Origin of the sequence: Emticicia sp. SJ17W-69 (assembly GCF_051209875.1) — a bacterium.
In the GTDB taxonomy this organism is placed as follows: domain Bacteria; phylum Bacteroidota; class Bacteroidia; order Cytophagales; family Spirosomataceae; genus Emticicia.
Map to the genome: position 1 here is coordinate 692,060 of NZ_JBNTQY010000001.1, position 230,686 is coordinate 922,745.

Here is a 230,686-nt window from a genome sequence, read left to right on the forward strand (position 1 = left end):
ATTTATTTGTATTTTTCAAATTAATTATTTAAATAAAACAGTTATTTTGACTAAAATAGTATTTTTTTTGACTAAAAATTTTTTTATTTAATTTTCACATACTACTTTTAAACATTAATTCTTAGATAAGTACAATAGTTCTACATCAAACAACTCTTTTCCGACCGCAAATATGGGATGTTTGAAACCTAATAATTACTACGCTTAAAATGCGGATTTGAAGAGCATTGCTTAATTGCTTATTTTTTATGCTCTTAGAAATGATGGGAGGAAACCATCGATACTAGAAATATTATTTGTAAAGATTATACAGACCGAATCTTCTTTGAATTTCGGTCAAAAAGATACACTTCGTCTAAACTAAACTCTAAAATTTTCTCTTTAGACCGATTATTACAAAACCGAGCGGTCGGAGTCTTGTAATATCGGTCGAAAAGAGAAATCTTATCAATGCTAAATATGGAAAAAACGCTACTTACTTATTTCTATAAATAACAACAATTCTTGTAACGACCAATCTATTCCAATTAATAAACTAAGAAAAACAATGAGCAACATGATTAACAGAAGAAATCTTCTAAGAACTGGTTTGATGACAATCGGCGGAATGGCATTAGCTCCGCATATTTCGATGGGTGCATTTTCAGGAACTCATTTTACGCTTGATGAACAAAACAGACTTTATTATAGTCCGCTTTTGAGAGAACATTTCTTGGATGAAAGACCAGACATCACAGCGATGGTTGCACGCTTGAATGCAAATGAAAACCCTTATGGACCACCAGAAAGTACTAAAAAGGCTGTTGCAGAAGCTGTTTCTGGCGGAAACCGTTATTCATGGAAAGAGTTGGCAACTTTGGTTGATAAAATTGCTAAAAAAGAAGGAGTAACCGATAAGCATATCATGATGGGTCCAGGTTCATCTGATTTACTTGAAAAAGTAGCATTGGTTCAGTTTATGAATGGTGGAAATGTGGTTTCTGCTGACCCAACTTATATGTCGTTGATTCGTGTTGCTGAATCGGTTGGTGCAACTTGGAAAGCGGTTCCTTGCAAAAGTGATTGGTCGCATGACCTCAAAGCAATGGAAGCAGCGATCGATAAAGATACAAAATTAGTATATATTTGTAATCCAAATAATCCAGTTGGTAGTATTACGGCAGGTAAGGAATTATTAGATTTCTGCTCACGTGTATCTGAAAAAGTGCCAATTTTTGTTGATGAGGCTTACCTCGAATTAGCCGAAGGAACAGGTACAGAAAGTATGGTTTCTTTACTTGCTCAAAAGAAAAATGTAATTATCGCTCGTACATTCTCTAAAATTATGGGTATGGCAGGTCTTCGTGTAGGATACGCAGTAGGACAGCCAGAATTCCTTGACAAAATTCAAAAAATCACCAGAGGTGGTATGGGTATTTCTCATACATCTGTTTTGGGAGCAATAGCGAGTTTTGAAGATACTGAGTTTCAGACAATGACCAAAAAGCTAAATACAGCTTGTAAAGAATATTTGTATGAAAGTCTTACAAAGATGGGTTACAAATATATTCCTTCATATACCAATTTTGTTATTTTCCCAGTCAATATTGACGGTAAAGCATTCCTTTCAAAAATGTCAGCTAAAGGAGTGATGATTCGTGTTTTTGATATTCAAGATAAGCCTTGGTGCAGGGTAAGCATGGGAACAATGGATGAAATGAAGTTTTTTGTAAAAGCATTAGGCGAGTTATCTTAGTTTTTAATCATAGGTTGAATATAGAGTTAGGATTTGGAGAAGCTCATGGCTTCTCCAAAATTTTTATTTTCTTGAATTTGCCTAATTTTTATGCTGTATAAATGGCTGATAATAAGACTCTTATTGATTGTCCATTTTCCATTATTCATTATCCATTAAATAAAAAAACGATGGTTGAGGCAGTACAAAAAACGCTTATCCTCCTTCTATTAATTGGGTTAGGATTTGCCCTTAGAAGTAAAATCAAAAACAAAACCGAAATAAATGGTGTCAAAGAAATTATTTTGTCAATCGCACTCCCATCAACGGTATTTATAGCTTTGATGGGCATAAAAATAAGCGTTTCTTTACTTATCTACCCTATTTTAACACTTGGATTTAATTTTTTTATTTTCTTAACTGCCCCCTATTTTTTGCCAGTTTTCGGTATAGATAAAAATAGTACATCAGGTAGAACGTTAACCATGCTTTTGCCTTCTTTAGCACCTGGTTTGTCAAGTTTTCCGTTCATTAATGAATTTTTGGGTGATGAATCACTGGCTTTGGCGGCCATGGGCGATGTTGGAAATAAATTTTTTGCCTTGAATTTTCTTTATTTTGTAGCCATGAAAATGTACCTCAGAAATAACCAAGCTGAGGAAGTAAGTGAAAAAGGAAAAGTTAAAAGTCTGTTGCTGAGTTTGGTTAAAGAACCCATCAATATTATCATGCTTTTGGCAATTATTTTCCTTTCTTTTGGAATTAATATGAAGTCATTACCAACTGCTATTGCCGAATTATTCAATCGAGCAAGTAGTTTAATGACGCCTTTGGTTTTGATTTATATCGGTTTAGCAGTACAATTCAAAGAAGGGAAAATCAAATTGGTAAGTTCAATTTTGCTTTTTAGAGCAGGAATTACGATATTGTTTAGTGTTTTGATTATCAAAGTTTTCAATATCAGCTCACCAAACCTTATTTTATTAGCAGTTGTTGTGCCTTTGAGTTCGTGTAGTTTTTGGCCATTTGCTCATATTTCAGCTATAAATTTGAAGGAAGAAGATAAAAACTTAGCCAAAGAAAGAAAAACTTTTGACATAAATTTAGCGGTCTTGATTTTAGCATTTTCATTACCACTTTCAACAATTTTGGTAATGGGAATATTAGCATCAGGTCAGTTTTTTGCACATACAGGCACATTATTAATTACAGGGCTAATTTTTACGGGTTTAGGACTTGCTCCTCACATGCTAAAAAAATCAAAAACTTCCCTGAAACTTTCAAAAGTATCAAGTTAAATCAGAATAGATAGGCTAAGCTTAAAGGCCTAACAAAATACCAAAAACTACCTGCCATGTTGCCCGAAAGGTGTCGCGTGGCATTTTTTGTGTAAATAAGATTGCTTTTGTTTGAAGTGTTAGAGTAGAAAGTTTCTAAATATTGTTTTCTAAGGCAAACTTAATAAGCTCAGTAGATTTTGTAATTGAAAGTTTGAAGTAAATATTCTTTCGATGAGTTTTTACGGTTTCTAAACCTAAAAATAGTTTTTCGGCAATCTCCCCTGTGCTTAGGCCAGTTTTAATCATTCGAATTATCTCTACTTCTCTGGGGGTAAGAGAAAATTGCTTTACAAAAAAATCGTCGTGGTAAAGGTTTTGTCGAGGTTGATTTAGTTTTGGGTCATAATAATTTTCACCATTTAAAACACAATCAATACCAAGAATCAATTCTTCTTTGGTTGAATTTTTTAGTAAATAACCATCAACTTTTAATTGTTTCGACTGCTCAATAAACCTTGCTTCGGTGTACATAGAAAGAAAAATAATCTTGATAGTTTCAAATGATTTTCTTAGTTCTGCTGCTAAATCAAATCCATTGATTGACGGTAAATTGATATCCAATAAAATCACATCGGGTCTCGTGACCATAGCCATTGTTAATACATCTTTTCCATCAAATACTTGCCCGACAATATTATAGTGGTCAGAGATAAGTTGTTTTACACCTTCATTAAATAGCGTATGGTCATCTGCTATGAGCAGTTTCGGCTTCATTATTTTTTACTTTTTATAGGTAATTCTATGATTACGGTCGTTCCCTTGGCACTCGAATCAATATCGAGTTCTGCACCCAAAAATTGGACCCTTGAATTTATATTCTTTAGTCCAATTCCCCAATTATTTTTATCAGATTTTATACCGACTCCATCATCCTCGACCAAAATCTGCAGTGACTCCTGATAATAGATTAATTGAATGATAGCATTTTGGGCTTTAGAATGTTTGAGGATATTATTGATTAATTCAGTGATTATTCGATAAACATTTATTTTAATATCTGGATTTAATCGTTGTTTTTCTCCGAAAGTGATAAAAGTAAATTTTATATTAGAAACATTTTGAACACGATCAATGGTAGTATGTAATGCTTGTATAAGTCCATCATTTTCGAGTTCAGGAGGAGCGAGGTTTCGAGAGATATACCTTAAATCATCTATGGCTTGTTCTACCAAATTAATGGTTTCTTGACTAACTTTTTCATAGGCAATTTTGCCTTTAATAACTGAGAGTGTTCCGCCCAAATCATCGTGTAAGTCTTTTGCAATGCGTTGGCGTTCAGTCTCTTGAGTTTGGATTACTTTTGCAGCAAGCTCATTTTTTGTGTTGGCTAACTCAAAGGCGAATTGCGTATTTTTTTCTTTAAGTTTTAAAGAACGAAAAATTAAACCTAGTAAAACAGCTGAAAATATCAATGTAGCTATCAAAAAGTATATAATTAGGTTGCGTATATTGGTTTTATTTTCAAGAACCTTATTGTTTAGTTCTGAAATCTGTAATTCTTTCTCTTTAGTTTTATATCTTTCTTGAAACTCTGCATAGTTTTTTTCAAGTTCACCATGAATATTTATATCAATTTGGGTATATAGTTTTTCATGGTAAACAAGGGCTGAATCTAAATTTTTTAATTTTTTAAAAGTTTTATATTTAAGGTCATAAATATTGCCGATATATTTATCGGCATCGATTAGTTTAGCGTTTGATTTCCAATAAATTAAGGTAGATATTGCTCTATCACATTGTTTTAAGGTGTTATGATATTGTTTTTTCTTAAAGTAGTACTCGCCCAAACTCTGGAGAATCGTATAATCTAAATATAGGCTTCGTGCAGGGCTACGTGTCCATAATCTTGCAAGCGTGAAGTACTTTTCTGCTTTGGCTATATTGTCTAAACCTAAGTAACCGAAGCCTAAGTATTTGTAGGCAGCCCCTAAAAATTGGAAAGCCGAATATGTCTTGTCTTGCGAAACTATTTTTAGCATTTGATTACTAATTTTGATAGTTTCAATAAAGTTTTGTTTTTCTAATTGCCAATCTGCCATATAGCCCAAGACTAAAACTTGATAAGTGGGCTGTTTTGCTTTATTAGCTAATTCTAAGGCTTTTTTATAGTAAATAGGATACTCACTTTCTTTTTTTCTGTTTTGGTTTATCATTTCTCTTCCTGCCCCAAGGCGAAGCAAACCCAAAGCAGCTTGAGCATAAAATCCTTTTTTTTCGAGGTCATCAATATTTGCTGTAAATATATCAGTTCCTGTTCTGAAATTTCCTTCTTGAAACATCATTTCAGCTTTAGCAAGATTGCTAAGGTTTTCTCCGTATGCTGATTTATAAGTAGCTGTATAATTAAATAAAGAATCTCTCCAGTTACCCTTTATGTTTGGGTGGTAATGTGCTATTAGTTCATAAAATAGAGTCAAGATTTTATTGTTTCTTGTTTCTGAAAGAGGTTGAGTTTTAAGGAATGTTATTGTGGAGTATAAGCTATCGGGGATAGACCTCATTTGTGAAAAAACAGGGTATGGAATCTGTATAAAGATGTATAATAAAACAACTAATCTTAACTTAGTTGGTATATAATAACTGCCCATTTTGGTCCAATATATATAAGTTTATACAAAAATATACTATTTAGACAGTAGATAAAATACCCCGAAAGGGGTATTGTCTGAAGGGTTTTCGATTTAGAACTTTGTTAAGTTAAACAAATAGCCCAATGACTTGCCTATCAGAGCCTACACACGAAGATATTATCTTACTTCGAGCTTCTATTAATTATACCGAGTTTCATTTAATCAATGGAAAAAAACTCATTAGTAGTTATCATCTATCCTACCATGAAAATCAAATAAAAGGTTTCTTGCGTATTAATAAATCGTATCTAATAAATCCATCTTATATCGAAAAAATTAAAGCTTTCGGTCGTAGAAAAGAGGTGCAACTTAAAAATGGTGAATGTATCAGTGTGAGTAGGCGGCGGCGGCGAGTTTTGGAAAGTCTGTAAAGTTTTTTGAGTACAATAACAAAATATACATATTATTTGCTACTCATTATTTTTGTTTAAGGCAGATTTATTCATGTAAAACTTCAAACAAATCTATTTTATGATAACTACTTTACATTCAAATTATACTGTGAAAAACAATATCAGAATTGGGATGCTATTTGGCATCATACTTATCTGTATAAGTTTGAAGACTATTGGGCAAATTATTGAAATCAAAGAACAAGGTGTTACCGGCAACACCAACAATGAATGCGTACCCCAAGAGCTACGAACCAAGATAGAGGCTTATCTAAAACCAGCTATTCAAAAATATGCACATGCCGCAAAATCGGTCGCTTTGGAGCATCCTAAAATGATATTTCCTTTACGGAAGAATCCTTTTGCCATGGATTACAATATTTTTTCGATAGCAAATTTTGTGGATTTGAATAGTAGTGTTGGGTCTTCGGGCTTTAATCAATATACTTCAACAAATCTTGACTATAATTGCGGGAATCGTTCTTATGATATGAATAATGGGTATAATCATGCAGGGTCAGATATTATGTCGTATCCATTTGATTGGCAAAAGATGAAAACTGGAGATATAGAGGTGATTGCGGCTGCTCCAGGCACAATAATTGGGAAAGTGGATGGCAATTCCAGTTTTAGTTGTGGGTTAAATACGGCATCAAACAACTGGAATGCAGTTTATGTATTACATGCCGATAACTCTGTTGTGTGGTATGGACATCTCAAAGAGGGGAGTCTAACTATGAAGCCTGTTGGTAGTACTGTAGAAGAGGGTGAATATATTGGTATTGTTGGTAGCTCAGGATTCTCATCTGGACCACATCTACATTTTGAGCTACATGGAGCGGACAATAAAGTTATTGAGCCATTTTTTGGCTCATGTAATAATACCACAACTGATTCTTGGTGGAAAAATCAGCTACCATATACTGATAAAAAAATTAACCACATTTCAACACACATATTACATCCAACGGTTTATCAATGCCCTGCATCAAATAATAAATCGAGATATAGCTATTATCTCCGAAAAAACACAACCTCTCATTACTACATCTGGGGTAGGGGAGTTCAATCAGGAGATTTGGTGATTTTTAATATAGTTCGACCCAATGGAACTTCAATGGTAAATTTTAATTATAATTCATCCAACACCTATGACTCTTTTTATTTCTATTGGAGTATTTTTGTAGGAGCGTCTGAGCCAAATGGAGAGTATAATTTAAAATTTACGTTTGATAATAAATTGTACGAACGTAAGTTTGGAATTACTGACGAAAATACTCTACTCACATCGATTGAATATAATTCATATTGTACAGGAGAAGTTTTAAGTGTTGATTACTCAATTGGTTCTGGCACTTACAATGCTGGTAATACTTTTATCGCACAATTATCAGATGCAAATGGTAGTTTCTCAGCACCAACTAATATCGGGAGTATAAATGCTACAACAGATGGTGTAATCTCTGCTCAATTACCACAAGGAATACAAAGCAGTAATAAATACAGGATTCGAGTAATAGCCACAACTGGGCAAAATCCTGTTTTAGATAATGGCACAGATATTCATATTAAGAGCATCCCTTCTGCCACTATTTCGGGAAATTTTACGATAGTATCTGGGCAAACTGTAAATATTCCCATTCTGCTTAATGGTGGCGGACCTTATTATGCCAATTTATCAAATAATAAAGGTAGAACCTTTGACTCATCTAATGCCATTTTTCAAGATAGTCCTACCCAAAATACTACATACAGCATATTAAATATTATGAATTCATGCGGCGTTGGTACTACCTCAGGTTCTGCTAATGTAAATATTACAAACTGTACACCGAATTTGACACTTACGAATCCATTAGATAATATTGACCAAGGAGTAGTAATACGTCAAGCTTCCGCAATAAACGGCAAAATCCAAGCCTCTAATCATATCACAGGTGCAGCTAATGTAATTTATCAGGCAAAGTCTATTGAACTTAATCCCAATTTCAAAGCCGAAATGGGAACTGTTTTCAAAGCTGAAATAGGTGGGTGCAATTGATGATTATTAAGTCTATGTTAACGCTATGAAAAAAAAGCGATACCTCTTGTTATTATGTTTGATTTCTGCTCAAATTAAAGGGCAGGTAATACTTACGACAAACCAAACGAATCTTTGTAGTGGAAACTCCACAACGATTGTGTTAAGCAACCCTTATCCCGTGGCGTATCCAAATGGAAAACTTCTAAAAAATGGTATAGAAGTTGCCAATACAACCAACGGACAGCTATCCTATACAACCTCCGAAGCAGGAGAGTATCAGTTCATCTATGATGAAAAAGAAGATTTTAGACAAATTTATTGGGGATATTATCCAACCTTCACTTTTCAAGATATGACTTTTTCAGATGGATTGAATGGAATTGCGGTGGGTAATAAAACAGTCTTGAAAACAACAGATAAAGGGCAAACATGGAATTTAGTAACAACCCCAACTCAAACTTTTAATCATACAGCTGTTCATTTCTCAGATGCTTCTAATGGATGGGTAGTTGGGGTTAATGGTCAAGTTATAAAAACTACTGATGGAGGCAATAACTGGGTTAATAAAAATATAACAGGAGTTTCTCCATTTACACCCCCATTGACTGATGTATTCGGAATAAACGCCACAACGGCTTGGGTAGTAGGAGACCGTAATACAAAGGTTTTTAAAACAACCAATGGTGGCGATACTTGGACGGATGTTTTTACTGGTACTTTTTACTCATCTGGTTTCCGAACAGTATTTTTTTTGAATCAAAATGAAGGCTGGATTGCGGGTGACTATGGCATAATTCGTAAAACAACTAATGGTGGAGCAAATTGGACTTCGTTGCTGCTTGGTTCGAGTAGTAGTTCGAGTTCAAATACCTGGATAACAGATATTTTTTTTCTTGATAGTTCAAATGGGTGGTTTATTGGAGAAGATGGTCTTATCAGCAAAACTACCGATGGCGGTGCTACATGGTCGAAACAGAGAAATGGCACAGGCTTAAATGGCAACGGGATTGTTAATAAAATTCGTTTTCTTGACACTTTAAATGGATTTGCAACCATTTCTGGCGAACTTTATAAAACCACCGATGGTGGCTCTACGTGGGTAGCAATGAGAACCTCAGATGGGCGGATTTGGGCAAATGCCAAATCATTTCATTTCTTTGCAGTAGATGATTTTATATGCTCATATGATTCTGAATTATTCAGATATATCAAAAAACTACCTCGACGCACCAACAGTATTGTTATTTCACCAAAATCAATAATTACAGCCAATTCGACAAATATTTGCCCTAATCAGACAATACAGTTAAGTATTAGTCTTTCACCGAATCAAATTTCGACCCAATGGTTAAAGAATAATCAGCCCATTTCAGGAGCAAATGGACTGACTTATAACCCCCTTCAAACGGGCGATTATAAAGTTCAAACTACATCTGAAAATAGGTTTTTTCAGCAAAAATCTAACATCCTTACCGATAGTTATAGAGCCGAGGATATCTCATTCGTTGATAATAACACGGGCTGGGTACTTAAAGGGGGGCCAGTTGGCAATGTTCCACTTTTCAAAACGACCAATGGAGGCACATCTTTTAATCAGTTAGAAGTAAACAATAGCATCAGCTATTCTTTTTTAAACGTTGTTTATTTTCAAAATACGACAAATGGGTGGCTCGTTGGGCATGACCAAAATGTTGGGAATTTTATCGCAAAAACAACTGATGGAGGAAATACATGGATAAAAAAGAAAACCTCAATTAATGCTACTCTCCGAAAAGTATTCTTTCTTAATAATCTTAAAGGATGGGCTGTTGGATATAGATGTTATCAAGGTTGCGGGAGTCCTACTCCAACGAATGAAGCCTATGTTTTAAGAACCGATGATGGTGGAGAAACTTGGATGGTACAGAGTTCGCAGCATCTAAATCTTGAATTAAGTGAGGTTCGCTTTGTAAACGAAACAACTGGTTGGGTTGCAGGAGTATATAGTAATGCTGGGAGTAGTCTTTTAAAAACTACTGATGGTGGTATTACTTGGGTTGAACAGTTGAAACATACTGATATGTATCAAAATTTATTCTTTTTAAATGACCAAATCGGGTGGTTTAATACAAGGTTTTATCGCTTCAAAACTACCAATGGTGGGGCAAGTTGGAGTCAATTACCTATTCAGTACAATGAGGAAGTAGCTGGGCCAATTTACTTCAGAGATACTCAAAATGGTGTTTCTTTGGGCAAAGATGGTATTTTTAGAACAATTAATGGGGGGCAAAATTGGATAAATGAAGCCCCTTTTTCGTCAACGAATGCTGGATTATCTTTATTAAAGTCACTTAATAGCGACACAACAAGTTTTGTGATTGATAAAGTAAATGGTCAAGTATATCAATTAAATAAATCAACATTTTTATGTGAGTCGAGTCCTATTTCGATAGGTAATAATTGTTGTTCTTCTTTAGTGACATTGGTCAATCCTACCGACAATATGATCTCAGGAAATCGAATAGTACAAGCTTCCGCAATAAATGGCAAAATCCAAGCCTCTAATCATATCACAGGTACAGCTAATGTAATTTATCTGGCAAAGGCTATTGAACTTAATCCCAACTTCAAAGCCGAAAATGGCACTGTCTTTAAAGCCGAAGTCGGTGGTTGTAATTGAGATTGACAATATGTGAAAATCACAAATAAAATATATTATGAGAAAGATAACTTACTTTTTAGTGATACTACTTTATTCGTTAAAAGCAACATCACAAATCTCTTTAATCGGGCAAGGATGCGATAGCTCACCTAATTTTCCGTTAAATTTTATAAGCTATAAAGGAAACCTATATTATAACAATGTGGGCTGTCCACAAAATGATGGAATCTATAAAACCAATGGCGATTCTCAGGGTACTTCACTTTTAGGCTTTTTTGATAGTAACCCAGAAAGACGAGGTGTAGCAGGAAAAAATATTTATTTTGGACAAGACAATAGCCTGTGGGTAATTAATGGAGAAACAAATCAAGTACAAAAGATTAAAGATAATCTTAGCTCTATTCCTACCAATATTACTGATTTAAACGGAATTGCTCTTTTCTCAGAAAATGGCACAAATCTTTGGCGAAGCGATGGGACAGAGGCGGGTACTTTTAAAATCAAAGATATGTTTGTCTTTAAAATAGTTTCGGATGGCACTCATGCTTATATTTCAGATCGATTTGATATTTGGAAGTCTGATGGTACTGAAGCTGGAACGGTATCATTAAATCTTGCAGTAAGAAATGATAATGACGGAGTGGTAACTACTGTTGCACCAAGTAGTTTAACCGAATGGAATGGAAATATTTTTTTTATTTATAATGATACAAATGGCTATCCATTGAAAAAAATTGTTGGTAACTCGGCAATTGACTTAGGTAAAACTGGATGCCATCTCGATTGTGGAGGGACTTGCACTGTCTGTGATGGATTTAACAATGTTGGAGGAACTCCTAACGCTATGCACCCTACATCTTCAGGTATTTATTTTTTTGGAGAAGCAAATGCCTCTGGGTCTGGGCTTTATGAATTATGGAAAAGTGATGGAACTATTAACGGAACTATTAAAGTATTGACATTTCCTTCAGGAGTAGTTCCTGGCTTTAATAATATTACATTAGCCATTCGTGCTAATAATTATAACAGTTACCCCAAACAAAGCTATGAAGATATTTTTTACTTTACAGCTTCTGACCCTATGCATGGTTCTGAACTTTGGCGGAGCGATGGTACTGTCGCAGGGACATTTATGGTAAAAGATATCAATGTAGGCACAGCCGAATCAAAGCCACAGGGTTTGGGAGTTATTGATGGAATTTGTTATTTTAGTGCTAAAACTGCCGAAAATGGCCGTGAAATATGGAAAAGTAACGGAACTGAGGCTGGAACAATCTTGGTTCAAGATTTGAATCCAGGTATATCCAATGGAGTTTTTTCTCCAGAACCTCCCAACGAAAACTTTAATAATGGTTGGGCAACAATTTATAATGGTCGTTATTATTTCAAAGGAGCATCGCCAGAAGCAGGAGGCAATTTATTTGCCGTAGATGGCTTAAAACATTATGTTTATCGTTCATTGAATCCCTCTTTTAATACCATAGATATTGCAAAAAAAGCAATTTTTCTTGAATCAGGTACTTTTATACTTCCCAGTATCAATGGTGTGTATCAAGGTAAAATACAAGGAAATAACTAATCCTCATTATTGAAATTTTTAAGGAATAATTAAAAAGAGAAGTTGTCTCTAAAGAAGATATCTGGTAGATTTCTTTAGAGACAATCTCGTTTTTTATTACACAATCTCATTGATTCTTCGCATCGGCCTCTCTAAAATCTCTTACAATTACCTGCCCTTTGGCTACTTTTACCGCATCTTCGGCGTATTTTTTTGCTTCTTGCTCACGACCAAGTTTATATAATACTTGCGAGTATGTTTTCATAGTTGTTGGATTTTCAGCAATTCTGAGTGACTTACTCAGCCATTTGAGAGGTAATTTTAATGACTCTTTATCAGTAATATTTTGAGCGAAACGCCAGCCGTATAAACGCAATTGATAAGCAATTTCTTCATTATAGGCATTCAAAATATCGTCGTGAAGAAAAGCCCATTCTTCAGTAGTGAATTTTTGCTTGTCTTCATCTTTTTTATAGACTGTTACTGCATTAGTAGCCAAAGCCTCTGAATCTATAGCATCAATCTGATTAAGATAAGCTGCGATTTCTTTTGAGTAATTTTCCCAATCTTTTGTTGTTTCGTAGAAATCAATCTTAAAACTTCTCATAGCCATTTCTTTATTATAAAATGGCGTATTTTTTTCATGCCAAAATGTGGCAATTGTAGAAATCGACTCATTCATTAAATCTACATTCTTATTCGTAAGAGCTTGGTTGAATGAACGCTCAATGATTCTATCTATTCTTTGCTCAATACCAATAACATTCTCTTCTGAAAAATTTTTGATGTTTGCTGCTTGACCTACTAAAAGTTTGAATAGTTCATCATTACAAGTTTTATTAGTTTCATAGAGATATTCACATAAAAGCAATACATTTTTTTCAGCAGCTAAGCTTGCCTTATCTAATCCACTAATATAGTTTCTTACAGTTTTATCTAAATCTTTGAGGTTTTTTTCTTTGTTACTTCCTACATTAGTTGTTTGTAAACGACGAAGTGAATGTAAATAGAGTATATCTTGACTTGCCTCTGCTTTGCTGATAAGTTTATCTAATTTTTCAAGAGACACAAAATTTTCATTGATATTTATAGCTTTTGCAGCATCGGCAATAAGCTCTTGTGGATTAGCGGCAAAATGAGATTTGTAGATTAATTCACCATCTGGTGTAAAGAAGAAATAAGCAGATGAAGCATCGTGATACTTAAAATTGCTATATGAAGCTTTATCTCGAAGAGATTCAGAATTAATTTTTAAGCTTACAAATTTTTCGTTGAAATATTCGCCAATTTCAGGTGTAGAGAAAACGTTTTGATTCATCCAACGACTATTGCCACCATAATTTTCGTAAGAAATGAATACTAATTTGTGTTGTTGCTCGGCAAGTTTTTGAGCATTTTCGAGCGTACCTCGGATAAAATCAATGCCTCCTTCTTCTTGGGCAAATAGTGTGGATGAAAAGCACAAAAAAATCAATAAGAACAATTGCTTCATTGGATTGATGGAATTAGGATATTTTGGTTTTTACTATACAGTAGCATAAAACACCACCGTTTAATCATTTCCTTAACCCTAATCCCAAAAAGTATGCCAAATATTCAATGCAGAACTTTGAATGAAGAATTACGAATAGTGTAAAAGAGCTTAAAAAGACATAGCTATTTGATTATCAATAAATTATGCTTTTTTAATTTTTACTTCGCTCAATTACAGAATTATTACTCGTTATTCGTCATTCAAAATTCGTTATTTCACTATTCGGCTCCGACAATTCTAAATCTTCTAATGGTTGCCAATGTTATTCCGACTATCATTAACAAGAAGCCAATCCAAAGTAAATTGATATGTGGTTTTTCGGTGGCTTTCAGTACAATAAACTCTCGTTGCCCTCGACTTGCTGAAAATGAAAACTTGCCAGCAATAGGGTCAATTTTAGTAAGCTGAAGGCGTAAGCCTATCTCGTTATTGACTTCTGGTTTACTCCAAATTTCACGGTTACGAATAGCAAAAACAGGTCGCATCTTAACAACAACATCTCTATCCAAAATCTTCACTGTTGCTCTTGCAGCAGCGTCTCCTTCGGCAAGTGCCATGCCATCTACTTCTTTTACTCCTTCCACATTTTCTAAAACCGCTACATAATCATTCACAAAAAAGGTGTCGCCAACCGCTACTGCAAATTCTTCTGGACGACTCCAATCACGCTCATCTTCTGCTACAGGCGGACCTGATACGAAAGTATAGATGTCTTTATTCCAAAACTTTTTAATATCAGGAGAAAGTACTGTTCCCATCTTTTCATTGTCTTGCACACGTGGATAGAGATTAAAAGTTTTACCGCTTTTGTCAGTGTACTCAACTTGATAATAGGTGTTTTCTCCTTCAAATTCGAGTGTATCGCCTCTTTTATAGAAAGTTTTATCTCCATCAACTACATCGGCACGAGCAATCCCTTTGTAATTACTTCCTGGCACAGGCATGATATATTTCTTTTCAATATAGCCTGGTACATTTCTTACATCTACAAACTGGCCTTTATAAGTAAATGAAAAATCACTTAATTCGGTAGGGCGATTGAGCCAAAGTAAGGCGTTTTCTTTGTTGTCAGTTTCATTGGTGAAAATTTTTGCTCCTGAAAAATTCAAGGAAACAACTTTTGAATATCCCGATGAAAACATGATTCCAATAAGCATCAAAGCCACACCGATGTGTGTAATAGCACCGCCTGCTACCTTGAATTTACCTTTCAAAATATCCGTTAAAATACTCCCATTTGCTGCAATACTAAACAGCGTGGCAGTCAATAAAATAATATATTTCCAATCGTTCACTTTAGCAAAAGTGATGATTAATGCTGAAATTAAAAGACTAATAATCAGGGGATTAAGTAATTTTGAAAGACTTTCTTTTTGAATACGCTTCCACCAAAAAAACTGAGCAACTCCTGAAAGTGCTGTGATAGCAATAAAAAACCAAAGCTGAAACTGAGTAAAATGCTGTACTTGATTGGTAGGCAAGGCCATGTTGAGCTTACCTCCAAAAACTTCTGCAATTTTGTTATAAACAGGAATCGAAGTAGTAACAATCACTTGAAATGCGGCCAAGCAAAGCATCAAAACACCTGTAAAGACCCAAAACTCACGAGAATAAGTCGATATTTCTGCTTCGTCTTTTGGTAAATATTTCCATCGAATAGCTGATAATCCGACTGCAAAAATGATGAAAGTTAGCAAGTAAATCAATAATTGCCCAGATAGCCCCAAATCAGTAAATGAGTGAACAGAAGCATTGCCAAGAATACCACTTCGAGCCAAAAATGTAGAATAAATAATGAGAATGAATTGAGCAATAACTAAGATAACAGTGTATTTTAAAGCTGTGCTACTTTTACGAGCCAAAAGCATGGTATGGAAACTTCCAACTAAAACCAGCCACGGAACATAAACAGCATTTTCAACAGGATCCCAGTTCCAATAACCACCAAAATTAAGGGTTTCGTACGCCCAAATTCCCCCCATCATGATTCCAGTTCCGAGAATAACAGCTCCCATTAAGGTCCAAGGTAGAGCAGGTTTTATCCATTCAGTATATTGTTTTTTCCATAATCCTGCAATACAAAATGCAAATGGAACGAGTGTCAGACCAAACCCCAAAAATAACGTAGGCGGGTGAATAACCATCCAATAGTTTTGAAGCAAAGGATTCAGACCATTGCCATCTTTTGGAACAAAATTTGGGTTAGTTGTCCATATTGGAATATTAGGCATTGATTCTTTTAGAGTCAAGAATGGTGAGCTACCGATTTTGAATTCTCCCCATAAAACAACTCCCAAAATCATAGAAGCCAAGAAAACTTGGACTAAGGCAAAAATGGTCATAGTTGGCCCTTCCATCCCCCCATTTTTGGCTTTTCTGAGTGTTGTATTTATCAAAATAACACCCAAAACTACATTCCAAAACATCCAAAGCAGAAAACTTCCCTCTTGGTCTTGCCAAAAACACGAAATAGCATATCCTAATGGTAAACTCCAAGAGGAGTTGTCCCAAGCGTAGTGATATTCAAAATAGTGGTTAAAAATAATACTCAAAAGCGAAGCACAAATGGTAATAACTGCAACGGTATGGACGTAAAATGCCCTTCGTGCAAATTTTAACCAACTTTCTGTGCTTAAACTTTGTGAACGAGATGCTTGCCAGTAGGCATACGTTGAAACAACAGCAGCTACAAATGCAATAATGACGGACGCATGCCCGATGTTACCAAGATATGACCTTAACATAATGAGATTTTAAAACAATTTTTGTAAAATTGTGCTATATGCTTTAAGCAGTACGCTTTTTTTAGTTGAAAATAGCCTAAAGCGTACTGCATATAGCTTATGGCTTTTTTTCAATCAAACCAAGCTCCCCAAGGAATTCTACTTAATATTAACAACAAGGCAATTCCAAAGAAAATAGCTGTTTGCTTAAATTTGCGACCATTTCCAACGGCACGTTTCACACGAGCATTGCCAATCGTTACTAATATAACGGCAATGATATTAACAAATGGATGTTCTACCACAGCTTTTCTTACATCGCTATCTTTCATGGCTGCCTTCATATCAGCAAAAGCTGATTGGGCAATAGGTGAAACAAATAATAAAATTAAACCTAAAAGAAACATTGTATGGGTAGCAATGAGAGCAAATTTGTTGATATTTGCATCTTTTGACTCAAATGCCTTTTCACTATTTGAACCCAAAATACCATTGATTGTGGCAAATCCTAAAAGAAATAATGCCGCAAAAGCAAGATAAGAGTGTATCGGTTGTATAATCGAGTACATATAATTTTGATAGTTTTTGTTTAAAATTTTGCCAAAGTTAAGTTATAATCGCTGAATAACATAACTTAGCGTTGAGTGCTTTTGTTATTTGTGGATCGAACTTGTAGGCTGAATCGTAATTCTGTCTGAAATTATTGAAAACAATGAGATATTTTAAACATGGTACTTTATTAATAATAGGTGTATTATTGATTTTTACATGGACTTTTCCCCAGTTTTTTCGCTGTCTTTTTGTTGCTCAAGATAATTTTAATGAAATCAAACCGATGATTTTTGTTGAAAAAGGTATTTCTAAAAATCAAAAAGATACCTTGATAAAAAATATTGTACTTGCCAAAAAACGTATTATTGGTTTTTGGGGTAAACAAGAAGGCATTGCTAAAATTATTTTTTGCAAAAATGCTGAAACCTATAAAAAATACTGTCAAAGCTCTGAAGGTGCAGGATGTAGTATCGGAACGCCTTTGGGCTCATGGATCATTTTGAATACTGATGGACTCAATGTTGATGTTATTGCTCATGAAATGTGTCATGATGAGTTAATGACAAGACTTGGTTGGTGGAAAACAAAAAAGCACATTCCAACATGGTTCGATGAAGGACTGGCATTGATGCTTGACCAAAGATTTGTGAGTTCGCAAGATAGCAGTCAGCGATACATAGATTATCGTGCAGAATTGAATTATTTGACTTCTCAACCTATTCCGCTTCAGGAACTAACCACACAAAAGGCTTTTTTTGGACAAAATCAGCTTTTTACTAAAGTTGCCTATTTCAGTTCGGCGGTAGCTATTTCTCAAAAAATCTCAACAAAAGGTAAAAAAGAGATATTTGAAATTATCGAAAAAACTAAAAAAGAAGACAAATTTGAGTTTTAAGCCACCTAAAAACCCATAAGATTTTGCAAACCTTGCAGGTTTGAGTATGTGAGATAAGGATTAAATGTTTGATTATCAGTAGTTTAAGGTAATTGCCCATTGTCCATTATCCATTATCCATTCTATAAGTGTATTATTTTCCAAAAAACTTAGCGAACTTTGCGAATCAAAATTCAAAGATTTTTAAAGTAATGAATATTTTAATACTTGGTTCGGGTGGACGTGAGCATACTTTTGCTTGGAAAATTTCACAATCAAAAAACTGTACAAACCTTTTTGTTGCTCCTGGAAATGCAGGTACAGCTCAAATTGCTACTAATTTGCCAATTGGTGTAAATGATTTTGAAGCCATTGGAAATGCTGTAAAAGAGCATCAAATCGAAATGGTGATTGTTGGCCCCGAAGAGCCCTTAGTACGAGGAATTGTTGATTTTTTCAAGAAAGATAAAGCTCTAAAAAAGATAAAAATCGTAGGCCCTGATGCCTCAGGTGCAAGACTGGAAGGTAGCAAAGATTTTTCAAAAGGCTTTATGCAAAAGTATAATATTCCAGCCGGGGCTTCACAAACTTTTACAAAAGAAACCCTTCAGGAAGGTTTACAATACCTTGATAATCAGTCGCTTCCAATAGTTTTAAAAGCTGATGGTTTGGCAGCAGGAAAAGGTGTCATCATTGCCGAAACCAAAGAAGATGCCCGAAAAGCATTACACGAAATGCTTGCAGAAGCCAAATTTGGCGATGCCAGTAGTAAGGTGCTTATTGAACAATATTTGTCAGGAATTGAACTTTCAGTCTTTGTATTGACTGACGGTAAAAACTATAAAATTCTTCCCGAAGCAAAAGATTATAAGCGAATTGGCGTCAACGATAAAGGATTAAACACTGGTGGTATGGGAGCAGTTTCGCCAGTGCCATTTGCCGATGAAGCATTTTTGAGCAAAGTTGAAGAGCGTGTAGTAAAACCAACTTTGGCTGGTTTACAAGCAGAAGGCATCAAATATGTAGGATTTATTTTCGTTGGATTAATGAATGTTGATGGCGAGCCTTATGTAATTGAATACAACGCTCGCATGGGCGACCCAGAAACAGAAGTAGTTTTACCAAGAATCAAAACTGATATGGTAAAATTAATGAAAGCTACTGCTGAAGGGAAATTAGATAAAATCAAACTTACGGTCAATCCAAAAGTAGCCATTGCAACTGTTTCGGTAGCAAAAGGTTATCCAGAAGATTACCGCAAAGGTGATGTGATGACCATTCCAGAAGCCGAAAAAGATACGATTATTTTCCATGCTGGCACAAAAATCGCTACGGATGGTACAGTCGTAACTAATGGCGGTCGAGTAATTGTAACAACAGGAATGGCACGAACGCTAAATTCTGCCCGTAAAAAGTCGCAGTTGATGGCAAAAAAGATTATATTTGACGGAAAATATTTCCGAAGCGATATTGGCAAGGATTTATTGAAGTATGTTGAAAAATAGATGATTCTGCAATTATGCAAGTAACATTAGAAATACCAGACGATAAATACGCTTCTTTCATGGAAGTGGTACGAAATATTCGTTTTGTTAAAATTCGTAAGGAAGAAAAACTTACTGCTTCTCAAAAGGAGTTTGTAGAAGATTTGAAGCACTCCTTGGAACAGGTTGAACTTCATTTACAAGGGAAAATTCAACTAAGAGATGCTTATGAATTATTAGAAGAATTAAAAAATGAAGAATTAGCTGATTCCAAATGAAAGTTACTTTTACAGATGTATTCCTTAAAGATATTCGTAAGTTAAAAAAAGAAATATAAGTCCGTATCAGATGATTTTGGCAATTTGCTTGACTCTTTACAGCAAAATCCTTTTCAAGGTGATGCTCTCGGTAAAAATTGCTACAAAGTAAGAATGGCGATAACTTCAAAAGGAACAGGTAAATCGTATGGAGCAAGGTTAATAACTTGTGTTAAAATCATTAATGACACAATCTATTTGTTATCCATCTACGATAAATCAAACAAAAAAGATATTTCAGACCAAGAACTTGATTTTCTATTGAAGGAAGCAGGTCTGAAATAAGTATTCAACCATCGATTGAGTAAATTACTCGTCGAAATTTATATATATACATAGAAAATGGGCTGTGGACAATGTTCATCGGGAGGTTGTGGAGCAGTAAAAGCAATAGGCCAAACCGAAAAATCGAATCATAAAACCGTAGCAGGTTGCTCTTCAGGAGGCTGCTCGACGGGTGGATGTAATAAAATGAATGCGTACGATTGGTTATCCAATATGGATGTACCTCGTTCGATGCGTTATGATATTGTTGAAGTGAAATTTAAAGGTGGACGAAAGGAATATTTTCGAAATACCAATAATATTGACCTTTATACTGGCGATTTCGTGGTTTGCGAAATGGCATCGGGCTATCATATCGGAAGTGTGTCTTTGCAGGGAGAATTGGTTCGTTTGCAAATGATAAAAAAAGGCTTGAAAGATAATGATGAAGTGAAGAAAATTCTTCGTCTTGCTACCGAGCGTGATATTGAAAAGCATCAACAAGCTATTGCTCGTGATACGCCAACAATGTATCGAGTACGCATCATTGCCAAAGAATTAAAGCTACAAATGAAGATGTCAGACGTGGAGTTTCAGTCTGATAATACCAAAGCAACATTCTATTATTCTGCCGATGACCGTGTTGATTTTCGTGAAATGATTAAACTTTTAGCTTCTGAATTCAAAATCAGAGTTGAAATGAAACAAATCAGTTTGCGTCAAGAAGCGGCTCGTGTAGGCGGAATTGGCTCTTGTGGCCGTGAATTATGCTGCTCAACATGGCTCACTGATTTTCGTGCAATTCCTACTTCTGCGGCACGTTATCAAAATCTTTCGCTCAATCCAGCCAAACTTTCTGGTCAATGTGGACGTTTGAAATGTTGCTTAAATTATGAGTTAGAAACTTATTTAGATGCTTTAAGTGACATTCCGACTGTTGAGAAACCATTGAAAACCGAAAAAGGAAATGCTGTTTTGCAAAAGACTGATATTTTCCGTCGAATCATGTGGTTTAGCTATAATAATGACATCAACTGGCATTCACTTCCGATTCATCAAGTTGTTGAAATTATGAAGATGAACGAAAAAGGTATTTTGCCTAATTCGCTCGAAGATTTGAACTTAATTGATACGGTGGTGATTGATAAGAATTCTCCAAGAAATTCTGATTTAGACCGTTTAGATAAAAAATACACTGATAAGGGCAAAAAGCCACAGCAGTTTTCAAATGGTAATAAAAACCAAGGAAACCGAGCTAATATACCTCAGCAAAGCACTATTCCTGTGAATCGTGGTAGTAATGTAGCACCAATTGAAGGCGGTAAACAGGAAAGTTTACAAAATAAAAACACAAATAATCCACAAAAGCAGGGAGGGAATACAACTCAAAATCAAGGCAATAATCCTCAGAAAAACAACCCTAATAATAAGCAGGGCGGTGTTCAACAGGGTGGGGGTAATCCAAATCAAAATAAGCAGGGCGGCTCTCCGCAGGGCGGCTCTCCGCAAGCAAAACCTCAGCAAGGTGGTGGTCAAAATAAGCAGGGTGCTACACAAGGTGGCAATCCTCAAGGTGGTCAAAACAAGCAGGGCAATTCTCAAGGAGGACAACCCAAACAAGGAGGGACTTCTCAAAATGGAGGAAATCCTCAGCAAAATAAACCACAAGGAGGTAATAATCAAGGACGTAATCCTCAGCCTAATAACCAAAACAAAAAAGGTGGTGGACAAAATAACAATCCTCAAAACAAGCAAGTACAACAGCCAAAGCCTAATGAGGATAAGAGCTAATGATTAATGGTGAATTATTAATGTTAAATGGTTAAGTATTGAAAATTTTTTTAGGATATATGAGTAATAAATTATCAAGAAGTGTTAAAATTGCTATGTTTATAGCCATCACACTCTATTGTTTTTCGTGTGATAGCAATGCGATTTATAAATCTTATGTCGATTTGAAAGATACCAATTGGTACGTTAAAAACGTACCAACTTTTACTTTCGAGATAAAAGATGAAAACATTCCTTATAACATTTATATTTTGGTAAGAAATGCTTCGCAGTATCCTTACAATAACCTGTATGTGACACGCTATATTTATGGACCTGATGGTAAAATATTGAGCAATCGTTTGGAAGAAGTAATACTTTTTGACCAAAAAACTGGTAAGCCATTAGGGGATGGATTGGGCGATATTTATGACCATAAATTACTTTCGAGTAGAAGTTTTATGTTCCCCAAAAAAGGAAAATATACTATAAAACTCAAACAATACATGCGTCAAGACCCACTTCCGTATGTAATGTCGATGGGTGTGAGTATCGAAAAACCACTTCCACCAAAACAATAAGTAGATATCTGAAGTTTAAAATGATGAGTTTGAATGCAAAAATGGTAGAAACAAACCATTCATAATTTATCATTCATAATTCATCATTCCCATGAGCTTTCTTCCTCTTTTTCCACTAAATTTAGTTGTCTTCCCACACGAAGACCTAAATTTACATATTTTTGAACCTCGTTATCGACAATTAATCAATGAATGTTTGGATGAAAAAAAGACCTTCGGTATTCCTGCATTTATCAATAGCAAACTCTTGGGTTATGGCACAGAAGTAGAAGTAAAGCAATTATCGAAACGCTACGGTGATGGTAGAATGGACATTAAAACCAAAGGGTTACGAATCTTTAGAATTGTTGATTTCCAAAATCCTGTAAAAGACAAATTATACGCTGGGGGCGAGGTCGTATTTATTGAAAATGAAGATTTAGTTGAAGAAATTAATCCTTATTTGTTGAGTTTAGTTGAAAAACTATATCGTTTATTGAAAGTAAAAGTTGATTATGACAAACCCGAATACGCTCCATTTAGTTATAGAATTGTACACAAAATAGGCATTTCGGTTGCCGAAGAATATGAATTGCTTACAATGTGTTCTGAAAAGCAACGGCAAGAAAAACTCATTGAACATCTCGAAGTGATTCTGCCAATTGTGGCCGAAGTAGAGCGTACCAAAGAACGAATCGCCATGAATGGACATTTTAAAGAACTTGATGCTTTAGATTTTTAAAAACTGTCTAACGACTTACTTTATTTTGAGGTGTAGTTCTACTATAGAGCTACACCTTTTTCTTTTTTCAATCAAAAAAATTTAAGAATAAATTGCGTAACCAAATTGTTACATATATATTTGTAACCGATTAGTTACATAAAGAATCAAAAACCATGAGAAGAGATGTTTTTCAAGCAATTGCCGACCCGACCCGACGGGAAATTATCAATCTTGTAGTACAGAAACCTTTAAATCTGAATGCAATTGCTGAGAAATTTGATATTAGCCGACCAGCGATTTCAAAACATATAAAAATTTTGAAAGAATGTGGATTGATTGTTATTGAGCAACATGGCAGAGAAAGGTATTGTGAGGCAAAACTCGACAAGCTTAATGAAATATCAGAATGGGTAGAGCAATATCGACAATTCTGGGAGAGAAAATTGGATAGTTTAGAAAATTATTTGAATGAACTACAAAAAATAAAGAAAGATGAAAACAGCACAAAATAGCGATACTTCCGACCGTGAAATAAGTGTTTCGAGGCTGATGAATGCCCCGATTGAATTAGTCTGGGAAGTTTGGACAAATCCCGAACATATTAAGAAATGGTGGGGGCCAACAGGATTTACCAATACCATTGATAAAATGGAGGTAAAACCCGAAGGAATTTGGGAATTTGTGATGCACGGCCCCGATGGTGTTGATTACAAAAACAAAAGTATTTTTAAGGAAATTGACAAGCCTAATCGGATTGTTTTTGAACATATTACAGGGCCAAAATTCCTAACAACTGTAACTTTTACTGCCGAAGGTGATAAAACATTTATTCATTGGCACATGCTTTTCGAGTCGAAAGAACAATTTGAACAAGTTGTAAAAACCTTCAAGGCTGACGAAGGCTTAAAGCAAAATGTTGATAAATTGAGTCATTACTTACAAGCACAAATAACCATTCGTAAACAATTAAAAACTAATAAAATGGCAAGGGTAAGCACTTATCTCAACTTTCCAGGTACTACTGAAGAGGCTTTTAATTTTTATAAGTCTGTGTTTGGTGGCGAATTTAATGGTGGAATTCAACGATTTGGCGAAATTCCTGCACAAGAAGGAATGCCACCATTATCGGATGAAGATAAGAAATTGATTTTACATATTGAACTACCTATTCTTGGAGGGTATATTTTGATGGCAACCGATGCTCCTGAAAGTTTTGGTATGAAAGTTAATAAGGGAGATAATATGCACATCAATCTTGAACCAGATTCACGTGAAGAAACCAAGCGATTATTTGATGCACTTTCGGCTGGTGGAAATGTAACGATGGAACTGCAAGATATGTTTTGGGGAGCTTATTACGGAAGCTTTACCGATAAATATGGCATTAACTGGATGGTAAACTTTACTGAAATAGCGTAAAAAATATGGAAAATCAACCAATCATTGTTGAACGCACGCTAAATGCCTCAATTGCAAAGGTTTGGAAAGCAATTACAGATAAAGATGAAATGAAAAACTGGTATTTCGACCTTGCGGAATTCAAGGCAGAAGTAGGTTTTAAATTTCAGTTTATGGGAGGCGACACCAACGGTAAACAATACTTACACCTTTGTGAAATAACGGAAGTAATTCCTGAGAAAAAACTTACTTATAGCTGGCGATATGATGGTTATGTAGGCAATTCTTTTGTAAGTTTTGAACTTTCTGAGCAAGAAAATAAGACTTTGTTAAGACTTACGCACGAAGGATTAGAAACATTCCCTCAGGGAAATCCTGACTTTGCTAAAGGTAATTTTGCTGAAGGTTGGAATTATATAGTCAATACCGCATTGAAAAATTATTTAGCATAAAAATTTTTCTTTAAAAACTCGCCAAACGTCTCGACCAAAATCGAGGCGTTTGCTTTTTTATAAAATGTTTGAATATTTTACCTTCAAAAACAAATTTTCTTCCCGAACTTTGTACCAAGTTTTTCGTCATTAATAATTCAGCATTTATCATTATTTAAAAATATGCTAATCAATCGCCCACGTAGAAATAGAAAAAGTGCTGCCATCCGAGATTTGGTGCAAGAAACAAGCCTTTCGGTCAATGATTTTATTTTCCCGATGTTTGTCATGGAGGGTTCAGGTATCAAGAGCGAAATCAAATCAATGCCTAATATTTATCGCTTTTCATTAGATACTTTATTAGAAGAAATTAAAGAAATTACAGATTTAGGCATCAAATCAATTTGCCTTTTTCCAAATTACCCTGAATCCAAAAAAGATAAATACGCAACCGAAAGCCATAATCCTAATACGCTGTATATCAAGGCTTTGAGCGAAATCAAAAGCAAATTTCCTGATTTAGCTTTAATGACTGACATCGCAATGGATCCATATAGCAGCGATGGGCATGATGGGCTTGTAGAAAATGGACAAATTCTCAACGATGAAACGCTTGATATTTTAGGCAAAATGGCTCTCGCCCAAGCCCGTGCAGGAGCTGATATTCTTGGGCCATCAGACATGATGGATGGACGAATTGGTTATATTCGTGAGTTGTTGGACGATGAAGGTTTTACCAATGTGAGCATCATGTCATATTCGGTAAAATATGCCAGTGCTTTCTATGGCCCATTCCGTGATGCACTTGATTCTGCACCAAAATTTGGTGATAAAAAAACGTATCAAATGAATCCTGCCAATGTGCGTGAAGCACTCATCGAAGGTCAACTTGATGCAGCTGAAGGTGCAGATTTCTTGATGGTAAAACCTGCGTTTTCATACTTAGATGTGATCAAAACAATGGCCGATAATTTCGATTTGCCGATTGCGGCTTATAATGTTTCGGGTGAATATGCCATGATAAAAGCCGCCGCTCAAAATGGCTGGCTCGACGGTGAAAAAGCCATGCTGGAAATGCTTTTAAGTATCAAACGTGCAGGTGCAAAAATTATTTTGAGCTATTTTGCGAAAGAGTATGCCCTATTAAAAAACCACTAAAAATTAGCAAATTTTACTTTTTCTAATTAAGTTTGACTATAAAATGCAAGAAAAATGGTCTTAGAAAATGAAATACAATCACTTCCGAAAACCTTAGCAGAATTTATGCTTTGGGAACCAAACGATGGTTTCAAATATGAATGGAATGATGGAGAGTTAATAAAGTTTGATGGTATGAATAAAAAGCAGGTTTACATTTACAACGTTTTGAATAAACTTTTTAGTAAAAAAGGGTATATCGAAATAGGTTCATTAGTATCAGAATATGACGTTAAGCTTACAGGTATACAAATGCGGAGGCCAGATATTGCCTACTTAACTGATGAACAGATTTTACAAGGACGAAAAGGTGAAGATGTAATCCCAGAGTTTGTCATTGAAATAATCTCAGAAACTGACCAATTTTATAAAATCGAAGATAAGATTACAGAGTATTTTAAGGCGGGCGTAAAAGTTATTTGGAATATCGTACCTGAACATAGATTGGTTTATATTTATACTTCTCGTAAAACCGTAAAGATTTGTAGCGATAATGATATATGTTCTGCTGAACCAGTTCTACCCGATTTTGCTATTGCTGTAAATGATATTTTCACAGAAAAATAAGTGACAAAAATATAGTCAGAATTAATAAAGCACCAATAAAATGATTGTTGATCTTACAGTTCCTCAGATTGGATTTAACGACGAAGAACTATACAAACTTTGTATGGCTAACCCCGACTTGCCTATTGAAAGAGACGAACTTGGAAGAATAATTATTATGCCACTTACTGGATTTGAATCAAGTTATTATAATAGTGATTTGCTTACAGATGTAAACCTTTGGAATAGAAGAAATAAATCAGGGCGTGTAACCGACTCAAATGGAGGATATACCCTTCCTGATGCTTCTATGAGAGCTCCAGACGTGGCTTGGATAAGCAATGAAAGAATTGCAAAAACTACACCCGATGACCAAAAACGCTTCATTCATGCCTGCCCAGATTTTGTAATTGAACTACTTTCAGAGTCAGATTATTTGACTGAATTACAAGATAAAATGGTTAAATACATTAAAAATGGTGTGCGTTTAGGTTGGTTAATTGACAAGAAAAATAGACAAGTGCATATTTATCGTCCTGCACAAAGTACAGTTATTCAATCATTTAACACAAAACTTTCAGGCGAAGATGTCCTCGTGGGTTTTGAGTTAGATTTGACACAAATCTTCTAAAATGTCACAAACAATATTAATATTAAATGCCCTCGTAGTAAATGAAGGGAAAATTACGCCATCAGATGTATTCATCAAAGATGGTATTATCGAGCAAATCGGAAATGATTTATCGCACCTCAAAACAAAAAAAGTCATTGATGCCACAGGAAAATATTTATTGCCTGGTGTCATTGATGACCAAGTGCATTTTCGTGAGCCAGGGCTTACGCACAAGGCAACGATTGCTACTGAAGCAAAGGCAGCAGTAGCAGGTGGGACAACGAGTTTTATGGAAATGCCCAATACTGTGCCGAATGCTCTTACACAAACACTTTTGGAAGACAAATACCAAATTGCAGCACAGTCTTCGTTGGCAAACTACTCATTTTTCATGGGTGCTTCAAATGATAATTATGAAGAAGCCATGAAAACCGACATCAAAAATGTATGTGGGCTAAAGATTTTCATGGGCAGCTCAACGGGCAATATGCTGGTTGATGATAAAGGTGTTTTAGATAAAATATTTGCAAATTTCTCGTCATTAATTGCGACCCATTGTGAAGATGAAGCAACAGTCAAAGCCAATTTAGCAAAATACAAAGAGCAGTTTGGTGAAAATATTCCTTATGATATTCATGCTTTGATTCGTAATGAAGAGGCTTGTTATAAATCTTCAGAAATGGCGGTTGAATTAGCTAAAAAGCATAAAACAAGATTACATATTTTGCATATTTCAACCGCTGATGAGATTTCTCTTTTCAGTAATGCTTTATATACTAAAGAAAAACCGAAGCATATTACTTCCGAAGTTTGTGTGCATCATCTTTGGTTTGATGCCGATGATTACAAAACTTTGGGTAATCAAATCAAATGTAACCCTGCTATCAAGCACGGACATCGTGAAAAATTGCTCCAAGCTTTGCTCGATGACCATTTTGATGTGGTAGCAACCGACCATGCACCTCATACTTGGGAAGAAAAGCAACAATCATACTGGCAAGCACCTTCGGGTCTTCCTTTGGTGCAACATTCACTCAATGTAATGTTGGAATTTTATAAACAAGGCAAAATTTCACTTGAAAAAATTGCACAAAAAATGTCTCACTCGGTAGCAGATTGCTTTCAAATTGAGCGTCGAGGTTATATTCGTGAAGGTTATTGGGCTGATTTGACTTTGGTAGATTTAAACCAAAGTACATTAGTTACCAAAGAAAGTCTCTTTGCAAAATGTGCTTGGTCGCCTTTTGAAGGAACAGAATTTCAATCGAAAATTACGCATACCATTGTTTCAGGAAATGTTGTTTTTGCTAATGGTAAATTTGATGAAAGTGTCAAAGGGCAACGTTTGAAGTTTGATAGATAAGAATTTATTCCAATTGCAAATGATACAATAATGAAAGAATTAGATGATTTTTATTTGCAATTGGATGAACCAAACAAAAGCTGTTTACTTGCTTTGCGAGATATAATACTTGCACAAGACAAAGATATCACGGTGGCTTGGAAGTACAAATTACCCTTTTTCTGTTACAAGGAAAAGATGTTTTGTTATTTATGGATTCGCCCAAAAACAAAACATCCTTATATTGGATTTGTTGAAGGCAAACACATCGAACATCCTGATTTATTGGCAGAAAAGCGTTCAAGAATAAAAATATTATTATTCGACCCTAACGAAGATTTGCCAATCGAAATCATCGAAACGATTATTCAAAAAGCCATTCATTTATATAAATCAGGACAAATAAAAATTCGAAAATGAGGTGTTAGATTTTTCTGACACCTCATTTTCTAAGTCAATTCTTAGTTATTCTACTCAAAAAAACATTCTTTCTCTGCTAATTGATTATTGAATTCAATCATAAAATAGTGTAAAAATTAATAAAATTAGTTATATTTTTTGCAAAGCATTTTAAAATATTTTACTAATTTTAGGCATGAACAGACGAGATTTTATCGGAACTACCTTGACTGGTACTATTTTAGCAAAAACTAATTTTCTTTTTGCAAAACCCGCCGCTGGAATGAAAATCAGCGTGTTTTCTAAAACCCTTCATTGGATTGAAGACTACCAGGCTTTGGCTGAAACCATAGCCGAAATGGGCTTCGATGGCATTGACCTAACGGTACGACCTGATGGTCATGTGCTACCCGAAAAAGTAGAACTTGATTTGCCCAAAGCAGTACAAGCTGCCAAAAAAGCAAATCTTGAAATACAGATGATGACGACGGCTATTTTACAAGCCGATGCAATTTCAGAACGAGTGTTGAAAACAGCCAATGCCGTAGGAATAGGGCATTATCGTATGGGCTGGTATCATTTCGAGATGCAAAAAGACATCATGCAACAAGTCGATTCTTTTGGAAAACAAATGAAAGGATTGGATGCTCTGAACAAAAAATATAAAATCTCAGGTGAGTACCAAAATCATGGCGGACAATATCTCGGAGCTGCCGTTTGGGATTTACAACCTATCTTCAAAAGCATTAATTCTCCCTTGACTGGCTGCCAATATGATGTCAATCACGCTACTGCCGAAAGTGGTGCTAACTGGGAAACTGGTTTTAGAATTATTGCTCCATATATCAAATCTTTAGCTATCAAAGATTTTAAATATATTTTGAAAGATGGGAAACTGACTAAAGTTGGCTGTCCATTGGGCGAAGGTATTGTTGATTGGAAGAAATTCTTGCAATTGGTCAAACAATATAACATTAATGTGCCGATAACCATGCACTTTGAATATGATTTAGGCGGAGCAGAAAATGGTCTAAGAAATATTAAGATGGATAAAAAAGATATTCTTGCCGCAATGAAAAGAGATTTGGCTTTATTAAAAACATGGTTGTAGAACAAGTTTCCAACTTGTTACTTATATAGCTGAACAAGTTAGAAACTTGTTCTACAAAAAAAATACTAAATAATTCAAATGATTAAGATTGATTACAACCTTCAACCCACCGATTTAACCTCAAAACTCCAAGCTTTTTGGGAGCTTTCAGGGCAAAAAATCCATTCAATTGAGCAAAATTATGATGTTTCAAAAGGTTCACCAGTATTTACCCAACAAGGAAAATACACTACTCGTGGTTGGACAGAATGGACGCAGGGTTTTCAATTTGGCTCGGCAATTTTACAATTTGATGCCACAGGTGAACAAGATTTCCTTGAAATTGGTCGTAAAAATACCCTAAAAGTAATGGCTCCGCACATTAGTCATATTGGTGTACACGACCACGGGTTTAATAATGTAAGTACTTATGGTAATCTTTTACGCCTCATGCGTGAAGGAAAAATTGCTTTCAATGAATGGGAGAAAAATTTCTACGAATTGGCTCTTAAAATTTCGGGAGCAGTGCAGGCGAGTCGTTGGACTCCTATAAAAAGTGGCGGTTATATTCATTCTTTCAATGGAGCTCATTCGCTTTTTGTTGATACCATTCGTTCGTGCCGAGCTTTGGTAGTGAGCCATCGTTTAGGACATATTTTTCAAGGCGAAGGTGATGTGAAAATCAATATGTTGGATAGAGCTTTGCAACATATAAAAGCCACTGCTGATTATTCAGTTTTTTATGGAGAAGGACGTGATTCTTATGATATTTGGGGAAGAACTGCCCACGAGAGTGTTTTTAATGTAAAAGATGGCAATTTTCGTTGCCCTAATTCTCAACAAGGTTATACAGGTTTTACGACTTGGACTCGTGGCTTGGCTTGGGCAATGTGCGGTTTTCCTGAAGAATTAGAGTTTTTAGAAACGCTTGAAGATACTGAGCTTGAAGCTTTTGGTGGAAGAACATTTATTGAAAGTTATATGTTAAAAGCCGCTCGTGCTACTTGTGATTTTTATATCGAACATACGCCCATTGATGGCATTCCGTACTGGGATACTGGAGCTCCTAACTTGCATAAATTAGGCGATTATCTTGACCAAAAAGCCAACCCTTACAATGATTTTGAACCTGTTGATAGTTCGGCGGCAGCTATTGGCTCGCAAGGACTATTGAGATTGGGTAAATATTTAATCAAAAAAGGTGAAACTGAAGCAGGTCAAAAATATTGGCAAGCAGGGTTGACAGTGCTGAACTCACTTTTAGATGAACCATATTTAAGCAAAAACGAAGCTCACCAAGGCTTGCTTTTACATTCGATTTATCACCAACCCAATGGCTGGGATTATGTGCCAGAAGGTAGCAAAATCGCCAATGGCGAATCAAGCATGTGGGGCGATTATCATTTCAGAGAAGTAGCTCTTTATGTTCAAAAAATCATAAATAATGAGCCTTATTATGCTTTTTTTAATTGTTTGTGAAAATTTATAATCTTGTAGAACAATTTGAAAAATTGTTCTACTAAATATATCAACTCAATGGCCGAAAAATTTAAACCAAAATATACAAGAGTAGCTCAACTCAAAACTGCCCAAGATTTAAGAAATTATCTTGAGTCAAATCATGTAAAATTAGATTTTGATGAAGAATTAATCACAGGCGAAGCATCGTCTTTCAAAAAAAGTATTACTCTAAAATCAGGTAAAAAAATTGGTAATGCTCTTTCGATTTTGCCAATGGAAGGCTGGGATGGAACTGCAGACGGCCGCCCAAGTGAGTTTACTAAAAAACGTTGGGAGAACTTTGCTATCAGCGGTGCAAAACTCTTATGGGGATGTGAGGCAGTTGCTGTTTCGCATGAAGGACGAGCAAATCCACGTCAGTTGGTTATGAATGAAGCTAATTTTTCGGAGTATGAAACCCTCTATAAACTTGTTATTGATAAACATACCGAAAAATTTGGTTCGGCTGATGATTTACTGGTCGGACTTCAATTGACGCATTCGGGGCGTTTCTGCAAACCAAACGATAATACAAAATTCGAATCTAAAATTTTATATAATCATCCAAAACTTGACAAGAAATTTCATCTAAGCGAAAATCATCCTTTGATGACTGATGACGAGATTGATGCCTTGGTAGAAGACTTTGTAAAGGCAGCAGTTTTGGCACAGAAAGCAGGCTTTCATTTTGTGGATATTAAGCATTGTCATGGTTATTTGGGACACGAATTTTTAAGTGCTTATGACCGAGAAGGGAAATACGGTGGTAGTTTTGAAAACCGTACAAGGTTCCTTAGAAATATCGTAGAAGGCATTAAAAAAGCAGCTCCTGGTTTAGAAATGGGAGTAAGGCTTAGTGCTATTGACTTTGTTCCTTTCAAGAAAAGTGCAACTGGTGAAGGTGAACCAGATTTAATGCCTAATCAACCTTATAAATACGCTTTTGGCTGCGATGATTCAGGAATTAAAATTGATTTAGAAGAACCAAAAGCTTTCTTAGAGTTGGCTCAAAGTTTGGGTATTCAGTTGATTTGTGTAACGGTTTCGAGTCCATATTATAACCCTCATGTTACACGCCCAGCACTTTTCCCTCCATCAGATGGTTATCAGCCACCAGAAGAGCCATTGGCAGGCGTTGCACGAATGATTGATGTAGCAGAAGGTTTGAAAGAGGCCTTCCCTGAACTAGTCATTGTTGGTTCGGGTTATTCATACTTGCAAGAATGGCTACCAAATGTTGCTCAGAATGTATTGCGAAATAATAAAGTAGATTTTGTAGGCTTTGGCCGCATGGTACTTTCGTATCCAACAATGCCCGATGATATGTTGAATGACCGACCAATTCAACGAAAACTTTTATGTCGTACTTTTTCTGATTGTACCACTGCTCCACGTAATGGTTTGTATTCTGGATGTTTTCCTTTAGACCCTATTTATAAAAATCATCCTCACGCTGAATTACTCAAAACTATCAAAGACAGTATATGAAAAAAGTAGCATTCGTTACTGGCGGAAGTCGTGGAATTGGTTTAGGAATTGCTCAATATTTGGCGAAAAATGGCTTTGATTTGGCTATCAATGGTATTCGTTCCGAAGAATCAGTCATAGATGTGTTGGCAGAATTACGGATTTTAGGGGCTGAAGTTATCTATTGTCAAGGAGATATTGCTTCAAGTGAAGATAGAAAATCAATGCTCGAAAAAATTAACCTGCACTTTGGTAGATTAAATGTGTTGGTCAATAATGCAGGTGTTGCTCCCAAAGAACGAAACGATATTTTGGCAGCAACTGAGGAAAGTTTTGATTATGTGATTTCGACAAATTTGAAAGGAACGTATTTTTTGACACAAGCAGTTGCCAATTGGATGATTGAGCAAAAAAACAATATCGACGAATTTACTGCATCAATTATAACTGTTTCGTCGATTTCGGCAACAGTTGCATCAGTCAATCGAGGTGAATATTGTGTTTCAAAAGCAGGCTTGGGAATGATGACACAACTTTTTGCCGCACGATTGGGCGAATTTAATATTCCTGTTTACGAAGTCAGACCAGGAATAATTAAAACTGATATGACCGAAGGCGTAACAGCTAAATACGATAAACTCATTGCTGAAGGTTTAACAGTACAGAATCGTTGGGGTTTTCCCGATGATATAGGTAAAGCAGTAGCTGCCATCGCTAAAGGAGATTTCCCTTATTCAACAGGGCAAGTTTTTATGATTGATGGTGGTTTGACAATTGCAAGACTTTAAAATAGTCCACTGTCAATAGTCCTTAGTCCACAGCAATTTAGCATAATAGATTTGTCGATTAAAACTTTAAAAATCAATGAAACGAACTATCTTTTATACATTATTTCTTCTTACCTATGCAAATCTGAGCGTTTTTGCTAAAAATGCAAAAAATAGAGAGATATTGTATCAACCAATAGATTCGCTTTCAATTGCTAAAGGTCAAGTGTTATTTACACAAAACTGTACGAGTTGTCATCAAATCAAAGTAGATGGTATTGGGCCAAAGTTATCGGGAGTTACAAGTGTTACTTCGCCAGCATGGGTAAAGAAATTTATTCAAAATTCGCAGGATGTTATTGCTGCGGGAGACGAACGAGCAACGCAATTATTTCTAAAATACAAAAAGGCTATAATGCCTTCTTACAGCCATTTACAAGAAGCAGAACTCAACGCCATTGTTGATTATTTGGCTACAACTAAGCCGATTAAAAATAACTTCAAGAAAGATTATGGTGTTGGTTTGAGTAATCCTATTCCTGAGCCAATCGAAGTTTCTAACCTTGTCATTGATGTAAAGCAATTTACGCAATTCCCAGTGTCGAGTGAAAATGGAAAATATCCACTTACCCGTATCACAAAACTTGTCCCCCAGCCAAGTACAGGACAGATTTTTATGAATGATTTAAGAGGAAAATTGTATAAAATGGAAGGCAATACGCCAGTTGTTTATATGGATTTTGCCCAATTAATGCCCAATTTTATTCATCAACCAGGTTTAGCTACAGGTTTAGGAAGTTTTGCCTTTCACCCAGATTTTCTCAATAATGGTCTGCTTTATACGACTCATAGCGAAAAAACAGGTTCTGCAAAAGCCGACTTTGCTTATGCTGATTCTATAAAAGTTTCGTTGCAATGGGTACTTACCGAATGGAAAATTGATCATCCATCTTCTGGGGTTTTCTCGGGAAAACCTCGTGAAATGATGCGAGTGAATGTAGTATCTGTCATTCATGGTGTGCAAGAAATCGTTTTTAACCCAATGGCAAAAAAAAGCGATGCTGATTATGGACTTTTATATATTGGAATTGGCGATGGTGGAGCAGCAGAAAACGGTTATTCGTTCTTGACCAACAAAGAAGAACGCATTTGGGGTAAAATCTTGCGAATCGACCCATCGGGTAGAAATAGTAAAAATGGTAAATATGGTATTCCAGCCACAAATCCTTACGCAAAATCAGCTAATAAAAGGGCTTTAAAAGAAATATTTGCAAGTGGTTTTAGAAATCCACACCGAATCATGTGGACGAGCAAAAGTGATATGCTTACCGTAAATATTGGCCATGCCAATATCGAATCTTTGTATAAAATTGAAGCAGGAAGAAACTACGGCTGGCCGATTCGAGAAGGAAAATTTGTCATTCACGCCGATGGCGATATGAATAAAGTTTATCCATTGCCTACCAATGATAAAATCTACAATGTAACATACCCCGTAGCTACTTTCGACCACGATGAAGCCAAAGCTATCACGGGCGGTTTTGAATATACAGGTACTTTAGTGCCAGCATTAAAAGGTAAATATTTGTTCGGGGATATTCCTTCTGGAAGATTATTTTATTTGAATGTAGCTGACCTCAAACAAGGACAAACAGCAAAAATAAAAGAATGGAAACTTACGCTCAATGGCAAGTCAGAAACCCTCAGAAATTTGTGTGGCAATGATAGAATTGATTTGCATTTTGGTATTGATGCCCAAGGTGAAATGTACATCATGACCAAAGCTGATGGAAAAGTTTATCAGATTATCGGAGCAAAAGAGTAGCACAAGTTTCCAACTTGCGTAAGTTTAAATAGTCCAAAATCTGTATTATAGGTATTTTATAGCATTCACAGCAATCGAACAAGTTAAAAACTTGTTCTACAATAATTTCAACCTTAAACTATTCAGCAAACAATGAAAAAATTTACTCGCCGAGACATCCTCAAGGCAACAGTTCCGAGTTCGCTTGCGATGATGGCCATTCCTACCATCATTCCATCTACTGCTTTTGGTGCTAATGACCGAATGAGAGTTGCCGTTATTGGCATCAATGGTCGAGGGAAAGACCACATTAAAGGCTTTATGTCGCAAGATAATGTGGAAGTTGCTACGCTCTGCGATGTGGATAATGTGGTGTTGCAAGCAGGAGCTAAGGCATTTGAAGAAAAATACAATAAAAAAGTAAATACTGAAGGCGATTTACGCAAGGTTTATGAAGATAAAACCATTGATGCCGTAAGTATCGCTACACCCAACCACTGGCATGCTTTGGCGGCAATTTGGGCCTGTCAAGCAGGCAAAGACGTGTATGTTGAAAAACCTGCTTGTCATAATTTATTTGAAGGCCGAAAATTAGTTGAAGCCGCTACTAAATATAACCGAATTGTACAGCATGGTGTGCAATTGCGTAGTTCGGTAGCGATGCAAGAAGCAATCAAACATTTACGAGATGGACTTATTGGTAAAGTTTACATGGCTCGTGGAACAGTCTATAAGTGGCGACCAGATATTGGTAATCTTGGCAAATCTCCCGTTCCTGAAGGTTTAAACTGGGATTTGTGGCAAGGCCCGGCACAAGTACGTGATTTTAGCAAAAACTATGTGCATTATAACTGGCATTGGTTTTGGGATTATGGTAATGGCGATGTGGGAAATCAAGGCATTCATGAAACGGATTTGTGTATGTGGGGATTGAATGTTGGTTTACCAGAAACAATTACCTCAGCGGGCGGAAAATACCTTTGGAATGACTGCAAAGAAACGCCTGAAGTGTTGAGTACAACCTACAATTATCCAAAAGAAGGGAAAGTAATTCAAATGGAGGTACGTCCGTGGATGACCAATAAAGAAGATGGCGTGGAAGTAGGTAATATTTTTTATGGAGATAAAGGTTACATGGTTGTCAATGGCTATTCAGATTATAAAACCTTTTTGGGAAAAAATCGTGAACCAGGCCCAGCTCGAAATGCAGGCGGTGACCATTATAAAAACTTCATAGAAGCAGTTCGAGCAAAAGATAAATCTATGTTGAATGGCCCAGTAGAAACAGCACATTTGGCAGCAAGTATTGCTCATTTAGGCAATATTTCTTATCGTTTGGGCAGAACATTGCATTTCGACCCAGCCAAAGAAACATTTGTAGGCGATAAAGAGGCTAATGCCATGCTCACTCGTAAATATCGAGCTCCTTATGTTGTTCCTGATAAAGTTTAGTTTTTCTATAACGATGGCAAATAATCTAAAAAATATTTTACCCTAAACCTCTATGAAAGAAAATAACCAATCATTAACTAAACAACTTTTAAAATTACCTGTAATCGTAGCTGCTTTGGGCTATTTGGTAGATATGTACGATTTGTTTTTATTCAGTGTCGTGCGTGTTCCGAGTCTAAAAGCTCTTGGTGTTTCTGACGAATTACTATTGCCCGAAGGTGTGTTTTTACTCAATATGCAATTGGCAGGATTGCTCATTGGCGGCGTACTATGGGGAATTATGGGCGATAAAAAAGGTCGTTTATCAGTGCTTTTCGGCTCAATTATTCTTTATTCATTATCAAATATGGCAAATGGCTTGGTGCAAACTTTGCCACAATACGCTGTTCTGAGATTTATTGCAGGAATTGGTCTTGCAGGAGAATTAGGTGCGGGAATCACACTCGTTGCTGAATTATTACCACAAAAACTCAGAGGCTATGGAGCTGTTATTGTTTCAACAATGGGTGTTTTAGGTGGAGTTTTAGCCTATTTTGTAGCAGATTTGTTTGAATGGAGAGCTTCTTATTTCGTTGGTGGAGGTTTAGGTTTATTACTTTTATTACTAAGAATCAATGTTTTTGAGTCGGGTTTATTTCTAAAACTAAAGCAAGAAAAAGCCCAAAGGGGAGATATTTTGATGATTTTTACTAATGGACAAAGACTCAAAAAATACCTTTTAGCCATAATTGCAGGCGTGCCATTATGGTTTGTGGTAGGGGTGTTAGTTACATTTTCTCCTGAATTCGGTAAAGCTCATGGACTCACAGAAACAATTATTGCAGGAAAATCTGTCATGCTTACTTTCTTGGGGCAATCATTCGGGAATGTTGTTTGTGGGTTATTAAGTCAACAACTACAAAGTCGCAAAAAAGCCATTGGTATTTTTATGATTTTATCGTTCGTAATGATGCTCGTTTATTTAGTCGCACCTGTTTCCTCCACTTTTGTTTTTTATAGCATCATTTTTCTATTAGGATTTTTTAATGGGTATTGGACTTTGTTTATTATTATGGCTGCCGAGCTTTTCGGTACAAATATTAGAGCAACGGTGGCAACTTCGATTCCAAATTTTGTCCGTGGAGCAGCTATTCCATTGACCGCCTCCTTTGCAGCTTTAAAGCCTGATTTTGGTGTTAATAATGCAGCTATAATCATCGGAGCGATTACGGTTGGAATATCTTTACTTGCTTTATTCTTTTTAGAAGAAACCTTCTCAAAAGATATGAATTATGTGGAATGATTTGACGAAGTTTGCGTTTGAAAAATTAATTTAAATATGAAAAAAAATCAAACGCTATTATTTCTAATCCTTGTAACAAATACAGTTTTTGCACAACAGGTTGTTGTCAATAAAGAAAATGCCACAAAAAAAGCCTTTTTTGGTGATTTTATGGATGATTATGACATTCGTTATTCCATCAATGATTCTTTATGGACACAATTTCCAAAAGCAAAATATCATGTTATTAAATGGAATGTAGAAAAGCAGTATATTATCACAAAAAATGATGCTAATAATACAAGTGATAAAAATTTATATACTCGAATTGATTACATGACTTTTGAAAATATGCCTCCTTATAATTGGGGTTTTTGCTTGACTACTTATGATGCACAAACCAGTGATGCTGCTGAAGCCGTCGAGAAAGCAGACCGAACGAATCCAAGAAAAGGATGTAATGGATTTCCGTTTTCAAGAATGAAAAAAGTCGAAAAATAGTTTTCGTTTATTTTTACCAAAAAAGCCACTCGAAAAATCTTTCAAGTGGCTTTTTGTATTTGATAAGAATAATTAACAACTAAATTTATTTTTTATCTGGATTCAATAAGTCGTAGAATTGGTCAAGTTTTGGCATTAAAATGATACGAGTACGGCGATTAGTCGCACGACCTTCTGAAGTATCATTGGTAGTAAGTGTATTATATTCACCTCTTCCTGCTGCAATCAATTTATTTGGGTCGATGCTAAAGTTTTGTTGTAAGGTACGTACCACTGAAGTTGCACGTTTTACACTCAAATCCCAGTTATCATTGATACATTCATTGCTAATAGCTACATTATCGGTATAGCCTTCCACCATTACATCTAAATCAGGTCTTGATTTGATGATTTGGGCAATTTTTCCTAAAACATTATTAGCATTTGGTGAAATTTTCGAACTTCCACTGCTAAACAACATTTTATCAGAAATATTGATCATTACTACTGTTTTATCAACTTTTACTTCTACATCTTTGTCGTCGAGGCCAGTGTTCAATACACTTTTCAGATTAACTGCTAAGGCCAAATTAATAGAATCTGCTTTAGTACGAGCCGCTTGAAGCAAATTGATATATTTGTCTTTACTTGCCAATTGTGATAAAGTTTTATCAATGTTGTCATTGGCTGCTTTCGACAAAACAGTTAAGTTACCAACTTGCTCAACTTGTTTATCACGTAATTTTCTCAAATCAGCAACTTGGTCTTTTAAATCGTTGATTTGTTGATCACGTTGTTGAATTGTACTAAGTGAAGCATTTTTTTGAGCTTCCGTTTCTTGTTGTGTTTTCGCCAAACGGTCAAGTTTATCTTTGTAATCTTGCACCGAATCTCCACATTTTACTAAGTCAGCCTGTGCTTTGTCATACTGTGACTGTAAAGCGGTTAATTTCTTTTTTGCAACACACGAAGCCATCGACAGGCCAATAAGCATAACCAACAAAGGTTTGAAAATAATTTTCATGATTTAAGTATATTAGTTTGAGTTATTATTTGGATAGTTTTTACTACAAAATTGATAAATTAAAATATTTTAAAAAAGGTTTTTTTTAATTTATCTTATATTTTTAATTTACCATGTGTTTTTTAATAAGCTTTCTACCAACAAGTCATCATTTGGTATGATTATTATTCGTGAAATAACATTTAAACTCTAATAACGTTAATTTCAATAATAATTTCAAGAAAGTCAACGTAAAATATAAGACATTCTTGAAAAACATCAAAAACTTGCTTTAATTTGCTCAAATCTTTTTTAAATCATATAAATCTGGGATAAGTCATGCTAAAAGGCCTAAAATTGGATACAACAGCAGAGAAAAATATCAAAACTTGGCTAAAAGGCAAGTATGATGCTGATACAAAAGCAGCTATTCAAAAATTAATTGATGAAGGGAATTCAACACAGTTGACAGATTCTTTCTACAAAAACCTCGAATTTGGTACTGGCGGTATGCGAGGTGAAATAGGTGTCGGATCTAATCGTATGAATAATTATACTGTAGGGGCAGCCACACAAGGTTTGGCGAATTACCTCAACAAAACATTTCCTAATCAAGAAATAAAAGTAGCTATTGCTCATGATAGCCGAAATTTTTCACCTGAATTTGCTCGTGTAGCTGCTGATATTCTATCGGCTAATGGAATTACAGTTTATCTTTATAAAGAATTACGCCCAACACCACAACTTTCGTTTACTGTACGTCAGTTGGGTTGCCAAAGTGGAATTGTCATTACAGCATCGCACAACCCACGTGAATACAATGGTTATAAAGTTTATTGGACTGATGGTTCGCAAGTAGTAGCTCCACACGATAAAAATATTGTTGCAGAGGTAAACGCTATTACAAATGTGAAAGACATTAAGTTTAGAGGTGTGAAAAAACGCATCAAGATGATTGGTGAAGTACTTGATAAAGCTTATTTGAAGGCTGTTAAAAGTATTTGTGTCAATCCTCGTATGATTAAAAAGCAATCTGATTTGAATATTGTGTATTCTTCTATTCATGGTACGGGAATCACAATGGTACCTAAAGCATTAGCTCAATTGGGATTTACCAACGTAAACATTGTTGCCGAACAAGCAACCCCAGATGGTAATTTTCCGACGGTAGTTTATCCAAACCCAGAAGAAAAAGAAGCGATGAGTTTGGCTCTAAAAAAAGCCAAAGAAATCAATGCAGATTTAGTAATTGCCACTGACCCTGACGCCGACCGTGTGGGAATGGCCGTGAAAGACCCTAAAGGAGAGTGGCAGTTGTTGAATGGTAATCAAGCTGCAAGTTTAATTATCTATTATTTGTTGAAAGCATGGAAAAAAGCTAAAAAACTCACAGGAAATGAGTTTGTAGCAAAAACTATTGTTACAACTGATTTGATTGATGAAATGGCTGCAAAAGCAGGTGTAAATTGTTATAATACACTGACTGGATTCAAATATATTGCTCAAGTTATTAGAGAATTAGAAGGAAAACAAACATTTATTGGTGGAGGTGAAGAAAGCTATGGCTATTTGATTGGTGATAAAGTACGTGACAAAGACGCCATCGCCAGTTGTGCGATGATTGCAGAATTGACTGCTTTTGCCAAAAATGAAGGATTGTCATTGTTTGATTTCTTGGCTGAAATGTACCAAAAGAATGGTTTCTACTACGAAGGCTTGATTTCCTTAACGAAAAAAGGGAAAACTGGTGCGGAAGAAATACAACAAATGATGCTTGACTTCAGAGCAAAACCACCAAAATCATTGGCTGGTTCAAAAGTTGTTCGTATGGATGATTATAAATCACTGGTGACTAAAGATTTAAAGACTGGAGAAGAAAAAGCTATTCCATCTGGAGAATTAGGTATTGAATCATCAAATGTTTTACAATTCTTCACAGCCGATGGTACTAAGTTTACTTGTCGTCCATCAGGAACTGAACCCAAAATCAAGTTTTATGTTGGCGTAAGAGCAAAATTGAAGAAGAAAGATGAATTTGATGCCACTTTAGAGGCATTAAAAGAGAAAGTAAATGCCATTCAAGCTGAATTAGATTTGAATTAATATAGGAGTAAAAACCTGTAAGGTTTGAAAAAATCTTGCAGGTTTTAAATTATACCCAAAATGCCAACAACTAAATTTCACCTTGCCCAAGTAAATATCTCAAAGTTATTAGAACCCATTGATAGCCCATTATTGGCAGATTTTGTAGGACAATTAGATAAAATCAATGCACTTGCCGAGCAAAGTAAAGGCTTTGTATGGAGATTGAAAGGAGATAACGAAAATGCCACAGCACTTCGGGTTTTTGAAGATGATATGATTATCATCAATATGTCAGTTTGGGAAACAATCGAAGATTTAAAAGATTTTGCTTTCAAAACCGCTCATACAATGGTTATGAAAGACCGAAATAAGTGGTTTGAAAAACCACAAGACGCCGCCTTAGCACTTTGGTGGATTCCCGTAGGGCATATTCCTACGCCACAAGAAGCAAAAGAAAAATTAGCAAGTATCAATAAAAATGGTGCCACTTCTTTCGCATTTACTTTTAAAAACGTACATTTACCCCACAATCAGTAAGCTTTCAATATTATTCTAAGTAAATGTCAAAATTTCAATCCATAATTATTTTATTATGCTTGTTGGCAAATTTTGACCTCCATAGTCAGCCTGAAGATACCACTTTCTTTAAAACTAAGATTAGCCGTGTTGAAATTGCTGGAAGAGATGAAAAATTGCAAGATATTTATTATGTTCGTTATGAAGACAATGCAATAGAATTGGATTTGGTTACCATTCCCCAAATTCCTAATGTTACTTATAAGTTTCGAATCATTGAAAGTAGCTTTGACGGAAATAATGTATCGAAATGGTTTTTCACTAAACAACCATTTCTAAGAATAGATACATTAAACCCTGCAATTTATCATTTTGAGATTGTTGGAATTGCTCCCGATAAAAGAGAAGGACAAGCAGTTTCGGTTGAATTTAAGATAGAATATCCTTGGTGGCGGTCATGGTGGTTTTGGGGAGCTTGTTTTATTACCCTTTTTGGCCTTTTTTACGGAAGAGAACGGTTTCTTAAATTTTGGGCCGATGAAGAACAGAGACACTATCGCCAAGTAACAGAGTTAGAGCTACGAACATTGCAATTGCAAATGAACCCTCATTTTGTATTCAATGCTTTAAATGCAGTGCAAAGTTTTATTTTGACCCGTGATAGTATTTCGGCAAATAATTATCTTTCAAAATTTGCCAATCTTATTCGTTTGTTTTTAGATTCTTCACGAAGCAAATACATTGTGTTGTCAGATGAAATAAAACTCTTGAGTCTTTATGTAGAGATGGAAATGCTACGGTTTGAAAATAAATTTGATTTTCATTTAACGATTGCTCCCGAGGTAAATCGTTTTACTGATATTCCAACAATGATTTTACAACCTTTTATCGAAAATGCCATTAATCATGGACTACGATACAAAGAAACCAAAGGCAATTTGTATGTTAAATTCTATAATCAAGGCAAATATTTAGTTTGTCGAATTGAAGACGATGGGGTAGGTAGAGAACGTGCCAGACAAATCCAATCGAAATCAAGTAAAGGATATAAATCACAGGGCTTGAAAATTACAGAGGAACGGCTACGTACATTCAATATGATTGCCAATTCTGATATACATTTTTCAATAACTGATCGTACACAAGCTTCATCTGTTCATAAAGAAGCTGATATAGGAACATTGATAGAAATTAAATTCCCAAAATTTGGTTAATAATTAATCTTTATATTGCTTTGTAGTCATTTATAAAATGTGCCTTATAAATTTACTTCATCAAATTAAAGACTAAACTTGTATTTAAACAATAATACTATGTATAAGGCAATCATAGTTGACGACGAAAATCGAAGTGTCGAAACCCTCAAAAGTATTATTCAACAATTCTGTTCTAATGAAGTAGAAGTGACGGGTACTGCCAACTCTGTGCAAGAAGCCTATACACTTATTCAAACAACTTCGCCCGACATTGTTTTTTTAGATGTAGAAATGCCACATGGTAGTGGCTTTGATTTATTAGAAAAGTTTACAAAGCCAAACTTTGAAGTAGTTTTTACGACAGGTTTTGATCATTATGCAGTGACAGCAATAAAATTTAGTGCCTTAGATTATCTTCTCAAACCTATTAATATTGAAGAAGTACGAGATGCAATTGCAAAAGCAAAAAAGCGTATAGAAGGTAAGCACACACAACAGAACCTCGAACACTTAATTAAAAATCTGAGACATCCACGTGACAAAACTAATAAAATACCAATTTCAGTTGTCAATGGTTTTCAGTTTGTACCAGTCAATACTATTGTTTATTGTGAAGCAGATGATGATTACACTTATGTGCATTTAGTAGAAAATCAGAAATTAACAGTATCAAAAAATATCAAGGAGTTTGAAGACATACTTACAAGCTATGACTTCTTTCGCATTCATCATTCTTTTCTTGTCAATCGAGATTATATCAAACGTTATATCAAAGGCGAAGGTGGAACTATTCTGACCGAACAAGGAAATGAGCTTCCTGTTTCTCGCCGCCGAAAATCTGAATTCTTAGAATGGTTAAATAATTTCTAATATTAACCATACTTTATATATCCTTCATTCAAGTATTCAATCAGTTTTTAGTAAAAAAAAGCAAATGAACCTTTTGTTTTAAGAAAAAAATTTTTTTTTACTGAAAAAAGCTACCGTTTAAAAATAAACCTGCCACTTATGGCTTTTTTACTACCATTTACCGATTTGTAGTTGTGGTGTTAAAATATGGGACATAAATTGCTCATAGAATTTAAAAACACAGTAAGCTTTCCTTAAAAAATAGCCGTATGAATAAACTACTTTACACAGCACCCTTTAGCCTCGAAGGCTTTAGTGTGGTACCAAATGTGGTTAGTCAATCCACAGGAACAAATCTCGCAATGAGAGTCGCTGGAATGCGTAATATGGTTCAACTCGGCGATATTTTGTACTTAAAAAGTGCAAAGAATTATACTATCTTTAAATTAAAAGATGGTCGGGAAATCATTAGTTCAAAAACTTTAAAGATTTTTGAGGAAGAACTCCTTGAAATTTCAAATTTCGTAAGACCTCATCGTTCTTACTTAATTAATCTCGAATACGTTGATGATTTGTATTTTAATTGTCGTGGTGGCGAAGTTTTAATACATGATCAAAAAATATTTATTTCTCGCAGAAAGGCAGCGGATTTTCGTCGTAGTTATCGCAGATATTTACGTACAACTGGTCAAAATGTTTCATCTACGATTAAATTGAAGACTACGATCCGGGTTTCTTAATAGTCACCCGTGGTTAATTTTTACTTTTTGGGTTACGAGGAATAAAGTGCTGGTATAATCTGGCACTTTATTTTATTTATATAGTAATCCAAACAAATTGCACCTCTTTTCTAGGTTTGTTGTCCATCCCTATTCTTATCATTTCCCTTCAATACAGGTGAGTACATGAAGATTCTTTTTTAGTGAGCCTACAATTTTGAGTATTCAAAATCAATTTCTTGAAAAGAAAACTTATTATTTATACCAATGGAAAAAACACTAACATTCAAGTATGTTAGCTATTTGTGGGACGAAATTAAAGCCGCTGAATTAGCTCAAAATGAAGTAGATTTGTTCATTTATCGCTCCAATCTTTTAGGAGCAGATTTAAGATTAACCAATTATGCTGGAGGGAATACATCTTGTAAAATTACAGAAATAGACCCTGTAACAGGAGAATCGGTGGAGGTAATGTGGGTAAAAGGCTCTGGGGGCGACATCGGCACACTCACCAAAAAAGGTTGTGCAAATTTATATGTTGAGAAACTCCACTCTTTGAAAAGACGCTACAAAGGCTTGGCATTTGAAGATGAAATGGTTGCTCTCTTTGATCATTGTCTATTTGACCCCAAATGTGCGACGCCTTCGATTGATACACCATTACATGGACTACTGCCATTCAAACATATCGACCACCTTCATCCAGATGCCTTGATTGCGATTGCTGCCAGTAAAGATGGTCCAGCGATTATGAAGGAAATCTGGGGTGATAGTATGGCATGGTTGCCGTGGCAAAAACCAGGTTTCGACTTAGGTTTACAGTTAGAAAAAACAGTTAAAGAAAACCCAAATCTCCGTGGTGTAATTTTGGGGGGACATGGTTTGTTTACTTGGGGCGATACAGCTTTTGATTCTTATATCAATACACTTGAAGTGATCGAAATGGCTTCTGAGTATTTAGAAGCGAATTACGGGAAAAATAGACCTGTTTTTGGAGGAGCAAAATTAAGTTCAAAACCTGCCGAAGAACGCAAATTGGCTGCTGCCGAAATCATGCCTACACTTCGTGGTTTGGCATCAAGTTACCGCCAAATGGTTGGCCATTTTACAGATGACCCACGAGTATTAGAATATGTAAACTCAAATGATTTAGAGCGATTAGCTCAGAAAGGTACAAGTTGCCCTGATCATTTTTTGCGTACTAAAATTCGCCCAATGGTATTAAAGGGAATCTCAAAAGAGGAGATTGAAGCACAGTTTGAAGCTTATCGTGCCGATTACGCTGTTTATTATGAGCGTTGTAAACATCATAATAGTCCTGCAATCAGAGATTCAAATCCTGTAGTAATCTTGTATCCTGAAGTGGGAATGTTTACATTTGCTAAAGACAAACAAACAGCAAGAGTTGCAGCTGAGTTTTATACTAATGCTATCAATGTAATGAAAGGAGCGGAAGCAGTTTCAGAATATGTGGGCTTAGACGAACAAGAGGCTTTTAATATAGAATATTGGTTATTGGAAGAAGCAAAATTGCAAAGAATGCCAAAACCAAAGTCTTTGTCAGGTAAGGTTGCTTTTGTGACTGGTGGTACGGGTGGTATTGGTAAATCAATTTGTGAGGAATTATTAAAAGAAGGAGCTTGTGTGGTAGCTGCCGATCGTAATTTATTAAATGAAACTCAAATAGAGCTACGCAAAAAATACGGTCAGGACACGACTATTTCAACAGGTATTGATGTGGTAAGTGCTGAAGCTATTGCCGAATCATTTCGTAATACAATTTTAGCTTTTGGTGGGGTTGATATTATTGTTAATTGTGCGGGACTTTCTATCTCAAAACCATTGGAAGACCATACCATTGCTGACTGGGATTTACTACAAAATGTATTAGTAAAAGGTCAGTTTTTAGTTTCGCAAGAAGCAGTAAGAATCATGCGTCAGCAAGCAACGGGTGGTGATATTGTGAATATTGCGAGTAAGAATGCACTTTTTGCAGGACCAAACAACGTTGGTTATGGTACAGCCAAAGCTGCCCAAGCTCACATGACCAGACTATTAGCCGCCGAATTAGGAAAAGATAGAATTAGAGTAAATACGGTAAATCCTGATGCGGTTTTACGTGGAAGTAAGATTTGGGAAGGAGAATGGGCAGAAGGTAGAGCAAAGGCTTACGGTATTAGTGTAGAAGATTTGCCTAAAATGTATGCTGCACGAACTTTATTAAATGAAGAAATTTTAACAGAAGATATAGCCAAAGCTGTAAGAGTTTTTGTTGATGGAAGCCTCTCAAAATCTACAGGAAATATTTTGAATGTAGATGGAGGTGTAGCAGTTGCTTTTGTGAGATAAAAATAGTCAAATTTATAACAGTGCCGATTTGTTTAAATAGGCACTATTTTTTACCTTTCAGTAATCATTCTTCATTCATAATTCTAACGGGTCGCCGTAGCGATTCTTAATTGTGCGAAGCACCGATGTATAAACTACAATTCAACCCTAACGAAAAGACACCCAAGTACAAACAAATTGTACAATCTATTGTTGTGGATATTGAACGGGGAGTTTTAAAGAAAAATGAACAATTACCCTCCATCAGTGAGTTAAGCGAAGAGTATTATTTGGCTCGTGATACGGTAGAAAAAGCTTACCGTGAATTGAAAGAGCGTGGCTTTATTACTTCGGTTCAGGGAAAAGGCTTTTATGTCAATGGAGCTGAAACCAATAAAATGCGTATCTTATTGGTTTTCAATAAGTTAAGTTCGTATAAAAAACTAATTTATTATGCTTTTTTGAAGGTTTTGGGTAATAAAGCAAGCGTAGATTTACAAATTCATCATTATGATGCCCGAATTTTTGCAGAAATCATTGATAAGAATTTAGGGAAATATAATTATTACGTTATCATGCCGCACTTTTTTCCTGAATCAGAAAAAATGTTGGCTTTGAAAACCATAGAAAAAATTCCTTCCGAAGAATTAGTCTTGCTCGATAAGGATTTACCAGAATATACAAAGCTATGTTTGAGTGTTTATCAAGACTTTGAGAAAGATATTTTTGATGCGTTAGACGATGCCCAAGATTTATTGAGTAAATATAATCGAATGGTTTTGGTTTTTCCGAGCGATGGCAATTATCCCTCAGAAATTGTTCGTGGGTTTAGACAATTTTGTGTCAATCATAAAAAAGATTTTGTGATTAAAGAAAATGCTTTTGACGAATCTCTTCATGCAGGAACGGCTTATTTGGTAGTAGAAGAAACTGATTTGGCTGAATTAGTGAAGAAAACCCGTCAATCGAATTTTATTTTAGGTCAAGATATTGGAATTATTTCTTTCAATGAAACTACTCTGAAAGAATTATTAGAAATTACCGTAATTACTACTGATTTCGAAACGATGGGGCGTACGGCTGCCGCTTTATTGCTTGATAAAAAACAAATCAAAGTAAAAAATCCTTTCTACACGATTCGTAGAAGTAGCCTTTAAAGTCAATGGTCGATAGTCCACAGATTTCTTCTTTATATCTGTGGACTTATGGACTATCGACCGTGGATTACTTCAATCTTTCTTCAAATAATTTCAAAATACGTTTGTACTCATCCATCCAAGAAGTAGGCTCTACAAAACCATGATCTTCCATAGGGTAGGTTGCCATTTCCCAGTTTTCCTTTTTCAATTCTATTAAACGTTGTGCTAAACGATAAGAATCTTGAATATGAACATTCACATCAACTCCACCATGACAAATCAGTAAATGTCCTTTCAAACCTGCTGCATGATAGATTGGAGAACTTTTTCTGTATGCTAAACTATCGGTTTGTGGTTCGTTCAATATATTAGCAGTATAGCCATGATTATACGCCGCCCAGTCGGTCACAGGGCGAAGTGCTGCACCTGCTGCGAAAACATCAGGCGTAGTAAACATGGCCATTAAAGTGATAAAACCACCATAAGAACCTCCATAAACACCTATTTTCTTAGGGTCAATGCCATATTTTGAAACCAATAATTTTGCCCCATCAACATTATCCTCCAAATCTTTTCCGCCCATAAAACGGTAAATTCCCGTACGACAATCTCGCCCATATCCCGCACTCGCTCGATAGTCAATATCCAAAACAGTATAGCCTTTGTCAACCAATAAATTATGAAACATATATTCTCTTGAATATTGACTCCACCATTTATGGGCATTTTGTAAATAACCAGCTCCATGTACAAACACCACCGCTTTTTTATTTTTGATTTTGGCAGTTGGCTCATAAATTCTCGCAAAAATCTCTACACCATCACGTGCTGTAAACGAAATCACTTTAGCATCTTTCCAAGGATAGGCTTTAAACTCATCAGTTAGTGAAGAGGTCAATTGTTCGGCTTTCGCATTGGGTGTATTTTCCTGCAAAAACAACTCCCAAGGTTTATTGATATATGAATATCGAATAGCTAATTTTGATTCATCAGGTGAAAGAGTGACATCATTTGCCCCTATCATGCTTGTTAATTTAGTTCTTTCACCACCATCAACTGACATTTTATAGAAATGTTGCTCGCCTGGATGTACTTCATTGGTAATTAAATAAAATGATTGTTTGTCTTTTGAAAGCTGTGCCTGTTGTACCTCAAACTTACCTTTGGTGAGTTGTTTTTTCTCATTTGTCAATACATTGATGGTATAAAGGTGCGAGTACCCATCAGCTTCTGATTGAAAATAAAGTGTTTGGTCATTTACCCAACCAATATTTCCGCCACCAAAACCGCTCACTCCTGGGCCGCCAATCCATGCTTCATCGTGCTGACGGTCGAGGTTTTTTAGTTTTCCAGTTGCTGGATCAAGTAACATTATCCAACGATCTTTATTATCTATAGAACGCACTGTAACGACAGCATAAGTGCCATTTATTGACCAATTTGGACTCGAAATCGTAATTTTACGAGGTAATGCCTTCTTTTTTGTTGTATCCTTTTTGGCATAATCTTTCAAAAACTCTGGTTGTTCAGTAATTCCCACAATCTCTTTTGTGATGACTTGATAAACCGTATCTTTTTTGGTGTCATAAATGAAATTTTCATAAATTGGGAGCGGAGCTCCTACCTTTGTTCGTGCAGGTAAATCTTCAGTAAAACCTGACTCCGTTACATAGCTTGGTACAATAGCACTTTTGGCATTTTTAGGCTGTGTCGAAAGTCTATAAGTGATATACCTCAAATCAGGACTTATTCTTGGCAATTCTAATGATTTATCTTCAGTATAAATCTCTTTTGGACGTTTGGGTAAATCAGCCTTAGCAATTTTTTCTGCTTCATCTTTCTTATCTTTTCTTTCTTTCAAAACCTCAAACATATCCAACTGATCGGCTTTTAACCATTTTTCTTGCTCATTGGCTGGTTTTGCTTCTGTTTTTTTGGCTCCTGCAATAAAATTTGAAATTTGCGAAACAGCTCCATCCTCTAAATTCAAGCTAAACAAATTACCACCTTTTGAATAGATGATTTTGGTTTCATCGCCACTAAAATAAGGATTAGATTCTCTTTCAATAGTATTAGTTAATTGTTTGATTATCAAAGTTTTAGCATACATCAAGAAGATTTCACCTTGCTTTTCATAAACTTTCATCGAAAAATTTCTATTGTATTCTCCCGATTGAGCAGGCAAAGCACGACGCTCTTTAGGTGTAACTTTGATAGGCGTTTTTTCAGGAAGAACAATTTTATAAAGTGAATCACCTTTGTTTTTGTCAGGATTCCACGAAAAATATATCGTTTTAGAATCTTCCGACCAAAAAGGATTACTTGGTGAAGTTCCAATCCATTTAGATTGGTCTTGCATGATTTTTTCTACTGTAAGCCCTTGACTATAAGCTGTTTGTAGATGAAAGATAGTAATTAATAGTAAAATTATTTTTTTCATGTGATGAAGGGTTGTAAAATAAAACGTAAATTTAAAAACCTAAAACCTAAAACCTAAAACCTAAAACCTAAAACCTAAAACCTAAAACCTAAAACCTAAAACCTCTCAAAAATTCCTCAATACCCATTCGTTTTTTACCTTCTAATTGTAATTCTTTGATATTCAGCCATTTATCTGCACAACAAAACGCCAAAAATGTTTTTCCATCGGTTTTAAAAGTGCCAATTTCTGACTGACCATGCACCAAATCACCAATGGCTGATTGATAAATTTTGCAATTTTTTTCAGCTAAAATTGTCCATGCAGCAGGATAAGGCGAAAGTCCACGCACAAAATTATGTACTTTTTCTGCCGATTGATTCCAGTCGATTTGACAAGTTTCTTTAAAAATCTTTGGGGCGGCTTTTAGAGCTACGTCCATTTGTTGTGGGATTTGAGGGTAATTTCCTGCTTCAATAGCACGCACAGTTTTCAATACTAAATTTGCTCCTCGTTCCATCAATTTATCATGGAGCGTTCCTGCATTATCTGTTTGCAAGATAGGCTCTTTTTCTGCAAAAATAATATTTCCAGTATCAATTTCTTGCTGAATAAAAAAAGTTGTTACGCCAGTTTCTGTATCGCCATTAATCACTGCCCAATTAATAGGTGCTGCTCCACGATATTGCGGTAGAAGTGACCCATGTAAATTGAAAGTACCGATTGTAGGCATATTCCAAACAACTTCGGGTAGCATTCTGAAAGCCACAACTACCTGTAAATCAGCTCGATAGCTACGTAATTGCTCTAAAAACTCAGGATTTTTCAATTTCTCAGGTTGCAAAACAGGGATATTTTGCGAAACAGCATATTTCTTCACAGGTGTTTCGTGCATTTGTAACCCTCGACCCGAGGGCTTGTCGGGGGCGGTGATTACAGCCACAACATCGCATCCATTTTCAACCAATTTTGCCAAACTCGCCACTGCAAAATCTGGTGTACCCATAAAAACTATTCTCATCTTTTTTTCGTTATAATAATATGTATTTAAAAGAGCCTATAGCTATTACGCCATTTTATAATGTAGTGAAATTGTACTGTTTTTTAAGTTAGGTATTGACCTGTTAAACATGGCCTTAAGGAAATCTAATTTTAAAACAGAATTTATCAGCTAAAAGCCAATAACTAACAGCTAAAAGCCTTTTTAAAACACTTGATTTTTAAAAAAACTTTGTACCTTTGTTGCTCAAAATAAGCAAATGAAAAGAAAACGAACAAATAAAGTGTTTTTTCGACTAAAATTTAGGTAGTTTCTGTAATAAAATGTAAGTTTTATCAGGGACGGTCGAATTTTCGCCGTTCTTTTTTTGTCCACCCCTAAAAAAGTTAGGGGTTTTTAAATTTATAAACGTTATGTCAAAGATTCAATATTACACAGAAGAAGGTTTTAACAATCTAAAAAATAAACTTCATGAATTAAAGTTCAAAGGGCGTTCTGATATTGCTCGTCAAATTGCTGAGGCAAGAGACAAAGGTGATTTGTCAGAAAATGCTGAATATGATGCTGCTAAAGATGCACAGGGTTTGATGGAGATGGAAATCTCAAAATTAGAAGAAATTGTTGCCAATGCTCGAATTTTAGATGAATCAACTGTTGATACATCTAAGGTTTCGTTATTGTCGAAAGTAAAAATCAAAAACAAGAAAAATGGGGCAGTGATGTCATATATGCTTGTGGCAGAGGAAGAAGCAGATTTGAAACAAGGCAAAATTTCAATGAATTCTCCTTTTGGCAAAGGCCTTTTTGGTAAAAAATTAGGAGAAACAGCTCAAATCCAAGCTCCAGCAGGTGTTGTTGAAGTCGAGATTTTGGAAATTAGTAGATAATTTTTGTAAAATGGATTTTCTAATCCGTTTTTACAAGTAATAAGCTGGAAGCTTGTTTTTACAAAAGCGGTCATTCAAATCTAATTTTGAATGACCGCTTTTTATAGCAAAATTTCATTATTTACTTATCGTTGCCTGTGTCCTCACAGACAACAAGTGTATTTATTTCTCCAACTTCACATCAAACAACTCTCCTGACCTCAGAAAGAGAATTCCTGCAAAAAACAAAGTCATTAACCCACCAAAAAGTACGGATGGCATCGCCCCAAAAAATTTAGCTGCAAGCCCAGATTCAAAAGCTCCAAGTTCATTGGAACAACTAACAAAAATACCATTTACGCCACTCACACGCCCCCGCATTTCGTCTGGAGGAAGCACTTGCAAGATGGTTTGACGCACAATAACGCTAATACTATCAAAAGCTCCTGTAAGAAATAAAGCAGTAACAGAAAGCCAAAAATTTGTAGAAATTGCAAAAACTAAGGTGGCAATACCAAAACCCGTTACAGCAATAAGCATATTTCGCCAAGCTTTGCGAGTAGGGGGAAAATAGGCTGTTCCAAGCATTGTTAAAACTGCTCCAATCCCAGGAGCCGCTCTTAGAATACCCAAACCTTCTGCTCCTACATGCAAAATATCTTTAGCAAAAACTGGCAAAATTGCTACCACTCCGCCAAAAAGCACCGAGAACATATCAAGCAGAATGGCATAAAACAAAATTCTATTTTTTCTCACAAAATCAATTCCTTCTTTTAGACTTTGGAAAACATTTTGGTGTGTTTCAGACTTTTGAACAGGTTTTCGAGAAATCAATGAAACCAAAATAAAAGCAATACCGAAAAGAAATAAAACTAAGATAAGAGTATTGGTAAGTCCCAACCAACTATATAAAAAACCAGCCGAAGCGGGGCCTAAAATCATACCAGATTGCCAAAATTGACTACTCCATGAAGCAGAATTTGGATAATGCTCGGCAGGTACAAGAAATGGTTTAAGAGAAGACCATGCTGGGCCATAAAAACCCCTTGCCAAACCTAAAATAAAAACTGTTAGATAAATGATAAACTTAACTTTTGGAATATCAATTGCTTGATTATCAGAAGGATAAGTGACCCAAAGTAATAAAAATGAACATAAAACAATGATGCCATAGCAAATCTGAATAATATTTTTTTTGTCCCGTCGGTCAGCAAAGTATCCACCAAAAAGTGCTAAAGAAATATAAGGAATTGCCTCAAAAAGCCCAATTAAGCCTAATGAAAGTGGGTCATGCGTAATTTCATAGAGATAGAAACTAACCACAACTTCCTGAATCAAAATAGCGACTGTAAATAGAAATTGAGCAGAGATAAAATACCTAAACTCAGGGAAACGAAGGGCTGCGTAAGGGTCTTTGGTTTGTTTCATGCGATTCATTTGCAGGAGCTACTTGTTAGGTTCTGCTTTTTGTTGTTGAAGAAACAACAGTTTTTTTCTGTTTTGTAGTTCCAGTTTCTACAAAATTAAGAAATTCAATTAACTTTGAGGAAATAAAAACTAAAAGCTATCGACCATTACTCATTGAACATCGACAAAAATATGAAATTGCTAAAAACACTCTTTTTACTACTTTTCACTTTACAAATTTTTATTGCTTGTGGACAAACAAAAAATACCACTTTTACACATGAGGATACTTTAAGAGGAAGTATCACCCCCGAACGTATCTGGTGGGATTTGAAATATTACGAACTGCGAGTAAAAGTAAATCCTGCCGACAAGGCTATTTCAGGAAGCACAAAGGTATTTTATGAAGTGCTAAAACCTTATCAAACAATTCAGATTGACTTACAACCGCCATTGAAAATAGAAAAAGTTACGCAAGATGGTAAAGAACTTTCGTTCAAGCAAGATGGAGCGAATGCTTATATGATTAGTCTTAAAAAAGACCAAATCAAAGGAAAAAATGAATCAATCATCGTAACTTATTCAGGAAAACCAATAGTTGCCAAGCGTCCACCTTGGGATGGAGGCTTTCAATGGGTAAAAGATAAGGCTGGTAATGACTTTGTAGCTACTTCGTGTCAGGGGCTTGGTTCGAGTGCATGGTGGCCGTGTAAAGATCACATGTATGATGAGTGTGACAGTATGTTGGTGAGCATAACAGTACCGAAAAATTTGATGGATGTTTCTAATGGTCGTTTGAGAAAAGTTACAGAAAATCAAGATGGTACAAAAACCTTCGACTGGTTTGTTAAAAATCCTATCAATAATTACGGAATCAATGTGAATGTAGGCAATTATGTGCATTTTGATGAAGTTTATGCAGGAGAAAAAGGTAAGTTAAGCATGGATTATTATGTTTTGCCCGAAAATCTCGACAAAGCAAAAGAGCAATTCAAACAAGCCAGTATGATGATGAAGGCATTTGAACATTGGTTTGGGCCTTATCCATTTTATGAAGATGGCTATAAATTAGTAGAAGTGCCGTATTTGGGTATGGAGCATCAAAGTTCAGTAACTTATGGAAACAAATATCAAAATGGGTATTTAGGTCGAGATTTATCAGGCACAGGCTGGGGTTTGAAATGGGATTTTATTATCATTCATGAGTCGGGACATGAGTGGTTTGCCAATAATATTACTTACAAAGACATGGCCGATATGTGGATTCATGAAAGTTTTACTAACTATTCTGAAAATCTTTATACGGAATATTATTTTGGCAAAGAAGCAGGTGCAGCCTATGTAATAGGTACTCGCAAAGGTATTCGCAACGACAAACCAATTATTGGTGCTTATAGCGTCAATAATAGTGGCTCGGGCGATATGTACTCAAAAGGTGGGAATATGTTGCATACAATTCGACAAATTACCAATAATGACGAAAAATGGCGTCAAATATTAAGAGGCTTGAACAAAACTTTTTATCACCAAACCGTTACGACTCAACAAATCGAGGATTATTTATCTAAAAACGTTGGGCGAGATTTGAGCAAAGTTTTTGACCAATATTTAAGAGATAGCAAGATTCCTGTTTTAGAATATTCGATAGAAAAAAACAAAATAAAATACCGCTGGACTAATTGTATTGAAGGTTTCGATATGCCAGTAAAAGTTGCGGTTGATGGAGGGAAAATGGATTTTATATACCCAAGCACTTCTTGGAAAACCATGAAAGGTAAATCAGATTTGAAAGTTGATGAGAATTTTTATGTGACAGCAAAAACAATGTAGTACCACGGAGTTCCAACTCCGTTCATTTTGAGAGAACGGTCCGCCGTAGCAGTAGAAACTCCGTTGTACGGTTATCTCACTACGGCCACTTTCCCGACAAAACTTTCAGAGCCATCTTCGGCTATGCAGAACACCAAATAAATACCCGATGTGGCACTATTTCCTTGTGGATTTTGTAAATTCCAAGAGGCAGTTCCACCATTCGATTTTGTTTCGTAAATAAGCCTTCCTGAAGCATCGGTAATTTTGATTGTCGTATTTTCTCGAAGTCCTGAAATAGTCATCACGCCTTGATAATCAGGACGAATAGGGTTTGGAAAGATTTTTACAGCATCCAAATCTTCGTTGGGTTCGGTGGCATTACTACGATAGGAGAGAAGTCCATTTTCGGTTAAAACAAAAATTTCTCCTGAAACGGGGTCAAGTGCTAAATCAAGAATATTTTTCGAGGGAAGTGGACTGTTTTCTTCCGTAAAATTGAATATTTGTTCATCTGCCGAAGCCGAAAATAGATTCAGCCCGTTTTGTGTAGCTATCCATTTTCTGTTGCCACCATCAACTACAATTTTGGTAACAACTTCTTGTAACAACAAACGGCGGGTTTGAAAAAAAGGTGTATATGCTTCCGTAGCAGTTGTGAAAATATCTTTTGAAGTTGAAATCACCGCTACACCATTAGCAGTTCCTACCCAAACCAAATTGTCTTTGTCTTCCACGATAGAATTAACAATCGAACTTGGCAAGTTGCCCGATCCTTTTCCAGCATAAAAATAACGACTTTGATTAGTTGTGTTATTTGTTACTCGCAAACCATTACTAACAATTTGCCAGCGATAACCAAAACGGTCAATAACATCTTTTGAATTGCTTGGTAATTGGTTGATATTTAGTTTTTTCCACTCGTTTTCTTCAAAAGCGTATCCAACAAAGCCAGCAGCATATATTTTCTGATTCTGATAATAAACTTCAAAAATATCTCCTTTTATACTATTGGGACTATAAGTTTTGAAAATCCCAGAAAAATTACTGACCAACCCATTCTCACCATCAGCAATCCAAACTTTGCTTTGTATGTCTGTTGCTATTTCATTGGGAGAAACGGCTAAAATATCTTTTGGAAATGTCTGAGGTTTAAAAAGTTGATTATGAGAAACATCTCCCGCAGTAAATTGCTGCCAATTACCAAAGAATTGTAGGTTGATTTTTGCATCAAATTTTGCACCCAATATGCCTCCTGATGTATTTACAAATATACTATCACGAGCAAATGTTAATTGCTTGATACTTACTTGCCTACCTTCATTCCCGATATTTTGATAAGTTTCTTTGATTTCACTTTTTTTAACATCTAAAACTACCAAACCAAAATCAGCAGCTAAATAAGCAAAATCACCTTTAAATTCTATTTGATTGATAAATTTACTTCCTTGAATGGCATCTGTTTTTTTGATAAAATCAATATTTTGAATTTGGTCAGGCGTTCCGTTTGCAATGCTTACAATATCCAAATTACCAGTTTCATAAGCAACCAAAAGTTTTTTTAGCTCACTACTATATCTAATTTGTGCTATTTTAGTTTCACTAAAACCATTGATTTTTGATAAAGTAACTACTTGATCATCAGATTTATTGAAGAAAAATAAACCATTTTTAGAAAAGCAAAATACATTGTTATCCACTATTTCCACACCTTTGGCATTACTATAATCAGCATGTGTTCGCCAAGTATTTGTCGGAATTTGAGCGAAAGTCGAAAGACTAAGAAGGGGGAGTGTTAATAAGGAAAAAGAGTTTTTTGAATTGTTAAAATTCATTGCCGTCTGCTTTAGCTGACGGTTCAAAAGAGAGAGAAACCATGTAGGCTTTAGCCAGAATTGCAAATATTTTTTGACTAAAGTCAATTTGATACAATTTTTTTTAGTCCGTCCGCTAAAGCAGACGGCAATGAAATATAAACTGCCATTTTGAGTCATAAAAAATCTAAACATGGCTATTATTTACATTAAAAAATACCCAACGCCATGTGTTTTATTAGCCAATGGGTGTAAAAAGCATAATAAAGCTACCAATAGTAAGAGAACTCTTATCTCTTTCTCATTTAGTTTGGTTTTAACGGCGATCAGTCCCAGAAAGATCATTGGAAAAACAAAAGAACCACTTCGAGTCGAGTCAAAAGTTGTAAAGCCAGATACAATCATGGCAATCGTCCCCCCAAAAACGATCAAAAGTTTGAGATAATCTTTTTTGATGTATAAAATCAAAAATGCCAAAAGCATAATTAACCAAAATCCTTCTAAAATCCAGATGAATTTAAAGCCAAAAGAAGGCAAACTGGCAAAAAGCTGCTCAGTAAATTCCCCTTTTTTGTATGTACCTTCCATTCCTTGATAGGTCATCAGATAATATCTTAACGAAATATATCCAATTTCAGCTGCAATAATGGCTAACATTTGCTTATTTGGAACAAAACTAATGGGTTTATCTTCTTTTATTTTTTCTGCAATCCACCAATAGGCAAAAACTAAGCTTCCTGCTACAACAGCACGCTCATCGCACCAAGTGGCAGTAAACATAGCCCCAAAAACCAGTAAAGGATTTCGGAAATAAATACTTAGAAATAAAAAAAAGAAAGTATAAAAATCGCCGTAACCAGCATATTCAACAAAAAAAGATGTTCCAAAGTAAATACATGCTAAGGCGATGACAGCCAACATAGTAGCCAATTTATCATTGAGAATCTGAAATAAAAACCGAGTAAGTAAGAAGTAAAGTAAGATACCTAAAATTAATTGTAAACCATATACAAAAACACTGACGTGTCGAATATGAAAAATTTTGACAAGCACAGGCAGCGTCAATCGGAAAACCCGATTATTTGAAGCAGGTTCTTCATAAACCCGATGTTCGGTCAAGTTTTGTGAACGGTCTTTGGTAACATTATAGAGAAAATATTCGCCTTTTTTTACGATAACATCATCATAGAAATTTCTGAAGTCATGCAAAGGAGATTGATTATTGAAAAAGGACAAAAGCATAGCTAAAGTGGCAATAGCAACGATTCTCAATTGCCAATTATTATTTGCCAAAAACGCTAAACTTTTTGATTCAAAACGAGAATAAATATTTTCTAAAAAAGACATTTAATTAATGTAGAATGAAGAATGTAAAATGTAGAATGATATAGTATATATTTATAAAAGACTGGTTTCCAGTGATTTGCAAATAGTAACCTCATTGATACACCACAAAGATGCTTGTTTTTTGTTGAAAAATCAATCATAAAAAAAGCCTAAGATTAAATCTTAGGCTGGTAATTTTTTGAATAGTTGAAGATTCGCTCAATCGCCCGATCAGACGGGGAGAGTTGAATTTTGTCCAATCCTGATTTCAGGTCGGCACAATCAAGATAGAAATTGAGCAAATCTTTGTCATAAAGAAGAGCGTCTTCTATCAAAGTGTTTTCTTGGTTTGATGTTTCGTTATACAAATAGCGAATCACATCATCCTGCGTGCTGGTAAAGGTTTGTGTCATAAGCATACGCTGATTTACCCATCATTTTTCTAAGATTGATGAGAGCGTAACGCATTCTCCCTAACGCCGTGTTGATACTTACACCAGTGGCATCTGCAATTTCTTGGAAAGACATATCATCATAATGACGCATCACCAAGACCTCACGCTGCTGGTCGGGTAATCTTTTGATTAAATCACGTAAGTGTTCGTGAGATTCACGTTTGATTTGCATTGATTCGATAGAATCTTCGGCAAATTCAAGCGTGTTAAACACACTGCTTCCGTCTTCAAACACCACGGTCGGGTAGCGTTTCTCTCTACGGAAATAGTCTATCGCAAGGTTATGAGCTATTCGAAGCACCCACGGTAAAAATTTACCTTCTTCGTTGTATTTACCTTCACGCAAAACTTCAACAGCTTTGATGAATGTATCTTGTAGCAAATCTTCTGCTACATATTGGTCTTTAACAACAAGGTAAATCGTGGTATAAACTTTTGATTTGTAACGCTGAACAAGCGTAGCAAAAGCTTTTTCGTTGCCGCGGATGTACAATGAAACAAGCTCACTATCGTTAACTTGGATTTTTCCCATTTCTGTATTTCAATTTAGTTAACGTAGAGCTTTATGCCATATTGTACATTGGGGTTTAAATTTCTGAAGAATTTCAAATTTTATTTCGAAAGGTATGCAATTAATATGATTCGTGTCAAGTGTTTGGTGCAAAAAATTTAGTTAATGGTTTGTTAATAATCCAAATGATATTTCGTTTTAAGAGTTTTTTGCAAAATAAAGTCCAAAAATTGTACCAGTAGTTTTGTGCAATTTTAAAATTGTAAATAACTGATATTCAAGTGTTTATATGTGCTTAATAAATCATTGTTTTTTTCGGTATAATATTTGCATATTTTAATTTGGTGAACTAATACAATCATGGAAAAAAAAACAAACTTAACTCGCAATTTTCATTTGGAAACCTTTACATCTCTCCCAAAAAGTCTTATTAAAGCAAATATCTTTATTTGGAGTGAGAGCAACTTTGCTCAATTCTTGCCCCATTCTAATACAAAATTTAGCAAAGGAATAATTGTACTTTTCTTAGTTTTGGGTTTCTCCATTACGCATGCAGTTGCTCAACGAGATCAGATTACAACGCAAGCTGGTGAGAAGATTCGATGCCGAATTTTAGACGAAACACCTAATAGATTTATTTATGCTTACTTATCTCCAACGGGCAAAGTTTTAAGAAATGAAATCTTTAAAAATTTGGTTTCCGAGTTTAAATATAATTTTTATCCAAGTGATATTGCTATCAAAGGGACAAAAATGCCTGAAGGGCTTGGTAATGTAAGAGAAGAAAATACCACTGCTCAAGAGCGAGTTGATACAAAAAAGGGTGAGCAAGCAAATAAACAAAGTAATAAAGACGAACGTCGTACGAAAGAAATCAAAAAACCAGAAGAAAAAATTGCCGAGTCGGAAGAATCTAAAAAAGTTACTAAAAATAGTAAGGAGAACGAAAAAAAGACAAGTAATTCGCCTAAAATTGACAAAAAAGAAGAAAAATCGGCACCAAAAACGGTTGAAAAAACAAAGAAAAGTGCTGAGAAGGAAAGCGAAAAACCTAGCAAAGAAGTAGTTAAAACAAAGGAAACTAAAGTTGTTACACCAATTAATGCCAATGCTAAAAAAGAAAGCAATGAGTTTAGTAATTACTTAAAGTGGAGAATCGGTGCAAGAGGTGGTTTTGGGAATATGTTGGCAAAAATAGATACTAAAGATGAGTTTGGTCTTTATCAAGAAAAGTTGCTTCGTGGCTGGACTTGGGGTGCCGATGCTTCTTATTTTTTCTCTGACCATGTAGGAATAGGCTTAATGTTTAATAACTTTCAAAGTCAAAATAAAGCTGAAAATATTAAGTATAGAAATATTCTATTAAACGAAGATGCCACAGGAAGTATCTCCAATAAACGTTCAACAAAATTCGTAGGACCAGTTTTGTATTTTCGGAAGAATATCGACTTCAAGACAATGGTTGTATTGGGTTTAGCTCCAGGAGCGTATTTCTATAATGATAAAGGCACTTATGATGCCAGTAATTATAATTTTAAAGGCTTGGATTTTGGAGCTGCTGCTACACTTGGTGTTGATTTCTTGCTTGGAAACGACATCACTGGTCGTGATATAATCTTGAGCTTAGAAGCAGGCTATAACTATGGGAAAATGCGTGCTTTGGACTTGGGTGGAGGAAATGGGGCGGTGAATTTATCAACACCGATTGACCTAAGCCGTGTAGATTTCACGATTGGACTACGTTTTACTCGTTATCCAAAATATCTTAGATAGTTCGTAAACTAAACGTGCCACATCTTGGAGATTGTTTTGAAGATCAAAATAAAATGTCAGATGTGGCACGTTTTTAACTGAGTAAACTCAGAACTTATAATTCAGCATTCAGCACTCTTTCAAGCGTTTGAGTTTTCATTTCAGTTTCTTGCCATTCTTTAGTTGGATTTGAATCGGCAGTGATTCCGCAACCAGCATAAAGTATGGCAGCTTCATTTTGTAACTTCATGGTGCGAAGATTGACAAAAATGTGAGATTCTTGTCCATTACCATTTGTTTGCATATTGATTGGCCCCAAAAATCCACTATAAAATTCACGATCATAACCTTCATTGGCTAAAATAAATTCTGTAGCAGGCACTTTGGGCATTCCACAAACTGCTGAAGTCGGGTGCAATAAATCGAGCATTACAGTAGCCAATTGTGGGAAATTTATTTCAACCGTATCAATAATTATATCGGTACGAAGGTGCATTAAGTTACCAGCAATGACTGTTTTAGGGCCTTCTTCTTCAAATTCTCTTACCCTGATTTTTTTCAGGCAATTAATAATATATCGAGTAACAAATGATTGTTCTTCAATCTCTTTTTGCCGCCAAAGAGCTTCTGATGGACGAATCAAATTGCCATCAGCATCATAAGCTGATTGCGTTCCTGCCAAAGCCATTGTTCGGAAAATACCTTTTGCATTTTGACTTACCAGCGTTTCGGGTGATGCTCCCATCCAAATGACACCCAAATGCGGCAATGAAACCGCCGAAACAAAGGCCGAAGGATATGCTTTACAAAGTTTATCAAAAACTGTAACTACCTCAAAATCAGAAGATAATGTTATTTTCTTTGTTCGAGAAAGTACAACTTTTTGAAAACTTCCAGCGTTAATTTGATCAACTGCTTTTTCAACTAAGTTGATATAATCCTGCTTTTGTGATTGTTCTTGATTATCAAATGTTGATTGATAAACTTTTTTTTGATCAGAATCTAAGCTTGCAAGTAAATCAATAAATTGAGGATTGAGAGAAGATGGCACAATGACTTCTTGTAAATCTTCTTTGTTATTTAAATCAGATTCGGTGAATATATAATGTAAATCAGCCTTTAAGAAAAAAGTATTTTTACCATCAATATTAACAAAGGGAGAAAAAGCAAAGCCAGGACCAAGTTCTTCAAAATCTATTTTTGTTTGTTCAGGAATAGCTGAAAAAGAAGTTAAAAAATGTTTTTCAGTTTGACGAGGCAAACGCCACATAGCTGTTGGGAATGCCAATTGTTTAGCAGATTTCCAAAGTTGTTGGCGGCAATTATTTTTTTCGAGTGTTGTTGTTATCATTATTCTTAAAACCATTTCCAGAATAGTGTACGCAATTTCATACACCTCTGAATAGTAAACAAATTTCAAAAGAAAATATTCCTAAAAATAGCAGAAGTTTTTCGGAATATAGATATTCGTATGTTTTTTGCTGTAAATTACACAAAACCAAGTTTCAATAATGAAGAAAATACTTTATATATTCATTTTTCTCACTTTTACCTCTTTCGCTGAGGATAGGAAAGGGATAAAATTTACAGAAGGCTCATGGGCAGATATTAAGAGTATGGCCAAAAATCATAATAAGTTGATTTTTATTGATATTTATACAACTTGGTGTGGCCCTTGTAAAATCATGGCAGAGAAGGTTTTCACTGACACTCAAGTTGGTGATAAATTCAATGAAATGTTTATTAGTTATAAAATTGATGCGGAAAAAGGTGAAGGTATTGAATTGGCAAAAAATTATGCCATTACCGCCTATCCCACTTATCTATTTGTAAATGCTGGTGGAGAATTGGTTTATCGAACTTTAGGTGCAATGCCCGCTGATAAGTTTATGATTGAGGCAGATAAAGCACTCACAGCAGGAAAAAGTTTCAAATCTTCAGAAGATTTGGATAGAGATTTCAACGCAGGTAAAAGAGATGCCGATTTTTTATATGAGTATATGAAGCGAAAAAGCCTTAATGGGGGAGAGAACGCAGCTTTATTAGACGAATATTTGAATGTGATTCCAGAATCTTCCTATAAAACCGAGAAGGTTCTTTCAATTATTTCTGAAAATATTAGTACAATTGAAACAAAGGCATTTGCCATTTTAGCAAATGCTCTGAATAGATACATGAATATGACTGTTCAGCAACAAAAATATGTGTTGAATGGAATCTCGAAAGCTAAAAGAAATACATTCAAAAAAGTATTGGATAATCGTGATAAAGCATTGCTCGAAAAACTCATTGATGCGGTTAGAATTACCTCTTATAGTATGGCAGGCTTTGAGGCAGAAGAAAAACAATTTCGATTAGAATATGCGAAAATCACACGTGATGGCGAGAATTTTAAGAAGATTGCAAGTAGAGAAAGTGGTAAGCTGATGGCCAAAACTACGGAAGAATTAACGGCTGAAACCGAGAAAAAAATAACGAATTTTAAAGAGGGAGCCAAGGATAAAAACATTGATGACACAACACCCCAATTCAAAATAATTTTGGATAATCTAAGCGATAATGCTCAGAAACTGACATCTTTTCAATTGAATGAATATGCTTGGGGCTATGTACAGATGATTAGTAACCCTAAAGACTTGGAAGAGGCTTTGAAGTGGTCAGAAAGAGCAATTTATCTGGTGGAATCACCAGTAAACTTAGATACTTATGCCAATCTTTTAAGTAAATTAGGTAGAAAAAAAGAAGCGATTAAAGCGGAAAAAAAAGCAATAAAATTAGCAAAAAAAGAAGGTAGCGATATTAAAGATTTGCAAGAAACATTGAAGGAAATAAAGCGAAAGTAAAAAAAATCTAAGAATTTGTTTTTCTATCAAGCAAAAGAGGCAAGGAATTTGTACAAACCATGATGAAACAGATGGTATTTGTAATGAAAAAAATAATTGTAGCAGTGAGCTTAGTAGGTCTTATTGCGTTGGTCTATGCGTGTAGTCGTGAAAGTATCAAGAAAATAAATTTTGTTAAAAATACAGATAAAACAATGGAGCAAATGCTGGCGGAAGCAAAATTGCAGCGAAAAGTTTTGTTTGTAGATGTTTTTACAACATGGTGCGGCCCTTGCAAATGGATGGACGAAAATACATTTAAAGATGGCCGTGTGACTGAAAAGTTTAATAAAAAATTCATCAATTATAAAGTTGATGGAGATTCTTTTGAAGGAGTAAATGTAGGTATCATTTATCGAGTTGATTCATATCCGACGTATTTATTTATTAGTCCCGATGGACGGGTGTTGCATCGCATTGAAGGGACGATGTCTGCTGAAGGTCTTATGCAAGAAGCTGATTTGGCCACAAAACTGAGCCTTAATCGCTGATTGTATTACGTGTTTTCTTATAAATAAAGATAGACTACGTAAAAACCCCTATTGATTCAAGTAGTTTCCCTCTATGGATTGCAAAGATATATCTATAGTTTTGTGAGTAGTTTTTTACAAACGTAGAAAACTAATTCAGTTTCTTGGTGATACCAAAATAACTGCTGCTGTTATTCAAAAAAGAGTACTTCAGCCATGAATAAAACTATAAAATACGCAATTTAAATTGTAAGTGAATTTAAAAAATACTACTACATTCAGACAATGAATATATTAGCCATTGAAAACTAAAAAAGTCCGACTTTTATATCAAAAGTCGGACTCATTTTTTGTTGGTATATTGAGTTATAATTTCACTAAAACAGATTTATATACTTCTTTGTAGGTCCCTTCTTTATATTTTTCAAAAGGTTCTTTCTTATTATAATCGCCTCCTAAATAAGTAACAATTTGGTGAAATGCCTTCGCATCCAAATAGCCGGGTAATGGTTGAATCATATTATATTGGGTATCTAAAAATACTGTTGTTGGATAACTCATTTTTCCTTGTAATAATGCCACAGCAGCTTGATTTGCCCCACTTTTTTCGTCAAAAACATATTTTGAGTTACCAATGATAATATCTTGTTTCGACTCAGCATCAAGTTTTACCATGTAAAAGTTTTTGTTGAGATAATCAATTAATTCTGGATTCGTATATGTTTGTTTGTCCATTACTTTACACCACCCACACCACGCTGTATATACATCAATGATTGTCTTACGAGGTTCTTTTTGTGTACGAAGATAAGCTTCTTGGAGAGTAAGCCATTCTACTTCATGTTTTTTTGGCTTATTCACCTGATTGTTTGTGGCCACATTTTGAGCGAAAATGGATGTACTTATGAGCATAAGCACTAAAAAAGAGTATATATTTTTCATTTTCAAGTAATTTTTACTAAAAACGGTTTGATTAGTATTTTTATTATTTAAAGTCTTTAGCAAGACTTATACAAATATAATACCGAAATTTTATCTGAAAAATATCATTTTGAAGAGCATTCAGTTTAGAACTTTGCAATTGGGTATTTTGCAGAGAAAAAGATGCCAATTGTAGATAAGTTTACTTTTCCAAAACCTACTTTTCCAATTGGTACTTTTAGAAATGGCTCAGCTTGTAAACTCAAACGACGAAATATTTGATGTTCATAACCAAACGAGAAATTTAATACACTAAAATTGTAAGGCCCAGTTTTCCCCTCCCAGTTTCGCCATTTGATTTTAGGGTCAGATTGGTTTTCATAATTATAGGTATATTTTTCCTTGAGCATAATATAACTGGTCGAACCAGCACTCACAAATAAACGACTGTTAGGCTTTTGGGTAATATCAAATCTCACATTTAATGGAATATCAAGCATTTTGCAAGTGGCATTGATATCAATCAGTACTGGAGGCTGAGGCCAATTATTTGGCCATTCGTACGATTCGGGGTATGAATTGTAGTACTTCATTGAGCGAATGACACCTGAATGCACACTCAAACGATTATTGAATCTGTATTCTAATAAGGCGGCCCAGTTGCTACCTAATCGAGCTATTTCATCAATTGTAACAATACTAAAATCAGGGGATACCCCTAATCTAATATTAAGTCCTTTTTTGAATGAAGCACTCTTACTCACTGGCATAGGAGAGTCGTTCTTAGGGCTTTCAAAAGCAATAATCGGCAAGTTGAAACTTGATTTGAAAAGACCAATTTTAGGAGTAAGGCTTTTGACATTTTCTAATTGCCAACGTTGATTTTTTTCTTCGGTAATGACAGCAATGGAATTTGACTCTGACAACTTCTCCACTTCATTAGAACCGCTAATAATATTATTTATTGGTGATTTAGAATTGATGTCTGAATTTACTTGACGAACTTTATTTCCTTTTTTGTTTTCTCCAGCTTCATTGGCAATCGAGTTTGTTTCTGCAATTTTGGTGTTTGCCAATTCACCCTTTGGTTTATCAATAAGAATGCTTTCCGTTTTTGCAGATTGTTTCTTAGTGATTAACAACTGATTGGTGATAGGTTTTTCCGATTTTGTATTAATTACAACATCCTTTTTCTGAGATTTTGGAGCGTTTTCTATCTTATTATTGACTAAATATTTGTCCGTATTTTCACTTTTAGGAGCAATAGTAATTTTGTTTTTATCCTTTTTGTTTTCGTAATCAATTGATTTTGAGTCGTTTATGAGTTCTTTAGAATTGACTATTTTTTCAGAGGTATCATTGTTTAAATTATCTGTACCTACTTTATCTGTTGTTACATATTTTTTTGCATCAACCTCACTTGCTACTTCAGAAGTATTTTTGTGTTTGGTTTGAAGTGGTGTTGATGCCAGATTGAGTGAAGGTTTGAACAAGAAATAACCTCCGATCAAAAACAACAAAGCAAGCAACATTGATAAACCACGCTTCAACCAAACATTACCCGCTTGGTTTTCGCCTAATGCTGAGATATTGATTGCATCAAGCTTTTGGCTCATTTTTGTCCATGAATCAGGGTCAAAGTCAAAATTCATCTTTTCAGCAGAATCTCTGAAAAGATGATCTAACTCATCGTCTGATAGATCATGTTGGTTTATATTCATTACTTATAACTAAATAAAAAAAAGTATTTTTAGTGGTAAAATAAGGATAAAATTAATCAGCTTTATTAATATACTCTTTTTCAGTTTTTAAAATCATTTTTCGTAAAACTTCTCTTGCCCGAGAAAGATTGGATTTGGACGTCCCAACTGAAATGCCTAATTGATTACTAATTTCTTCGTGAGAATATCCATCAATAACAAATAAATTAAAGACCATCCTGTAACCTGTTGGTAATTCTTGCACCATTGCCATTAACTCTTCATGGTTGAGTTGGCTCAATGGGCTACTATCATTGGAAGAAACCTCGTAGGCTTCTTCAATATTTTCATGAAAATAATGTTTTTGTTGGCTTCGATAAAAATCTAATGCGGTGTTTACGATGATTCTCCGAAACCATGCCTTAAATGGATATTTCGGGTCATATTGCTCACCTTTGGTAAAAACTTTTAAAAAACCATCATTGACTACTTCTAATGCCTCTTCTCGATTTTTTGTATAACGCATACAAACACCCATAGCAAACCCATAGAATTGTCGATAGAGCTTTTCTTGGCTCATACGATCACCTCTTACACTCATGCGGAGTAGTTCTTCTGGGTTTTCTGTTGGCAGATTGTTCGCCATAAAGTAGTTACGCAAAAATTTATTGAAAGGTTGCTTTTAAAGGTAATTTTAGTCCAAGATTAACAAAAAAAGAGACAAAAAACAAGTCATAACAGACAAGTATATTTTTTTTAATACTGACAGATTGTGTACATTTGAAAAAAAAGATTGATTTCCTTACATAACATGACGCAATATTTTGACCTAATGCTGCGAGCAATAGCAGTTTATGTATTTATAATAATTGCTATTCGACTATTTGGGAAGAAAGAATTAACCCAACTATCAGTGATAGATTTAGTTTTCATCTTGCTTATTAGTAATGCGGTTCAAAATGCAATGGTAGGGCCTGATACGTCGCTTCAAGGTGGATTGGTGGCTGCGGGGGCTTTATTCATTACTAATTATATTCTAAAAAAACTTATTTATAAGTTTCAGTCGGTTGGGAAATTGATTCAAGGCGAGCCAATTACCTTGATTTATAATGGTTTACCACAAAAGAAAAACTTAGAAAGAGCAGGTTTTACTATTTCTGATTTAGAGGCTGCTGTACGAGAACATGGTGTTGAAAGCATTGAAAAAGTAGATTTAGCGATGCTGGAAGTAGATGGGAATATCAGCGTATTATCCGAAGATTTTAAGAAAAGAACACACAAAAAACGGATTCATAAAACTTTGGGTTCGATGGGTGATTGAGTGATTTGTGAATGAGTTTTTTATCTCTACATTCACAAACTCCCCCATTTTACAAAAACATTGTTTGTACTTCTGATTTTAAAAACTTTAATGCTTCTGCTGTTGGTTGTTTATTTTCACCGATAACTTTTTCAAAGATTTTTTTTGATAAATTTATAGCAGGTGTATTGGCAGAAACTTCGGCAGCCGATGTATTAACCAATGCCACAACTTCGTTCATGGCTTGCCTAATTCTCTCCCATGCTTCATGAGAAATATAGATTTGTTGAGATAGGTTATGATTGAACTCTTCTCTAATTTCGTGCAAAATAACTTGTTGATAATCAGCTACTTCTATGCTATTACTTCCTAACCTAAGTAATAAATTATTGGGTGTAATTCGCTCTAAAAAAAGCGTCATACGCTCATACGCTTGTAGGCGTAGAGGCGTAATAAGTTCGGTGTTTTTTTGTTTGAGCTCAATTTGTTTCTGTTCAAATTGCTTTTGTAGAAAAGTTTGAATAGTTAAATACATTCCGTACAAAACCGCCGCCGCAGGAATAAGTATTTTTAATAACTCAGTAATTGATTGCATTATATTTTCATTATATCTACTACAAAAGTAAGTTAAGCCAACGGTGCATCAAAACCCTAAGAAGTTTTTTTTGGTAAGGGAGTTAATTCTTATAATCTTGAAATCTCTTTAATCATGTCTATCTTTGGTGAAATTTTATAATATGATTAGTTTTTCAGAAATAGCAAGGGTAGAAATTTTAAAATCCTTAAACTCATCACAAATCCCAGCAGGTTATGCTTTGCGGGTAGGTTTGAAAGGTGGAGCATGTGCAGGGACATATCTTTTGGGCTTAGATAAACCAATGGAAAACGATGAGCTCTATGAAGTTGAAGGCGTAAAAGTTTTGATTGACAAAAGACACCTGATGTATTTGATTGGGGTGCAGATTGACTATACTCAAACAGAAGAAGGCATGGGCTTTACCATTCAGAAACAGAAATAGTTTGGGGGCTTCAATTTTTCAGTCGAGTAAGCAAGATTTTATTTTTTTAAATATATTTGTTAAAAATTTAAAGTAGCTTATTGTGAGCTTACGACTGCTAATTGTGATTTTAAAACTGCCTTTGGCATGATTTTCGTTCAATCTGTTTAGCATTCTAAAGTAATCAAAAAAGCATTGGAGTTTCTTAAAAAACATATTTTCTTAGTTCTTTCCGTAGTCTTTCTGGGGATTTCGGCTTTAAACTTTTTCATTTTTGAAAAAGATGCCCCTGGAGCGTCGGAAGAACATTATATTTCATCTATTCGTAAGCGGGTGATTGATGAGGTTTTGCGGTCAAGAGCTGAACTACTTGAAATTGGTGTACAATATCAAAAATCATCGGGCAATGCTTTCTTGAATTTTGAAACGCCAAGTGTTTACCCATACTATATTTTCAGAAATGGACAGTTATTTTACTGGTCTGACCACCGATATGTACCTAATTATCAAGAGCTTTCAAAAGGAAAACTAAGTAAATTACTAAGTGTTGAAAATGGTAAATATATTACTAATGCCATCACTTTTAATCATCAAGGAAACAAAGTTGAAATATTTTCATTGATTAATCTTTACCATAGATTTAGGAATGAAAATGATTACCTAAAAAATGGTTATAATAATCATATTTTTATAACTGAACCTAATGCAATTAGCAACAGCCAAAGTGAACAGAAATTTTTCAATATTACTGATGGTAATGGTGCTTTTTTGTTTTCTGTTCTACCTCCTCAAGTCGAGAAAATAAATTCTCCAAATATACCTACTAATACACTCATCTTACTTGCATGTAGTATTGCATTATTTGGTATTTATATTCTAATTTGGATCAATCGTCTCAGAATAAAACATCAATTTGGAAGAGGGTTTATTTTATTGGCATTTTATCTGTTTTTTGTAAGATTAGTAATGCTTGCCAATAGCATTCCTTTTATTTTTTATGAATCAAGTGTTTTTAATCCCAAGTTTCTGACTATCAATGAATTGGCTCCTTCTTTAGGGGATTTGCTGCTCAATTCTTCTGTAGTTTTTGTTTTGGTTGTCTATTTGGTTCTTTTCTTTTATCGTTCAACACTTTATTATAAATTATTCAAAACGCCAAAGATAGTACAGAGCATTGTTTCTGTTTTCTTAGCTGCTTTCACAATATTTATTACATACCTATGTTTCCAGAATTTGTGTAATATTTATGAAAAATCACAGTATAATTTAGACCTTGCTTTGAGCATTTCATTCTCTTCATTGAAGGTGGCTACGCTCATATTTTATTTACTAATTTCGGTGATATTCTTCTTGTCGATGCACTTGTTGATAAGTCTTTTTTTAAGATTTAATAAGTTTCCGAAAGAAGGTGTTTTGAAATGGCTGATTGGCTCGATACTGGGATTGGTATTTGTCTTTTTTTTCGACCAAATACGATGGATTTATATTTTGACAGATTTATATTTTTTAGTAATTTATCTCAATAAGTTTCCTCGATTCTTTTATAGTTTTAAATATAAAACCACAATATATTTCTTTACAGGGGCTTTTATTTTTGCTATAATTGGTATTTATGTGATTCATGCAGAAGAGTTGAAAAAAGACTTTTTTGACAAACAAATTTTTGGACAAAAGTATTTAGCAGAAAATGATTTATTAGGAGAAGGCCTTTTTCCAAGAGTAATACAAACAATCGAGCAAGATACGGCAATCAAGCAAGCAATCACCAGACAGACACTTGCTCGTGAGCAGACACAACAAATTATTAAGAATAAACATCTTGACTTGTATTTCGACCGCTACGATACAGAAGTGCTGGCTTTTGATAAAAACGGTAGTTCGTTGGACATCTCAGAAGGCTCACAAAATTTGTCTTTTTATGAAAATACTTATCGGCAAGGAGCTTATAAAACTGCAAATCCAGATGTTTATTTTATCAATGATGTTGGAAATAATTTTATCAAGCAATACCTCATATTTATTCCAATTAATGAAAATGGAGCTTTGTTAGGAAGCATCGTATTAGATTTAAAAATACGTGATGAGTTTGCTCAAAGTGTTTATCCTGAGTTATTATTAGATAAAAAATTTACGCAAACACCTGACACCAAAAATTACAGTTATGCTATTTTTGATAAAAGCAACCACATGATTTTTAGTTCAGGAAGCTATAATTATGTGCGAAAATTGCCTATATCGCTTCTTTCAGATTCATTGCTTTACGAAAAAGGTATTCAACTTCACGATTATAACCATGTAGGTAAGATAGGACTAAATGGTCGAAAAATTGTGATTTCAGCGAAATATCAGGTTTGGAGAAATATTTTCTCTAATTTTTCATTCTTATTTCTGTTATCGGTGCTTTTCATCATCATGGTTATGGGTTTATATGCCATTAATTATGGTCTGAAAAACATCAATATCAATTTTTCTACAAAGATTCAGCTTTATCTAAATGCCGCATTTTTGTCGCCTTTATTGTTGGTTATTATCATAACTTTGAGTGTCATTGATTCAACTTTTGTGAGTAATCAAGAAAAAGCGTATCTGGATAATACCAAAAATATTACTTCTACGGTGCAGCTTCAGCTCGAAAGTTTTATTCAAAAACGCATGAGTCGAGCATTTTTAGAGCAAGAAATCAATGATTTGGCACGTGATACAAAATTAGATATTAATTTTTATGGACTTAATGGCAAGTTAGATTTAACTACCCGACCATTAGTTTATGAATATGGCTTGCTTTCTACTTTTATCAATCCAATGGCGTATCGTCGAATCTTAGAAGAAAAAGAAAATGAGGTTTTATTGACAGAATCGCTTGGAAGCTTGAATTATAAAACGGCGTACATGAGTATCAAAGGGCATGATAGTAAGCCAATCGGAGTAATTGGTATTCCTTTTTTTGATGCTAAACCAACCCTTGACCGTCAAGTAACAGATGTTGTTGCCTCAATTTTGAGCATTTTTGCTTGGCTATTCTTGATTTTATTGACTATTTCATATTTTGCTTCTAATGTTTTGACAAACCCACTTCGTTTGGTTGCACAACAATTGAAAAAGACCAATTTGGATAAACTCAATGACCGCCTTGTGTGGAATTCAGACGATGAAATTGGAATTTTGATGCGTGAATACAACAAAATGTTGAAGAAATTGGAAGAAAGTAAAGTGGCATTGTCGATGAGTGAAAAACAAACAGCTTGGCGAGAAATGGCAAAGCAAGTGGCTCACGAAATCAAGAATCCATTGACACCAATGAAACTGTCGATTCAGCAATTGCAACGTACTTTGGTTGTTGATAATCCAAAAGCCAAAGAACGCATCGGTCGTGCTTTGAATTCATTGACCGAACAAATTGATAATATTAGTGAAATTGCCAATTCGTTTTCGGAATTTGCCAAAATGCCAGTGCCACGCAATGAGGTTTTCGACCTTGTGCCATTGATTCAGAAGTCGGCCGATTTGTATGCTGAGGATGAAAGAATTTCGCTCAATGCTTATATCAAAGAAAAAGAAGCGTGGGTAGTAGGCGACCGCCAATTTATGAGTCGGGTTATTACTAACTTGATTATCAATGGAATACAATCAGTTCCGAAAGAAAAACGTGCCATTATCAATCTCCGATTGTATCGCAATGAAGATGATAATATAGCCATTATTGAGATTCAAGACAATGGCTCGGGAATACCTGAAAATATTCGTCAACGTGTATTTATTCCTAATTTTACTACCAAAGTTGGTGGCTCAGGGCTTGGGCTGGCAATGGCTCGAAGAGGTGTAGAACATGCAGGTGGAAATATTTGGTTTGAAACAGAAACCGACCGTGGAACAACTTTCTTTATAGATTTACCTTTAGCGATTAGACAATAAAATTTCATTAGAATTCAAAAACACAAAGTTTTACTTAGATTTTCTAAGTAAAACTTTGTGTTTTTTTTAATTTAGTGGTAAAAGTCTTTTGAGCAATTGGAAAATTTATTCGACTTTTTTGCTATGCTCTGTCGTCTGTTAGCAGTGGACTATTTAATTCGCTACTTTATCTACTTTGGAAAGATAAATATTTGAAATAACTAAGATACCTAAAAGAACAATCGGTGTAATCACCATTGGAGTTGCATCACCACTAGTGAAATGAGCAAAAGAGGCTGATATAAATACAATGCCAAATCCAGCGTAAGTCCATTCTTTTATTTTCAAAGGTATTTGAGGAATAAGTAGCACCAAAGCACCTATTAATTTTGCCAAGCCTAATTCTTGACGAAAATAGTCTGGAAAACCAAGATGTTTGAATCCATCTCCAATTTGAGGATTTGTAAAATAGCTATAGGCACTAAAAAGCATCATTGCACCAATGATACCAGTACTTACCCAATAAATAATTTTGTCTTTTTTCATTTTTAAGATTTATTTTGTTTGATGGTGCAAACCTATCTATATTTGCTATATAATTTATAGTACTATACTAAAGGATAGCACTATCATTGAGGATAGTAATGTTAGAAACTTATGACAGTATCAAAATTTGATGAAAAACATAATCCTGAAGAGTGTACAAAAATGATTGTACCCGTAAGAGACTCTTTAGAGATATTGAATGGTAAATGGAAGCTACCAATTATTATTGCATTGTCGTTTGGTACAAAAAGATTTAGGCAAATCGCAAAAGACATCAATGGCATTACAGATAAAATGTTATCGAAAGAGTTGAAAGATTTGGAAGTGAATGAGTTAATCAAACGAACAGTACATGATACTTTTCCTCCCACAGTTGAATATTCGATAACGGAGCATGGAAAATCGCTTGAAAAGTTAATCAACGAACTTCGACTTTGGGGAATAGAACATCGTAAGAAAATAATGAATACATAATTTTAAAACAATGGATTTTTTCGACATTAATAATATCTTTTTTGAGCTTTTAGGGGTAAAAATGAGTTACCTCGAATTTTATGCAACACTGACGGGCTTAGTTGCTGTCATTCTTTCAGTGCGAGAAAATGTGTGGAGTTGGATACTTGGCTTGCTGAATGTCGTTTTGGCATTTATCATGTTTTATCAAATTCAACTTTATCCTGATATGTTTTTGCAAATCTTCTTTTTTATTACGAATATTATTGGATTTTGGCAATGGAAATTCCCAAAAGAGCAAGAGGCTAACTTGCATAATGAGCTAAAAATCAGTCAATTATCATTAAAACAATTTGCTATTTACTCGCTAATAGGGCTTGTTTGTACCTATTTATTGGGAACATTTGCCAAGAATTTAAGTGAATTAATGCCAGCACTTTTCAGCAAGCCAAGTGCATTTCCATACATGGATTCATTTACAACGATTATGAGTATATTTGCTACTTTCTTGCTTATTCGCAAGAAAGTGGAAGCTTGGTGGATGTGGCTGGCAGTTGATTTCATTAGTACTTATATGTATTTTGTGAAAGACGTAAAATTATATTCGTTGCTTTATGCAGTTTTTTGCGTAATAGCTTTATTCGGTGCTATTAATTGGACGAAAGAATATCGAAAATTATGAAATAGATTTTATCAGTACAGTACAGGAATGTTACATGATTTTTTAAGTATAAAATTGCAGGATGATTTAAGTACTACAAAACCCCTACAAACCAATGCTCAGTAACGATATTATTCAACACCATAACGAAAAACTACAGGCTGAACACCAGTTCAAATTGACATATTTGACCGAACTTCTTGACCGAAAAGGTATTGATATTCAGACTATTATTGATAAAATTAAGGAGTTTCAAGTAGCTATTCCAAGCTGGGCTTTAGGCACTGGCGGTACTCGTTTTGGACGTTTTCCGAATGGTGGAGAACCAAGAAATTTGGATGAAAAAATAGAAGATGTAGGTTTGATACATCAATTAAATCGCTCATCGAATTCGATTTCATTGCATATTCCTTGGGATATTCCATCAGATGCCAATGCTGTAAAACAACTCCTCAAAGCCAATGATTTGACCATTGATTCGGTCAATTCTAATACTTTTCAAGACCAAAAAGACCAGCCTTTTTCTTATAAATTTGGTTCACTTTCGCATACCAAAAGTGAAGTGCGTGATTTGGCAATTCAACATAATATTCAATGTATAGAATATGGTAAAATGTTGGATTCAAAAGTGCTGACTGTTTGGTTGGCGGATGGCTCTAATTTCCCTGGTCAATCACATTTAAGAAGTGCTTATCAACGAACAAACGATTCATTGTCAAGTATTTATCAATCAATGCCTGAGGATTGGACGATGTTGATTGAGTATAAGCCTTATGAGCCACATTTTTATTCAATGGTGATTCCTGATTGGGGGACTTCTTATTCGCTATGTCAAAATATTGGAAAAAATGCACAAGTTTTAGTTGATTTAGGGCATCATTTGCCAAACACAAACATTGAACAAATTGTTGGACGTTTGATGCACTTCGGACGTTTGGGTGGTTTCCACTTCAATGGCTCAATGTATGGTGATGATGATTTAACAACTGGAAGCATCAAACCTTACCAATTCTTCTTGATTTTCAATGAATTGGTTGATGGAATGCAAGATGCAAGTGTGAAAAATCCGCCATTGGCTTGGATGATTGATGCAAGTCATAATACAAAAGATCCAATTGAAGATTTATTGCAGTCGGTCAATGCTATTTTGACAACTTATGCAAAAGCACTTTTGGTTGATAGAGTGGCTTTAGCTGATGCCCAAGAAAACAACGATGTTTTGCGTGCAGAAGAATTACTAAGAGACACATTCTTGACCGATGCAAGAGCCTTAGTTGCTGAGGCAAGTCGCCAAGCAGGTGGAGCAATTGACCCAATTGCAACTTTCCGTAGTGCAAAAATTAGAGAAAGTTTGGTTGGGAAAAGAGGGTTTAGTGTGGCAACTGGTTTATAAAAACTAAATTATGAAAGTAGGCTTATTTATACCTTGTTATGTTGACCAATTTTATCCAAATGTAGGTGTTGCTACACTACAATTATTGGAAAAGTTGGGTGTGGAAGTCGTGTTTCCGATGAAACAAACTTGCTGTGGGCAACCGATGGCCAATGGTGGTTGTGAGCAAGATTCTAAAGGAGTTTATGAACATTTTGTTGATACTTTTGCCGAATTCGATTATATCGTGACACCTTCTGGAAGTTGTACTTATCATATCAAAAAGCATTATGATATTCTTGAGCAAACACCCGCTGTTCAAAAAGTCAGAAAGTCAGTCTATGAATTGGTCGATTTTATAGAAAATGTGCTGAAAGTTGAGGAAATCCCTGTTGATTTTCCGCATAAAGTAGGTTTACATTTAAGTTGCCACGGACAGCGTGGACTTCGACAAGCCAACGCCTCAGAAATTACAGGTGTACGAGATGGGCAAATTTCAAAATTACTCCGAAAATTAAAAGGCATTGAACTCACCGAATTGAGTAGGAATGACGAATGTTGTGGCTTTGGTGGAATGTTTTGTGTGACTGAAGAAGCCGTTTCGGCACGAATGGGACAAGACCGAATCGCTGACCATTTACGAAATGGTACAAAGGTTTTGACAGGTGGAGATGTTTCCTGCTTAATGCACCTCGAAGGGATCGTTAAACGCCAAAAAGCACCTATAAAAGTAATGCACATTGCTGAAATTTTGAACGGAAATCAACCATGAATCACCAAAATCACCCAGAATTAGCAGAGGCGTTTAATAAAGATTTTGAGCGTACAACTTGGCACGACGAAACACTGTGGTTTGTTCGTCAGAAACGAGATAAGGCGATATATCCAATTCCAGAATTTCAAGAATTACGAACGCTTGCCTCTGAAATAAAAGATCATACATTAAGTAATCTTGATAATTATTTACTCGAATTTGAACAAAATGCTATTAAAAATGGCGTGAAAGTGCATTGGGCAGCCGATGCTGACGAGCATAATCAAATCGTAATGGATATTATCAAGCAATCGAGTAATGTAGAAGGCCGAAATATCCGAATGGTAAAAAGTAAATCAATGCTCACAGAAGAGTGCCATTTGAATACTTTTTTGCAAAAAAATAACATTGACGTCGTTGATACGGATTTGGGCGAACGCATCATACAATTTCGTGATGAGCCACCAAGCCATATTGTAATGCCTGCCATTCACCTCAAAAAAGAAGATGTTGGCGAAACTTTTCACGAGCATTTGGGAACAACCAAAGGCGAAAAAGATCCACAAGTTCTGACCGAAGCAGCACGTCAGCATTTGCGTGAGAAGTTTATAGCAGCCGACGTAGCTCTCACAGGTGTCAATTTTGCAATTGCTGAAACAGGCGGTTTTGTGGTTTGTACCAACGAAGGCAATGCTGATTTAGGCGTAAATTTGGCCAAAGTGCATATTGCTTGCATGGGCATCGAAAAGATTATTCCAAAACTACATCATTTATCAGTTTATACCAGATTACTCGCCAGAAGTGCTACTGGTCAGCCAATTACAACCTATACTTCGCATTTTACAAAACCAACGGATGGCAAAGAAATGCACATTGTGATTGTTGATAATGGACGAACACAGCAATTAGGTAGAGCCGATTTTCGTAATTCTTTGAAATGTATTCGTTGCGGAGCTTGCATGAATACTTGCCCAGTTTATCGCCGAAGCGGTGGACATAGTTATGATTTTACAGTACCAGGCCCAATTGGGGCGATTTTATCGCCAAATATTGATTTACATAAATATAGCAGCTTACCTTTTGCCAGTACACTTTGTGGTTCGTGTTCGGACGTATGCCCTGTAAAAATTGATATTCATGTACAATTATATAAATGGAGACAAATTGTTGGTCAAGCAAATGAACTACCTGCCGCAAAAAAATGGGGAATGAAAGGCTTAGCAAAAGTACTTTCAATGCCCAAAGTATATAATTTTAGTGGAAAAATGGCTCGTGGGGCATTGAGAATCTTACCTCATGGTTTGACTCATAATCAAAGCATGAATCCGTGGGCGAAAGCAAGAGAATTGCCCGATGCTCCGAAACATAGTTTTAAGGAATGGTACGAGGAAAATAGAAAATAGATGACCAGCAGAGAAAAAATATTAGCAAATATCGCAAGTAATAAACCTTCATTGACAACATTGCCTAATGTGCCAATTTTTGAAGGTGATGGAAGTATCGAGCGATTCAAGACTGTGCTTGATGGGATTGGAGGAAGAACGATTGAACTTTCTTCAAAAGCCGATTGCCAATCAGCAATTGATACTTATTATAGCGATTTGAAAAATGTAGCTTCCAATATTGTCAAAGCGAATGTTGAAGTGAATCTGAGTACGTCTAAAGACGTTTTAGAGCAGATTGATTTGGCAGTTATTCAAGGAGAAATTGGTGTTGCTGAAAATGGAACAATTTGGGTTCCAGAAAGTAATATGCTTAACAGAGCTTTGCCATTTATTACCCAACATCTGGTATTGGTTCTTGAAAAAAAGAACATTGTCGCCAATATGCAACAAGCTTATGATAAACTCAAAGGAGCGGGTAGTTATGGTGTTTTCATTGCGGGACCATCAAAAACTGCCGATATTGAACAGTCATTGGTCATTGGAGCTCATGGAGCAAGAAGCATGATGGTTTTGATTTACTAATTAAAAATAAGCTTTTACTTACCGATTTTGTGATTGATTATTATTTGTAGTTTTAATTGTAAATAGATAGATTTACACTATGATACTATAAAAACAACTCCAATGAGTGAAAGATTTACCAGTATGTTTTTTACATTGGTTCTTTTGGTCAATATCTATTTCTTTATAAAGATTGAGCCAAACGAACTTAAAAACCAATTGGATAGATTATTAGCTCTATTCCTTTTTCAATTCGACTACTTATTCTTATTCGTTTATATTCTCTCAAAACTTTTACAAAAAATCCGAAAACCATTAGTATTACTTTCTATTTGTTATGGAGGCCTTTTTACTATCGGACTTTCTTCATTTTTTATCGTAGATGAGAAGATGTACGATATTGTGTATTCTTATGTTCAACCTATTCTGAGATTAATTTTGGTAATTATTTTCTTTGGAATGGGGGTTAGAAAATATCTGCTAACATCAAAAATAGATATAGCTTTGTATATTTTAGGCACAATTGGAGGTTTGTATTTTTTATATCTTTTAAATCTTTACCCAAGACCTTCGATGGGGTCATTTAATTTTTATTGGGTTGGAATAATGATATTTTTATTTACAGGAATTCAGCTAAAGCATCACCAACAGAATAATCAAGTTTTGTTTCTTATAGGATTATTTTTTACAGCTATAGCTGATTTATACTATATTTTGCCCCCCGAAGCACGAACTTTTGAATTTACTTATATTTTTATAAGAGTTATCAATACCATTGGCGAGTTTCTAATAGTCAATCATGTATTGAGGTTTTATAAAGTTAATGTCAAACAGAAATTTTGATGTTTTTACATTATAATTCTAATTTTCTCTAATATTTCTATTAAATGCTTTAGAGAACTATTACTCCACGCGTGAAAGTTGTCCCAAATGATAATTCCACAATTCTCAATCTCTAAACTTTCATACCTGTTGTTTAAGTTTTCTATCAATAAGTTAGAATGTTTTTGAGAGTAAATATCACAATTATCTCAAACATTTATAAATAAATAATTGTGTGAAGTAAACATACTAACTACTTATCTGTTTAAAATGTTATCTTGTAAAATGCTACCAATAAATTTGTTTTGCTTTGGCATAATAATTGGCATTTAAACTTAAAAGATGATGATTTATTGAAAGGATTTTCAGACTTTTACGTTAGATATAGTGGCTATTAGCTGTAAGCAATTAGTCGCTTCGGCGGTCTATTTTAATTTTTATATTAAAACCTCAAAAAAGCCAACAGCTAACTGCTAATAGCAATTAAAATTAATTTAAAAAGGCGATATGCAATTTCTTTTTCCTACTTTTCTTTGGAGCTTATTGGCACTTTCTGTGCCTTTGATTATTCATTTATTCAATTTTCGCCGAACAAAGCGAGTTTTTTTTACAAATGTTGCATTCTTGAAAGCAGTCGAAACCCAAACGAGTGCTTTTCGTCGCATCAAGCAATGGCTTATTTTAGCTTCAAGAATTTTGTTTCTTACCTTCTTGGTTTTGGCTTTTGCTCAACCTTTTTTGCCTGCCAAAAATGGAGCAACGAATCGTAGTTCGGGTTTAGGTGTGAATAGCCTTTACCTCGACAATTCGTTGAGTATGCAAAACACAACGGAAAACAAACGCTATTTAGATTTAGCAATCACCAAAATTGATGAATTACTTACACTTTTTCGCCAATCGCCTAATATACAATTAGTTACAAACGATTTTTCGGGAGAAGATCAAGCCGTAACTAATGGTACAAAAATAAAAGATCGACTTACTTCCGTAGGTTTTTCATCGAATCCACGAACGCTAGAAAGTGTTTATAAACGCCAAAATAGTTTAGCTCAAAAGCATAATTCAAGTGCAAATAACCAATTTTTTTGGTTTTCTGATTTTCAGAAAAGTACCGCAGGAGATTTGAAAAAAATCAAAACTGATACGCTCAATAAGGTGTTTTTAGTGCCAGTTCAAGGCAAGAAAAATCAAAATGTTTTCACTGATTCGGTTTGGTTAGCCTCACCTTTTATTCGTGAAATGCAGAATAATATTTTGTATGTAAAAGTTTATAATTCAGGTAGTGAAGAGGTTGAAAAACTACCAATCAAATTGTTTATTGATAATACACAAGCCTCAACCGCTTCAGTTGATATTGCCCCGAATAGCTCGGCAACTGCCACTTTTAATTTTACTGTAAAAGACAAAGGTTTTCATCGTGGAAAAGTTTCATTTGATGACCAACCCATTACATTCGATAATGATTATTATTTTGTGTTGAATGCCTCGCCAACAATTCAGATTTTACATTTGTACCAAGAACGTAGTGCGACTGACTATATCGGAAAAGTTTTTGATAATGATAGTCTTTTTAGTTATCGTGCATTCAGTGCTACAAATGTAGATGTAGGGCAATTTAAAAATGCCAATCTCATTGTTTTAGAAGGTGTGGAGCAAGTTTCGGGAACATTCAGAGCCAATCTTGAAGAGTTTGTAAGAAATGGTGGAAACTTATTGATTTTTCCATCGGCACGCCCAGATGTGGTCGCATACGAACAATTTTTAGGTGGTTTTGGTATTCAAGGAATCAATAACTTGAATCAGCCTGTTTTACCACAAAGCCAATTAGCCATTGCCGAACCCAATCGACAAAATCCTTTTTATATTGATGTTTTTGAACGAACTACATTACAGGGAGTTGTGAATACACCACTTATGCAACCTGCATGGACTTGGTCGGGCGTAGGTGAAAAAATATTAACTTTCAAAAACCTACAAAATTTTATTACTTCAACGAAAGCTTCGCAAGGACGTATTTATCTTTGTGCCTCACCATTAGACAAAGCGTATGGAAATTTTGCCGAACATGCCTTTTTCGTGCCAACAATGTTTAAGATTGCCTCGATGAGTACCAAACAAGAACGAGCAGCCTTCAATTTTAGCGAAGGAAGCATCACACTTGAATTGAGTAATGGGAAAAAAGATGCAACTTATAAATTAAAGAATGTCTCTACTCCAAATAATAAAATTGAAATTATTCCAATACAGCGTATCATAGGAAATACGCTTACGTTGGAATTGCCAAAGTCATCGCAATTGACTGATAATCAAGTACTTGAATCTGGATATTATGAATTGCAATTAGACGGAAAAACTGAGAAATTATTGGCATTTAACCATGATAACGAAGAATCAAAAATGGATTTTTATACGCCAGAAGAACTAAGAACTTTCTTTTCAGGACAAAAAAACATAACGATTTTTGATAATTTATTGGATGGGGATTTTGTGAAAACATTCCAAGAAAGTAATGTAGGTACACCACTTTGGAAATACTGTGTAATGCTTGCCTTAGTTTTTTTATTAATTGAAATTTTGTTGATTCGATTTATGAAAGGGTGATAATAGATAGTTTTGAGGCTGATAAAAGTCTAAAAAATACATAAAAGAAGAATTTACTTGTAATTTTACTGATATTAAAAGTTGCTAAATTTCAGTTTTATATTGTTTATTGATAGAAATTTTGTTGATTGTGATAAAATAGAACGAAGTGTTTAAGAGGGCATTACCACACTTGCCTCCTTGAAAAATTTTAAATCAATAATTGCCCATGAAAAAATTGTCATTTTTGCTGTTAATTACAACATCTCTGTATGCTCAAAACGGTACGGAGATTTATTTGATGGATTTATCTAAAGAAGGAGGATATTTTATTCTTACAAATCCTAAAAATATCACTAAAAGAATAGGGTATGATAACCAACCTTTTTTCCATCCTACACAACCGCTGATTTATTACACGGCAATGAAAGATGGGCAAACAGATATTTGGTCATATAATTATAAAACCAATATATATGAACAAATAACAAATACCATTGATTCTGAGTATTCGCCAAATGTTACGCCAGATTTAAAATATCTTTCTTGTATTGTGCAACGTAAAAGCAATGGCGACCAAGACTTGGTAAAATATAAAATTGATAATCCTCGAAATACTCAAATAATTTTTGAATCGCAGAAAACTGGTAAGATTGGTTATCAGGCTTGGCTTAATTCTAATGAGCTAATTACTTTTGTTTTGGGAACACCTCAAACGCTTCATTATCAAAATATTATTACAAAAAAGGACACAATAATTGCCCCAAATATTGGTCGTTCCCTACATTTGATGCCTAATCAAAAGACTTTTAGTTTTGTACAACAAATTGGCGAAAAATGGTTTATTCGTTCATTTAATCCTGCGAAAAATACTATTAAAGACCTTGCAGAAAGTAGCCCAGAATCGGAGCATTATAATGCTTGGACGACCGATGGCATCATTCTGGAAAGTAGAAATGCTGAAATCTATTGGTATGATTCAATAATTAAAAACTGGGAATATGTAATTTTACCTGAGAACTTGCCAAAAAAGAAAATTAGTAGAATGGCTGTAAAAGGAAATAAAATAGCTGTCGTAATTGATGAATAAATATCTGAATTTTCCGATGAAAAGGTTGCTATTGCTTTCCATCTTCATGTTTTTTTTCAATGCTATTCAAGCTCAAGATTTCATCAAAACTGATGTTTTAATTATTGGTGGTGGTACTTCGGGGACAATGGCAGGTATTCAATCGGCACGTTTGGGTGTAAAGACAATTATTGTGGAAGAAACTCCGTGGCTGGGAGGTATGCTAACTTCGGCAGGAGTTTCGGCAATAGATGGCAATCATCATTTACCATCGGGGCTTTGGGGAGAGTTTCGAGAAAATCTCATCACTTATTATGGAGGCGTAGAAAATCTTTCAACAGGCTGGGTGAGTAATACTTTATTTGAGCCTTCTGTTGGACAGAAAATTTTGCTCAAAATGTGTAAAGCAGAGAAAATGCTTTCATTGATGTTTAGTACTAAAGTAATTGATATTCAGCAACTTACAAAAGGTTGGCAAGTTAAACTGTCAAATGGAAAGATCATTCAAACAAAAATTTTAATTGACGCCACTGAACTTGGTGATATTGCAGCAAAAGTGGGCATTCAATATGATTTAGGAATGGACGCACAAACGACTTATAACGAAGCTATCGCCCCAGAAAAATCCAATCATATTATTCAAGACCTCACATATACGGCAATTCTCAAAGATTTTGGAGTAAATGCTGATAAAACATTGCCTAAACCAGCCAATTATGATGTTGCAGAATTTCATTGTGCGTGCAAAGAAGTATGCAATGACCCTAATGCTAAACGTCAAAATCCATGTGCAAGTTTGATGACCTATGCCAAACTTCCTAACAATAAGGTTTTAATCAATTGGCCTATTAATGGCAATGATTATTATGCAAATATGGTGGAAATGGACGAAAATCAACGATTAGAAGCCATTAATGCTGCCAAAGCTGTAACACTTCGATTTGTGTATTTTCTTCAAACAGAATTAGGTTTTAAAAACTTTGGCTTGGCTGATGACGAATTTCCTAGTACAGACCAATTACCGCTGATTCCATATCATCGTGAAAGTCGTCGTATCAATGGTTTGGTGCGGATGAACTTAAATCATATCGAAAAGCCTTTTGACCAAACTCTGCCACTTTATCGCACGGGTATCGCCGTGGGTGATTATGCCATTGACCATCATCATGGTAAAAATTTAGCTGCTCCCGACCTACATTTTGTGCCAGTACCATCGTTTAATATTCCGTTGGGTAGTCTTATTCCGAAAGGAAAATCTAATTTTATTGTGACAGAAAAGTCAATTTCGGTGAGTAATTTGGTTAATGGAGCTTCACGCTTGCAGCCAGTTGTGATGCAAATAGGTCAAGTTGCAGGAGCATTGGCTGCATATTGCATCCAAAAAAGTATTTCACCTGAAAAAGCTTCGGTACGTGCTATTCAAGATTTATTGTTGTATTCAAAAGGTTACTTGATGCCTTATTATGATGTTCCGTCAAGCCACCCAAATTGGGAAGCGATTCAAAGAGTAGGTGCAACCGGAATATTGAAAGGCGTAGGGCAATCAGTTAATTGGTCGAATCGAACTTGGTTTTATCCAGATTCTGCTATTTCAACCAATGAATTTCTGAAAGGCTTAAAAGACTTTGAACCAAAATTTGATTATAAAGAAATTCCCGAACAAAAAATCATGGCTTTTGCCGAATTTGAAAAGATTTTGATGAATTTTAAGCAATTTTTGACATCAAATAAAAACCCATTGGCTAAAAATTTATTGATTAATCATAGCAGTGTTGATAAACAAAATCAAGCTATTTCTCGGAGTGAAATAGCCGTAAGCTTGGCTGGGTTGTTTCTTAAAGAAGTAGATTTTGAGGGAAAATATAAATAAAAAGTCCGAGAAATTTAGGCTTAGTAAATTCTCGGACTGATTGAAAGAAGTATTATTTTGCAACAACTTCAAAAGGCAAATTCAAGCTCATGATGGTATTCTCCAATGCACTGAGTTCTTCCTTCATTTCTTCAACATAACGTTCGGTTTCGTTTTTAAAAGAAGATGCCAGCGACTTATAATAGTCAATGCCTAACAATAAATTGGTGTAAAAAGCTTTCAGTGTTCTTACCTGTGCTGTCGAAAGATTTTCAACTTGTTTATTGAGCTGATTTTTGTAATAATCTACATAAAGTATCAGTTCATTTACAAACATATTAGGTCGTTTCAATGAGTTCAAAATATTTGTTCGACCATAAATATGATCAACCATTTGTTTTAGCGAAAATACTCCTGAAAAATAAGCTAAATTTGGCCCTGGACAAATTGTTACTGCCGTAAGTTTATGAGCAGGACTAATATCATGTTTTAATAAAGCAGCTACCCCCAGACCTTCGCACAAACAATCTCTTTGATTGAGAAAATTGATTTTTTCGGTTTTTTGCTCGGGTGTCATGTCACTTGCTTCAATCTGTTTGATTTTGGCATGAATGTATTCACGAGAAGATTCACAAATAGGTTCTTTTGTAAATTCTGTATTGGTAGCAAGAAACTTTTTATAACAAGGGCTTCCTGGGCGATTTTTATCAATACGCATCAAACGTTGCTCTTCTCCAGTCGAATGTCTAAAATTATTAAAAGGGACGCCCAAAGGTGAAGCTTCACTCAAAAAATAATCGTCTTTTTGAGCATTTGCCATTTTTTGAAGCGTATCATTATCAACATTAGTAGCTTCAGGAACTAACAGAAACGGACTTGCCCAACCAGTACCATCAACATCGTAGTAGTCAAGTAAAAAATTATCTTCATTAGCCGTTCCTATTCCTCCTTGTACTGTAATTTTCATATCAGGAAGCGAAGCAAATGAAGCTACTCCTTTGGCTATCAATGCTTGATTGCATATCTCAAATATTTCTTTTTGCAAAGTTGCTCTATTTTGCTTGAATTCTTCCATAATAGGGCCAAGCAAAAGGCCATCGGTAGCGAAAGCGTGTCCGCCACAGTTTAGTCCCGACTCGATTCTGAATTCCGAAACCCACAAACCTTTTTTTGCCAAGATTTTACCTTGTGTAAGAGCTGAGCGATAATCACTTACTTTTAAGATGATTTTCTTTTTCAAGAGACCTTTTTCATCTGGGAAAAAGTCATTGAAGGCATCAATATAGCCATATAATCGAGGGTTATAACCAGCCGAAAATACAATACTTGATGCTAAATTGCTTTGTGCATAGCCACGAAATGAAGAAAGTGCATCGGAAAACTCTTTTGGAAGCATTTCTCCATTTTCATCATAATGTGTTCTATCAACTTTTGACATCACGTTTACATCAATCGAACCTGCCACAATCGAATGACGGAGTTGTTCTTGAATCTGTGTTTTGACTGAACTATCCTCTAATTGAAGCATTCCAATATAAAGTTGCTTGATGGGCGAGGTTTCAGGCAAAAGCTCAAAATATTTAGTAATTTCTGAACCTTCAACGAATGGTTCTAAGCGTAGTTTTGATACTTGCTTATTAATCAATCTGTCTAATAAATTTAAGTATTCAGTAATGCGTTTGGCTCGATAATCTTCATCTTTTTCAGTAATTGGATGATAAGTTTCACCATTTTGATGGCTGTGAAACTTTCTCATTTTTTCGATGAGTTCGTGTTCGATAATTGAAATTACCGAAGATATACCAAATCGGGCAACTTTTAGTGGCGTATCAATCGTGAAACCCAAGCCCATTACGGGAATATGGAATGTGTGAGAGGTTTTTTGTATCATTGCTTTTCAGAAAATTTAACAAAGCAACGTAAAATCCATTAACTGAAACATGATATTTGTCATGGATTGGATTTTTAACTGGTGCAAGTGTTAAGCGAAGCGTCACTTGTACTTATGAATAACATGCAGTCTGAGACTGCTTGCGAAATTTCTTGTTTACACATTAATGAGCCATCCTGCAAATGGTTTCACTGTTGCACAATTTGGACTACCATCTTTTCCTGTACCTGGCACATAAGTTTCTAAAACTGCATTAGGCATATTGTATAATTGTTCCACTTGCTCCCAAGTAATCCCAGTCAAAGGGACTTTGAGCCTCCTTGACCAAACGGAATCGAATTGACCTACAAAAGCTCCGATACCAATGTAAACGAATTTATCACTTGAACCTTGAACAAATTCACCCGAAAATTTCGGTGATTGCTTTTTCTCGGTATCATCTTTTATAAGAATTGAAAATTCAAAAATCAAGTCATTAGTGGTAGCACGTTGCTTTTGGACAGTTATAAAATTGTTCCCATAACCTTTTTGTAAGCCAAAATCTACCCCAATAGGTGGGTTTATTAGATTAATCCGAAGATTCAATTCTTTTTTCATTTGATTAGTCGACTTGAAAATAATTCTTGGTCATTTCATTCGACTAAGCTATAAAAAACGCTCAAGAAATCAAAATCTCTTGAACGTTTTCAATACATCTTAAAATATTTATCTCAAACTCTCATTCAAAGCTTCCAAAGCATCAACACCTGGGCAGAGTAAATCTTCTTTTAGGGTGTTTAGTGGTTGTTTGGTTGTTTGAAGTACATCGTGTAAAGCATTGGTATTTGGCTCAATGTAGATAAGTCCTGTTAAGATTTCCCCTTTTTCTTTTGAGGTTTGAATGGCATTCATCGCCGAAAGTTTATCTTCAGGATTCCAACCTTGATGCAATTTTTGTAGCTGCAATGCTGAACCATCGTGTAAAGTTACTTCTTTAGAATCTTCATAACTCGCTGTGATTTCTTCCATTACTGGCACAAAATCTACTGTCGAAGTTGCTTCGATATGCTCACGCACATAATCGTAAGATTTTGTAGAACCTACGTTATTATTGAAAGTCACACAAGGTGAAATTACATCAATCAAAGCAAAACCTGGGTGAGAAATAGCTGCTTTTATCAATGGAATCAACTGAGTTTTGTCGCCTGAGAAGCTACGAGCTACAAAAGTTGCTCCCAGTTCAAGTCCTAAACCTACTAAATCAATGGCATTGAAAAGGTTAGTTGAACCAGCTTTACTTTTTGAACCATTATCTGCCGTAGCAGAGTCTTGCCCTTTAGTAAGACCATAGCAACCATTATTCATTACTACATAAACCATATTAAGATTACGGCGAATGGCATGGACAAACTGCCCCATACCAATAGAAGCTGAATCTCCATCGCCTGAAACTCCGAAATAAACCAAGTCACGATTGGCCAAATATGCACCAGTAGCCACCGAAGGCATACGTCCGTGAACTGAGTTAAATCCGTGCGAATTTCCTAAGAAATAGGCAGGAGTTTTTGATGAACAACCAATTCCTGAAAGCTTGGCAATTCGGTGTGGCTCAATTGCCAACTCGAAACAAGCTTGGATGATTGCTCCACTGATAGAATCGTGGCCACAACCAGCACAAAGCGTTGATAAAGCTCCTTCGTAGTCTTTTTTTGTAAAATCTATTTTATTTTTTGGCAAATCAGGATGCCTAAAGGTCGGACGAACGTATGTCATTTGTTCAGTTTGTTACAAGATTTTTACTAATTTCTTTCACAATTTTATCAGCCGTAATAGGCATTCCGTCATAATTCAAAATACGAATCAATTTTTTAGGATTAATTTCTAATTCATTGATAAGTAACGAACGCATTTGGGCATCACGGTTCTGCTCAATTACAAAAACTACTTCATGGTCTTCAATGAATTGCTCAACGTCTTTATTAAAAGGGAATGCTTTGAGTTGCATTGCATCAAGCACTACGTCTTGTTCACGTAATAAATCAATGGCTTCTTCAGACGAATAAGTGGAAGTTCCGAAGAAAATCACACCCATCGGACTCATATTTTTTTGTTGGTAGAAATGTGGTTTTGGCACAAGGTCTTTGGCTGTATCCCATTTTTTCTCTAAGCGTTGCATATTTCTTACATATACTGCACTATCTTCAGTATAAACTGCATATTCGTCACGAGAAGTACCACGAGTAAAATACGAACCTTTAGTTGGGTGCGTGCCTGGGTAAGTTCTATACGGAATACCATCACCGTCCGAATCTAAGTAACGACCAAAACGTCCCATATTTTCTAAATCCTCGGCAGTATAAACTTTACCTCTATCGTATTTTCTACTTTCATCCCACTCAAATGGCTCGCTCATGTGGTCGTTCATTCCTAAATCCAAATCAGTCAAGACGATGATTGGCGTTTGTAAACGTTCTGCCAAGTCAAAAGCATCAGCAGTCAATTCAAAACAATCTTTTGGATTGCTCGGAAACAGCAAAACGTGCTTTGTATCGCCATGAGAGGCATAAGCAGAAATCGTAATATCAGATTGTTGTGTACGAGTAGGCATACCAGTTGAAGGACCAGTACGTTGTACATCAATCAAAACAGCAGGAATTTCAGCAAAATATCCTAATCCTAAAAACTCGTTCATTAATGAAACTCCAGGGCCAGAAGTGGCTGTAAATGACCTTGCACCATTCCAGTTTGCTCCGATAACCATACCGATAGCTGCCAGTTCGTCTTCTGCTTGAACGATGGCAAAATTTTTCTCGCCGGTTTCTTTATTCGTACGGAATTTCTTAGCGTATTTTTCAAATTTCTCAACTACTGAAGTTGAAGGAGTAATTGGATACCAAGCTGCAACAGTTGCTCCTGCAAAAACAGCCCCTAAACCACACGCTCCATTGCCATCAAACAAGATTTTTTTACCAACTAAATCACGTCTTTCAACTCTAATTTCAAGCGGAAAAGTGAAGTTTTCTTGAACATATTTTACACCCAACTGTAAAGCTTGAACATTTGAAGGAATTAATTTTTCTTTTCCTTTGAATTGCTCGGCTAAGAGTTGTTCTAAAACAGCAAATTCAATATCCAATAAAGCTGACAATGCTCCAACATAAATGATATTCTTGAATAATTGGCGTTGACGAGGGTCAGAGTATTGCTCCATACAAATTCCCATCAGCGGAATGCCGAGATAAGTAATGTCTTCACGAATGTATTCTTTGTGCAGCGGTTTGGTGCTATCATACATAAAATAACCACCTGAACGCACACTTTGAACATCTTTTAACATACTTTGTGGATTGACCGAAACCATTAAATCTATGCCTTCACGACGACCTAAATAGCCTTTTTCGTTTACTCGCACTTCATACCAAGTCGGTAATCCTTGAATATTAGAAGGGAAAATGTTTTTTGGTGTAACAGGAACTCCCATTCTAAATATAGCTTTGGCAAACATACCATTGGCACTGGCCGAACCAGTTCCATTGACATTGGCAAAGCGAACTACAAAATCATTGACTTTTGTCATATTTACATTCTCAAAAAAGAGGAAATTTCATTTAATTTATTGCAAAGGAACAAGTCAGAGACTTGTTCTACATCAATGGCTTCCGCAACCGTGATGTGCTTTTGTTGTATTATAGAAAAACTTCTGCATATCCCAAGCTGAGGTTGGACATCGCTCGGCACACAAACCACAATGCAAACAAACATCTTCATCTTTTACCATCACTCGACCCGTTGCTGCTAATGTATTTGACACTAAAAGGTCTTGGTCTAAGTGCAAAGATGGAGCTTTTAGGCGGGTACGAAGGTCTTCTTCTGTGCCATTGACTGTAAATGTGATACAGTCGGTTGGACAAATATCCATACAAGCATCGCATTCGATACAGCGGTTTTCGGTGAAAACTGTTTGTACGTCACAGTTAAGACAACGTTCAGCTTCTTTAAAACCTACGATTTTATCAAAACCAAGTTCCACTTCTTTTTTACGGTCGCTCAATGTTACTTCTTTGGAAGCTTGAGGTACTACAAAACGGTCATCATCAGCAACAATGCTATCATAACTCCATTCATGGATACCCATTTTCTGAGAAACCAAGTTTGTGAATGGGTCAGGGCGTACATCAAGTGGTTTTCCTTGACAATATAAATCTATCGAAACTGCTGCCGAGTGACCTTGAGCAACAGCTGTAATTACATTTTTAGGCCCTAAAGCAGCATCTCCACCAAAGAAAACTTTAGGATTAGTCGATTGGAAAGTTGTACTATCAACATTAGGCATTTCCCACTTATCAAACTCAATACCTAAGTCACGTTCAATCCAAGGAAAATAGTTTTCTTGACCAATGGCTACCAAAACATCATCAGCTTCGATGAAAACGTGCGGTTCTCCCGTTGGAACGAGTGAACGTTTGCCTTTTTCATCATAAACGGCATGAACTTTTTCAAAAGTCATTCCTTTTAACTGACCATTTTCAGCCACAAATGAAACAGGCACATGGTTATCTAAAATCGGAATATCTTCGTGCATGGCATCTTCTTTTTCCCAAGGAGAGGCACGCATTTCAGAAAACGGACTACGTACAACGACCTTTACCTCTTCACCACCTAAGCGACGAGAAGTACGGCAGCAGTCCATAGCGGTATTTCCACCACCCAAAACGATAACTTTTTTACCGATTTGTTTCGTATGTTCAAATGCAACGCTTGCGAGCCATTCGATACCTACGTGAATGTTTGCTGCACCTTCAGTTCTTCCTGGAAGATTTGATAAATCACGCCCACGAGGAGCTCCAGTTCCTATGAAAACTGCGTCATATCCATCATCTAAAACACTTTTTAGACTCGAAACATAAGTTTTGAAATGTTGATGAATACCCAAATTAAGGATATTATTTACTTCTTCGTCCAAAACTGTTTCTGGCAAACGGAAAGATGGAATTTGACTTCGCATCATACCACCTCCTTTGATTTGTTCATCAAAAACGTGAATTTCATAGCCCAAAGGAGCTAAATCACGAGCAACAGTAAGGGAAGCAGGACCAGCACCAATCAAAGCAATGCGTTTTCCATTGCCTTTGGTAGGAATTTTAGGAAGTAAATGAGAGATATCTCCTTTATTATCGGCAGCTACTCGTTTTAAGCGACAAATAGCCACAGGCTCTTCGTCCACACGACCACGACGACACGCTGGTTCGCAAGGTCTATCACAGGTACGGCCTAAGACGCCGGGAAAAACATTTGATTCCCAGTTGACCATGTATGCCTCTGTATATTTTTCGGCAGCAATAAGTCTGATATACTCAGGTACGGGTGTATGAGCTGGGCAAGCATACTGACAATCTACGACCTTATGGTAGTACTCTGGGTCGTGTACATTTGTTGGTTCCAATGGTTTGAATAGTTTTAAATTGAAATCGTAGGTAAAACTACTTAATTTTAAAAAGCACTACCAAATATTATTTTGTTAATTAACTAAATTGGCAATGATTATATGATTTTTTGTTAATTTAATACAAGTTTTACATCTGCTTTAATTCATTGACCAATTTTGACAAAACACCTTTGGCATCGCCAAAAAGCATACTTGTTTTTGGTTGGTAGAATAAAAGATTATCAATTCCTGCATAACCAGCGTTCATGCTTCGTTTATTGACAATGATATTTTTAGCATTTTCTACATCTAAAATTGGCATTCCGAAAATAGGTGAAGAAGGGTCTGTTTTAGCAGCGGGATTTACCACGTCATTTGCTCCAACAACTAAAACAACGTCAGTATTAGCAAATTGAGGGTTTATATCTTCCATTTCGACTAATTTATCATACGAAACATTACTTTCTGCCAAAAGTACATTCATGTGTCCTGGCATACGCCCTGCTACTGGGTGAATCGCATAAACTACTTCCACGCCTCGTTCTTCAAGTAAAAGTTCTAATTCATGAATGACGTGTTGTGCTTGTGCAACTGCCAAGCCATAACCCGGCACAATGACTACTTTTTTAGCATAATTCATCAAAATCGCAGTATCCGAAATTGAAATATCTTTGATGCTTCCGTTGACTTCTGCACCAGAGCCAGCAGCAGCTCCACCACCAAATGCTCCGAAGATTACATTGCTCAAAGGGCGATTCATAGCTTTACACATCGCTAAAGTTAGGATTGTTCCTGCCGAACCTACCAAAATTCCACCTGTGAGCATTACCTGGTTTTGGTACAAAAAACCACCAAAGGCGGCAGCTAAACCAGTAAATGAATTGAGCAATGAAATTACTACGGGCATATCAGCTCCGCCAATCGGGATCACAAATAGGACACCATAAATTAATGCAAAAACAAATAATAAAACGACTAAGAAAAGATGCTCAGGTTGGGCGTAAACGATATATGCCCCAAACAAAACAAGGGCAATCAGTACGACAGTATTCAGAATATTATACGATGGAATTCTGATTGGTTTTTTCATCGTTTCATTGAGTTTCAAGAAAGCAATGATACTTCCACTGAAAGAAACTGAACCGATAATTAAGCCTGCAATAATCGTAGCTAAAGCACCTGTCTTACCTAAATTATGCTCATATTCCATCAATCCAATGATTGCAGCACAAGCCCCGCCCATTCCGTTGAAGAGTGAAACCAATTCTGGCATTTTTGTCATTTGCACTCGTCGGGCGGTAAGCCAACCTGCTACTGTTCCGATACCGATAGCTGTTAAAATCAGAATAATTTTAGCAGGTTCACGAGTAGTATAACCATCAGTATGATTATACAATAAGATAGTGCCGACAATGGCCAAAGTCATGCCAAAAGCTGCATAAAGATTTCCTTTACGAGCGGTGTCTGGGTGACTGAGCATCTTTAAACCAAGCACGAAAGTTACCGAAGCAATTAAATAAATAATGTCAAGAATATATTTTACTTCCATGAGGTCTATTTTTTCTTTTTAAACATTTCTAACATTCTATCAGTAACGGCAAAGCCACCGACTACATTAAGTGTGCCGAAAACTACCGCAACAAACCCAAGAGCTAAAGCTAAGATATTTTCGGCAGGAGTATTGAGCATAACAATGATTGCCCCAACAATCACAACTCCGTGAATGGCATTTGCTCCACTCATCAAAGGAGTATGAAGTACGGCTGGTACTTTTCCGATTACCTCAACGCCTACAAAAACAGATAATATAATGATGTATATCATCTGAATGTTTTCGCCAAGAAAAGTGAGTATTTCGTTCATTATTTGGTAATTTGTTATTTGTTATTGGGGAACTGGTTACTGGGATTAGGTAATTAGTTATTTTTGATTTAGAAATAAACCAGTAACTATTTAACTATAACTCCATTATGCACAATCAAAGAGCCTTTGGTGATTTCTTCTTCCATTTCCCATTTGAAGCCATCTTTGGTAGCTAAATGAAGCAAGAAAGTAGCAATGTTTTTGGCATAGAGTTCACTGGCATTAAGTGGCAACATTGAAGGTATATTGGCCTCTCCAACAATGGTTACACCATGTTTTTCGATGGTTTTGGCAAATTCACTGCAAGCACAGTTTCCACCTTGTTCGACCGCCATATCAACAATGACGGAGCCAAATTTCATATTTTTTACTACTTCTTCAGGAATAAGCATAGGTGCTTTTTTTCCAGGAATCAGAGCTGTAGTAATAACTAAATCAGCTTCACAAATATGTTTGGCAATGACTTCTTGTTGCCTTTTCAGGAATTCTTCTGAAACACCTTTGACGTATCCACCTTCAATTTTGATAGAATCATCGCCTTTTACTTCGATAAATTTACCACCCAAAGATTCTACTTGCTCTTTTGTCTCAGGGCGAATATCACTTACTTCAACTACAGCCCCAAGGCGTTTGGCTGTAGCAATGGCTTGTAAGCCAGCTACTCCAGCACCCATAATCACAACTTTTGCAGGCTTGATTGTTCCAGCAGCAGTCATTAGTAATGGAAAAATTTTGCCTAAATGATAGGCCCCAATGATGACTGATTTATAGCCAGCCAAATTTGCTTGTGAACTCAAAGCGTCCATTTTTTGGGCCCGAGAAATACGAGGAATAGCATCTACCGAAAAAGCAGAAATACCTTGATTGACGCAGGCATTGACCATCTCAGGATTGGAAGCAGCATACATGAAAGAAATAGCAACCGCCCCTTTTTTCATGGAGTTTATTTCGTCATTGGTGAGTGGGTTTACTTTCAAAACCACATCAGCAGAGGCGAGCAAGGTAGATTTATCATTTTGGATAGTTGCTCCTACAGTAGTGTAGGCAGCGTCTTCAAAAAAAGAAGAGGTTCCAGCATCCTTTTCAATGTCACATTCAAATCCAGCAAGGACAAGTTGTTTGCAGACTTCAGGGGTTAGAGCAACTCGACGTTCAAATGGTTTTGTTTCCTTAATTACGGCTAATTTCACAATACAATTGTTCTGTTTTAATTCATGGGGCTAATGTAGAAATTATTCAATTATTTATCAATTTATTTATAAAAATATTTAAACTATTTTAAAAAGTAGTTGCTGTATGGTAATTATTATTCCTGTTTATGAGTTTATTGATGGGATAAGACATGTGGTATCTACATTGCTGTTTTGTTCAATTTGAAAAATGATCAAAAATTCTAATCATAATAGATGACTTTTGACAATCATTGGATGATTTCTTTGACTTGAATATAAAGCTATTTTAAACGTAAGAGAACGACGAAAAGATTATTTAGAAAAGGGAAGAGCTATTAATAAACTTAGCAAAAAAGTTTGAGAAATTGATGTGGATTTAAATTATTATGTTTGATGGATTAAGTTTTCTACTTAAAATAAAGAAGTTAGGGAATTGGGTAAAATTCGCGTACTGTTGTTAAAGATTGGGACTTACAAAAGTAAGTCCCAATCTTATCGTTTTTAAGCTTCAACTTCTTCACAAGCTGCAATCATAGCACCAGAAAGCGTAACGTAGCAGAGTGTCCAGGCTTCTTTTACTTCTTCGTTCCAGTTTGTGCCAAGTCCTTTTTCGAGTGTCCATAATAAAGCTGCACCAACAGGTTCATAATGCTTTGGCTCGACACCATATTTGATGTGTCTTTGGGCCAACTTCGCTACTTCGTCAATGATACTTTCGAGTTTATCTAATTTTCCTACAACATAAGACAACATCGAAATTAATTTGCGAGATTGCTCAGGCATTGAAGTTTTGCTAAACATCGGGCTTACTTCGGGAGCAATTTCAAAAAGGCGGTTATAAAACAATTCGCCGACTGTCTCGGCAGGAATTTTAGCTACGAGGGCAAAAGTGTCTTTTACGAGTTTGATTTGATAGGTATTCATGACTGAGTAATTAATTTTTTATTGGTGATTGATGCTATCTGGATTCAAAACTAAGCTCTTAGAATAGGACAAAAAATAAAAATTGACTGAGTAGTCAGAAACCTTTCTTGAATGGTAGTAAATAAAGAATGAATGAAAAAGTTTTTTCTGAAAAATAGTGAGAATAAATATAGTTTCGCTACTAAAAAAACTATCTCAAGAACAATAATAATGATTGAAGTGCACAACTAAAGAAGTTAAAATCAGTAATTTGACCGCCCAGTAAATTTATTGTATCAAAACTGATAAAAGCAATAACAATCAATAACTGTCTTTTATCTTTGTAAGACTTCTATTTTTTTTATATAAAGTTCTCGAACATCTTATACCATTGCATTTAGTAAAATTGAATATGAAAAGATATTTTATATTAAGTATATTTTGCATTTATGCACTTTCGGGTGTTTCCCAAACATTACCAAATCCAATCATGTTTTGTACGCAAGTACCTCAACCCTTTGGTTTTGGTACTTCCTTAGAAACATTTGGAAATCAACAAGCAAGTACATTCTCTGCTCCAAGAGGAGGTGATTTATATATTCGCTATACTGATGGTTCTTTGAAAAACTTAACCCAAACTGCAGGTTTTGGGCAAAATGGCATGCAAGGAGCTAATGCGATTGCAGTTCGAGACCCTTCTGTTCACTGGAGTGGAACCAAAGCACTCTTTAGTATGGTGATTGGGTCGGCAACACAACGTTATCAAGTACAGAGTTATACATGGAAAATCTATGAAATTACAGGATTAGGAAAAAATGAAACACCTGTGATTACACTCGTGCCAAATCAACCAATTGGTTATAATAATATCCAACCTATATATGGTACAGATGACCGTATTATTTTTATTTCCGATATGCCACGTGGAGGTATAGCTCATCTTTATCCTCAGCATGATGAATATGAATCGTCACCAATTGTTTCAGGTATTTGGCGACTTGACCCAAAAGCTTGTTCGATCGCAAGTGGACTTGAAATGTTGACACACTCGCCTTCTGGAGATTTTACACCAAGTATTGACAATGCAGGAAGACTTATTTTTACAAGATGGGATCATTTACAGCGTGACCAACAAGCGGATGCTGATATTGAAGATATTTTGAACAATACTGGAAATGATTATAATTATGGCACATTTAATTATGCAGATGAAACAGCTAATGCAACAAAGTCTGCTATTTTGCCTGATGCAGAAATCTTCCCAGAGCCTCGTCCTGGCCGAACAGATTTACTTTCATTGCCTCAATGGGCAAATACCAACCCGCAGAGCTTCAATATATTCAATCCTTGGATGATGAATGAAGATGGAACCGAAATGGAAATCCTCAATCACTTGGGCAGGCATGATATGCAACAATATATTACCCCTAATTTTACTAATGACCCTAAAATCCATGATTTTTATACTCCTATAAGTCAAACGCCGATTCGTGGAATGTTTCATATTCAAGAATCACCTGTTACACCCGGTCTTTATTACGGTATTGAAGCACCTGAGTTTGGAACGCATGGTTCAGGTATGGTAGTATCAGTAAATGCTCCTCCTGGAATGCATCCCGAACAAGTTACTTTTACTTATGTCACCCATCCTGATACTCGGAGTGCCGACGCTACACCAAGTGTAAATCATTCTGGATTATACCGAAATCCAATGCCCCTTTCTAATGGTAAAATTGTTGTTTCACATTCACACTCGACCGAAGAAGATAGCAACATTGGTGCATCAGGGAACCCGTTAAGTAAATACGATTATAGAATACGTCTTTTGGAAGCAACGGGCGGCTACTTTAAAGCAAGTGCCACCGCATTGACAGGTGCTGGAATTACGAAAAATGTTTCGTGGTGGAGTCCTGATGAACTTTATACTTATAATGGCGTACTTTGGGAAACCTATCCAGTTGAGGTTCGGGCGAGAGCTTTGCCTACAAAAACCACCCTTAATATTGAAACAGTAGCTCCGTCGGAACTGGCTCTTTTTACTTCGGCAGGTGTAAATTTGCATGATTTTCGTAAGTTTTTGAATAGAAATAATTTATCTGTGTTGGCAATAAGAGATGTGACAAGTCGTGATGATCAAGACCAACAACAACCTTTTAATTTAAAAGTATCAGGCACAGCTCACCAAACTGTTAGTAATAATCCAAGTCAGGCTTCACCTGTTTATAATGTAAAACACCTGCAATTTTTTCAGAATGATTTGGTTAGAGGAATAGGTGGAATAAATACACCAAAAGCAGGTAGGAGAGGATTGGCAAGGTTTCTACATGACCCAACGGCTATGACTTATAACCCACCAACGACGGGTTCGCAAGGGAGTGCCAATATTCATCCTGATGGCTCAGTGGCAATGATTGTTCCTGCTAAAAGAGCCTTGACTTGGCAATTGACCGATGATAATAATAAAGGAATTGTTCGTGAACGTTTATGGATCAGTACCAAATCAGGTGAAATTCGTACATGTACTTCTTGTCATGGTGAAAGTACCTTGAATCAAGCTGGGCAGCCATCGCCTTCGAATCCCCCACAAGCTTTAACAACCTTATTGAATCATGTAAAAACCATAGATAGCGATAATGATGGAGTGAAAGATATTTATGATGCTTTTCCTAATGATGGAACAAAGTCAATTGCTGAGGCTGTAAACGAAAAATTTGTTGCAAATTTAGCTAATTGGATCAATCAAAATCTTGATAATGACGCAGTTACATGGACTACACAAAGTAATACTTGTCATGCCAACTCAGCAATGATTAATAATCGTGCCTTAGATAATACAGGAAAAATTGACAGATTAAGACGATTTGTTGACCTTTCAAACATGGATTTTGCAAAACTTTCATTTGATGTGGCTTATGCTCGTTATGATGCGTCAAAGTTTGATAGATTAAAAGTCTATGTTGTTTTGTGTGATGGAAGCCAACAATTAATTTATGATAAAGCAGGAACTACTTTGGCAACTGCACCCGACCAAACGACACTTTTTACACCCGCTGCTTGTAATCAGTGGCGAAATGAAAGCATTAATCTTTCGGCTTATGCAGGAAAAACTGTCGAATTAGTTTTTGAGAATGTTGGAGGTTGGGGCAACCGATTATTTTTAGATAATATTCTTATTCAAGAAATTGACATTTCTCCTCCATGCCCCAATTCTCAGAGTTTTTCAGGCAATCTAACCACTGGAAAGTACAATGCTGCTACCACAATAATTACTCAAAGTGGTGTACAAACAAGGGTTGTTGCAGGAGCAAATGTAACATTTAACGGTGGTAGTTCGGTGACACTTCAAACAGGTTTTGAAGCTCAAAATGGTAGTGTTTTTAAGGCTTATATTGGTGGTTGTGGGTATTGATTATGAAGATAAAGGATTCATAAATATAAAAAACAGATAATGAGTTGTTTAAATAATTTAATGAAAAGATACATCGTAATTGCAATACTGTTTTTTAGCTCGAAAACCTTTCCCCAAACTTTTACATTCCTCAAAGGCCCGCTCACAACTTTCCATGATCTTATTAAAGATAATTCCGGAAATTTGTTTCTGGCCTCTCACACCAAAGGTGTTTTTACTTCAACTGATAATGGACAAAATTGGGTAGGATTGGGCGGAAATACTTTTGGTGTGGGGCAATGCAATGCTCTTGTCTTTAATAATACTAATCAATTACTAGCGGCTACTGAGCAAGGTGGTGTAAAATATTGGAATAACACGAGCTGGACAAGTATAAACTCAGGGCTTTTTACAGCAAATACCCTTACAATTCCAATAAGAACGATTGCTGTTGACTTGGCAGGGAATTATTATGCAGGAGCTCATAGTTATACTTCCAATTTTCCAAATGGTGATTTGTATAAGTATAATGGCACATCTTGGACGAGCATAAGTAGTGGAATGGGAAATAAAGATGTAAATACGATTGCTATTTCGCCTATTTCTGATTTGATTTATGCTGGAACAGACGGTGGAGTTTTTGCTTATAATGGTAGCAATTGGGTAGCGGTAAATACTGGTTTGGGAAATTTAATTGTTCACAAACTCGTGTTTGCTCCCAATGGAGATTTATTTGCTGGCACTGATAATGGCATTTTTAAATTGCCCAATGGCACTACCAATTGGCAAAACTTGAATATTAATCTTCCAAATGATGCCATTCAATCTATTGCAGTTGACCCTAATAATACTTCACATATCGTTGTAGGTACTGGCTATAATTTTGATCAAGTAGGTACACTTGTTGGCAAAGTTTTTCAGAGCCTCAATGGAGGTGCCAATTGGTCACAAATCGCAACGAATATTTCTTCTACTGCTATCAAAAGCTTACTTTTTACAAGTAATAATACACTTTTTGCTGCAGGATGGGGTGTTTTTCAATCAACTGATAATGGTACAACTTGGACAACTGCAAAAAAAGGTTTATCTGGTGGCGTATTTAATACCAATGGATGCCTTGCGGTAACAGCTTCACCCGATCATCATATTTTTTATGGTACTGATGAGGGTGTTTTTAAATCAACTGATGGTGGAGTAACTTGGCATCCTGCCAATAATGGACTTACTCGCCACAATATTACACTTTTGAAATGTGATAGTCAGGGCAATTTGTTTTGTGCAGTTTGGCGATATTTAGGGGCAGGAAGTGTAGGTTTTGGCGATGGTGTTTTGTACAAATCAAAAGATGATGGTAATACTTGGACACCTGTAAATATTGCCAAAGATTGGCGTTACCTTGAAATGGCTGAACTGCCCAATCACGATTTGATTTGTTCTCATGGTTTTGGTTCTCAAACACCTTCAGCAACCATTATCGGTTCAAGTTTAGCTGTTTCCCATGACCATGGCAGCAATTGGATAGATTTGAATGTTATGGCTGGCTTAGGCTATTGTACAGCAGCCAACGCCGCAGGCAATATGTTTACAGCTGGCGAATCAAATGGTGTTTTTCGCTCCACAGATGGGGGAAATACCTTTAATTTATATGCACTTCCGGGACTCAATAGCAATGTTACATCAATAGAAGTTTCCCCAACTGGAGATATGTTTGTAAGTGCAGGAGGTCAGCGAACACTTCGATTTTCGACTGATAGTGGAATGACTTATACCAACTTTACAAGTACAATTCTGCCAGATTATAAAGGTGCAACTGATGTGATTTTTGATAATAATGGCAAAGCCTATTGTACTACGACTGGGCAGGGTGTTGCTTCATTATTTACTATTTCACCGCCTTTTACTGCTAATTCTACGATTGTTCCTGTGGCTGGGCTTGCTGGTTCTTACTGGAAAATGGTGTGGGACGATTGTGGCTATTTGTACATATATAGTGCAGGAAATATTGCCAAAAGTACCACAGTCTTAAATATCTCGGCAGGAATTACCACCACTTTGAATAGTCCGCTCAATGATGTTTTATCGCAAGAATACAATACACTTTCTGCAGCAACGATTCAAGCTTCTGATAAAATATTTAATGGAGCAACCACTTCTTTTACTGGTACAAAATCAATTTCACTCAATGCAGGTTTTGAAGCAAAAAATGGTAGTGTTTTCAAAGCAAGTATTGGTGCTTGTGGCAACTAAAAAGAGTCAGGGACGTAATCAATCGGTAGAAATTCGCCCATTTTTTCATTGCCCCAACGCCCTTCAAATAGTACAGCTAATGGATTGACTAAATGCCCCGTAGCTTCGATTAAAGTACGTGGTTCTAAAAGAGTTAGAATAGATACTTGTGGAGCATCTTTCTTGCCTAAATCGGCAAATTGTGGTTCTTCAAATTCTCGGTCATAAAAGACATATAAGAAATGCTCAAAATTGAGATAAGGGTTTTGCTCTTTTACCTCAAAAATACAATTTTCGTCTAATGGCAATCGCTTTAAATACTGCACAAACGAAGCACGTTTTGGATTTGGAACTTTATGCAACCAAAAATCTTTGCTCAATAGAATATCAGTTGAATCTATTTCTTTTTTTTGTTTTGAAGCGTGCTGAATAATATTCCCTAAACTATCTTTCACTTCGGGAATGAGAGGAACCATGAAATATCTTTTTTCTTCACGTATCATTGTATAAACCCGATAACCCGCATTCGACCAATCAAAATTGATGGTTGATTTGAAAAAATGTTGAGGTGAACCAAAGTATGCTTTTTCTCGATTTTCATGCCATTTTGTTAGTTTTTTCTCATTTTTAGTAGTCATTTCTTGAAAGAAAGGAAACCCATAAAATGAAACATAACTTTGGCTGAAATTATATTTGAATTCTTCTAATTGGTATTTAATTGTATAACCCAAAGCTCTATTTTCTATCTCTAAAGGCTCTTCAGCTTTAATAGTTAGCTCTGATTCATCATCATTCATCGAAAACCAAAGCACTTTTGGATTCTTTAAGATGCAAGACTCAGAAAATTCGGTTTTCCCAATAAAATACTCTTTGAATAATGGATAGTATTTCTCAAAACCATTTTTCAAACGCCTAACAGTTACCCCTTGCAACGCAATCGCATCAGGTGTTAGTAGAATTAACAGAGGTTTTTTGAGTGTATCTGCTTTGATTTTGATTGAGAGCGTTTCATAACCGATATAACTGATGACTAAATCTTGTACACCCGCAGGAACATTGGTCAATTTAAAATTCCCCTTGTCGTCAGTTTGTTGTCCTTTGGTCGAATTACTGATGAATACATTGGCAAATAATAAAGGTTTCCTATCGTCAGCTCCAATTACTTTTCCTTCAATATTTCTTTGGCAAAATGTAAGTAGAGGCAAACCCAAAAAGATAACTAAGGAAACAAAACTTCTAATACTCATATTATTTCTTCTAATTGTAATATATATTTAGCAAAGCTACAAATTTGTAAACTAATTTTGCCATATTTGAACATAATTCACTACATCAAATAATTGGATTTATGTAAGTGGATGAATTGTATTGAACCCTTATAATTGCCTTAAAAGAATAAAGAAAGTTTATGAAAAACATTAAAAAACGACTAAAACAAGGCGAAACTGTCAATGGATGTTGGTTAAACTTGGGTAGTTCGCTCACGGCTGAAATTGTAGGCTTATCAGGTTTTGATTGGGTACTGATTGACCTCGAACATGGTGCAGGCTCTGAAAAAGATGTATTATCTCAACTACAAGCATTAGAAAGTACGCCAACTGCCGCTTTTGTGAGAGTTGAAAGTGCAGACGCTGCTCGTATTTCTCGTGTATTAGATATGGGAGCAGCAGGTGTCATGTGTCCAAAAGTGAATAATGCTGAAGAAGCAAAAAAAGTAATCAATGGCATTCATTACCCACCTTTTGGTAATCGTGGCGTAGCCAAAATGGTGAGAGCAACGGGTTTTGGTGTAAATTTTGACCAATACTATGCTGAATCGAAAGAAAATATTTTAGGAATTATCCAAATTGAAACCGTTGAAGCACTCAAACATTTAGACGATATAGCCGCCGTTGAAGGGGTTGATGTACTTTTTATTGGCCCAGCCGACCTTTCGATGGAACTCGGTATTTTTGGTCAATTCAATAACCCAATTTTCTTGGATGCTGTAAAAAACATAGTAAATGCAGCTAAAAATGCAGGAAAAGCTACTGGAATTTTATTCTTCAATCCTGATGATTATAAAAAATACCATGACATGGGTATCAAATTTATTGCTTGTGGAGCCGATGCCACTTTTGTAGCTGATGGGGCAAGAGCAATGGCGAAGAAGCTGAATGATTTTAGATATGAATTATGAGATATGAATTATGAAATGCTCGATTTGTAATCTAATGACTCAAAATTTATAACTCATAATTCATATCTCATAATTAAAAGAAATGGACTCAATATTTATCTTGTTAGTTGGTGTAGTAATTGTAGTTGGAGGCATCATTGGCTTTAAACTACACCCTTTTTTAGCATTATTATTGGCAGCTTTGGCAGTTGCATTGCTTACGCCAGTTGCCACAGTCGAGCAATTTTATTTACTGAAAGGAACGCCTGCTGCCGAAGCTGCCAAGCTTGCTCATAAAAGTATAGGTGAACGTATTGCTACCGAATTTGGTAATACTTGTATCAAAATTGGTATTTTGATAGCCATGTCGGCCATTATTGGCAAATCTATGTTGGAAAGTGGTGCTGCCGAGCGTATTATTCGAGGGATGCTTCAATTATTGGGCGTTAAGAAAGCTCCTATTGGCTTTTTGGTTAGCAGTTTTTTTCTTACGATTCCTGTTTTTGTTGATACTGTTATTTTCTTGATGATGCCTTTGGCAAAAGCAATGGGTATGCGATTAGGTAAAAATTATTTGTTGCTTGTGCTGACTGTTATTGCTGGAGCTGTAATGGCAAACTCATTTGTACCTCCTTCTCCAGGTCCTTTATTCTTGGTCGGAGCATTAAATGTACCTATTGGCTTAATGATGGTTTGCGGTACACTATTAGGACTTTGTACCATTACGGTGGGCTATTTGTTTGCCATTTGGGCAAACAAGAAATATGATATTCCCCTTAGAGATTCACCTGATGCTCGTTTAGAAGAAATTAGAAAAATTGCTGATAAAGATGATAGCGAATTGCCAGCTTTGAGTTTATCACTTTTGCCTGCTGTCTTTCCTTTGGTGACGATTTGTATTCGTTCAGGTGTTGAAGCCTTTGCAACACCCAAAGTACCTTTGACGCAATCTGATTTTTTGAATAAATTGCTTGATGTTGTTTTGTTTTTTGGTGATAAAAATATTGCTTTGTTCGCAGGAGCATTATTTGCATTATTTGTGCTTTCCAAACAAAAAAAGACCATGAAAGATGGCATGACGGCCTTTGTGCAAACTGCCCTCATGAGTGGTGGTGGAATTATTTTAATCACTGCCTCAGGCGGAGCTTTTGGTGGAATGTTGCAACAAACGGGCATTAGCAACCATATAGCCGACCTTACCAAAGATTACCAAATGGCATTAATTCCTTTGGCTTTTTTCATTACGGCGGTGGTTCGTACGGCACAAGGGTCGGCTACGGTGGCATTGATTACGGCTTCGGGGATTTTATCAGGTATGGCACAAAATGCCAATCTTGGATTTAACCCTGTATATTTGTGTTTGGCAATAGGAGCAGGTGCAAAATTAGTGCCGTGGATGAATGATGCTGGCTTTTGGATTATGTGTAAAACAAGTAATTTGACCGAAAAAGAGGCATTAAAAACCATTGCACCTATGCAAACGCTCATGGGTATAACAGGACTAATTTTAATTATGATTGCCGCTCAATTTTTTCCAATGATTTGAATTGGCATTTAGCTATTGGCTATTAGCTTGTAGCAAAAAAAGTATAATCTTCGACTTACAAAAAAGCCAATAGCTAAATGCTAATGGCTAAAAGCTATATGGAAAACACCATTGTTAAAATAAATCCAACCGACAATGTAGGTATCGTTTGTAATGCTTTTGGCCTACCAAAAGGAGCGATTGTTCAGAATGATATCATTTTACTGCAAGATATTCCGATGGGGCATAAAGTCGCTTTGGAAGATATTGAAGAAGGCGAAACAATTATTCGATATGGACAAATAATTGGTTATGCTCATACCAAAATTCAAAAAGGTGAGTGGATTAATGAAAATAAACTATCGCTGCCCCAAGCCCCAGATTTAGAAAATGTTCCCTATACAGTTCCAGATGAAGTAAAATTAGAACCTTTAACTGGCTATACTTTTGAAGGATTTCGAAATCCTGACGGCAGTGTTGGTACAAAAAATATGTTGGGAATTACCATTAGTGTGCAATGTGTGGCGGGCATTACCAATTATATTGTCAATAAAATCAAGCAAGAATTACTGCCAAAATACACCAATGTTGATGATGTGGTTGCTTTCAATCACAGTTATGGTTGTGGCATTGCGATTAATGCTCCTGCGGCAATAATTCCTATCCGTACGATAAAAAATATTGCCCAAAATCCCAATTTTGGTGGAGAGGTCATGGTTATTGGTTTAGGTTGTGAAAAACTTCGACCAGAAACGCTTTTGCCGAATTTGGAATTGGGAATGCAGAATTCGGAATATACAAGTGGTTCAAAGCCCATTCCCAACTCTTCTTCTGTTCTTTATCTTCAAGATGAAGCCTTTACAGGTTTTGAGGAAATGATAGAAGGAATCATGGAAATAGCTGAGAAGCATTTAAAAAAACTAAATGCTCGAAAACGAGAAACATGTCCAGCCTCCGATTTAGTTGTTGGAATGCAATGCGGCGGGAGTGATGCTTTTTCGGGAATAACAGGAAACCCAGCAGCAGGTTTTGCTTCTGACTTAATTGTAAGAGCAGGCGGAACGGTGATGTTTTCAGAAGTAACTGAAGTGAGAGATGCCATCCATTTATTAGTGCCAAGAGCAGCCACAGCAGAAGTGGCTCAAAAGCTCAAAAACGAAATGCAATGGTATGATGATTATCTTGCAAATGGACTCGTTGACCGTAGTTCAAACACCACTCCGGGAAACAAAAAAGGTGGATTGAGTAATATTGTAGAAAAAGCATTAGGGTCGATTGCTAAATCTGGCACAAGTCCGATTGTAGATGTGGTAGCTCCAGGAGAAAAAATACGTAAAAAAGGTTTGAATTTTGCTGCAACTCCTGCCAGTGATTTTGTTTGTGGTACACTACAATTGGCAGCAGGAATGAATATGCACGTATTTATCACAGGTCGAGGCACTCCTTATGGCTTGTCGATGGTGCCAGTTATTAAAGTGAGTTCTAACTCAAAATTAAGTAATCGTTGGTTCGATTTGATAGATTTTGATGCGGGGCCAATTGCATTTGGCAATAAAACAATCGAAGAAATGGGGTGGGAATTATTCCATCTGATTTTAGAAGTAGCCAGTGGCAAAAAGCAAGTCGCTGCCGATAGAATAGGAATTCATAATGACTTGGTATTATTCAATCCAGGCCCTTTGACTTGAAATATTGATATTGGTTTATTGGGAAACTGGTTATTGGTAAAGGAATTAGACAATCAATAACCAATTCTCAGTCACAAATCAATCAATTCTCCACTAACCAGTAACAAATAACCAAAATAAATGAAAAAAGTAGGATTTATAGGTTTAGGTATCATGGGGAAACCTATGGCACTCAATTTAATCAAAGCAGGGTATGCTGTATCTGTTTTAAGTACGAGTAAAGCTGCCGAAACACTAATCGAAGCAGGTGCGAAATCGTATGGTAGCATCAAATCATTGGCAGAAAATAGCGAAGTAATTATCACGATGCTTCCCGATTCGCCTGATGTTGAAAAGGTTGTTTTAGGCGAAGATGATGTGTTATCAGGAATCAAAAAAGGCTCACTTTTCATTGATATGTCTTCTATTTCGGCAGGAACAGCTATAAAAATTTATCATGCCATGCAAGAAAAAGGCGTGGAAGCTTTAGATGCCCCAGTTTCAGGTGGACAAGTTGGGGCAGAAGCAGCTTCATTATCAATCATGGTTGGTGGTAATGAAAGTGCATTCAACGAAGCTTTGCCTTTGTTTCAAGCAATGGGTAAAAATATTGTATTGATTGGTGAAGCAGGAGCGGGGCAAACCACTAAAATCTGTAATCAAATGATAGTGGGAATGACCATTCAAGCAGTTGGGGAAGCCTTCACATTGGCCAGTAAAGCAGGCGTAAATCTCGAAAAAATGAGAGAAGTTTTGTTAGGCGGTTTTGCCCAAAGCCGTATCCTTGACCTACATGGAAAAAGAATCATTGACCGAAACTTTAAACCAGGTTTCAAAATAAAGCTACATAATAAAGATATGAATTTGGCTTTAGAGGCAGGAAAAACTTATAATGTCACCCTAAAAGGTTCAGAACAAGTAGCCAATTTGATGGCAGCTTCTATCAAAGATGGCAATGGCGAGTTAGACCATAGTGGCATTGTTTTACAAATCGAGAAATAGGTAAAATATGTCTTGAACGATGATGAATGTAACATTTTCTATGAATAATCAACTGTAGAGACAAGGCATGCCTTGTCTCTACATAACGAAAAAAAAAACACCCTAATTTTAAAATGAAAAAAGGCCCTAAAATAAAAGAAATCAACATTACACCTATTGCGATTGTTGACCCACCGTTGCTTAATGCAGCAGGTTTGCACGCACCTTATGCCCTACGTATTATCGTTGAATTAATTACTGATGATAACATTACAGGCATCAGTGAAATACCTGGTACAACTGATATTGAAAAAGCTCTACATGAGTGTAAAGATTTGATAATTGGTCAAGACCCATTTCAAACCAATAAAATAAGTGATATTCTGATTGCTCATTTTGGTACTGATAACATTGCTGACCGAGGGCTTTTTCCTTGGGATTCACGTAAATTAGTACATATTTTCAGTGCTTTAGAAGTTGCTTGTTTGGATATTGTTGGTAAAATTGTCAATCGCCCAGTGGTGGATTTATTGGGTGGGAAACGCCGAGAAAGTGTACCTTTTGCTGCCTATCTTTTTTATAAATATGAAGGTGCAGGCGGTAAGTTAGCATTTGGGACAGACCCAAATGCCAAAGGTTGGGCAGCAGCAAGACAAGCGAGTGCATTAAATCCTGCTGAGATAGTAGCACAAGCTCAAGCCATGTGCAAAGAATTTGGTTTTCAATCAATCAAGCTAAAAGGTGGTGTTTTTGAACCACGCCAAGAAGTGGATGCGATTATTGCCTTGAGAGAAGCTTTTGGTGAAAATGTACCATTAAGAATAGATCCCAATGCTCTTTGGACAGTTGAAACATCAATAAAATATGGCCTTGAAATGGAAGGCATTATTGAATATTTGGAAGACCCTTGCCGAGGACAAGAAAACATGGCAGCAGTCAGAAAAGCCCTCAAAACGCCTTTAGCTACTAATATGTGTACCACGTCTTTTGAGGATATTCCAAGAAGTATTCAATTAGGTTCGGAAGATATTATTTTGAGTGACCACCATTTTTGGGGAGGTCTGCGTGAATCCATGACATTGACAGGTGTTTGTAAAACTTTCGGGCGAGATTTATCCATGCACTCCAACAGTCATTTGGGCATTTCGTTGGCGGCAATGGTGCATTTAGGAGCGGCAATTCCTAATTTCCGTTATGCTTTAGATACACATTATCCGTGGCAGTCAGATGAAGTGATAACGCAAGGTCGTTTCAAATTTGAAGACGGAGCAGTAGTAGTACCAGAAGGCCCAGGTTTAGGTGTCGAACTTGATAAAGAGGCTTTAGCAAAACTGCACCAAAACTATTTAGATTGTGGACTTACCAAACGTGACGACCAAGTAGAAATGCGAAAAGTAATTCCTGATTGGGAGTTTAAACAAACTCGTTGGTAATTGATATTTGTTATTGTTAAAGTTTTTTATTTTTTTGCCATAAAAAATTAATATCATGGAAGAGCAAAGAAAAATCACTAAAAAATACTCAAATGGTGAAGTAACCATTGTTTGGCAGCCACATTTATGTGTTCATTCTACAATATGTTTTCGAGGTTTACCCAATGTTTTCGATCCTCGTAAACGTCCTTGGGTAACTCCTGAGCATGCTGAAAGTGAAACCATTATGAAGCAAATAGATGCTTGTCCATCGGGAGCTTTATCTTACTTGAAAGAAACAAATGAGGATGAAGATGTAGAAGTTTCTAATGAAACTATTGTTGAGGCAACAAAAAATGGTCCATTATTAGTCTATGGAAATATCTCTATCAAAGACCATGCCGGAAATTTCATTAAAAAGAATAAGGTCACAGCTCTTTGCCGTTGTGGGGCATCTGATAATAAACCTTTTTGTGACGGTTCTCACACTAAAATTAATTTTGAAGGTTAACCTTAATATTGAACAGGCAGAAGTAAAATACACTAAAACTACAAAAAACACAGTTTTTTGTAGTTTTATGCAATATTTATATTAAAAAATGAAGTCCCAATATTTTAATGATAGGTCTATTTTTATGTAGGAGAAGTCTATAAATTGTGGTGAATTCATCAAAAAACGACTCTAGAACTCTACCAAACCGGTAGAGTTCTTTTGTTTTTTTAATCTAATTTTAATACTTTTACAACCCAATTTTTAAAATTGGATGAATTTTTTGACAAACTAAAAAAACAACAACAAACAATGAGAAAGCAATTTTTACTTCTCTTCATGCTGGGACTTATCTTTACTGGGTGGCAGGTAGCTGCACAAGAGAGAACAGTTTCGGGCAAAGTAACCGCTTCGGAGGACGGCTCTGTATTGCCGGGGGTGAGCGTAAGCGTAAAAGGCACAAAGCAAGGAACACAAACAGATGCCTCAGGTATCTACAAAATTAGTGTGCCAAGCAATGCAACGCTAGTGTTTAGTTTTATTGGGTCGATTGCCCAAGAAATTTCTGTTGGAGGTCGTTCAATCATTGATGTTCAATTGAAGGTTGACAACAAACAATTAAGCGAGGTAGTTGTAGTAGGTTACAGCACTCAAAAAAGAACAGAATTTACAGGTGCAGCTTCAACGATCAAGGCAACTGCGATTGCTGAACGCCCAGTACAAAGTTTCTCGCAAGGGTTAACAGGTCAAGCTGCAGGTGTAAACATTACCCAGCCTAATGGTCTATTAAATAACCCTCCTGTGATTCGTGTGCGTGGACTTAGCTCACTTTCATTGAGTTCATTTCCATTGGTTGTCATTGACGGTATTCCAATTACAACCGACAACGTTTCTGCTAACTCAACAACAAACAATCCATTGGGTGATATTAACCCATCGGATATTGAGTCAATTGACGTATTGAAAGATGCAGCTTCAGCTGCAATTTATGGTTCTCGTGGAGCAGCTGGTGTATTGTTGATTACTACTAAACGTGGTAAACAAGGTAAAGCAAAGGTATCAATTGATAGCTGGGCGGGTGTTAGTAATGCTGTTCGTTTGCCTGATGTATTGAATGCACAACAATACATGGACCACAAAAATGCTGCCATCGCCAATGCTTTAGCAATCAATCCAAATGCGATTACTGCAACTCAACGGAATGATAAAAACCAATCATTTTTGCCTGCTTATAATGCAGACGGCTCATTGATTGATACTGATTGGTATAAAGAAGTGTACCGCACAGCATTTTCTCAAAACCATAACTTGACTATCACTGGAGGAACAGACAAAACAAATTACTATTTCTCTGCTGGATTCTCAGACCAAGATGGTTTCTTGCAAAACAACAGTTTTCAACGTAGATCTGGTCGTTTTAATATGGACCACCAAGTTACTAATTGGTTGAAATTTAATGCTAATTTTAACTATACCAATAGTTTCAATAAGGCACCTATGAGTGGTTCAAACCCAGGTGGAGCATTTAATACTTCTGGTTTGGGACGTATTGCGGTAGCACAAGTACCTAACTTACCTGCTTATAACGAAGATGGAAGTTATAACTTAGAGAACAATACCGTTGGACGTAAAAACAACTTATTGCCAGCTCAATTTCCTAACCCTGCAGTGGTTAGAGATTTGGATAAAATCACTTCTGAAAATAATCGTTTAATTGCAAACTTAGGAGCTGAGGTAAAAATCATTGATGGTTTAACATTCAAAACAACATACTCATGGGACAGAAGAAATACTGAAAATATCAGATTCTTCAACCCATACAATGGTGATGGTTGGGCTGCTGGTGGTGATGCGTATAACAACACTGCTCGCTCTGATAACTGGAACTGGATTAATACATTCTCATACCTTAAAACTTTCGGAGATAAACACAATGTGTCTTTAGTTGCAGGTTCTGATGTACAAGAAAGAAGAACAACTAACTGGGGAGCTCAACGCCAAACTTTAGCTGATTACTTCTTTACTGATTTTCAAGGTAACTTTAGCACAAACCTTGCCGCAGGAAATGGTATCACTCAAGTAAGTTATGAAGCTTATTTAGGAAGTGCAAGCTATAATTATGCTGGCAAATATTTCTTGAGTGGAAACTATCGCCGTGATGGTAACTCAGCTTTATCGGCAGATAACCGTTGGGGTAATTTTGGTGGTGTATCAGCAGGTTGGACAGTTTCAGAAGAAGATTTCTTTAAAAGCTTAAATTTAGGTAATAAAGTATCTTCTCTTCGCTTGAAAGCAAGTTGGGGAAAAGTAGGTAATGGTAACGTAAACAATGCTTACGGTTCATTCTCTACATTTGGTTCAAGCCTTTATGGTTCAAGTGCTACCTTAGCTTTTAATCAAGCTGGTAACAAAGATTTGAAATGGGAAACAAGTGAACAAACAAACTTAGGTTTAGATGTAAGTTTCCTTAATGATCGTATCACTTTTGAGGCAAACTGGTACAATAAAAATATCAATAATCTAATCTTAGATGTGCCACAAGCACCTTCAAAAGGTATTCCTGGTAACTCAATCCTTGCCAACGTTGGTTCGATGTACAACAAAGGTTGGGAGTTTGCAATCACAGCAGTTCCTGTTAATAAGGGTGGTTTTACTTGGTCAACCAACATAAACTTCTCTACGAACAAAAATATGGTTACTTCACTTGTAAATGATGATTCTCCAATTTTGACAACAACATCGGGTCTCGAAACTACAAGTATCACAAAAGTTGGCTACTCGGCTGCACAAATTTATGGTGTGAAAACTGCTGGTGTAAATCCTGATAATGGTCGTCGTATATACCTTACTCGTGATGGCAAACAAGTACAATACTTACACTTAGGTGGGGTAAATGCTTGGACTTTCTTAGATGGAACTCCTACAACATCAGTTTCAGGGCAACAGCAAATCTTAGGCAATACACTTCCGACTTTCTATGGTGGATTTAATAATACACTTAAATATAAAGGATTTGACTTAGGATTAAACTTCACATTCTCGGGCGGAAACTATATTTATAATGGAAGTAAAGCAGGTTTGAGAGACCAACGTGTTTGGAATAACTCGGTTGATGTATTAAATTCATGGAAAACACCAGGTCAAATTACAGACATTCCAAAAGCAATTTATGGCGATAACGTATCAAATGGTTCATCATTCTTGATTGACGCAAACATTGAAAAAGGTGATTTCTTAAGATTACAAACAGCTACTTTGGGTTATAAAATACCAAGTACATTTGGTAAATCAGGTATCACTGCAATCAGAGTTTATGCTCAAGTAAACAATGCCTTCCTTTTGACTAAATATACTGGTGTTGACCCAGAAATCTCAACCAATGGTGATACTAACCTTGCTTCAGGAATTGAGCGTAACTCAATCCCACAAGGAAGACAATTGACTTTTGGTCTTAATTTAAGTTTCTAATGATAAATGATATTATATTATGAAAATATTAACTAAAAAAATAGGAATCTTATCATTGGCTTTGGCCATGAGTATTTCTTCATGTAAAGAAGATTTCTTGGAAGCAATTCCTGAACTTGACCTTTCGGATGCAACGGTGTTTTCGACACCCCAAAGAGTTGAATCGCAAGTAATTGGGCTTTATGGCTCTGCAAAAAATGGTAGCCTTTTCGGTGGACGATATTTAATTTACAACGATATTCGTGCCGAAGAATTTGTTAACCGTACAACTAACTCTGTTACGGGATATTCTACTTATCAAGGAAATCAAGACCCTTCTGATACGTATATCGCTGGTTTTTGGAACCAAGGATACCTTACAATCAACAGAGCTAACTTGTTTCTAGAAGGGCTTGCAGCTAATCCAAATGCTGTAAGTACCACGCTTGCTGCTAACTATAGAGGTGAAGCAAAGTTTCTTAGAGCTTTGACTTATTTCTCGTTGGTACAATTCTTCGCTAAACCTTATATCTTAGATAAAGGTGCTTCGGCTGGACTTCCTTTAAGATTGAAAGGTGAAACTTCTTCTGCTAATAACGAATTGGCAAGAAGCTCGGTCGCACAAGTGTATGACCAAATTTTAAAAGACCTGAACGAAGCAGAAAGCGAGTTACCTGATAATTACACTACGGCATTATTACGTACGACAAGAGCTCATAAAAACACGGCTATCGCTTTGAAAACTCGTGTTTTATTAGCAAAAGGTGACTATGCAGGAGTAATTACAGAAGCAAATAAAATTGTATCGACTGCTGCCCCTTTCAAATCGGCTAATAGAGTAGCTCATGAATTACAAGCAGATGTTTCTTCAGTATTTAAGGCTCCTTATACTTCGGTAGAATCAATTTTGTCGTTCCCAATGGCTGAAACAAATAGCCCAGGAACACAAAATCAATTAGGTTATTATTATAACGTAGGTAATGTTGAGTATTATTTGAATACTGGCCCAACTGGTATTTATTCTAACCCTCAATTTAGAGCAACTGACGACCGTAAAACCAAGCTAACTGTTGCAACTACTTCGGTTGCGAAGTTCCCTTCACCAACTAAATTCAGTGGAGTTTCTCCATATATTGATTTCGTACCGAATATCCGTTATGCAGAGGTATTGTTAAATTTGGCTGAAGCTGAAGCTGAAGCAGGAAGTCAAACTCGTGCCTTAGCATTATTGCAAGCCGTTCATACTCGTTCGGACGCTACATATACCTTTCCTGCTTTAGATAAAGCTGGCTTGATTCAAGCTATCTTGACAGAAAGACGTATCGAGTTATTGGCTGAAGGTTTTAGAGCAAATGATATTGTAAGAAGAGGACAACCTATCAATTCATTTGGTGCAGGTGCAAGTATTGCTCCAACAGAAGCAAGATATATATTTGGAATACCGACAACTGAGATTCAAACGAATCCTGGTATTGGTAAATAAGCTTGTTCTTTTTATCTTTATGAAAGGTTGTCTTGATTTATTTGAGACAACCTTTCTTTTTAATAACATAATAGGATGAAATTTCTTAGATTTTTTTTCATAGTTATACTTTTGAATAGCTCTACTTTCAATGCAAAATGCCAAATAGCTATTTCAGCAGATGTTATAGGAGGTACTCCATTGAGTGGGCAAACTTACCTTAATGCCAAAGGCTCACCTTACTTATTTGATAATTTTGAAAAAGGAGTGGTTACATTAGCCTCAGGTAGAAAATTTGAGAATATTGATTTGATGTATGACCAAGTGACAAACCAATTGATTTTTAAAGATAGGAATGGCGATAGCAAGATATTTAATCAACCAGTTGTTTCTTTTAATATTGGACAAATGCCTAATGTTCACCAATTTGAAAGAGGGATAGACGGCGTTTTTTATGAACAATTAATGACGGGAAAAGTAATGCTATGGAAGCGAAATCACAAATCTATCATTGATGAAAAACCTTATGGTTCGGCAACGATTCAGAGAAATATCTTGAATAATGTTTCATATTATGGTGGCGAACTGACGCAATTGGTAAAACTCAAAACTGATAAAAAATCAATTCTTACATACCTTTCAAATAAAACAGATGAGTTAGAAACATTTATCAAAAAAGAGAAACTTAGTACTAAAAATGAAGCAGATTTGATACATTTATTTGAATATTATAATAGTTTATATTAATACAATAATTAGAAACAATAAAGCAACTAATTGATAATCAATTAGTTGCTTTATTGTTGATTGAAAATATTATAATGCTAATTTCTCTTCTGCTAGTTTTCTTTTCTCCTCTCTTGCCGAAATAAATATACTTACTTCGTACAAAATATAGAGTGGAAACGCTACCAATATCTGGCTTGTTACATCAGGTGATGGTGTAATAACTGCCGCCACAATCAAAATAACAACAACAGCGTGTTTGCGATAAGTACGCATGAATTGTGGTCCGATTACGCCTATTTTAGTTAATACAAATATGGCAACTGGTAATTGAAATGCCACCCCACAAGCGAGCGTGAGCGTTGCTAAAAGAGAAATGTATGAACCAATATCAAACTGATTTTCGATACTTTTACTGATTTGGAAATTGACTAAAAAGTTGATAGCCATTGGCGAAACAACATAATAACCAAAAAATACACCAGAAAAGAATAATAAAGTCACATAAAATACTGCTCCACGAGCTGATTTTCTTTCAGATGGCTTCAAGCCAGGTACAACAAATCGCCATATTTCCCAAAAAACATAGGGAAATGCAAATACTAACCCGATAATTGCTGCTGAAGTAAAAGCCATTACAAATTGTCCTGAAACCTCTCGACTCATCAAACTAAATTGTAATTTCTCTACACAGAGGCCAGGAGCATGTACTAAATCCCCTAATTTGCATAACATTCGGTATGTCCAAAAGTCGGTTTTTGAAGGAGCTAAAATGATACCTTCATAAATATCTTCAATGAAGACAAAAGCAAAAACCATAAAGAAAACAATTGCTCCTGCCGCACGAATCAAATGCCAACGTAGTTCTTCGAGATGGTCAAGAAAACCCATTTCTTTACCTTCTGATTCTTTTTCCTCGTCGTCGTAATCAAAATAGGGTGTTTGGTCTAAAGACATGGTTTACTTGGAATAAGAGTCTATTGTTGATAGATAGCTGACAAATATTTTTATAAGATAGTTTCAAATGAATGCCTATTATCTATGAACTAACTAATAATTATTTTTTTGTTGAATCAGCTACTGCTGCTACTTTCCCTGATTTTTTATCTTCAGCGTATTTTTTATTTAAGCCTTCTAATACAGCTTTGGTGATGTCTAAATCTTCTTTAGCATACAAAACACCGCCACCTTTTGAATAACCAATAACCATGTCATATTTATCACCTGCATTAAATTCTTTCAAGAATGCTTGGATATTATTTAAAATATCTTCGGTTTTCTTAGCATCTTCTTTAGCTAAATCTTGAGCCGATTTATCTCTATAAGCCACAATCGCTTGTTCTTCTTGTTGTAATTGTGCTTGAGCTGTTTGACCTTGCTCTTGTGTCAACCCACCCTGTTGTACTTTTTGTTGGAAGAAAGCAACTTTATTTTGAAAGTTTTTTGCTTTGTTAGCAATATCTGTTTCTAAGCGAAAACGCTTGTTTTCAGAAGATTTCACCACATCTTTATAATAATCATATTGATTTAAAAGCGTATCGGTATTGACATAAACAATGCGACCTGCAACTTGCTTGCCTGAAGATGTTGAAGTAGAGGCAGATTTATCACAACCCCAAGCAATTACTGAAAGTAGAAGAACTACAATTGAAAGATTTTTCATGCGAGAATAGATTAATAGACAAGCTGCTCAATGAGTATTTTTTAATATTCATCATGAAAAGCTATGTTTTAATGTTTTTTTTAAATGTTTTTTAAAAATTTAAGGATTGCAAAGATAAAAAAATCCCTCCGAAAAGGAGGGATTTTCAAAAGTTTTATTTGAATAATTGCCTAAAATGATAACCTGCCGTAGCGGAAAGACCTGCAACTTGTGAACCAATGATAGCCATGATTGCAAAAAAAGTGATTGTCAATGGCATATTTTTCAAAAACTTAAGACTTTCGGCAAATAAAGCACCGATTTTTTCAAGCATAAGTCCACCTGATGAGATATTAAGGTAAGCAGCATAAGCCACCCAAAGTGTAGCGATAGCACCAGCGGCTGCAAAATACGCTGCCTTACTTGAGTCAGAACGCCAAGCTCCAACAGCAAATGAAATAGGTGCGATAACCCACCAAGGTAAAAAATATTGTGCAATAGCACTGACGATTAATATGATAATGTAGTTCATGTTTTTGAGTTCTGAGTTTAGAGTTCTGAGTTCTGAGTGCTGTACTAAAAGCAAAATCGCATCAGTTTATTGTTACGAAATTACTCAGAATTCAGAACTCAGAATTCAGAACTACTTTTTACTTATTTTCATTTTTCCTGCAATTCGACTGCTTTTTTCATCTTTTGATTTCATGAAAAGGAGTTCATTGAGTTCGCCTTTTGCCCATTTATCAATCATGTTATCATAGAATGGACTGGACGGATTCCCCGATTGTCCACCAGGATAAAGACCATAGGCTTTTGGCCAACCTTTGTCAAGCTGTACAATCATTCTCCAAGAAGGTCCATGTTGTTCGGTTGTGGCATTAACAATACCCGCTCCGCCACCATTAGAAATATCTTGTCGCCCAAAACCCGGAAGTCTACCCAAATGATTAATATCTGTACTTTTAACATTTGTCCAAGCCCAAGTTTTATCATTCATTGGCCCAAGTTTCGCTGTCAAAGAGTCAATTGTAGCTTTGAAACTGCTTTTTACAAGGTCTTGCATCGTTTCCTGCTTATCTTTGGTTGTTACATCATCGAACCATTGAGCAGTAGGTTGTTTTTCAATCATCACCCAAGTGCGGTCACGGGTAGGGTAAAGCATTGGTGATTTGTCATTTTGAGGCGAAAATTCATCATTCCAAATAGCATACCGCAGCTCACGTACCCAACGCTCAAAAATTGTAGCACCAATTTCATTTGGATCATTTCTCAAATTCCATTTGGCTAAAACTTGGTAAGCAGAATTAATTTTATTTGAAGAATCCTTATTTAAAACTGCCATTAACAGTGGTAAAACTCGACGAGCTTCCACATTAAAATTATCATTTTGAACTGAACGTAAACTATCAACAGTTGCTTTTGTCATTTGAGTCAAACGTTCGTTGATACGAATGGCACGCTCGCTTGGAGCAAATTTCCAACCTAAGTAATAAGGATAAGTAGGGTCGGCAGAAAATTGATTAGCCGAACTCACAAAGCCTCGTGGAGGATTTTTTACAGTTGGATTTTGTTCTGCTGGTATCCAACCTTGCCAATCATGGGTGGGATTTGAGCCATCCATGATAAATTTCCCTTGTTCTTTCCATTTCAAAGGCAGTTTGCCATTTGGTGTAATTGCAATGTCATTTTGATTACTCGCAAAGATGAAGTTTTGAGCAGGTGCAATATAATAAGTAAGAGCTTTACGATAATCATCATAGTTTTTTGCTCGATTCAGGTAATAAAAAGCCATCAAATCAGTACCTTCTGCTTCATTGGCAATCCACCGCATGGCATGACCCACAGGAGCATTTTTGTTGAAATTTTTCTCCGAAGCAGTATTGTAAACTATCGGACCATGATGCGTACTGTAAACAGTGTCTCTCAACGGATCTTTTTTTCCTTTGATAACAAACTCTTCCACACGCATCGTAATGGGCTTCCATGCACCATTGTACCAATATTCTCTTTTTGTTTTGTCTTTAAACTTAATTTGATAAAAATCCATGACATCCGAGCCAACATTGGTTACACCCCAAGCAACATCTTTATTGAAACCAATTACTACCCCTGGAGCTCCAGGAAGGCAAGCACCATAAACATTCATGTTCGGCGAGCTTAATTGCATTTGGTACCAAATCGAAGGCAAGGTCAATTGCAAATGAGGGTCGTTTTCTAAAATTGGTAAGCCTGTTGCCGATTTTTCTCCTCCCACAGCCCAGTTATTACTACCAATTTCGGGTGAATGTGAAGGTATGTCAAAAGCTAAAGCATCACTCGAAGGTTTTGCCGCAATTTCTGCTGGAACAGCAGGCACAGGTATGGGTGTAAAATTCCATTTTGTACCCGTAGGAATAATGGGTGATTCATTGGTAGGATAATCAGGATATAAATCTTTGACTATATCTATCCCATATTTTGCTAAAATATTACTCATCCGGTAATCATCACTACCACCATTGAGTACATTTCGCATATTCATCATCATCAATATAGTCTTGTATGGCGACCATTCTTCTGGTTGATACCCTATAATTTTATACTCAACAGGAAGGTCTTTATACTTTAATTGTTTGATATAAGCATTGACTCCCGCCGCATAAGAATTAAGTACTTCATTGAAAATTGCATTTTTTTTGCCATTTTCATACACTTTTTTGGCAGCATTAGCCATGCCAATTCGGCGATTATAACGGTCAAGTTCTAAAGCACGTTCGCCCACAATTTCACTAAGTCGGCCTGAAGCGGCTAAAGTATAAAATTCCATTTGCCACAGACGGTCACGTGCAATGACATAGCCTTGAGCAAAATACAAGTCATTGTCGTTTTTGGCAAAAATATGCGGAACACGATTGTCATCGAAAACAACATCGACTTCATCCTTTACACCCTCTAATTTTAAATCAGTTGGAGGGAGGGCAAGTTTTGCCTCACCGTTTTGCCAGAAACCTTCAAAAGGACTAAAGAGCCGTCCAAGTGCGGGAATGGTTCCTAAAGGTTGGTTTAAATAATAAGTCAAGCCAGCAGCGGCTATAAGACTCAAAATAAATTTTGTGAATTTCATTAGGTTTTGGTTAGATGATTGAAGTATTATTGTTGCGAAAATAGATAAAAAAGAATAAATATTTTACTTTTTTGTGAGTTTTTAGGACTTTATTGTGAAAATTTAATGTTGTGATTGTAATGAACAATTTAGATTTATGAATGATAAATAAAGGCACATATATGGGGTATCAAATTTTAAATAAATAGCTTCTTTTACATAATAGAAAAATGAACAAAATACTTTTTTTGACTTTAATTATGTTTTCATCGAAAATTATGCAGGCTCAAATTCAGAGTAAATCTTTTGATAGTTTACTCCATGTAATGGTTACGAAAGCAGTTCCGACAGTGGGATGTGAAGACCTAAAGAAAATGAAAAATGTGGTGTTACTTGATACGCGTGAAAGACGAGAATACGAAGTAAGTCATTTGAAAAATGCTCAATGGGTAGGTTTCGAGAAATTTGATTTGAAAAATATAGCTGCGATTCCGAAAGATGCTAATATCGTAGTTTATTGTTCAATTGGTGTGAGAAGTGGCAAAATTGGTGAAAAACTCATGAAAGCAGGTTTTACGAATGTCCATAATTTTTATGGTAGTATTTTCGAATGGGTTAATCAAGGAAACCCAGTTTATGATATGGCTGGTAAACAAACCAATAAGATTCATGGCTATAACTGGAAATGGGGCATTTGGTGTAATAAAGGTGAGAAGGTGTATGAGTAATAATAAATAACATAAAAAAGCCTCAACATCTTTCAATATTGAGGCTTTCCTTATTTTCAGAGCTTATCAATTAAGCTTCTTCTTCTGTTGCTACATCTTCCGCTGCTGCTTCTGCAATTGCCTCAACTACTGCTGCATCCACAGCGGCTTTTGCTGCTGCTTTTGCTTCTTTTGCCTCACGTGCTTCATCAACTGCACGTTTTGCATCTTCTTCTTCTTGTAATGCAGCGTTGTCTTTATCTAACTTACGCTCCATGATACCTTCTTCGATTGCTTTTCCTAATGCCAAAGTAATCAATGATACTGATTTGTAAGCATCATCATTCGCTGGAATTGGGTATTCAACATTCTCAGGGTTTGAGTTTGTATCGCACATCGCAATTACTGGAATACCTAAACGGTGAGCTTCCGATACTGCAAGGTGTTCACGTTTTACGTCAACAACAAACAAAGCTGCTGGAAGTCTTGACAAATCTGCCACACCACCCAACAATCTTTCTAATTTGATACGCTCACGGTCTAATGTCAAACGCTCACGTTTTGCAATGTTTTTTGCAGTCGTTTCGTCTTTCAACATACGCTCTACATTTTGCAATTTTTTCAAAGATTTTTTGATTGTTGCAAAGTTTGTAAGCATACCACCTAACCAACGCTCAGTTACGTAAGGCATTTTCAAGCGACGTGCTTCTTCAGCAACGATTTCTTGAGCTTGTTTCTTAGTAGCTACGAACATGATTTTACGTCCTGAACGAACGATTCCTTTTACAACTTCTTGAGCGTCTTCTAAACAAGCAAGTGTTTTGTTAAGGTCAATGATATGGATGCCGTTTTTCTCCATGAAGATATACGGTGCCATTTTAGGATCCCATTTACGGGTAAGGTGACCAAAGTGTACACCTGCATCCAATAACTCTTTGTATTCTAATTGTGCCATTTGACTAAAATTAGTAAAGATGAAAATAAAAAATTAAACTACGCAGCACAGCACACCGGACACGATAAGTGCTGTCTGGACTATTTTTCAGTGAACAGTTATCAATTAACAATTATCAAAGAAATGATTTTTATTAAGAAATTTCTGCAAACTATTTTTAGAATTCAATCAACAATTATTAGCGAACAATAAAATATTGATAACTGATAATTGTTAATTGAACACTGATATTAACGTTTCGAGAATTGGAATTTCTTACGTGCTTTTTTACGACCTGGTTTTTTACGTTCAACCATACGTGCATCACGAGTTAAGAAACCTTCTTTCTTCAACGCTGGACGGTTTTCTGCATTTGCTTCACACAAAGCACGAGAAACTGCCATACGGATAGCTTCCGCTTGTCCAGCAATTCCACCACCATTTACATTGATTTTTAAATCGTATTGACCACCTGTACTTGTAGTAGTAAAGGGTTGGTTCAAGATAATTTGGAGAATTTCAGAAGGAAAATATTCCTTCAAACCTTTTCCGTTTATAGAAACTTCACCATTGCCTTGCTTCATGTAGATGCGGGCTACGGCTGTTTTTCTTCTACCTACTGCGTTGATAACTTGCATTTGTATATAGAATTTGAAAATATTCTGAATTAATAAAGAATTGTTTTCAGTCGAAAAGTTAAAAGTTATAAAGTTGAAAAGTTATAAATTTAATATAACTCCTAATTCCTAACTCCTAATTCCTAACTGTATTAAAGTTCAATCGTTTTTGGCGTTTGAGCTGCGTGAGGATGATTTGGGCCTGCGTAAACATACAAATTAGTATATAAACGACGTCCTAAAATACCTTTTGGCAACATACCTTTAACAGCCATTTCTACCACACGGCGACCGTCTTTTGCCATCAACTCACGTGGAGTAGCAAAACGTTGTCCACCTGGGTGTCCTGTATGACGAGTATAAACTTTGTCGGTCATTTTCTTACCTGTCAAACGGATTTTCTCAGCATTGATAACAATTACGTTATCTCCACAGTCCACATGAGGAGTAAAGTTTGTTTTGTTTTTACCACGAATGATATTCGCAATTTGACTACACAAACGACCTAAAATTTTGTCGGTAGCATCAATAACTACCCATTCCTTATTAACGGTTTCGCTATTAGCAGAAATCGTTTTGTAACTTAGATGCTTCACAGTATTAATTTTTTAAATGTTTATCGTTGATTTGTTGGTACGCTTCAACGTTTGAAAAATTGATTTCATTAAGTTTCAGCTTTCGCCCCCAAAAGCAATAACTGAGTTTTAATGAATTTTTCGAGAAGTTATGAGGTGTTGAAACAACACTTGGTTCGCTTCGGAATTAACGTTCCTCTCTAACTTAAAATCTCCCTCGAACAAACGGGCTACGCTACGAGGGTGGTATTTTGGGGCTGCAAAATTATAAATTTCTTTTGATAAATGCAAAATCTTACGAAATAATTTCATCTAATTAGTTGATATGAAGATAAGGACGTAATTTTGTATGTAATTACAATAAGTTTGCAAAGTTTTCAAGGTGCTTTAGCAATGAGCTGTTAGATTTTAGCTTTAAATTTAAATTTGTTTTATTTTATTGCTTTTTTTTACTTTTTAGTGAATAAGTAATAAGATATATGAAAGCTATTTATTTATACTTCTAAATAGCTAATCCCTAAAGCTTTGCAATTAAAAATTACCTTATCAAACTACTACCCAATTATAACGATGAAAAAATATAATTTGCTGTTGATATTACTTTCGCTTTTCCAAGTGGCTAATGCCCAATGGAAGACGAATGATACAAGCCCAGTTTTGGTGAGTGCTGCTCCGAATTTTCAGTATGCGGTGCTTTATTCGATTGATGAGGATGGAAATAGTTTTTATGTTTGGGCAGATTATCGTAATGAAAATATTGAACTATACGCCCAAAAATTAGACAATAAGGGAATACCCCAATGGACAAAAGATGGACTAAGAATTGGAAAAATTTTAGATAAAAACATGTTTATCTATACACCAAAACTTATTAAACCCGATGGTAAAGGTGGAGCATATATTGCTTGGCATCGCTTGATAGATGTCAATAAAGTAGAAAGAAGAAATCTTTATGCTCAGTATGTTTCGAGTGATGGGAAAGCTCAATGGGCGGAAGATGGTATAAAAGTAACAGAGCAAGAATTGACAAGTTACGACCCAAATGATGGTGTAATAGAATTGAATGATCTTAAAAACGACAGATTATTGTTTACTTTCAATAATTATAATAGTTCTTCTACTGCAAATATTGTTTATACAAAAAAACTAAATTATGCAGGCACTACTGTAGAAGCTGAAACTAAATTAGTGGAAGGGAAAGGTTTAGAAACCAAAGTTTTATATGATGAAAAAAATAGCAGATTTGTCGCTTTAATAAAAGATGCAACCGCTGATTATTTGTTTCAAACTTTTAATGGATCTAATAAACCTTTGATTTCAGCAGTGGCTGTTTATTCAAATCCATTTCCTGGAAATTCCAGAATAGACTTATTTAAGATTGATACCGATGGTAATGCTGTTATAGGAAGAACGCTTTCAGGAGATAACAAGAAAATTGTGGTGGCTCATAAAATAAGCAAAGATGGTAAATCTATTTGGGGTACTAACGGAACAAATTTAGGCTCAAGTACTACTTATGATGTACAGGTTGTTCCAACAAGTGATGGAGGTGGAATCGCAACATGGATTGAAACTGGAGATAGGTCAAGGCCTTTTCAAGTAGCTAAATTGAAAGCAAATGGCGATATTTTGTGGAAAAACGATGTTTTTACGCCAAAATCAGATAAATCTTATTTTTTACCTAATAAATTGATTGCTGATGGCAAAGATGGGGTTTATACATTATGGCTAAAACCTAAAGATATTGGCTATGATTTGACTGTTCAACGCATTGATGCTAACGGCACATTGAAATATGGCGAAGATGGCCTTGCTTTCAAAAATTTTACCTTTTTTAGCGATTACCGACTTATTCCTTACCCCAAAGGTGGTGTGATTGTTTTATATGGTGCCAATAAGGAGTTAGAAGATGGGCGTGGTGGCTCGGTGGATTTATACACAAATTATATCACAGAAGCAGGAAAATTGGGTTTTGAAGCATTACCCGTAATCAATGTTACACCCAATACAGTTAATACATATTGTGCTGGACAATCGTTTACGGTTTCTCTGACAACGGCAGGCAGCAGTTTTAATCTTGATAATACTTTTAAGGTACTATTATCTGACAAAAATGGAAGTTTTGATAAAGCTATCGAGGTAGGAAAGGATGTTAGAAAAACGATTCTTGTGAAAACTACCCAAAATTTGGAGAAAGGAAGTTATAAAATCAAAATAGTTTCTACTTCGCCAGTAGTGGAAAGCGTAAATACGATAGATATTAAGATTAATGAAGTTGAAGCTCCAACGATTACTTCTGATAAACTATTGGTTTGTGCTGGTGGAACAGATAAGATTACATTTTCTTCAACAAGTTGTCAAGAAGGTACTTTAAAGTGGTCGAATGCTCTAACAGGCTCGTCGATAACTTCGGTCATCAGTGACAATACTACTTATACTGCCGTTTGTAGTATTGTAGGTTGTAAAGAAAGTACTGCCTCAAATCCAATTGCTATTCAAGCTAACAAAATACAAGCTACTGCAACGAATAGTGGACCGTATTTTGAGGGTGAAGTAATGAAGCTAAGTAGTTCGGGTGGAACAAAATATGAGTGGAGTGGCCCCAATAGCTTTTCTTCCACCGTGCAAAACCCGACAGTTTTGAATATTCCTATTAGTGCATCAGGAACATATTCGGTGAAAGTTACAGATGATATTAATTGTTCTGCAACTGCTCAAACAGTGGTATTGGTAAATCTGATTTTAGCTAATGAAGCACCAAGTGAATCAAGTATAAAAGTTTATCCAAATCCTGTAAGCCAGCAAGTGCTTGTTTCATTTGAAGCAGAAGCCAACAAAGATGTGAGTATATTATTAATTGATACGCAAGGGAGAATATTTGAGGAACGAAAAATAAAATCTCAGGGTGGTTTTCAACAAGAAAAAATTGATGTCCAGCATTTTAATAGTGGACAATATTTAATAAAAGTAAACACTTCTACCCAAGAAAGTGTTAAGAAGTTAGTGATTTTTTAGTCGATAGTTCCATGTATAACTGACAGCAGTTTTTTGCTAATTAACCAGTATAAAATCTGCGAACGGTGGTCTATCGACTGTGGACTGTAAAAACAACAATAATTCAAAAATGTCTTTAAAAACGTATTTTCTTCAAGTAAAAGAAGTTACAAATGAAACTTCTGACAGCGTAACGATTTATTTTTGGCATCCATTAAGTGAACAAATAAAATACAAGGCTGGACAATTTATCACGGTTATTGTACCAGCGGGCGAAGGTGGAAAGAAAATCCGCCGAAGTTATTCAATGTCCACTTCTCCACATAGTGATACTTCTATTGGAATTACCATTAAAAGAGTATCTGGTGGTTTGGTTTCTAATTATCTGAATGACAATGTAAAAGTTGGAGACTTTTTAGAAGTATTAGAGCCAATGGGCAATTTCCATGTTGAACCTGATGCTGATAAATCTCGCCATGCTGTACTTTTTGCTGCTGGAAGTGGTGTTACGCCGATGATGTCTATTGCTAAATCTATTTTGAAAATGGAAGCAAATTCTCGTGTAACGCTCATTTATGGTAATCGCAGTGAAGATAGCATTATTTTCAAACAAAAAATTGAAGAATTGGAAGCACAATATGGCAAACGATTCACGATTCACCATTTATTGAGCCGTCCTTCTGATTTATGGGTGGGACATAAAGGGCGTATCAGCCAAGGAATTGCTATTCGTTTGATGAAAGAAGCAGATACGGATTTTGCCAATGATGAGTTCTATTTGTGTGGCCCAATTGGTATGATGGAAGATGTGATTGCTGGCTTGGGTATTTATAATGTCTCTAAAGACCGAATTCATAAAGAAAACTTTCATACAGCCATAGCCGCTACTGAGGAAGACTCTGTTGATGAAGAAGATTCTTTAAAAACTCAAACAATAAAAGTAAAATATGAAGGCTCAGAATATGAATTTGAGGTAAAACCTCATCAAACTATTTTGGAAGCGGCTTTAGATTTGGATATTGATTTACCTTATTCTTGCCAAGCAGGCATGTGTACGGCTTGTATGGGTAAATGTATCGAAGGAAAAGTAAAAATGGACGAAGAAGATGGTTTGACAGAAAAAGAAATAAAACAAGGTTTTATCCTTACTTGTGTGGCTCATCCACTGACAAAAGATGTGGTGATTGAAATTGATTAAAAATAAAACCTTTTATTTTAAGCCATAGATTATTTACTTTTGTAATAATCTATGGCTTTTTTGTTCGTTATTACCCAATATACTAAAATACCAAATCGTGCTTTACCAGAATAAAAAAATACTTTTGCTTGCGTTCTTTTGTGGCTTTTTTGCTTTTCTCACTTCATTTACATCAACAAATACCCCCAATCTTTATTGGAATAAGACTAGTGGACTAAAGATACCAGATTACCTGACTCAACAAGAAAAGTGGGCTGATAGTTTATTAGCAACAATGACACTCGATGAGAAAGTTGGACAATTGTTTATGATTGCGACTTTTTCTAATCGTACTGAAAATTACTATCAACAAGTTGAAAATAATATTGCTACTTATCACCTCGGGGGACTGATTTTCTTTCAAGGAGGGCCTTATAGACAGGCGAAATTGACTAACCGTTATCAGCAACTTTCTCGTATTCCGATGATGATTGGCATTGATGCTGAATGGGGTTTAGGCATGCGTCTTGATAGTGCAATTGAATTTCCTAAACAAATTACACTTGGAGCTATTCAAGACAATAGTTATGTCGAAAAATTTGGAGAAGAAGTTGGGCGGCAATGCAAGCGTTTAGGCATTCATATCAATTTTGCCCCTTCGGTTGACGTCAATACAAATCCTAAAAATCCGATTATTAATTACCGTTCATTTGGAGAATCACAATATAATGTTGCCGAAAAAGGAGCAATGTATATCAAAGGAATGAAAAAGTACAATGTGATGGGTAGTGCCAAACACTTCCCAGGGCATGGAGATACTGACCAAGATTCTCATCGAACTTTGCCTTGGGTTGGTCATTCGATTGATAGATTGAATGAAGTTGAATTATACCCGTTTCGCCGATTGATTGCTGATAGCGTAGCAAGCTTGATGACTGCCCATTTATTTGTGCCAGCACTTGAACCAAGAACCAACACGCCAACCTCTATTTCTCGCAAAATTGTCACCGAAATCATTAAAGAAAAAATGGGTTTTCAGGGTTTGGCAGTTACCGATGCTTTGAATATGCGGGGAATTACAGCAGGACTTCAACCTGGAGAACCTGATTTTTTAGCTTTTTTAGCAGGAAATGATATTTTACTGCAAACAGGTAATCTTCCTGCGGCATTTAATAAAATAAAAACTGCCGTAGAAACTGGACAAATTCAGATCTCAGATTTAGATGCACGTGTAAAAAAAATCTTAAAGGCAAAATTTTGGGTAGGTCTAAATAATTATAAACCCATTGAATTGTCCAATTTGGGTAGCGATTTGAATAGCAAAAAAGCCTATGATTTAAAAGCCGAATTATTTGAACAAGCCGTTACGATTGTCAGAAACCAAGATAATTTACTGCCTTTTATTCATCTTGATACCACGAGTTTTGCATCAGTAGCCATTAGTGCCGATTATAACAATGAGTTTCAGAAAATGTTGAGTCAATATGCCAATTTTAGGCATTTTGCAATACCTTTCAAACCTGCTTCCGACAAAGACATTGCATGGGTTTTAGAGGAAGCTGCCAAATACAAAGTAGTGGTAGTGAGTGTGCATGATATGAATAGCAGAGGAGATAGAAATTATGGGGTTTCACCTGCGACAGTGGCTTTTATTAATCAGTTGCGTCAAAAAACGAAGGTTGTTGTAGTTGGTTTTGGAAATCCTTACGGCATGAAATTATATGATGGTGTGCCCAATTTGGTTTGTGGTTATGAAGATGAAGCTGCCTCGCAACGAATTGTGCCACAGATACTTTTTGGAGCATTACCAGCAAAGGGGAAATTACCAGTTTCGGTAACTTATGAGCAAAAAGTCGGAACAGGAATTCAGACCGAACGCTTGGGTAGGGTCTCATTTGGTTCTGCCGAAAGTGTTGGTATGAATGCCCAAAAACTCGCAGAAATTGAGCAGATTGTGCAGCAAGGAATCAATAATCGAGCTTTTCCTGGCTGTCAGATTTTGATAGCAAGAAAGGGCAAAGTAGTTTATAATAAAAATTTTGGCACACTTCGTTATGATTATTATGAGCCTGTCAATGACCAAACACTCTACGACATTGCTTCCATGACCAAAGTAACTGCAACTTTACAAGCCATGATGATGCTCAATGAGCGTGGAGCGGTAGATTTGAATGAAAAAGCATCAACTTATTTGCCCGAAATGCGTGGGACAAATAAAGAAAACATGTTGGTGTCTGATATTCTGATGCACCAAGCAGGCTTGGTTGCTTTTATCCCTTTTTGGGAAAAAACTAAGTCGGCAGGAAGTTTTAAAAATGATTATTATCGCTTTGCTAAAGATAGCACAAACTTGCAAGTGGCTGATAATCTGTATATTACGCCAGCAATCAAAGATTCGGTTTGGAAATGGGTGATGCAATCAAAGTTAATCAATGTTTATGATAAATTAGGTGGTTTTCGATTTACATACAGCGATTTAGGCTTATTGATTTTACAAAAAATTGTGGAAAGAGTGACCAATCAGCCTTTAGATGAATTTGTAGAGCAGAATGTTTATGAGCCTTTAGGAATGAGTTCGACACTCTATAATCCCAATACAAAGTTTGCAAAAATTAATATTGCTCCGACCGAAAACGATGCCATTTTTCGAGGTTCCCAAATTCAAGGAACGGTGCATGATCCCAATGCTGCACTTTTAGGTGGAGTCGCTGGTCATGCAGGACTTTTTAGTAATGTCAGTGATTTAGTAAAACTTTTTCAGATGAATTTACAAAAAGGCTATTATGGAGGCAGACAGATTTTATTTGCAGGAACAGTACCTCTTTTTTCTAAAAATTATACACAAAAAAGCCATCGTGGACTTGGCTGGGACAAGCCCGAAGAGGGCGATGATAAGCCTATTGTCGCTATTAATGCTTCAATGAATACCTTTGGTCATTCGGGTTTTACAGGCACCGTTGTGTGGGTTGACCCTGACCGAGATTTAATTTTTATTTTTCTCTCCAATCGAGTTTATCAAAGTTCTGCCAATAATAAAATCAATACCTTGAAAATTCGCAAACGTATTCATGAAGTAATCAATGCGGCAATTGTTCAATAGGATTTAGACTATAGCAAAGTAAATAATTTGCCAATTTGGAAATTTGTCAATTTGGAAATTAATGACATATTCTAATAAAATTCCTACATCTTCAAATTTTCAAATCTTCAAATTTTCAAATTCCCCATGTTTATCATAACTTGCTTAAAATAAACTCAATTCTATGAAAAACATCATCTTTTTGCTTAGCCTTACTCTTCTTTTTACTATGTCAAGTGTTTTTTCTCAAAAAAAGAAATCTGTTATAAAAACGCTCATCGTTGACGGGCAAAATAACCATGTGCAATGGCCAAAAATAACCTTCATGATGAAACAATACTTGGAAGAAACAGGTAGGTTTAAAGTGGATGTCGAACGAACCAAATATACATGGAAGGAGATGAATTTATTAAAGCATTTCCTATTGCTGGCGTAGGCGAAACAGAGGCATTAAAAAAGCCACAGGCAGACCCTAATTTCAAGCCAAATTTTTCAAAATATGATTTAGTGATTTGTAATTTTGGTTGGAATGCAGCCCCTTGGCCAGAAGAAACACAAAAAGCTTTTGAAAAATATATGCAAAAAGGTGGAGGGTTAGTAGTGATTCATGCTGCTGATAATTCTTTCCCCAAATGGCCAGATTACAATAAAATGATAGGTCTAGGAGGTTGGGGAGACCGTACAGAAAAAGATGGCCCTTATGTTTATTATAATAATGAGGGGCAATTAATCAAAGATACTGCCGCAGGTAGGGGAGGCTCACATGGCCCTCAGCATGAATTTACCATCGAAATAAGAGATACAGAGCATCCAATTACCAAAGGAATGCCTACAAAATGGCTACACACAAAAGACGAATTGTATGATCGACTCAGAGGCCCTGCCGAAAACATGAAGGTTTTAGCCACGACTTTTTCTTCAAAAGAGATGAAAGGTACCGACCGTCATGAGCCAATGTTGATGACTATTAATTATGGAAAAGGTAGAATTTTTCATACACCGATGGGGCATGTTGATTATTCTATTGAATGTGTAGGTTTTATCACTTGTCTATTGCGAGGCTCCGAGTGGGCAGCAACGGGTAAAGTAACTTTTCCGATACCTTCAGATTTTCCAACTGCTGATAAAACAAGTAGCAGAGCCTTGAAATAATACCGGTAAATAGCTGATTGATAAATGATTCACAAAACTATTTTTATCATTATTTAGTTTTGTAAGTAAAAGAACTAATTTATTTTAAATTTGATAACTCATAAACGACTGATAATAAGTATTTTATATTAGTCATTCGTCATCGCACGGGCGACCCCGTCAAAATTCGTCATTTTACTTAGACATACCATCCAAAATTCACTCATCAAACAATGGAAGAACCAAGCAAATTAGACCGAATCATCGAAGCGAGGATGAAGTTGAAAACTCGTTTTGAGGAAAAAATGAAAAATACGCCTTCCATGGCAGATGATCGTCCGATGGGAACTGGGCCTATCAATAGACATGGAATGCCACAATTGCCCAAAGGACAAACCACAACTATAAAATGGCCAGTATTAGATTTAGGTTATCACCCTGATATTACGCCAGAGCGTTGGCGACTCACCATTAATGGAGAAGTTGACAATCCAGTGGTTTTGACTTGGGAAGATTTTATGGCTTTACCACAAGTGGAAGATGTTAGTGATTTTCATTGCGTAACTACTTGGTCGAAAATGGACATGGTTTGGAAAGGTGTTCGCTTAGTTGACTTGGCGGCTTTGGTGCAACCGAAAGAAACAGCAACCCATATCATGTGTTATGGGTATGACACTTATACAACCAATGTCTCACTCGAAGAAGCCTTAAAACCTGATGTTTTGATTGCTCACACCGTCTATAATGAACCTTTGGCAAAAGAACACGGCGGCCCAGCCCGCATGATTACACCCCAACTTTACGCATGGAAAGGCTCGAAATGGATAAAAAGAATAGAGTTTTTGCCTAAAAACAAATTAGGTTTTTGGGAAGAAAGAGGTTACTCAAATACCGCTTATCCTTGGCGAAATGATAGATATAGTTGAGAAGTTTTTATAGCTTTTGAGAAGAGTCGAATATTTTTATTCGGCTCTTTTTTTGTATGTTTACTTTAAATATAAAGGATAAAATATATTATGAAACATATAGATGAAGCGATTCTGAATTACATTGAACAGGCTAATACTGACTATGCTGTACTTTTAACAGGGAAATGGGGTTCAGGAAAAACCTATTATTTGAACAATATTCTAAAAGAAAAAATTGAAGCAAAAAACTTCAAAATGATAGTTATTTCTCTCTATGGGGTTTCTACTATAAAGGAAGTATCAACAATGATTTTTGCTGAAAGAAGCCCTAAGTTAGCAGGTATTATAAAATATGGAGGTCCTATCGTAAAATCATTTTTCAAAAGTATTGATATAGCAGATTACTTAAAATTTGGTATTGATGAAATAGATGGAAACAAAGATACAAATGTCTCTATTAATCAAGAAAAAGTAGTTGATGAAACAAGTAGCTGGCTTGGTAGATTTACATCAAAAAAGCAAGAAAATGGAGATGTAAAAGAAGAGAATATAATTTTATGTTTTGATGATTTGGAAAGAAAAAATGATGTGTTAACAAATAAAGAGATAATAGGATATATTAATAATTTTGCTGAAAAAGGAACCAAAGTAATCGTTTTGGCGGATGAAGATAAGATTGAATCTAATGAAGAGTTTAAGAAATTAAAAGAAAAAACTTTTGGTTTAAGTCTTGAATTTGAGCAAAAACAAGAAGACACTATTAAAGAAATTATCAAACGAGGATTTGAAGAAGATAAAATATTTACCACATTTTTGGAAGATAAAATAGATTATATAGGAGATATATTCTTTAAACATAGTAAGAATTTACGTATTCTGAAATTTGGATTAAATTGTTTTCATCATATTTTTAGTAAGGTTGAGAAAGAAAAAAGAACTTTCAAATATGTTGATTTAGGTAAAACATGTGATGATTTATTAAAATTCGTATTAACAATCTCAATAGAATTTAGAGAAAATAGAATTTCTTTTGAAAATCGTAGAGGTATTGATATTAATGTTACTGAGACAGAACAAGAAATGAACACTTTTATAAGAAAATTGAAATTAGAAGGAGCTAAAAGTGAGACTCCTGAGACAAATCAAGACAATATTTATAAAAACACTTTCTTAGAAAAATACTATTTCAATACTCAGTACACTTATTTTTTAAGTGCTTATAATTATCTTACAAGTGGCTATTTAAATGAAGAAGAACTAATATCTGAATTAAAAGATATTGATAGAAAAGCGATAAAACCAGCTTATCAGATTTATAATAAGCTTTTTTCAAATGGATTTCATGGTCTTCTTCAATATAATGATAGTGAATTAAAGCAATACTTTCAAGACATAATAAATTACGCTAAAAATGGAGACTACGAAGAACTAAATGATTATTCCACTATTTACTTTTACATTCAGAATTATTCAGAATATGGGTTTGATTTGGATGATTTGGAAAGGAACTTTTTAGAAGTTATCAAAAACAAAGTCTTGATTAATGCTGATAGTGAAACCTTAAAAAGTTTTCGAGTTACTCAAAAGTATACAGAAGAAATTGATAACCAGAAATCATCTCACGATTTTGGAGATAAAGTTTCAGAACTAATTGATGAAGAACTTCTGAATAGGGAGGCCTTTACAACTAAGAATATTGATGAAGAAAATTTAGATACTATCATTGCATACTTAGAAAAAGATGTAAATAACTCAAGCCTTAGCAGAGCAAATGTTGAAATCTTATTCAATAAACTATCTAAGGCTGAAAACAAAGATTTACAAAAATTTCACAGCATTTTAATTAAAAGATGGGAGAGTGAAAAATTCTACTATATAAAAAATGAGAAGCAGTTTATAATAAGCCTTGAAATATTATTATCTGAACGAGAAGAAATAGTTTCTGAAAAAAATAAAAATATAACTTTTAAAAGGATAAAATCAGTACTTAAAGAGACCCTAAAAACAATACAGGAATTCGAAAAACTCATCAGCCATAAATAGAAACTAAGCAAATAATAACTCTATTTTGTTCGTTTATAAAACAACGAAATTCAATCCTAAATTATGCCCAAAATTTCCTTCATTTGTTTCCTACTTATCTGCGTAAAAGGTTTTGGACAAACTTTTAGTTCGACTGAAATTCATGCAGATTTGGCTTTTTTGAAGGAACGCATTGAGGAAGTTCATCCAAATCCCTATAAATTTATTGAACAAAGTCGCTTTCAAGAAATTTATGATTCACTTTATCGGGTTGAAAAACCACTCACTGTCAAACAAACATTTACTTATTTCTTGAATCTCACGCGTGCCATTCAGTGTGGTCATACTTCTATTTTGGTTGACGAACGATTGATTCGACCCAATAACGTAAATCCTAAGTTTTTACCAATGGATGTTGTCATTTTTGGCGATAGGGTATATGTTTCAAGAAACTTATCCGAAAATAATTTATTAATCAAAGGCACAGAAATCCTTGAAGTCGAAGAGGTTCCTGTAGCAAAACTGCTAAAAAACCTATCGAAATATACTTTTCAGAATGGAGATGGAAAAAATGCAGATGTGGAATCGTATTACCTGCAACGCAATTTTAGAAGACTGCTTTACCTCTTTTTTGATGAACAAGATGAGCTAAATCTGAAAATTAAGCTCAACAAGGAAACAAAAAATATAAGTGTAAAAACACAACCGTTGGCTTATCTCAGAGAGATGGAGGCTGAACGAAATCCTATTCGGAATGTGGAGTTTTATAAAAATATCTATTTGAATGAAGTCGATGCCAAAACTGACATTCTTCGCATCAGAAGTTTTGATGGGAATGAGTTTGAAAATGGTAATTTTAAAACAGAAATTCAACATATTTTTGAAAAAATAGCTCAAAAACAAACAAAAAATCTCATTATTGATATTCGTAATAATGCTGGTGGTGGACTAGATTATGCCGATGAGGTGCTGAAATATTTACTCAATAAACCTTATCAAAAATACCAAATCAGTAGTAGCTCTGTTATTCGAGAAAAGAAAAAAGGTTATACGGTTAGTCGTTTTTATGAGCCAGCCAATCATTATATGTTTGGCGGAAATGTCTATGTTTTGGTGAATGAAGGCACTTTTTCAACGGCTGTTTATTTGGCTGCTCACCTCAAAAACCAACAAGTTGGTACTTTCATAGGCACCATTTGTGGTGGAGCGGCAGATGGTTCTTCGGCAGGAGATTTTACATCATTTACACTTCCAAATACAAAATTTACGGTAAACTTACCTCTTCTAAAAATAAATTATAATGCCATAAAAGAGCTTCAACTCGTACCCGACCATGAAATACATCAAAGTTTTACTGATTTTCTTCAGGGTGAAGATAGCGTACTGGATTTTGCTAAAGGATTAATAAAATCTTCAAACAACGGTTTAAGAAAAAATTAGACCTCAATTTTCCAAAAATATATCATAAATTTGGGACAAACTAAATTAAAAAATGCCCCAAACGCTACCAATTAAGATTGACATTTATGCTCTTTGGATTTTTCTGGGTATTATTCAAGCCTTATTTTTGGCGTACTTTTTTGTTGTAAACCAACAAGGAAATAAACTTGCCAATCGTTTTCTTGGCATACTACTACTTGCTTTTGCGGCGGCATTAACCGAGATTTTGCTGTGTTATACCAATTATATGTTTTGGGTGATTTGGCTCATTGATTTTGCCGAACCCACCAATTTTTTATTTGCTCCACTCATTTATTTATATCATAGAAGTTACCTGCAAAAAACCTTCAAAAAGCTTGATTTTCTGCATTTTCTGCCTTTTGTTTTTTATACTTTTTACAAAACTATTACTTTTTATGTAGCATCTTTCCCCGCTAAATATAATGCCTATATTGGCTCGTATCATCGGTCTGAATTGGTTCGATTACCTGAGACAGGCTATCTACCCAGCAGTGCTTATATTCTCAGTAATTATGTCAATGAGTTGATGTTATTGCAAATGTGTATTTATGTAGCTTTAGGTTTTTGGATGTTAAAAAAGGAAGCTGATCACGAGCAGATTTCGTTTTGGTCGAACAAAAATCCAGATTTGGCTTGGTGTAGAAAAGGTACTATTTATTCAGTCTTGGCAATCGTCGTTTTTGTTAGCTCTAAACTTCTTTTTGAAAATGATTTAGGCGACCATTTTATTGCAACATATCTTACGCTGATTATTTATGGAATTAGTTTTATTTTGATGAATAAATCAACGTTTTTTGACCAAAAACCGACAAAAAAATACGAAAAATCTTCGTTGACTGAAGAAATTCAAGAAAATACACTTGAAAAACTACAAATATTAATGAAAAATGAGAAGCCATTTTTAAGTTCTACTTTTTCATTGCCCATACTTGCCAAAAAGCTGGCTGTTTCTCAGCATCATCTATCACAAATTTTGAATGAATCGCTTGGTCAATCATTCTTTGATTTTACTGCCCAACTTCGGATTGAAGAAGCAAAATTACTTCTTAAAAATCAGACAAATGCCCACATAAAAATAGAGGAAGTTGCTGAAATGGTAGGCTATAATTCTAAATCAGCTTTCAATACTGCATTCAAAAAAATCACTGGAATGACGCCTTCAGAGTATAAATCTAAATCTTAGATGTTCGAGTTTATCAGAATGAACATCATTTTGATAGGAAAATACCTGAAATTGTACTTTCAAGCTTGATATTTGTCGAAAAAACAAAAACATAATCTTATGAAAAATCGACAATACTTCATTGATTGGATTAGAGTAATTGCCTTTGGCATTCTTATTTTTTATCACAGTGGAATGTTCTTTGTAAGCTGGGGCTGGCATGTCAAAAACAATACCATTGCCAATGGTTTTAAGATTTGGATGGAATTGGTTAATCCGTGGCGACTTTCGCTCTTATTTTTTATTTCGGGGGTAGGTGTAAGTTTTGCTCTAAAATCTCGTACAGGTTTGCAATTTATTGGCGAACGTACCAAAAGATTATTACTACCATTGGTTTTTGGTATGTTTGTTATTGTGCCTCCACAAATTTATTTTGAACGATTACAAGCCCATGATTTTTCGGGAAGCTATGCCGAATTTTATCCAAGTGTGTTTGAGTTTGTACCTTATCCCGAAGGTAGCTTTAGCTGGCATCACTTGTGGTTTGTGGCATATCTTTGGGTATTTTCGTTGATGGCAACGCCATTATTTTTATGGATTAAAAAAAGAGCCATTGAGTTCTTAAATCTTCAAGACCAATATAAGTCTTTCATAAAAATATTACTATTTACATTTCCACTGTCGATTACTTATTGGACGCTCTCACAACGTTGGGAAATAACACATAACCTGACCGCCGACTGGTATAATTTTACGCTTTCATTGCTATTTTTTATCTATGGTTATATTATTGCTAATCAGCAATTTAGCTGGGAAATAATTGAGAAATATCGCAAGGTTTTTCTGTCAATAGGGGTATTTTTGATAGCTTTTAGTAAGACTTATGATGCACTATTGGGAGCTATTCCAGAAGATGGCATTGGCATATTGATCTTTAATGGAATCTTGAAAATGTTATTTATTTGGTGTATTATTTTAGCTATTTGTGGCTTTGCCAAGCACTACCTCAATTTCGAGAACAGCTTTGTGGAATATGCCAATCTAGCGGTTTATCCATTTTATATTTTACACCAAACAATTACTGTTACAATTGGCTATTATATTGCTGATTGGGAAATGGCAGTCATTCCGAAATTCATTATTTTGGTTGTAGGAACATTTGGTTTTGCATGGCTGATTTACCACTTTTTAATAAAGCCATTTCGAGCAATGCGGTTGTTGTTTGGGGTGAAGTGAAATGATTGGAGGATGCTAAATATCAATTAATAACTTTAAAAACAGAAAGACTTGCTAAATTGGGCAGGTCTTTCTGTTTTACGTATAAAATTTGTTGAAAAATTTAAAGTCTCAGTTTTCTTTCAATAACTGAATAATTTCAATGAGCTCCTGTTTGAATGCCATAAACTCGGTAATTAATTCATCATTAATGATTGAAGCCATCGCATTTTTTTCAGTTCTCTCTAAAAAAGCAACCTCGTCATTTAAGCGAAACATATAAAGAGAAGATTTCATATCATGTGCTACATGTTTGGTGTTTGCATAATCTTTATCTTGAATTGCTTTTTCAAGCAAATCTAAATCTTTGGGTACTTTATTAATAAACAAGCTAATCATTTCTTTTCTCAACTCGTCGTTGTCATCTCCATCAGATAATTCATCTAAGTAGGAAAAATCAATAGTTCTTGACTTATTGCTTGGTAAGACTAATACTTCAGATTCAATAGGTATATTAACTTTTCTTTCGGCACGCTTTTCTATTACAGACTGTATTTTTGTCAATAATTCGTGTTGCTTAAAAGGCTTGGCTACATAAGCATTCATACCAATATCAAAACATTTCTGTTGCTCACCAATCAATGAATGAGCGGTCATGGCAATAATTGGTATATCTAATTTTAGTTCTTGACGAATGAAGATAGTAGTTTGATAACCGTCTTTTACGGGCATTTGAAGGTCCATTAAAATAAGGTCATATTTATTTTTCATTAGCAAATCAATACCTTCTTGTCCATTATTAGCAATAGTCAAGTCAAAACCAAATTTTTGAATAACATTTTGTGCCAATCGTTGATTTAAAATATTGTCCTCACAAAGTAAAATAGAAAGTTTTCCAAACGAATTTTTGTTTAAATTATTCTCTATGATCGTTTCGACAACTGAAGAATCGACTTTTTTTAATTCTAAAGAAAAAAAGAACTCAGACCCTCTACCAAATTTACTTTTTACCTGAATTTGACCATTTTGTAGTTCAACCAATTGTTTTACTATACTTAGTCCTAGTCCAGTACCACCAAATTTACGTGTCGTGCTTTCCTCTGCTTGTGTGAAGCGGTCAAAAATTGCCTGTAATTTATCTTCTGGAATACCGATTCCAGTATCTTTTACTGAAAATTTCAGTACTACACTGTCATCTGTTTCAGCAGTTTTTTTAACAGAGATAGTGACTTCGCCTTTTGAGGTAAATTTCACTGCATTTCCAGCAAGATTCATCATTATTTGGTTGATGCGACCTTTGTCTCCGATAACAAATTCAGGTATTTCAGCATCTAAAAATAAGCTAAAATCGAGGTTGTTTTTTGTTGCTTTTACTTTCAATAAATCATAAACATGCTTTAAGGTATTTTTTAGATTAAATGGATAGGCTTCAATAACTAATTGCCCTGATTCGATTTTTGATAAATCTAAAATGTCATTAATGATGAGTAGTAAATTGTCTCCAGCAATCTGAATATTGTTTACATAATCAAGTTGAGCAGTATCAAGATTACTTTGAGAAATGAGTTCTGTAAAACCTATGATGGCATTGAGTGGTGTCCGTATCTCATGACTCATATTAGCCAAGAAACTATCTTTCGCATAAACAGCTTGTTCGGCCAGGTTTTTTGCATTAATAAGTTCTCTTTCTGCTTGCTTTTTAATGGTATAATCTTCAGCCACACCTAAGTACCCTAAGATAGCACCATCTGCATTTTTGATACAAGTGACACTCAACCAAACTGGAATTCGTTTGCCAGATTTTGAGATATAGGTCCATTCATTAGCATCAACATTAGCTTCTCCTCTTGTTTTTATCACAAAAGTGTCAAAACCTGGATTTATCTTTCTACCTAACTCTAGCGATAGCACTTCTGAGCGTTTGAGGATTTCTTCTCGGTCATGAAAAAATTCTGGTGTTTTACCAAGTACTTCGTCGGCGTTATATTCAATTAAATTTAGCCCAGCTTTATTAACTCTTCTAATAATACCATTGACATCAGTAAACACTACTGCATGGCCTACACCATTAAAAATGGCATTTTGAGAGGCCATTAAGTTGGAAATACTTAAGTCTTTTCTCTTTTTTTCTGTTATATCAGACTCGATAGCGATAAAATTGATTAACTCATTTTTTTCATTAAAAACAGGGCTGATACTTATTTCAAGCCAATAGGTTCTTCCCGTTTTACTTCTGTTTTTAATTTCACCTTTAAAAGATGTTTGCTTATTTAAAGCCTCTCTTATTTGAGCAACTGTGTTTTTGTCGGTGTTTTCATATTGGAGGAATTGCCCAGGCTTTTTACCAATAATCTCTTCTAAAGTATAGCCAGTTAAGGTCACAAAAGGCTCATTGACCCATTCAATTCTTCTGTTTTTGTCTGTTATGACAATGATATTATCAGTGCCTTTAGCAACTAATGAAAGCCGTCTATTCTCTTCATTTATTTTTTTACTAATGGTGATATCTCTGGCAATAGCATATAGCAGGCCTTCTTCTCGGTTTGGAGAAGCATTCCAACTCAATAATTTATAATCACCATTTTTACATTTGAATCTTGTTTCGAAATTAATAGAAGTAAATCCTTGAGCTAATTTTTCAATCTCTTTTTTTGTTTTGTCAAGGTCTTCTTCATGGATAAAATTGTAGAATGGATTTGCTTTTAATTCTTCATCAGAAAAACCCAATTCTCTGGAAAAAGTAGGACTGAGTGTAATCAAATAGCCTTTGGTATTGGCAACACACAAATAATCTAAAGATAGATTGAAAAACTGCTCTATTTTATTCTCTTGTTGCTTTTGAAGCGTAACATCATGGATGATGACGACATATCTGTTGGGTTTTCCGTTTTCATCTAATGCTGGGACTATTGTAGTATCAACCCAATAAAAGCTGCCATCTTTCGCTTTATTTTTGATTTGATTTTTCCAAACCAGGCCTTGGGTTACTGTTGCCCATAATTCTGAGAAAAACGCTTTAGGATGATAGCCAGAACTTAAAATTTTATTGTCTTGACCTATCAACTCTTCTCTTGAGTATTTGGTAATTCTGCATGTGGCATCATTGACAAAATTGATAATACCTTTTTCGTCGGTAATAATGACGCTTGAAGTTTCATCTAAAGCTAATTTATAACTATTTAATTCTTGCGTAATTGTGTCTAAGGCTTTTTTAGCCAGTGAATCAATCTCATTTTTTAATTGATTGTTTTTGTTTTTTAATTCTAATTGCGTAATGATGCTTTTAGCCAGAGTAGAAAGTGCCTTTTTTTGTTCTTTATTTAATTTTTTAGGGACACGGTCTATGACACATAAAGTACCAATATTATAGCCATTAGGAGTTGATAGCGGAGCTCCAGCATAAAAACGAATATTGGGTTTACCAGTTACCAATGGGTTATCTTTAAACTTTTCATCTTCAAGAGCATTAGGGACTTCAAATACCTCATTGCTCATTATTGTATGTTGACAAAAAGAAATATCTCTGGATGTTTCAGCATCATCAAGATTAAGACGAGATTTAAACCATTGCCTTTTCTCATCAATCAGAGTGATTGTTGCAATTGGCGTTTGACAGATATATGAAGCTAATTTAGTGATATTATCAAATTCTTCTTCAGGAAAAGTATCTAATAGATTATAACTCAACAAGGCTTCAAGTCTTTCTTTTTCATTAATGGGAATAGGAATGTTATTTTTTATCATGATAAGAAATACTTTATACTGCCAAAATATTAGAATAGTTCAATTTTTACAAATGAACTTCAACCGCACAAATTTACTATGTTATCGTCTTAGATTGAAATATCCTAACTTTATTAATAGCTAATATTTTTGATTTAATAAAAACTACTGTGAATTGAACCTGAAATATATGTACATATCAATGTACAACAATTAATAATTCAAGTTTGTTGCCAAAGTCAATTTTTTAACAATAAATATGTTTTTCGGAATATAATTACATATTTCAAATACGTAGTTTCAATTGGTATGGTTTTGCAGTTTTTATTTTTGATGAATTGCTAATCCTCAAAGATAAAAACAAATACTTACCTTAAACCGAAACCCAAGATTTACTTTCAAAATTATATTTTTTGATTACTCTCGCAGGATTGCCCACTGCTACGCTAAAAGGTGGGATATCTTTGGTAACAACCGCCCCTCCTGCCACTACACTATGTTTCCCAATTTTTACACCTGCGGTAATTACAGCATTTGCTCCAATCCAGCAATCATCTTCTACCGTGATGGTAGCTACTGTTTCGCCTTGTAAATAAATGGGAACATCAATATTAGTATAATTGTGGTTTAAACCACTCATTACAATATTTTGAGCCAGAATAACATTATTTCCAATTGTTACAGGGCCGATTATAACATTACCAATGCCAATTCTTGAATTATTGCCAATATTTACTGCACCCACACCATTGTTAATGGTTGCAAAATCTTCAACGGTACTATAATCTCCAATATTAAAAGGCTGAAAAGGTAAAACATCTATGCGTGTACGTCGGCAAATGCTTGTTCCTTTGCCTTTTTTATGAAAAAAAGGATTCACAAACCATTGCACCCAAAGTCGTGGACGAGCTTGATGTTTGGGAATCAAGCACCAATGTACAAATTGTTTTAGCTTCGGATTCGACTTGATTGTAGATATGATAGACATAATGCTTGCTCAAAGATATTTTTTAATTCTTAACATTAAAGCACTTTTCAAACCACCATCTAATTGAATTCGGCGGTCGCTTGTCCAAACTCTTGCCTCGATTGAATCAATCGCTTTTATTTTTCCGCCCGATTGCATTAATCTCAAAGCCATCATGCCATCTTCTGTGGCATTTTCTTCAGAAACCCCCGCTGCTCCTCTAAAAGTACGTTGAGTCTCAATATCGTAGCCATTCACGTCTATTCCCTTTTGGCGAATAAATCCAGAATTAAAGCCTAAAGTATTTAAAAACGGTTGTGTTTTTTCTTTTCTCTTGATAATAAAACCGCTTAAAACTTCATAAAGACCATATTGCCAACGAGGGGTACTATCGCTTGGTAAAAACGAATAGCTACCATGTACACAATAAACTTGTGAATCATTTAGCATTCCCTCTACCATTGCTGTTATCCAGCCAGCAGGGTACAATGTATCGCTATCGCCTGTCAAGATATATTTGCCTTTTGCTTGATGCAAACCACAAGTTCGAGCGTGACCAACGCCTTGTTTGGTTTCTAAGAAAGTTTTTACACCTAAAGATTTTAATAAAGCGGCAGTGCCATCCGTAGAATTATTATCAATAATAAGTAATTCTACGTCATATTTTGTATTGGTATTTGCCAAAGAAATGAGCGTATGCAAAATACCTAATTCTTCGTTCCAAGCAGGAATAACCACACTCACCAAAGGATTTGTGGAAGATAACTTTGATAATTTTTGTTTCAAATCAGCTACCTCAGCATCAGTGAATTGTTTGATGTCGAGCGGTTTTTGAAGTATATTTTTTACCCATTTGGGCATGGAGAAATTAATCATAGTTTTTTTAGTGTTTAGGAAAGATTAGCTTTCAATCAAGCATGGATGGATTATGCTGCTCTTTTTACTTTTTCCCAGATACCAGAGGTGAGTCCATTTCTGTACCTAAAATAGCCTTTGATTGCACAATAGTTCATAAAAGAAAAGTAAAACGGCACAAACAATGCTTTTACCCTAATCTTCTGATTTTCAAGATAATAACCAATGATTGCCATGAGATAAAAAGCAACTTGAGCCAACATTATCCATTGATAAATAGGTTGACTAAGAAGCTCTGTCTCTGTGAAATACAAAGCAAGATTGAGCAAGAAAATCAGAGGTAAACAAAATGGTGCAACCGCCCAACGCATAGCTCGGTGAGAAACATATTGAAATGAAAGCAAACCATAACGAAAGATATTGCATAAGAAACTCAATCGAGCAATGGCTTGGAAGCCTCCTGCAGCAATTCTGACTTTTCGTTTCATTTCATCTTGAATTGAAAACGATGGACGTTCGCTGGCATAAGCATCTGGTTCGTAAATAACTCGATAGCCATCAGCCGCAATGCGAAGCGACACAATAAAATCATCAAGCAGTGTGTCCTTTTCAACCTGTCCAAACAAATCAGTTCTGACAGCAAAAAGCTCTCCTGCAGCTCCTACAACGGAATAAAGTTGTGTATCTAACTTTTTCAAAAATGACTCATATTTCCAATAAAGTCCTTCGCCTGCTCCAGCCGCCGCTTCACTTCCTTCGGTCTCGATGCGTTTTTCACCTGCAACAGCTCCAACTTTTGGGTCTTGGAAATGTCTTACAATATTTTTAACAACCAGTTGATTCAAATTTGTATTGGCATCTGTAAAAATCACAATAGGCGTAGTGATAGTTTTTATGGCCATATTCATCGCTTCAATTTTTCCTCTGCGGGTATCTCCATCAATCATTCGGAGATTAGGATAGCTTGATTTAAGTGATTGAATATATTCGGAAGTGCCATCATTTGAGCCTTCGGTTACAAACAAAACTTCCATTTGATCGGCAGGATAATCTAAACCAAAAGTGTTGTCAACTTTAGCCTGAATACAACTCATTTCGTTATAAGCAGGAATCACAAGTGTAACCTTTGGAAGAAAACTTGGATCGTTGTATTGCTTAAATGCTTTGCCGATTGTTTTCCTGATTTTTACTAAAACCCATGCCACGATACCATAGCCTACATAAGTGTAGGCTACTAAACCAATGCTGAACCAAAATAATATTTCAAGTAGGATAGCCATTAATAATAGGATTTTATAAAGCGAATAGATTATACATTTTCAGACTGAAGAAGGGCTGGGAATGTCATAAAAAATATTTTCATGTCATATTTGAATGAAAAATTTCTGGCGTATTCAATGTCTAATTCAATACGTTCTTCTTCGGTCATTTCTTTTTTACCTTTTCCTCGTTTGGTTACTTGCCAAAGCCCCGTTAGGCCACCTGGGCCAGCAAAACGCTCGATGTATTTGTCGGTTGTTAATTTTTCGGCTTCGTATAAAGGCAAAGGACGATTCCCAATAAGTGACATATCACCCATAAAAATATTGAATAATTGTGGCAATTCATCGATACTACTATTGCGTAAAAAACCACCAAATTTCGTTATCCTTGGGTCATTTTGGAACTTCATAAATGCCACTTTTTCTTTTTTCTGTGTAAGGTATTTTTTTTCGCAAGTCACTTCTCCATCCAAATATAATTGTTGTTGACAAGCACCTAATGCCTTACAATCATCACAAAGCCCCTCAATTTTCTTTTCTGTATTTTCTTTGGTGTACATATTGAGCGAACCCATATTTTTGATCATAGAATCAGCATCTGTACGCATGGTACGGAATTTATAAATCTCAAAAATTTTATAACCAGCACCTACTCGCCTTGATTTATATACAACTGGCCCTTTTGAGTCTAATTTGATTAAAATAGCAACAATAGCTAAGAGAGGGGAAAGTAATAGTAGAGCAAATCCAGTAGAAGTGACATCAATAAAACGTTTCCAAAAAGGAATTTTTACTTCTAAAATATTGGCTTTTGTTTGCTGGCTTGCTTGGTAGTGACGACGTTTAATGAAATATTTAAGTCGAGTTACCAAGTCTCCGCTACTAAAATCTTTAGGAAACAAGTCGTCACCTTTTTTTTCAGCTACTTCTTTGATTAAGCCAGGAGTAATTTGGTCACTGGTGATGATGACTGGAAGCAAATTTGTCCAACTTTCTTGTCGAACTGTTTCCAGAAATTTTATTCCACCCATGTTTCTTCCAATAATAATGGCATCGGGCGGATAAGTATTTTTAATGAATTCAAAACATTCTTCGGCACTTTCGATGACTTTTATACTTAGTTCCGTTCCAAATTTTTTCAAGAATTTGACTACAGCAAAGTCATCATTTTCAACCAAAATAACTTTAATAGGAAGTGCGTCTTGCTCTCCTATATGATGTTGTTGGGCGTAATTGTCCATAATATATCTATCTGATGTATTCAATTATTGAGGTTTTACTCTGCGTAAGATGGCTTTAATTTTGGCATGGACTTCCATTGGATTGAATGGTTTGAGCATAAAGTCATCAGCCCCTAAATTTAGACATTCGATACGTTCTTTACTTTCATCAGTACCCGAAAGGATAATAATTGGTACATTACTGTAAAGATTACTTGCCCGAATAACTTTTGTTAGTTCTTTTCCATTAAGATTAGGCATATTGAGGTCAGCAATGATAAAATCAGGATCATAACCTTGTTCCAGCCAATTCATTCCCTCCATTCCATCATTTTTTACCGTTACCTCAAACTCTTTGTTTAAGAAATGTTCTAACACTTTTCTTGTACTTGGCTCGTCATCGATTATTAGGAGTTTTATTTTGTTTTCCATTATATCAGTTTGAATGTAAATATTGAAAACTAAGCTATGATATGTAAGTCTTTAAAAGGTAAATAATTTGAGTTAAATGCAAATGTTGTTTTGTAATCTATAACTTACACAGTGGTTGACTTGTATCTATTGATAATCAACTACTTAATTGGCTAATACAAAGAAATTTTAGGCTATTTCCTTGATTCCTAACTTCATAAAGAAGCAAAAATGAATACTGATTAAAATTGCTAAAAATTTGTGTCAAAAAGAAGAAAAAAAAGGTGTTTTTTTTACTAATTTGGAACAAATACGCTAACAATTTTTAAATTATGAAAGGGTGGCTTAGTATCGGAATAATTTAAATTTATATTTTTGATGTGGACTGTATAATTGAGAACTACTTAATATTTAGAAAATATAGCATCAAAAATTTTGCCAAAATTTCATTGTTAGAGTTATTTAATTTGAATTGAAATTTTAAGTTTTTAATCGGAGGAAATAAGTATAAAAATGTGATTAAAATAAACAAATATACCGCTTAAATGATTTTTAATTATCTGTTGGCTCATAAATTGCTTAGAAAAAAGAAAAGATTATAGATTTTTTTTCGCAATATGTTTGGCATATCTTCTAGTAGCGACCATTTTATTTGCTATTAAAATATTCAAACCATTATTTTTCATTAGTATAATGAATCTTGTGAATATAATTTTTAAATTGCATTCCTAAATTTTTTCTATTCACCTTTATAGCATGAAAACACAGCAGAAATCCTTTAGTGCCAATCAATGGCATGCAGTGTCTGAATCTGAAAATTTTAACCCATTAAATGCCCAATTAGTATTGGCTTTTGGTGAGCGAAAGTGTTTAGAACTTACCCAACCTTATGACTATATCAAGAGTTTGTATCCTACAGCTGAAATAGTTATAAATTCTACATCAGGTGAAATTTACGGAGATTCTGTTCATAGTGGCACAATAATCGTCACAGCAATTGAATTTGAGAAAACGACTGTTCGTGCGGTAGAAATTCCAATTGAAAATTATTTGCAAAGTGCGAAAGCAGGTGAAGAAATTGCTGATGCTTTGATGAATGATGATTTGGCTACGATTTTCATTGTCTCGGATGGGGCTAAAGTAAATGGTAGTGCCTTGATTGCTGCTTTGAATGAAAAGACTAAGAATAAAATACAAATTTCGGGTGGTTTAGCAGGAGATGATGCTCGCTTTGAAAAAACATTGGTTGGGCTTAACCAAAATCCTGTGGAAGGAAAAATTGTAGGAATAGGTTTATACGGAAAAAAATTACGAATTGGACATGGAACTTTGGGTGGATGGGATGGATTTGGACCTGAAAGAGAAGTTACCATGTCAGAGTACAATGTATTGTATAAAATTAATGATAAAGCTGCCTTGGATGTGTACAAGGAGTACTTGGGAAAATATGCCGATGAATTACCAGGAGCTGCCTTATTATTCCCGTTATCAATGAGAGAAAATGAAGATGATGAACCTGTAGTTCGTACCATTCTTTCGATTGATGAAGCTAATAAAAGTATGACATTTGCTGGCGAAATGCCTAAAGGTGCGTTAGTGAGATTTATGAAAGCAAATCTCGACCGATTGATTGACGCTTCGGGAACTGCCGCTCAAAGTTCATTAGAACCTTTTGAAGAAGCACCTGAATTAGCAATATTGGTAAGCTGTGTTGGACGAAAATTGGTCTTAGGACAACGTACTGAAGAAGAAGTAGAAGCTGCTCGTGAAATTTTTGGTGAGAAAACGACCATGACAGGTTTCTATTCTTATGGTGAAATTTCCTCACAAAATGCCAATGCTCGTTGCGAATTACACAATCAAACGATGACAATTACAACCATTTCTGAAAAATAATCTTTTATGAATAATACTGAACTTCATCGTTTACTGGCAAAACAGATTAGTAAATACCTGTCAGAAGACTATTTAACGCATGAAAAGTTTCAAAGTTTTGTAAAGGCAGTTAATGATTCTTACCTCAATTTTGAAAGAGATAAAGAATTATTTGAACATTCATCTCAACTTAATGAAAAAGAATATGCAGAGGTGAACGCCAAGTTAAAAAAAGAAATCAAGCAGAGACGATTATCAGTTGAAAAGCTGATTGAAGCTATTCGCTCGCTTGAAGTTCAAGAAGGATTGCATACAGAATCATTAGACTCTAATAATTTACTTAGTTTAGTTGATTTCTTGCAAATTCAAATTGATAATCGAAAACAGATAGAGATAGAATTACGTAAATCGAAAGAAGCTGCTGAACAGGCTACCCAAGCAAAATCTGAATTTCTTTCGATGATGAGTCATGAAATTAGAACGCCACTCAATGCAATTGTGGGGCTTACATATCTCATGCAACAAGAGGAAATGAGTGAAAATATGGCAGAAAATCTCAAGATTTTGCAATTTTCAACAGATAATTTGCATGTTTTGATTAATGATATTTTGGATTTTAGTAAGATAGAGGCTGGTAAAGTTGAGTTAGAACGTATTTCATTTGATTTTAAACAATTGATATCTAATATCAAAAAAGCCAATCAGGTTAAAGCTGAAGAGAAGGGAAATAAAATAAGGTTGATGATTGATGATGATGTGCCTAATGTTGTCATCGGAGACTCACTTCGCTTGGGGCAAATTATTTCAAATTTAGTATCAAATGCTGTGAAATTTACCAGAAATGGGAGTATTACTGTTGAGCTTGCCTGTTTAAGAAAATTTGATAATCGTGTAGCGATGGAGGTTTCGGTGGCAGATACGGGTATCGGTATTCCTTTGGAGAAACAAGCATTGATTTTTGAAAAATTTACGCAGGCAAATTCAGAAACCACTCGACAATTTGGGGGAACTGGCTTGGGCTTGGTGATTACAAAAAAACTTTTAGAACTTTATGATAGCGAAATTCAACTTGAAAGTGAAGCGGGGAAAGGAGCAAAGTTCTTTTTTACAATCGAACTTGAAATTGGATCAGAACTAAAAAATAAAGCATCTGAAGGCTCAAATGAGCTGCTCAACGAAAATACGTTGAAAGGTGTTAGAATATTATTGGTTGAAGATTATCCTATCAATATAAAAGTAGCGACTAAGTTTTTAGAAAGATGGCAAGTCGAGCTTGATGTGGCTGAAAATGGTCTTATAGCTACCGAAAAACATGAAAAAGGTAGGTATGATGTTATTTTGATGGATATTCAAATGCCAGTAATGGATGGTTACTCAGCCGCAGAAAAAATTAGAGAGGTAGATAGTGAGGTGCCTATCATAGCACTTACTGCTTCGGCAACCTTTACCAATCAAGACCGAGCATTTATTGTAGGAATGAATGATTATGTAACAAAACCATTTAATCCAAAAGAATTGTACCAAAAAATAGCTAAATATAGCTTTAGAGATTAGATAATTGGATTTAGACTCCTACTTTTATGAGAGTATTTAGTGTGTTAAATTTTTAGCACACTTTTTTTATGCTTAGTATGTAGCTATTAAAGCATGTTTAATTTATTCAATAGTTCTGGTTTATTGGCTCTGCTAATCGGAATTACTTTATTGCTTACTACTAAATTATTTTCTTCAATATCTACAATCTTATCAAGATGTACAATAAATGAGCGATGAACCCGCAAGAAACAATTGCCTAACTTCTCTTCCAAATATTTCATGGTAGTATGGACGATATAAGACTGTCTTTGGGTAATAATGTTGACATAATCACCAATATTTTCGATATATAAAATATCAGAATAAGCTAAACGGATATACCTGCCATCAATTTTAACATAAATTTCTTCTCTTTCGGGAGATGTTGTTGTTTTACGATTATTAAGCTCTAACACTTTCTCAACTGCCATTTTGAAACGAGGCATTGTAATTGGCTTCTGGATATAATCAGTTACTTGATATTGGTAGGCTTCAAAAGCATATTCAACTTTGCTGGTGGTCATAATTACCTGTGGCATTGACGTTAGGTTCTTTAGCAAATCAAACCCTGATAGGCCAGGCATTTCTACATCAAGCCAAATAATATCAATAGGTTCTTTTGATAAAAACTGCAAAGCATCTTCTACATTTTCAAAAACACCTATTAAATTGAGCGAATCATCTTGTTCGCAAAGTCTTTGTAAAGACTTGCGAGCCATTAGCTCATCATCAACAATAATACATTTTAGTTTCATAATTTTATGCCCGAATCTTCGGAATACTCGTAAAAAAGAAAACTTATTTTGTAAATTTGGTCAATTCTTCTTCTAAAATCGGAATACCTTGTTCGAGCATTACTTGGAAATCATTCCATAGTAATCTTAAGGTGTTGGCGTCGGGTGTTTCTTTGGCTATTTTTTCAATTTCGTGCATTTGTGTTTCTAATGTTGTCAATCCAACCATCCCAAGCGTTGGTTTTAGTTTATGTGCAGAAGTTCCTAAAGCCGCCCAATCTTGTTTATTTAATAATTCATTGACAACCAAGAAATCTGGCAGAACGTCACTCAAAAATGTTTGAAACATATCGGCAGCGTATTCTTTATCATTACCATAAAGCTGAGTCAGGCGATTATAATCAAGCAAAGAATTACCTTTAAGAGAGCTTTTAATGGCTAATTTTGAACTATTAACATAATTCTGTATAGTATTAAGTAGATTATTAGGTGCGAATGGTTTTGAAATAAAATCATTCATTCCTACCGAAAGTGCTTTGCTTTTTTGGTCAAGCATAGCCGATGCCGTAAGAGCTATGATTGGAATATTTTGATTAGGCCCTTTGGTATTGCGTATCTTAATGGTTGCTTCGTAGCCATCCATGTTTGGCATTTGGATATCCATTAAAATAATATCATACTGCTCTCTTTGTGCCTTTTCAACGGCCTTTCTTCCATCTGATGCAATAGAAAAATTAATATTCCATTTGTTAAGTAAACTACTGATATACTTTTGATTCATAATGTTATCTTCAGCAACCAAGATTTTGCAGCCTTCAATACTGGTTGGTGCCGACTGGATTTCATTATTATTTTGAACTATTTCAATATCTGATTTTTCAAATGGAAGTGTAAATGTAAATGTTGTGCCTTCACCTTCTTTACTTTTTACAGAAATTGTTCCGCCTTGTAATTCAACCAATTGTTTAGAAATAGCCAAACCTAAGCCAGTTCCTTTGTGTTTATGCCCATGAGCATTAATTTGTTTGAATTTTTGGAAGATTAGCTCTTGTTTATCTTGAGGAATACCACTTCCTGTATCAGATACCTTGAATTCAATCCACGTGATATAATCTTCTTGTCTTTTTAACTTGACAGTAATATCAATAGAGCCTTCTTCTGTGAATTTTTCAGAATTGCCAAGGATATTTAATAAAATTTGATTCAAAATTAGGTCATCACCTATATAATTGCCCGAAATTTTGGCATCAATCATTAAGTTTAATTCAATTGGACGACCTTCAAGTTTTATTTGGAAAACCCTTTGGTTGGTACGAAGTAATCCTATTAAATCAAAATTATGTTTATGTACCTCAATGCGGCCCGCTTCAATTTTTGCCATGTCAAGTAAGTCTGTAATGAGGCTCAATAAAAAATCTGCTGAAGTTTTAAGAATATCTAAATATTCGTATTGTTGTTTGTCAGGTCGAGTGTCAAATAATAAATGAGTCATGCCAATGATAGCATTGAGAGGCGTACGAATTTCGTGACTCATATTGGCCAAAAACTGTTTTTCGGCTTGTCGAGCATCTTCTGCAATTTGTTTTGCTTGGGCAAGCTCTTGTTCAAGAGTTTTTCGCTCGGTAATATCATAGTGAATTCCTAATGAACCAACGACAACACCATTTTCGTCAATAATAGGAGCTCCACTGATAATTACCCAAATCCGGCTACCATCTTTTTTAATTAATTGTAGTTCGTAGGAAGTGGCAACGCCTTCATTCCGTTGTTGTTGCTGTGTTTCAAGAACTTCATTAAATTCTTTTGGTAAAAATAGTTCAGAAGCAATATTGCCTATCAATTCTTCTTCGGTATAACCAACCATATTGCAAAAACGGTCATAAGCACGAATAATCACTTGATTATTATCAACCTCCATTAAGCCCAGCTCCATATTATTGATAATCCCACGATACTTTTCTTCACTCCTACGAATGAGTTCTAAGGCTCGGTGTTGCTCAGTAATATCAGCATATTCCCATAGATGTCCTCGATAATCTCCTTCTAAATATATCGGAATATAATCTCGTTGTAAGATTCGGCCATCAGCCATTTCAAGGTTTTCTTCTACACAGATTTTTTTATCTATTAGAATTTCATTTATCCGATCAACAAATTGTTCAGGATTGTTAAATAAATGTTTAGTATTTTCGGCTGATTCATGGCAATCAGTGCCAATAAGCGATTCAGGTTTTACAGGGATTGAAAAAATATCACAAAATAACTGATTGACAAGTATTACTTTTCTATTCTCATCTTCAACCAATACTCCCTTTTGTAGGTTGGTTATAAGTGTTGAAAGGCGAGTTTGGGTAGTTTGAAGAGAATCTTCGGTTTTTTTTCTGTCAGATACATCACGAGCAACAGCCACCATTTCGCTTACTTGATTATTGACTTCAATTAAACGAACTGTTTGGCCAATCCATACAATATTGCCATTTTTATCTTTTACTGGGAATTCATTATAGGTACTTTCCAACCTATTTTTAAGCATTCCCTTATAGAAATTTGTTAGTTCTTCATGGTATTCTGGTAAAACAAGTTTGGTAAAATGTTGGCCAATAATTTCTTTTTCTGTGAAACCCAAGCGTTGTTCAACCACTTGATTGACAAAGGTAAAAAAACCATCAGGGGAAATTTTATAGATAATATCTTGTACAGATTCAATCAGTTCTTGGTAGCGTTTCTCTGTCTTTTGAAGTTCGGAAAAACCTATTTTTATTTGGTTCTCAAGACTATTACCGAGATGCTCAATTTGATTATTGGCTTCGGATAATTCCAATACCTTTTTCGCCAAGATTTCCTCGGCTTGCTCGCGGGCCTTACATTCCCGTTCTAACTGACGTTTAAGTAGTTCTATTTCTTCCATCTTATTGTCGTATAAGCACAAATTTTACTAAACCACCGTTTCTCTTTAGCGATTTTTGCATAATTGAGGTGTTTTTGATAGTATTTCCCGTAAAACTTTCTGTTAATGTATTAGCAATGCTCACCGTTTTTTGAAAAGACAAATGATTCATTACCAAATTATCAGTCCAAGATGCAGAAAAATGTGGAAGTTTCGCTTCATTATTCTTTTTGATATAATCATAGTAAGTTTTGCTAAATGTGTGGAATAAACTTTTATCAAAAGTACGAAGATAATTAGATACTAATATGGTAGATGATTTGAAATTATTAAATAAACTGACAGTGTTAGTTAAGTTATTGTCACTGACAAGTGAATAAATCCCTTTCGAGAGCGGGCAAGCGAATATACTAAGTAGTGATTGAGCTACTTTTTTATCATTGAAATATTTCTCAACTGAATGAGCAAAAATAACAATTTTCATGGTTTATTGATGGAAAGAATAGTAAGTCTTAGCTATAAATAGTAGGCAAACTTGAATCAAGAATGCCGTTTTTTCACTACATCAATATGGTCAAAATCCCCCAATAAAAATCCATAGGGTCTTAAATCCTCAATTGAGTCAAAAATTACTTTAATAATAGCTGTAATTGGTAAAGCAAGAACCAAGCCACCTATGCCCCAAAGGTTACCAAAAATTATTAAGGCGATAATCGCCGCCATAGAATTGACACTTACCTTTGAACCAACGATGTATGGAGTGATGAAATTACCCTCTAACATTTGAATACCAAAGAAAAGTGCCGCTACTCCAAGAGCATACCAAGCCGAATCTTTTGTAATCAAAGCAAAGAGCATAGGCAATAATGAGCCAATCGCTATACCAATATATGGAATTAGTACCAAAAATGAAGCCAAAAATCCGAAAAATATTGCGTGTTCAATATCTAACAGATATAAGCCCAGTGTATTCAATGTACCAATAATACCAATAACCATGCCTAAACCAACTACGTAATTGATAACAACATCTTTTACCTTTTTTAAAACAACATCAATTCGATGACTACTGACTGATTTAAAGATTTTATAAAAAAATACACGAATGAAATCTCGATAAAGTAAAAGCAAAAAGATATACAAGGGAATAATCGTCAAATTGCCAAGCAAACCGGTGGTTGTAGAGAGTGTATTGCCAATGATGCCACTGTTATTTTTCAAAAATTCGGTTAAATATTTTTGTCCTTCTACTTTCTGTTGTGTACGACTTATATGAAAATTTCGGCGAATTAAAATTTGACCTTTTCGATACCATACTTCAGCCTTTTCAGTGAGTTGGGGCAAAACTTCTTCTAAATCCATGATTTGAATATACACGATATAGAAAAGCAAAGAAAGAATACTTAATGTAAACAAAATGGCAACGCTAATAGACAACCATCGAGGAAACCTGTGCCTTTCGAGGAATTGGCAAAGAGGCATCAAAAGTAAGGCAAAAATGACCGAAAAAATAAGTGGAATAAGCAAATCAGAAAGGATGTACATGCCATAAATAATTATAACCAATGAAATTAGAATGTAGGCAAGGCGAGCATTAAATGGTTGTTGATAAGGCTTCATGGTTTTTGCACGTCATTTTTGATGTTTTATAATATTTCAATCTATTTATAAATAGGTTTTTCCAAAATTAACTAACTTGTTGCCTAAATTCAAACTTTTCTTGGACGATTTATAAATTCATTTCACAATTCTATGTTTCTCTATAAATTTTATATGTTTTTATTTTCGTTGAAAATTGCAACTTGTAATTGTTATACCGAAATTCACAAGAGTGGTTTTCATAAAGCCAAGTCTCAATATAATATTATACAAACAGGACGAATGCCAACTTGTATTAACGAAAATTCTGGACTTGCCCGTGCTTGGCAAGATGATTTCTATTGGACACACAACGACAGTGGAGGAAATGCAGAGCTATACATGATTAATAATAAAGGCAGAATTTTTGATACACTATTTGTGAATGACTCAAAAAATATTGATTGGGAAGACTTAACAAAAGACGATAAAGGCAATATCTATGTGGGTGATTTTGGTAATAATAGCCAAGCTCGTAAAGATTTATGTATTTATAAACATCGAAATGGGAAAACTGAAAAAATAACTTTTCATTATGGCAACCAAGATCATTTTCCTGCTAAACAAAAAGTTTTTGATTGTGAAGCTTTTTTTTGGTATGCAGGAAAACTCTATCTTTTCTCAAAAGATTGGTCGAAAAATCACCAAACGCAACTCTATGTTTTGCCTGACCAAGCAGGAGATTATATGCTTTTGCCCGAACAAAGTATTTTTATTAAAAGCCCCGTTACTGCCGCTGATGTAAGTCCAAATGGTAAAGAATTTGCTTTGCTTACTTATGGGAAAATCTTTGTTTTTGAGATTGCTAATGGCAAAATAGATTTCTCTAAACCTAAATCTTGTATAAAAATCGGGCGTAATCAGATGGAAGCATTGGCTTATACAAATGATACTGATTTTGTCATGACTAATGAGCAACGAAAGATTTATTTGGTGAAAAAGAAGTAAAGTTTTTATTGTATATTGGCATAAAATTTAAAAATGATGGAAGCAGTTCTCGAAAAACCAAAGCCAAGGATTTCAAATAAAATTCCGAAACATCTCATTTATGAAGAGATGGATGGTGTGCCTTTGTACCGAAAAGGCTATAAAGATGTTTTATCAGGAATCAAGACCGCAGAAGAGATAATGGGTTCAAGCAAATTACAATCGTTTATCATTTCATTTATTATTAAATATTTAAATCGCTTTTTGCCAAATCAATATGAAGCGGTTTCGAGCGAATCAGGTTTGCACCTTGCCATTGGCAACAATCTTTCAACCGATATTGCGATTTACAATATTCATGAAGTAGGAAATATTTTTGAGCCAGTTTATTTTAATACTCCCCCAAAAATAGTCTTTGAAGTTGATGTGAAAATTGATTTAACAAAATCGAAAACAACAGAGTCCGAGTACATTACTCGTAAAACAAAGAAATTATTGAAGTTTGGTGTTGAAAAAGTTATCTGGATTTTGACATCCTCACAAACAATTATTATCGCCGAAGCCAATCAAACTGCTTGGAAAATGTTTGATTTTTCTGGTAAAATTGATGTAATGAATAACATTAGTTTTTCAATAAAACAATTGATTGAAGAGCGTGGTTTTTTATTACCAACAGTTGAAATTTGAATACTTAATTGACAATCAGTGACTTATGGTGTCAGAAACTAATACAAAAACAATCAAATGGGGCATCATTGGTGCAGGTGATGTGTGTGAAGTAAAAAGTGGCCCTGCCTTACAAAATGTTGAAGGTTCTGCCTTAGTGGCCGTTATGCGGAGAAATGCTGTATTGGCAGAAGATTTTGCCAAAAGGCACAATGTTCCAAAATGGTACAGCAATGCCGATGATTTGATCAATGACCCAGAAGTCAATGCAGTTTATATTGCTACGCCTCCAAATACACATCAATATTATGCCTTGAAGGTTGCTGCTGCAGGCAAAATTGTCTATGTAGAAAAACCAATGGCTCTCAATTTTGCTGAGGCTCAGACAATGCTTGAGGCATGCCAAAAAGCCAATGTGCCGCTTTATGTGGCTTTCTATCGCCGAGCCTTGCCTAATTTTCTGAAAATTGAAGAGCTGTTGAAAGAAAAAGCAATTGGCGAGGTGCGTTTCGTAAACATTAGTTTATATAAACCACTAAAACCTGATATTGTTGGAGGTTCAGCATCCTTTAATAATTGGAGAAGCCAACCAGAAATTGCAGGTGGAGGGTATTTTCATGATTTAGCTTGTCATCAATTAGATGCTTTAGATTATCTTTTTGGCCCAATCATAAAAGCAAATGGTATTTCAAAAAACCAAGCAGGTGCTTATCATGCTGATGATATTGTTATTGGAAATTTTGAATTTGAATCAGGCGTTTTAGGCACAGGCACTTGGTGCTTTTCTGTTGCCCAAACATTAGAAGTCGAAAAAACTACGATTGTTGGTAGCAAAGGTCAGATTTCATTTGCCTATTTTGGCGACCACTCGGTTTTGCTTGAGATTGAAGGCAAAGAACCCCAAAAGTTTACTTTTGATATATCGAAACACATTCAACAACCATTTATCCAAACCATGATAGACGAACTCAATGGAATCGGACAATGTCAAAGCAAGGGCGATTCAGCCGCTCGTACCAGTTGGGTAATGGATAAAATAATAGGCGTCGAATAAAAATTATGCTTTATTTCAAAACCTCCTTTGCGTCTATCCAATATATATTATCCCAACCGTTGAGTGGACTTTTCACGAATGCTTTTAGGCTGCTAAAGTCTTGTTTTTGAGCAAAAGGAGTTTTAAAAACCCCTCTACTACTTGTAAAAAAGAAATATTTTTTATCAGGCGAAATATACGGGCAGTAAGTATTTCCTACACCATTTACTTGCTCTCCCATATTTTTTGCTTCTGACCATTCTCCCTTTTCATTTTTTTTGCTGATAAATAAATCCCCACTACCGATATTTCCTTTTCTTTTATAACCTGTAAAAATAATAAACTGCTCATCGACATCTACAAAAGCATTGAACTCCGCACCCATAGAGTTAACAGTTTCGGGCAAGCTCACGGGTGCTTCATATTTGTCACCTGAAAATTTGCAAACCACAATATCTTCATCTTTTCCTTCCATTTCTTTAGTAAAATATAGATTTCCATTGCGAGCCAATGAAGCATAAAATTCATTTTTTGGTGAATTTACAGGACTTCCCATGTTTTGTGGATTACTCCATTCTCCATTTGTTTTTGTTATAAACCAAATGTCATAATCTTTCTTATCAGTTCCGCTTAAAGGTCTGTCCGAAGAAAAATATAATTTTGTACCATCGGGTGAAAATGCAGGTTCGAGGTCATTGTATTGCCCACAAAAACTTGCAATTTCGGGCTGCGTCCATTTTCCTTTGATTTTCTTTGAAAACATAATCGTACTATAATACCCATTGCGATATTGAAGTGTATAAAACATTTCATCACCCTTCGGTGAAATAGCCATATCTCGATTGCCAAATTCATCAGAAACAATATTTGGGGCAAATAAAATAGCACTTCCTGTGGGTGCAGCTTGTTGAAAAAATGGTTTCTCAACCATTTGAGATTTTACACTTAAATGGCTGAGAATGAGTAGGATAAAAAAAGTGTTTTTCATGTGGGTTAAATTTAATTAGCTCTTCGTTTTTCATCTTCTACGCCAGTATTTCTTTGTCTTGCTCGGGCAACAGTGTTTTTTCCAAAACGATAAGAATATGAAATCGTTGCCACTCTCGAATCCCAAGTGCGGTCGGTAAAGAAATCCATGTTTTGGTATTTCACAATTACGGCGATGTGATTGGTCAAAAACATATCAGTTAATCCAAATTTAAAGGTAGATAATTTATCTTTTGAAACCTTCTGAATACCCATAGAAACTTGAGCCAAACTCTTGATTATGAACAATCCCCACACAGATTTGCTTTGATAAAATCCAGTTAATTCGGCTGTCCAGCCTTTGCCTAAAATGATGTTATTTGATAATCTTGCGTCCCAAGATTTGTATTGGTTTTCTAAAGTTCCTCCCTGTAATGGACTCGTATATTTGTTCCAATTTGCTGAGCCAGTGAATGTAGAATTTACTCGATTTTTTATACTAAAAGGAATATATAAGCCCAGATTGAGCTGCTCAAAATCTTGCAAATTGGCTGGAATTTGATAAGAAATTTTGGTGTCGTCTTCCTGTACAAAAATATCTGTGATGCTCTGTTTACTTTTATTATAGCTGAGGGTTGTTACATATTTGCCCTTAAAAGTATGGTTCAGTTCATAGAGATTCGTAATGACTGGCTTCAATTTTGGGTCGCCTACCACATAAGTATAAGAATCAACAAAAATACGGAAAGGGTTTAGCTGACGATAACTTGGTCGGTCGATTCGCTTGGAGTACGATAATGAAAGTTGGTTGTTTTCAGAAAACTTTTTGTTTAAGACCACATTTGGAAAGAAATTGATATATTTTCTCTCGAATTTTTCACCTGTTGTCAACTGAACGCCATTCGTATGAGTTTGTTCAATGCGAAGTCCTGTCTGAAAATCCCATTTTTTTAACTGCTTGGCAAAGCTGGCATAAGCAGCGTTTACGTTTTCTTTATAAATAAAATTATTTGAACGACTGGGGTCGAGTTTGTTTTGATTATTGATTACATCAAAAAACTTCACGTCGTTGTCTGAAGTTACCAAACTACTTTTTAAGCCCATTTCCAATTTGGTCGTTTTACTAAAAGGGTGTACATAATCTGCTTTGAAAGATTTGACCGAAATCGTTCCCGTTTGATTTGTAGCCAATTTATTGGTGAAAATAGGCTGACCAGATGGACTAAAGTTCTGATTACTAATATCTTGAATGGTTTTGGAATTATATTTTCCAAAATCAATATCGGCGGTCAATTCTTTACCAGTAGAATCAAAAGTATGTTTGAAATTAAAATTTGCGAAGCCATTAAAACGCTTGTCGTTTGATAGAATGAAGTTTTCGTTAGTATAGTCAAGTTGACCAGTAGATTTAGTTATAAAAGCATTTGTTGTGCCATTTCGCTCAACTTTTACCCAATTGGTATTGGCCATTACGCCAATAATCGTCTTTTTGTTGAGGTAATAATCAACACCAAATCGGCTATTATCGCTCGAAATCGGTTGTTTTGTAAAGGAAGTTTGGTCAAAAGTAGAGATTAAATTTTTACTTTCATCAAAAAACTTGCGATTGATATAAAATCTGGTCAATTGCGTTGGTTGGGCGTGCGAATGGCTTCCAAAAATATTCCATTTTTTCTTTCGATAATTAAAATTGACTGACGCCGATGGCTTCCAATATTCGCCTTGACCGTAACTTAAAGTAAACGAGCCATTTAGGCCTTCATTTTTATCTTTTTTGAATTTGATATTAATGATTCCTGCATTTCCTGCTGCATCGTAGCGAGCTGAAGGATTCGTTATTATTTCTATAGATTGGATATTTGCAGCAGGAATTCCTTTCAAATAAGTAATCAAATCTGTCCCTGAAAGTGGCGAAGGTTTTCCATCAATCATCAAAACAATGCCTGCTTTCCCTTTTAAATTAATAGAAGATTCTTGATTGACAACAATGCCAGGTGAGCGTTCAAGCACTTCTAAAACAGAGTTTCCGGTAGCTACAATGCTATTTTCAACATTCACTACAATTTTATCTAATTGCCTTTCTATAAAAGGTTTAGCTGCTTTTACGCTTACTTCACCCAAATTTTTTATACTTGTTTTTAAAGCAATTTCTTTGAAATCTAAAACAGGAGTTTCGTCTGAAATAATGAATTTTGGACTTGCATATTTTTCAAAATTAGTGTGTGAAATCTTTAAGAAATAGCTGCCATTGCTGATGTTTTCAAATTCAAAGAGACCAAATTCATTGCATAAAGCAGCTTTTACAAAAACAGAATCGGCCGAACGATGTAGCATGATATTGGCAAACTCAACTACTTTTTGATTTTCATCAACGATTTTTCCAGTGATTTTTCCGTTGGGAGCTTGGGCATGGCACATAAAGCCATACAACAAGAATAAGGTAATTTTTTGTAGCTTTTTCATATAGTTTTGAGTGTTTTCGCCTTTTTTGTTAAAAAAGAGGATGGTCGCTCAAAATTATATGTATTTCAAAATGAAGGTTTAACCCTTATTGGGGGATTTGGATGAATGGTAAATGAATGATTTATTGCTTGACAAACAACTTGCTATAAGGTAGGGGATTTACTTATTTAATGCCGATTCTCCAAAAGCCATGAAGTTGTCTTAAATTCAAAGCCTTCTTTTTGAAGAAAAGCCATTAATTTACTGAATCGTTCTTGCATTTTTTTTCCGTTGTTGCGATGCAAATAAAATGGATATTTTGCTCCATTTGGCAAATCAGTATAATCAGTAAATTCCCAAGGATGGAAGTAAAGATGCAAATACCCATCAGCTTCTACTACTTTTTTACATAAATAGAAGAAATAGGGTAGTGGAAAATTATGAAAAGCTATCCAAAACAATGGAATTCGGAAAGCTGGCGAAACCGATGCTGGCACGTGCGTTAGTCCATTTTGACTGAAAACTGTACGAGGAATATGCCGATAATCGTATCTACCTGGCAAATAAGTTGGATTGTATGAAGCATTGTAAGTATAGCCAGCTTCCAACAAATCAAGGTCTGAAACAGGTGCCATGCGTGGCATTCTGAAACCTTTTACTTCTTTTTGTGTAATTTCTTCCAACAATTTTTTGGAAGCAGCCAAGTCTTCCTTTTGATGGGTAGAATGAAAATAATTATGAGAAGCAATTTCGTGCGATTGACTTAGTATCTTTATTTTTTCTGACTGAGCCAACGCATAAACGCCAGTGCAGTAAAACGTAGCTTGGGCGTGGTATTTTTCTAAAATAGTCGTAAGCGTCATTAAACCTTTGGTTGAAGTGGCAATTTGCTCGTCCATAATGGGATTTCCGCCAAATTCAAAAGGCATATCAAATTCTTCTACATCGAAACTAAGTACGGCTACTTTCATTAAAAATAATGAGTGATTGAGTGAATGATAGAATGAGCGAATAAAATTGATTTTCTTTTTCTATCTTTCAACTATATTTTGTTCTTGAATAATATATAATGGACGTTCTTTATTTTGGATTAAAATATTACCAATATAGACTCCAACAATGCCCAAAATTATCAAATTTAAGCCTCCAAAAAAAGCAATTGTTAATAAAACAGAACTCCAACCATTTTCATAATTACCTGTAAATAAACTATAAAGTACATAAGGCAAATACAATAATGATAAAAAAGCGATAGTAAAACCCAAATAAATAGCTCCATGTAAAGGTTTTACACTAAATGATGTAATACCAGCCAATGCTAATTTGAACATCTTAGAAAAGGTATATTTGCTTTCGCCTGCATGTCTTTTTTGAGGAGTATAGACCATTTTGGCTTGTTTATAGCCTATCCATTGAATCATTCCTCGTAAAAAAACATCGTGTTCTTTTGAGTTTTTGAGGGTTTGAGTAGCTTGTCTGTCGATTAATCTAAAATCTGCTTGTCCAGCCTCTAATTTTAAATCACTGATTTTATTTAGAATCTTATAAAACCATTGACTTGTTTTTTTCTTGAACCACGACAAATCTTTATCTTCCTCTCGTATACTATTGACAATGTTTACTTTTTCTGCCAACCAAATATCAATCAACTTTGGAATAAGCTCGGGAGGGTGTTGCAAATCGCAGTCCATCATCACAATAGCATCGGCATCAATCGCATCAATTCCTGCTTTTAGAGCAATTTGTTGACCAAAATTTCTTGAGAATGATACATATTTTATATTAGCATCTTTTGCTGCTAAAGTTTTGAGAACAGATAAAGTATTGTCTTTGCTACCATCATTGACAAAGCAAAATTCAAACAAAAAAGGCAACTTTTCGATGACTTTTTTCACTGCTTCATAGAAAGTAGTTATATTTTGTTCTTCGTTGTAGGCAGCAGTAAGAATACAAATTTTTAATTTTGATGTGTCCATATATTTAACCCGAAAGCCTAATTCATTTCTACCAATGCTTCTTTTTTTCTATTCAAAACTGTTATAGGATTTTTATCAGTATAATCATTTTTCAATAATTGATAAATACACACAAACCAAACCACGCAACAAGGGAAAGCCTTGATAGAATATTGTATAAACATCATGCGAATTTCTCTTGGAAAAATATCGGTTGCCGAAAGTGAAGTACCAACCAAAACCAATATCATTAAAACCCATACCCAACGCTCAATAGGATATTTTTGGGTGATAAACCAAATGGCTACCCCCGACGTAGCAACAATGAAGGTAGCAGACTCGGAAGATGATGAAAAAATAACAACGAAAATCAATGTGGAAGCTAAATACCGTAATTGAAAATTTAGTTTTTGGTAAAACTTAAAACGCAGCAAAGGTAATAACTGTAACAAAAGCCCTGGAATAATAAATACCAAGTTTGAAATATCTGGGTGGCCACTTAGCCGTCTTACCAAACCCATTAAAGAGACATCTTGCATATTGCCAACGCCGTTGTTAACAGTTTGATTAGCAATATTTTTTTCAACCAAACTATTGTACCAATCTTGATAACTTTGCAGCACAAAACTCGGCGAACTGATAATCATAGGCAATGCAAAAAGTATCACTGCCCAAAAAAACGCAGAATAGATGTACTTTACTTTATGCTTTGAAAATAGCCAAAACACCAATCCTACGATACCATAAAGTTTTACAAAAGTGCCGATCATGACAAATAAAACTGCCCAAAAATCATTTTCTTTTTTGACAAAATACCAAGATAAAATAATCAATGCAGCCACACTTGGATTGACCTGCACATTGTGAGACGAAGTCATTAAATCAACAATGCATATTGATAAGATAAGCCATTGGTCGGCACGTTTCAGTGGTAAAACCATGAGTGCTTGGTATAAAACAAAAGCATGGAAAACCACCCATAGCACTACGCCAAAGGCATCAGGAAATGCACAAAAAGGCATGATGATTAGGCTAAATAATGGCCCATAATGATTGCTATCAACGTATTCTTGAGGGTAAAGATTATATAAATTTGTCTGATGTAGAAGATGCCAAAAGACTCCCTTATAAATTGCGTAATTGTTGATGTCTTTGCGAAACACATGGGTTAGTCCTGCCAAAGCAGGTAACAGAAACCATAAAAGACGAGTAAAATCTTTTTTGTTTTTATAAAATGTAAGCATTTGGTTAGTACGTTTCCACAAAATTATTGTATTTTTTTTATAAAAAACAAAAAGTATAAGATTAAAATATAAACTATTGATGGGCAGATAGTTATAAACTATACTTCTACATTTGCCAGACGCCTATAAATGCAAAAAAGCGATAGCCTAAAGATAGACTATCGCTTTTTTGGTGGGTTTTATTACTTGATATTAAAAATCGTCTTCAACCAATTCTTCTGCCACTGCTGTTACCTCTTGTTTTTTATGTTCAACTTCATTTTTCTTGTTTTTAAACTTTTTAATCTGGGTTTTGAGAGCTTCGAGAGCAAGGTCGGTCGCTTCCTCAAATGTTGTTCCTTTCTCTTCGGCAAAAATCGTATGACCGGGTACGTTTAATTTGATTTCAATGTGCTTTTTGTGAATTTTACTATTTTCTCCTTTGTCTAATTTTAGAAAGACTTCTCCATTAATAAACTTGTCGTAGAAGGTTTCTAATTTGTTTAACTTGTTTTGAATAAATCCGACCAATTTGGGGTCGATGTCGAAATGGACTGCATGCACATGAATCTTCATAACACACTAATTTAGAGTGAATAATTACATAAACTATTGAGATTCAAGATATTAGCACAAAGACGATGAATATAAACTTCTCACATCTCCTATCTTTTATCTTGTATCTCGCTTTTCAAAGAACTTTTATTAATCTAACGTAGTAAAAAAAACAATACGAGTCAAGAACTTATGGAAGAAAATTATTAGACGAGGATGAATGGCTTCAAGACTAAAAGTAAAACAGTAAGTTTGATTAAAATATCTTGTGAAAATTTATTTGTCAATCTTTCGATTGGAATTCTCAAAAACCTCTCATAGATTTCATCTTTATTTCAAATTTTAAGAAAAAATCAACTAAATCTAAATTAAACAGCTTAAAAATGAATGCAATTAAAATTTCAAACCTTCAAAAATCTTACGGTAGCGGTTTGGTCTTGAAAGACATAAATTTGGATGTAAATTCGGGCGAAATTATTGGTTATATAGGGCCAAATGGGGCGGGGAAATCAACAACCATCAAAATTTTGATTGGGATGATTCCTGACTTTGAGGGTGTAGTAAAAGTTTTAGGGTATGATGTAAAGACTAATCCGATGGATGTGAAGCGACTCATTGGGTATGTTCCCGAAAATGCCATGCTTTATGATACACTTTCGCCGATGGAATACCTGCGGTTTTTAGGTAGCTTATATCAATTAGAATCAAGCCATATCGAAGAAAAAGCAAGCGAATTGCTGAGACTTTTTACACTTTATGACCAAAGAGACGACCGCATGACTACTTTTTCGAAAGGGATGAAGCAAAAAGTACTCTTGATTTCGGGAATGTTGCATAACCCAGAAGTGATATTTTTAGACGAGCCACTTTCTGGCCTCGATGCCAATGCTGTGATTTTGGTAAAAGAGATCTTAGCACAGTTGAAACAAGCAGGTAAAACTATTTTTTACAGCTCGCATATCATGGATGTTGTCGAGAAAATTTCTGACCGAATTGTACTCATCAATCAAGGGACTGTCATAGCTAATGGTACTTTTGAAGAACTTAAATCGCAGCGAGAAACTGGTTCGTTGGAACAAATTTTCAATCAACTCACAGGCAATACTGAACACGTGCATTTGGCGGAAGAATTTATTCAAGTAATGAATCGCTAACCCCTACGACGGAGTTCCTACTCCGTCTGCGTAGGATAAGTTATCAAAAACACATAAATTCCTTATTATCAATTACTTGAAGTTAAAAAATGACCACATTTTACATAAAAATACTTTTTATCTTACGCCCATTATTTATTCGATTAGGTGTCAACTTCGACCAACTCGCAGCGATTGTTGAAGTAAAACTAAAAATGGATAATCGCCGTACGAGATTTAATCAAATGAACAAGAAGCAGCAAGAATCTAATGCTTCTTTTTACTGGACATTGCTTCTTTATGCTTTCCTATCAAGTATTTTTGGCTTCTTTGTTTATATTTCTGCAAGTGTTACTGCCGTTTATTCGATGGCGTTTGCCTACGTAATGTTTATGTTGGCAATGACTCTCATCACTGACTTTTCATCTGTAATTCTCGATTCAAATGATAATGCGGTGTTACTGCCTCGCCCCATTGATGACCGTACACTCTTGATTGCCCGTATCACGCATATTCTGATGTACTTGCTTTCAATGATGTTTGCACTTTCTTTGCCAGTTTTGGTGGCTACGATTATAAAATATGGTGTTTTTGTTGGATTTATTTTCTTGATAATCAGCTTGTTGTTGTTAATATTGATTGTTTTCTTGACCAATATTTTCTATTTGGTTTTGATGAAATTTACGAGCGAAGAAAAACTACGAAATATCATTAATTCATTTCAAATCATTTTGACTTTTATTTTTATGGGCGGCTATCGAATCGTTGGTCGTTTGGTAAATTTTGAAGCATTACAAAGTAGTTTAGAACTGAAAGCAATGTGGTGGCATTATCTTATACCACCAATTTGGATGGGAAATAGTATGAATGTTGCCATTAACCATCAATTCGATGGTTCAAAATTTCTTTTTATTTTCCTGACTTTGACGGTTCCTTTTATGGTGTTTTTCTTGGTAAATAATGTTTTATCAGAGAGTTTTGGTCAAAAGATTGCAGGAATGGACGTTGCCAAAAGAGAAGAAAGAGTGCCAAACCAAGTAAAATCAAACGGATTTGTAGGACGATTGGCTCAAATTTTTACAGGAACACCAATAGAACATGGAGCTTTTGAATTTGTTTGGAAACTAACAAGTCGTGATCGAAAATTCAAGTTGCGAGTTTATCCATCATTGGCATATTTGCTCATTTATCCAATTTTCATGATTGGTGCAGGCAAAAGCGAAGGTAGCTTTAGCCAACAAATCGAAAACCTCAGAGAATCTTCTTGGTTATTGGTAATGATGATTTACCTCTGTTTTTCTATTTTATTGACAATTCGACTTCAGATTTCACAATCAGAGGAATTTAAAGCTTCTTGGATTTTTACAATTGCCCCACTCACGCATCCTGGTGAGGTGCTTAGCGGGGCATTTCGGTCGGTCATGGTAAAGTTTATGTTACCAATTATATTACTATTATCTATTATTTTACCGATTATTTGGGGAGGAGATATCATAGACGATATTTTCTTTGGAGCATTGACAGTTATCAATATTGCATTACTCAATGCTATTTCCAGCAGAGATAATAAATTACCTTTTTCGACCGAAGTTAGAAATAATTCTGGAGGTACTTTTTTACGTACGATGCTTTATATGATTGCTACGGGTATGATTGGATTTATACACTTTTTTCTGATGAAAGTATCTTATGTTATACTTGTTTTTGCTATTTTTCAGTTAATTTTAGCTTTATATTTACTTAAAAAATACCGTGAATTAGGTTGGGAAAAGGTTTCTATGGAGTGACATTCTGTAAAAAAAGCATTCAAATCTGTTCAAATCAAACTTTATGAAAAATTATATTCTACCCTTATTATTGCTAACAAATATTTCTTTTGCTCAAAGTCCATTGATTGAGCAAGCCAGAAATTACCGTAAAGCCAACGAACATGCTCTTCTTGGAGAGTTCATGGGTTTACTTTCCATTCCTAACATTGTTTATGATACAGTGGGTATTCAGAAAACTGCCGCTTATATTGTAAAAATGATGGAAGCAAGAGGTATAAAAACACAAATGCTGGATGGAAAAACAAAAGGTGTACCACCAGCAGTTTTTGGTGAAGTAAATGTGCCAAATGCAACCAAAACCATTATTTTTTATGCCCATTATGATGGTCAGCCAGTCAATCCAAATCAATGGGCTGAGGGAATTGAGCCTTTCAAATCGGTATTTTTGGATGCTTCGCTTGAAAAAGGAGGAAAGATTATTCCCGCTCCGAAAGCTGATGAAAAAATTAATCCCGAATGGCGGATTTATGGACGAAGTGCTTCTGATGATAAAGCTGGTGTGTTTTCTATTTTGACTGCTTATGAGGTTTTGACAAAATTAGGTATTTCACCATCGGTAAATATCAAGTTTTTCTTTGAAGGAGAGGAAGAAGCTGGGTCAACGCATTTGTCGGAAATTTTAGAAAAACACAAAGACAAACTCAAATCTGACCTTTGGATAATCTGTGATGGCCCTGTGCATCAATCGGGTAAAAAACAAGTGGTTTTTGGCGTGCGTGGCGATGTAAATATGGAAGTAAAAGTATATGCTTCAAAGCGACCGCTACACAGCGGTCATTACGGCAATTGGGCTCCTAATCCTGCGATGCTTTTGGTCAAACTTTTGGCTTCGATGAAAGATGACAATGGAAGAGTTTTGATTAAAGGTTTTTATGATGATGTGATTCCATTTACTGAAACCGAGAAAAAAGCCATTTCAAAAGTACCTTCGGTTGATGAACAAATGAAAAATGAATTGGGTTTTATGCGTCCAGAGGGTGGTGGCAAATCTTTGGTCGAATTGATTAATTTACCATCACTTAATATTAATGGTATTTCGAGTGCTAATGTAGGTAAAATGGCCGCAAATGTGATTCCGATTTCGGCAACGGCTGCTTTAGATTTACGTTTGGTTTTAGGAAACGATGCTCAACGACAAACCCAAAAAGTAATTGAACACATCAAATCACAAGGCTATTATGTGACGCAAAATGAAAGTATTACTGACGAAGAACGCATGAAATACCCGCTCATTGCTCGTGTGCAAGCTCAAAAAGGTTATAATGCCCAACGCACAAAAATGGATTTGCCAATTGCTCAGAATGTGATAAAAGCAGTCCAATCAAGTACCAACGAAGAAATAGTTTTAATGCCAAGTTTAGGCGGAAGCTTACCACTATTTTTATTTGAAAAATATTTGGCAACACCAACTATCACCGTTCCGATTGCCAATCATGACAACAATCAACACGCTGAAAATGAGAATATTAGAATCCAAAATATTTGGAACGGTATCGAAACTTATGTGGCTTTGATGAGGATGTGAAATCGCCGTCTGTGAGGACACAGACAATGGAATGACAATGGAAAATACCTTGAATTACAAACTCGTAAAACCAGACAAATCACTCGCTGATTATGTTTATTGTTTTTCATCTTTACAAAATTTGACAAACATAAACAATGCAGTTATTATCCCTAACGGGAAAATTGATTTGCTCTTTTCTAAAACTTTAGATAATGAACTTCATGTTTTGCTGATGGGCATTGAAACCAAAGCTAAGCTGGCAAAGTCTGATGTATCAAACTTCTTTGCAATAAGTTTCAATCCTCTGGCAGTAGAATATATTTTTCAACAACCTATTGCTGATATATTGAATATTGGAAAAGAACTAAAAAATGATTTTTGGGGCTTTACTATTGAAGATTTAGACAATTTTGATGCGTTTTGCGATAAGGCTTCTCGAAAAATTCAATACCTCATTCCAAAAGAGATTGATGAACGAAAACGCAAAGTATTTGAATTGATTCTTGCGAAAAATGGGGAGGTTTCTATAAAAGAAATCTCCGAAAAAGCCTGTTGGAGTGAGCGTCAAATCAATCGTTATTTCAACCAACAATTTGGCCTTTCATTAAAAATTTATTGCAATATTCTTCGTTTTCAAGCCTCTCTACCACATATCAAAAAAGGAAAACTTTTTCCTCAACTCAACTTTACCGACCAATCTCATTTCATCAAAGAAATAAAAAAGCTTTCGGGTGTTTCGCCCAAAGAATTATTCAAAAATAAAAACGACCGATTTTTACAATTCTTAGTGTATAATGAGGAATAATTTTGCAACATAAAATTAAAAATTATGTTGTTAGAAAATAAACAAATCGCCATCATTGGTGGAGGCCCTGGAGGGCTGACTTTAGCTCGACTTTTACAACTTAAAGGGGCAAACGTAAAAGTGTTTGAAAGAGATATTAATAAAGATGCTCGAGTGCAGGGCTCACCTCTTGATTTGCACGAAGAGTCTGGTTTGGCTGCTTTACGCCAAGCAAATTTATTAGATGAGTTTAAAAAGAATTATCTTCAAGGGGCAGATAGAATGGTTATCGTAAACGAAAGTGCTGATGTTTTTTTCAGTGACCATGAAAGTAAAGCTATTGAAAACTTTGGGAATGAACATTTTCGTCCTGAAATAGACCGTGGAGTATTAAGAAAAATACTTTTGGAATCATTAAAAGCCGAGACTGTTGTATGGGATAGTTATTTTATGTCAATGGAAAAGCAAAATGAAGGTTGGCTGTTACATTTTAAAAATGGAATAAATGCTTACGCCGATATTGTCATTGCGGCAGATGGTGCAAACTCAAAAATTCGACCTTACATTACTGACATCAAACCTTTCTATTCAGGCATAACAATGCTCGAAGGTAATATTTTTAATGCCGAAAAATCAACTCCAAAAATTTCAAAACTACTTAATGGTGGAAAAATAATGGCTTTCGGAAATTCGAAAAATATATTGATGGGTCAAAAAGCGAATGGTGAAATTGGTTTTTATATAAGTTTTAAAACAGAAGAAAAATGGGCAGCTAATAGTGGATTAGATTTTTTTGATAAAACACAATTATTAGAATGGTTTGAAAAGGAATATGCTGAATGGAGTCATATTTGGAACGAATTATTCGAAAATTCCGCCACTCCTTTTATCCCACGACCCATTTATTGTATGCCACTAAATCAAACTTGGGAAAGTATGTCTAACTTGACTATGCTTGGTGATGCAGCTCATGTGATGCCACCTTTTGCAGGAGAGGGTGTAAATATGGCCATGCTTGATGCTCTTGAATTGAGTGAATGTTTAACCTCCGAAAAACACAATTCATTACAAGAAGCCATCTCTTCTTATGAAATAAATATGAGAAAAAGAGCAGCACTTATGGCCCAAGAATCGCTTGAAAATGGCGAACGAATGCATTCGGGAAGTGCGTTAAATACAATGTTGAAGTTTTTTAGTGAACACTAAAAAACTATTGCTGCAAGTGTGAAGTAAAATGCACACTTGCAGCAACAATCGTTAGCAATCTTTTACTCGGCATTAAAATCTTTAAAAACCTTCTTGATATTGGCATCAGTCGGTTTGTTTTTTGGCTCCCAAGCGGCATCCAAATCAAGTACAACTAATCCTTTAAGGCTCATGGCGTTCATAAAGTCATCTACTTTTCGTACAAATTCGGGGCCACGACGAGAAGACTTTAAAGCATAATCTCGGGCAAAAATATCTCCTTTGCTTTGAAGTTCGTTCTTTTTTTCGATGATATAATTGAGACGGTCGATGATGTCTTTCATAGAGCGACCGATGACCTCGGTTGCTTCGAGTGTTCCAATGGTTAGTACAGTAGTGCCACCCAATGTTGAAATCAAACGTTGTTGGTCAGGTTTAGTTTTAGGTACAAAAACCGATGATAAACTCGTGGTTGCACCCAAAGAAGCATTCAAAACAGAACGATTTTTTTTGCCTTTTTTTGCTTGTGTATAGGCCTTTTTTAGTTCATCTTCTTTCTGTTTCATTTGCTCCAATAATTCCCAGCCTCTTAAAAGAGTTCCCCTATAAAGATTATACAATTTAAGGTCAGTTTCAGCTTCATTGATAGCATTTTTTACGACAAATCTAATGGTTTTTACATCACGTTTTTTTGTTTTATCTAATACAAAAAAATCAATGTTAAAACCAAGCGAATCGAGCGGGTCTTTTACAAAATCATAGGTCGGGTGCCACGTAAATTCGTATTGATTTGAAGTGTTTTTTATCAAATTACTTTTACTAACATGCTGATTATCAGTTAAAAAATCAAAGTCTTGAATGTCGTCATCGCCATTTGGGTCGGATAAATAAAAACGAATGTTGACAGTTTGATTTTCTTTGATTTTGAAGACATTATCACGTGGAACAACCACGATTTCGGGCGGTAAATCTATCTGAGTTACTTCGATTTTTAAACGACCTTTGGTTTGAGTTTTAGCAGGTTGGTCTTCTACATAAAACTCCAAGTACATGAAGTTTCCATCAATCGTCTTTTCTTTCAATTTCTTAAATTGAGTCAATGAAGGAGACCATGAAATTTCACCTTGCGAGGTCATTTTCATGCCTTCTGGCATTGTCTCGAATGATGGTATAACTACGATTGGGTCGTTGTCTTCATCATAAACAAAATCACGGTCAATTTTATAAACATTATTGGTGTTGTATTGTACATAAAAAGGCTTCAAATCTCTGACCTTTGGGCTACGATTGACATGCTGAATGCGGAATTCGACTTTTGAAGAAATACTTTCATTAGTAGAATCACATTTAGCTTCAAAAATTACTTGATGAAATTTATAAGAATCAAGTCGATCGACTAAGTTATAGCCAGGAGTCCAAGTAAAGCGTCCGAGCGAATCGAAAGCCATGCCATCAATTTTTCCTTGTGGAATTGTAAATCGGAATTTTTCGCAGTTTTTTCCTTCTACTTTTAGCTCAAATGATACTTCAGTCCCTTCTTTAAGTTGGCTCCATTCTTTGCCAGCAGGCAGTATAATCTTGGGTGTTTCTTGGGCAAAAGTATAAAAAGAAAATAAAGTTAATATATTGGTAATCAGTAATTTGATATTCATTTTGTTGATGCTTTTTTACAAATAGAAAAGTAAAGTATGTTATTATACTTCACTTGTTGTATTTGTTACCTCTTCGATTTTGATATTTTTAGCTGACTCATTTAAGTCAGGTACTACCACGCATGGAAAACCAAATAGACAACGGTCTTTGATCATTTTTATTACCTCTTCAGGTATGTTTTCTTCCCAACCTTCTTCGCCTTGTTTAATTAGTTCAAGTGTTTTATTGATATTTATACTTAGATTTGCTTCGTTATAATGATGAATGTCTTCAATTTTATTGTTAGCAATCAAGTAGCGATAGAGATCAATGAGTTGCATGGGTGGATTAAACCTCATGCAGTTCATGATATTATTGTTTTGGTAAGTTGGATAGACAAAAAGTTTAAGATTTCTGCTGAAAAGTGTAGCAAATGATTCTAAGATTCCACCAGCTAAATCTTTGTAATGTTTTTCTTCAAAAATGTATTCCAAGTTTGGATAGCCAATAATTAGACCCATTTTCAATTTAGTCAATTTTGAAAGATAAGCCACTAATTTATAGTATTCTTGGTAATTTGAAATCATCACCATTTGGCCCATTGCACAAAGAATATCGACCCTATCTAAAAAGTCTTTTTCATCAATTTCAGCGTCGGCCTGTTTGAGTCCTTGTAATGTTATTTCTGAAAGTACTACTACTTTATCTTTGTCAACGTCAGGTTCTCGCATGAACTGTTTACGACCATTGGCAAGCATATCAAGGTGTACGTTTACTAAAGGACGGAATCGCCCACGAAGCACCAAAGCGTGTTTGCGGAATAGTACTTCCGAAGGTTGTAAGTTTTTGCCATCAGCACCAAACAAAGCAATGTCTGAAAAACCATATTTTACTAAATGTAAACTCATCAAGCGATTATCAACGTGCTTAAAATCAGGCCCTTCAAAACGAATCATATCAATCTGGATTCGGTCTTTTGAAAGGTCATCCATTAGCGATAATAATAAAACCTCGGGGTCTTGGTTGTAAAAATAACAACCATACATAAGGTTTACCCCCAAAGTCCCAAGTGCTTGTTGTTGGAGAATACTATCATTATCCAACATTTTTACGTGGATAATAATATCATTGAAATCACCATGAGGCGTAAGCTGAAATCTGACACCCATCCAACCATGAGCATCGTTATTCTTATGATAGTTGAGTGCCGCAACTGTATCAGAAAAAGCAAAAAAGGTAGAGTTATCGCCACGTTTTTCGTTCAAACGTTCAATTAATAAGCCATATTCATGGTCGAGCATACTCATCAGACGTGGCTCGCATACATAGCGACCATTTTCCATGACACCATAAATGGCATCCGAAAACGTCATGTCATAAGCCGACATGGTTTTAGCAATTGTATTGGATGCTCCACCTGCTTTAAAAAAATTGGCAGCAACGTCTTGCCCTGCACCAATTTCGGCAAAACAACCATAAATCTGTTTGTTAAGATTAATACGCAAAGCCTTTTGCTTTGTTCCGAGATTTTTTTCGTGTATGATTTCCATAGAAACAGTATTTTAAAAAATAGCGTATAAACTATTTTACCTCAAAGTTATTTTAAAATTTGCACTATTCTTATAGAAAACCTCAAAATTTAGCCAAAGTGTTGGATTATTAAGCAATACTTGATTAGTAATATGGATAGTTTTTGAATTAAACTGATAAAAAATGTAGTTTTTTAAATATTTTAAAAACTAACATCCCTTGTCAGCTCATGACCTCATTTTAATAATAATCAACTCGTAACATTAGCTTAACACTAAGTTAATATTGGCTTGCGACCTTTGTGGTCGAAATCAAAATACACCAATATCAGTTATGAACTCCAAATTAAAATTTACTCTTACGCTATTATTGACAATCGGCTCCATTATTTCTTTTGCTCAAACTGGGGTAGTACGTGGAACAATCAAAGATGCTATAAACAACGAGGATATTATAGGTGCGACTGTAAAAGTAGATGGGACAACGATGGGTGCTGCTACTGACATAAATGGATTCTTTTCTATTTCAAAAGTTCCGGTAGGCAAGAAAAAAATTATCATTTCTTATGTTTCGTACAAGCAAAAGGAAATAGAAGTAGTAGTAGAGGCCGATAAAATTGTAGAAATAAATACGACTCTTCAAGAAGATAAAGTGGTTTTGCAAGAAGTAAAGGTAGTTGCGAATAGAATTACTGGAACGGAGGTTTCGGTGATTTCTGAAATCAAAGCTTCACAAATGGTTGTGAGTGGTATTTCTTCAGCTCAAATTGGTAAAACACTCGATAGAAATGCTGCTGAAGTAGTAAAAAGAGTACCAGGGGTAACTATCTTCGGAAATCGCTTCATCAATATCAGAGGTTTAAATGAGCGTTATAATACAGTAATGTTGAATAACGTATTTACGCCAAGTATGGAAACAGATGTTCGTTCGTTTTCATTCGATATCATTCCGAGCAATCAAATCGACCGAATTTTAGTTTTCAAAAGCCCTGCGGCTGAATTATCAGGTGAGTTTTCGGGCGGTGTAGTAAAGATTTTTACCAAAAGTATTCCTGATCAAAACTTCTTGACGGTTGATTTAGGTGGTTCATTCCGTGAAGGAACTACAAGTAAAGATTTTTTTGAGCCACAACATGGTGCTAACTATTGGACAGGTTTCAATGACGGTTATAGCGATTTGCCAAAATATTTTCCTGCTACAAAATTAGACATTATCAATGCTGGTGCTGACCGTTTAGCTCAAATCGGACAATCATTAAAAAATAACTGGACTCCTTTACAATCCAAGGCTATGCCAGATGCACGTGTGTCGCTTACAGGTGGTTTCAAACTTCAAAGAGGCGGTATTAAAATTGGTAATTTCTCAGCTATCAATTATAGTAATAGCTACACAAATTTTGCTATGCAACGCAATGATTACGAGTTTAGCCAAATCAAGAAAAATGGAGAGGCTGGTGAAGTTTTCAATTTTGATGACAAACAATATACGCATGCAGTTCGCTTAGGAGCATTGCATAACTGGGCATTTAGATTGAATGATAACAACACGATTGAGTTCAAGAATTTGTATAACCAAATGAGTAATGGTCAGTTTGTCAATCGTACAGGTTTTGACAGTGGTAATAAATGGAATATCCGCTCATTTGATCAAGTTTATCGTGGTATTTATTCAGGTCAATTAATAGGAAAACATACATTAGTTAAAGATAAAACAACTGTAGATTGGGTTGTTGGTTATAATAATTCCTATCGTAATCAGCCTGATTATAAGCGTTTTAAGTATAATTTAGATGGTACTGTACCAGTTTTATTTGTACCGCAAGGTTCGGCACAAACATTCAACTTGGGAAGAACCAATATCCAAATGACAGAAAGTGCCATTACTGGTGGTGTAAATCTTGTTCAAAAAATAACTCTTAAAAAAGCTGCCCAAAAAGAAGATAACAAAGAATTAGAATTGAAAGCAGGTGCTTATTACGAAATCAAAAACAGACAATTTGATGCTCGTAACTTAGGTTATGTACAAGCGAGTAGTGCTAATTTCAATATTGGTAGCTTACCAATCGAACAAATCTTTGCTCCAGGTAATATCAATAATACTACGGGAGTAAAAATTGATGAACAAACTAACCCGAATGATTCCTATACAGCAAAAAATAACTTAATGGCTTTTTATGTTTCAGGAAATTATTCTTTGACTAAAAAATTGAATGCAATTGTAGGTGTTCGAGTTGAACAAAATACACAGAAGTTGGATAGTTATGATTTAATCAAAAATCCAATTAATTATAACAATTCAAAAACTAACGCATTGCCATCGGCAAATATCACTTATAATTTCTCAGAAAAATCATTGCTTCGTATGGCCTATGGTCAGACCTTGAATCGCCCTGAGTTCCGTGAAATTGCACCATTTTCTTTCTATGATTTTGTAAATAATCGAAATATTACTGGAAATCCAAACTTGAAAAATGCACAAGTTCAAAATGTAGATTTCCGTTATGAGTTTTACCCAACGCCTGCAGAAGTATTAAGTATTGCTGCTTTTTACAAGAAATTTACTAATCCAATTGAAGTGGTTTTTGCCAGCGGTGCAAATCCTAACTTGAGCTTTGAAAATGCCCAAAGTGCCTATAGTACAGGTATCGAATTAGAAGCTCGTAAATCGTTAGAAAGTCTGACAAGTGCTCCATTTTTGAGTAAACTAAGTGTTACTTTCAATGCAGCCTTTATTTATAGCCGTGTAAAATTGAATAGTTCTATTGCAGCTAACCAGTCTGATAATCGTCCCTTACAAGGACAATCTCCTTATGTGATTAATGGTGGTTTAAGCTATAATGATACAAAAAAGCAATTGCAAATCAATGTATTATACAATGTCATTGGTAAGCGTATTTATGCAGTAGGTAATAACTATGGTTTCCAATATCCTGATTGGTACGAAATGCCAAGAAATGTGGTTGATATTACTTTCTCGAAAGGAATTGGTAAAAATTTACTACTCAAAGGGGGAGTTACTGACCTTCTTAATGCAAGAAATCTGGTATTACAAGATGGTAATCAAGATAAGGTTTTTGACATCAACCAAGACCAAATCATTCAGTCTTACAGGTCTGGTAGAGTTTATTCATTAGGTATAGCCTATACTTTTAAGAAATAATACCCAATAAAGCTCCAAATTCATAAATCAAATCGTGGCGACGAATCGCAAAAAAACAATGAAATTAATGCAAACAAAAATTACAAAAGCTTTGATGGTAATGCTTTCTATGGCGTTGATTTTCACGGCTTGTAAAAAAGAAGATGAAGTAGTTCCTGCTCCAACAGTTTCTGCTGGTACAGCACTTTCAGGAGTTCCTGGTGCAAAAGTAACACTTACAGCAACTATATCTGCTCCAGGTGGTATCAAAACTGTAACTGTTTTGAAAAATGGTGCTGCTTTTGATTCAAAAGCTTATGCTGGTGAAACTTCTGCAACTTATACAAAAGAATATACTGTTGAAACATTAGCTGCTGGGACAATCGTAAATTTTACGATTCAAGTATTAGATAATAGTAATCAATCTTCAAGTTTAACAACCATTCCTGTGACAGTTACTGCTGTTCCACCAACTCCTGTTGTTGAAGTAAAAGGTAATTTGGAAGGAAATGTTACTTGGACTGCTGATAAAATCTACAAATTAGTTGGTTTTGTACGTGTTGGTCAAGAGGATGTTTTTGGAACAATTACTAAAACTGGTGTTTTGACTATCGAACCCGGTACACGTATTATTGGTGACCGTGCTACTAAGGGTACTTTGATTGTACAACGTGGTAGCAAAATCATTGCTAACGGTACAGTTGAGAAGCCAATTGTAATGACTTCAGAAAGAAATCCAGGTGAGAAAGAGGCTGGTGACTGGGGTGGTTTAGTAATTTGTGGAAAAGCTCCAAACAACTTGCCTGACGACAAAGCGAACCGTGAATTGGAAGGTGGTTATGGTGCATTCCACGGTGGTTCAGATGCTGCTGATAATTCAGGTTCTTTGAAATATGTTCGTGTTGAATATGCTGGTATTCCGATTAACCCAAATCAAGAGGTAAATTCATTTACGTTTGGTTCGGTAGGTAGCGGTACAACTGTTGACTACGTACAAGCTTCTTATGGTTTAGATGATTCATTTGAGTTTTTTGGTGGAACAGTAAACTGTAAGCACTTAATCGCTTATCGTGGCTTAGATGATGATTTTGATAATGATAATGGTTACAGTGGGTATGTACAATATGCAGTTGGTATTCGTGGAACTACACAAGCTGACCAATCGGGTTCAAATGGTTTTGAGGTTGATAATGATGCCAATGGTTCATCAAATACACCTTTTACTTCTGCAATTTGGGCCAATGTATCAATCATTGGTGCTAAAGGTAAAGCAGAAACTTCTATCAATATCCAGTTCCAAAATGGTGCTCAATTGAGAAGAAATAATAAATTGAAAATCTATAATACATTCATCACCGGCTATCCAAATGGTGTATATATTGATAGCCAAAGAGGAAGTGCGAAAACGAATGCAGAAAAAGGTGACATTGATTTACAAAATGTTGTTTTGGCAGGTGTAGATGGCTGGGGAACAAATGGTTGGGGACAAGGTTTTGCTACAAATCCTAAAGGTTTTGCAGTATCGGATGTTGAACAAAATGCTGCCTTAACACCAATTTTAATTGGTACACAAAAGCCGTCAGAATGGTTTGTTGCTTTAAAAGGAAATAAAATCTTGGCAAACACAAGCAAAACTGGTCTAAGTTCAACTTTATGGGGAACAGGGACACCAACTTTCACATTGACTACTGGTACCGCCGAATCTCTAATCGGAGCATCATTGCCAGCTACTTTGCCAGCGTTTTTTGATAAAACTGATTTCGTAGGTGCATTCAAAGATACAGATTGGACAAAAACTTGGGCAGAATTTAACCCACAGTCTATTCAGTATTTGAAGTAATTAATAAGTTACGGAGTAGAAAATACTTACTCACTCTACTTTACAAATAGTAAACTCTCCGAAGGTTTGAGATTTTCGGAGAGTTTACTTTCAAAAAATACAACAAAACTACCTTACACCAATATGAAAAAAAGAGCCTTTCTTTTACTAATTCCATTGCTTGTCTTTTCTTGCCAAGGTAATTCTAATAAAATATCAAACTATTTCAACGAAAGTGAACGAGATACGTTGTTGGCAAATATGATTACATATATTTATGTAAAGCCACCTTACGCAAATAGCACTACAAAATTCCAAGCACAATTTAGAAAATATTACGTACAAAGTATTCCCAAGTTTTCGCTCGAAAACTATTACATTACTCCCGATAGCACACATTATTTTTTCTTGATTCGCCCCGTAGGGAATACACTCAAATACCGTCGTGGAGTTGTAGGAAAATTCAGATTAAAACAAGGCTCATTGATGCCTACGGATTTTGAAGAAGTAGTAAATACGCCTCATTTAGAAGAAGCATTAGTGAAAGAAAGAGGCACATTTTTATTCAAAGAGTTGATTAAAACGGGCAATTTGGATAAATATTTAGGAATGAAACATTACATCGAATGGCCAGATTCAACACTGGTTTACGATAAAAAAATAAACGAATGGGTAGGGAGACATTCAACGGTCGAAAGTCAACAGTCAACAGAAGTCAAGAAATAAAGATTTTACAGTCGTCTGTTGGAGGTAGTCAATGGACTGATTTAAAAATATTTGTACAAACAAAAAGATTATCAGCTTATGGCTGAGACTTGAATCAACTACTTCGGTAGTTCAATTGATTCATATTGGTGTTAAAAATCAGAAAAGTCAGAGGCCTTGCCTCTGACTTTTCTTTAAATTGTAGCACAAATTTCCAGCTTGTACCCTTCTAAAACTGAACAATTTAAGAAAATCTAAAACTACTCAACATTCGCCAAAACCTCAGCTAATGGCCTAAAATTACCACTTTTTAATATTTTTTCTTCTGGTTTTTCGTAAGGAATTACCTCCAAAATATTGGTAATATTGATGTCAGTGATTTGATAATCTTCTACTGTTCCGAGTCTTTCTGATAATAAATTATACGCTTCCAAAGGGTTTTCAGCATTGATAAGCATATTGAAAGGCGTACGTTTTTCTTTTTGAGTTTTTTCGTCGAAACTAATGAAATTTACTTTTACTTTATACCATGTTTCGGAACCACCTTCAACAAAAAACACTTCACTAAGTTTCATTCTTGAAAGTCCGAATAACTGAAAATCAGGGGTATTTGAAGCAACAGTTTCATAAACACGAGCCTCGGCGTCGGTGTACGAAACAGCATCTACTAAATAAACTTCGGTGATTTTGATTGTTCTATCTTTTTCATCTACCTTTTGGTAGCGAATCTTGCCTTGATACCAATTCGACATCTGTAATGGATTATTTTTTATAAAAAATTTAACTCGACAAAGGTAAGGTCATTAAATGGAAATAGAAAAACTAATTATCCACTACTTTTACACTTAAAACCTAATCCAATCATAACAATTGCATAATTCTGAGTTTATATTACTTCACGAACTTTGGGCATAATTAAACTCATAAAGCCTGTGAAGAAATTGCTCAAAAAATCGGAAGTTTTGCTTGTTATTTGGTGTGTTATTGCTGCTTTTGGTACATATTTTTGTATGTATGCTTTCAGAAAACCATTTACTACTGGTTTATACGAAAGCTACGAACTTTGGGGTGTTGGCTATAAAACCATATTAATTATTGCTCAGGTTTTTGGATATATGCTTTCCAAAATAATTGGTATAAAAGTGATAGCCGAGCTAAAGAATAAAAAACGTATTTGGTTGATTATCAGCTTGATAGCGTTTGCTGAAATCGCTCTTTTAGCCTTTGGATTTGTTCCGTTTCCATATAACTTTGTTTTTTTGTTTTTGAATGGTCTGCCATTAGGAATGGTCTGGGGAGTGATTTTTAGTTTTTTGGAGGGAAGAAAATTAACCGAGTTTTTGGCTCTCGGTTTGAGTTTAAATTTGGTCATGACTTCTGGTGTTTTGAAGACTATCTATTTATTTCTTCAAGAAACTTTTCATATTTCAGAATTCCATTTACCTTATACAATTGGACTTGTTTTTTTTCCATTTTTCTTATTTTTTGTTTGGATGTTGGCTCAAATTCCACCACCCAATGCTGAGGATTTAAGTCTAAGGAGTCAACGTGTGGCTATGACAAAACAAGATAAATCATTGATAGTCAAAGATTTTGGACTTGGGCTTTTATGTTTTATAGGTGTTTATTTGCTTTTAGCTACTATGCGTGATTTTCGAGATAACTTTGCGATTGAAGTATGGCGAGAAATTGATCCGCAATTCAGCAAAGGTATTTTCTCACAGATTGAAACTATCATTGGATTAGTAGTTGTAAGTTTGATAGCTGTTAATGCACTTATCAAAGATAACTTTCAATCATACCTTACTTTTTCAAGTATGATGCTTGTGGCTATAATGCTTTGTGGTGGTAGCACTTGGGCTTTCGAGCAACAGCTGATAAGTGCTAAAATCTGGATGTTGAGTTTGGGAATCGGACTTTTTTTGCCTTATTTATTGATTCAGACGGTTGTTTTCGAGCGATTAATTGCTCTCTTTAAAGCTCGTGGGAACGTGGGCTTCTTGGTTTATATCTGTGATTCAGTAGGGTATCTTGGGAGTGTATTATTATTGCTTTACCGTGAATTTTTCTTGAAGAAATTGTCTTTTTTACATATCTTGATGACATTCAGTTACGCCATTTCTTTCTTTTGTTTTATTCTATTAATTCTTCAATTATTCTATTTTTCAAACAAATTTCTAAAAAGAAAATTTTGCTGGATTATATCTTCTATGCACGAAACCGAATTTAATCCAATTGGATAAAAACGAATTATAAACAATTATTTATTCGCCATGTAGAGACGCAATTCGTTGCGTCTCTACAGTTGCGATGATTGCATGGTTTTGGCAATTTTACCATCATGAATATATCCGTTGAATATTTTGTTCGGCATAACCTGCACTGGTTGTCATACCTTTGCCGCCAATTCCAGTGAAAATATGGATATTGGGAGATACATTATATTCAAAAATCTCGTCAGGATGTTGTGCATAGAAGCCAGCCCAAGTACGGGCAATTTGATTGACAGGGAAATTGACAATGCGTTGAGCTTCTTTCAACATTAAATGATTAATATAGTCTTTAGTCTCAAAACCTAATTCATCAGTTTTTCCTACAGAAGCGTATTCGTGTGAGTCGCCAATAATGATTGAGCCATCAATAGCTTGTTTGAAAAGTATATGAATACCCCACTTTTTTAATTCATTATAGTGTTCTGGTATTGTACTATTTTTATAAGAAGGACATTCTTCAAAAGATTCATATCGACGAATAGAAAGACCAGTAAGAATATTCCCTTTGAGCGAAATATTTTTCATTGGAACGGTTTGCAACATTTGCAACTTACTAACAATTAATCCACTTTGAGCGTAGATTTGTGGAAAAAGTAAGTTAAAAACATAGCCACTACAAATGATAATTTTCTCAGCCGAATACTTTTCTTTATTTGCTGTTGTAATTTCAGTTTTTCCATTAATTTCTTGACAATCAATAACCGCAGTATTAGGTTTGTAAGAAACTTTAAACTGTTCTTGTAAATAATCTAATATTCTGTAAATGAGTAGGTTAGGTTCTACACTTACTTCGCTGGGATAATAAATCCCTCCTACAATATAATCACTTTTTAGTTCGGGGTATTGTTCTAAACATTGTCTTTTTGAAAGAAGAACACAAGGATAATTTCGACTTTGGTGAATGGCATGAAGTTCATTTACTAAAGTCCATTCTGTGTCATCAGAAGCTACATAAAGTGTGCCGTTTCTGCGTACTGAAATGTCGAATTTTTGCTGAATATCTTGATAAATTTCCAAGCTTCTTCGGCCAAAATCAAACCATCTGCCCGAAGAACCAGAAGGAACTGCTTGACCAAAATTTCGCACGGTTGAACTTACTGGAAAATTGTCTTTTTCTAAGATAAGTACACTTTTGCCAAGTTTGGCAGCATGAAAAGCATGAAATGCTCCCATGATACCCCCACCCACGATAATAACATCAAAATTTCTCATTTAAGCTTCTTTTAAAACACTAATATTTTCGATTATAGGCTTTAATTCTTTCAATGAACTAATTAGGCCATCATTACGTAAGAATTTTAATTGTTCAATTGAGTGAGTACCATTTGTCACACCCAATGACAGACGACATCCCGCACGTACACCAGATTTTAAATCGGTCGGAGTATCACCTATATTGATTACTTCATAAGGGTCAGCGATGCCCATTAATTTCATTGCTTTTTGAATCATATATGGCTCAGGGCGACCTTTCTGAACCTCATCGCTGGCAATAGAAACATCAATAATTGATTTACCTGAAGTATTTACATAGTTGTATTCTAAACCATGGAGCCAGCCCAGTTTTTCAAGAATAATATTGCTTACTTTTCTGTAAAAACCAGTAGTTAGAGCTATTTTTATGTTATTTCTACGCAAAAAATCAAATATTTCCAAACACCCTTCAGTTGGAAACACATCGTTCGAACGATAGTGATCTTCTAAAATCATACGGAAATAGTCATAAGAATAGATTACATTTTCATCGTATTCTGGATGGCTTTGTCCAATTTTTTCTTCCCAAAGAAGTCTAAAAACTTCAATTTTAGAATAACCTTGTAAAGCCAAAATCCTTTCTTCTGAAACGACTAAACCAGTTTGAGCACATGCACGTGCAAAGCATGTTTCAACCTCCTTTTTATCTTGGACGGTTGTTCCTGCCATGTCGAAAACAACTAATTTTATTGGCAACATTTTTAATCAAGTTTTGTATTATTTGACAAAGTAAAGCCTTTAAAATTAGTTTGATTTTATCTAAATATAAACAAATCGTTAAGCTAATATTATCATATAAATTCTTAACAAAAATCTAACAAATCCCCTGATTTCTTCACAATTGCTTAAAACTTGCTTGATATTCAGGTTACACAGGTTCCGCACCTTTGCACCAACAAATTTTATGTCTTCAACATGATATTTTTTCACCGAAGGCAACAAAATAAACCCAAATAATTTAATCATCTTTTATGAACAAATCTCTCCTTAGAACCAAATTTTCTGGTTTTCTTAGAATTTTGTTTTGTATGTTGGCGATAGTTTCTGCCAATGCTCAAAATCAAAATGTCAGTGGTAAAATTTCTGCTCCTAACGGAGACCCAATTCCTGGGGTAAGTGTGCTTGTGAAAGGTTCTAATCAAGGAACTAATTCTGATGCCAGTGGAAACTACAAATTGAGTAGTGTTTCAAGTCGTTCTGTATTAGTGTTTTCAGCAATTGGTTTTGTAACACAAGAAAAAACAGTTGGAAACCAATCGGTTATTAATGTAAGTTTCCAAGAGGATACGAAAACATTGAGCGAAGTGGTAGTAACAGCATTGGGTATTAAAAAAGATGCACGCCGCATAGGTGTTGCTATCCAATCGGTTGATGGAGCTTCAACAATCAAAGCTCGTGAACCAAATGCTATTAATGCTTTAGCAGGTAAAGTGGCTGGTTTGACCGTAGGTATTCAACAAGAAATGTTAAGAAAACCTAATATTTCATTGCGTGGAAATAGTGAGATTCTCTATGTAGTTGATGGGGTGCCGATTAATTCTGATACGTGGAATATTAGTCCTGATGACATCGAAACGTATTCTGTTTTAAAAGGTGCTTCTGCATCAGCTTTATATGGTTTTCGTGGTAAAAATGGAGCAATCTTGATTACAACCAAGCGTGGTACAAAAGATAAGCGTGGATTTTCGGTAGATGTAAATTCATCAACAATGTTCGATAGAGGTTTCTATGCTATTCCAAAAGTGCAAGATGAATATGGCCCAGGTGACCACGGTCGTTATGCTTTCGTTGATGGTAAAGGTGGTGGATTAAATGATGGAGACTATGATGGTGGTTGGGGACCAAAATTTGAAGGTCAAGCAATTCCGCAATACGATAGCCCAATCGACCCTGTAACGGGTGTGAGAACGGGTACGCCTTGGGTTGCCCGTGGAAAAGATAATTTAGAGCGTTTTTTACAAACAGGTATTTTATCAACAAATAATATTTCGGTTGCGTCATCAGGTGATAAATATAATTTGCGTTTTTCGACCTCTCAAACTTCGCAACGTGGAATTGTACCAAATACTAAATTGAATATCACCAATTTCAATTTGTCTTCTGACTATAAATTCTCAAAAAAGCTCTCTTTTGAATCAAATTTGCAGTATAATCGTCAATATACGCCAAATATTCCTGATGTAAATTATGGGCCAAATTCAATCATTTATAACATGACTCTTTGGGCTGGTGCTGACTGGAATGTGGATGATATGCGTAATTATTGGCAGCCAGGAAAAGAAGGCATCCAACAAATTTATGCTGAGTACCAACGTTACAACAACCCATATTTTATGAGTTATGAGTGGTTGCGTGGACATCAAAAGTCTGATATCATTGGTCAAGCAGCTTTGACTTATAAATTGACTGATTATTTAGAAGCATCTGTACGATCGCAAATCACTACTTGGAACTTATTCCGTAGTGAAAAAATGCCATATTCGGCAGGTGCTTATGGTCGTGATGAACGTCGTGGTGATTACCGTGAAGACCGCCGTAATCTATTCGAGAATAATACCGATGTTTTGATAAAATTTGACAAAGACTTATTTAGCGGTTTTAATACTAAAATATGGGCTGGTGGAAATATACGTACTTTTGAGTATAATTCACAATATGGCTCAACTGATTATTTGAACGTACCAGGGCTATATAATTTCAATAACTCATCAAATCCTGTACGTACTGCCAATTTTGCTTCGGCCATGCGTGTCAATTCTGCATATTATTCGGCTGACTTTTCTTATAAAAATTTCTTGACACTTGCTACAACAGGCCGTGTAGATAAACTTTCAACTTTACCTTCAGGCAATAATACTTTCTTCTACCCATCTGTAGCACTTTCGACAGTTATTTCTGATTATGTTACTGTTCCAGAGTTTATATCTTTCTTGAAAATTCGAGCTTCGTATGCCAATGTGAAAGATGGTTTGACTCGCTCAACTATCGGAACAACACCTGCATTAACAGGTGACGGTAATCCGCTTGGTTATGGTGACCAATATTATTCGCCTTATGATGGCCCAGCTTATTCAAATTCAGCCGTTTATTCAACGCCATTTGCTTATAATAATCAACCTGCTGGCTATTTTACGGGTGCTTTGAATAATCCAAACTTACAACCAAGTTCTACTTCACAGACCGAAATTGGTCTTGATTTCAAAGTTTTGAAAAATCGTCTTGGTTTTGACCTTACTTATTTTATTTCTGACGAAGGACCGAAAATATTCTCTTTACCAATTTCATCTGCAACAGGTTACACTTCTGCGTTGGTTAATGGTATTAAAACTCAAAAAACGGGTTGGGAATTAGCCATTACTGGCTCACCAATCAAAAATGCAGGTGGTTTTAATTGGGATGTGGTAGCAAACTATTCAACATTTAAAGAAGTTTTGACAGAAATTTATCCAGGTGTAAATAGCTTAAATACATTCCTAAAAGTAGGTGATAGATTAGATAAATTTTATGGTCGAGCATTTGCAAAAACACCTGATGGTCAGATAATTAATGATGCTTCTGGACGTCCGATTTATAACCCAGTCAGTCAATTTTTAGGCTATATAAACCCTAAGTTTGTGTTTGGTATCAATAATAAATTTAACTATAAAAATATCAATCTTAGTTTTCAGTTTGACGGACGTATCGGTGGTGTGATTTCTAACTATGTTCAGAAACAAACTTATCGTGGTGGTCGCCATATTGGTACAATTGAAGGCGAAATGGGTGTAGCTCGTTACCAGGATTATTTAGGTGTAAAAGCTTACGTAGGCGAAGGCGTACAAGTGTCAAATGGCGTAGCGATTAAGTATGATGCTAATGGAAATATAACTAATTATGCTGAATTACAATACACTCCAAACACCACAAAACAATTTGTACAAGACTGGGTAAGTCGTTATTACAACTCTGATGAAGGCAACTTGATGAGCCGTTCGTTTGGAATGTTGCGTGAAGTTGTACTTGGCTATACTCTTCCAGAAAAATGGTTTGGAAGTAAAATTAGAAACGCTTCAATCTCAGTAGTAGGAAGAAACTTATTATACTTTGCTGAGAAAAAAGACATCGATCTAAATCAATACATTGGTGATGGTGGCTCAGGTTTACAAACACCATCAACCCGCAGATATGGTGTTAATTTGAATTTTACATTCTAAAACCCTTATCTCCAACCATTTCCGCATCGGCGAGTTCGACCCGACCGTGGAAAGGGGGGTGGAATAATTAAAAAAATCCTTCTTTAGCCCTCCCTATTGGGAGGGTTGGCTAAAAGACTCAAAAAAATGAAAATAAATAAAATATTCACTTCCATTTTCGCAGTAGCGGCTCTGACTTTGAGCAGCTGCGAAAAATCTTTCGAAGAACTCGAAAAAGACCCGAATCGTCCAGTAAATGTACCTGCTTCATTGGTACTTCAAGGCGTAGAATCTGATATGGCCAATAATACAGGTCGTCCATTCAGTGCTGAAATGCGTTGGAATCAATTTTATTGCTCAAATTATAATTATTATGCCACCAACGAATACACCTGGACATCAGGCACAAACCATTATAATACACTTAAAAATGTAATTAAAATGGAGGAAGAAGCTAAACGTGGTGGATTGGCCGATGTAAATGGTTATAGTGCTTTGGGGAAATTTTTCCGTGCATTTTTCTACTATGAAATGACTATCCGTATGGGTGATTTGCCAATGACCGAAGCGTTGAAAGGAATCGAAAATATCACTCCAAAATATGATTCCCAAAAAGCAGTTTTCATCCAAGTGTTGAAGTGGCTCGACGATGCCAATACCGACATGGCTGCATTGATTACTAAGGGAGAGAATTCAGTTGCAGGTGATTTTTATTACGGTGGAGATATACGTAAATGGCAAAAAGCTGTGAATGCTTATAAATTGAGAATCTTAATTGCTTTGAGCAAAAAGGATACCGATGCAGATTTGAATGTTAAAACACGTTTTGCAGAAATGATGTCGAATCCAACTAAATTTCCATTGTTGGGTAGCTTGTCTGAAAGTTTACAATTTACTTATAATACCTTTAACAAATATCCTTCAAACCCAGATAACTTTGGTTTTGATGCTACTCGCCAAAATATGGCAAAGGCTTATGTGGAACCATTGTCATTGATGAATGACCCACGTGTAATGATTACTTGTGAGCCGGCAGGTGCAGAATTGAAAGCGGGTAAAAAACCTTCTGATTATAGTGCTTATGTTGGTGCTTCATCGGCTGAAGATTTGACAGATATGAGTGATAAAGCAGGACGTAGCAATGGTGCAGGGTTTGCTCCAGGTGTATATTCATTTCAAAATCGTTATCGTTATTACCGTAACTATACTGCCGAAACTACATTTATTACAGGTTATCCAGAAATGTGTTTCAATATTGCAGAGGCATATCATTTAGGTTGGGCAACTGGAGATGCCGAAAGTTGGTACAAAAAAGGTATCCAAGCATCAATGGATTTCTATGGTGTCAAAAATGGCTCAAATACTATGACTTACTCAAAAACTGGTGGTCGTGAAGCTGCTGATTTAGCAACTTTTAATATTGATTATAATTTTGATACTTACTATAATCAAGCAAGTGTAAAGTACGCAGGAAAAACGTCAAAAGGTCAAGAGCAAATTTTGACGCAAAAATATGTAGCATTCTTTATGAACTCTGGCATGGAAGCCTTTTTCAACTGGAGAAGAACTGGTTTTCCTAAATTTTATTCAGGTGTAGGAAATGGTAATTCAAATAGAATCGCCGTTCGTTGGCAGTATCCTTTATCGGAGCGTACAACGAATGCAACCAATTATAAAGCAGCAATTGATAGTCAATTTGGTGGAAAAGACGACATCAATGATTCCATTTGGTTATTAAAGTAGTTTTTTGTTTCATCATAGATTTAGTTTCCCCAAAAGCGGAGTTAATTTTAGCTCCGCTTTTCTTTAATTAAATATAAAAAATGATAGAAAATATAGTTTCAGAAATTAGGCAACTTTTTGAAAGTCAAGGAGATGCTGAATATTACGGAGAAAATATAAGCCAGTATGAACACGCCGCTCAAGCTGCTCTTTTGGCTCAGAAACAAGGTTTTGACTATGAAGTGCAAATCGCTGCTTTTCTGCATGATATTGGACACTTATTGCCTGCCAATTCCACAGAAGAATTGATGGAAGTATATGGCAGAAAAAACCATGAAGGAGTGGCTGCTGACTGGTTAAGATTAAGAGGTTTTTCTGAAAAAATAGCCGTTTTAGTTGAAAACCATGTCAATGCGAAGCGTTATTTATGTTTTGTGAATGAAACTTATTACGATAATCTTTCAGAAGCAAGCAAAAAAACTTTGGAATTTCAAGGCGGGAAAATGTCAGCTCAAGAAGCAAATGAATTTGAACAAAATCCATATTTCGAAACAATCATAAAAATGAGAAGATGGGATGAAGCAGCAAAAGTAGAAGGGCAGAAACTTCCTGATTTGACATATTTTATGAATATTTGTGAACAATATTTAACTCATCAACCTAAAAAACGTACCAATGAAATCTTTTTCTAAAACAGTATTTATTTTACTTTTTTCAAGTCAAATAATTTTTGCTCAAAATAAGACCGAAAACGTGTTCATTATTATGACCGACGGTTTTCGTTGGCAAGAAGTATATGGCGGAGCAGATTCGACTTTGATTTTCAGTAAAGAATTTACCCCAGATTCTGCTCGAACTGTAAAAAAGTTTTGGGCAAAAACAGCTACCGAACGCCGAGAAAAATTGTTGCCTTTTTTCTGGAATACCATAGCCAAACAAGGTCAACTTTACGGTAACCGTTGGGCAGGAAATAAAGTAAATGTCTTGAACCCATACTGGTTTTCGTATCCAGGCTATAATGAGGTTTTGTCGGGTTATGCCGATGATAAAATCAATTCAAATAATAAAATTCAGAATGAAAATACAACGGTTTTGGAGTTTTTAAACAATCAGCCAAAATTGAAAGGCAAAGTTGCGGCCTTTGGTACTTGGGACGTTTTTCCTTATATCATCAATGAAAGTAGAAGTGGCGTTCCTGTCAATGCTGGTGTAGAAACAGTCAATGGAAAACTCAGTGAAAAAGAGGAATTATTGAATGATATTCAAAGTCAATACCCAAGTTTAGCGAGCGATAGATTTGATTTCGTAACGTATCATTTAGCAAAAGAGTATATCAAGAAAAATACACCTAATGTCATGTTTTTATCATTTGATGAAACCGATGAATTTGCTCATGAAGCCAAATACCGTGAATACCTTTTTGCAGCCAATAATTTTGATAAAAATGTATCAGATTTATGGAATTTTTGTCAAAATCATCCAAAGTATAAAGATAAAACAACTTTTATACTCGTAACCGACCACGGCAGAGGTGATAAAATCAAGAAGCAATGGACAAGCCACGGTCAGAGAGTTTCGGATTGTTATCAAATTTGGATGGCAGTGATTGGACCTGATACACCAGCTTTAGGAGAAGTTAAAACAGAAGGACAATTGTTCCAAAATCAAATTGCTAAAACAGCAGCAAAGTTTTTAGGATATGACTTCCAAAATGGAAAAGAAATAGGAAAAGAAGTAAAATCAGCGATGAAATGATCGCTAATTAACGGCAAATGTTCCAAAGGCATCTGCCGAAATATTTTCTTTTCTCTCAAATAAAACCTCAATTTCACGCAAAAATATAAACGAACTACGGCTATGCCAAGTCTGAAAATCTTGACTAATGTCTTGATAATGAGGTAAATAATTGATAAAACTACTCAAATCGAATTTTGTTCCTGTAATGCCCGCACCTGCACGTTTTGCATCAAGGGCATTGCAGGCTTGTTCGTAGTGCTTCGGTACAGGAATCATCAAGGTGGGTTTTCCCAAATACATCGCTTCACAAACTGACTCAAAACCAGCAGAAGTGGCTAAACCTTTACAGTTTTGCATCATTTCTAAGAATTTTTGAGCATTGATTCGATGAAAATGAAGGTTTCTTGAATATTTATAAACTTCTGTATTTTGTGGTTTATCCCAAAAACAATGAACTTTTACTCTTGAATTTTTACTATGCCAGTTGATGAGTTCATCGGCAAGCGAAGCTTGTGTGACATAGGCCAATATATAATCATCATTTGTTGTTTCAAGTTGATGGATTTCGGAGCGAAGTAGGGGAGGAGCAACAAAAACACCTCTTTTTTTGTCGTTAGAAAAAGGAGTAAACGACAGAGCTATTTTTTTTGCTGCTCCTAAAGCAGTAATACGAGTATTTGTGTTTACTAAAAGCTTATCGAGCCAATGGTTTTTGGGATGCTCGAAGTCTTGGTGAAGTAGTAAATATTGGTGAGCAACACAAACCATAGGCACTTTGGGACGGAATACAAACTGATGTATTCCACCTAAAACATCATAAAAATTAATGATTACATCGGGTTGTAGATGTTGGATCGTGTCTTGTATTTTTTGAAGACTTTTAAAATACTTATTGATTCCTAAAATGCTATTGGATAATGTTTTACGAATATCTAATGCTTTAGTTTTTTTGCAATAAACCAAGCAAGGGCTTTTGAAAGAGATAATTTTATTTGCGAAATTATCAACAAAAAATGGAGGAGCGGTTTTTCCATCAGCACTGCCTACTAAAGCTCCTACAACTTGGTGTTGCTTACTTTGAAGCATTTCTGAAAGAGCAATGGCTTGAGTCAAATGGCCACGTCCTTCGCCTTGAATGATGAATAGAAATTTCATATACATCCCTCCACCCCTAAAGGGGGGCTTTATTTTAGATTATTATAGCGATGCTGCGATTCTTGGTAAAACAAACTTCTCTTTTCTATTTTCCTCATCTTCCTCTTCCTCTTGCAAATCAGTATTTTGGTACTCCATCATATCGCTTGTTGAATAATACACTAAACTCCAATTGCCATCAAAATCTTCTACCAAAGCCGACATTGTTTCTACCCAATCGCCTGAATTTAAGTAAGTTATGCCATTAATTTCTCTGATCGCTGGTTGATGAATATGGCCACAAATAATACCGTCACACCCTTTGACTTTGGCTAATTCTGCCAATTTATCTTCAAAATCATTGACATAACTGACGGCCATTTTTACTTTTTGTTTGATTACTTGTGAGAGTGAATAATAAGGTAATCCTTTCCATTCTCGGTATTTATTATAGTTTTTATTAAGCCAAAGCAAAAAAGTATAGCCCAAGTCACCCAAATGAGCGAGCCATTTCATATTAGTCGTAACACTGTCGAAAACATCGCCATGCGTTACATAAAATCGCTTATCGCCCGACTTTAAGATATAATCTCGCCTAATTTGAAACTGTTTTCCTACAAGAAGCGGCAGAATTTGGTCAAGGAAATCATCATGATTACCTCGAAGATAAATGACTCTTGTATCATGCTTATCCATCATTTTCAGCACTACTCTGAAAAATGTGGTGTGTTTTTTCTTCCAATTTCCATATTTTTTCAAAGCCCAACCGTCAATAATATCACCGTTTAAAATGAGTTTTTCACAACGATATTGTTTCAAAAACTCGGTGACTTCTTTGGCTTTTGAGCCACTTGTGCCTAAATGGATATCGGAAAGTACGATGGTTCGGAAATGCTTGTGTTTTTTCATACCCACAAAATACCGAAATAGATGTAAAGTGTTGATTAAGAGGGTGTTATGAAAATGTAAAGAAAGAATACTTGTATTTTGAGGGAAGAAAAAATAAAAAATAGAGCAGAGAAAACCTCCCTGCCGATTCTTTGATTACTAACCTAAACAAAACTATATGATATTTTTAAGATGTTGGATTTATGTAATTAGGGTTTTGATTGATAAAAAGATATAAACCCAAACTTTTTAAAATTTATTTATCATTCATTTAATCATACTAATTTAAGCGGCGATAGAAAATCTATCGTCGAATTGATCGTCGAAGTTTTCATCAAAATCGTCGCTTTCAAAGGCATCACCATACGAATCGTCGTCGGTGTCGTCGTACAAACGTTCTTCACTAAGTCCGTTTGTAGTTTTCACTGTGTATTTCCAGTGAATTTGGTTTAATCGAAATGTACTTTTAATCATTTTACTTTTTTATTTTAATGCCACAAAGGTCGGCAAATGATATAAACTAAATATTGTGCCAATGTTAAGAAAAGAAGAAGAAAATAGAAGTTTCTATATTTTAAAGCTTAATAATCTGTCAATTTGGACTAAAGTTTCATTTTTTCTTAACATTCTGATAAACCTCAATTTATATTTAAGTGTGTATTTTGTTAAAAAATCGTTCGCAATGCAAACATCTGTACCTCACCAAAATCACGCTCAAAATCTTTTATCCTTAGTAACTTTTATGCTTATTATTTGTTATTATGCTTTTAATGGAATGCCACAAGATGCTTTTGAAACGAAGTATTTTTTGAAAGAAAATTCACCCGAACAAAATAAAACTGTTGCGTTTGAGAAAAGCTTGAGCCATCTACGGGCAGCATTATTGATGGATGCTGATGATGTGCATATAAATGGACTTTTATATGAAGTGGAAAACTCTTTGGGAAATTTTATTTCAAAGAAAAAAGCTAAATTTGAAGTACAACGTATTTATGATGAAATCGCTCTTGGTAATCGTACTAAAGCCATTCGTCATATTAATCAATTACCAACTTTACTACTTTTGCCGTAACTAATAATTGTCCTAAATGACGAGTTGTATGCTCGGCAGCATGTACTAAAAGCCCATTGACTGTTGATGGAATCTTTCCTCGACCTACCTCTCGTACATGTGTCAAAGTTTGCGTATCAGTGGCTTTTAGTTGAATAAGTGCCAGGGCAATTTGTTTATTAAATGCTTCAACCAAATCTTTAACTTTTATCTCAGTATTTTCTTTACCTTCAGCAGCAAGTGCTTCCAACTGAGTTTGTGAAAGTGCCTCACCACGAGCATAAGTAAAAAGGCGGTCGAGTACACCCCTGAGATGTTGCAAATGAAAGCCAACCGAAGCTAACCCCGCTGGTTTTTTCCAAAGATTTTCCTCTGAAAAATCTTGCATATATTGTGCGACTTCTTCTTGTGCTTGTAGTAAAGCATGAGCCACAGGTTGCAAAAGTAGCGGAACATCGGGTAGTGGGCCACGTAACCAAACTTCAAGTGCCATGATAAATTTTACTTTGTTTTGATAAAAAATGCAAGACTTATTGCCCAAATATAATATAAAATTGCCAATTTATTTTTCAGCTATTCTAATGAATAGCTGAATTTTACCATTGAAAATCAATTTTGTAAAATTCGTAAATAACTTATCCAAGGGCCAACAGCATCTTTATACTGTTTGGCCATGACACGGGCAATTTGGCTAATGTGATTAAGGTCATGGACTGTCCATGTTGCCAAAAGTTGTGTTAAACTAACTTCTCCAAAATCGGGATGGATAGCTCTTGCGTCAAAAGATTTTGGATGGATATTTTTTGAAATTAAATATTCAATATTTTTTTTTCGTAAATCTTTAAATTCTTTTAAAAGTTGTTCTAAAGGTTTTTTATGGCTCTTTTCAAGTTGAGCAAATCGGTCGAAAGGCTCGAACGTTTTATCAATTTTGTCAGAAAGGATAATATCCATTCTTGGAATCCAATCTGTTTTTTCTCCATGAATCAAATGACCAATTATCTCGTAAACCGACCAAGAATTTCCTCCTTCATTCTTATTTGTCCAATCAGGAGAAGCGTTGTAAAGCATCGAAATTAGCACATCGGGCGTACTTTCAAGGATTTCTAATGATTTTGATAAGCTAAATTGCATGTTTTTTTATTAGGTTAATTTTCAAAGATACCTCAACCAAACTTTATCTTTATTGCGAGTTTTATATTGCCAAAACCATTGACAGATTGGATAAAGAACCACAACAACAACTATCCAAGTCAAGTATGTGCCAAACAGTTCCAATCCACCACCATTGAGCGGATGTCCGAAGTAAAAACCATTAAATTGCAATGCCGAAAAAGAATACCCTTGAGAAAGATAAATCACAATTGCGACTGCATGAATAAGATACCAATGAATAAGGTAATAAAACAAAGGAACTTTGCCATATACAGAAATCAGGTCACTAAACTTGTTTTTTATAGGTTCAAAAATGGATAAAAGTAGTACTGAAATACCTAATGTTAGTAGCGTAAAAAGTAAGGAAGGAGCTTGTTTGGTGACGTTTATAAAGGAAAGAAACGTAAATACATTGTTTTTTTGCACCAACCACGGCTTGGGGTCACCATACCAATTAAACGCTCTTAAAACAATAAATAAAGCCAAAGCACCAAGTCCAATTTTTAAAAATAACGCTTGCCTATTTAGAACTGATTGATTGAAAAATGTTCCAAAACCATAGCCTGCCAACATAATACCTGTCCACGGAATATATGGATAGCTGGTTAAATAAGCAAAATCAGGCGTGATTTGATAATATTTAACTTTCATTAATATTGACCAAATTACGTTTAAAGAGCTTGATTGTTCAAAAGCAATATTTTGAAATAAATTATGTCCAAAAATAATAGTGAGTCCGATTGCTCCTATTAATCGAGGGTTCATTTTTAGCATTAATGCCAATATTATCTGCCCAAAACCAATGGCAGCTATTACTTGCGAAAACAATATGCCAAATCTAATGTCAAAAAATATCCCAAAATTGACGATGGTAAAATTTAAAAATATCAACCAAATGCCTCGTGTAAATAAAAAATGACGATTTTCCTTCAAATTTTGTTGATTTTGGAATGACAAATAAGCTGATGTTCCAGATAAAAAAACAAAAGTTGGAGCACAGAGGTGGGTTATCCAACGTGTCATGAAAAGACTTGTTGTAGTGGTGCTAAAATCTAATGGTTCTTGTGTGAGAGCAGTGATATGTACAAGGTCACGCACATGGTCTAATGCCATGATGACCATCACTAAACCTCTCAGAAAATCAATTGAGTTGATTCTTTTCATTATTTTGGTATAAATTCTCGGTTTTTCAAATAAATGGAAGGGCTTTTCGCTAAATTAGCTCATTTTAGTCAAATACTAATCTAATTTTTTGAATATTAAGGGAGCTTTTTCCATAGTCAATTAGCGTAGTTTTAAGTAAAGATTTACTTAAAACTGATATTTGAATTTGATAATCATCCATTTTTGTCAATTTAATAGTTACAATTTCTCCCCAAGAACGTATCGTTGCATTTGTTTTTGCTTTGTAAAACCCCTGCTCAGTATCGTACCTGAATATATTTGAATTTATCTTTTGAGGAATGATATTTTCAATAATTTCTATTGTTTGCTCAATGGTTTTATCAACTGAAAATATGGCAGATTGCGTTGGTTTGGTGTTAATAATCTTTTGAAGATTTTGAATAATTGCTCGCTTCATTTTATTAAACTTTTAAGATTTGTTTATGAACTAAAATGGCGTGTATTCAAAAGTCATCAATAGCATCTATCAAAATGATTTTATTGAGGCTTGTCAGTTTTGTAAGTGTACAGATGAATTTTCATCACGCTATTTTTATGCAAAGAAAAATAGCGATTGCATGTAAAACAATGAACCTAAGTTACTTAATTCGCTTACGAATTCTGCTTAATGCTTGTGGAGTAATGCCAATATAAGAAGCTAAATATTTAAGTGGAACAGATTGAATGTATTTTGGTTTCTGGCTCAGCAAATAATTGTATAAATCAAGAGGAGATGCTTTAAGCAACTGCATTTCTCTGATAGCTTTCTCTCTCAAACGTTCTTCCATGAAGACTTTTTGAATCGACCCGCATAATTGTGATTCAAAAAACATTTTTCGTACTTCTGTCATATCAATGTACCACAAAGTCCCTTTACCGATTGGTTCGTAGATAAATTGTTTCTCGATGTCATTGTCTGATTTTGCTGTAAAAATGTCACCAGAAAAATAAAAATCAACCGAATATTCACGACCGAATTCGGTTTCTGAGTCAAGAAAGTATTTCCTAATAGTTCCTTTTTCAATAAAACACAAGATGTCTTTTGGAAGTTTGGTTCTTTTTGAAAAATCCAATTTTGTAAGTTTTTCCCAAATCGCCCCATTATAGTCTATCGGAAAATGCGAAAAAGTATTTTTGTCAATCATTGCCAATGTTATTTTAATAGGTATTTCTTTGACCAAACTTCAAGAACCATTGTTATTTGGGTTTGAGAAAAAACTCTAAACTTATCCCTAAAATATTGTTTGTATCGGGATATTTCTTGTTGACTTCTGGCTGCCAAATATAATACAAAGTTGCATATTTATTTTTCATATATTCATAACTGACTCCCGCTGAATTTTGCCAAAATGTAGCAGTAAGAGTACCACCTTGCTTGATTTTGAAAAATGGTTCGGCATAAATGTATGTATCCCAGTGTTTTTTTATCTTATATTTTGCTCCTGTACGTAGGCGTAAATGTGTATCGCCATCACTTGGGTTGCTATCATCATTGACAAAGTATTGTTTTTGATATTGAAGCATTGGGCGGGTGAAAAAAGTAAAATTATTGGCCTTAACTTGAGCATTCAAACCAAAAAGAAAACGATGATAATTATCGCCTTCCACTAATGCAAGGCGATAATTGGCTAATACTTTGAAATATTTATTGAGTTTTTTTTCACCTGCAAAAAAGAAATACGAACCTCGATAATGACTTGAATTTTCAGTGATTCTCACACGATATTGCCCCGAAATTTCCCAACCTTTTTTCAAATTGAGCTTCAAAGAAGCATCATACCAAGTCTGAAAATCTGTTGTTGACTTCTGAGCTTGAGTAGTAAATGATAAACTCAGCAACAAGATTAGAAAGACACTTTTTTTCATACAGGGTAGCAATATTGGTTAAAAAAACTTAATTATTTAGTTTTGATAGTAAATATGAAGTTGATACCTACAATATTCTTAGTGTCGGGATATTTTTTATTGACATCAGGTTGCCAAATGTAGTACAAATTGACGCTTTTGTTTTTCATATATTCATAAGTGAATCCTATACGATTTCGCCAAAAATCTGTCTCAAAAACGCCTTCTTTTTTGTGCATGAATGGTTCGGTAGAAATACCAAAATCTATTTTTTTTGTAACAGCATATTTTACACCAATTCGAGTTCTAAGATAATTTTCGGCAGTTCCTTCGTCATCATCACTAATGATTTGATGCTGTGTTTGGTATAATTCTCGTAATGAAAAGGTTAATTTTTTGTATTTATATTTCCCTTCTAAGCTTCCCGAAAATCGGTTGAACTTTTCGCCATCAACAAGGCCAAATCGATAGGCAACACCTGCCGAAAGGTACTTATTAAGCTTTTTGTCAACATCCAAATAAAGATAAGAACCCCTATAATTATTTGAATTTTCATTAAATTTTGCTCGGTATTGGCTGCTAACTTCCCAGCCTTTTGGCAAATCAAGGTTAAGTGTAATAGCAGGACGAGTTTGAAAATCAACTTCAGATTTTTGAGCTTGCGTTGCGATTGAAATGAATAAAAGGATAAAAATTTTGAGGTATTTTTTCATATTTGTTTGATACTTTCTGCTTTTAAATGATTGATTTTTTGATGAAAACCTAAGTCCTACAACCTACAACCTATTCATAATAATAAACTATCATACGGGTAGCATCTTTCAGAAAATCAATTTCTTGAATTTCAACTCGATGAATGTTTAAACCTGTACGGTTTTTTAAATCTTGCATCAATTCTTGTCTTTTTTCGGGAAGAATTAGCTCAATTTTTTCATACTGAATCATTTTTGTAAATTCCTTTTTGATAAGCCAATTGCTTTCCAATAGAAAAGTTAATAACAAAATAATACCATTCAACAAAGCCAGTTCGTCCCAGCCCCCTTTACTAATTGCCGAAAGCAAACCGATGGCAATTACCAAAAATAAATAGGTCATATCTTTGGTCGAAATGCTTTCGGTACGGTAGCGAAGCATCGAAAAAACGGCGAATAAACCAAAGGCAGCACCCATCGACATTTCTACTTTATTGAGTAGATAAGTAATGAGAAAAATGACCAAGTTAAAAGCAAAAAAGGTAAGATATTGGTCGGCTTTTTTATAGTTTCGATAAAAAATCAGCCTGATAAGTACAAATACCGAGGCTAAGTCGATGAATAAGCGGATGAAAAATTTGCTTGAAAGCTTTTCAAATAATTCAAAAGAGGCGGCTTTAGCAGTTTGTAAAGTATCAGGCGAAAGTGTTTGCTGCAATAGAGTCATATTGGTGTAGTGTTTTGGTAATTCTTCTTAGGTGTTTCTTAAAATTATTTTGTTTGATACCTTCAAAAAGGCTAATGATACCGAAGCAATATTTGCTTATCGAACCTTCTTTTAAATGATGTTTCTTGAAAATGTTCAAAATTGGTGATGCTCCAATTTTTTCTTGTTTTATTTCAGCAATCGCTATTTGTGCATACTGAATTTCTTTTGCATCATTCTTGAAAGTTAGCTCTAAATCAATCGTGAGGCGTTCGGCATTGTGTTTACTAACGAGGGTGAGTCGAGTATAATTTACCCACATAATACCCTGCAAATTATCAGGCTCTAATGGACTGATTTTTGTCAAAAATTCCGAACTTTCGTTTGCCAAATGTGGTTCATTTATACCATCAGTTTTGATGCGTTTTTTGATGGTTCTGCCACGATTATTCTTAAATTTTACTTCAAAAAACTGCAAATCTGAGCCAACATAGTTGCGAGAACGCACTTTATAACGATTTTGTTTACCCACTTGATGAAGATGATAAAGCCTAAGATCTTCAGTATCATAATAAAGTGTTTGATAAGGGCAAAGCCTTTGCTTATTTATTTCTAAAAGGCGATAATGTTGTCGGGCATCAGCCAAAATATTGGGCAATAAGTTCATCGGAATTAGGTATTTTACATCCATCCTGTCCATGAGCTTTACACTGTCCATTTCGGCTAAAGTGATTATCTCAAATTTACCTGCTTCTTCCTTTATTTTATTGAAAAAATGGTCTGTTGTCATAATTAATTCCCTTATCGGAGGCGGGCTAATATTCATATACATACTTCTTAACCTGAATCAGTTTGCCTTTGGCATCATAGGTTTTTTTTTCAGCTTTTAAGCCTTTGTTATTATTCACATAGACAGATTTGGTGAGCAAGCTGTTTTTGGCATCATATTGCACTTCTTCTATTTTTTCACCATAATTATCATACTTATAGGTAAATCGCTTGCTTTGTTTGCCATTGGCATCATAAATAATTTCTTCGATTTTATCACCATCTTTGTTGTTTTTGGTTAAAATCTTTTCTTTTAAAACGCCATTTTTATCATAATTGATTTCTTGTGTGACTTCACCCTCTTTATCAAATTTTTTGGCAACGTCATTGTGTGTACTTTCTTTGCCATTTTCATATTCGGTAATAACTTCAGTTACACCTTTGATGTTATTTTTACGAATTTCTTTTTTGCTTTGGGCAAAAGATTGTAACCCTAAAAAAGGGAGAATGAGCATTAATAAATATTTCATTAGTATTATTTTTTTAAGACTATTTCAAGAACGAAGCTACTGCTTGATTTCTTGTTACCACATGAGCTTTCAACTGTGTAATGGCAGAAGTAAAGGCGGCAGTATTCGATAAATAAGAATAAGGGGCTACCTCTTGCATCACAGATGATGAAATCAAATTATAATTTTTGTCGAAAATAGCATTCATTTTTGCAGAAGTAAAGATATTATCGTTAAAATCTTTCACATAAGACTTATATTTAGCATAATACGTTGCATCATCGGCTAAATAACGAATCAAAGGCCAACTTGCTGCCACTTCTGTCATTTCAAGCGAAACACCCCTGTTCATGCCTCCTGCCCCTTGCTGTGTTGTATTTCCAGCTGCGGTAGTTGAAGTCATTGACAAATTGAAATCCCATGGAATCCAAGTGACTTTTTTAGTAGCCGTTGGCGTATAAAGGTAATAATTATGAGCCATCGCACCATAGGCATCCCAATTGACAATCGTATTATTGATAGCCAAGGCTTTTAAGTAATGATCAACATTGAAGACTTTTTCGAGATTTGTACGCCATAAAGCGGCATTAGATGTGCGAGTAGTGGCATTTAATGCCGTAATGACAGCTTGTACATCGCTGTAATCTGCCTCTGTTTCGTTGTTTTTCTTTTCAAAATTTGCTTGACTAAAGGTTTGGAAAGTTGATTCTGGCTTATAAATATTCCCTTTGTCTTCACCAAATTGATTTTTTACCATGGTATCATCAATCACTTCAACCATTGTGTAAACGCCACAGTATTTTAATCCGTCACCAAAATTGATGTATATTTTGTAAAATGACGTACGTGCTGCTGGGATTCCTGCCGAACGAAATAAATCTGAAACAACTTTGTCTCGCATCAATGAAGCATCACCTTGCCCTGGTGACATTGAAAATTCTTTGAAACCATAAAAACGTTGGTTGGTGATTTCTGGATTGGTATCTTCAAATTCATCAAATTGTAACTTGAAAGGGAGTTTATAAATGCCCGAACTCCAAGCTTGTGATAAACTAGAATTTCCTTTCAGACGGAAACCTACCTTATACCACTCTTTGCCGTTGAATTTAACCGATGATTGTACATAAATGGGGTCGCCTGGAATAATATCCAAAGCACCACCACCTGCGGCACCGCCACCCCCTGGAACATTTCCTGCCATTGCTGCTCTTAGGCTATCAATATTAATACCTGTTGGCGGCACCCCACCACCCATCTGTCCACCCGTAGGAGGAATCCCACCAGTTGGAGCTGTACCTCCGCCACCTGCTTGCGTTCCACCCACACCAAAATCATTGCCTGTTTTTGTTTTCATGTCGGCTTTAATAGCTGCCCAGTTTTCGGTTGTTAGGGTTATTTCGAGCGTATTGATTTTATCTTGTGGAAAAACTACATCATAATTTGGGTCTGTTTTGCCATGAGTGGCTTCTGTCCAATCTGCAAGTCCAGCATGAATAGGATCAACAGATTCAGTTCCACCAAGTTTATTACAAGAAATGCTGACTATGAATAAAGCGATGGTACTTAAAAGGTGAATTTTTGATTTCATTTTTGGTGTTTCGATTAGGTTTATATCAATTTAGAAGGCTTGAAAAATTTAACAAATAATTAATCATTACTTCATAAACACAGACGGAGCCTTGTTAAAATTGGTGTCAAAGTGTCGAGAGATTTTGGGTTTGTGTATATAAATTGCTTATTAAAGGCCCAACAATTGAAATGTTTTGTACTTTAGCAAAGTAATTTTACTTCTACTTTTGAATATATAATCAATTTTTGCCATGAAAAACCTGACAAATAATTGCATTAGAATAAGCTCAATTCTATCATTAATACTGATGTTTAGCTGCGATTGCCTTCAAAAAGTGGAAGGTGATTTGTATGATGCCCAAACGATGCAAACGGTGTCGGATGTGGTGATTTATAAAAATACAGAATCATATCACACCATTAAGAGTGATGCCAAAGGTCATTTTCAATTCACTGATATTGAAAGTGGGACAAAATGCCCAGATCTGAGTTTGGTTTTTGAAAAAAAAGGCTATCAATCTGATACTATTACTTTTTCATCCAATGCTTTAAATGTTGTTGTGAAACTTAAAAAATAGCAACTGAGTTTCATCGAAATTGCTTCTTACTTTTGGTTCGGTTGCATCTCCTTCTCATGCTTTGATAGCACAATACTGACTGTTGATTACAAAATGGCTGTATTCTAATTTGTTCTCTGTAATTTTGCAACGCAAATTTTATTTCGTCAAAGCCGAAAATTGCCGCCCGAAAGCGGAAATCTTGTTACCCAAATTGCCCATGACTATTCTTTTGGTAGAAAAAGATGAAACGTATGCAAAGCTAATGACGCAAGTATTAGCTGAATACTATCCTATGGCAATGATTGAGTTTTGTAGAACCATTGAAGAGGTGAAAACAAAATTGAGTACGAGTATTTTACCCGATTTAGCTTTGTGCGAAGTAGAATTATCAGACGGATTAATATTTGAATTATTCCGAGATTTTATGCCGAATTTTCCTGTTGTATTTATGTCGGCGTATGACAAATATTGGTCACAATCAATGGCTTATAATGCTATTGATTATTTAAGAAAACCAATAGGAGAGGAGGAAGTAAATCGAGTTTTGGACAAGTATGAAAACCTTAAACTGCATTTTTTGAAGCGTTTTATGGCCGAAAATGATTCGAAAAGTACAAAAAGTGTTTTTCAGAAAGACCGCTTGATTGCCAAGAAAGGAACAAACTATTATGTGGTAGCAACCAAGGATATTGCATTTATTTATACCGAATCAAGAATTGTATTTTTGATAGACCGCAAAGGCGAACGCTACACCGTAGAGCGTAGCCTAAGCGAGTTGGAAATCGAATTACCAAGTAGAGATTTTTTTCGTGTAAACCGTAAATTCATTGTGCATATCAATGCTATTTTGAGTTTTAAACCTTCTTTTAAGGGTAAAATTGCCCTCGAACTCATGCACCTCTCCAAAGCCGAAGTAAGTATCAGTCAAGAAAACGCCGCCCAGTTTAAAAAATGGATTGAAGAATAATTAGTCAATAGTCTATTGAAAACGGTCGACAGATACCCTGTTGATTGTCGTCCATCGACAGTGGACTAAAAAAAATTAAACCTAAGAAAAATGAAAAAGACAATTATCTATTTATTAAGTATTTCACTCACACATTCAGTCATTGACTCATTCGCACAATCCGACAGTACGAAAGCTTTAAATGAAGTCGTAGTTTCGGCTTCTCGTATCGAAGAAAGTATTTTTAAAGCCCCAGTTTCAGTCACGAAGATTTCGTCTTTGCAGCTTCAAAATTCTCCGAGTATCGAATTGATTTCTTCATTGGCTCGCTATAAAGGAATTGACGTAAGCCAATCGAGTTGGTTTGTAACAAGTCTTAGTACACGTGGTTTTAATAGTGGAAAAGCTGAAAGATTATTGCAATTGGCTGATAATGTGGAGTTTATGTCACCGACATCTTCACTTTATGGAGGAAATTGGATGGGGACTCCCGACTTAGATATTGATAATATTGAAGTAATTTATGGAGCAAATTCTGCCCTTTATGGTTCGGGTGCTTTGAATGGTGTGGTGTTGATGAATTCAAAAGACCCATTCAAACATCAAGGAATCACAGCTTCGGTAAAAGGTGGTTCGAGGTCATTGTTTGATACCCAAATTCGTTATGCACAAGTTTTTGCCAAACGTTTTGCTTTTAAACTCAATGCCAATTTTATCACAGGAAATGAGTTTTTAGGCGAATCTGATGCAGCAATTAAAGCTATAACCGCAGGTGGTTTGGCGGGTTCTGATGCTTCAAATAATGCTTATGGCTCACCTTTTGGGTGGAATAAAATCAACTATTTTGGAGATATTGGTTCAACAATCACAAATCCAGATTATACCAAATATAATGATGGCAAATCTTATCGAATTTATATGCCGGGCTTTAAAGAAAGTGAAATTCTCTCAGCAAATAATGGCTCAAAATTTGGACTTTCTGAAGGAATATTCAAAGCTGGAAATATACGTTTAAATCCTTCATTGCATTTCAAAATTAATGAAAGAACAAAGGCTTCTTATGAATACCGCAAATCAATAGGAAATGGTATTTTTCAAAGTACAAGTCGCTTTGCTTGGCGAGAAATGCAATATGATTTGCATAAATTTGAGATTAAAAATGACCATTGGTTTGTACGTGCCTATTCGATGTTTGATTATGGCGGCAAGGCTTATGAACTCGGGGGCGTAGCTAATGCTCTCCAAAATATGCGAATGACCGACCCTGCCAATGGTACTTTTCCAACAATTGCTGCTAATTATTTCAATGCTTGGAATCAGATTTTTGCAGCGGCTCGTGGCAATGGGTTTGGTGGTGGAAACTTGGCAGGAGTTTATACACCTGATGCAGTCAATGGCGGTGTACCTACTTCTTTTGCCTTACCAACGATTCAAGGTGGACAAAGTATTGAAAATGCTGCAAAATTAGCTTTTGATTTGACACAAAATCTGCAAATTACCTCTAATCCTGCTGGGTCTAATTCAGTTTTTAAAAATATAACCCAACAAGTTGCCAACGGAATCGGCGATTTGAAAGTAAATGGTACGACAGTGAAAGGTGCCGCTTTTGCTAATACCGCTCGCAATATGGATTTTTCGGCACAACGTGAGTTTCGTTTCAAAACAACCAATGTTGTTGTTGGTGGTGCATACCGAACATATTTATTGAAATCTAATGGCACATTGTTTTCGGATGGTATTTATTCTCCATTAAATGGAGAACAAAGAAATTCAATAATCAATTGGGAATCAGGAATTTACGGTCAAGTTCAACAAAAATTATTGGATGAAAAATTAACGTTGGCTGTGGCTACAAGATTAGATGCGTTCAAGAATTTTGCTGCTAAACTTTCACCAAGAATTTCGGCTGTTTATTCATCAGGAAATCATAATTTTAGAGCAAATTATTCAAGAGCTTACCGAGCCCCCGCCCAACTTGACCAATATATTTATTTAGATTACAGCAGTATTTTGCTAATAGGAAATACTGAAAATGGCTTCAAAGGACTTAATTCAGCAGGTACCGCCCCTTACGAAGTAAAGAAAATTGCTCCCGAAAAAATGAATTCTTGGGAAGTGGGTTATAAAGCATTACTTACCAAAGATTTACAAATTGATTTGAGTTATTATCAAAGTTTGTACAATGGTTTTATTGGAATTGTACGCTTCCAAGGGCGTGAAGATGGACAAATGCCAGAGGGAGATTTTACTAAAAAAACTGGTGATTGGGCAAAACCAAGCACTGACCGAACTCGTGGGAGATTTATTCAAACTTGGGCAAATTTTGATAAACCTGTGACTACCCAAGGAGCGTTCGTGAGTTTAGACTATCGTTTAAATAAAAAACTTAGCCTTTACGGGAATTATACTTGGTCACAAATCTCAGATATTAAAGGGTTGATAGCTGGTTTTAATACGCCAAAAAATAAATTTAATTTAGGAGTTAACGGTTTGATAATGAAAGATTTATCGTACTCAGTAAACTATCGTCGGAGCGATACTTATACGTATTTCATGCCTTTCGACGAAGGTGAAATCAAGGCTTTTGGTACGCTCGATGCCCAAGTAAATTATCATGCAAAACCTTTGAAAACAACTTTCAAGTTGGGTGGAACTAATCTGACTAATGCTAATGCGATTACGGTTTATGGTTCTGCTCCGATTAGTAGAATTGTATATATTGGGGCTGTTTTTGTTTTGAAGTATTAAATCAATGATTTTTGAAGACTCAACTTATTTTTACTATTTTTGTAAAAAAACACATCAATTATGAGTGCAATTATTTTAGAAAGCCAATCAAGTCAAAATTTGAAATTATTGATTACTTTGGCTAATAGATTAGGTGTAAAGAGTCAAAAAATATCAACACAACAGTGGGAAGATCATTTGCTTGCTTCGAAAATAGAAGCTGGAATGGAAACCGATACTGTAAACAAAGATGATATTTTGAAGGCATTAGGCAAAATATGAAAATTGCTTACAAAAACTCTTTTCTGAAATCTCTTCAAAAACTCAAAGAAATAGATATAAAAGAAGCTATTTTTGAAGCGATTGTTAATGCCGAACAAGCCGAGGTTTGATGGAAATTCGGAATATTAAAAAACTTAAAGGCTATACTTCCTATTTTCGCATTAGAGTAGGAAATTACCGAATAGGAATGAAGTGGGAAGAGTCAGAAAAGACGCTTTATTTTGTAACTTTTGATCATCGAAAGGATATTTATAAAAACTTCCCATAAATTTAAACTCTTGTAAAGACTTTTTGTTTTTACAAGAGTTTTGTTTTTATACAAAAAATGCTTCTATAAAACTCAATATCAACTTCCTCAGTTAATCGCTTCAAAAGCTGAATTAATCTCATTATTTTGAATTCATGGCTATGAATTTCTATCTTTATCCAAAACAAACTAAAAATAGACAGTATGAGAAAATTACTACCTGCAATTGCACTTAGCGTGTTTTCTTTTGGGGCAATGGCTCAAGAAGAAAAAATTGACTTAGAAATGGTCAAAAAAATTCGTCAAGAAGGATTACAAAATTCAAAAGTAATGGACATTGCTTTTAACTTGACCGATGTTAATGGCCCACGCCTTCAAGGTTCACCTGGATTTATGAAAGCTGCCAATTATTCAAAAAACAAACTAAGCGAATGGGGCTTAGAAGATGCTAAACTCGAAGCATGGGGCGATTTTGGCAAAGGCTGGGAGTTGAAAAAAAGTTATATTGCCATGACAGCTCCTTACTACAAACCGTTGATAGCCGCTCCAAAAACTTGGAGTGCTGGTACCAAAGGAAAACTAAAATCAGCAGAAATTTTACTTATTGATGAAACAGACACTTTGGGCTTAGAAAACTATAAAGGAAAACTAAAAGACAAAGTGATTTTGTTGTATAAAAATGACAAAATTCAACCTTCATTCAAACCCGATGCTACTCGCTATACTGATGAAGAATTAGAGAAAATGGCATCAGCAACGTCTACTACGCAGAGCCAACCCGATACTGCCTTTCGCTCAATGATGCTGGCCATGCGTAGAAATAATATGCTTTCAACCAAAACCAAAGAGTTGGCGAAAAAGGAAGGTGCTTTGGCACTTCTGAGCATGAATGCAAGAGGAAAAGATGGAACTTTATTTGTGTCGAGTGGTGGCTCGTATAAAGCCACTGACCCTGAAGGCTTGTTAGACATTATGCTAACTGCCGAAGATTATTTGTCGCTTTGCCGATTGACTAAAGCAGGAATTCCTGTTAAATTAGAATTAGATGTAAAAACACAATTTTATACCGAAGATTTAAAAGGTTATAATGTTTTGGCTGAAATCAAAGGAACTGACCCCAATCTCAAAGAAGAAGTCGTTATGCTTGGCGGACACCTTGATTCTTGGCATAGTGCGACTGGTTCAACAGATAATGCAGCGGGTTCGGCAGTGATGTTGGAAGCGGTAAGAATTTTGAAAACTTTGGACGTTCAACCTCGTAGAACGATTCGTATTGCTTTGTGGAGTGGTGAAGAACAAGGGCTTTTTGGTTCAAGAAATTATGTGAAAAACCACTTGACCGACGCTGATACCAAGAAAAGTAATAAAGAAGGCGATAAAGTTTCGGCTTACTTTAATGTTGATAATGGAACTGGTAAAGTCAGAGGAATTTATTTGCAAGGAAATGAGGCCTGCCGTCCGATTTTTACTAAATGGTTTGAGCCTTTCCATGATTTAGGAGCAAAAACAATTACGATTAGAAATACAGGTGGCACTGACCATTTGTCTTTTGTAGGGGTAGGAATTCCAGGATTTCAGTTTATTCAAGATGAAATTGAGTACAATACTCGTACACACCATACAAATATGGATTCTTACGACCATCTACAACCTGATGATTTGAAACAAGCGGCAACTATCATCGCATCTTTTGTATATAATGCAGCGATGCGTGATGAGAAATTACCAAGGAAAAAATAAGTAAAACACCAATTACAGCAAATTCCAGTAAAAACTTTTAGTTCTTACTGGAATTTATTTTTATCAGAGATTACTCAGTTTTTCCTTTAAATAAGGCAAATATTGCCATCGAATGTCCATGCCCTAAATCAAAATCTTCTTTTAACCAAGACACAATTTGCCCCGCTTTTACATCGCTTTTTAGTTGTCCGTTTTGCAAAAAGCCTTTTTCTTCTGCCAATTTTTTAAAATCTTCGGGACTTTTACCAGTTTTAGTTTTGATATTGTCGATATATGCTTGAAATGACATAGTGTTATTTTTTTGTTTCTTATGGTTTATCTCTGCCTATGAACCTTTCTTTTCCAAGTAAAAAATCAATCGCTCTAATCACATTTCTATCTACCGATTCCTCGGTCTTTAAAAAAGAAATATATCTTACAATCTCCAATTGCAAAGAAGGTCGCAATCCATCAAAAACAGCTTTTGCTTCTTGATTAATATCTAATGCTTTGAGCAACTTGGGGTGTGATTGAATTTCTCTTTTTATGTCATATACAATCTCAAAGATCGCAATGTCACCAACATCTTTCTTGGCAGCTTTTCGCATGGGTGTGTTGAGGTAGAGTCGCCAATAACCACTGTATTTTATCAATGTTTGTATAAATTCATGTCCATCAATTTTTATTTTCACAGGAATTTTACCTTTAGTCTGATTGGCTTGTTCAAAGATATTTTTCAAAATTTCCTCGGGCAAAAAGACGAAAGGGTTGACTCCTATTATTTCAATTTTAGCAGAAAAGGTATTGATTTTACTCATAATGTTAAGAAAAACTGGATTAAATTTCTAATCTCATTTCTAATAAATTTGGTGTAAACCCTGCTTTTATATAGGACTTTTTTGCTATCAAATTAGCATCATATACTTCAAGCCTTACTTCCGAAATTCCTTTTGATTTTGCCCAATTCATCAATTCATCTAATACCATTTGATTAATGCCTTTCCCTCTAAATTCTGGTTTTACATACATAAAGCCTAAATAGGCAAAATGCGTATGTTTTTGATAAGGTTTGGCAGTTAAAATTTTGGCATATCCCGAACCAACCAATTCTTCACCGACCACTGCTACCATAACTTCGGCTTCATCTGATTTTATTAACTCTAATAAATCATAGTAGTGAATTTCACCCTCCTTCAAAGTGCTATCATAAGGGCGTTCGGCGGCTACAATTCCCTGTTCAAATTCGATTAATTGGTTGATTTCTTTTACTTTGGCCGATCTAATATCTATTTTCATTTCAAAATTTAGGCTTGTAGGGTTATTTGATAGGCTCAAATCTAATTTATTTTATATAAAGCTACAAAGCCAACTAAAAATCCTTGATAAATTTCTGATAATTAGATACTTATGAAGAGCTTATGTATATTTGTGTGCAAGCGAGGTCTAAGTACTGCTTGTGAAAACGTTAGTTGATTTTCAAACAAAAGGAATTCAATGAAAATATTTAAAATCCTGTTATTTTTACTCAATTTTACCGTACTTTTTGAGTCATATTCACAAAAGTTGATTTCGCTAAATGCTGAAAAGTTAAATTTTTCTCCAGCATTTCGCATTGATTATGTGCAAGATGAGCGTGCTAATAAAGATAATTTAGGAATGTCACCTATTGGGAATGTTTTTGTTTCGGCTAATGAAAAAGAAACAATTTCAATGAAAGGGGGAGTAGTAGCTGCTATCAAAAAAATGTTTTCGCAATCAATTCCACCTAATAATAGTACAATTGTTACTTCTTATACTATTTTGGATTTAAGAATTTCTGAGTCAAAACTTCAAAATGGCAATATTTCTGGGCAAATGTTTTTGAGAGCTGCTTTTAAGCGATTGGGGAAAAAAGATACGGTTTTATTAACTGAAACGACTTCCTCAACATCATTTATCCGTTCAGATGCTCAGATGCCAGCTGGAAAATATGAAACAATTCTGACCTCATTATTTGTGAAATCATTAGAATATTTTGATAAATGGTTGGTGGTGAATGGAGGTAAAAGTGAAGCCCTCATCAAAGGTGTGAAAATAGTTTTTGTGCCGGAGCCCATTGAAAATGCTGGAGATACTGTTTATTATCATTCAAGAAAAATTACATGGGATGATTTTAGAGGGAAACCTACAAATAGTCAATATGGTGCGGCAATCTTTTCAAATTTTGCTTTTGGAGCAAGTTTTCAAATTATTGATGGGTTTATTGTCGCCACCGTTCAGACCAAAACTTATATGGTACGTGGAATGTCTTGGGTGATACCCGCTGCTCACGATGCCTATTCTTTAAGTCATGAGCAATTACATTTTGATATTACAAGGCTTGTAGTCGAGCGTTTTAAAAAGAAAATTAGTGTAATGAAAGCAGATTTAGTGATTGACCTAAATAGTATGATTCAATACGAATATTTAGAATCGTATCGTGAGATGAACCAACTTCAAAATCAATATGACAACGAAACCCATCATAGTATCAATCGTCACAAGCAAGTAGAATGGGAAGAAAAAGTTGAAAAATGGTTAAAAGAAACGATATAAAAAATGCAGCCCAATAGCTGCATTTTTATAAATAATATAATGTTTCTTACCAGCCATCATCTGATGGTTTTGGTTTAGCTGCAGGTTTTTTAGTTGCAGCGGCAGGTGTGTTACCTTTGGTAGGAGCGACCGAAGCTGCTGTTGAGAAACCACCAGTATTCGATGAAGCAACTGCCACGTTTTTCTCAACTCTTGAATAAACACGACTAACGATTTTCCATTCACCATTAATTTTCAATAAATTCAAAAAATCGACGAATTTAAAAGTTGGTAATTCCTCCTCGGTTACGGCAGTAGCGGCTGTGCCAGCATAACTATAACTAACGATTTTACTTGTCCATTTTGCACCTCCAGCAGGTACTGCAGCAATAAATTTCTTTACTGGCATTTCGGATACTTTACCATCTTTACTTAAATTTCGTAGATTGGCGAAAGCGAAAAATGCACGATTTAAGCGAGCTGTATCACCAACCGAGCCTCCATCTAAATAATTGTTAATCGTTTCTTTGATAGCTTCATCTTCTGATTGGGCAAAAGTAGTTGCCGAAATACTTATTAAAGCTATGAATCCAAGTAAGAATTTGTTAAATTTCATTGGTATGTTTGTTTGAATCTAATATTAAATTAACGAAAAAAATATTGGGCGTATTGCAAATCTACAATACTGTAATAAATACGACTGTTAGTATGAGGTACAAGCAAAATTTCATTAGTACTAAATAGCTTGAAATAGTACTATATTTTAAATCAAAATTACTAATTTGTCGTAGAAAACAAACTTTTTTGTAGATTATTTTTTGATAGAATGTTCCTCTTATTTAGAAGCATATTCCTTTATTACAGCACTGATATTACTTTCAGTCATGCCTTGTTTAACTCGATTATCTGCCAAGATTTGCAAAATCCTTTGATCCAAAAGTGAGTAACTATTAAAATCATAACCAACTCCACTCATCACTGCTACCATAATTGACTTTGTATTTTCTATATGCCCCAGACCTAATGCGTGTGTAAGTTCATGACGTAATATACCATTTTGCAGGGTAGTTGGTGTACTTGGTGAAAGCCATACTACAGCTTTGGTGATTTCGGTATTGCTCCATTGTGTAAAGGTATTTCCTTGAACACTGGTATTGGTTACTTGATAATTTGTATATTTCGCATTGTGTGTAGCAATTTCTACTCGATTGATGATAATATCAGCTTCGGTAGCAACCTCAGTTCGAATCATTTTACTGTATTTGTTCAGATTATTCATATCAGCAATTATCTTATCTAAGAATGTAAATAAAGCTGTTGTACGACCACCGTCCCAATAGACTTTAATTTGACTTTTGGTTGGAGACCATTTTCTGATAGTTGTGGTTTGTGTTCCTGCTGAATTTTTTAATGCTAAACGCACGAAGCCATCATAAATTTCCTGACTGGTAGGTTTTGTAGTGTTGATCGTACCACTTGTCTGTGTTTGGCTTGTTGTTGGATTTGATGTTTGAGGTGCTACTTCTTGATTTTTTTCACAGGCAATCATCAAGAATAGCATCGAAACTGAGGTAAATACAATAGCAAATTTCATTTTTAGTTTTCAGTTTTAATAGGTTACTTTCGTAGTATTCTAAGGCTATTTTGTTACCTTTTTCAGATAGTATTCTGAAAACGTGAAACAATTTTTCGTTTTTTACATTTTTCTATCAGGATAGGTGTAGGCAACAACAGCTTTCATGCTGTTATTATGAGCAAATTTCATACCATGAGATGCTTACAAATATCATAAATAGTTTCGTTTTTTTGTTAATTGCGAAAGTTTTTTGTTACTTTTATTAATTAATGCGTCTAATACCTGTGAATGTATAATATTTGGTTAAAACCTATTATATTTATAACGACAAAAAAAAATTTTTTATCGTGTAAAAATCAAGTTTTTAATACATTTGCGAAGTTATTTATTTATTTTAACCAAAAACCAAATTACTCAAAATGGGACTAATGTCGTTTTTTAAGGGTGTAGGCGAAAAACTTTTCGGTCACAAAGAAGAGGCAGCACCAGTAGCAGAAAAAGAAGAATTAAAAGCAAGTGCTTTATTGGCACACGTTCAACAGCTCGGTTTAGCTTTCAATACCCTTACCATCAAAACAGCTGGTGATACAGTTACTTTGGTGGGTGAAGTAGATAAGCAAGAAGATGCTGAAAAAATTTCATTAGCTGTTGGTAATGTGGAAGGCGTACACATGGTTGATAACCAATTAGTTGTGGCTACTCCTGAACCAGAAGCGAAGTTTCACACAGTAGAGAAAGGTGATACTTTGTCGAAAATTGCTAAAGAATATTATGGCGATATGATGAAATATCCTGTGATATTTGAAGCAAATAAACCAATGCTTACTCATCCAGATAAAATTTATCCTGGTCAAGTTTTAAGAATTCCAGCTCTTTAATTAATATATTAAAGACAAAATAAAAAATGCCTTTCTTGATTCAGGAAAGGCATTTTTGTTGAATAGAATGGCAAATGTTAGCAGAAAAAAATAGTTAACAAATAATTGTTTTTTTTGTAAATATTTGATAATTAAGGCTTTATGTGCTAACAACTATCGACTATCAATAACTATCTTCTTCACGAAAAACTGTCTATCAATTGTGATTTTTAAAAAATAATTCCCTGTGGCATATTGACTTATATCAAGCGTTTCTTGATGATTACCAGTATTATTTATAGACTTTTCTTGTAAAATTTTTCCATTCAAATCTATCAATGTAATGCTTGTATGTCTATTTGAGTTTGCTAATAACTCAACAATCAATTGATTATGAGACGGGTTAGGAAAAACCTTAAAAGAATTAATTTCTTCATTGGCAAGTGGCTCTAAAATGGTAATTTTTGCACTCCCCGAAACGTTCCCTAATCCACACGAATTATTTACTTCTTTAAGTGTGTAAGTAGTTGATTTTAATGGCTTTATATTTAAAATAAAGGGACTGCTATCAGTAATAAATGCTTGCCCATCTGATAGCGTAAAACTGGCTGGCAGGTCTCCCATAATATTTATATTTAGCAATGTGCTATCTCCAATAAGCATTGTTCTGTCTCCGCTAATCATAGCTGTTGCTAAAAAGCGAATGGTTACGTTGGTCTTTGCTTTGGGCCCTTCACACCCAAAAGCATCGGTTTGGGAAACATAATATGCAAAAGTTCCTTCTCTATCCGTTGGGGGTATAATTGATGCAAATGATTTAATATCATATTCATTCAAAAACCATTTTAAATTTGTCCCCTCAGCAACTAATGGGCTAACTGCATTTTGACAATAATTTATATTGGAAGCAATTTTGGGGGGAGGTGGTGGGGCAACTATCGTTATTGGACCAATCGGAGAACTAAATAATTGCGATTTTTTTGCCAGAATTTTTAACCTATAACCACTCCCAACTGGCAAATTGGTTGGTATTTGAGTAGATAAATTAAATAATGAAACCTGCGTAGGCAGGTCTATATAATTTTTACCTTCATTATCTGAAATTTGTATAATCAATTGATTGTCAGGAGATAATGTTCCAAGAATAGAAATACCTAACTTGATAATTTGGCCTTGACAAAGGGTTGTCGTTGATAAAGATTCAGTCCGAATTTGAGGTTGAACAACATTTATTGTTATGCTATTGCCCTTTGAGCCTTCCCCACAGACATTTTCAACAGAAAGTATTGAAAATGTACTTGTTTCAGAGAGTGTTTTGGAAATTTGATAAGTATCTGAACGTATATCTTTTACTGATGTTCCGTCTGATAGATTAAATGACCAAGTCCCACTACCTCCTAAACTAACAGAAAGATTAATACTTTCTCCTGCATTAATGAGTGTGTTATTGGCTGTAATACTGGCGGTAGGTGGTGTGCGAATTGCAAAATTCTCGCTAATAGAGCTTATAGTTTCGGGGCGGGTAGCAGTTACTCTTACACGGTAATCATCGCCTTCCTGTAAATCGTTAGGAAGCTTAATTTCAAGATAAGTCTCGGTAAATTTAGCTTCAATTTTCTGATAATTTTTGCTAAACTTATCAGAAATTTCAACAAATAACTGGTTATTGGTTTCGAAAAGTCCCTCTAAATCATACGATATTTTAAGTGAATCGCCTACGCAATATACTTTTTGAGCTAAACTACCAATCGAAACGAAATTTGCACTTCGAGTGACAATTTGGTATTCCGATAAAGGCGAAAAGCGTATGCCAAATGAGGCTTGCATCTTCTGATATTGCTGTTCAGTAAATACATTTCCACATTTTTGGTAATATGACATGATATTGGTGTTGGGAGGCGTAAATGTTTCACCATTAGCATCTTGAATATTGGCAGGAGTATTTTGGTCACAATTAAATGCGGTCGATTGTGGTAGTCGTTCAAAAGGGTCAGCAGAGGTATCACAAAGTTGGTCGCCCATCGCAATGCAGTTTGAGCCAACCCCTCGTGTGACTACTTCTCTCTTTGATATGTCGGGGTGATTACTGTCTTGGAAAGTATGAAAAAGCCCGAAATAATGACCGATTTCGTGTAGAAATGTCTTGTTTTTAAGATTCTCAAAATCTTCAGAACTGCGGTCAAAATAAGAATAAAAAACTTTATTACTATTGTTGGATGAATTGGGTAGGGGTGCAAAGCCACTTAAAATAGTCGAATCTTTTAATGTTATGCTTCTGACAAAGTAAATATTAATTGCATTCTGTACATCATACTTTCGACGAAGTTCAGATTCATCTGCCATTTTAAAGTTATAAAACTTATCCTCAACAACTGGAAAAACTTGGCTATTATATAAAAACAATTCGACATTGATATTTTGCAAATAAGTGTTGGCATTGGCTATGATTGCTTGAATATCATTTTCAGACAAAGTAGGTGTTGAAGGGTTGCTTGAAGTAATAATATTTGCCTTGACAGCTACTTTATAGGTATTGACTCGTGCTTGTTTTTGTGTTGTTTTTTGGCGAAGAAAGGCTTGATATTGGGCGAATGAGGCTTGCTTTTCCTGTTCGGTAGGCGAGGGCATACCGCACTTCAACTGTGCGAAAAGGCTTTCACCTTGCCCCAGTATAAGAAGCAATAAGATGAATAAAGAATAAAAATTTCTCATTAATTTATAAATTCGCTCAATATCTCACCGTGCAAAGACGGTAATAGAATACAAGCAAAAATTTTGCCGAAGGCTTTTCTAAGCTAAAATTTTGCCGCATTTTTCCCGAAAGTTACTAAACTCTTTGTTTAAAATTACAAATTCTGCTTGGAAATGTGTGAAAGTGAGGTTTTTTGGGTGGATTTTTATGTAGTAGTTTATAAGAATAATCTTTGATTGATTGCCAAATTATCAATCAAAATTTGTTAAATTGAATGTAAAATTTACATAAAAATAAGTAATATTTAGAAAAACCGATCATTGAAATATGTTTTATTGCTTTCTTTCAATGACCGGTTTTTAGAATATGAATAGGTACTTACTATTTCTTCATCACATACCCCAATTGCTCATCTTCGTCTTCAAATTCTAATTCGGCATCTTTTTCCCAAATTTCCATTTCACAAGGCTTGCAGTTAAATTTCAATTTGTATTCATTTTCGCCATGTTTGAGTGTAAGCGGCTCTACTAATTTTTCTCCCATCGTTTCTCGCTGAAATCTCGCACACTTGCCTAATTCATATTTGACACAATATTTGGTAGTCATAACTCGTGCTTTTCCTGGGTCCCATTGCAATTCAAAGGCCTTTTCTATTTCTGTTACACCGTGTCTTTTATAAAAGGCTCTTGCCAATTTATTCGAGACATTGTACATGAAATCGAGCTTTTGTACAGGATAAGGGTGGTCTGTTTTTGTTATTTGGAATGTTTCTCTGTGGTATTCTTTTACACGAATATCTATGAGTTGTTCTAAAACTTCTCTTCTGATTTCATTTACTTTTGATATAGGCAAAAACCAATTTCCTGTGAATTCAACAGCTATTTCATCTACAATAAAAGGTGTATTTCCAGTTTTAGCAAGATTCTTTTTAATATTTGGAATCACCGATTCTTGAGAATTAGCCAATTCTTTTGCTGCTTTCATCGCCATCGAATTTTGATGTCCGTCTTCATCCACAGCCAATAATTGAAAACCATCAGAAGTTTCAGTAAAATATAGCTTCACACCAATTTTTCTAACCGCACTGTTTTCTTTTTCAACCATTTTATTGAATTCCGCGTCTGAATTTCTATAAATGACTGTTCCAACTTGTAACGGCTTAAAAGTATTAGGTACAACAATATTATTGATAATGATATTGATTTGAGCACCATCGGCTTCTCCATTGGCATTAATGAAATAGAGCCCGTCGCCATTATTGAGTTTTTCATAATTTTCAATAACATAACCATTGGCTTTTACTTCAAGTACTTTGCCAATCAATTGCCCTTGTGACTTGGGACTTTCCCAATTACCAATTTTCTCCTTGCGTTTATTGACAAAATAATCGGTATAACCTCTATTGAAACTTCTATCCATTTCAGGCTCGAAATTGTAGAATGTTCTTCCTGAAGAAGCTTTTTGATATTTATCGCTATTTTCTAAGAAAGCATCCAATTTTTTTCTTAGAAATGAGGTATTATTCTTAACGTAAACAATATCCTTCAAACGGCCTTCAATCTTGAATGAAGTGATGCCTGCTTCAATCAAATTAGGCAATTGGTCACTCAAATCTAAATCTTTGATAGATAATAAATGACTATTAGCGATTAAAGTTTTGCCTGTACCATCAATTAATTGATAAGGAAGACGACAATTTTGAGCACATGAGCCTCTATTCGCACTTCGTTCGCCACCAGCAATACTCATATAGCAATTGCCACTAAAAGAAACACATAAAGCTCCCGAAACAAAGAACTCTAATTCCATATCGGTGGCTTCACTGATTTCTCTGACTTGGTCTAAGTTCAATTCTCTTGCCAAAACAGCACGTTTCATCCCCGCATCTTTCAGGAATTTAACATGTTTTGGGTCTCTATTATTGGCTTGAGTACTGGCATGAATGACAATCGGAGGCAAGTCCATTTCCATGATGGCCATATCCTGCACAATCAAGGCATCAACACCAATCTCATATAGCTCATAAATCAATTTTTTGCACTGACTCAACTCATCATCGTATAAGATGGTGTTGATGACAACAAATACTTGTGCCTTGAATAAGTGTGCATAACGCACCATTTCAGCTATATCTTCTACAGAATTGGTGGCATTGGTACGAGCCCCAAATTGTGGAGCTCCAATATATACAGCATCTGCACCAGCATTGATGGCGGCCATTCCTTGAATCAAATTTTTGGCAGGTGCAAGAATTTCAATCTTCCTTTTCATACGATATTTCGTACTTTGATTTTAATGTATTGGAAACAAACGACAAAAGTACGAAATACTTAACAAAAATGTAGGATTGATGATAAATTTAGGGCTTGAACTGATGAATAGGCTTTTTTTCAACTTGGTTTGGTTAAGTAGGCATAATAATTTAGTTAATAATATTTTGGGACACAGAGTAACACTAAGTATTTCACAAAGTGCCACAGGGAAATAAAAAAACTTCGTGTAACATCGTGCTTTTAAACTTTGTGAAACTCCGTGTCCAAAAAAATATTAGTAATTAAATCTTTCTTGGTAGTTAGAAAAAAATATTTGTAAAATGAATGATGCACTCAAAAATAGGAATAGAATTGTTTTTCAAAGCAAAGTCTTATATCTCTCTCTAAAATCGGCAAATTCTTTCTCTAAAATCACCATTCCTTCTAAAAAATGTGTTAAATCGCCTGTCTTTGAAGGGACTTCTATGATTTCTGTAATATCATGGATGCGTGCCAAACCTATCGTGCCAGAGTTTCCTTTCAATGTATGCAGTTCACTTTGAATCGTTTTTACATCATTTGGATAAGCATTTTTTGCATTTTGGATTTGTATTTCGGCATCGTTTTCAAAATCCTCAAAAACCGAAATAAGCGTTTCATCACCAACCATTTCTCGCAACTGATTCACCACTTCCATATCAAAAATCGGAAGCTCAGGTTTAATAATACTGACCTCTTTTTCTACTGGTTTTTGAGCTGAAATTTCTTCTGTTTTTGGTGTAATGTCTATTGTTGGGTCATTGACTAACTCTCTTACTTTTTGAACCAAAATAGCCGCACGAATAGGTTTTGGAACATAATCGTCCATGCCTTCACTCAAAAATCTCTCACGGTCATGTTGCATCGAGTAGGCTGTCATAGCTACTACTTTTGGAAGTTTATTTCCATATAGTTCACGTAAGCGTTTAGTTGTTTCGATGCCGTCCATTTCTGGCATTTGAATGTCCATAAAAATCAAATCGAAATGCCCAATATTTGCTCCAAAAACCTCAATCGCTTTTGCTCCGCTATCGGCAGTAATTACCTGACAGCCAGACTTATGTAAAATCTCCGAAGCAACTTTTCGATTGACTTGATTGTCATCCACCAATAAAATTTTAGGTGCATAAACCTTGAAGAAATCAGTAAGTTTTATCTCTGCTTCACCGTTTTCAGAAATACTTGGGCTGATGGTTGTTGAGCGAACTTCAATGGTAAACCAAAAGGTACTTCCTTTGCCATGACCCGATGTAACGCCCATATCACCTTTCATCAGGCGACAAAGTTCTCTGGAAATGGCAAGCCCTAAGCCCGTACCACCAAATGATTTTTTGGTGGAATTATCAACTTGTTGGAAAGCCCCAAACAATAGTTTTTGGTCTTCTTCCGAAATCCCGATGCCTGAATCGGTTATTTCCCCTTTCAATACATGAATCTTGCCATTCGATGAAACTCTTGATAATGAGATAGTTACATTTCCATTTTCAGTAAATTTCAACGCATTTGAAGTAAGATTCGAGAAAATTTGTAATAATCGGGTTTGGTCGGCTATCAAATAAGCAGGAACATCGTCAGCAATATGGTAAATCAGCTTATTGTTTTTCTCAATAGCTCGTTGACGGAAAAGAGCAACCAATCGCTCCAAAATTTCTTTAATATCGAGTGGAGCATTGTGCAAATCCATTTTACCCGCCTCAATTTTCGATAAATCCAAAATATCATTCAAAATCGTGAGTAATGTTTCTGACGATTTTTTGATGGTTTGTACATAATCTTTTTGTTCGGGATTGAGTGGTGTTTCGTACATCAAATCAATCATGCCGATAACGCCATTCATCGGCGTACGAATTTCGTGACTCATATTTGCCAAGAAACGTTCTTTCACTTTCAATGAGCGTTCGGCTTCGTCTTTGGCTATCAATAATTCTTCGGCAGCTTTTTTCAATTCTGAAATATCACGGGCCACACCTTCTACTTCAATTGGAATACCTTTGGCATCTTTTATCATGCGAATATTGAGCATGAACTGGCGAAGTTCACCATCTTTTCTTTTCACAATGACTTCAAAATTGGTAATACTACCCGATTTCAATAATCCTTTGATATTTTTTGAACTATCAACCGCATTTTCAAAAAACTTATCAACTTTATTTCCCATCACTTCTTCCACACTATAACCTGTGTGAGTCAGTACCGAAGGAGAAATCATGCTGATATTTCCTGCCAAATCAGTTCGGTAATAAATATCAATGAATGATTCGATGGTATCTCGAAACTTCTGCTCGCTTTTTTGGAGGGTAATGGTCGAGTTTTTCTTGTCTGTGATGTTTTGGGCAATTCCAGAAACTTCCTCTACTTGTCCACTTTCTGAGGATAGAATAGGGTTGAGATAAAACTCATACCAATCATCGCCTCCGTCAATGTTGCCCCAGTGCATTTCAAAGTATTGAGGCTCACCTTTGAAAGCGGCATTGTATTTTTCTCGAAGAATGGGGCGGTCTTCTGGTGAAATTAATTTCCAACCCAGTTTTTCAATATTAAGATTGATTTCGGGAGGAGTGCCGAGGACTCGTTGCAATAAATTTACATAGTTTTTATTGAACGAACTTAATTGGCGTTTTTGGTTTACAGTCCAAATTAAGTGCGAACTACTATCAAAAACCGCATTCAATCGAGAGGTTTGTCGCAGTGAATCTTCTTCTTTTTGCTTCCTAACCAATGCAACAGCAACTTGTCCAGAAACGAATTCTAACAACTCTAAATCTCTGATATTGAACTTGTTACGATCGCTATATGATTTCACACCAATCACACCTGTAGTACGTTCGCCTACGTGCAAAGGCACACAAAGCATGACTTCAGGAAGCGATGAACCATAGAAATAAATCTTATCAACCTCAACCAATTTTTTAATATCATCACTTGATAAAAAAAGTGGTTTGTTTTGTACCATCGAATATTCGACGATGCCATTACCCAATTTTCGACGGTGATAATTTTCTTCGGTTTCTTCTGAATATTCGTCAATAAAATATGGAAAATGGATAGTACCTTCTTCGGGTTCAAAAAGTGCTACAAAAAAATTGTTTGCCAACATATTTTTCTGCAATTCGATATGCACTTGTGTCAAAAACTCTTGTAGATTAGGCGTATTTAGGTTGAGTTGTGCAATCGTATAATATAATTGTTGTGCTTTTTCGGCACGTCGTCTTTGCGTAATATCACGGAATAAACAACGAAAAGCAACCGCTTTCCCATTGTCAAAACGACAACTAATATCACCCGAAAGATACACTCGCTTTCCTTCTTTATTTCGTATAACTGTCTGATAATCAATAACTTGATCGCCTTCTTTGATTCTTTGGAGCGTTTCTAAAGTATCATCGGCAAATTGTGGATGCAGCATATCTTTCAGAGAAAGATGCGATAATTCAGCATCAGAATAACCAAAAGCTTCACGAAAAGCAGCATTTACAAACAAAAAACGCCCACTTAGCGACAACAGCATAATGATTTCGGAAGTGTTATCAACCAAATCTTGGAGTTGGTCAATACCTTTCTGTTGCTCAGTTTGAGCAAGTTGAAATTTCAGTTTTTCGATTTCAAATAAAAGCTCTTCAGTTGATTTTTCAGTCAGCATACCCATTTTTTAATAGAATTGTGCGGTAAATATAGATAACAGATTTTGGGAAACGTTAATGTTATTTTAAAAAGTATGATATTTTCAGGTTGTAATCTAAAAATAACATATTAAAATTAGATTACAAACCAAAATAGTTATGAAAATCACTATTTTATTAAAATAATATCATTCACACCAAAGGCATTTTCTTGTGAATAAATCATTTTTACAATAGGATAATTTAGATTTTTTGCCCATTCTTTCCAATAAGGCGACATGGCGGGGTCATCTTCAAAAACCATTTGTATGTTTCGTTCGGCAAAACCTTCGGCTATTATACGAAAATGAATATGCTGAGGAATTGTTCGACCATTATATTGTTTTGGATAGCTTGCTGGACGAATAGTTTTTACTTCATAACTCCCCGAATTATCTGTTCGTAGAAAACCAAATAGTCTTGGGTCGTTTTCTGCCATTGAGTTATTGACCGAATCTGTCGGGGCATAATATCCTTTGCTATCGGCATGGAAAACATGAATAAAAGCATTAGGTATTGGCTTCCCTTTTTGGTCTAATACTCTTCCTTTAATCAAAATATGTTTGCCAGCTTCTTCATTAGAACTGATGTTTAAAGATGAACCAAAAGCATGGTTTTTTAAGAAATTGCTTAATTGAAGTCTTTCGGTTTTACTGATTTGAACATAATGATCAGGTATCAATAAAGTCAAGCTTTGATAAATCTCATGATTTTTTGGATTTTTGACCAATTGTTGTTCCAACAGGCTTATTTTTCCCTTCAATGCGGTTGCTTGAGCAAAGCAAATGTAAGATAAAAGGCAACCTAACAGACAGAAAATTATTCTTATCATACTTTACAAATATCTTAGCCATTTATTATTTCTGTGTTCGGTTTTATATTTTCCATACCACAAACACAAAGGATACAAAATAATAACGACACTCAACCAAACTGCATAAATAACAGGAAGTTCGACTCCAGACCCTATCTGTGGACGACCAAAGCTAAATGGAGCAAAATTTAAGTCTTTTATGCTAAATCCTTGCATAAAAAGCATGATTATCATAATACTATGAACCAAATACCAATGAATGAGGTAATAAAACAAAGGGACTTTGCCATAAACAGAGAAAATATCAATGAGTTTGTTTTTCATGCCATCAGTAAAAGATAATACCAAAAACATAATACCCAAAGTTACCAAAGTATAAAGAAGCGAAGGAGGGTATTTGGTAACATTGATAAAAGAAAGAATGGTAAAAAGTGGTGTTTTTTGTACAGACCATGGAGCTGGGTCTCCATAAATATTGATCAATCGGAGCAACATAAATAGCAACAATGCTCCTCCACCAAATTGTAGGAATAGTTTTTTTCTTTTTTCCTGAGGAATGGCAAAGAAATGCCCAAAACCATAGCCTAAAAGCAAAATGCCTAACCACGGTATAAGTGGATAACTCACCAAAAAGGAAAAATTAGGGGTGATTTGAAAGAAATTTGGAGCAAAAAGCACCGAAGAAATAAAATTTAATGCGGGATTTTTCGGAAAACTGATGCCTTGCAAAAGATTATGGCTAAAAATAATGACCAAACCAGCGATTCCAATATTGCGAGGAGAGAATTTCAGTAAAAATGAAAGTACAACCAAACCCACACCAATGGCACAAATGACTTGCATCATCAATATCTGAAAATGAATATCAAACCAAAGAGCGAAATTGATAACTGTGAACTCAAGAACAATAAGCCAAATGCCTCTACTGAGCAAAAAACGCTTACTTTCTGTCAAATTATTGCTGTTTTTGAAAGAAATATAAGCAGAAGCACCCGATAAAAACACAAATATTGGAGCACATAAATGAGTAATCCAGCGAGTTAGAAAAAGTCCTGTGGTGGTGGTGGCTAAGTCCACAGGGTTTTGAGTCAAAGAAGTGGTGTGCATGAGGTCTCGTATATGGTCTAATGCCATAATAACCATCACTAAACCTCTTACAAAGTCAATAGAATTGATGCGTTTCATAATTTGTATTTTAGGGAATAGATAGCTTTTCAAGAGCAAATTACAAAAAAAACGCAATTTTTTTTATTCCTTCAAAAAACTCAACAAATAATCAGTAATTTCTTTGCGTTGTACATCGTTGGCATTGTCGTCCATATCATTGTGAATAGTGTTGGGTAATTTAATGATTTTTATACCAAACTTTTTTTGTTCATCTTGATTAGGCAAAACACCTTCATCGGCAGGCTGGTCGCTTGAGCGAAGGGAATAAACTTTTGATGTTCGTGGCAATGCCATTCGACGGTTGTCTAATGTGATAATTTTATCGACAATATTAGGATATTTTTGTGGAAAAAGAGCTGTCATATCTCCACCGTTTGAATGTCCAATTAAGGTGATATGTTTGAAGTCTAATGTAGGTTTTAGCTTTTTTAATTGCTTGATTACAAATAATATATTGTCAGCTCCTCTGTCCCAAAAAGGTCTTCTCACGATTTGAGGTATGCCAGTCATTGGCAATAATTCATCAGATGGAAGTTCATGTTGAATACTTACTACAAAATATCCTTCAGAAGCTAATTTTTCAGTCAAATAAGAGTATGCTAAATAATCTCCGCCTTTATTTTGACCATAGCCATGACTAAAAATCACTACTTTTCGATTTTTTACATTTTTGTCAATCTTTTGTTCATAAAAAGCTACTGGAATCTGGCGATTTCTGTCTTTATCAAACAAACGTAGTGTGTCTAATTTTATATGAGGGTTTTGAGCAAGTACTTGATTAGTAAAGCCATTTACCAAGAAAATGGAGAAAAAAATAAATAAAAAGTTTTGCTTTTTCATGAAGTATTAGAATAAATAAAATATGAACAAATCTAATGAAGACTAACGACTTTGACTATTTTCCAATCATTGTTTTCTTTCTTCCAAGTAATCATAAATCGACCTATTTTTGAGGGTGTACCTGCAGATTCTTGGTTATTATGGAATTTGTGCAGACCAATTTCGATAGCTCCATAATCTTTGATTGGATAAATTTCAACACTGCCTTTGACGAGTTCACGAGTTACTTTTCCACAGATATTTCTTTTGGTAGCATCAACAATCCCTTGCTTTGAACTCATCAAACCACCTTGGTCGTGAAAAAACTCAATATTTTCAGAATATAAAGCAGCGTATTTGTCTAAGTTTGTTTCACAAGTATTATAGTAGCCAAAAAATAGGCTATCCATTTTTATGATGGTTTCGTAGAGTTTTGGGTCGTCGGGCTTGTAGTTTTTTAAATAGTCAATGGCTACTTCTTTTTGTGCCAAACAAAATACAGAAGATAAAATGAGCAATAATATTGTTTGAATAGTTTTCATAATAATTTGATTTTTTGTGAATATGATGCAATATAGCTTTTGTTTGATTTTGATGCCTCAACTTCTATTCTTTTTTCGGGTCTTCGGTTTCGCTCAGACACTGAAAAAAATGAAGACAACGGAAAAATGAGAGAATTAAAAAGAGTGGTAGAATCGAAAAAATATGGAAGGGATAAATTTTACTTGTTAAATCAAAATGATAATTCTTACCTTTACATAGATTAAATCTAATACTTTAATGAAAAATGGATAATTGAAAATGGATAATATAAAATTCGTAAAAATGTATAATTTGCTGATTATAAATAGTTTAACTTGCAAAATTTGCTCTAAAAATATTGCTAAATAAATACTGTCACTTACTTAATTGAATAAATTCTCAATTATAAATTATTCATTTTCAACTAAAAAATATGAACCTTCAACAATTAGAATACATCGTAGCAGTTGATAAGCACAGACATTTTTTGAGAGCGGCCAATGAATGTTGTGTAACGCAGGCAACTTTGAGCATGATGATTAAAAAACTTGAAGAAGAGTTAGAAATAATTATTTTCGACCGTAGCAAACAGCCAGTCGTACCAACTGAAACCGGTAAGGGTATTATTATACAAGCAAAGGTTATCTTGAAAGAAACTTCCTACCTAAAACAACTCGCTCATGATACAAAATTGGAGGTAAAAGGGCAAATTAGAATTGGTATTATTCCAACACTTGCACCATATTTATTACCATTATTTTTGTATAGTTTACTCAAAAATAATCCTCAACTCAAAGTAAAAATCAGTGAGTTAAATACCAACCAGATTACTGAGCAATTAGAAAAAGACTTGCTCGATGTCGGAATCTTAGCAACACCAATCAATGTCGAAGGCATCAAAGAATATCCACTTTTTTATGAAAAATTGGTTGTTTTTGTGTCTGATAAAGAAACGACACTTAGAAAAAAATTCATTTTGCCCGAAGAAATTGATGTAAATCGCCTTTGGCTACTTGAAGAAGGGCATTGCTTACGCTCTCAAATGATAAATTTATGTGAACTTCGCAAAAAAAACACCGATTTTAGTAATCTTGAATACGAAGCAGGGAGTATTGAATCATTGCTAAAAATCGTGGAAATGAATAATGGTATTACGGTGGTGCCAGAGTTGGCGGTTATTAATTTTAATGAAAAGCAAAAATCACAATTACGAGAATTTAAAGCCCCTGTACCAGTACGAGAAATCAGTTTGGTAACCTATCGCCATTTTGTAAAAACCAAACTACTTGAAGTTTTAGCCCAAGAAATAAAGACTGGTGTTGAGGCTTTTATTCCGCAACACAGTGGGAAACAGTTTGTGGTGGAGATATGAGAAAAACGAAATAAACATGGCATACCTAACTGGTATGTCATGTTTGAATTATGTAAAGTGATATTTGTTAGAAGCCAAATGACAAGCGAAGGCCTAAGCTTCCACTTGCGGACTTGATTTTTCTATCAATGACATCATAAGTAAATAAGCCAATTTCTGGTTGAATTCTAATCAAAGGTGATAACTGATACCAACCAAAAATCTTTGCATCAGCACTTGGAGCGTTGCTTTTAGGGTCTCTAAATCGACTATATCCAACAAACACTCCTCCTTTGAACTGGTTGGTATTATTTTTTCTTTGGTAAAAAGTCATACCCGTGAAATAAGTTGGAGTCAAAATAGAGAGTAAAGAACTGTTAGTTCTTTCGGCAATCCTAAAAGAGGATTGGACCCCTAAGGCAAAGCCTTTTTTTAAGTAACTACTTGATGCGATGTCAAAAGCAAATGTAGCAGAACCTTGGGCTTGTTCTTTAATCACCCCAATACCCATATCAGCATGAAAATTAATAATATCAAATAATGCGTTGCCTCTTACTTTACTTCTGATTCGTTGACCCATTACATCATTTTCTACCTCTATCATTTTCCAAGGTTTAATTATTTTTCTTTCGCTTTCAATTCTTTCTGCAGTTTCGACGATAGAGCGATTGATATTAGTTTCTAAAATATCTTCTATGTCATCCAGAGAATTGAGATTGAATAAAAAAACGTGGTCTTCATAAGTTTTAAAAACTCGGTTATAAGATTTTACTAATTTGCTGGTCGCTTCATTGTCAAAATTGATTAATACGAGCGTATCTTGTTTTAACCGTACCAGCTCAACTTCTTTTTCTTTGCCAAACTGAAAAACTTCTTTTTGTGGGAAGTACTGTATGTCAATAATTGCTTTCCGGTTGACATTTTTATTTTTACCAAAATAAGTGATTTTCTTAACCATATTCTTATTAACAGTATCACTAATCAATGAATAATCTTTCCAAAAATTTTGTAAAAGCGAATCTACATTTTGTTTGAGTTCATACTTCGTATCTCCTTGATAATCAATTAATAAGCGATTTTTGTTGCCAAAGTCAATGATAAGGTGATTCGCATTCTTCTTAACTTCTTCTTTAAAATAAATGTCTGATTTTCGCGAGAAACCATTGATTAAAATAGGCGGTCTAACGCCATCTAAAACGCTTAAAGTATCGTATCCTACTTTCTTTTTTTGGCAAAAAGCGTGGACTGCGATGCCCAAAATGAGCATCGAAATAATTAATAATTTTCTCATGTTTTTTTGTTTATTGAGTTTTGATAGAAGGTGTTTTTATGATTTCATTAGTATTGGTTTCTGTTTGAATACTGCCAATAGTTGCAAACTGAATTTTGAATCGTGGCTGCTTAAATGGAGCA

General features: G+C 35.1%; 188 protein-coding genes and 1 pseudogene (1 of these 189 only partly in view). 103 read left to right on the forward strand and 86 right to left on the reverse strand.

Translation table 11 applies throughout. The annotated features are described in order from the left end of the window. Nucleotides 1-547 precede the first annotated feature (547 nt). Together ACQUQZ_RS03110 and ACQUQZ_RS03115 are read left to right on the forward strand one after the other, a co-directional pair. Nucleotides 548-1,735 carry a pyridoxal phosphate-dependent aminotransferase gene (locus tag ACQUQZ_RS03110; protein WP_435353282.1) on the forward strand — a complete coding sequence of 396 codons (1,188 nt, stop codon included), beginning with the start codon at nt 548-550 and terminating at the stop codon, nt 1,733-1,735. A 101-nt stretch (nt 1,736-1,836) separates the two neighbouring features. Beyond that, nucleotides 1,837-3,012 carry a hypothetical protein gene (locus ACQUQZ_RS03115; protein WP_435353283.1) on the forward strand — a complete coding sequence of 392 codons (1,176 nt, stop codon included), beginning with the start codon at nt 1,837-1,839 and terminating at the stop codon, nt 3,010-3,012. A gap of 135 nt (nt 3,013-3,147) precedes the next feature. Here the strand turns inward: ACQUQZ_RS03115 and ACQUQZ_RS03120 are convergent, their stop codons facing one another. Then, nucleotides 3,148-3,768 carry a response regulator gene (locus tag ACQUQZ_RS03120; RefSeq protein WP_435353284.1) on the reverse strand — a complete coding sequence of 207 codons (621 nt, stop codon included), beginning with the start codon at nt 3,766-3,768 and terminating at the stop codon, nt 3,148-3,150. Continuing rightward, nucleotides 3,768-5,471, reverse strand: coding sequence for a sensor histidine kinase (locus ACQUQZ_RS03125; protein ID WP_435353285.1), 1,704 nt, complete (start codon nt 5,469-5,471; stop codon nt 3,768-3,770). Before ACQUQZ_RS03125 ends, ACQUQZ_RS03120 begins: the two co-directional genes overlap by 1 nt. A gap of 296 nt (nt 5,472-5,767) precedes the next feature. On the opposite strand from ACQUQZ_RS03125, the gene ACQUQZ_RS03130 reads away from it, so the two are divergent. The 4 genes from ACQUQZ_RS03130 to ACQUQZ_RS03145 all read left to right on the forward strand — a co-directional run bounded on the left by ACQUQZ_RS03130 (nt 5,768) and on the right by ACQUQZ_RS03145 (nt 12,319). Continuing rightward, nucleotides 5,768-6,055, forward strand: coding sequence for a LytTR family transcriptional regulator DNA-binding domain-containing protein (locus ACQUQZ_RS03130; RefSeq protein WP_435353286.1), 288 nt, complete (start codon nt 5,768-5,770; stop codon nt 6,053-6,055). A 100-nt stretch (nt 6,056-6,155) separates the two neighbouring features. Continuing rightward, nucleotides 6,156-8,117, forward strand: coding sequence for a M23 family metallopeptidase (locus ACQUQZ_RS03135; protein ID WP_435353287.1), 1,962 nt, complete (start codon nt 6,156-6,158; stop codon nt 8,115-8,117). A gap of 25 nt (nt 8,118-8,142) precedes the next feature. Then, nucleotides 8,143-10,758 (forward strand): WD40/YVTN/BNR-like repeat-containing protein, encoded by a 2,616-nt coding sequence (locus ACQUQZ_RS03140; RefSeq protein ID WP_435353288.1) that lies wholly within the window; start codon nt 8,143-8,145, stop codon nt 10,756-10,758. 37 nt (nt 10,759-10,795) lie between these two features. Beyond that, nucleotides 10,796-12,319, forward strand: a complete 1,524-nt coding sequence (locus ACQUQZ_RS03145) for an ELWxxDGT repeat protein (protein ID WP_435353289.1) — start codon at nt 10,796-10,798, stop codon at nt 12,317-12,319. Between the two features lie 106 nt (nt 12,320-12,425). On the opposite strand, the gene ACQUQZ_RS03150 is transcribed toward ACQUQZ_RS03145, so the two are convergent. The 3 genes from ACQUQZ_RS03150 to ACQUQZ_RS03160 all read right to left on the reverse strand — a co-directional run bounded on the left by ACQUQZ_RS03150 (nt 12,426) and on the right by ACQUQZ_RS03160 (nt 17,124). After that, nucleotides 12,426-13,790, reverse strand: a complete 1,365-nt coding sequence (locus ACQUQZ_RS03150) for a hypothetical protein (protein WP_435353290.1) — start codon at nt 13,788-13,790, stop codon at nt 12,426-12,428. 260 nt (nt 13,791-14,050) lie between these two features. Next, a complete protein-coding gene (gene ccsA, locus ACQUQZ_RS03155; protein WP_435353291.1) occupies nt 14,051-16,576 on the reverse strand; it encodes a cytochrome c biogenesis protein CcsA in 2,526 nt (841 codons plus the stop codon). Nucleotides 16,577-16,686: 110 nt separating this feature from the next. Next, on the reverse strand, nt 16,687-17,124 hold the full coding sequence (locus ACQUQZ_RS03160) for a hypothetical protein (RefSeq protein WP_435353292.1): 438 nt from the start codon (nt 17,122-17,124) through the stop codon (nt 16,687-16,689). A 143-nt stretch (nt 17,125-17,267) separates the two neighbouring features. On the opposite strand from ACQUQZ_RS03160, the gene ACQUQZ_RS03165 reads away from it, so the two are divergent. From ACQUQZ_RS03165 to ACQUQZ_RS03275, 23 genes are all read left to right on the forward strand, one after another. Next, entirely contained in the window at nt 17,268-18,002 is a 735-nt protein-coding gene (locus ACQUQZ_RS03165) for a hypothetical protein (protein WP_435353293.1), read from the forward strand. 191 nt (nt 18,003-18,193) lie between these two features. Next, nucleotides 18,194-19,486: a phosphoribosylamine--glycine ligase gene (gene purD / locus ACQUQZ_RS03170; RefSeq protein ID WP_435353294.1), complete on the forward strand. Its 1,293-nt coding sequence runs from the start codon at nt 18,194-18,196 to the stop codon at nt 19,484-19,486. 14 nt (nt 19,487-19,500) lie between these two features. Next, complete coding sequence (locus tag ACQUQZ_RS03175; protein WP_435353295.1) at nt 19,501-19,743, forward strand: hypothetical protein; 243 nt, start codon at nt 19,501-19,503, stop codon at nt 19,741-19,743. Between the two features lie 84 nt (nt 19,744-19,827). Beyond that, a complete protein-coding gene (locus ACQUQZ_RS03180) occupies nt 19,828-20,067 on the forward strand; it encodes a type II toxin-antitoxin system RelE/ParE family toxin (RefSeq protein WP_435353296.1) in 240 nt (79 codons plus the stop codon). A gap of 57 nt (nt 20,068-20,124) precedes the next feature. Next, nucleotides 20,125-21,837: a regulatory iron-sulfur-containing complex subunit RicT gene (gene ricT, locus ACQUQZ_RS03185; RefSeq protein WP_435353297.1), complete on the forward strand. Its 1,713-nt coding sequence runs from the start codon at nt 20,125-20,127 to the stop codon at nt 21,835-21,837. A gap of 59 nt (nt 21,838-21,896) precedes the next feature. Continuing rightward, nucleotides 21,897-22,397, forward strand: a complete 501-nt coding sequence (locus tag ACQUQZ_RS03190; protein ID WP_435353298.1) for a gliding motility lipoprotein GldH — start codon at nt 21,897-21,899, stop codon at nt 22,395-22,397. Between the two features lie 91 nt (nt 22,398-22,488). Further along, the gene (locus ACQUQZ_RS03195) at nt 22,489-23,118 is read left to right on the forward strand and encodes an LON peptidase substrate-binding domain-containing protein (RefSeq protein WP_435353299.1); all 630 of its coding nucleotides are present in this window, start codon (nt 22,489-22,491) and stop codon (nt 23,116-23,118) included. Nucleotides 23,119-23,273: 155 nt separating this feature from the next. Next, nucleotides 23,274-23,612, forward strand: coding sequence for an ArsR/SmtB family transcription factor (locus tag ACQUQZ_RS03200; protein WP_435353300.1), 339 nt, complete (start codon nt 23,274-23,276; stop codon nt 23,610-23,612). Further along, nucleotides 23,593-24,519, forward strand: a complete 927-nt coding sequence (locus tag ACQUQZ_RS03205; protein ID WP_435353301.1) for an SRPBCC domain-containing protein — start codon at nt 23,593-23,595, stop codon at nt 24,517-24,519. Before ACQUQZ_RS03200 ends, ACQUQZ_RS03205 begins: the two co-directional genes overlap by 20 nt. A gap of 5 nt (nt 24,520-24,524) precedes the next feature. Next, nucleotides 24,525-24,950 carry an SRPBCC family protein gene (locus tag ACQUQZ_RS03210; RefSeq protein WP_435353302.1) on the forward strand — a complete coding sequence of 142 codons (426 nt, stop codon included), beginning with the start codon at nt 24,525-24,527 and terminating at the stop codon, nt 24,948-24,950. 162 nt (nt 24,951-25,112) lie between these two features. After that, nucleotides 25,113-26,087 carry a porphobilinogen synthase gene (hemB, locus tag ACQUQZ_RS03215; protein ID WP_435353303.1) on the forward strand — a complete coding sequence of 325 codons (975 nt, stop codon included), beginning with the start codon at nt 25,113-25,115 and terminating at the stop codon, nt 26,085-26,087. Nucleotides 26,088-26,141: 54 nt separating this feature from the next. Then, the gene (locus tag ACQUQZ_RS03220) at nt 26,142-26,693 is read left to right on the forward strand and encodes a Uma2 family endonuclease (protein WP_435353304.1); all 552 of its coding nucleotides are present in this window, start codon (nt 26,142-26,144) and stop codon (nt 26,691-26,693) included. Nucleotides 26,694-26,733: 40 nt separating this feature from the next. Further along, on the forward strand, nt 26,734-27,303 hold the full coding sequence (locus tag ACQUQZ_RS03225; protein WP_435353305.1) for a Uma2 family endonuclease: 570 nt from the start codon (nt 26,734-26,736) through the stop codon (nt 27,301-27,303). A 1-nt stretch (nt 27,304) separates the two neighbouring features. Further along, complete coding sequence (locus ACQUQZ_RS03230; RefSeq protein ID WP_435353306.1) at nt 27,305-28,648, forward strand: dihydroorotase; 1,344 nt, start codon at nt 27,305-27,307, stop codon at nt 28,646-28,648. 30 nt (nt 28,649-28,678) lie between these two features. Continuing rightward, complete coding sequence (locus tag ACQUQZ_RS03235; RefSeq protein ID WP_435353307.1) at nt 28,679-29,047, forward strand: DUF1801 domain-containing protein; 369 nt, start codon at nt 28,679-28,681, stop codon at nt 29,045-29,047. Nucleotides 29,048-29,222: 175 nt separating this feature from the next. Further along, the gene (locus ACQUQZ_RS03240) at nt 29,223-30,137 is read left to right on the forward strand and encodes a sugar phosphate isomerase/epimerase family protein (RefSeq protein ID WP_435353308.1); all 915 of its coding nucleotides are present in this window, start codon (nt 29,223-29,225) and stop codon (nt 30,135-30,137) included. Nucleotides 30,138-30,215: 78 nt separating this feature from the next. Then, entirely contained in the window at nt 30,216-31,595 is a 1,380-nt protein-coding gene (locus ACQUQZ_RS03245; RefSeq protein ID WP_435353309.1) for a glycosyl hydrolase, read from the forward strand. 57 nt (nt 31,596-31,652) lie between these two features. Continuing rightward, the gene (locus ACQUQZ_RS03250; RefSeq protein ID WP_435353310.1) at nt 31,653-33,104 is read left to right on the forward strand and encodes an NADH:flavin oxidoreductase; all 1,452 of its coding nucleotides are present in this window, start codon (nt 31,653-31,655) and stop codon (nt 33,102-33,104) included. Continuing rightward, nucleotides 33,101-33,871, forward strand: a complete 771-nt coding sequence (locus ACQUQZ_RS03255) for a 3-ketoacyl-ACP reductase (RefSeq protein WP_435353311.1) — start codon at nt 33,101-33,103, stop codon at nt 33,869-33,871. The genes ACQUQZ_RS03250 and ACQUQZ_RS03255 overlap by 4 nt, the downstream gene beginning before the upstream one ends. Nucleotides 33,872-33,947: 76 nt before the next feature. After that, nucleotides 33,948-35,675, forward strand: coding sequence for a PQQ-dependent sugar dehydrogenase (locus tag ACQUQZ_RS03260; RefSeq protein ID WP_435353312.1), 1,728 nt, complete (start codon nt 33,948-33,950; stop codon nt 35,673-35,675). A gap of 132 nt (nt 35,676-35,807) precedes the next feature. Next, nucleotides 35,808-37,106: a Gfo/Idh/MocA family protein gene (locus tag ACQUQZ_RS03265; protein WP_435353313.1), complete on the forward strand. Its 1,299-nt coding sequence runs from the start codon at nt 35,808-35,810 to the stop codon at nt 37,104-37,106. A gap of 52 nt (nt 37,107-37,158) precedes the next feature. Next, nucleotides 37,159-38,388, forward strand: a complete 1,230-nt coding sequence (locus ACQUQZ_RS03270; RefSeq protein WP_435353314.1) for an MFS transporter — start codon at nt 37,159-37,161, stop codon at nt 38,386-38,388. A 36-nt stretch (nt 38,389-38,424) separates the two neighbouring features. Then, nucleotides 38,425-38,868 (forward strand): hypothetical protein, encoded by a 444-nt coding sequence (locus ACQUQZ_RS03275; RefSeq protein ID WP_435353315.1) that lies wholly within the window; start codon nt 38,425-38,427, stop codon nt 38,866-38,868. 85 nt (nt 38,869-38,953) lie between these two features. On the opposite strand, the gene ACQUQZ_RS03280 is transcribed toward ACQUQZ_RS03275, so the two are convergent. Beyond that, on the reverse strand, nt 38,954-39,871 hold the full coding sequence (locus ACQUQZ_RS03280; RefSeq protein WP_435353316.1) for an OmpA family protein: 918 nt from the start codon (nt 39,869-39,871) through the stop codon (nt 38,954-38,956). Between the two features lie 318 nt (nt 39,872-40,189). On the opposite strand from ACQUQZ_RS03280, the gene ACQUQZ_RS03285 reads away from it, so the two are divergent. From ACQUQZ_RS03285 to ACQUQZ_RS03315, 7 genes are all read left to right on the forward strand, one after another. Beyond that, nucleotides 40,190-41,953, forward strand: coding sequence for a phospho-sugar mutase (locus ACQUQZ_RS03285; RefSeq protein WP_435353317.1), 1,764 nt, complete (start codon nt 40,190-40,192; stop codon nt 41,951-41,953). Nucleotides 41,954-42,013: 60 nt separating this feature from the next. Beyond that, complete coding sequence (locus tag ACQUQZ_RS03290; RefSeq protein WP_435353318.1) at nt 42,014-42,472, forward strand: DUF3291 domain-containing protein; 459 nt, start codon at nt 42,014-42,016, stop codon at nt 42,470-42,472. A gap of 23 nt (nt 42,473-42,495) precedes the next feature. Next, nucleotides 42,496-43,665 (forward strand): sensor histidine kinase, encoded by a 1,170-nt coding sequence (locus ACQUQZ_RS03295; RefSeq protein WP_435353319.1) that lies wholly within the window; start codon nt 42,496-42,498, stop codon nt 43,663-43,665. 99 nt (nt 43,666-43,764) lie between these two features. Further along, on the forward strand, nt 43,765-44,517 hold the full coding sequence (locus ACQUQZ_RS03300) for a LytR/AlgR family response regulator transcription factor (protein WP_435353320.1): 753 nt from the start codon (nt 43,765-43,767) through the stop codon (nt 44,515-44,517). A gap of 248 nt (nt 44,518-44,765) precedes the next feature. Continuing rightward, nucleotides 44,766-45,236: a LytR/AlgR family response regulator transcription factor gene (locus ACQUQZ_RS03305; RefSeq protein WP_435353321.1), complete on the forward strand. Its 471-nt coding sequence runs from the start codon at nt 44,766-44,768 to the stop codon at nt 45,234-45,236. A gap of 246 nt (nt 45,237-45,482) precedes the next feature. Beyond that, on the forward strand, nt 45,483-47,564 hold the full coding sequence (locus ACQUQZ_RS03310; RefSeq protein ID WP_435353322.1) for a bifunctional aldolase/short-chain dehydrogenase: 2,082 nt from the start codon (nt 45,483-45,485) through the stop codon (nt 47,562-47,564). A gap of 125 nt (nt 47,565-47,689) precedes the next feature. After that, nucleotides 47,690-48,700, forward strand: a complete 1,011-nt coding sequence (locus ACQUQZ_RS03315; RefSeq protein ID WP_435353323.1) for a GntR family transcriptional regulator — start codon at nt 47,690-47,692, stop codon at nt 48,698-48,700. 67 nt (nt 48,701-48,767) lie between these two features. Here ACQUQZ_RS03315 and ACQUQZ_RS03320 read toward each other — a convergent pair whose 3' ends face one another. Beyond that, nucleotides 48,768-51,122: a prolyl oligopeptidase family serine peptidase gene (locus ACQUQZ_RS03320; protein WP_435353324.1), complete on the reverse strand. Its 2,355-nt coding sequence runs from the start codon at nt 51,120-51,122 to the stop codon at nt 48,768-48,770. Between the two features lie 88 nt (nt 51,123-51,210). Further along, nucleotides 51,211-52,122, reverse strand: a complete 912-nt coding sequence (fmt, locus tag ACQUQZ_RS03325) for a methionyl-tRNA formyltransferase (RefSeq protein ID WP_435353325.1) — start codon at nt 52,120-52,122, stop codon at nt 51,211-51,213. Nucleotides 52,123-52,514: 392 nt separating this feature from the next. Between fmt and greA the strand changes: the two genes are divergently transcribed. Then, nucleotides 52,515-52,988, forward strand: a complete 474-nt coding sequence (greA, locus tag ACQUQZ_RS03330) for a transcription elongation factor GreA (protein ID WP_435353326.1) — start codon at nt 52,515-52,517, stop codon at nt 52,986-52,988. A gap of 162 nt (nt 52,989-53,150) precedes the next feature. On the opposite strand, the gene ACQUQZ_RS03335 is transcribed toward greA, so the two are convergent. After that, on the reverse strand, nt 53,151-54,395 hold the full coding sequence (locus ACQUQZ_RS03335; protein ID WP_435353327.1) for an MFS transporter: 1,245 nt from the start codon (nt 54,393-54,395) through the stop codon (nt 53,151-53,153). Between the two features lie 171 nt (nt 54,396-54,566). Here ACQUQZ_RS03335 and ACQUQZ_RS03340 point away from each other — a divergent pair, with 171 nt between their 5' ends. Further along, nucleotides 54,567-56,204 carry a M1 family metallopeptidase gene (locus tag ACQUQZ_RS03340; RefSeq protein WP_435353328.1) on the forward strand — a complete coding sequence of 546 codons (1,638 nt, stop codon included), beginning with the start codon at nt 54,567-54,569 and terminating at the stop codon, nt 56,202-56,204. Between the two features lie 71 nt (nt 56,205-56,275). Here the strand turns inward: ACQUQZ_RS03340 and ACQUQZ_RS03345 are convergent, their stop codons facing one another. The 4 genes from ACQUQZ_RS03345 to ACQUQZ_RS03360 all read right to left on the reverse strand — a co-directional run bounded on the left by ACQUQZ_RS03345 (nt 56,276) and on the right by ACQUQZ_RS03360 (nt 60,310). After that, nucleotides 56,276-58,018, reverse strand: a complete 1,743-nt coding sequence (locus tag ACQUQZ_RS03345; RefSeq protein ID WP_435353329.1) for a T9SS type A sorting domain-containing protein — start codon at nt 58,016-58,018, stop codon at nt 56,276-56,278. A 183-nt stretch (nt 58,019-58,201) separates the two neighbouring features. Continuing rightward, nucleotides 58,202-59,344, reverse strand: coding sequence for a hypothetical protein (locus tag ACQUQZ_RS03350; RefSeq protein WP_435353330.1), 1,143 nt, complete (start codon nt 59,342-59,344; stop codon nt 58,202-58,204). Nucleotides 59,345-59,499: 155 nt separating this feature from the next. Then, nucleotides 59,500-59,736 carry a hypothetical protein gene (locus ACQUQZ_RS03355; protein WP_435353331.1) on the reverse strand — a complete coding sequence of 79 codons (237 nt, stop codon included), beginning with the start codon at nt 59,734-59,736 and terminating at the stop codon, nt 59,500-59,502. Continuing rightward, the gene (locus ACQUQZ_RS03360) at nt 59,705-60,310 is read right to left on the reverse strand and encodes an RNA polymerase sigma factor (RefSeq protein WP_435353332.1); all 606 of its coding nucleotides are present in this window, start codon (nt 60,308-60,310) and stop codon (nt 59,705-59,707) included. The genes ACQUQZ_RS03355 and ACQUQZ_RS03360 overlap by 32 nt, the downstream gene beginning before the upstream one ends. A gap of 339 nt (nt 60,311-60,649) precedes the next feature. Between ACQUQZ_RS03360 and ACQUQZ_RS03365 the strand changes: the two genes are divergently transcribed. Continuing rightward, the gene (locus ACQUQZ_RS03365) at nt 60,650-62,062 is read left to right on the forward strand and encodes a hypothetical protein (RefSeq protein WP_435353333.1); all 1,413 of its coding nucleotides are present in this window, start codon (nt 60,650-60,652) and stop codon (nt 62,060-62,062) included. Nucleotides 62,063-62,156: 94 nt separating this feature from the next. Here the strand turns inward: ACQUQZ_RS03365 and ACQUQZ_RS03370 are convergent, their stop codons facing one another. Further along, complete coding sequence (locus ACQUQZ_RS03370) at nt 62,157-63,392, reverse strand: chorismate-binding protein (protein ID WP_435353334.1); 1,236 nt, start codon at nt 63,390-63,392, stop codon at nt 62,157-62,159. 160 nt (nt 63,393-63,552) lie between these two features. Between ACQUQZ_RS03370 and ACQUQZ_RS03375 the strand changes: the two genes are divergently transcribed. Next, a complete protein-coding gene (locus ACQUQZ_RS03375; protein WP_435353335.1) occupies nt 63,553-64,884 on the forward strand; it encodes a thioredoxin family protein in 1,332 nt (443 codons plus the stop codon). An 83-nt stretch (nt 64,885-64,967) separates the two neighbouring features. Further along, nucleotides 64,968-65,414 (forward strand): thioredoxin family protein, encoded by a 447-nt coding sequence (locus ACQUQZ_RS03380; protein WP_435353336.1) that lies wholly within the window; start codon nt 64,968-64,970, stop codon nt 65,412-65,414. Between the two features lie 345 nt (nt 65,415-65,759). Here ACQUQZ_RS03380 and ACQUQZ_RS03385 read toward each other — a convergent pair whose 3' ends face one another. The 3 genes from ACQUQZ_RS03385 to ACQUQZ_RS03395 all read right to left on the reverse strand — a co-directional run bounded on the left by ACQUQZ_RS03385 (nt 65,760) and on the right by ACQUQZ_RS03395 (nt 68,660). Next, entirely contained in the window at nt 65,760-66,335 is a 576-nt protein-coding gene (locus ACQUQZ_RS03385) for a thioredoxin family protein (protein ID WP_435353337.1), read from the reverse strand. A gap of 125 nt (nt 66,336-66,460) precedes the next feature. Beyond that, nucleotides 66,461-68,035 carry a hypothetical protein gene (locus ACQUQZ_RS03390; protein WP_435353338.1) on the reverse strand — a complete coding sequence of 525 codons (1,575 nt, stop codon included), beginning with the start codon at nt 68,033-68,035 and terminating at the stop codon, nt 66,461-66,463. A gap of 52 nt (nt 68,036-68,087) precedes the next feature. Beyond that, the gene (locus tag ACQUQZ_RS03395) at nt 68,088-68,660 is read right to left on the reverse strand and encodes an RNA polymerase sigma factor (RefSeq protein WP_435353339.1); all 573 of its coding nucleotides are present in this window, start codon (nt 68,658-68,660) and stop codon (nt 68,088-68,090) included. A gap of 165 nt (nt 68,661-68,825) precedes the next feature. On the opposite strand from ACQUQZ_RS03395, the gene ACQUQZ_RS03400 reads away from it, so the two are divergent. Next, nucleotides 68,826-69,335 (forward strand): DUF421 domain-containing protein, encoded by a 510-nt coding sequence (locus ACQUQZ_RS03400; protein WP_435353340.1) that lies wholly within the window; start codon nt 68,826-68,828, stop codon nt 69,333-69,335. A gap of 49 nt (nt 69,336-69,384) precedes the next feature. Here ACQUQZ_RS03400 and ACQUQZ_RS03405 read toward each other — a convergent pair whose 3' ends face one another. Continuing rightward, a complete protein-coding gene (locus tag ACQUQZ_RS03405) occupies nt 69,385-69,909 on the reverse strand; it encodes a hypothetical protein (RefSeq protein ID WP_435353341.1) in 525 nt (174 codons plus the stop codon). A 142-nt stretch (nt 69,910-70,051) separates the two neighbouring features. On the opposite strand from ACQUQZ_RS03405, the gene ACQUQZ_RS03410 reads away from it, so the two are divergent. Then, entirely contained in the window at nt 70,052-70,333 is a 282-nt protein-coding gene (locus ACQUQZ_RS03410; RefSeq protein ID WP_435353342.1) for a HesB/IscA family protein, read from the forward strand. A gap of 174 nt (nt 70,334-70,507) precedes the next feature. Beyond that, entirely contained in the window at nt 70,508-74,224 is a 3,717-nt protein-coding gene (locus tag ACQUQZ_RS03415; RefSeq protein ID WP_435353343.1) for a sensor histidine kinase, read from the forward strand. A gap of 153 nt (nt 74,225-74,377) precedes the next feature. Here the strand turns inward: ACQUQZ_RS03415 and ACQUQZ_RS03420 are convergent, their stop codons facing one another. Beyond that, complete coding sequence (locus ACQUQZ_RS03420) at nt 74,378-74,749, reverse strand: DoxX family protein (protein WP_435353344.1); 372 nt, start codon at nt 74,747-74,749, stop codon at nt 74,378-74,380. Between the two features lie 111 nt (nt 74,750-74,860). Here ACQUQZ_RS03420 and ACQUQZ_RS03425 point away from each other — a divergent pair, with 111 nt between their 5' ends. From ACQUQZ_RS03425 to ACQUQZ_RS03470, 10 genes are all read left to right on the forward strand, one after another. Beyond that, the gene (locus ACQUQZ_RS03425) at nt 74,861-75,223 is read left to right on the forward strand and encodes a winged helix-turn-helix transcriptional regulator (RefSeq protein ID WP_435353345.1); all 363 of its coding nucleotides are present in this window, start codon (nt 74,861-74,863) and stop codon (nt 75,221-75,223) included. Between the two features lie 10 nt (nt 75,224-75,233). After that, a complete protein-coding gene (pnuC, locus tag ACQUQZ_RS03430; protein ID WP_435353346.1) occupies nt 75,234-75,884 on the forward strand; it encodes a nicotinamide riboside transporter PnuC in 651 nt (216 codons plus the stop codon). A gap of 94 nt (nt 75,885-75,978) precedes the next feature. Continuing rightward, the gene (locus ACQUQZ_RS03435; RefSeq protein WP_435353347.1) at nt 75,979-77,256 is read left to right on the forward strand and encodes a TIM barrel protein; all 1,278 of its coding nucleotides are present in this window, start codon (nt 75,979-75,981) and stop codon (nt 77,254-77,256) included. A gap of 10 nt (nt 77,257-77,266) precedes the next feature. After that, nucleotides 77,267-78,007, forward strand: coding sequence for a (Fe-S)-binding protein (locus ACQUQZ_RS03440; RefSeq protein WP_435353348.1), 741 nt, complete (start codon nt 77,267-77,269; stop codon nt 78,005-78,007). Further along, nucleotides 78,004-79,392, forward strand: a complete 1,389-nt coding sequence (locus ACQUQZ_RS03445) for a lactate utilization protein B (protein ID WP_435353349.1) — start codon at nt 78,004-78,006, stop codon at nt 79,390-79,392. Before ACQUQZ_RS03440 ends, ACQUQZ_RS03445 begins: the two co-directional genes overlap by 4 nt. Next, on the forward strand, nt 79,393-79,956 hold the full coding sequence (locus ACQUQZ_RS03450) for a LutC/YkgG family protein (protein WP_435353350.1): 564 nt from the start codon (nt 79,393-79,395) through the stop codon (nt 79,954-79,956). A gap of 102 nt (nt 79,957-80,058) precedes the next feature. Further along, nucleotides 80,059-80,778: a hypothetical protein gene (locus ACQUQZ_RS03455; RefSeq protein WP_435353351.1), complete on the forward strand. Its 720-nt coding sequence runs from the start codon at nt 80,059-80,061 to the stop codon at nt 80,776-80,778. 486 nt (nt 80,779-81,264) lie between these two features. Next, nucleotides 81,265-83,358: a BatA domain-containing protein gene (locus ACQUQZ_RS03460; protein WP_435353352.1), complete on the forward strand. Its 2,094-nt coding sequence runs from the start codon at nt 81,265-81,267 to the stop codon at nt 83,356-83,358. A gap of 208 nt (nt 83,359-83,566) precedes the next feature. Beyond that, complete coding sequence (locus ACQUQZ_RS03465; protein WP_435353353.1) at nt 83,567-84,427, forward strand: TolB family protein; 861 nt, start codon at nt 83,567-83,569, stop codon at nt 84,425-84,427. Between the two features lie 16 nt (nt 84,428-84,443). Further along, nucleotides 84,444-86,276 (forward strand): FAD-dependent oxidoreductase, encoded by a 1,833-nt coding sequence (locus tag ACQUQZ_RS03470; RefSeq protein WP_435353354.1) that lies wholly within the window; start codon nt 84,444-84,446, stop codon nt 86,274-86,276. A 52-nt stretch (nt 86,277-86,328) separates the two neighbouring features. Here the strand turns inward: ACQUQZ_RS03470 and ACQUQZ_RS03475 are convergent, their stop codons facing one another. The 9 genes from ACQUQZ_RS03475 to ACQUQZ_RS03515 all read right to left on the reverse strand — a co-directional run bounded on the left by ACQUQZ_RS03475 (nt 86,329) and on the right by ACQUQZ_RS03515 (nt 97,509). After that, nucleotides 86,329-88,146 (reverse strand): hypothetical protein, encoded by a 1,818-nt coding sequence (locus ACQUQZ_RS03475; protein WP_435353355.1) that lies wholly within the window; start codon nt 88,144-88,146, stop codon nt 86,329-86,331. Nucleotides 88,147-88,302: 156 nt separating this feature from the next. Next, nucleotides 88,303-88,743 carry a DUF5990 family protein gene (locus ACQUQZ_RS03480; protein ID WP_435353356.1) on the reverse strand — a complete coding sequence of 147 codons (441 nt, stop codon included), beginning with the start codon at nt 88,741-88,743 and terminating at the stop codon, nt 88,303-88,305. A 108-nt stretch (nt 88,744-88,851) separates the two neighbouring features. After that, the gene (locus ACQUQZ_RS03485; RefSeq protein ID WP_435353357.1) at nt 88,852-89,898 is read right to left on the reverse strand and encodes a 2-oxoacid:ferredoxin oxidoreductase subunit beta; all 1,047 of its coding nucleotides are present in this window, start codon (nt 89,896-89,898) and stop codon (nt 88,852-88,854) included. A gap of 4 nt (nt 89,899-89,902) precedes the next feature. After that, nucleotides 89,903-91,702: a 2-oxoacid:acceptor oxidoreductase subunit alpha gene (locus ACQUQZ_RS03490; RefSeq protein ID WP_435353358.1), complete on the reverse strand. Its 1,800-nt coding sequence runs from the start codon at nt 91,700-91,702 to the stop codon at nt 89,903-89,905. A 72-nt stretch (nt 91,703-91,774) separates the two neighbouring features. Beyond that, complete coding sequence (locus ACQUQZ_RS03495; protein WP_435353359.1) at nt 91,775-93,568, reverse strand: FAD-dependent oxidoreductase; 1,794 nt, start codon at nt 93,566-93,568, stop codon at nt 91,775-91,777. A 130-nt stretch (nt 93,569-93,698) separates the two neighbouring features. Continuing rightward, entirely contained in the window at nt 93,699-95,099 is a 1,401-nt protein-coding gene (locus tag ACQUQZ_RS03500; RefSeq protein WP_435353360.1) for an NAD(P)(+) transhydrogenase (Re/Si-specific) subunit beta, read from the reverse strand. Between the two features lie 5 nt (nt 95,100-95,104). Further along, entirely contained in the window at nt 95,105-95,413 is a 309-nt protein-coding gene (locus tag ACQUQZ_RS03505; RefSeq protein ID WP_435353361.1) for an NAD(P) transhydrogenase subunit alpha, read from the reverse strand. Nucleotides 95,414-95,499: 86 nt separating this feature from the next. Further along, nucleotides 95,500-96,603 (reverse strand): Re/Si-specific NAD(P)(+) transhydrogenase subunit alpha, encoded by a 1,104-nt coding sequence (locus ACQUQZ_RS03510; RefSeq protein WP_435353362.1) that lies wholly within the window; start codon nt 96,601-96,603, stop codon nt 95,500-95,502. Between the two features lie 483 nt (nt 96,604-97,086). Beyond that, nucleotides 97,087-97,509 carry a globin family protein gene (locus ACQUQZ_RS03515; protein ID WP_435353363.1) on the reverse strand — a complete coding sequence of 141 codons (423 nt, stop codon included), beginning with the start codon at nt 97,507-97,509 and terminating at the stop codon, nt 97,087-97,089. Between the two features lie 391 nt (nt 97,510-97,900). Here ACQUQZ_RS03515 and ACQUQZ_RS03520 point away from each other — a divergent pair, with 391 nt between their 5' ends. Both ACQUQZ_RS03520 and ACQUQZ_RS03525 read left to right on the forward strand, forming a co-directional pair. Beyond that, nucleotides 97,901-100,897 carry a 3-coathanger stack domain-containing protein gene (locus ACQUQZ_RS03520; protein WP_435353364.1) on the forward strand — a complete coding sequence of 999 codons (2,997 nt, stop codon included), beginning with the start codon at nt 97,901-97,903 and terminating at the stop codon, nt 100,895-100,897. A gap of 60 nt (nt 100,898-100,957) precedes the next feature. Next, complete coding sequence (locus tag ACQUQZ_RS03525) at nt 100,958-103,123, forward strand: WD40/YVTN/BNR-like repeat-containing protein (RefSeq protein WP_435353365.1); 2,166 nt, start codon at nt 100,958-100,960, stop codon at nt 103,121-103,123. Here the strand turns inward: ACQUQZ_RS03525 and ACQUQZ_RS03530 are convergent. Continuing rightward, nucleotides 103,120-104,349, reverse strand: a complete 1,230-nt coding sequence (locus ACQUQZ_RS03530) for a carboxypeptidase-like regulatory domain-containing protein (protein ID WP_435353366.1) — start codon at nt 104,347-104,349, stop codon at nt 103,120-103,122. The genes ACQUQZ_RS03525 and ACQUQZ_RS03530 overlap by 4 nt on opposite strands. A 161-nt stretch (nt 104,350-104,510) precedes the next feature. Between ACQUQZ_RS03530 and ACQUQZ_RS03535 the strand changes: the two genes are divergently transcribed. From ACQUQZ_RS03535 to ACQUQZ_RS03575, 9 genes are all read left to right on the forward strand, one after another. Then, nucleotides 104,511-105,281 carry an HpcH/HpaI aldolase family protein gene (locus ACQUQZ_RS03535; RefSeq protein ID WP_435353367.1) on the forward strand — a complete coding sequence of 257 codons (771 nt, stop codon included), beginning with the start codon at nt 104,511-104,513 and terminating at the stop codon, nt 105,279-105,281. Between the two features lie 82 nt (nt 105,282-105,363). Next, nucleotides 105,364-106,806 carry a GntP family permease gene (locus ACQUQZ_RS03540; protein WP_435353368.1) on the forward strand — a complete coding sequence of 481 codons (1,443 nt, stop codon included), beginning with the start codon at nt 105,364-105,366 and terminating at the stop codon, nt 106,804-106,806. Between the two features lie 98 nt (nt 106,807-106,904). After that, nucleotides 106,905-108,473 carry a galactarate dehydratase gene (garD, locus tag ACQUQZ_RS03545; protein WP_435353369.1) on the forward strand — a complete coding sequence of 523 codons (1,569 nt, stop codon included), beginning with the start codon at nt 106,905-106,907 and terminating at the stop codon, nt 108,471-108,473. Nucleotides 108,474-108,593: 120 nt separating this feature from the next. Continuing rightward, nucleotides 108,594-109,454, forward strand: coding sequence for a 2-hydroxy-3-oxopropionate reductase (locus ACQUQZ_RS03550; RefSeq protein WP_435353370.1), 861 nt, complete (start codon nt 108,594-108,596; stop codon nt 109,452-109,454). Nucleotides 109,455-109,567: 113 nt separating this feature from the next. Continuing rightward, nucleotides 109,568-110,866, forward strand: a complete 1,299-nt coding sequence (locus tag ACQUQZ_RS03555; protein WP_435353371.1) for an enolase C-terminal domain-like protein — start codon at nt 109,568-109,570, stop codon at nt 110,864-110,866. A gap of 55 nt (nt 110,867-110,921) precedes the next feature. Further along, complete coding sequence (locus ACQUQZ_RS03560; RefSeq protein WP_435353372.1) at nt 110,922-111,356, forward strand: (4Fe-4S)-binding protein; 435 nt, start codon at nt 110,922-110,924, stop codon at nt 111,354-111,356. Nucleotides 111,357-111,647: 291 nt separating this feature from the next. Continuing rightward, nucleotides 111,648-114,803 carry a SusC/RagA family TonB-linked outer membrane protein gene (locus tag ACQUQZ_RS03565; RefSeq protein ID WP_435353373.1) on the forward strand — a complete coding sequence of 1,052 codons (3,156 nt, stop codon included), beginning with the start codon at nt 111,648-111,650 and terminating at the stop codon, nt 114,801-114,803. Nucleotides 114,804-114,822: 19 nt separating this feature from the next. Further along, a complete protein-coding gene (locus ACQUQZ_RS03570) occupies nt 114,823-116,265 on the forward strand; it encodes a RagB/SusD family nutrient uptake outer membrane protein (protein WP_435353374.1) in 1,443 nt (480 codons plus the stop codon). A 75-nt stretch (nt 116,266-116,340) separates the two neighbouring features. Beyond that, nucleotides 116,341-116,991 (forward strand): hypothetical protein, encoded by a 651-nt coding sequence (locus ACQUQZ_RS03575; protein WP_435353375.1) that lies wholly within the window; start codon nt 116,341-116,343, stop codon nt 116,989-116,991. 69 nt (nt 116,992-117,060) lie between these two features. Here the strand turns inward: ACQUQZ_RS03575 and tatC are convergent, their stop codons facing one another. The 4 genes from tatC to ACQUQZ_RS03595 form a co-directional block, all read right to left on the reverse strand. Then, entirely contained in the window at nt 117,061-117,927 is an 867-nt protein-coding gene (tatC, locus tag ACQUQZ_RS03580; protein ID WP_435353376.1) for a twin-arginine translocase subunit TatC, read from the reverse strand. Nucleotides 117,928-118,027: 100 nt separating this feature from the next. Then, nucleotides 118,028-118,633, reverse strand: coding sequence for an OmpH family outer membrane protein (locus ACQUQZ_RS03585; RefSeq protein ID WP_435353377.1), 606 nt, complete (start codon nt 118,631-118,633; stop codon nt 118,028-118,030). 154 nt (nt 118,634-118,787) lie between these two features. Continuing rightward, nucleotides 118,788-119,144: a hypothetical protein gene (locus ACQUQZ_RS03590; RefSeq protein WP_435353378.1), complete on the reverse strand. Its 357-nt coding sequence runs from the start codon at nt 119,142-119,144 to the stop codon at nt 118,788-118,790. 111 nt (nt 119,145-119,255) lie between these two features. After that, nucleotides 119,256-121,715 carry a penicillin acylase family protein gene (locus ACQUQZ_RS03595; RefSeq protein WP_435353379.1) on the reverse strand — a complete coding sequence of 820 codons (2,460 nt, stop codon included), beginning with the start codon at nt 121,713-121,715 and terminating at the stop codon, nt 119,256-119,258. A 209-nt stretch (nt 121,716-121,924) separates the two neighbouring features. On the opposite strand from ACQUQZ_RS03595, the gene ACQUQZ_RS03600 reads away from it, so the two are divergent. Next, nucleotides 121,925-122,422, forward strand: coding sequence for a rhodanese-like domain-containing protein (locus ACQUQZ_RS03600; RefSeq protein ID WP_435353380.1), 498 nt, complete (start codon nt 121,925-121,927; stop codon nt 122,420-122,422). Between the two features lie 70 nt (nt 122,423-122,492). On the opposite strand, the gene rpsB is transcribed toward ACQUQZ_RS03600, so the two are convergent. From rpsB to ACQUQZ_RS03620, 4 genes are all read right to left on the reverse strand, one after another. Further along, nucleotides 122,493-123,356 (reverse strand): 30S ribosomal protein S2, encoded by an 864-nt coding sequence (gene rpsB / locus ACQUQZ_RS03605; protein ID WP_435353381.1) that lies wholly within the window; start codon nt 123,354-123,356, stop codon nt 122,493-122,495. A 230-nt stretch (nt 123,357-123,586) separates the two neighbouring features. Beyond that, complete coding sequence (gene rpsI, locus ACQUQZ_RS03610) at nt 123,587-123,973, reverse strand: 30S ribosomal protein S9 (RefSeq protein WP_435353382.1); 387 nt, start codon at nt 123,971-123,973, stop codon at nt 123,587-123,589. A gap of 131 nt (nt 123,974-124,104) precedes the next feature. After that, the gene (gene rplM / locus ACQUQZ_RS03615) at nt 124,105-124,548 is read right to left on the reverse strand and encodes a 50S ribosomal protein L13 (RefSeq protein ID WP_435353383.1); all 444 of its coding nucleotides are present in this window, start codon (nt 124,546-124,548) and stop codon (nt 124,105-124,107) included. Between the two features lie 108 nt (nt 124,549-124,656). Beyond that, a complete protein-coding gene (locus ACQUQZ_RS03620) occupies nt 124,657-124,839 on the reverse strand; it encodes a hypothetical protein (RefSeq protein WP_435353384.1) in 183 nt (60 codons plus the stop codon). 258 nt (nt 124,840-125,097) lie between these two features. Here ACQUQZ_RS03620 and ACQUQZ_RS03625 point away from each other — a divergent pair, with 258 nt between their 5' ends. The 9 genes and pseudogenes from ACQUQZ_RS03625 (at nt 125,098) to ACQUQZ_RS03665 (ending at nt 139,697) form a co-directional block, all read left to right on the forward strand. Then, nucleotides 125,098-127,542, forward strand: a complete 2,445-nt coding sequence (locus tag ACQUQZ_RS03625) for a T9SS type A sorting domain-containing protein (RefSeq protein ID WP_435353385.1) — start codon at nt 125,098-125,100, stop codon at nt 127,540-127,542. Nucleotides 127,543-127,651: 109 nt separating this feature from the next. Beyond that, entirely contained in the window at nt 127,652-128,719 is a 1,068-nt protein-coding gene (locus tag ACQUQZ_RS03630; RefSeq protein ID WP_435353386.1) for a 2Fe-2S iron-sulfur cluster-binding protein, read from the forward strand. A 124-nt stretch (nt 128,720-128,843) separates the two neighbouring features. Then, a complete protein-coding gene (locus ACQUQZ_RS03635) occupies nt 128,844-131,798 on the forward strand; it encodes a glycoside hydrolase family 3 N-terminal domain-containing protein (protein WP_435353387.1) in 2,955 nt (984 codons plus the stop codon). Between the two features lie 163 nt (nt 131,799-131,961). Further along, nucleotides 131,962-132,929 (forward strand): annotated as a pseudogene (locus ACQUQZ_RS03640) (ThuA domain-containing protein). A 212-nt stretch (nt 132,930-133,141) separates the two neighbouring features. Beyond that, entirely contained in the window at nt 133,142-133,834 is a 693-nt protein-coding gene (locus tag ACQUQZ_RS03645; protein WP_435353388.1) for a molybdopterin-dependent oxidoreductase, read from the forward strand. Nucleotides 133,835-133,924: 90 nt separating this feature from the next. Continuing rightward, a complete protein-coding gene (locus tag ACQUQZ_RS03650; protein ID WP_435353389.1) occupies nt 133,925-135,859 on the forward strand; it encodes a P-loop NTPase fold protein in 1,935 nt (644 codons plus the stop codon). Between the two features lie 63 nt (nt 135,860-135,922). Continuing rightward, nucleotides 135,923-137,278 carry a S41 family peptidase gene (locus ACQUQZ_RS03655; protein WP_435353390.1) on the forward strand — a complete coding sequence of 452 codons (1,356 nt, stop codon included), beginning with the start codon at nt 135,923-135,925 and terminating at the stop codon, nt 137,276-137,278. Nucleotides 137,279-137,330: 52 nt separating this feature from the next. Beyond that, entirely contained in the window at nt 137,331-138,482 is a 1,152-nt protein-coding gene (locus tag ACQUQZ_RS03660) for a helix-turn-helix domain-containing protein (protein ID WP_435353391.1), read from the forward strand. Between the two features lie 99 nt (nt 138,483-138,581). Then, a complete protein-coding gene (locus ACQUQZ_RS03665) occupies nt 138,582-139,697 on the forward strand; it encodes an acyltransferase family protein (protein ID WP_435353392.1) in 1,116 nt (371 codons plus the stop codon). 111 nt (nt 139,698-139,808) lie between these two features. Here the strand turns inward: ACQUQZ_RS03665 and ACQUQZ_RS03670 are convergent, their stop codons facing one another. The 6 genes from ACQUQZ_RS03670 to ACQUQZ_RS03695 all read right to left on the reverse strand — a co-directional run bounded on the left by ACQUQZ_RS03670 (nt 139,809) and on the right by ACQUQZ_RS03695 (nt 148,135). Then, entirely contained in the window at nt 139,809-143,420 is a 3,612-nt protein-coding gene (locus ACQUQZ_RS03670; RefSeq protein WP_435353393.1) for a PAS domain S-box protein, read from the reverse strand. Nucleotides 143,421-143,772: 352 nt separating this feature from the next. After that, complete coding sequence (locus tag ACQUQZ_RS03675; RefSeq protein ID WP_435353394.1) at nt 143,773-144,387, reverse strand: acyltransferase; 615 nt, start codon at nt 144,385-144,387, stop codon at nt 143,773-143,775. A gap of 9 nt (nt 144,388-144,396) precedes the next feature. After that, nucleotides 144,397-145,242: a glycosyltransferase family 2 protein gene (locus ACQUQZ_RS03680; protein ID WP_435353395.1), complete on the reverse strand. Its 846-nt coding sequence runs from the start codon at nt 145,240-145,242 to the stop codon at nt 144,397-144,399. 50 nt (nt 145,243-145,292) lie between these two features. Next, nucleotides 145,293-146,501, reverse strand: coding sequence for a glycosyltransferase family 2 protein (locus ACQUQZ_RS03685; RefSeq protein ID WP_435353396.1), 1,209 nt, complete (start codon nt 146,499-146,501; stop codon nt 145,293-145,295). 29 nt (nt 146,502-146,530) lie between these two features. Then, nucleotides 146,531-147,748, reverse strand: a complete 1,218-nt coding sequence (locus ACQUQZ_RS03690) for a sugar transferase (RefSeq protein WP_435353397.1) — start codon at nt 147,746-147,748, stop codon at nt 146,531-146,533. Continuing rightward, the gene (locus ACQUQZ_RS03695) at nt 147,749-148,135 is read right to left on the reverse strand and encodes a response regulator transcription factor (protein ID WP_435353398.1); all 387 of its coding nucleotides are present in this window, start codon (nt 148,133-148,135) and stop codon (nt 147,749-147,751) included. It abuts the gene before it with no gap. Between the two features lie 735 nt (nt 148,136-148,870). On the opposite strand from ACQUQZ_RS03695, the gene ACQUQZ_RS03700 reads away from it, so the two are divergent. After that, nucleotides 148,871-150,010: an FIST signal transduction protein gene (locus ACQUQZ_RS03700; RefSeq protein WP_435353399.1), complete on the forward strand. Its 1,140-nt coding sequence runs from the start codon at nt 148,871-148,873 to the stop codon at nt 150,008-150,010. 6 nt (nt 150,011-150,016) lie between these two features. Beyond that, nucleotides 150,017-151,543, forward strand: a complete 1,527-nt coding sequence (locus ACQUQZ_RS03705) for a response regulator (protein ID WP_435353400.1) — start codon at nt 150,017-150,019, stop codon at nt 151,541-151,543. A gap of 86 nt (nt 151,544-151,629) precedes the next feature. Here ACQUQZ_RS03705 and ACQUQZ_RS03710 read toward each other — a convergent pair whose 3' ends face one another. The 4 genes from ACQUQZ_RS03710 to ACQUQZ_RS03725 are packed head-to-tail and all read right to left on the reverse strand — an operon-like array spanning nt 151,630 to nt 156,805. Next, nucleotides 151,630-152,319 carry a LytR/AlgR family response regulator transcription factor gene (locus tag ACQUQZ_RS03710; protein WP_435353401.1) on the reverse strand — a complete coding sequence of 230 codons (690 nt, stop codon included), beginning with the start codon at nt 152,317-152,319 and terminating at the stop codon, nt 151,630-151,632. A gap of 43 nt (nt 152,320-152,362) precedes the next feature. After that, nucleotides 152,363-155,206 (reverse strand): PAS domain S-box protein, encoded by a 2,844-nt coding sequence (locus ACQUQZ_RS03715; protein ID WP_435353402.1) that lies wholly within the window; start codon nt 155,204-155,206, stop codon nt 152,363-152,365. A 1-nt stretch (nt 155,207) separates the two neighbouring features. Beyond that, a complete protein-coding gene (locus ACQUQZ_RS03720; protein WP_435353403.1) occupies nt 155,208-155,669 on the reverse strand; it encodes a hypothetical protein in 462 nt (153 codons plus the stop codon). Between the two features lie 56 nt (nt 155,670-155,725). Continuing rightward, nucleotides 155,726-156,805 (reverse strand): AI-2E family transporter, encoded by a 1,080-nt coding sequence (locus ACQUQZ_RS03725; RefSeq protein WP_435353404.1) that lies wholly within the window; start codon nt 156,803-156,805, stop codon nt 155,726-155,728. Nucleotides 156,806-156,937: 132 nt separating this feature from the next. Between ACQUQZ_RS03725 and ACQUQZ_RS03730 the strand changes: the two genes are divergently transcribed. Genes ACQUQZ_RS03730 through ACQUQZ_RS03740 form a run of 3 tightly spaced genes read left to right on the forward strand, consistent with a single transcriptional unit; the run spans nt 156,938 to nt 159,470 of the window. Beyond that, complete coding sequence (locus ACQUQZ_RS03730) at nt 156,938-157,771, forward strand: hypothetical protein (RefSeq protein ID WP_435353405.1); 834 nt, start codon at nt 156,938-156,940, stop codon at nt 157,769-157,771. A gap of 36 nt (nt 157,772-157,807) precedes the next feature. Then, the gene (locus ACQUQZ_RS03735; protein ID WP_435353406.1) at nt 157,808-158,437 is read left to right on the forward strand and encodes a Uma2 family endonuclease; all 630 of its coding nucleotides are present in this window, start codon (nt 157,808-157,810) and stop codon (nt 158,435-158,437) included. A gap of 25 nt (nt 158,438-158,462) precedes the next feature. Further along, nucleotides 158,463-159,470: a Gfo/Idh/MocA family protein gene (locus ACQUQZ_RS03740; RefSeq protein ID WP_435353407.1), complete on the forward strand. Its 1,008-nt coding sequence runs from the start codon at nt 158,463-158,465 to the stop codon at nt 159,468-159,470. A gap of 10 nt (nt 159,471-159,480) precedes the next feature. Here the strand turns inward: ACQUQZ_RS03740 and ACQUQZ_RS03745 are convergent, their stop codons facing one another. The 6 genes from ACQUQZ_RS03745 to hpf form a co-directional block, all read right to left on the reverse strand. After that, on the reverse strand, nt 159,481-160,437 hold the full coding sequence (locus ACQUQZ_RS03745; RefSeq protein ID WP_435353408.1) for a hypothetical protein: 957 nt from the start codon (nt 160,435-160,437) through the stop codon (nt 159,481-159,483). Nucleotides 160,438-160,448: 11 nt separating this feature from the next. After that, nucleotides 160,449-162,878: an outer membrane beta-barrel protein gene (locus tag ACQUQZ_RS03750; protein WP_435353409.1), complete on the reverse strand. Its 2,430-nt coding sequence runs from the start codon at nt 162,876-162,878 to the stop codon at nt 160,449-160,451. A gap of 167 nt (nt 162,879-163,045) precedes the next feature. After that, entirely contained in the window at nt 163,046-163,828 is a 783-nt protein-coding gene (locus ACQUQZ_RS03755) for a polysaccharide deacetylase family protein (protein ID WP_435353410.1), read from the reverse strand. A 60-nt stretch (nt 163,829-163,888) separates the two neighbouring features. Beyond that, nucleotides 163,889-164,833, reverse strand: coding sequence for a glycosyltransferase family 2 protein (locus tag ACQUQZ_RS03760; protein WP_435353411.1), 945 nt, complete (start codon nt 164,831-164,833; stop codon nt 163,889-163,891). A gap of 17 nt (nt 164,834-164,850) precedes the next feature. Further along, a complete protein-coding gene (locus ACQUQZ_RS03765) occupies nt 164,851-166,056 on the reverse strand; it encodes a glycosyltransferase family 87 protein (protein WP_435353412.1) in 1,206 nt (401 codons plus the stop codon). A 192-nt stretch (nt 166,057-166,248) separates the two neighbouring features. Continuing rightward, nucleotides 166,249-166,611: a ribosome hibernation-promoting factor, HPF/YfiA family gene (gene hpf / locus ACQUQZ_RS03770; RefSeq protein ID WP_435353413.1), complete on the reverse strand. Its 363-nt coding sequence runs from the start codon at nt 166,609-166,611 to the stop codon at nt 166,249-166,251. Nucleotides 166,612-166,973: 362 nt separating this feature from the next. Here hpf and ACQUQZ_RS03775 point away from each other — a divergent pair, with 362 nt between their 5' ends. The 5 genes from ACQUQZ_RS03775 (at nt 166,974) to ACQUQZ_RS03795 (ending at nt 173,049) form a co-directional block, all read left to right on the forward strand. After that, nucleotides 166,974-167,744 (forward strand): ABC transporter ATP-binding protein, encoded by a 771-nt coding sequence (locus ACQUQZ_RS03775; protein WP_435353414.1) that lies wholly within the window; start codon nt 166,974-166,976, stop codon nt 167,742-167,744. A gap of 89 nt (nt 167,745-167,833) precedes the next feature. Continuing rightward, complete coding sequence (locus tag ACQUQZ_RS03780; RefSeq protein ID WP_435353415.1) at nt 167,834-169,510, forward strand: hypothetical protein; 1,677 nt, start codon at nt 167,834-167,836, stop codon at nt 169,508-169,510. A gap of 43 nt (nt 169,511-169,553) precedes the next feature. Then, complete coding sequence (locus ACQUQZ_RS03785; protein ID WP_435353416.1) at nt 169,554-171,077, forward strand: M20/M25/M40 family metallo-hydrolase; 1,524 nt, start codon at nt 169,554-169,556, stop codon at nt 171,075-171,077. A gap of 37 nt (nt 171,078-171,114) precedes the next feature. After that, entirely contained in the window at nt 171,115-171,864 is a 750-nt protein-coding gene (locus ACQUQZ_RS03790; protein ID WP_435353417.1) for a DUF6597 domain-containing transcriptional factor, read from the forward strand. Nucleotides 171,865-171,888: 24 nt separating this feature from the next. After that, nucleotides 171,889-173,049 carry an FAD-dependent oxidoreductase gene (locus ACQUQZ_RS03795; RefSeq protein ID WP_435353418.1) on the forward strand — a complete coding sequence of 387 codons (1,161 nt, stop codon included), beginning with the start codon at nt 171,889-171,891 and terminating at the stop codon, nt 173,047-173,049. Between the two features lie 62 nt (nt 173,050-173,111). Here the strand turns inward: ACQUQZ_RS03795 and ACQUQZ_RS03800 are convergent, their stop codons facing one another. Both ACQUQZ_RS03800 and ACQUQZ_RS03805 read right to left on the reverse strand, forming a co-directional pair. Then, nucleotides 173,112-174,680 carry a hypothetical protein gene (locus ACQUQZ_RS03800; RefSeq protein ID WP_435353419.1) on the reverse strand — a complete coding sequence of 523 codons (1,569 nt, stop codon included), beginning with the start codon at nt 174,678-174,680 and terminating at the stop codon, nt 173,112-173,114. Nucleotides 174,681-174,722: 42 nt separating this feature from the next. Continuing rightward, nucleotides 174,723-176,210 carry a TonB-dependent receptor gene (locus ACQUQZ_RS03805; RefSeq protein WP_435353420.1) on the reverse strand — a complete coding sequence of 496 codons (1,488 nt, stop codon included), beginning with the start codon at nt 176,208-176,210 and terminating at the stop codon, nt 174,723-174,725. Between the two features lie 313 nt (nt 176,211-176,523). Here ACQUQZ_RS03805 and ACQUQZ_RS03810 point away from each other — a divergent pair, with 313 nt between their 5' ends. The 3 genes from ACQUQZ_RS03810 to ACQUQZ_RS03820 all read left to right on the forward strand — a co-directional run bounded on the left by ACQUQZ_RS03810 (nt 176,524) and on the right by ACQUQZ_RS03820 (nt 181,873). Beyond that, nucleotides 176,524-179,349: a TonB-dependent receptor domain-containing protein gene (locus tag ACQUQZ_RS03810; RefSeq protein ID WP_435353421.1), complete on the forward strand. Its 2,826-nt coding sequence runs from the start codon at nt 176,524-176,526 to the stop codon at nt 179,347-179,349. A gap of 67 nt (nt 179,350-179,416) precedes the next feature. Continuing rightward, nucleotides 179,417-181,168, forward strand: a complete 1,752-nt coding sequence (locus ACQUQZ_RS03815; RefSeq protein ID WP_435353422.1) for an Ig-like domain repeat protein — start codon at nt 179,417-179,419, stop codon at nt 181,166-181,168. 123 nt (nt 181,169-181,291) lie between these two features. After that, on the forward strand, nt 181,292-181,873 hold the full coding sequence (locus ACQUQZ_RS03820; protein ID WP_435353423.1) for a hypothetical protein: 582 nt from the start codon (nt 181,292-181,294) through the stop codon (nt 181,871-181,873). Nucleotides 181,874-182,112: 239 nt separating this feature from the next. Here the strand turns inward: ACQUQZ_RS03820 and ACQUQZ_RS03825 are convergent, their stop codons facing one another. Next, nucleotides 182,113-182,604: a DUF4494 domain-containing protein gene (locus ACQUQZ_RS03825; RefSeq protein ID WP_435353424.1), complete on the reverse strand. Its 492-nt coding sequence runs from the start codon at nt 182,602-182,604 to the stop codon at nt 182,113-182,115. A 180-nt stretch (nt 182,605-182,784) separates the two neighbouring features. On the opposite strand from ACQUQZ_RS03825, the gene ACQUQZ_RS03830 reads away from it, so the two are divergent. Then, complete coding sequence (locus tag ACQUQZ_RS03830) at nt 182,785-184,095, forward strand: DUF5690 family protein (protein WP_435353425.1); 1,311 nt, start codon at nt 182,785-182,787, stop codon at nt 184,093-184,095. 96 nt (nt 184,096-184,191) lie between these two features. Here the strand turns inward: ACQUQZ_RS03830 and ACQUQZ_RS03835 are convergent, their stop codons facing one another. Next, entirely contained in the window at nt 184,192-185,337 is a 1,146-nt protein-coding gene (locus ACQUQZ_RS03835) for a TIGR03364 family FAD-dependent oxidoreductase (protein WP_435353426.1), read from the reverse strand. Then, nucleotides 185,338-186,078, reverse strand: a complete 741-nt coding sequence (locus ACQUQZ_RS03840; protein WP_435353427.1) for an HAD family hydrolase — start codon at nt 186,076-186,078, stop codon at nt 185,338-185,340. Between the two features lie 272 nt (nt 186,079-186,350). Between ACQUQZ_RS03840 and ACQUQZ_RS03845 the strand changes: the two genes are divergently transcribed. From ACQUQZ_RS03845 to ACQUQZ_RS03860, 4 genes are all read left to right on the forward strand, one after another. Then, nucleotides 186,351-189,572: a SusC/RagA family TonB-linked outer membrane protein gene (locus ACQUQZ_RS03845; RefSeq protein ID WP_435353428.1), complete on the forward strand. Its 3,222-nt coding sequence runs from the start codon at nt 186,351-186,353 to the stop codon at nt 189,570-189,572. Between the two features lie 126 nt (nt 189,573-189,698). Further along, nucleotides 189,699-191,294, forward strand: coding sequence for a SusD/RagB family nutrient-binding outer membrane lipoprotein (locus tag ACQUQZ_RS03850; protein WP_435353429.1), 1,596 nt, complete (start codon nt 189,699-189,701; stop codon nt 191,292-191,294). An 80-nt stretch (nt 191,295-191,374) separates the two neighbouring features. Further along, a complete protein-coding gene (locus ACQUQZ_RS03855) occupies nt 191,375-191,965 on the forward strand; it encodes a phosphonate degradation HD-domain oxygenase (RefSeq protein WP_435353430.1) in 591 nt (196 codons plus the stop codon). Next, complete coding sequence (locus ACQUQZ_RS03860) at nt 191,949-193,028, forward strand: alkaline phosphatase family protein (protein ID WP_435353431.1); 1,080 nt, start codon at nt 191,949-191,951, stop codon at nt 193,026-193,028. The genes ACQUQZ_RS03855 and ACQUQZ_RS03860 overlap by 17 nt, the downstream gene beginning before the upstream one ends. Nucleotides 193,029-193,031: 3 nt before the next feature. On the opposite strand, the gene ACQUQZ_RS03865 is transcribed toward ACQUQZ_RS03860, so the two are convergent. The 3 genes from ACQUQZ_RS03865 to ACQUQZ_RS03875 form a co-directional block, all read right to left on the reverse strand. Continuing rightward, a complete protein-coding gene (locus tag ACQUQZ_RS03865; protein ID WP_435353432.1) occupies nt 193,032-194,165 on the reverse strand; it encodes a glycosyltransferase family protein in 1,134 nt (377 codons plus the stop codon). Nucleotides 194,166-194,207: 42 nt separating this feature from the next. Next, a complete protein-coding gene (locus ACQUQZ_RS03870; protein WP_435353433.1) occupies nt 194,208-195,053 on the reverse strand; it encodes a UDP-2,3-diacylglucosamine diphosphatase in 846 nt (281 codons plus the stop codon). A gap of 264 nt (nt 195,054-195,317) precedes the next feature. Then, nucleotides 195,318-195,506 carry a hypothetical protein gene (locus ACQUQZ_RS03875; RefSeq protein WP_435353434.1) on the reverse strand — a complete coding sequence of 63 codons (189 nt, stop codon included), beginning with the start codon at nt 195,504-195,506 and terminating at the stop codon, nt 195,318-195,320. Between the two features lie 208 nt (nt 195,507-195,714). Here ACQUQZ_RS03875 and ACQUQZ_RS03880 point away from each other — a divergent pair, with 208 nt between their 5' ends. Then, complete coding sequence (locus ACQUQZ_RS03880; RefSeq protein WP_435353435.1) at nt 195,715-196,104, forward strand: hypothetical protein; 390 nt, start codon at nt 195,715-195,717, stop codon at nt 196,102-196,104. Here the strand turns inward: ACQUQZ_RS03880 and ACQUQZ_RS03885 are convergent. The 11 genes from ACQUQZ_RS03885 to ACQUQZ_RS03935 form a co-directional block, all read right to left on the reverse strand. Next, the gene (locus ACQUQZ_RS03885) at nt 196,070-196,576 is read right to left on the reverse strand and encodes a DinB family protein (protein WP_435353436.1); all 507 of its coding nucleotides are present in this window, start codon (nt 196,574-196,576) and stop codon (nt 196,070-196,072) included. The two genes, ACQUQZ_RS03880 and ACQUQZ_RS03885, sit on opposite strands and share 35 nt — an antisense overlap. 116 nt (nt 196,577-196,692) lie before the next feature. Continuing rightward, nucleotides 196,693-197,217, reverse strand: a complete 525-nt coding sequence (locus ACQUQZ_RS03890; RefSeq protein ID WP_435353437.1) for a DinB family protein — start codon at nt 197,215-197,217, stop codon at nt 196,693-196,695. 21 nt (nt 197,218-197,238) lie between these two features. Beyond that, nucleotides 197,239-198,402, reverse strand: coding sequence for a DUF1624 domain-containing protein (locus ACQUQZ_RS03895; protein ID WP_435353438.1), 1,164 nt, complete (start codon nt 198,400-198,402; stop codon nt 197,239-197,241). 64 nt (nt 198,403-198,466) lie between these two features. Next, nucleotides 198,467-198,820: a hypothetical protein gene (locus ACQUQZ_RS03900; RefSeq protein WP_435353439.1), complete on the reverse strand. Its 354-nt coding sequence runs from the start codon at nt 198,818-198,820 to the stop codon at nt 198,467-198,469. Between the two features lie 181 nt (nt 198,821-199,001). Further along, on the reverse strand, nt 199,002-199,547 hold the full coding sequence (locus ACQUQZ_RS03905; RefSeq protein WP_435353440.1) for a Crp/Fnr family transcriptional regulator: 546 nt from the start codon (nt 199,545-199,547) through the stop codon (nt 199,002-199,004). Between the two features lie 52 nt (nt 199,548-199,599). Further along, nucleotides 199,600-200,268: a DUF2490 domain-containing protein gene (locus tag ACQUQZ_RS03910; protein WP_435353441.1), complete on the reverse strand. Its 669-nt coding sequence runs from the start codon at nt 200,266-200,268 to the stop codon at nt 199,600-199,602. A gap of 32 nt (nt 200,269-200,300) precedes the next feature. After that, nucleotides 200,301-200,960, reverse strand: coding sequence for a DUF2490 domain-containing protein (locus tag ACQUQZ_RS03915; protein ID WP_435353442.1), 660 nt, complete (start codon nt 200,958-200,960; stop codon nt 200,301-200,303). A 70-nt stretch (nt 200,961-201,030) separates the two neighbouring features. Beyond that, entirely contained in the window at nt 201,031-201,666 is a 636-nt protein-coding gene (locus ACQUQZ_RS03920; RefSeq protein WP_435353443.1) for a DUF4956 domain-containing protein, read from the reverse strand. Then, nucleotides 201,635-202,435, reverse strand: a complete 801-nt coding sequence (locus ACQUQZ_RS03925; RefSeq protein WP_435353444.1) for a polyphosphate polymerase domain-containing protein — start codon at nt 202,433-202,435, stop codon at nt 201,635-201,637. Before ACQUQZ_RS03925 ends, ACQUQZ_RS03920 begins: the two co-directional genes overlap by 32 nt. 25 nt (nt 202,436-202,460) lie before the next feature. Then, the gene (locus ACQUQZ_RS03930; RefSeq protein WP_435353445.1) at nt 202,461-202,943 is read right to left on the reverse strand and encodes a hypothetical protein; all 483 of its coding nucleotides are present in this window, start codon (nt 202,941-202,943) and stop codon (nt 202,461-202,463) included. Nucleotides 202,944-202,962: 19 nt separating this feature from the next. Further along, nucleotides 202,963-204,510 (reverse strand): CotH kinase family protein, encoded by a 1,548-nt coding sequence (locus ACQUQZ_RS03935; protein ID WP_435353446.1) that lies wholly within the window; start codon nt 204,508-204,510, stop codon nt 202,963-202,965. Between the two features lie 289 nt (nt 204,511-204,799). Between ACQUQZ_RS03935 and ACQUQZ_RS03940 the strand changes: the two genes are divergently transcribed. The 6 genes from ACQUQZ_RS03940 to ACQUQZ_RS03965 all read left to right on the forward strand — a co-directional run bounded on the left by ACQUQZ_RS03940 (nt 204,800) and on the right by ACQUQZ_RS03965 (nt 210,993). Continuing rightward, nucleotides 204,800-205,069 (forward strand): hypothetical protein, encoded by a 270-nt coding sequence (locus ACQUQZ_RS03940; RefSeq protein ID WP_435353447.1) that lies wholly within the window; start codon nt 204,800-204,802, stop codon nt 205,067-205,069. 199 nt (nt 205,070-205,268) lie between these two features. Then, nucleotides 205,269-206,018, forward strand: a complete 750-nt coding sequence (locus ACQUQZ_RS03945) for a LytR/AlgR family response regulator transcription factor (protein WP_435353448.1) — start codon at nt 205,269-205,271, stop codon at nt 206,016-206,018. A 90-nt stretch (nt 206,019-206,108) separates the two neighbouring features. Further along, a complete protein-coding gene (locus ACQUQZ_RS03950; protein ID WP_435353449.1) occupies nt 206,109-208,745 on the forward strand; it encodes a TonB-dependent receptor in 2,637 nt (878 codons plus the stop codon). Nucleotides 208,746-208,805: 60 nt separating this feature from the next. Beyond that, nucleotides 208,806-209,006, forward strand: coding sequence for a hypothetical protein (locus ACQUQZ_RS03955; RefSeq protein WP_435353450.1), 201 nt, complete (start codon nt 208,806-208,808; stop codon nt 209,004-209,006). 109 nt (nt 209,007-209,115) lie between these two features. Then, nucleotides 209,116-209,274, forward strand: coding sequence for a type II toxin-antitoxin system RelE family toxin (locus ACQUQZ_RS03960; protein ID WP_435353451.1), 159 nt, complete (start codon nt 209,116-209,118; stop codon nt 209,272-209,274). Nucleotides 209,275-209,457: 183 nt separating this feature from the next. Further along, nucleotides 209,458-210,993, forward strand: a complete 1,536-nt coding sequence (locus ACQUQZ_RS03965; protein WP_435353452.1) for a M28 family metallopeptidase — start codon at nt 209,458-209,460, stop codon at nt 210,991-210,993. A gap of 70 nt (nt 210,994-211,063) precedes the next feature. Here the strand turns inward: ACQUQZ_RS03965 and ACQUQZ_RS03970 are convergent, their stop codons facing one another. Genes ACQUQZ_RS03970 through ACQUQZ_RS03980 form a run of 3 tightly spaced genes read right to left on the reverse strand, consistent with a single transcriptional unit; the run spans nt 211,064 to nt 212,268 of the window. Next, nucleotides 211,064-211,282, reverse strand: a complete 219-nt coding sequence (locus ACQUQZ_RS03970; protein WP_435353453.1) for a DUF4287 domain-containing protein — start codon at nt 211,280-211,282, stop codon at nt 211,064-211,066. A gap of 19 nt (nt 211,283-211,301) precedes the next feature. After that, complete coding sequence (locus tag ACQUQZ_RS03975; protein ID WP_435353454.1) at nt 211,302-211,790, reverse strand: YdeI/OmpD-associated family protein; 489 nt, start codon at nt 211,788-211,790, stop codon at nt 211,302-211,304. A 19-nt stretch (nt 211,791-211,809) separates the two neighbouring features. Next, nucleotides 211,810-212,268: a GNAT family N-acetyltransferase gene (locus ACQUQZ_RS03980; RefSeq protein WP_435353455.1), complete on the reverse strand. Its 459-nt coding sequence runs from the start codon at nt 212,266-212,268 to the stop codon at nt 211,810-211,812. Between the two features lie 198 nt (nt 212,269-212,466). On the opposite strand from ACQUQZ_RS03980, the gene ACQUQZ_RS03985 reads away from it, so the two are divergent. Then, nucleotides 212,467-213,546, forward strand: a complete 1,080-nt coding sequence (locus ACQUQZ_RS03985; RefSeq protein ID WP_435353456.1) for a hypothetical protein — start codon at nt 212,467-212,469, stop codon at nt 213,544-213,546. Between the two features lie 46 nt (nt 213,547-213,592). On the opposite strand, the gene ACQUQZ_RS03990 is transcribed toward ACQUQZ_RS03985, so the two are convergent. After that, nucleotides 213,593-214,141 carry a nuclear transport factor 2 family protein gene (locus ACQUQZ_RS03990; protein ID WP_435353457.1) on the reverse strand — a complete coding sequence of 183 codons (549 nt, stop codon included), beginning with the start codon at nt 214,139-214,141 and terminating at the stop codon, nt 213,593-213,595. A 219-nt stretch (nt 214,142-214,360) separates the two neighbouring features. Further along, nucleotides 214,361-215,119 (reverse strand): DUF2927 domain-containing protein, encoded by a 759-nt coding sequence (locus ACQUQZ_RS03995; RefSeq protein ID WP_435353458.1) that lies wholly within the window; start codon nt 215,117-215,119, stop codon nt 214,361-214,363. Between the two features lie 401 nt (nt 215,120-215,520). Here ACQUQZ_RS03995 and lysM point away from each other — a divergent pair, with 401 nt between their 5' ends. Further along, entirely contained in the window at nt 215,521-215,979 is a 459-nt protein-coding gene (gene lysM, locus ACQUQZ_RS04000) for a peptidoglycan-binding protein LysM (protein ID WP_435353459.1), read from the forward strand. A 153-nt stretch (nt 215,980-216,132) separates the two neighbouring features. Here the strand turns inward: lysM and ACQUQZ_RS04005 are convergent, their stop codons facing one another. From ACQUQZ_RS04005 to ACQUQZ_RS04035, 7 genes are all read right to left on the reverse strand, one after another. Next, a complete protein-coding gene (locus tag ACQUQZ_RS04005) occupies nt 216,133-218,670 on the reverse strand; it encodes a zinc-dependent metalloprotease (RefSeq protein WP_435353460.1) in 2,538 nt (845 codons plus the stop codon). Between the two features lie 361 nt (nt 218,671-219,031). Next, nucleotides 219,032-220,921 (reverse strand): peptidase U32 family protein, encoded by a 1,890-nt coding sequence (locus tag ACQUQZ_RS04010; RefSeq protein WP_435353461.1) that lies wholly within the window; start codon nt 220,919-220,921, stop codon nt 219,032-219,034. Between the two features lie 360 nt (nt 220,922-221,281). Continuing rightward, on the reverse strand, nt 221,282-224,587 hold the full coding sequence (locus tag ACQUQZ_RS04015; RefSeq protein ID WP_435353462.1) for a PAS domain S-box protein: 3,306 nt from the start codon (nt 224,585-224,587) through the stop codon (nt 221,282-221,284). A gap of 143 nt (nt 224,588-224,730) precedes the next feature. Next, nucleotides 224,731-225,432 (reverse strand): hypothetical protein, encoded by a 702-nt coding sequence (locus ACQUQZ_RS04020; RefSeq protein WP_435353463.1) that lies wholly within the window; start codon nt 225,430-225,432, stop codon nt 224,731-224,733. A 3-nt stretch (nt 225,433-225,435) separates the two neighbouring features. After that, nucleotides 225,436-226,599 (reverse strand): DUF1624 domain-containing protein, encoded by a 1,164-nt coding sequence (locus ACQUQZ_RS04025; RefSeq protein ID WP_435353464.1) that lies wholly within the window; start codon nt 226,597-226,599, stop codon nt 225,436-225,438. Nucleotides 226,600-226,662: 63 nt separating this feature from the next. Then, complete coding sequence (locus tag ACQUQZ_RS04030; protein WP_435353465.1) at nt 226,663-227,421, reverse strand: alpha/beta hydrolase family protein; 759 nt, start codon at nt 227,419-227,421, stop codon at nt 226,663-226,665. A 32-nt stretch (nt 227,422-227,453) separates the two neighbouring features. Beyond that, nucleotides 227,454-227,942 (reverse strand): nuclear transport factor 2 family protein, encoded by a 489-nt coding sequence (locus tag ACQUQZ_RS04035; protein WP_435353466.1) that lies wholly within the window; start codon nt 227,940-227,942, stop codon nt 227,454-227,456. 413 nt (nt 227,943-228,355) lie between these two features. Here ACQUQZ_RS04035 and ACQUQZ_RS04040 point away from each other — a divergent pair, with 413 nt between their 5' ends. Continuing rightward, nucleotides 228,356-229,294 carry a LysR substrate-binding domain-containing protein gene (locus ACQUQZ_RS04040; protein WP_435353467.1) on the forward strand — a complete coding sequence of 313 codons (939 nt, stop codon included), beginning with the start codon at nt 228,356-228,358 and terminating at the stop codon, nt 229,292-229,294. 67 nt (nt 229,295-229,361) lie between these two features. Here ACQUQZ_RS04040 and ACQUQZ_RS04045 read toward each other — a convergent pair whose 3' ends face one another. Both ACQUQZ_RS04045 and ACQUQZ_RS04050 read right to left on the reverse strand, forming a co-directional pair. Next, a complete protein-coding gene (locus ACQUQZ_RS04045; protein ID WP_435353468.1) occupies nt 229,362-230,564 on the reverse strand; it encodes a hypothetical protein in 1,203 nt (400 codons plus the stop codon). A gap of 10 nt (nt 230,565-230,574) precedes the next feature. After that, nucleotides 230,575-230,686, reverse strand: partial view of a hypothetical protein gene (locus tag ACQUQZ_RS04050; protein ID WP_435353469.1) — the end only. Its footprint extends 521 nt past the window's final position; only the last 112 of its 633 coding nucleotides appear in the window; the start codon falls outside the window, past its right edge; the stop codon is at nt 230,575-230,577.

Bases quoted from the DNA above. Each gene is read 5' to 3' on its own strand.
- ACQUQZ_RS03110 (WP_435353282.1), top strand. From the start codon at position 548: ATGAGCAACATGATTAACAGAAGAAATCTTCTAAGAACTGGTTTGATG.
- ACQUQZ_RS03115 (WP_435353283.1), top strand. From the start codon at position 1,837: ATGGCTGATAATAAGACTCTTATTGATTGTCCATTTTCCATTATTCAT.
- ACQUQZ_RS03120 (WP_435353284.1), bottom strand. From the start codon at position 3,768: ATGAAGCCGAAACTGCTCATAGCAGATGACCATACGCTATTTAATGAA.
- ACQUQZ_RS03130 (WP_435353286.1), top strand. From the start codon at position 5,768: ATGACTTGCCTATCAGAGCCTACACACGAAGATATTATCTTACTTCGA.
- ACQUQZ_RS03135 (WP_435353287.1), top strand. From the start codon at position 6,156: ATGATAACTACTTTACATTCAAATTATACTGTGAAAAACAATATCAGA.
- ACQUQZ_RS03140 (WP_435353288.1), top strand. From the start codon at position 8,143: ATGAAAAAAAAGCGATACCTCTTGTTATTATGTTTGATTTCTGCTCAA.
- ACQUQZ_RS03145 (WP_435353289.1), top strand. From the start codon at position 10,796: ATGAGAAAGATAACTTACTTTTTAGTGATACTACTTTATTCGTTAAAA.
- ACQUQZ_RS03150 (WP_435353290.1), bottom strand. From the start codon at position 13,790: ATGAAGCAATTGTTCTTATTGATTTTTTTGTGCTTTTCATCCACACTA.
- ccsA (WP_435353291.1), bottom strand. From the start codon at position 16,576: ATGTTAAGGTCATATCTTGGTAACATCGGGCATGCGTCCGTCATTATT.
- ACQUQZ_RS03160 (WP_435353292.1), bottom strand. From the start codon at position 17,124: ATGTACTCGATTATACAACCGATACACTCTTATCTTGCTTTTGCGGCA.
- ACQUQZ_RS03165 (WP_435353293.1), top strand. From the start codon at position 17,268: ATGAGATATTTTAAACATGGTACTTTATTAATAATAGGTGTATTATTG.
- purD (WP_435353294.1), top strand. From the start codon at position 18,194: ATGAATATTTTAATACTTGGTTCGGGTGGACGTGAGCATACTTTTGCT.
- ACQUQZ_RS03175 (WP_435353295.1), top strand. From the start codon at position 19,501: ATGCAAGTAACATTAGAAATACCAGACGATAAATACGCTTCTTTCATG.
- ricT (WP_435353297.1), top strand. From the start codon at position 20,125: ATGGGCTGTGGACAATGTTCATCGGGAGGTTGTGGAGCAGTAAAAGCA.
- ACQUQZ_RS03190 (WP_435353298.1), top strand. From the start codon at position 21,897: ATGAGTAATAAATTATCAAGAAGTGTTAAAATTGCTATGTTTATAGCC.
- ACQUQZ_RS03195 (WP_435353299.1), top strand. From the start codon at position 22,489: ATGAGCTTTCTTCCTCTTTTTCCACTAAATTTAGTTGTCTTCCCACAC.
- ACQUQZ_RS03200 (WP_435353300.1), top strand. From the start codon at position 23,274: ATGAGAAGAGATGTTTTTCAAGCAATTGCCGACCCGACCCGACGGGAA.
- ACQUQZ_RS03205 (WP_435353301.1), top strand. From the start codon at position 23,593: ATGAAAACAGCACAAAATAGCGATACTTCCGACCGTGAAATAAGTGTT.
- ACQUQZ_RS03210 (WP_435353302.1), top strand. From the start codon at position 24,525: ATGGAAAATCAACCAATCATTGTTGAACGCACGCTAAATGCCTCAATT.
- hemB (WP_435353303.1), top strand. From the start codon at position 25,113: ATGCTAATCAATCGCCCACGTAGAAATAGAAAAAGTGCTGCCATCCGA.
- ACQUQZ_RS03220 (WP_435353304.1), top strand. From the start codon at position 26,142: ATGGTCTTAGAAAATGAAATACAATCACTTCCGAAAACCTTAGCAGAA.
- ACQUQZ_RS03225 (WP_435353305.1), top strand. From the start codon at position 26,734: ATGATTGTTGATCTTACAGTTCCTCAGATTGGATTTAACGACGAAGAA.
- ACQUQZ_RS03230 (WP_435353306.1), top strand. From the start codon at position 27,305: ATGTCACAAACAATATTAATATTAAATGCCCTCGTAGTAAATGAAGGG.
- ACQUQZ_RS03235 (WP_435353307.1), top strand. From the start codon at position 28,679: ATGAAAGAATTAGATGATTTTTATTTGCAATTGGATGAACCAAACAAA.
- ACQUQZ_RS03240 (WP_435353308.1), top strand. From the start codon at position 29,223: ATGAACAGACGAGATTTTATCGGAACTACCTTGACTGGTACTATTTTA.
- ACQUQZ_RS03245 (WP_435353309.1), top strand. From the start codon at position 30,216: ATGATTAAGATTGATTACAACCTTCAACCCACCGATTTAACCTCAAAA.
- ACQUQZ_RS03250 (WP_435353310.1), top strand. From the start codon at position 31,653: ATGGCCGAAAAATTTAAACCAAAATATACAAGAGTAGCTCAACTCAAA.
- ACQUQZ_RS03255 (WP_435353311.1), top strand. From the start codon at position 33,101: ATGAAAAAAGTAGCATTCGTTACTGGCGGAAGTCGTGGAATTGGTTTA.
- ACQUQZ_RS03260 (WP_435353312.1), top strand. From the start codon at position 33,948: ATGAAACGAACTATCTTTTATACATTATTTCTTCTTACCTATGCAAAT.
- ACQUQZ_RS03265 (WP_435353313.1), top strand. From the start codon at position 35,808: ATGAAAAAATTTACTCGCCGAGACATCCTCAAGGCAACAGTTCCGAGT.
- ACQUQZ_RS03270 (WP_435353314.1), top strand. From the start codon at position 37,159: ATGAAAGAAAATAACCAATCATTAACTAAACAACTTTTAAAATTACCT.
- ACQUQZ_RS03275 (WP_435353315.1), top strand. From the start codon at position 38,425: ATGAAAAAAAATCAAACGCTATTATTTCTAATCCTTGTAACAAATACA.
- ACQUQZ_RS03280 (WP_435353316.1), bottom strand. From the start codon at position 39,871: ATGAAAATTATTTTCAAACCTTTGTTGGTTATGCTTATTGGCCTGTCG.
- ACQUQZ_RS03285 (WP_435353317.1), top strand. From the start codon at position 40,190: ATGCTAAAAGGCCTAAAATTGGATACAACAGCAGAGAAAAATATCAAA.
- ACQUQZ_RS03290 (WP_435353318.1), top strand. From the start codon at position 42,014: ATGCCAACAACTAAATTTCACCTTGCCCAAGTAAATATCTCAAAGTTA.
- ACQUQZ_RS03295 (WP_435353319.1), top strand. From the start codon at position 42,496: ATGTCAAAATTTCAATCCATAATTATTTTATTATGCTTGTTGGCAAAT.
- ACQUQZ_RS03300 (WP_435353320.1), top strand. From the start codon at position 43,765: ATGTATAAGGCAATCATAGTTGACGACGAAAATCGAAGTGTCGAAACC.
- ACQUQZ_RS03305 (WP_435353321.1), top strand. From the start codon at position 44,766: ATGAATAAACTACTTTACACAGCACCCTTTAGCCTCGAAGGCTTTAGT.
- ACQUQZ_RS03310 (WP_435353322.1), top strand. From the start codon at position 45,483: ATGGAAAAAACACTAACATTCAAGTATGTTAGCTATTTGTGGGACGAA.
- ACQUQZ_RS03315 (WP_435353323.1), top strand. From the start codon at position 47,690: ATGTATAAACTACAATTCAACCCTAACGAAAAGACACCCAAGTACAAA.
- ACQUQZ_RS03320 (WP_435353324.1), bottom strand. From the start codon at position 51,122: ATGAAAAAAATAATTTTACTATTAATTACTATCTTTCATCTACAAACA.
- fmt (WP_435353325.1), bottom strand. From the start codon at position 52,122: ATGAGAATAGTTTTTATGGGTACACCAGATTTTGCAGTGGCGAGTTTG.
- greA (WP_435353326.1), top strand. From the start codon at position 52,515: ATGTCAAAGATTCAATATTACACAGAAGAAGGTTTTAACAATCTAAAA.
- ACQUQZ_RS03335 (WP_435353327.1), bottom strand. From the start codon at position 54,395: ATGAAACAAACCAAAGACCCTTACGCAGCCCTTCGTTTCCCTGAGTTT.
- ACQUQZ_RS03340 (WP_435353328.1), top strand. From the start codon at position 54,567: ATGAAATTGCTAAAAACACTCTTTTTACTACTTTTCACTTTACAAATT.
- ACQUQZ_RS03345 (WP_435353329.1), bottom strand. From the start codon at position 58,018: ATGAATTTTAACAATTCAAAAAACTCTTTTTCCTTATTAACACTCCCC.
- ACQUQZ_RS03350 (WP_435353330.1), bottom strand. From the start codon at position 59,344: ATGTCTTTTTTAGAAAATATTTATTCTCGTTTTGAATCAAAAAGTTTA.
- ACQUQZ_RS03355 (WP_435353331.1), bottom strand. From the start codon at position 59,736: ATGACACAAACCTTTACCAGCACGCAGGATGATGTGATTCGCTATTTG.
- ACQUQZ_RS03360 (WP_435353332.1), bottom strand. From the start codon at position 60,310: ATGGGAAAAATCCAAGTTAACGATAGTGAGCTTGTTTCATTGTACATC.
- ACQUQZ_RS03365 (WP_435353333.1), top strand. From the start codon at position 60,650: ATGGAAAAAAAAACAAACTTAACTCGCAATTTTCATTTGGAAACCTTT.
- ACQUQZ_RS03370 (WP_435353334.1), bottom strand. From the start codon at position 63,392: ATGATAACAACAACACTCGAAAAAAATAATTGCCGCCAACAACTTTGG.
- ACQUQZ_RS03375 (WP_435353335.1), top strand. From the start codon at position 63,553: ATGAAGAAAATACTTTATATATTCATTTTTCTCACTTTTACCTCTTTC.
- ACQUQZ_RS03380 (WP_435353336.1), top strand. From the start codon at position 64,968: ATGAAAAAAATAATTGTAGCAGTGAGCTTAGTAGGTCTTATTGCGTTG.
- ACQUQZ_RS03385 (WP_435353337.1), bottom strand. From the start codon at position 66,335: ATGAAAAATATATACTCTTTTTTAGTGCTTATGCTCATAAGTACATCC.
- ACQUQZ_RS03390 (WP_435353338.1), bottom strand. From the start codon at position 68,035: ATGAATATAAACCAACATGATCTATCAGACGATGAGTTAGATCATCTT.
- ACQUQZ_RS03395 (WP_435353339.1), bottom strand. From the start codon at position 68,660: ATGGCGAACAATCTGCCAACAGAAAACCCAGAAGAACTACTCCGCATG.
- ACQUQZ_RS03400 (WP_435353340.1), top strand. From the start codon at position 68,826: ATGACGCAATATTTTGACCTAATGCTGCGAGCAATAGCAGTTTATGTA.
- ACQUQZ_RS03405 (WP_435353341.1), bottom strand. From the start codon at position 69,909: ATGCAATCAATTACTGAGTTATTAAAAATACTTATTCCTGCGGCGGCG.
- ACQUQZ_RS03410 (WP_435353342.1), top strand. From the start codon at position 70,052: ATGATTAGTTTTTCAGAAATAGCAAGGGTAGAAATTTTAAAATCCTTA.
- ACQUQZ_RS03420 (WP_435353344.1), bottom strand. From the start codon at position 74,749: ATGAAAAAAGACAAAATTATTTATTGGGTAAGTACTGGTATCATTGGT.
- ACQUQZ_RS03425 (WP_435353345.1), top strand. From the start codon at position 74,861: ATGACAGTATCAAAATTTGATGAAAAACATAATCCTGAAGAGTGTACA.
- pnuC (WP_435353346.1), top strand. From the start codon at position 75,234: ATGGATTTTTTCGACATTAATAATATCTTTTTTGAGCTTTTAGGGGTA.
- ACQUQZ_RS03435 (WP_435353347.1), top strand. From the start codon at position 75,979: ATGCTCAGTAACGATATTATTCAACACCATAACGAAAAACTACAGGCT.
- ACQUQZ_RS03440 (WP_435353348.1), top strand. From the start codon at position 77,267: ATGAAAGTAGGCTTATTTATACCTTGTTATGTTGACCAATTTTATCCA.
- ACQUQZ_RS03445 (WP_435353349.1), top strand. From the start codon at position 78,004: ATGAATCACCAAAATCACCCAGAATTAGCAGAGGCGTTTAATAAAGAT.
- ACQUQZ_RS03450 (WP_435353350.1), top strand. From the start codon at position 79,393: ATGACCAGCAGAGAAAAAATATTAGCAAATATCGCAAGTAATAAACCT.
- ACQUQZ_RS03455 (WP_435353351.1), top strand. From the start codon at position 80,059: ATGAGTGAAAGATTTACCAGTATGTTTTTTACATTGGTTCTTTTGGTC.
- ACQUQZ_RS03460 (WP_435353352.1), top strand. From the start codon at position 81,265: ATGCAATTTCTTTTTCCTACTTTTCTTTGGAGCTTATTGGCACTTTCT.
- ACQUQZ_RS03465 (WP_435353353.1), top strand. From the start codon at position 83,567: ATGAAAAAATTGTCATTTTTGCTGTTAATTACAACATCTCTGTATGCT.
- ACQUQZ_RS03470 (WP_435353354.1), top strand. From the start codon at position 84,444: ATGAAAAGGTTGCTATTGCTTTCCATCTTCATGTTTTTTTTCAATGCT.
- ACQUQZ_RS03475 (WP_435353355.1), bottom strand. From the start codon at position 88,146: ATGATACAAAAAACCTCTCACACATTCCATATTCCCGTAATGGGCTTG.
- ACQUQZ_RS03480 (WP_435353356.1), bottom strand. From the start codon at position 88,743: ATGAAAAAAGAATTGAATCTTCGGATTAATCTAATAAACCCACCTATT.
- ACQUQZ_RS03485 (WP_435353357.1), bottom strand. From the start codon at position 89,898: ATGACATACGTTCGTCCGACCTTTAGGCATCCTGATTTGCCAAAAAAT.
- ACQUQZ_RS03490 (WP_435353358.1), bottom strand. From the start codon at position 91,702: ATGACAAAAGTCAATGATTTTGTAGTTCGCTTTGCCAATGTCAATGGA.
- ACQUQZ_RS03500 (WP_435353360.1), bottom strand. From the start codon at position 95,099: ATGGAAGTAAAATATATTCTTGACATTATTTATTTAATTGCTTCGGTA.
- ACQUQZ_RS03505 (WP_435353361.1), bottom strand. From the start codon at position 95,413: ATGAACGAAATACTCACTTTTCTTGGCGAAAACATTCAGATGATATAC.
- ACQUQZ_RS03515 (WP_435353363.1), bottom strand. From the start codon at position 97,509: ATGAATACCTATCAAATCAAACTCGTAAAAGACACTTTTGCCCTCGTA.
- ACQUQZ_RS03520 (WP_435353364.1), top strand. From the start codon at position 97,901: ATGAAAAGATATTTTATATTAAGTATATTTTGCATTTATGCACTTTCG.
- ACQUQZ_RS03525 (WP_435353365.1), top strand. From the start codon at position 100,958: ATGAAAAGATACATCGTAATTGCAATACTGTTTTTTAGCTCGAAAACC.
- ACQUQZ_RS03530 (WP_435353366.1), bottom strand. From the start codon at position 104,349: ATGAGTATTAGAAGTTTTGTTTCCTTAGTTATCTTTTTGGGTTTGCCT.
- ACQUQZ_RS03535 (WP_435353367.1), top strand. From the start codon at position 104,511: ATGAAAAACATTAAAAAACGACTAAAACAAGGCGAAACTGTCAATGGA.
- ACQUQZ_RS03540 (WP_435353368.1), top strand. From the start codon at position 105,364: ATGGACTCAATATTTATCTTGTTAGTTGGTGTAGTAATTGTAGTTGGA.
- garD (WP_435353369.1), top strand. From the start codon at position 106,905: ATGGAAAACACCATTGTTAAAATAAATCCAACCGACAATGTAGGTATC.
- ACQUQZ_RS03550 (WP_435353370.1), top strand. From the start codon at position 108,594: ATGAAAAAAGTAGGATTTATAGGTTTAGGTATCATGGGGAAACCTATG.
- ACQUQZ_RS03555 (WP_435353371.1), top strand. From the start codon at position 109,568: ATGAAAAAAGGCCCTAAAATAAAAGAAATCAACATTACACCTATTGCG.
- ACQUQZ_RS03560 (WP_435353372.1), top strand. From the start codon at position 110,922: ATGGAAGAGCAAAGAAAAATCACTAAAAAATACTCAAATGGTGAAGTA.
- ACQUQZ_RS03565 (WP_435353373.1), top strand. From the start codon at position 111,648: ATGAGAAAGCAATTTTTACTTCTCTTCATGCTGGGACTTATCTTTACT.
- ACQUQZ_RS03570 (WP_435353374.1), top strand. From the start codon at position 114,823: ATGAAAATATTAACTAAAAAAATAGGAATCTTATCATTGGCTTTGGCC.
- ACQUQZ_RS03575 (WP_435353375.1), top strand. From the start codon at position 116,341: ATGAAATTTCTTAGATTTTTTTTCATAGTTATACTTTTGAATAGCTCT.
- tatC (WP_435353376.1), bottom strand. From the start codon at position 117,927: ATGTCTTTAGACCAAACACCCTATTTTGATTACGACGACGAGGAAAAA.
- ACQUQZ_RS03585 (WP_435353377.1), bottom strand. From the start codon at position 118,633: ATGAAAAATCTTTCAATTGTAGTTCTTCTACTTTCAGTAATTGCTTGG.
- ACQUQZ_RS03590 (WP_435353378.1), bottom strand. From the start codon at position 119,144: ATGAACTACATTATCATATTAATCGTCAGTGCTATTGCACAATATTTT.
- ACQUQZ_RS03595 (WP_435353379.1), bottom strand. From the start codon at position 121,715: ATGAAATTCACAAAATTTATTTTGAGTCTTATAGCCGCTGCTGGCTTG.
- ACQUQZ_RS03600 (WP_435353380.1), top strand. From the start codon at position 121,925: ATGAACAAAATACTTTTTTTGACTTTAATTATGTTTTCATCGAAAATT.
- rpsB (WP_435353381.1), bottom strand. From the start codon at position 123,356: ATGGCACAATTAGAATACAAAGAGTTATTGGATGCAGGTGTACACTTT.
- rpsI (WP_435353382.1), bottom strand. From the start codon at position 123,973: ATGCAAGTTATCAACGCAGTAGGTAGAAGAAAAACAGCCGTAGCCCGC.
- ACQUQZ_RS03620 (WP_435353384.1), bottom strand. From the start codon at position 124,839: ATGAAATTATTTCGTAAGATTTTGCATTTATCAAAAGAAATTTATAAT.
- ACQUQZ_RS03625 (WP_435353385.1), top strand. From the start codon at position 125,098: ATGAAAAAATATAATTTGCTGTTGATATTACTTTCGCTTTTCCAAGTG.
- ACQUQZ_RS03630 (WP_435353386.1), top strand. From the start codon at position 127,652: ATGTCTTTAAAAACGTATTTTCTTCAAGTAAAAGAAGTTACAAATGAA.
- ACQUQZ_RS03645 (WP_435353388.1), top strand. From the start codon at position 133,142: ATGGAAGAACCAAGCAAATTAGACCGAATCATCGAAGCGAGGATGAAG.
- ACQUQZ_RS03650 (WP_435353389.1), top strand. From the start codon at position 133,925: ATGAAACATATAGATGAAGCGATTCTGAATTACATTGAACAGGCTAAT.
- ACQUQZ_RS03655 (WP_435353390.1), top strand. From the start codon at position 135,923: ATGCCCAAAATTTCCTTCATTTGTTTCCTACTTATCTGCGTAAAAGGT.
- ACQUQZ_RS03660 (WP_435353391.1), top strand. From the start codon at position 137,331: ATGCCCCAAACGCTACCAATTAAGATTGACATTTATGCTCTTTGGATT.
- ACQUQZ_RS03665 (WP_435353392.1), top strand. From the start codon at position 138,582: ATGAAAAATCGACAATACTTCATTGATTGGATTAGAGTAATTGCCTTT.
- ACQUQZ_RS03670 (WP_435353393.1), bottom strand. From the start codon at position 143,420: ATGATAAAAAATAACATTCCTATTCCCATTAATGAAAAAGAAAGACTT.
- ACQUQZ_RS03675 (WP_435353394.1), bottom strand. From the start codon at position 144,387: ATGTCTATCATATCTACAATCAAGTCGAATCCGAAGCTAAAACAATTT.
- ACQUQZ_RS03680 (WP_435353395.1), bottom strand. From the start codon at position 145,242: ATGATTAATTTCTCCATGCCCAAATGGGTAAAAAATATACTTCAAAAA.
- ACQUQZ_RS03685 (WP_435353396.1), bottom strand. From the start codon at position 146,501: ATGGCTATCCTACTTGAAATATTATTTTGGTTCAGCATTGGTTTAGTA.
- ACQUQZ_RS03695 (WP_435353398.1), bottom strand. From the start codon at position 148,135: ATGGAAAACAAAATAAAACTCCTAATAATCGATGACGAGCCAAGTACA.
- ACQUQZ_RS03700 (WP_435353399.1), top strand. From the start codon at position 148,871: ATGAAAACACAGCAGAAATCCTTTAGTGCCAATCAATGGCATGCAGTG.
- ACQUQZ_RS03705 (WP_435353400.1), top strand. From the start codon at position 150,017: ATGAATAATACTGAACTTCATCGTTTACTGGCAAAACAGATTAGTAAA.
- ACQUQZ_RS03710 (WP_435353401.1), bottom strand. From the start codon at position 152,319: ATGAAACTAAAATGTATTATTGTTGATGATGAGCTAATGGCTCGCAAG.
- ACQUQZ_RS03715 (WP_435353402.1), bottom strand. From the start codon at position 155,206: ATGGAAGAAATAGAACTACTTAAACGTCAGTTAGAACGGGAATGTAAG.
- ACQUQZ_RS03720 (WP_435353403.1), bottom strand. From the start codon at position 155,669: ATGAAAATTGTTATTTTTGCTCATTCAGTTGAGAAATATTTCAATGAT.
- ACQUQZ_RS03725 (WP_435353404.1), bottom strand. From the start codon at position 156,805: ATGAAGCCTTATCAACAACCATTTAATGCTCGCCTTGCCTACATTCTA.
- ACQUQZ_RS03730 (WP_435353405.1), top strand. From the start codon at position 156,938: ATGTTTCTCTATAAATTTTATATGTTTTTATTTTCGTTGAAAATTGCA.
- ACQUQZ_RS03735 (WP_435353406.1), top strand. From the start codon at position 157,808: ATGGAAGCAGTTCTCGAAAAACCAAAGCCAAGGATTTCAAATAAAATT.
- ACQUQZ_RS03740 (WP_435353407.1), top strand. From the start codon at position 158,463: ATGGTGTCAGAAACTAATACAAAAACAATCAAATGGGGCATCATTGGT.
- ACQUQZ_RS03745 (WP_435353408.1), bottom strand. From the start codon at position 160,437: ATGAAAAACACTTTTTTTATCCTACTCATTCTCAGCCATTTAAGTGTA.
- ACQUQZ_RS03750 (WP_435353409.1), bottom strand. From the start codon at position 162,878: ATGAAAAAGCTACAAAAAATTACCTTATTCTTGTTGTATGGCTTTATG.
- ACQUQZ_RS03755 (WP_435353410.1), bottom strand. From the start codon at position 163,828: ATGAAAGTAGCCGTACTTAGTTTCGATGTAGAAGAATTTGATATGCCT.
- ACQUQZ_RS03760 (WP_435353411.1), bottom strand. From the start codon at position 164,833: ATGGACACATCAAAATTAAAAATTTGTATTCTTACTGCTGCCTACAAC.
- ACQUQZ_RS03765 (WP_435353412.1), bottom strand. From the start codon at position 166,056: ATGCTTACATTTTATAAAAACAAAAAAGATTTTACTCGTCTTTTATGG.
- hpf (WP_435353413.1), bottom strand. From the start codon at position 166,611: ATGAAGATTCATGTGCATGCAGTCCATTTCGACATCGACCCCAAATTG.
- ACQUQZ_RS03775 (WP_435353414.1), top strand. From the start codon at position 166,974: ATGAATGCAATTAAAATTTCAAACCTTCAAAAATCTTACGGTAGCGGT.
- ACQUQZ_RS03780 (WP_435353415.1), top strand. From the start codon at position 167,834: ATGACCACATTTTACATAAAAATACTTTTTATCTTACGCCCATTATTT.
- ACQUQZ_RS03785 (WP_435353416.1), top strand. From the start codon at position 169,554: ATGAAAAATTATATTCTACCCTTATTATTGCTAACAAATATTTCTTTT.
- ACQUQZ_RS03790 (WP_435353417.1), top strand. From the start codon at position 171,115: ATGGAAAATACCTTGAATTACAAACTCGTAAAACCAGACAAATCACTC.
- ACQUQZ_RS03795 (WP_435353418.1), top strand. From the start codon at position 171,889: ATGTTGTTAGAAAATAAACAAATCGCCATCATTGGTGGAGGCCCTGGA.
- ACQUQZ_RS03800 (WP_435353419.1), bottom strand. From the start codon at position 174,680: ATGAATATCAAATTACTGATTACCAATATATTAACTTTATTTTCTTTT.
- ACQUQZ_RS03805 (WP_435353420.1), bottom strand. From the start codon at position 176,210: ATGGAAATCATACACGAAAAAAATCTCGGAACAAAGCAAAAGGCTTTG.
- ACQUQZ_RS03810 (WP_435353421.1), top strand. From the start codon at position 176,524: ATGAACTCCAAATTAAAATTTACTCTTACGCTATTATTGACAATCGGC.
- ACQUQZ_RS03815 (WP_435353422.1), top strand. From the start codon at position 179,417: ATGCAAACAAAAATTACAAAAGCTTTGATGGTAATGCTTTCTATGGCG.
- ACQUQZ_RS03820 (WP_435353423.1), top strand. From the start codon at position 181,292: ATGAAAAAAAGAGCCTTTCTTTTACTAATTCCATTGCTTGTCTTTTCT.
- ACQUQZ_RS03825 (WP_435353424.1), bottom strand. From the start codon at position 182,604: ATGTCGAATTGGTATCAAGGCAAGATTCGCTACCAAAAGGTAGATGAA.
- ACQUQZ_RS03835 (WP_435353426.1), bottom strand. From the start codon at position 185,337: ATGAGAAATTTTGATGTTATTATCGTGGGTGGGGGTATCATGGGAGCA.
- ACQUQZ_RS03840 (WP_435353427.1), bottom strand. From the start codon at position 186,078: ATGTTGCCAATAAAATTAGTTGTTTTCGACATGGCAGGAACAACCGTC.
- ACQUQZ_RS03845 (WP_435353428.1), top strand. From the start codon at position 186,351: ATGAACAAATCTCTCCTTAGAACCAAATTTTCTGGTTTTCTTAGAATT.
- ACQUQZ_RS03850 (WP_435353429.1), top strand. From the start codon at position 189,699: ATGAAAATAAATAAAATATTCACTTCCATTTTCGCAGTAGCGGCTCTG.
- ACQUQZ_RS03855 (WP_435353430.1), top strand. From the start codon at position 191,375: ATGATAGAAAATATAGTTTCAGAAATTAGGCAACTTTTTGAAAGTCAA.
- ACQUQZ_RS03860 (WP_435353431.1), top strand. From the start codon at position 191,949: ATGAAATCTTTTTCTAAAACAGTATTTATTTTACTTTTTTCAAGTCAA.
- ACQUQZ_RS03865 (WP_435353432.1), bottom strand. From the start codon at position 194,165: ATGAAATTTCTATTCATCATTCAAGGCGAAGGACGTGGCCATTTGACT.
- ACQUQZ_RS03870 (WP_435353433.1), bottom strand. From the start codon at position 195,053: ATGAAAAAACACAAGCATTTCCGAACCATCGTACTTTCCGATATCCAT.
- ACQUQZ_RS03875 (WP_435353434.1), bottom strand. From the start codon at position 195,506: ATGATTAAAAGTACATTTCGATTAAACCAAATTCACTGGAAATACACA.
- ACQUQZ_RS03880 (WP_435353435.1), top strand. From the start codon at position 195,715: ATGCAAACATCTGTACCTCACCAAAATCACGCTCAAAATCTTTTATCC.
- ACQUQZ_RS03885 (WP_435353436.1), bottom strand. From the start codon at position 196,576: ATGGCACTTGAAGTTTGGTTACGTGGCCCACTACCCGATGTTCCGCTA.
- ACQUQZ_RS03890 (WP_435353437.1), bottom strand. From the start codon at position 197,217: ATGCAATTTAGCTTATCAAAATCATTAGAAATCCTTGAAAGTACGCCC.
- ACQUQZ_RS03895 (WP_435353438.1), bottom strand. From the start codon at position 198,402: ATGAAAAGAATCAACTCAATTGATTTTCTGAGAGGTTTAGTGATGGTC.
- ACQUQZ_RS03900 (WP_435353439.1), bottom strand. From the start codon at position 198,820: ATGAAGCGAGCAATTATTCAAAATCTTCAAAAGATTATTAACACCAAA.
- ACQUQZ_RS03905 (WP_435353440.1), bottom strand. From the start codon at position 199,547: ATGATTGACAAAAATACTTTTTCGCATTTTCCGATAGACTATAATGGG.
- ACQUQZ_RS03910 (WP_435353441.1), bottom strand. From the start codon at position 200,268: ATGAAAAAAAGTGTCTTTCTAATCTTGTTGCTGAGTTTATCATTTACT.
- ACQUQZ_RS03915 (WP_435353442.1), bottom strand. From the start codon at position 200,960: ATGAAAAAATACCTCAAAATTTTTATCCTTTTATTCATTTCAATCGCA.
- ACQUQZ_RS03920 (WP_435353443.1), bottom strand. From the start codon at position 201,666: ATGACTCTATTGCAGCAAACACTTTCGCCTGATACTTTACAAACTGCT.
- ACQUQZ_RS03925 (WP_435353444.1), bottom strand. From the start codon at position 202,435: ATGACAACAGACCATTTTTTCAATAAAATAAAGGAAGAAGCAGGTAAA.
- ACQUQZ_RS03930 (WP_435353445.1), bottom strand. From the start codon at position 202,943: ATGAAATATTTATTAATGCTCATTCTCCCTTTTTTAGGGTTACAATCT.
- ACQUQZ_RS03935 (WP_435353446.1), bottom strand. From the start codon at position 204,510: ATGAAATCAAAAATTCACCTTTTAAGTACCATCGCTTTATTCATAGTC.
- ACQUQZ_RS03940 (WP_435353447.1), top strand. From the start codon at position 204,800: ATGTTTAGCTGCGATTGCCTTCAAAAAGTGGAAGGTGATTTGTATGAT.
- ACQUQZ_RS03945 (WP_435353448.1), top strand. From the start codon at position 205,269: ATGACTATTCTTTTGGTAGAAAAAGATGAAACGTATGCAAAGCTAATG.
- ACQUQZ_RS03950 (WP_435353449.1), top strand. From the start codon at position 206,109: ATGAAAAAGACAATTATCTATTTATTAAGTATTTCACTCACACATTCA.
- ACQUQZ_RS03955 (WP_435353450.1), top strand. From the start codon at position 208,806: ATGAGTGCAATTATTTTAGAAAGCCAATCAAGTCAAAATTTGAAATTA.
- ACQUQZ_RS03960 (WP_435353451.1), top strand. From the start codon at position 209,116: ATGGAAATTCGGAATATTAAAAAACTTAAAGGCTATACTTCCTATTTT.
- ACQUQZ_RS03965 (WP_435353452.1), top strand. From the start codon at position 209,458: ATGAGAAAATTACTACCTGCAATTGCACTTAGCGTGTTTTCTTTTGGG.
- ACQUQZ_RS03970 (WP_435353453.1), bottom strand. From the start codon at position 211,282: ATGTCATTTCAAGCATATATCGACAATATCAAAACTAAAACTGGTAAA.
- ACQUQZ_RS03975 (WP_435353454.1), bottom strand. From the start codon at position 211,790: ATGAGTAAAATCAATACCTTTTCTGCTAAAATTGAAATAATAGGAGTC.
- ACQUQZ_RS03980 (WP_435353455.1), bottom strand. From the start codon at position 212,268: ATGAAAATAGATATTAGATCGGCCAAAGTAAAAGAAATCAACCAATTA.
- ACQUQZ_RS03985 (WP_435353456.1), top strand. From the start codon at position 212,467: ATGAAAATATTTAAAATCCTGTTATTTTTACTCAATTTTACCGTACTT.
- ACQUQZ_RS03990 (WP_435353457.1), bottom strand. From the start codon at position 214,141: ATGAAATTTAACAAATTCTTACTTGGATTCATAGCTTTAATAAGTATT.
- ACQUQZ_RS03995 (WP_435353458.1), bottom strand. From the start codon at position 215,119: ATGAAATTTGCTATTGTATTTACCTCAGTTTCGATGCTATTCTTGATG.
- lysM (WP_435353459.1), top strand. From the start codon at position 215,521: ATGGGACTAATGTCGTTTTTTAAGGGTGTAGGCGAAAAACTTTTCGGT.
- ACQUQZ_RS04005 (WP_435353460.1), bottom strand. From the start codon at position 218,670: ATGAGAAATTTTTATTCTTTATTCATCTTATTGCTTCTTATACTGGGG.
- ACQUQZ_RS04010 (WP_435353461.1), bottom strand. From the start codon at position 220,921: ATGAAAAGGAAGATTGAAATTCTTGCACCTGCCAAAAATTTGATTCAA.
- ACQUQZ_RS04015 (WP_435353462.1), bottom strand. From the start codon at position 224,587: ATGGGTATGCTGACTGAAAAATCAACTGAAGAGCTTTTATTTGAAATC.
- ACQUQZ_RS04020 (WP_435353463.1), bottom strand. From the start codon at position 225,432: ATGATAAGAATAATTTTCTGTCTGTTAGGTTGCCTTTTATCTTACATT.
- ACQUQZ_RS04025 (WP_435353464.1), bottom strand. From the start codon at position 226,599: ATGAAACGCATCAATTCTATTGACTTTGTAAGAGGTTTAGTGATGGTT.
- ACQUQZ_RS04030 (WP_435353465.1), bottom strand. From the start codon at position 227,421: ATGAAAAAGCAAAACTTTTTATTTATTTTTTTCTCCATTTTCTTGGTA.
- ACQUQZ_RS04035 (WP_435353466.1), bottom strand. From the start codon at position 227,942: ATGAAAACTATTCAAACAATATTATTGCTCATTTTATCTTCTGTATTT.
- ACQUQZ_RS04040 (WP_435353467.1), top strand. From the start codon at position 228,356: ATGAACCTTCAACAATTAGAATACATCGTAGCAGTTGATAAGCACAGA.
- ACQUQZ_RS04045 (WP_435353468.1), bottom strand. From the start codon at position 230,564: ATGAGAAAATTATTAATTATTTCGATGCTCATTTTGGGCATCGCAGTC.